The following is a 230,686-nucleotide window of genomic DNA, read 5'->3' as shown; positions in this document are numbered from 1 at the left end:
ACAGTGGCCTGCTCCAACATGTTCTACTCCGCACCGGACAACATGCTCTCGCCTGGCTTGGCGCGCAACCAGGCCGAGGGTTGGGAAACCGCCCGCCGTCGGGACAGCGGAAACGATTGGGCCGTCATCGAACTCGCGGCCCAGGGCATCCCCGCCCTGATCGAACTCGACACCACCAACCTGCTGTTCAACGCCCCCGGCGAAACTCGGATCCTCGGCATCGATCACCAAGGCCCCGAACCACTTCCGCCCGCCGATGACGCCGCGTGGTTCGAATTGCTGCCCAGGACAACGCTGCAACCCGACACTCCCCACCGGTTCCGGCTTACCCCCGCAGACCGCCCCGCAACGCACGTCCGCGTCGACATCTACCCGGACGGCGGCATCGCCCGCCTGCGTGTGCTCGGCTCACTCACCGCCGACGCCGAACGAGAACTCAACTCCCGCTGGCTCGCGACCAAGAGGTGAATCGCCACCGGCGGTAGGGTCGCTCGTTTCCGCGAGCGCGTCGAACACCATGGCCGTCAAGACCTTTGCCGCGGCCCCGAGTTCCCGATCTCGGGGTACCGCCAGGGACATGCGCCACGTCAGCCCGCTTCCGGTGACACTGAGGGAGCGGACCGTCGGGTCCGCACGGGCGAACGCCTCCGGCAGGATCGCGATGCCGAGTCCCTGGCGTACGTAGTCGGTGACGACGCGGCCGTCGCCCAGTTCGATGGAGACATTCCGGGTCAGGTCGGCCGCGGCGAACGCGCGGTCGACCACGGCCCGGCTGCCGTAGCCCTGCGGCAGGTCGACGAAGGTCTCGCCCGCCAGCTCCTCGAGCCGCACCGAGCGCCTGCCCGCGAGCGGGTGGGCGGCCGGGACCAGCAGGCGCATCGGGAAGGACCGCAGTTCGGTCAGCCGGAGTTTGCGGCCGAAGGAGCCGGGCTCGGACAGGATCGCCAGATCGACCTCCCCGGCGACCACGGCGGCGGCGAGTTCCTGGGAACCGCCGGCGCGGTGGCTCAATCGCAGCCGCACCTCGGGGTGTTCGGCGTGCATCCGGCCGAGCACGGTGGGCAGGTCGAACCAGGGCACCGAGGACATCAGCCCCAACCGGACTTCCCCGCCGATGGTGCCGCGGACACCGTCGATCGCGTCGACCGTCTCGCGCACGCTGTCCAGGATCGCCCGCGCTCGGGGGAGCAGGACGGTCCCGGCTTCGGTGAGTGCCACCTCGCGAGAGGTGCGTCGGAGGATCTCGGTGCGCAGTTCGCGTTCCAGCGCCTTGATGGTGGCGGAGACCGCCGACTGGACCACGTGCAGTCGCGCTGCCGCCCTGGTGAAACTGCGTTCCTCGGCGACGGCGACGAAATACTCGAGATGCCTGAGCTCCATCCGCCAACTATCTCATTTGGTGATAGTTGGTAGAAGAATGAATCGTTGGACGTGAACGTTCGCAGACTTGACCATGGAGTCCGTGGGGCCAGACAGGCCGCCGTGATTCCCCGGGAAAGAGTGTGTGATGACGACTGCGTCCCTTGACCACCACGAGAAGTCCGAGGTGTCGGCCGGGCAACCGGACTCCGGCAGGCACAACACCGGCTTCTGGCTGGTGACCGCGGCGTTCTGCGGGGCCATGGCGTTCTCGATGGTGCCGACGCCGCTGTATCCGCTCTACGCCAAGCAACTCGGTCTGTCGCCGTTGATGATCACCATCGTCTTCGGCGTCTACGGCGCGGGCGTGATCTTCAGCCTGTGCACCGTCGGGCACGTGTCGGACTGGATCGGCAGACGGCGGGTGTTCACCCTCGCGGTCGCGGCGGAGGTGCTGGCCGCGGTGGTGTTCATGCTGCCGCCGCAGCTGCCGCTGCTGATCGCCGGGCGGCTGATCAGCGGATTGGGCGTCGGCGCGATCACCGCTACCGCGACCGCGTACCTGCACGAGTTGCACGTGCTCGCCCGGCCGCGGGACGGCGTGAAACGCTTCGAAATCGCCTCTCCCGCAGCCAATATCGGTGGGCTCGGGGTAGGAGCGCTGGTGGCGGGCGTGCTAGCCGAGTGGGCGCCCTGGCCGCTGCGCACCTCGTACGTGGTGTTCGCGGTGTTCTTGCTGCTGGTGATCGCGGCGCTGCTCCGATTCGTCCCGGAAACCGTGTCTGTGCCGCGGTCCCGGCGACCGGCGTATCGCCCGCAGCGGGTTTCCATCGTCGGATCCAAGCTCGGCTGGGTCGTCGCGGCGGGCAGCATCTTCGCCGCGTTCGCGGCCTTCGGGCTGTTCGCTTCGCTGAGCCCGGTTTTCCTCGCAGGCACGCTGGGTCACACCTCGCCGCTGCTGGCGGGCGGTGTGGTGTTCCTGGTGTTCGGCAGCGCGCCCATCGCCCAGCACGCGGCTATGGCGTTGCCGGTGTTACCTCGTCTCGTGACGGGGCTGATCGGTGCCGCCGCAGGGCTGGGTCTTTTGGTCGCCGCCATGCTGGCAGGCAATCTGACGTTGTTCTTGGCGGCAGGCGTGGTGAGCGGCGCAGGTGCGGGAGTGCTGATCCAATCTGCGGTCGCCCGGACCGTGCGGGTCGCCGCCGCGGCGAACCGAGGCGAGGCCGTGGCCGGACTGTTTGCAGTCGGCAACGCCGGCTTGATCCTGCCGGTGATCGGCATGGGTATCGCAACACAATTCGTCGACACCCGAATCGCGATGACCGGTTTCGCGGGCGTGCTCGTCGCCCTGCTGATCTGCGTCGGCGTCGGTACTCGCGGCATGCGCGGTGCCGTGTGACGACAGGACTGCCCGGCGGCACCTATCGCGTGGCCGACCTCGAGCTCACCCGGATGGGTTACGGCGCCATGCAACTGGCCGGACCCGGCGCGTTCGGGCCACCCACAGATCGCGACGGTGCGATCGCGGTGCTGCGCGAAGCCTGCGCACCGACGACGATCTCGTCGACGACCTCGCTCGCCAGGGCATCGCCTACGTGCCCTACTACCCGCTCGGCGGTTTCTCACCCTTGCAGTCGCAGACGTTGGATTCGGTGGCCGCGCGGCTGAACGCCGGTCCGATGGCCGTCGCGTTGGCGTGGCTGCTGCGGCGGTCGCCGAACATCCTGCTCATCCCCGGCACCTCCTCGGTCCAGCACCTGCGCGACAACGTCGCCGCAGCAGGATTGGTACTGCCCGAGGATGTGCTCGCCGACCTCGACGCGATCGGCAGACCGACTTGCCCCCTGATATCGGCGCGGGCACCTGGCGACCGGCGCATGGACATCGGAGGCAACAACGAGGAGCTCTCGATCCGGGTTGCGGGCAACCTGATCAGCAACGACGGCGACGTGATCACCCAATGGTGTGTGGCCGGAAGGGGTCTGGTGATGCGGTCGCTCTGGCACGTCGAGCCGCTGCTGCGCGACGGCTCACTTGTCCAGGTACTGCCCGACATCCAGACCCCCAGCGCCGACATCGCCGCGGTCTACGCCGCGGCCGCCCCGCTACCGCGCCGAACCCGTGCCGTCATCGACCATCTGAAGGCCGGGCTCGGCCGCCGAATCACCGCCGCGGCACGGTAGCGCTTGCGGCACAGCTTGATTCAGGCGTACAGCTCGACGAACTTGGCCAGCGAACGCTCGATGTCGCCCTTGACCGCCCGCGCCACCCCGGCGCCGATCGGCCCGAACAGCGGCCTGCCGCCGAGCTCGATGTCGACGGTCACCTCCGAGCCGGTGCCCTTCGGCGCCACCAGCAATTCGAGACCGAGCTTGGTGCCGCCCTTGCCCGCGCCGGTCAGCAACAGCCGGCGCGGCGCCTCGGCGGCCTTCACCGTCCAGGTCACCCGGTTCCGCAAACCTTTAACCGATGCGACGCCGACCAACTGGGTGCCGACCGTCAGCTGCTCGGGTACCTCGCTGCGCCACGCCTCGTGCATCGTCAGCCACTTGTCGAGATCGGCCAGATTAGAGGTGTGCGACCACGCGTCTTCGGGCGAGATCGGCACATCGACGGAGACCTTCAGCTTTGCCATGGCGGCATAGTATCCGGTACCCACGGTTCCTCGTAGTTGGTGCCGAAATGCGAAGGCCCGCCCCTTCAGTTCGGCTTCATGATCGGTGCGTGCCCGTCCGACCAGGCGCGGTCCAGCGACATCCGGGCAATCCGCACCGGCGTGGCGTCGCTGTCGGACCCGACGACACCGGTCAAGAACAAACTGGACGTTCCAGCAAACTTCTGGTCGCGACTATGGCCGAATACCCTGTTCTCCCACCCGCTTCGGATAGGCGCGGTTGACAGCATGCGCGGGATACGCAGCACCGCCGATAGATCGGATGATGTGTCCTCTATCGCCGCGCCGGAAAGACCGCTGGTCACCGCGTGGCAAGCGGTCGTGATCACTAGTGGCGCAGCATTATTGCGCATGTCGCGGCACCCGTCATCTGTTGTCTGCAAACGCAATCATGTGAGTGGATCTGAAGAGAACTGGTTGCATAGCTGCTAATGTCGGGACGTCGGGTTCTGGTAACTGTTCGGACACAATCTGTTGTTCGGCAGGTAGCCGGTCCTCCGACGTGGACCAGATCCGACCAGGGTGTGCTGGTCGGCGTCGCGAGGAAGGCGAGACGAAGCACATGACGGAGAAGCGATTCCTCGGCGCCAATCGACGACGAAAGAACTGATGAATCAAGATATCGCCGTGGTGCTTTCATGGATCCTCGCCGCTGCTCTCGTGGTAGTGGCAGCGGTCGCGTTGTTCGCAGTGCAATACGCGCGACAGCAGCGAGCCAGGGCCGAAGCACTCAGCAGAGAGCAACGAGCCGCGGAGGAAGCCGTCGAGCGCTTCGCGACTACCACGATGCCTTCGGTAGCCGAGGCGATCAGACGCTTCGACAGCCAGGCGCCCACGGTCGAAGTGCCGCCGGGCCTGGAGAATTCGCGCACCGCGCAGGTATTACGGTGGATCGCCGAGCGCTACGCCGACGACCTGAGCCTGCTGCGGTCCGAGACCAGGGACCAGACCAACCACGAGGCCCAGCAGGCGATGAAGACCGCCGAGGACAAGGTGCGCACCGAGGTGTCCACCGCGTCCAGGCAGGCGACCAGCGCGGCGGTGCGTTCGTTCGGCACGTCGGTGGTCAGTCTCGGCGCCGACGTCAGCCAGGTGGTCAGCTCCGCGCTGCGTGAGCACCGCAACGACGAGGTGTATGAGACCCTCACCCGGATCGACCACACCGTGCAGCAGATGATCCGGCAGGCGCAGTCCTACGTGATCGTCTGCGGCGGCCTGCCCGGTCGGCGCTGGCCCGCCCAGTCGCTCACCGACGTCATCGGTGGTGCGACCGGCCGCGTCCGCGACTACCTGCGGGTGCGCCCCGGCCAGCTGGACCGGGTGGTCATCAGCCGCGCCGTCGAGCCGCTGGTGCACACCTTGGCGACCCTGCTCGACAACGCGTTGCGCTATTCCCCGCCAACGTCTTTCGTGGATGTCAGCTTCCAGGAAGGCCACCACGGCGTCACCGTGATCATCGACGACGCGGGCGTGCGAATGAATGCCGAGCAGATGGAGGAGGCCAGGCAGGTGCTCGCGCACGAGCGCTCGGTCGACATCCACCAGCTCGGCCCGTCACCCAAGGTCGGCTTCCCCGGCATCGCCGCGCTGGCCCGTCGCTACGGCTTCACCGTCTACATCGACGGCCCGAACGTCTACGGCGGCATGCGCGCGATGGTGTACATCCCCGAGGCGCTGTTGATGACCCCGCAGCCCGAGCAGCAGGAGTTCGTGCCCGCGCGCGAGGTCGAGATCCCCGCCGAGCCCGCGCCCGCGGCGGCCACCGCCACCGCCTCGCACCGGGCACCGGAGATCGAAGAGCCTAGTGAGAGTGAGCCGTTCGCCGTGCACGAGATCACCAGCGGCGGCTTACCCAAGCGACGCCGCCGGACCGTCGCGCTGGCCCCGGTCGGGCCGCGCACCGAGCCCGGCCTGGCCCGGCCCGACGTCGCCGCGGCCTGGCACACCGGTTCGCAGAGCGGCCGCGCCGCCGCCACCGATCAGTCCGATAACTCCGATGACACGGAAGGGATGACATCCTGATGGCCACTCCCGTGACCGACAGCAGCAACAAGCTGGGCTGGCTACTCGAAGATCTCAGCGTGCCGGGCGTCCGGTTCTCGGTCCTGCTGTCCGAGGACGGCTTACGGATCGCGCATTCCGCGGGGATCGAACGCGACCAGGCGGAGCGTTTCTCGGCCGCCGCGTCGGGCCTGCGCTCGCTCGGCAAGGCGCTCGGCGAGTTCTGCGGCGACGCCGACAACGGTGTGCGGCAGAACATGACCGAATACGACCAGGGCATGATCCTGATCACCGCCGCGGGCGACGGCGCGCTGCTCGGTGTCGCGACCACCCCCGAGATCGACGTCGCGCTCATCGCGCATCGGATGAACGAACTCGCAGGCCGGGTCGGGCACGAGCTGGGCAGCCAGCCGCGCAGGCGCGTTGATGGTGGCGAATTGCCATGACACCACGGGCCCGGCGTGATCCCGATTTGGTTCGGGCGTATGTGCGCACCGGGGGACGCACCCGTCCCACTCGCGAGTTGGACCTGGTCACCTTGGTCCGTGCCGCAAAGGATCCGTCACCGGGTGCCGCACCCGACGCACGCCGGGTCATCAAGCTCTGTAGCCGCCGAGGCACGCTGTCGATCGCCGAGATCGCCGCGTACCTCGATCTGCCACCGTCCGTTGTCAAGATCATCGCGGCCGATCTGATGGACAACGGACACCTGGTTACGCCTACCCCGGCCGAAAACCTGCCGGAGATCGCTCTGCTCGAGGAGGTACTTAATGGGCTCCGTGCTCTCGCCGTCTGATCGTCCAGTCGACTATGTGCCGGAGACCGTTACTCGTTCCGTAAAGCTTTTAGTGGCAGGCAATTTCGGGGTTGGCAAGACCACCTTCGTGAGCAGCGTGTCGGAGATCAAGCCGCTGCGCACCGAGGAGACGATCACCGAGGCCAGCGTCGGCGTCGACGACATGGCAGGCCTGCCCGGCAAATCCCAGACGACCGTGGCGATGGACTTCGGCCGCATCACGCTGAACCCGCAACTGGCGCTGTACCTGTTCGGTACGCCGGGCCAGCAGCGGTTCGTCCCACTGTGGGAGGAACTGGCCCGCGGCGCGCTCGGCGCGCTGGTGCTGGTCGACACCCGGCGCATCGAGAAATCCGACGAGGTGCTCTCGGTGCTCGAGGAGCGCGGTGTGCCGTATTCGGTGGCGGTCAATCAATTCGAAGGCTTCAAGAACTTTCCGCTGGGCGAGGTCCGCGACGCACTGGATTTAACGCCCGATACCCCGCTTACCACCTTAGACGCGCGTGACCGGGGCACGTGCTTGCGATCCCTGATCACGCTTGTTGAATTCCTGTTCCATCGTCAGGAGTCACGACTTTGACCACGCCCCCGCGTTCCTGCCCGGTCCAGCACGGATCACCGATCGACAGCGACGGCCCACGGGTGTCGCTGTACTCGGAGGAATACGCCGCCGACCCGCACCTCGCCTACCGCGAGATGCGCCGCCAATACGGCTCATTGGTGCCGGTGAACCTCTCGCCGGACGTGCCCGCCACGTTGGTGATCGGATACCACACCGCGCTGCGCATCCTCAACGACCCCGAGCACTTTCCGGCCGACCCGCGCATCTGGCAGAAGGGTGTGCCCGGCGAGTGCCCGATCCTGCCGATGCTGGAGTGGCGGCCGAACGCGCTGCGCAGCGCGGGGCTCGATCACAGCAAGTACCGGCAGGCCAACGTGGCCGCCATCGCCGAGGTCGACCTGCACAGCCTGCACGCCACCGTCGAGCGGATCGCCATCCCGCTGATCAACGCGTTCTGCCAGGACGGCGCCGCGGACCTGATCAGCCAGTACGCCTTTCCGCTCACCTTCGCGGTGCTCAACTCGGTGCTCGGCTGCTCGCCGGAGATCGGCCAGCAGGTCGCCACCGGCATGGCCGCGATCTTCGAGGGCGTGAACGCCGACAAGGGCAACGCGATGCTCACCGACGCGCTGTTCGATCTGGTGAACTCCAAGCGCAAAGAGCCCGGCGACGACATCACCTCGCGGCTGCTCGCCCATCCCGCCAAGCTCGACGATGTGGAGATGATCCACCAGCTCGTCACGCTGTACGGCGCGGGCATTGAGCCGCAGCAGAACCTGATCGTGAACACGCTGCTGCTGATGCTCACCGACGACCGGTTCGCCGGAAACGTTCTGGGCGGTAGTCTTTCGACCCGCGACGCGCTCGACGAGGTGCTGTTCACCGACCCGCCGATGGCGAACTATTGCGTGTCCTACCCGAGGCAACCGATACTGATCGATGGGGTTTGGTTGCCCGCGCACCAGCCGGTCGTGATCAGCATGTCCGGCTGCAACAACGACCCGACCATCAGTGTCGGTGAGTACGTGGACAATCGGTCGCATCTGGCATGGAGCGTCGGGCCGCACGCCTGCCCCGCCAGGTCGATGGCCTACCTGATCGTGCAGGACGCCATCGACCAGCTACTGGATGCGTTGCCAGAGTTGGACCTTGCCGTCGCCGCTAGCGAATTGTCTTGGCGGCCAGGTCCTTTCCACCGAGCGCTGGTCTCCCTCCCGGTAGTGTTTCCAAAGTCACCACCGTTGAACGTGTTTTAAGGAGACCCCGATGGACGCTGAGCCACTAGTCCTAGACCCGACGGGCACCGACATTCAAGGAGAATCCGCCCGCCTGCGGGAGCGTGGACCGGCCACCCTGGTGGAGTTGCCCGGCGGCGTGCGGGCTTGGTCGATCACCGACGCCGATCTGCTCAAGCGGCTGCTCGTCGATCCGAAGGTGTCCAAGGATGCCAAACAGCACTGGCCCGCCTTCGCCAAAGGTGAAGTGCCGCAGGACTGGCCGCTGTTCCTCTGGGTCGCGGTGAACAACATGTTCACCGCGTACGGCGCCGACCACCGGCGACTACGCAAGCTCGTCGCTCCGGCATTCACCCATCGTCGCACCGAGGCGATGCGGCCCCGAATCGACCGGATCGTCGAGCGGCTCATCTCAGAGCTCGCGGCGCTGCCCAAGGGCGAAGTGGTCGATTTGCGTGAGGGTTTCGCGTATCCGGTGCCGATCGAGGTCATCTCCGAGCTGATGGGCGTGCCGGAGTCGTTGAATCCCGGCCTGCGCAAATGTGTCGACGGCATCTTCGACACCGCGCTCAGCCCGGAGGAGTCGCAGGCCAACTACATGGAGATGTATCGCATCCTCGCGGAGTTGGTGGCCTACCGGCGCGAAAACCCCAGTGACGACATGACCAGTCTGCTGATCTCGCACCGCAGCGAGGACGACGGCTCCAAGCTCACCGAGCAGGAACTCATCGACACGCTGCTGCTCGTCATCAGCGCCGGGCACGAGACCACGGTCAACCTGCTCGACCAAGCGATCTACGCGCTGATCACCCGGCCGGAGCAGCGGGCGACGGTGCTCGAGGGCAAGGTCAGCTGGTCGGATCTGATCGAGGAGGCGCTGCGCTTCGAGGCGCCGGTCGCGCACCTGCCGTTGCGTTTCGCGGTCGACGACATCGAGATCGAGGGCGTGCGGATCGCCAAGGGCGAGCCGATTCTGCCAGCCTACGCCGCGGCCAATCGGGACCCGAAGGTGCACGGTGAGACCGCCGACGATTTCGACGTGACCCGAGTTACCAAGGACCACTTGGCCTTCGGCCACGGCGTGCACCACTGCCTCGGTGCGCCGCTGGCCCGGCTGGAGGCGGCGCTGGCGCTGCCCGCCATCTTCGCGCGTTTCCCGAACATGCGGTTGGCGGCGGATCCGGCGGAGCTGGGGACCGTGGTCAGCTTCATCTCGAACGGTCACGGCAAGCTCCCGGTGATCCTGGAACCTGCTGAGTAGTAACGGGTTTCGAGCCAGGGGTGCCGCGATCGCGCGGCGCCCCTTTCGTATGTCTAGGCCTTGCGGGCCAATCCGGTGACGATGAGCCGCTCCCAGACGGTCAGTGCGCGGCCGGGCGACTTCTCGTCCGCCACCGTCAGGTCCGGCCGCCAGCTCGCGCAGGGCACGATGCCGGGTTCGAGGATGTCCAGGTCGCCGAACAGCGCCTCGATCTCCTTGTCGGTGCGCCAGCGACCGCGCCCGAAGGTCGACTGGAGCTTTTCCTCGGCCTTGATGGTCTCGCGGTTCTCGCCCGAGCGGAAATGCGAGATGTACACCATGCTTCCGGCCGAGAGCTGCTCGGACCAGTAGCGCACCACCGCGTCCGGGTCCTCGTCGTCGTTGAGGTGGTGCAGGACGGCGCTGAAGATGACGGCGACGGGCTGGTCGAAGTCGATCATCTCGGCGACCTCGCGGTGCTCCCGAATCGTGCGCGGGTCGCGCAGATCGGCTTGGAAGACGGTGGTATTGCTGTCGGTGGCGAGCAGCGCGCGGCCGTGCGCGAGCACGATGGGATCGTTGTCGATGTAGACCACCTTGGCGTCGGCGGCGTAGCGGCGGGCGACCTGGTGCACGTTGTCGGCGGTGGGCAGGCCGCTGCCCAGGTCGACGAACTGCCGTAGGCCGTCGCGGGCGAGATCGCGGACGGCGCGGACCAGCGCCTGCCGGTTGGTGGTGGCGATCGCCACCGAGCCGGGCAGGTTCTCCTTGAAGTGGTCGCCGATCGTCCGGTCGACGGCGAAGTTGTCCTTGCCGCCGAGCAGGTAGTCGTACACCCGGGCGATACTCGGCTTGGATTGGTCGATCACGTGTGTCAGGTCGTTCATCATGGTGGCCCCCTGGTCTACTGAACAGTGTCCCTTCTCATCGTAGGAGTTCCAGTGGGGGAGAAGGCATTCTTCCGCGACGAATCATATTTGACCACAACATATTTCATCATTGCTGAGAGTTGCGTAGCGGGCCGATTCGGCGCGACGTTCGACCGCCGTCGAGCAGGCCGAGCCCGCGGCGCTCGCGCTCGGCGCAAAACTGGTGCAGCCCAACGATAGCGAGCAGTTCATGTGGTTGTAGTTGCGCGGCAGCCTTCCAAGGTGGCTGCCGCCAGCTCTGTCACGACATCGGCGACGTCGTGGCGGGCGCGAAAAGCGTTGAGCTGCCGCATCGCTCCGTTGCCGCGGGACAGTACGGCGGCAACGGAGTCGGTGACGAGTTGCTGGTCGCCGAGTTCGTCGAGGGCCGGGCCGACGTGGGTGATGAGTTCGGCGAGTAGGTCTTGCACCGGCATGATGCGTCCGTGGACCGGGTCTACGGCGTCTCCGTCGAGCCCGGTGCGGGCCGCCTTCCAATACGCCGCGCGCAACACCTCGTCGCTGACCGGCGGCGCGGAGATGTTGTGCGCCAACGAGTTCTGCGCGGTCATCACCGTCGCACGGACCAGGGTCGCGAGTAATACCGTCTCCTCGACCGTCGCCGGCACGTCGCTGACCCGGATCTCCACCGTCGGAAAACTCGGCGACGGCCGGACATCCCAATAGACCATCTTCTTGTCCAGGATGCTGCTGCTCGCGATCATCATGGCGACCATCGCATCGTATTCGGCGACCGACCCGAAATACGGTGGCGGACCGGCGCTCGGCCACCGTCGCCACAGAATGCTGCGCCAACTCGCGAAGCCGGTGTCGATGCCGCGATAGATGGCCGAATTCGCGGTGAGCGCCAGGAACAGCGGCAGCCACGGGCGCAGGAAATTGCTGACGTGCAAGGCGGTTTCGCGATCGGGCACCGCCACGTGCACGTGACAGCCGCACAGTCCCTGCTCCTGCGCGAGCATGCCGAACGCGGTGGCGATGCGTTGATAGCGGGGCGTGTCGGTGACCGGGAACTTGTCCGGCACGGTCGGCGGAATGGCCACCGCGAGCAGCTGGGTGCCGTTCTTCTCCGCGCAGGCGGCGATTCCGCAGCGCAGATCGCGCAATTCCGTGGCCAGCTCGGTGGCGTCGTTGTGCACGCCGGTGCTGGTTTCCACCTGGCATCGGGTGAGTTCTAGTTGGAGATCGATGCCGAGTTCGGCCGCGGTCCGGGCGACCTCGACGTTCTTCGCGACTGGCGCACCGGTTTCGGGGTCGGCGAGGAGAAATTCCTCCTCGACACCGACGGTCGCAGTGGCTGCGTCCATGGGGTTCAGGTTACCCGTCAGTCGAGGGTCGGAGGCCCGCGAGACAGAATGGTCCCGCGGGCCTCCGCGCGCTAGGGGATGTTCGGACCGCCGGGTCAAATGCCGATTAGCTCGAGCATTGAACGAACCCAGTGGCTAACCATTCCGATAATCATCGGACTCTCCTCTCACCACCTCGGGGAACTGCGTCGTAAGCACCAGATTGCCGCAGTTCGGCGCACCCCAAACGGTGATCGCCCGGACGTCCACCGGACATCTCGTTCACCGCACTGTCAGCTTGCGCCAGCGTTGCGGTGCGTCGCCGTAGCGGCGTTGAAAGGCGCGGCTGAACGCGGCGTTGGAGGTGTAGCCGATGTCGGCGGCGATGTGCGAGACCGGGTCGGTGGTGGAGCGCAGCAGCTCGGCGGCGTGGTCGAGGCGGCGCTCGGTGACGTAGGCCGCCGGGGCGCGTCCTAGCAGACGAGTGAAGCGTTCGGCGAAGGCGGAGCGGGACATTCGGGCGTCACGCGCCAGCGTCGTCACGGTCCACGGCTTGGTCGGATCCCGATGAATGGCAGCCAGCACCGGTCCGAGCGCGGGATCCATTGCCGCCGTGAGCCATCCCGGTTCGGCGTCGTGCCCGGAAAACCAGGCGCGCAGAGTGTGGATGAACAGCAGATCGAGCACCCGCGAAATCATCGCTGTGGCACCGGGATTCGGGTTGGTTACTTCGATGAGTAGCACCGGCAGGATGGCCGCGAGCCACGGGCGGTGACTGGGGTCCGCCGGAATGTGGATCGCCCGGGGCAGCACCGACAGCAGCGGGGCCGCGATGGCCTCCTGCACCGCGAACGTTCCGGTGACCCAGCGGGGCGCCTCGGGATCGGCGAGCTCGGCGTCGAGGCGGAAGGTGTCCGAATCCTGTAGCGGCCGCGGTGTCGCGCCGGTGCCGACGCTGAGTGAATGGGCGTCGCCGCAGCCGAGTAGCACCAGGTCGCCGGGGCCGAGCAGGATCGGCGGGTCGTCGCCGACGTGCAGCCGGATGGTGCCGCGCTCCACGATGTGCAGCAGCCGGATGCCGTCCGGGATGGTTACCGCGAACGGCGGCGGCGGGGCGAACCGGGCGACGGTGTCGCCGTGCAGCCGGACCGCCTCCAGGATCTCGGAGAAGGCGTCGAGGTCCTCGGGCTGGCTGAACACGATCGACAACTCCTGGAGTTTCGGCAAACTATCTCGGCTTCTGAAGCATAGCTATTGACTGATTGTCCAGCTAACTTGGAGCTTGCTCGCCGCGAGAGTCTGTAGTTCCATCGTTGAGAGGGTCGAAAAACCATGCGTAACAACATCTTCCGTGCCGGTTCGGCAGGTCGCGGCCTGCGGGCTGCCGCGCTGACCGTCGCCGCGGTCACCCTGGGCATGACCGCCTCGGCCTGCACCGCGTCCGCCGAGCCGACGCCCGCGCCGAGTGGGAACAAGCCCGCCGTGCTGCTGGTGCACGGTGCCTTCGCCGACGGGTCGAGCTGGAGCAAGGTGGCCGCGCAACTGCAGCGCGACGGCTACCAGGTGACAACGGCGGCGGTGCCGCTGCGCGGGCTCACCTACGACGCCGCGTACATCCGCAGCGTGCTGGACGGGCTGCCGGGCAAGACGATCCTGGTCGGCCACTCCTACGGCGGCGCCGTGATCACCAACGCCGCGACGGGTTCGCCCAAGGCGGCGGGTCTGGTGTACGTGGCCGCGTTCTCCCCGGACCAGGGCGAGCCGGTCGGCGCGCTGGACGCGAAGTTCGGCGGACCGGCCACCAAAATCGGTGTCCCGCACGAGTTCCCGCTGCCCGGCGGCGGGTCCGGTCAGGAACTGACCATCGCGCCGGACAAGTTCCACGACAACTTCGCCCAGGACCTGCCGGAGAGCGAGACCACCGTGCTCGCCGCCGCGCAGCGCCCGATCGCGGTGGCCTCGTTCATGGAGCCGAGCGGTGTTCCGGCCTGGAAGTCGCTGCCGAGTTGGGCGCTGGTGGCCAAGGACGACCACATGATTCCTGCCGACGGACAGCGGGAGATGGCCAAGCGGATGAACGCGACCACCGTCGAGCAGGCGGGCAGCCACGCGGTCGCGTTGTCGCAGCCCAAGGCGGTCACGGATCTCATCGAGACCGCGGCGACCAGCGTGCAGGGCTGAGCATGGGGCAGCCGTAGCCCAGCCGGTACTGCGTGGCAGCCCGATGCATCAGCGATTCTCAGGAGACCACTGCCTCGTTTCTCAGAAACAAACAGCAGCCTGGGTTGGCGTGAGTCATCTGGAGTTGCCGTTTCTCGTGCTGTTCGGCACGATCCTCGCCCAGCCGATCGGGCGGCGGCTCGGCGTGGCCCCGGCCGTCTTGATGACGGTGTTCGGCTGCGTGCTCGCGGTGATCCCGGCGGTGCCGGACGTCCGGGTCGCGCCGGATCTGATTCTGCCGCTGCTGCTTCCGCCGCTGCTGTACGCGGCGGCCCGGCGCACCTCGTGGCGGACCTTCGCGCAGAACTGGAGTGCGATCGCGCTGCAGGCGGTCGGGTTGGTGGTGGCCACCGCGGCGGTGGTCGCGGTGGCGGTGCATCTGTGGGAGCCCGCGGTGCCGCTGGCCGTCGCGTTCGTGCTCGGCGCGCTGGTGGCGCCGCCGGACCCGGTGGCGGTCGGCGCGCTGGCCGGCCGGCTCGGGTTGCCGCGCAGGCTGGTCGCGGTGCTGGAGGGCGAGGGGCTGTTCAATGACGTCACCGCGATCGTGCTGTACGGGATCGCGGTGCAGGCGGTGGTCACCGGGGAGTTCTCCGCGATGTCCGCGGCGCTGGATTTCGTGATGTCCGCGGTGGTCGGCGTCGCGGTCGGGTTGGTGTTCGGCTGGGGCGGCAGTTGGCTGATGCGCAAGCTGGACGAGGCGGCGTGGCAGGTGGCGTTGGGTCTGGCGTTGCCGTTCGCGGCCTATCGACTTGCCGAGGCCTGGGGCGGCTCGGCGGTGCTCGCGGTGCTGGTGTGCGCGCTGTATCTGACCGACGCCGCCACCGATTTCGGCGACAGCGACTATCGGCTGATCGGCGACTCGTTCTGGTCGATCATCGAAATGCTCGTCACCGGAATCGCTTTCGGCTTGATCGGCCTGGAATTGGCGACCGTGCTGCGTGACGTGGGACCGGATTGGCCGCGCTTCCTCGGTGTTTCCGGTGCGGTGATCGGCGCTGTCGTCGGCGTCCGGTTGGTCTGGTTGATGGCGACCTGGGCGTTGTTCGGTCGTTGGTGGCGGCGCAGGGAAGCCGACGAGCCGTACACCTGGCGCGAGACCATGGTGACCTGGTGGGCGGGGCAGCGCGGCGTGGCCACGGTCGCGCTGGCCCTCGCCGTGCCGCTGACCACCGAGTCGGGCGCCGACTTCCCGTGGCGCAGCGGAATTCTGTTCACCGCCTTCGCTTTGGTGCTGTTCACCCTGCTGATCCAGGGGCCGACGCTGTCACTGGTGGTGCGCGCCACCGGAGTTCGCGTCGACACCGAAGCGGAACGAAACATGGAGCGCCAGTTGTGGACCCGCATTCTTCGCGCGGAGCTCAGCCGCCTGCAGCAGGTGGCGCACACCGAGAACCTGCCCGACGAGGTCTACGACCGGTTGCATGTCGGCATCGAAAGACGGCTCGCCAGAGCCGATCCCGAAGCCGCCGACGATGCCAAGGCGGCGGCCGAGCGGAGCTTCCGCCTCAACCGCAAACTCGACCGGATCAATCAAGAGATACTGACGGCCGGGCGCACCGAAGCGATGACCGCCCGGCGAGAACCCGGCGTGCCACCGGACCTGGTGGATCGAGTGATGCGTCGTCTCGATCTGCGGTCGCCTTAGTGGGACGCCTTGCTCGGTCGGTATCGCACGTTGACGGCCGTCGGGAGGTCGTCCGAGCCGATCTCGTGCAAGTGGATCGGGACGCCGCCAGGGTTGTCGTACAACCGGATACCGTCGCCGAGCAAGACCGGTGCGATGTGCAGGTCGATCTCATCGATAAGTCCAAGTTCCAGCAGCTGGCGGCCGATTGTCGGCGAGAACACCTCGAGGTTCTTGCCGCCCGCCGCCGTCAGTCCGATCCGTACCGCTTCGGCGAGGTCGCAATTCAAGAAGGTGACCCGGTCGGCGGGTTGCGCGTCCTCGGGGTGGTGGGTGAGCACGAAGATCGGTCCGTGCCAAGCACCGCCGTACGGGCGGCTGTCACCCGCGGCGTCCCAACCCTTTCGGCCGCCGAGCACAGCGCCGGTGGTGTCGACATATTCGCCGATCAGTCCCGGGCGGAACGAGAAACCGGTCAGCCAGTCGAGCTCGTTGTTCGGCCCGGCGACGAAGCCGTCCAGGGACATCGTGAAGTGCCAGAGCACCTTTCCGCCGGCGATCTGCGGCTCGGTGTCCCTCATCGTCTTCTCCCACAATCTGCTTGCAGTCTGCAATTGGTGGGACCACCGTAAGTCATCCGGTTGCGTTTCGCAATCAGTTTGCGAGATCCGCCGTGGTCGGCCTACTTCGCATCCTCACAGCAAACAGCCCGGCGAAGCTCCCGAATCCGCGTCCGGTCTGCTGCTACCGTCCGAGACCGTGACTACGGACCGCGTGGATGTAGCTCGTTCGGACCGCCGCCTCGGGCTGCGCCTGTGGCTCTTGCCGGTCGCCATCCTGGCCGTGTTCATGGCCCTGCTCGGCACGATGTACCTCGACTATGTGGTCGATCCGGAAGAGAACATGCACGATTTCCCCATCGCGCTGGTCAATCAGGATGTCGGCGACACGATCGGCGCGCCGGGGCAGGAGCGTCTGGTCAAGTTCGGTGACGAGGTGACCGAGGGGCTGAAAAAGGCGGTGCCCGCGGACAAGATCGACCTGCAGATCCTGCCCGTCAACGAGGCGTCGCAGCGGATGCAGGACAACAAGGTCTACGGCACCATCTTGATTCCGAGCGACTTCAGCAAACGGCTGGGCATCCTCGGCGTCGGCAGCGTGATCCCCGGTGACATCCAACGCCCGATCATCACCTTGCAGACCAATCCGCGCAGCGGTGCCTTCGTCACCGAGATCGTCACCCAGATCGGCACTCAGGCCTTGGACGCGGTGAACAAGCAGGTCGGCGCACAGTTGACCGAGCAGGTGCAGGCACAGCTGACGCCGCCCCCGGGCGGGCCGCCCGCACCCGAGCTGAGCGGTGCCACCCGGGTGGCACTCGCCGAGCCGCTGCAGATCGTCACCCAACCGTTCCATCCGCTGCCCAGCGGCACCGGGCAAGGCCTGACGGCGTTCTTCTACGCGCTGCTGCTTCTGCTGGCCGGTCTGGTCGGGTCGATGACCATCCATACGATGATCGATGCGCAACTCGGCTTCGTGCCCACCGAATACGGGCCGTGGTTCGTCCACTTCCCGCCGACACCCATCTCGCGGTTCCACACCTTGCTGATCAAGTGGGGCGTGCTGGTGGTGACCGCGAATGTCGTTGCGGGCGTGTTCCTTATCGTCGCGAAGGCGTTGGGCATGCCGATCGACCATCCGCTCGGGCTGTTTCTCTACAGCGCGCTGGCCATCATCGCCGTCGGCGTCACGGGTCTGTCCGTACTCGCGGCCGTCGGCTCGGCGGGCCTGCTGATCAACCTGATCCTGTTCATCATCCTCGGCCTGCCCTCGTCGGGCGGCACCGTGCCGATCGAGGCGACACCGAAATACTTCGCTTGGCTGGCCTCTTTCGAGCCGATGCACCAGGTCTTCCTCGGTGTCCGCGCGATCCTCTACTTCGACGCCAGCGGTCCGGCCGGTCTCAGTAGAGGAGTCTGGATGGCGGCATTCGGCCTCGCCGTCGGTCTCATCCTCGGCCTCGCGATTACCCGCTTCTACGACTACAAAGGCCTGCGCCGCACCGGAACCGGCCGCCCCGCACCGGCATAGGGGGCTCGTCCCGCCTTCGCTATCCAACTCGAGGCGCCAGCCTTGTCTGTTCTGCCCGCAGCCAGTGCGCCTGCTGCGTACCCTGGGTCGGCGATCGCCCCGCGACCGCGGTGTCCGCCGAATCCCTTCGACCAGCGAGCGTTTCGTGACTACAGCCGAGTTTCCTTTTCCTGTCCGCGATGTCGAGCGCAAGGTGCTCGATCGAGTTGCCGAGTTGGCGGAGGGATTTCGGGCCGTCGCGGCTGATTACGACGAGCGGGCCGAGATCGCGGTGGGGCATCTGACGGCGCTACACGACGCGGACCTCGATCGGGCCGTGTTACCCGAACGGGTGGGTGGGCTCGGGCTGAGCTACGCGGCCTTCGGGCACGTGGTTTGTGTACTGGCCAAAGCGGATCCGTCGACGGCGACGATCTGGACTATGCACGCGGGCGCGGGTGTCGCACTCGCGGAGTTCACCGCCGACACGCTCGGCTCGTTCTTCGCCGACGAGTTCCTGGCCGGTAAGCGATTCGCCAACGCGCTGTCGGAACCGGCCAGTGGGAACCGCTTTCTCAATCCGCAGCAGGACGCCGTCGCGGTCGAGGGCGGTTGGTCGCTCACCGGGGCGAAGCGCTTCGTCTCCGGCTGCGAGATCGCCGAATATCTGCTGGTGAACGCACGAGTCGACGACGTGCCCGCCTTCTTCGGCGTGGTGCCCGACGAGACGGTCTCGACCATCCCGATCTGGGACACCCTCGGTCTGCGGGCGACCCGCAGCCAGCTGCTGTCCTTCGACAACACGCTGCTGCGCGCCGAATATCGCGGTCGTGCACCGGGATTCGGTGACTACGCGGTGATTCAAGCCGGTCTGCCCGCGATCTCGCTCGGCATCGCCGACGCGGCGCTGGATGCGCTGATCGAGCACGCGCAGTCGCGGGTGATCCTCGGCAAGCCGCTGTCGCATCAGCAGTGGGTGCAGTACGAGGTCGCCGACACGCAGATCAAGCTGGCGGCCGCGCACGCGTTGTACGAGCGCGCGCTGGGGGAAGCCGACAACGGCCTGCCGAGCTTCTATCTCGACCTGTCGCGGGCCAAATACCTGGCGAACAAGATCGCCGTGGCGGTCGCCCAGCTGGGCGTGCGGGTGGGCGGCGCCTCGGGTTACCTCAAACAGTCACCCATCCAACGCCATCTGCGCGACGCCGAGGCCGGCCAGCTGATGGCGTACTCGACCGAGGTGCTCGCGGGCGAGATCGGCAGGCAGGTGCTCGGCGTGCCCGAACACGAGTAATCCGGATTCGCTAACAGCGGGGCGAAATTGCTCGATACTCGGTTGCCAGCGCTTGCGGCGAAAAGGGTCGCGGCGGGTCGAGAGCTGGGAGTCGTCAGATGACCGCCGAACCGGTGAAGATCACGTTGTTCGACTTGGACCACGCCGATGTCCGGGATATCAGCCGCGAATTGGCCACGCAGTCACCGGGATTGACGCCGGAGGCGGTGCCGGGCAGCCGGTACGGCGAGCCGACCATGCTGGTGCTCGCCGTGGCCTTCGCGATCCCGACGATCCAGGCGCTGGCCGCGTGGGCGTTGAAGAACCGCCGCAAACAGCGGATCGAGTTGCGCGCCAAGGTGTTGTACTCCGACGGCAGCGAGGTGGACCGTTCGGCGATCATCTCGTTCAGCGAGAGCGAGGCGCCGGACGCGCAGGTGATCAAGCAGCTCATCGACGGTCTCGGCCTGCAGGGTCTGCCCGAGGGCGACGGTGGCGCAAACCCGTAGCTGGACCGACCTTTCCAGCAACCTCACCCACCTCGGTGCCGTCCGGCTCGCCGACCACCTCGACGAGCTGCTGCATCCTGGCAAAGGCTCGCCGGAGCTGACGCTCGGGTGCCTGCACGAGTTCACCCATCACTGGTGCTTTCACTCGGCGGTCGGCTTCGCGATCACCGGGCTGCAATACCGGATGGCGCGGGCCGCGCTCAGCGGTGACGAGCGCGCCGTGGATCGGATCCAGCGGGACGCGGTCGCCTATCAGACGGTGACCGCGGTGCTGCGGCCGCTGATCGAGGGACTGGCGCTGTTCGCCGAGTTCGATGCGAACACCGTCCGCAGCCCGGTGGCGACGGCGCCGATGCTGGCCGCGATCAACCTGTTCTCCGGGAAGGCGCCGCATATCCTCGCGCCCGCGGCGGATGGCGACCTTGCCCCGATGGTCGGCGATCGCGCGGCCACGCTGGCGATGTCCCTGCCGATCAGCGTGCACCTCAGGACGATTCGGGTCAGCGAGGCGGGCATCCGCCGCAAGGTGAACGTGCTCGCGACCAGTCTCGCAGACGACAGCGACGGCTACCTGCTCGGTTATCTGAGCGCCAAGAGCATGTGGCGCGACGTGCGTCGCCGCTGCGGGCGGCTCTACGCCGAAACAGATTTGGCACTCGCCTTGCTGCGCGGGTTCTTCTTCGAAGATCGGCGGCTCGTCGAAATCCTGCTCGGCACCGGCGAAAAGGACATGGGCAAGCTGGCCAACCTGATCGTCGGCCACCTCACCCGACGGGTGCGCGAACTGGCACACATCACCGAGGCCGACGTCGCGACGCTCGAAGAGCTGATTCTGCGTCGTGAGCCGACGGATTCAGCGAAATGGTCTTCCCCGCTGCATGTTTCATCGGCCCGCTGGCGCGCGGGCCAACGTGAGTATGCGACGCTGCTCGCGGAGCTCAACGCCGAGCCAGCGAAGGTGGCCGACGATGCCGACGCGGAGCTCGCCGAGGGGTTGCGCCAGGCGTTCGGCGTGCTGCTCGACCGCCGCCATATCGTGCGGCTCGGCACCGAGGATGTCCAAGTGACCGTCGCCAGGCGCGGCAAATACGTTGTGCGGCTCGGCAACCGCGTGCTGCTGCGCGGACGCACGTCGAAGGCGTCGCCGCAATCCGGTCCCGGCACAGTGGAATTGGTGTTCAGCGCGCTGTCCTCGGGCCTGTACCGGGCGATTGTCGTGCACGGTCCGGAGTCGGTGATCGATATCGTCGCACCGGGCATCGAGCCCGACGACGCCGACGAAATGGCGCTGCTGCACACGCACGCTCACCCTGGCGAGCGGTATGTGGAGCTGTTCGAGCGGATGCAGCTCGTCGTGGACAGTGTCCTCGACGGAACACCCCAGGCCGCTCTGCTCGCCACTGTCCAAGAGCAGCTCCCCGAGGTTGCCCGGCACCTCTACCTGGACAGCGGCCTCAACACAGTGCCCGATGACCAGCTCGATGACGTCCTGCGCACCCTCGATTCCGGCGGCGTGTACGCCCTGCTCGATTACGACCGCGACCTGCTCGAAGCCTTGGTCATCCTCGGCGCAGTGGCCCCGCTCATGCCCTTTCGCGGCCAACTGCTGGCCGAACTGACCCTGCACGGCTTCACCGACCCGGACACCATCCTGCGCAGGCTCACCGAGGTCGAGCAGCGCACCGGCTTCGGCTTGGTCAACGCCGACGACACCAACGTCCTGGTGCACGTCTGAGCGCCCTCTTGTTTCGATCACCCGATCGAAACTGAATATGCAATGGCGGCAAGCCTGCTGGCGTTCACCGGGCGCTGATCGAATGGCCTGGCATCGTTCGCCAGGGAGGAAGAGGCCATGACCAGCACCGAGACACATGCCAACGAGCCGGCCACACACACCAACGGCGCAGGCACACCGGCCGACGCCACCGTGGCGTCCCGAGTACACGAACTGACCACGGTTTTCGAGCGCGGACTGCAGGAGAACCTTGGCGTCGGCGCGTCGCTGGGGATCCGGCTGGAGACCGCGGGCGACGGCTACACGCGGTACTACCTCGACCCGAACCCGGCCACCATCAACGCCATGTTCACCGTGCACGGCGGCGTCATCGCGACCCTGATGGACACCGCGATGGGCAGTGCCGTGTTCACCAAACTCGGTGACGGCGTGGCCTATACGACGTTGGAGCTCAAGGTGAACTTCATCCGGTCGGTCACCCTGGACGGCTCGCGACTCACCTGCGAGGCCAACGCGATTCACGTCGGCAGGCGGACCGCGACAGCCGAGGGGCGGATTGTCGATGGAAACGGCAAACTGATCGCGCACGGCTCCACCACGATTCTGGTGCTGAACCCGGAAAAGTAATCAACGCGAATGGCCCTGCTTCCGAAGGTAATTCGGAAGCAGGGCCATTTCTGTGCCCGAGGATCAGGCGAGGGTGTGGCATTCCTCGATGAATCGCACCAACTCGTCCAAACGATCGGTGCGAGCATCCACCGTACGGTCGATCACCTTTACCAGATGTTCGTACGCCTCGGTGTGGTCATAGGACGCCACATCGGCGATCTTCAACGCCCACCGCCAATAGCCACGCATGGTGTCGGCCAACGGCATTCGGAAATTGGCGATCACGTCACGAATCGGCTCCACCGTCGCGTCGCCGTGCACCCGCAGATACCGGCCGACCATATCGGCCATGAAGCTGAAATGCCGGGCTTCGTCCCGCGACAGCCGCGCCAGCACCGACGCGAGCACGGGATCCTCGACCACGTCGCGCAGATGCTGGTAGTACATCTGCGTCGCCTTCTCCTGCACCAGCGCGTAGGCGAAGAACTGCACCGGATGGTCGTAGGGCAGGTCGAACGGCTTCTGCCCCTCGATCGCCAATTCCGCACGCAGCGAACTACGTTCGGCGATCCCGGACGCTTCCTGATAGCGGGTCAGTGCGCGCGAGTGCGTGTCCTCCTCCAACGCCCAGCGGACGGTGAAGTGGTACAGCTCGCGGTTGTGGATGAAGGTCTCCCGGCTGACCGTGTCGTCCACCGGGAAATACCGGTGGTAGACCTCGAAATAGCCGGGCAGGTGATCCTCGATGAGCGTGACGAACTGCACCGCCGACTGCTGGCCGTCGGTGAGCCTGCCCGCGTCGGCGCGGGACCAGTCGAACGCGGTCTCCACATCCCAGGCCCGCGACGAGGGGGAGGCGGCGAGGAAGCCGTCGACCGCCTCGGCCACCTCGCCGACCGGAATCAGTGTTGCCTCGATATCCATGTGCCTCTCCTGACCGTCAGCGGGCGTTACGACACGTCAGCGCGTAATGCTTTGTCGTGTAACCCCATCCGGCGTTCGCGATCTCCAGGTAGTGCCGCAGCTTCGCGGCCAGGCCCGGCCCGTGCGCGTCGATGCGCTCGGCGGACGCGTCCACGTTCGCGATCCAGTCGTCGATGGTGCGCCGGTAGTGGTCGGTGAGATCGTCTACCGCGATGATGGAGAAGCCGGCGTCCTCGGCGGCCGTCACCAGATCCGAGAGCGGCCGCAGGTCGCCCCAGCCGAAGATGTCCTCGCGCACGAACTCGGTGCCGACCTTGTTGTCGAAGGCGTTGTGCGACGCGGCATTCCGGAAGCAGCTCTCCGAGACATACAGCGTGCCGCCGCGACGCAGCACCGCCCGGGCCCGGCGGAAGACCTCGCCGAGATCGGGCATGTGCACGATCGAACCGAGCAGGGTGACCGCGTCGAAGCTGCGCGGCGGCAGCTCGAGCCGCTCGAAATGCCCGACCTGGGTGTGCACCCGTTCGGCGACACCGCGCGCGAGCGCCTGTTCCGCGATGTACTCGTGCTGCCGGGGCGCCGGGCTGACACCCAGTGCGTCACAACCGAATTCCTCGGCCATGAACAGGATCAGCGAACCCCAGCCACAGCCGACATCCAGGAGTCGCTCGCCGCCGCGCAGCCCGAGCCGATCGGCGACGAAGCGCAGCTTGTTGCGCTGCGCCTGCTCCAGGGTGTCGGTCTCCGAGGCGTACAGCGCCGAGCTGTACTTGCGCAGCGGGTCGAGGAACTGGCCGAAGATGTCCGGGTCCAGGTCGTAGTGCTGATTGGTATCAGCGGTGACGGGCAGGTCGGTGACGGTCACGCCGCCGCCTCCTGCAACGCCCGATCCACGACCTTGACCACATCATTGAGGGTGGACAGCCCGAAGACGTCCTCATCCTCCAGCTCGATGTCGTAGGTGCGCTCGATCTTGGCGACCATGCGCAGCACCCGCACCGAGTCGACGCCCGCCATGCCGCGCAGGTCGACGTCGGGCAGCAGGTCCGCCGCGGCGATGCCGGTCTCGGTGGCGGCGATCTCGGTGACGGTGCGCAGGGTGTCGGCGGGATTCGTCATGAGTGAACTCCATTCGTAGAGAAGGTATTCGCGGCGGAGAGCGCGTCGGAGAGCAGTGCGACCTCGTCGTCGCCCAGCGTGAGTTGGTGGCGCACATCGTCGAGCGCGAACCGTTGGTAGGCGGCGGTGGAGGTGGCGCAGACGGCGCCGTTGCCGTCGAGGATCTCGGCCGAGGCCTGGATCGGCCGATCCGGTGCCTGGTCGGACAGTGTTGCGACGCAGCGGTATTCGTGGTCCACGAGCAGCGGTGTGAGGAAGCGGGTGCGCTGGGAGACCGTGAACGCGGGGTAGTTGCGCGCGAGCACGATCAGATTGCCCATCACCTCGTCGCAGATCACGCCGATGAGACCGCCGTGCACGACACCGGGATACGACTCGAACTCGCGGCCGAGCCGGAAGCGGGCCTGCAGGCCGTCCTGGTGCGGGGTGAACGCCAACCGCAGGCCGGTCGGGTTGTGTGGCGAGCAGCCGAAGCAGTGGTAGTCGGGGATCACCGACCACGGCACCTGCACGGCGCCGTCGACGGCAACAGCGCGGTCCATCGCGCTACGCGATCGTGTCGGCGAGTGCGCGGCGGACCTTGGCATTGCTGGACAGATCCAGCCCCGTCATGTTGGCGAAAGTGCGACGCACTTTGTCGTGCAGCACATCCAGTTCCCCCTCGGCGGCGACCTCTTCCAGGAACAGGTCGAACCCGGTGTCGATGGTCTCGTGATCGCCCCCCTCGCTGATGCCTGCCTTGAAGGTGCTCACCGGATGCTTGATCTTGGCCTCGGAGCTGTACACGTACAGCGTCTCCAGCACCGAGGGCAGCTCCTCCGGACGCTTCTCCAGCCGCTTCGTCGCGTAGTGGATGAACTCGCGCGCATGCCCGGCCTCGTCGCGACTCGCGCTGAGCAGCAACCCCTTCAGCACCGGCTCCTGCACCCAACTCGCCACCGCGCGGTAGATGTGGTTGACCGTGAGCTCAGAGATGATATTGGTGGCCAGCGTCGCCGACGGGGTACTGCCCGGCGCGTAGGGCTCGCGCATGGAGTCGACCACCTTGTCGTCCACGCTCTCGCCGATCGCGCCGAGCCAGGAGCGGAACGCGTAGTGGTGCTGCACCTCCTGGTAGCCCCACACGACGGCGAAGGTGGAGAAGTCGTAGTCGTCGACGAATTCGTTCATGAAGCCGTGCACGGCGGCGATGACGTTGGACTCGCCCATCGTCGCGCTCTTGGCCAGCGTGATGTATTCGGGGCGGACCAGCGCGCGGTCGACGGCGTCGAGGTCCAGGTCGGCCAGCTTCCAATGCAGGCGCTCGTAATGACGGAAGACTTCATAGCTGTGCACAGGTGACTCCAGTTCGGTTGTTGCGAATCGGCTTGGTGGTCAGTGCTTTCGAGCGGTGACGAGATCGCGGGCGGCGAGCCGCTGCAGCTTGCCGCTGCTGGTGCGTGGAATGCTGCGCGGCGCGACCAGGTACACCTCGACCGCGGCCAGCCCGAGTTCGGCCGCGACCTGCGCTCTGATGCGCTCGCCGAGGGCCTCGGCGGCCGCGTCGGTCAGTTCGGATTCGGCGATCAGCGCGATCACATCCGCGCCGTCGGGGTCGGTGGCGGCCGTGCAGCGGCCCTTGTAGACGCCGTCGAGGTCGCGCACGGCGGCCTCGACGTCCTGGGCGTAGTAGTTCACGCCGCGCACGGTGATCATGTCCTTGCACCGGCCGGTGACGAAAAGCTCACCGGCGCGCAGGTATCCGAGGTCGCCGGTGCGCAGCCAGCCGTCGGTGAACAGGCCTGCCACGGTCTCGGGCTGGGCGGTCAGGTAGCCGTCGGTGACCGACGGGCCCTGGATGAGGATCTCGCCGACCGCGCCGTCCGGCAGCTCGTGGTCGTCGTGCTGATCGACGATGCGCAGTCGCAGGCCGTCGACGGCGGAACCGACCGCCGCGACCGCCTTCGCATCCGATGCGTCAGGGAAAACCTGTTGTGCCTGTGCGTCATCGGAGAGGGCTGCGCGATCGACAAACTCGAACAGCGGCTCTCGGCCCAGCGGCGGGAAGGCGACGGCGAGGGTGGCCTCCGCCATGCCGTAGACGCCGAACATGGTCGTCGGCGCGAAACCCGCTGGCGCGAAACGCTCGCAGAACGCGGTGACCACGTCCCGCGAAATCGGCTCGGAGCCGTTGAACGCGATTCGCCATTTGCTGAGGTCGTAGTCGGTCACCTGCTCCGGCGGTACCGCGGCGAGCAGTGCCTCGTAGCCGAAGTTCGGCATCGCGGTGATCGTCGTTCCGCTGGTGGCGAATTCGGCGAGCCAGCGGGCCGGATCCTTGACGAACGCCAGCGGCGACCAGACGTGCGCGGGGATGCCGCGAAGGATCGCCGAGAGCGTGCCGAACAGGCCCATGTCGTGGAACAGCGGCAGCCAGAAGCCGCCGGTGTCGTCCAGGTCGAGCGCGATGCCGGTGCGGATCGCGGCCAACCCGCTCAGAACATTGTGGTGGGTCAGGCGAACACCCTTGGGTGTCGCGGTGCTGCCCGAGGTGAACTGCACGATGGCGAGATCGTCCGCGCCGAGGGCGGGCAGCGGCACATCGTCGTCGTTCTCGGCGAACAGTGTTGCAGTGTCGACCAATTCGACGTTCACCGCCGCACCGAGCACCGCCGCCAACTCCGCGAACCGATGCGACATCAGCACGGTCCGCATGCCCGCGGCCTCGACGATGGCCGCGAGTTTCTGTGGGTATCCGCTCATCTGCCGCGCACCGGCGGGCAACGGCAGGGGAGTGGCCGCGCCACCCGCCGCCGCGACCCCGAACAGGCTGATCAGGAACTCAGGGGCGTTAGGGCACAGGATGCCCACCGGCTCGCCGCGCGAGACGCCGCGCCGCACCAGGGCGGCCGCGGCCGACTGGGACCGCCGGTGCAGCTCGGCGTAGTCCACGGTTTCCGACACCGACCAGAACGTGGCCGGCACCCCGGGGTGTCCGGCCGCGATCTCGGCCATCCGGCCGTGCAGGGTTTCGACCGATTCTGCAGAATTCATGACTGCCACGACAACAGCGAATTGTGACGGTCCCTTGAACTGATTGTGAATTGCGGTGTTCGATAAAGAAGGGCGATCAACCAATCGCAGTGCACGATAAAGGAATTCGGCTATAGCTCGATAGGAACGGGTGATCGCCGCCGCTCCGAGGTGTCGGGAAGCCCGACGATGGACCGCGGAATTGCTTTCGCTACCGCAATTTATCCCGTTTTCCAGTTATCCAGGAGTTGCCGGTGAGTTCCGACCATTCGGCGGTCGAGGAATTGACCCCGGTCCAGCTGGCGGTCATCGAGAGCGTCGCACCGCACATGCGGCACAACCCGTATGGCAGCTACGAGGTGCTGCGCGCCGCCGGGCCGTTCGTCCCGGGCCCGCACGACATGCACCTGGTGACCCGCCACCACGAGGCGCAGACGATCATGCAGGACCCGCGCTGGAGCCATGCGGAGGAACCGCAGCTGCTGCACGGCGACAGCGATGTCGAGCTGCCCGGCTCGTTCCTGTGGATGGAGCCGCCGGACCACACCCGGCTGCGCGGGCTGGTCAGCAAGGCGTTCACCGCGCGCACCATCAGCGGCATGCGGGAACGGGCCGAGCAACTGGTCGACGACCTGATGGCGAAGATGCTGGCCGAGCGCGACGTGGATCTGCTGGATGCGCTGGCCTATCCGCTGCCGCTGACCATGGTGTGCGAGCTGCTCGGTGTGCCCGCGGAGTCGCATGACCATGTGCGCGAGATTTCCACGGCTATCGCCCGTGGCCTCGATCCCGATGTGCTGTTGTCCCCGGACGAACTCGCGGCGCGGACCGCCGCCGTGTATGCCTTCCTGGACTTCTTCGGCGAATTGGTGGAGGAACGGCGCAAAACCCCGCGCGAAGACCTGATCACGGCGCTGGTGCTGGCCGACGACGCGGGGGCCAGGCTCACCTCCACCGAATTGCTCGGCACGCTGCTGATTCTCGTGGTGGCCGGGCATGAGACCACCGTGAATCTGATCGGCAACGGCGTGCTCGCGCTCATCCGCAACCCGGACGAGTTCGAGCGGCTGCGCGCCTATCCCGAACTGTGTGAGCCCGCGGTCGACGAGGTGCTGCGCTACGACGCGCCCGTGCACCTCACCACCAGGACCGCGCACGACGAAATCACCCTCTCCGGGCGCACTTTCGCGCCGGGCGACGCGGTGATCGTGCTGCTCGCCTCGGCCAACCGAGACCCGCTCGCCTTCCCCGACGCCGATCGCTTCGACATCGCCCGCTATGCCCGTGGCCGAAAGTCGGAGCGGCACTTGTCCTTCGGGCTCGGCCTGCACTACTGCCTCGGCGCGCCACTGGCCCGGCTGGAGATGCAGGTGGTGCTGCGCGCCATCACGCAACGGGTCGCGGCGATGACTCTGCTCGAGGAACCGCCGTACCGGCCGAATGTGGTCGTGCGCGGCATGTCGCAACTTCGCGTCCGGCTGGAAAGCAGATGAGGCACGGCCGCGCACTGAACCAGGAGCCACGATGAGCACTGCCGTTCCCGCCGACGTCACCTTCGACGCCTTCGAGCCGAGCGAGCGGGCCGATCCGTATCCCGCCTATCGCCGGGTGCGCGACGCCGCGCCGCTGTTCCCCTACGAATTCGGTGACGTACCGGTCACTTTGATCACTCGCTACGAGGAGTGCGCGGCCATCCTGACCGGCTCCGACTGGGGACACGGTTACGCCGCGGGCATCAGCCCGTTCCGCGACACCACCGCCGCGATCCCCGGCTCGTTCGTCCGGATGGACCCGCCCGAGCACGGCCGCTACCGCAAGCTGGTGGCCAAGGCGTTCACGCCGAAGATGATGGCCGAGATGGTGCCCCTGGCCGGGCAGGTCGTGCGCGATCTGGTCGAGGCGGCGCTGCGTCGTGGTGAACTGGACGTGCTGAACGGGCTGGCCGTGCCGCTGGCGGTGGCGATGGTGCCGGTGCGGCTGCTCGGCGCGGATCCGGCCGACGGCGCGCTGTTCCGGCAGTGGCAGTTGGCGATCGCCCGGGGTAGTGATCCGGATTCGCTGCTCGGTGAGGCCGATGTGGCCGCGCGGGGCATGGCGGCGATGGAGTGCATGGGCTACTTCTCCCGGCTGATCCAGGAGAAGAAGGCGAACCCGACGCCGGATCTGTTGAGCGCCTTGGTCGCCGCGAGCGTAGCGGGCCAGCTGACCGAGCCCGAGGTGATCGGCATCGCGCTGCTCACCCTGGTCGCGGGCATGGAGACGTCGATCAACCTGATCGGCAACGGCATGCTCGCGCTGCTGCGCAATCCGGAACAGCTTGCGCTGCTTCGGGACAACCGGGAGCTGATGGGCCCGGCGCTGGAGGAGATGCTGCGCTACGACGCGCCGACGCAGTTCACCATTCGGGTTGCGCTGGCGGACAACACGGTTGGCGAGCATCGGTTCCAGCGCGGCGACGGCGTTGTCGTGCTGACCGCGTCGGCCAGCCGCGACGATCGGGTCTTCCCGGACGCGGACACGTTCGACATCACCCGCTACGCCGGAAACCGGCCCGCCCGAAAGCATCTCGGGTTCAGTCTCGGCATCCACTACTGCGTCGGCGCGCCGCTCGCCCGGATCGAGGCCGAAGCGGCGCTCGGTCAGCTGCTCGACGAAGCCCCGAAGTTGGCGCTCGCGACCGACACCGTCGAGTACCAGCCGAGCCTGATTCACCGGGGGATTCTGGCCCTGCCGGTGACGTTGTGACAGCGTCGCAGCACGCGGTCGTGCTCGGGGCGGGTGTCGCCGGATTGCTGGCGGCTCGGGTGCTTTCCGATCATTTCGCGCAGGTCACCATCTTCGAGCGGGACAACGTCGAGGGTGCCGATGTGCGGCGCGGGGTGCCGCAGGCGCGGCATCTGCACGGGCTGCTCGATCGCGGTCGGACGATCATCGAACAGCTGTATCCGGGGTTCACCTCCGAGATGGCCGAACGTGGCGCGACCACTGCTGAGGCGCTGGTCGGAACCCGCTGGTATGTCGGCGGATTGCGAGTGGCGCCCACCTCGACGGGACTCACCTCGGTGATGGCAACGCGTCCGCTGATGGAATCGGTTCTGCGGCAACGGACCTTGGCCGCGCCGGGGGTTCGCCTGTGCGAGGGGGCCGCTCGCGGACTGATCGGCGACGCCCAACGGGTGCGTGCGGTGTCGGTTTCCGGTGAGTTCGGCACGCAGGCGTACCCGGCCGATCTAGTGGTCGACGCGACCGGCCGTGGTTCGCGGGCGCCCGTGTGGCTCACCGCACTCGGCGCGCAGGCACCGGGGGAGGACCAGCTCGAGGTCGACCTCGGGTACGCGTCCCGGATGTTCCGGCGCACGCCAGGACAATTGGACGGTCACTCATCGGTGATCATCTCGACCGGTGCGAACGGCCGTGGGGGCGGGTCGATTCGGGTCGAGGGCGACCGCTGGCATGTCACCCTGGCCGGGATGCTCGGCGACCATCCGCCGACCGATCCCGTCGGCTTCGCGGCGTTCGCGAGCACAATCTCGGCGCCGGATATCCACGAGATCGTGACCACCTCCGAACCGCTCGGTGATGCTGTGCCGCACCGGTTCCGGTCGCCGGTGCGCCGTCGGTTCGAGCGGCTCGACGCTGTGCCGCAAGGCTTTCTGGTGCTCGGCGACGCGCTGTGCAGCTTCAACCCGCTGTACGCCCAGGGCATGGCGGTGGCCGCACAGCAGGCCCTCGCACTGCGTGACTGCTTGAGCGGCGGTGCCGAGGCCGAGCTGCCTGCCCGGTTCTATTCCGCCGCAGGCAAAGTCGTGGATGTCGCCTGGCAACTCGCGGCAGGCGCGGACCTCAGCCATCCCGGCGTGCTCGGCCCGCGGACGCCGCGGACCCGCCTCACCAACGCCTACGTCGCGCGCGTCCATCGGGCCGCGCATGTAGATCCCTTGGTCGCGCGGACGTTCATGCGCGTAGCCAACCTCGTCGAACCGACGACCGCACTGCTGCATCCGCGCGTCGCGAGCCGAATCCTGCTGCGCGGCACCGGCAGAGCCGTCGTCGACCTCGGTGCACAACCGTCCGCCGACCGCACACCGATTTCCATCGAGCCGACGAGGTGACGACCCGCAGCGTCGCGGGCCCGCACCTCCCTACGCATTTCGAACGCTGAGCATTCCGAACGACCGGCAGCACCGGCAGCTCGCCGGTGCACCGCACAGGAGGGACCAACTCGACATGGACTCGTCGCACGCGAGCACGGCTGTCGCGGAACAGGATTCCGTACAGACCGCGATCGCCCACTTGTTCGGCCCTGAAGGCAGAGCCGACCCGTATACCCCCGCCCGTGTCCTGCGTGAGGCGGGCCGGGTCCACCAGACCCCGCTCGGTCATCGCCTGCTGACCCGCTACGACGACTGCGTCGCCGTGCTGTCGACGACCGCGTGGAGTCACGCGGAAGAGGCCGCGATGATGCATCCCACGGTGTCGCCGGAGGACGCGCCCGAGGAGCTGCCCACCTCGTTCCTCTGGATGGAGCCGCCGGACCACACCCGGCTGCGCAACCTGGTGACCAAGGGGTTCACCCCGCGCATGGTGACCAGGCTGCGGCCGCGCATCGAGGAGCTCACCGAGCAACTCGTCGACAAGGCCTTGGAGGCAGGCGAATTCGATCTCATCGAGTTCATCGCCTACCCGCTGCCGTTGATCATCGCCTGCGAGCTGATCGGCGTGCCGAAGGAGGCCTACGGCCAGGTGCACCAGTGGTCGCAGGACCTGGCGCGCGGGTTCGACCACGACTACACGTTGCCCGAGGAAGCCTTGAAGGCGCGCAGCGCCGGATCGCGCGGCTTCATGGGCTACTTCCGGGAACTGCTCAACGAGCGGCGCAAGGACCCGAAGGACGACCTGCTCAGCGTGCTGTCCCAGGTCGAGGATCGCGGCGATGTGCTCACCGAGCAGGAACTGCTGGCCACCTGCATCACCACCTTCGTGGCCGGCCACGAGACCACGGCGAACCTGGTCGGCACCGGCATGCTGCAGCTGATGCGTAATCCGGACCAGATCGCCGCGCTGCGAGCGCGTCCGGAACTGTGTGCCTCCGCGCCGGACGAGCTGCTCCGGCTGGAGCCGTCGGTACAGATCACCACGCGGGCCGCCACCCGGCCGATCACCGTGGCGGGCCACGACTTCGAAACCGGTGAAGGCGTTGTGGTGCTGATCAATTCGGCCAACCGCGATGACGCCGCCTACGTCGACTCCGACCGAGTCGACGTCGCCCGCTACTCCGACCCGAAGAACCCGGCCAAGAAGCACCTCGGCTTCAGCCTCGGCATCCACTACTGCCTGGGTGCACCGCTGGCCCTGCTGGAGATGGAAGTCCTCCTGGAAGTGTTGCTGCGCAAGGTCAAGACCATCGACCTCCTCACCGACACCCCGCCCTACAAGCCGAACGTCGTGATCCGCGGACTGGAGTCCCTCCCAACGCGATTCACGCCTGCCTGACCGACCCCGGTCGGTGCGAGGGACCCGGAGCCGGAGGGGCGCCGGGTCCCTCGTGTTGGCGGCTACTTTCCGGGGCAGAGTCGTCTCGGCGTGCTGTCGGTCGCGAGTTTCGCATCGACACAGCCTGGTAGAAGATCGCGGTAGGTTTGGGTGCCGAAGTTGGCGGTGACTGTTAGCTTGCCGTCGCCGAAGGTGCTGCGCTGCACCAGGTGATCTTCGGTGAGCCACTGGAAGTCGGTCATCGGTGCGGTGCCTACTGCCTCGTGCAGTGGTGCGAAATATTCTTGCAGGCGGGCGATTTCGGGGCCATGGGTGGTGAGTTGCTCCTGGTCTAGTACGAAGTTCAGTGGGGTGTTGTTCAGGATCGCGGTCAGTGCGCGCATCGTTTGTTGCTGCGGCAGTTTGTAGTACGGGAGTTCCCAGCGGTCGAGGTTGATCACCGAGTCGTGCAGGACGGTTTCGTAGAGGGGGACTCGGTAGGCCGGGTCGAACATGGCCTTGGCCGCGGCGGCGGGTAGTTCGGCGGGTTGGAAGAACAACCGCGGTGCGCGCTCTGGGGTCCAGGCGCCCCAGGTTTCCTTGTCGCGCTCGGACTTCCACAGCAGGTCGGAGACGGGAGTCTGCGAGCCATGGCTGAACGCGACGACCGTGCTGGCCCAGGAGCCCGCGGACTCCGATCCGAGCACCTGCTTGCGGTCCTCGGCGAGCCGCCGCATCCGCGCGAGCCGGTTGTCGCGATCGCGCGTCTGATTCATCGGATGGCCGGGACTGTAATCGTCGAAGAATTCGCCCGAGGCGTCGACGTCGAGGAAGTAGGTGTTCGCGCCGTTGGCGGTCATGCTCGTATACCGGTCATCGAGCAGTTGCGGATTCCGGGCCAGCGCTTCGGAACTGAGGTAGCAGCCGCGATCGTGGAAACCGGCCTCCGGCGCCCCGGCGGCGTCGTGGACGCAGCCGGTCGGCCACACGCCGTCGGGCCAGATCGACTCGGGACCATCGGCGGTGGCGGGATCTTGGGCGTTGTAGTACGTATCGTAGGGTCCCGCAAGGTATCCCGCCTGCGTGGCCGCGTCGATGGTCGCGCGCGACATCGGCTCGCCGCCGGAGCCATCGCCCAGCCACATTCGGCTCAGCCCGAGCTCACGCATCCGCCGGACCGCATCCGGTGATCGCCCGTCGCCCCACACGTAGGCGTGGAAAGCGCCGAGCAGCTTGGTGATCGAGGGATTCTGGCGGATCTTGTCTTCCAGTGATCGGAACTGGCCGTGCTGGATCAGCCACGCGCGATAATCCTTGGCCGCGGCCACCGGAGACGAATCGGTGAGAGCGAAACTCACCTGGTAGGTGCGGGTGTCGGCGCTGGCGTCGAATTCGTGTTCAGCCCGTGCCCGCAGTTTTCCGTCGATCGATGTCACGGTCAAGGTCGTGCCGATGTCGGTCGGCGTGATGTAGCTGACGCCGCGCTGGCCAATGCTGTTGCCCCAGAACGGCATGGTGAGTGCATAGCTGAGGTCCATGGGACTGTCGACGAGTGCGGCGTCGGCGGAGTTCCAGAACGGATCGGTCACCGGCAACGAGAGGCCCTCGCCGCGCGGCAGCTGCAGTGCTGTTGCGGCGGGGTCGGTGCCGGTCACCGGCCAGGTCAGCCGCTCGTCGCGGTCGCTGCGCAGGACGACCCGGAGCCGGCCGTCGGCGGCGTCGGCGGAGACGGTCAATCCCTTATCGGGATACGTCCACGTCGCCAGATCGCCGCTGATCCGAATGGGGCCTGCCGTGCCGAGGCCACCCACCGCGCTGTCGGAGATCGCGATGCGCGTTCCGTCGCCGGTGACGCCGGTGACTGACAGGGATGTCGTGTCCACGTCCGCCTGGCCGCCGTCGATCGGCACCAGCACGTGGTTGCCGCGTTGCTCCGGTCGCGTGCTCGCGGTGTCGCTGTCGCAGGCCGTGATGGTCAGGCCCGCGATCAGCACCGCGGTGGTGAGGGCGATCCCTCGCTCGATGCTCCGACGTCTCATGCCGGGCACGGTTCCGGAGCCGGATGAGAGTTCGATGAGACGACGTCGGGTCCCGGGCCTGCGCCGATCCGATCCGTAGTATCCGAAAGATGCGCGTTTTGGTAGTGGATGACGAGGACGCGGTCCGCGAGGCCCTGGTGCGCGCGATGGACAGCGAGGGCTATGAGACGCGCGCGGCGGGCGACGGTGCCGCGGCGCTCGCCGAGATCGAGCGGTGGCAGCCGGAGGTGGTGCTGCTGGATGTGCTGATGCCGTTCATGGATGGGTTGACGGCCTGCCGACGGCTGCGGGCGCGTGGGGACCGCACGCCGATCCTGATGCTCACCGCGCGGGACGCTGTCGCCGATCGGGTCGACGGCCTCGATGCGGGCGCGGACGACTATCTGGTCAAACCGTTCGACCTGGACGAGCTGCTTGCTCGTGTCCGCGCCTTGGTCCGGCGCACCTATCCCGACGACGGCGCGGTCCTGTCCTGCGCGGATCTCGTGATGGACACCACCGCGCACGAGGTCCGCCGCGGCGCCCGCCTCGTCGAACTCAGCCGCACCGAGTTCGCGTTGCTCGAGGTGCTGCTGCGCAACGAGGGCCAGGCACTGCCGCGCGAGACACTCATCGAACGCGTCTGGGGCGCCGGCCTCGGCTCGACGTCGAACTCGCTCGAGGTCTACATCCGCTACCTGCGCCGGAAACTCGAAGCCGACCACGAACCCCGGCTCATCCACACCCTGCGCGGCATCGGCTACCGGCTGGCCCCGCCGTGAGGCTGCCGGGCTCGCTGCGCGCCCGCATCGCGCTCTTCTGCGTCGCCGCCATCGCACTCGCGCTCGCGGGCATGGGCCTGGCCGCCTACGCCGTGGTCGCCCACGAACTCGACAGCTCCCTCGACCTCGGCCTGCGCCGGGAGGCGACCCGCATCAGCCGCACCATGGCGACGGACGCCGACGTCGCCACCGCCTCCGGGCCCTGCCGATACCTGATCGCCCCGAGTTGCGTCCAGGTCGTCGCCGCCGACGGGCGCATCGAATCCGAGCACGACCCGAATCAGCCGTTACCCGTCGACTCCGCCACCACTGCGGTCGCGGCTGGAACCCGGTCGGCGTTCTTCACCGACATCGACCTCGACGGCTACCCACTCCGGATGTACACCGCCCCACTACGTTCCGGCACCGCAGTACAGATCGCCCAACGCGCCGACCCTGTCGACACCAGCCTCCGCCGCGTCGCCTACGCCCTCCTCGCCGCAGCGGCAACTGGCACCCTGCTCGCCATCGCCGCAGGTCTCATCGTCGCCCTCCGAGCCGTCGCCCCTGTCACCACCCTGACCGCCGCCGCCGAACGCATCGCCGACACCCGCAATCCCCGCCACCACATCACCATCCCCGGGCCCAACGAACTCCAAAGTCTGGCAACCAGTTTCAACGCCATGCTCGACGAACTCGATCAGGCCCTCACCGCCGAACGCGACTCCCGCGCCGCCCAACACCGCCTGATCGCCGACGCCTCCCATGAACTCCGCACTCCACTCACCGCCCTCCGCACCAACATCGACCTACTCCGCCGAGCCTCTCGCCTGAGCACCGAACAACTGGACGCCACCGCATCCGCCCTACGCACCCAGTCCGACGAACTCTCCGGCCTGGTAACCGATCTCATCGACTTAGCCCGCGCCGACGACCCATCCGCAGCCCCAGAATCCCTCGAAGACCTACGCCTCGACCTGCTGGTCGTCGACTGCCTACGCACCGCCGAGCGACATTGGCCCACAATGACATTCGAGTCTGAGCTAGATCCCACCACCATCTACGGCGCACCGGCCCGCCTCACCCGCGCCATCACCAACCTCCTCGACAACGCCGCCAAATTCAGCCCACCCCAAGGCGTCATCCACGTCACCCTCCACCACAACGACCTGACAGTCCGCGACCACGGCCCCGGCATCCCACCCGCCGACCTCCCGCACATCTTCGACCGGTTCTACCGCTCCACCACCGCCCGCACCAAACCCGGCCACGGCCTGGGCCTGGCCATCGTCAAACAGGTCGCCGACCTGCACGGTGCCATCCCCGCTGCCGAACCAGCCCCGAACGGCGGCACCATCTTTCACCTGACGTTCCCAACGGCGGCCCCTCAATCGCAGTGAGCACGAAACTGCTTCGACCCCAACGGACAATTGCGAGACGATGGCGAAATGCATGATGGATGGCCCGATCGCCTGATAGTGCGTGCCCTGACGTGCGGCGACGCTCACCAGGTGGCCGGCTGGCAGTACGACGGCCCATGGGGGATCTATAACCTCGCCGCTGCCGATGACCCGCCGAACGCCGCGGACGGGTACACGGCCGTGGCCGATGGCGACACCGGCCGGATCGTCGGATTCTTCTGCACCGGAGCGGAGGCGCGAGTTCCCGGCCTCGGTGCGGAACCCGAGGTGATCGACCTCGGTGCAGGCATGGATCCGAAATGGGTCGGCCGAGGTCACGGCCTGGACTTCGGCGGCACTGTGCTCGCACATCTGCGCCGGGTCAACCCAGCGACGCCGATCCGCGCGGCCATCCAAGCCTGGAACCTCCGAAGCAGGCAACTCGTCCGCCAGCTCGGATTCGTTGAGCGCGACCAGCATCACTGCGTGCAGAACGGTCGAGATATCACCTATATCGTCGCGATATTGCCTGTCGCTCAGTGACGTCCCGGTCGACCGCACGGTCGAAAGTGTGTCGCCGGATATGAGCTGTGCTGCGAGAATCGGTCGATGCCGGTCGACCAGAATCTTCTCCTCGCCTTCGTGGCGACCACGTTCCTCGCGATGATCATGCTGGGCCCGGACATGCTCTTTGTCCTCGGTTGCGGGATGCGTGGTGGTCCGCGGGCCGGGCTGCTCGCCACGCCGCGCGTCGGCGGATCGAAGTCGCCACCGGAGGAATTTTCATCGGGCTCGGCGTCCGGCTGGCCGTCCAGCACTAGTTCCGGCGGCTCATACTCGCGTGTTATGTGGTCTTCATGCTGCGGTATGAGGTGGGGGTGGGATGGGCGCACCTAACGTTGATGCCATGGATAGCTTGCAGGCGGGTCGACGGGACAAGGCCGTGGTCATCGGGGGTGGGATCGCCGGATTGCTCACGGCGCGAGCGCTTTCCGACCACTACGCGGAGGTTGTGGTGCTGGATCGGGATGGTGAGCCGGGGGCGGGGGTACGGCGGCCCGGGGTTCCCCAGTCGTTTCATCTGCACCAGATGTTGCCGCGTGGGGAGGTGATTCTCGAGCAGCTGTTTCCGGGGTTTCTCGATGATGTGTTGCGGCTTGGCGCGTTTCCGCTGACGGAGGGGACGTTGACCTGGATCAATCGTTATGGGGCGATGACGATGCCCGCACCGGAGCAGGGGGCGGTCTACAGCAGAGGGCTGGTGGAGCAGGCTATTCGTGCGCGCGTGGCCTCGATCATCAACGTGCACTTCGTATATGGGCAGACGGTGGTCGAGCTGTGTGCCGATGACGAGCGGACCAGGATCACGGGCGTTCAGTGCCGGTACGGCAGTCGGTCCGAGCATACGAACACCCTGTCGGCGGATCTGGTGGTCGATGCGAGTGGGCGGTCTTCGAAACTGCCGCAATGGCTTTCGGCGCTGGGATACGGCGTGCCGCCGGATGAGGTCGTCACGTCCGGGATCGGCTACAGCACCCGTTACTACCGGGTGCCCGCCCGGCCGAACGTGCCCACCTTGCTGGTGATCGAAAACGACTGCACCACAGGGAATCCGGCCGGTGGGGTGTTGAAGCGGATCGAGGGTGACGTGTGGAGCACGTGTCTGACCGGGATCGGCGGTCACTATCCGCCGACCGATGCCACCGGGTTCGATCAAGGCCTGACCGAACTCATCGATCCCGGCCTGGCCGAGGCCTTGCGTGACGCCGAACCGCTGACCGCGCCGCGCGGGTTCCGCATTCCGGTCTGTGTCCGGCGGCATTACGAGCGGATGGAACGGTGGCCGGCCGGGCTGCTCGCGCTCGGCGACGCGCTGTCCACCGTGGACCCGATCTATGGACAGGGCATGACGGTGGCCGCCATTCAGGCCGAGAGCATCGCCGCCTGTTTGGGTGAATACGACGGCCCGGGCTTCGAACGGGACGCGCTCGAACGGATACAGCGCGCCTCGTACCCGGCCTGGTGGCTCAGCTCGCTCGAGGATCTCCGCTGGCCGGGCGTCGAGCACACCGGCGGTCGGCCCTTCAAAAACGTTGCGCTGCTGCACAAGTACTTCGATCTCGCACTCGAGCGGATGACCCAGCAGTTCACCGGTACATCGGCGTTCGATCCGACCTTCCTGAGCTACTTCGCGCTGACCGGACTGCTGGTCTCGCCGAGCGAGGTGGTCAACGGCACCATGCTCGAAGCGCTGCTGCGCGGCGAAAGCACCGAAGCGCAGCAGGCGATCCGGGCCGAGATCAGTGCGTACGGCGAGTCGATCGCCACGGCATTGGCCGATGCGGTCGCCGTCGCGGCGTAACGCGCGAAGATCCCCAGATTTGCCGCTGGCGTGCTGGGCTCGGATGGAGAAATATAGGCGTGCAAACCGCCAGCGGGACGGCATTGGCGAAGTCAGGCCGCCCCGCCATGTTCCAGGAGATGGGAGCGGACTGTGCACGACGTCAGCGATACCACCGAGGCGCGGCCGGGGACGTCCGCCGACGAGCTCGGCGAGTCCTACATCTGGGAAGTCGTTCATGACGGCGTGACGGTCGAGTCGGGTGAGACCCGCCTAGGTGAGGCGCATCCACTGACCGGTAGTACCGCGGGTCAGCATTACGAGATCGCCTGCGGGGTGTTCGAGCAGGCGTGCGACAGTGCGGTGGAGGAGCATCGTTACGAGGTGATGATGGCGCGGGTGGAGGAGCGGACCGAACCACACCCGGTCACCGTCGTCACCGTGAATTTGCGCTATGCGGACGCCAGCATCGCGGTGTCGATGACCGCGCATCCGCGGCATCGCCCGATCACCGACACGGACATGGCGGAGTATCGCGATTACCTCGAGTGGGCAGAGGAAGACCACCGTCGGTTCCTCGAACAGAAGGCGCTGAACGACGAAACCTTCGACCTTCCATGGGAATCCACCGAGGAGGACTGGACTCCGGACGAAACGATCGACCAGTCCGATCCCCGTCTGGCCCGCATCGCGGAACTGGAGGCCGAAGCCGCCGACATCCGCTCGGAAGTCTTCGATCCCGACCACTGCCGCGAACTCCAGTTCCGCGCCGAGCAGAAGCTCCGCGCGGCACAGGCGGCCGCGAGCGACGACGACACCGCGGCCGAACGAGAACTCGCCCACCGCACCGAACGCGTCACTCGCTGGACCACCCTGCTCGCCGAAACCACCGCCGCCTACCTACAGGCCGCCGCACTGGACGCGGAAGCCGCGCACGTGCGCCGCGCACTCCAGTCCGACATCCAACCGGCCGGGCTGCTCAGCGAATCCTCCTGAGCCGGTGGAGATCCGGTGCCTACCGATCGCGCGGTAGACACCGGACAACCGTCACAGCGCCAGCAGTGCACGATGCCCGATACGCGGATCGGCCAACGGACGCAACGCTATTCGCATCAACGCGAGAGCATTGTCGTCGCCCGCTATCCGATTCGCCTTGAGGGAACCGCAGGCCTGGCATTGGTGCACGAGCTGCCATTCGCCGTTGTCCCGCGCGGACATGCTCACCGCGTCCATCCGCCCGCGGCACTGCTCGGCACGGTCGCCGGGGACGCGTCGGTCCACGTGACGACTGGTCAGGCAGTGCGGGCAGTGGTTGCGGTGGGCGGTGCCCGGCGCGGTGATCGGCACATCCATCCGGCACCCGATGCAACGGAACGCGTCGCCGGATTCGCCTGCGCGACCGTGCAATACGTCCTTTGCGCGTTGCGGGCGGCGGCCCGCCGGTTTCCTGCGTGGCATGTCGCACCCCCTACAGATCGCCGAAGACTTCGAGCGGGAACGGTGGTTCGGCCAGCGGGCGGACCGCCATGCGCATCAGGATGAGCTGATTGTCGTCGCCACACACAGGGTGCAGCGCCAGCTCGTGGCAGCGGGTGCAGCGATGCACCACGGCCCATTCCCCGGTGCGCAGCACGGCGATCGACAGCGGCGCCATTCTGGCGCGGCAGTCGGAGGGGCCGCCCTCGACGTGGTCGTGGGTGTGCCGCGAGTTCAAGCAACTCGGGCAGTGGTTGCGCCAACTGTTGTCCGGCGCGAGCGTCGCCACGACGAGGCCGCAGCGGACGCAGGTGAAAGTGTCGGTGCGCAGTGCTGCGCTCGGACCGTGAGAGGTGTTGTCTGACACCCGGATTACTCCTTTGCTGAGGGCTGAATGCAGTAACAGCAGGAGCAGGCCGAGCGCGCCTCGGAGCTTGTTTAAGCGGCGGTTGGCTGTGCGGGCGCGGACGAACCGACATGGTTCGACTCGACGCGGTGAGGCGCGCTCGGCGCAGTCCGGGGCATAGACACTCTTTCCTGGGCCGTCGGCCCGGTAACCGATCGCTCGGGCGCTTCTACCAGCGCGGGAGCAACGGTAGCAACGGCGTCGCGGCGGCCGCCACTGATTTTGGCGGGCGGCGATCAAGCGCGATAGTTGCGGATCACGAGCCCCAGGCTGCCTGCCGCGGCGAGTGCGGCGACCGCGAACATGTCGGGGTAGCCGAAGTTCAACTGCTGATGCAGGAACGACAGCAGGGCGGGCACGCCGAAGCCGAGGTAGCTGACCGAGTAGAACACCGCGGTCAGTCCGGCCAGATCGTCTGGGCGCGCGATCCGTTCGATCTCTTGGAGCCCGGCGACCAGCCCGATGCCGTATCCCGCGCCGAGAACGACGGCCGTCGCCAGCGTCGCCCAGAGTGTCAGCGCACCGGAAGCCCAAGCCGCCATGACCATTCCGCAGGTCACGAAGACGAGCGAGACGACGGCCGCGCGTGCGGTGCCCGGCTTGTCGATCCGCCGCGCCACCGACTGGATCGCGAAACCGCAACTCAGCGTGATGACTCCGACGAGCGCCGAGAACGCGATCGGCGCGCCGTGGATGTGCGGCGCCATCAGCGTCGGCATGATCGCGTACGCGGTGCCGGCGGAGGTGAACAACCACAGCGCGACCGGCAGTGCCACACAACGGAATCGGCGGTGCGCGGCCGCGGGCACCTTCAGGTCATCGATCAAGCGGCCCGGAGTCTCTTGGGGGAGTACCGTTTCCGGCGCTCGTGCCACCCACAGTGCGGCGACCAGACATAGCGTCACATTGATCAGATAAGCGAGCGTGTTCGGCCAAGGCGCCCACTGGGCAAGTATCCCAGCGAATCCCGCGCCGACCGCGAAACCGCCGGTGAGGCTCATCGCTGAGCGTCGCGCCCCGGTGCCACCGGGCAGCGCGGGCCCGAACGGCGGTTGCGCGAGCTCCTTCAACCAACTGCTACCCACCGCCATCGCCAGCCCGAGCGCCACTCCGCACAGCACTCGTCCGGCGGACAGCACCGGTACTGACGCCGAGCCGAACGCCAGCAACAGCGAGCCCGCCGCACTGATCAGCGGCGCGGGCCGCAGCAACGCGCGACGCCCGAACCGATCCGACAGCGGCCCGCCGATCAGCAGCGCGGGCACGATACCGAGGACGTAGTAGAACAGCAGCAGATCCACCGTGGTGGCGGCCAGCCCGTGATTCTTGTACATCACCAGCAGCGGCGTGAATTCGTTTCCGCCCCAGGCGATCGCGAACATCGTGGCGGCGACACCCCACCACGCCTTCGACGCGACCTCGGTGGGCGCGGACCGGACCGCGGTGGTGAGCGTCGCCATCACAGTCCTCGTAGTTCTAGTTGGTGCACGCCGGAGAGGTGCTCGGCCAAGGCGGTGGTGAAGCGGTCCACCTCGCCCGCTTCGATCAGCCCGGCCAGGTGAGCGTGCTGCTCGATGATCCGGTCGATGTCGATCGGGCCGCGGCGCAGCGCGACGCTGTTCATCCGCCGCTGCCGCTCGCGCAGCGAGTCGTAGAAGGCGGCCAGCAGCGGGTTCCCCGCCGCGATCACGTACGAGCGATGGAAGTCGGTGTCCACGAGCGCGAACTGGTCGAGATCCCCGGCCGCGGCCAGCTCGCGCTGCCGGTCGAGCGACGAACGGAACAGTGACGTCAGCGCCGTGCGATCGGTCGAGGCCAGCGCGCGCACCGCGGCCGCCTCGACCACATAGCGGGCGTAGGCGACGTGCTCGGCCTCGTCCGGCGGAATCGGCACCACCAGCGCGCCCCGCTTCGGGTAGAGCTTCATCCATCCTTCGGTCTCCAGCCGCAGGAACGCCTCGCGCACCGGCGTCCGCGACGTGCCGAGGTCGGCGGCGATCTCGCCCTCGCTGATCAACTCGCCACCGGCCAATGTGCCGGTCAGGATGCGTTCCTTGACCTTGCGATAGGCCTGCTCAGCCGATGAATACGTCTTAGACACAAGTTGTATCTTAGGGGCGATCGGCGGTTAACCGACTGTGAGGTTTGTTACCGGGAGCCCTGCCGACCGAAGATCATGCGGGCTCGGGTGCTCGCGCTGGGTTCAATCTGAGTATTCGACGGCTTTGAGCCAGATATGAGAATTATCTTCAAAGATATAGACCTGATCTTGCATGATCTTCATACTTTTAGCAGTAACGGTCCATATTATGCGGATCGACTATCGACATCCATCGACATTCAGGAGCGCAGGTGAAGATCGGGGTCCCCCGCGAGGTCAAGAACCACGAGTACCGGGTCGCCATTACCCCGGCCGGTGTGCACGAGCTCGTGTCGCGCGGGCACGAGGTGTACATCGAGTCCGGTGCCGGTCGTGGCTCGGCGTTCGAGGACGAGGCATACACCGTCGCAGGCGCGCGGGTGCTGAACACCGCCGACGAGGTCTGGGGCACCGCCGAACTGGTGCTCAAGGTGAAAGAGCCGGTCGCCGAAGAGTATTCACGCATGCGCGAAGGCCAGGTGCTGTTCACCTACCTGCACCTCGCCGCCTCCAAGGAGTGCACGGACGCGCTGCTGAGCTCCGGCATCACCTCGATCGCCTACGAGACGGTCACCGGCCGCGACGGCTCGCTGCCGCTGCTGGCCCCGATGAGCGAGGTCGCGGGCCGGCTGGCCCCGCAGGCCGGCGCCTACCACCTGATGCGCAACGGCGGCGGCCGCGGCGTGCTGATGGGCGGCGTGCCCGGCACCCCGCCCGCCAACGTGGTTGTGATCGGCGCGGGCGTCGCAGGCGGCAACTCGATCGCCATCGCGCACGGCATGCGCGCCGAGGTGACCGTGCTCGACCTGAACATCGCCCGCCTGCGCGAGATCGACGCGCAGTACAAGGGCCAGGTGCGCACCATCATGTCCAACCGGCTCGAGGTCGAAAAGGCGGTGCGTGAGGCCGATCTGGTGATCGGCGCGGTGCTGGTGCCCGGCGCGAAGGCGCCCACGCTGGTCTCCAATGACCTTGTCGCGCAGATGAAGCCGGGCTCGGTGCTGGTCGATATCGCCATCGACCAGGGCGGCTGCTTCGCGGATTCGCGGCCGACAACGCACGCCGACCCGACCTACCGGGTGCACGAGTCGGTGTTCTACTGCGTCGCCAACATGCCCGGCGCGGTGCCTTACACCTCGACCGTCGCGCTCACCAATGCCACGCTGCCGTACGTGGTCTCGCTGGCCCAGCACGGCTGGCGCGAGGCGGTGGCCAAGGATCAGGGCCTGGCGGACGGTCTCAGTACGCATGGTGGTGTGCTGCTGTCCGCTTCCGTCGCGGCCGCGCACGGTTACGTGGCCGAAAGCCTGGTTGCGTAACACGTTTCGCAAAGGCGGCCGACCCGGTGGGTCGGCCGCCTTTGTCACGTAGTGGGATTCGTTCGCGGGCGCATGTGCTCGAAGATGAGGATCGTCTCGGTCGAGGCGACCGCCGGATGCTCGCTGAGGTTGTTCAGCACGAACCGGCGCAGCTCGTCGGTGTGCGAGGTGGCCACGTGGATCAGGTAGTCGTCGGCGCCCGCGATGAAGTACACGTTGAGCACCTCCTCGAATTCCGACATCTGCTCGCCGAATTCGGCCAGGTGCTGGCGTGCGCTGGCACGCAACCGCACCGCGATCATGGCCTGCAGGCTCCGGCCGAGCGCGGCCGGATCGATATCGGCATGGAACCCGCGAATCACGCCGCGTTCCACCAGCGCGCGCACCCGCCCGAGGCAGGTGGACGGCGCGATCCCCGCCGCGGCGGCGAGCGCGTTGTTCGTCATCCGGCCGTCCCGCGCGAGCTGGTCGAGCAGGATTCGGTCGATATCATCGATCGGTACGCCGGCCGGCGGGTGGATCGGCGACACGGGTGGGGTCGAGCCGCCGGGTGAATCACTCTTACGCATACCTCGACCGTACAGAATCTTGTTCGTAAATCCGCCTTATTTATGAATGATCTTCGCCGAACTGGGGTCTCGTTGTAGTTATGCGCGCCAAGAGGTGGCGGGCAATCCCGCGAGGAAGTCTTTCCCCGGCAGCACGCGCAGCCGCCACGGACGCAGTCGCAGCAGGTTGACACCGGGCGACTCCGGCCCGTGCCAGCCGGGGATGCCGATGCCGCCGGGGTCGTAGCCGAGCGGCATCGGTGTGCTCCGGAACAGCTCCCACACCGTCGTCTTCGTCTCGAGGTCGTCGACCCATTCGGCCGCGCACTCCGCGAGGCAGGTGTCGTGCGTCGGCGCCCAGTAATTGCATGCCGCATAAGGACTATGGGCCAGCTGCGCCACCTTGGGCGGGGTCTTGCCGGTGAGGATCCACCCGGTCAGCTCCTGCTCGTCCCACTGCCAGATCGGATGCAGGATGCGGCTGCGCGGGCGGCCCGCCGGATCGGTCGTCGACACGGTTGACCAGACAATGCCGTGCGCCAACTCCACGAAACGTGGTGCGATATCGCCCAATTCGCTCACATCGGCCACTGTAGCGTCGCGCCGGGCCTCAGACCACCGGTCGAGCGTGCGGCCGAGCCTGTTCCAGTTGCGCGGCCACGGTGAGGATGGTCGTTTCGCCGTTGCTGGGGCCGATCAGCTGCACCGCGAGCGGCAGGCCGTCCGCGCCGATGCCCGCGGGCAGCGACGCCGCCGGGTGACCGGTCACGTTCCACAGCGTCGTGTAGGCCACCAGCGGAATGGACCGGGTCTGAGCGCGAACGGTGCTCGCACCGTCGAGTGCGCCGATGCGCGGCGGTCGGCCCGCGAGGGTCGGGGTGAGCAGCAGGTCGCAGTCGACGAAGATCCGATCGACCTTGCGCGCCAAGGCTTCACCCTGCCGGATGGCCCATTCGACGACCGGACGCCGGGCCCAGGCGCCCATTCTGATGGTCTGACGGGTGCGGCGTTCGAGACGTTCCGGATGCTCGACATGGTCGGCTTCGTCGCGCACGCCGCCGAAGAACTGAGGGAAGAAGGCCTGCAGTGATTCCGGGTAGTTCGGGTCGACCTCGAACACCGAATGGCCAAGGTCGGCAAGCAGTTTCGCGGTGTCGTGGACCGCGCGCACGTGCTCGGGATCCGGTTTCGCCAGTGCGTTAGGCGATTTGGTGCTGTAGCCGATGCGCAGGCAGGTGGCGGATTGCCGCGCGGCCTGTTCGAACGACATCACCGGCTCCGGTGCGGTGAACCGGTCGTTGGGGGTGTTGCCGCGGATCACGTCGTACACGATCGCTGAGTCCAGGACGCCGCGGGTCAGCGGTCCGGTGACCCCGAGCGACCACCAGAGGTGCTCGAACGGCGCGACCGGCACCCGGCCGCGCTGCGGCTTGAGGCCGAACAGTCCACAGCAGGCCGAGGGGATCCGGATCGAGCCGCCGCCGTCGCTACCGATGGCGACCGGGACCAAGCCCGCCGCGACCGCCGCGGCCGAGCCACCGCTGGAACCGCCGGTCGTGCGGTTCCGATCCCAGGGATTGCGGGTGACGCCGTAGGTGCTCGACTCGGTGAACGGCCACTGCCCGAATTCGGGCATCGTGGTCTTGCCGACGATGACGGCGCCTGCAGCGCGCAACCGGCGCACGACCTCGGCGTCGGCCTTGGCCGGCGTCGAGTTGGCTCGGGTGCCGAAGGTGGTGACCAGACCGGCGACGTCGATCTCGTCCTTGATCGCGATCGGGATGCCGTGCAGCGGGCCGACGCTGCCTGCGGCACGCTCGCGGTCCCGTTCGATGGCCTCGGCCCTGGCCTGCTCGTGGCGCACCTGAGTGAACGCATTCAGGTCAGCGGCCGCGTCGATGCCGGTCAGCGTGGCGGCGACCAGCTCCTGCGAAGACAGGACTCCTTGGTCGAGCAGCTCTCGCTGCTCGAGCACACCCGCCGCTACGACGTCCTGGAGATCCATCTACCGCTCCTCTCGGCCACACAGCACCGCGTGACCAGCACGACTGAACCGTCGGGCCGAAGACCCGACAGTAGATAGCCGTATGACCATTTCGCAATGAATACGGATGCGGATCACAAGGAGTTCAGTATTTCGGCGAACTGGGTGGGCGGTATTCGGGATCGGCGGCGCGCATGGCGGCAACGTCGTCGCGATCGCGGAAGGCGGGCATGGACTGCCAGCGTTCGTGCAGTCGCGCCAGCGCGTCCCGATCGAGCTCGATGCCGAGGCCTGGGGTGTCGGTGACCTCGATGGCACCGTCGGTGAAGGTGAACGGTGTGGTGATGACGTCCTCGGCCTGCCACGGGTAGTGGGTGTCGCAGGCGTAGTCGAGGTGTGTGACGGTGGCGGCGACCTGGGTCATCGCGGCGAGGCTGATGCCGAGGTGGGTGTTGGAGTGCATCGAGATGCCTTTGCCGTAGGCGTGGCAGATCGCGGCGAGGTCGCAGGTGGCGTGCAGGCCGCCCCAGAAGTGGTGGTCGGACAGCACGACCTGGACCGCGTTAGCGTCGAAGGCGGGGCGGATTTCGTCGATGGCGGTGACGATCATGTTGGTGGCCAAGAGCATTCCGGTGCGGCGGTGGAGTTCGGCCATGTCGTCGACGCGGGCGGTGGGGTCTTCGAGGTATTCCACGATGCCGGTGAGTTGTTCGGCGACGGTTGTCGCGGTGACCAGAGACCAGCCGCCGTTGGGGTCGAGGCGTAGTGGGTGTTCGGGGAAGGCCTTGGCCAGCGCGGTGATCGCGGCGACCTCTTCCTCGGGTGGGAACACACCGCCCTTCAGCTTGAAAGAGCGGAATCCGCCGTGGGCGCTGAACTTTTCGGCCAGCCGGACGACGCCGTCGGGGTCGAGCGCCTCGCCCCACTCGTCGGTCGGGGTGTCCGGCATCGGGTGGTCGGCCCACTTGTAGAACAGGTAGCCGGAGTAGTCGACGCGGTCGCGTACCTTGCCGCCGAGCAAGGCGTGCACGGGCAAGCCGAGCTCGTGGCCGTGCGCGTCGAGTGCCGCAGTCTCGAAGGCCGAGATCACGCTGAGACGGACCTTGTCGGTGGTCAGCGTGCCGCGCAGGCCGCCTGCGACCGGGTTGTCATCGAGTAGGCGGGTGTCGCCCGCGCCGAGCAAGCGGATCGCATTGATGGCGGCCACCGGCATGCCGACCAGGTGCTGCGCTAGTTCTGTTGCGCGGGACAGGTATTGGTGGTCGCCGTAGGTCTCGCCGAGACCGACCGTGCCGCTGTCGGTTTCGATCTCGACGATCAGTCGTGGCGTGTACGGCTGGTGTACGCCACCGACATTGAGCAGTGGTGCGTCGGCGATGAGGATCGGGGTGAGGCGGACGTCGGTGATGACAGGGGACATGGTCAGTCACGCTTTCCGTCGATGCGGCGGGGGAGGCGCCACGGGTTGTCCTCGCGTAGGGCGGGCGGGAGCAGGCTGTCGGGGAAGCCCTGCCAGGCGACGGGGCGCAGGAACCGGTCGATCGCGGCGGTGCCGACCGAGGTCGTGGTGGGGGCAGTGGTGGCGGGGTACGGGCCGCCGTGTTGTTGGGCCCAGGTGACGGTGACACCGGTCGGCCAGTCGTTCCAGATCAGGCGTCCGGCGAGCGCCGTGAGCGCGGGCAGTAGCGGGCGGACCTCCTCGATCTCGCTGTCCTCTGCGAAGACCGTGGCGGTCAGACCTGGTTCGAGCGCTACGAGAAGTGCGTGTAGCTCAGCGGAATTCGCGTATTCGACGATCAGCGCGGCGGGACCGAAGCATTCCTGGTGGAGCAGCTCACTACCGGCGAGGAAGTCGGCGGCGGACACCTTCAACAGCGTCGGTGCGAGCAGGTCGGCTTCGATGTCAGGCAGGGAAAGCGCTGTGACAGAGGGATGTTCGCCCAGGCTCGTGACTCGGGTTCGGAAGCCGTCGGCAATGCGGTCATTGAGCAGTCGTTGCCCGGGTGCGTCACGAACGGCCGTGCGGAGTGCGTCGGTGAGACCATGGCCTGCGGGCAGCAGCAGCAGGCCGGGTTTGGTGCAGAACTGTCCGGCGCCGAGGGTGAACGAGCCGAGGAAGCCCGCCACGATCTGGCGGCTGCGTGCGCGAATGGCTTCCGGCAGGACCACGACCGGGTTGACGCTGCCGAGTTCGCCGTAGAACGGGATCGGCCGAGGCCGTGCGGCCGCTATGTCGAACAGCGCCCGTCCGCCCGGCACTGACCCAGTGAAGGCCGCCGCAGCAATGGCAGGGTGGCGCAGTGCGGTGGTGCCTGCGTCGATGCCGTGGATGAGCTCGAAGATTCCGTGCGGTGCGCCTGCCTCGATCAGAGCTTCGCGGACGATTGCTCCGGTGCGCGTGGACAACTGCGGATGCCCGGGGTGCGCCTTGAGCACGACCGGACAGCCTGCGGCCAGCGCGGAGGCGGTGTCGCCGCCCGCAACGCTGAACGCGAACGGGAAGTTGCTCGCGGCGAACACCAATGTCGGACCGATCGGCACGACGCTGCGACGGATATCCGGTCGCGGGCCCATCGGCCACTGCGGGTCGGCGTGGTCGACGGTGGCGCGCAGGAACTCGCCATCGGCGAGCACCTCGGCGAACAGGCGCAGCTGAAAGGTGGTACGCGCCAATTCGCCACGCAGGCGCGGGTTTTCCGGGAGATGTGTTTCCTCGGCGGCGAGCGGGACCAGCTCGTCGGCGGCGGCATCGATCGCGTCCGCGGTGTGTGCGAGCCAGCGCGCGCGGTCGGCCGGGGTGGAGTCGGCGAGCGCGGCGGCGGATTCCGCTGCCGCGTCGATGATTCGGGCTAGGTCGTTCGGGTCGGTGTCCATGATTCCTCCGAAAGGTCAGGCGCGGGCCGAGTATTCGGCGATGGTCCAGGCACGGGCTCGGTCGCTGAGCGTGACGCCGAGGCCGGGACGGGCCGACAGGTGCATCCGTCCGTCGGCGATCTCCAGGCGCTCGTTGAAGAGCGGATCGAACCATTCGAAATGCTCGACCCAGGGCTCGCGTGCGTACGACGCGGCGAGGTGGACGTGCACCTCCATCACGAAATGCGGGGCCAGTTGCAGGTTTTCGCTGTCGGCCATTGCCAGCACCTGCAGGAACGGGGTGATGCCGCCGATCCGTGGCGCGTCGGGCTGCACGATGTCGGCCCCGCCCGCCCGGATGAGCTGCGCGTGCTCGGCCGCGCTGGTCAGCATCTCACCCGTCGCGATCGGGGTGTCGAAGGTCGATGCGAGCCGGGCGTGGCCGTCGAAATCGTAGGCGTCCAAGGGTTCTTCGATCCATACCAACCCGAATGGCTCGAACGCCCGGCACATCCGGCGCGCGGTCGCCCGATCCCACTGCTGGTTGGCGTCGACCATCAACGGCACCCGGTCGCCGAGCTTCTCCCGCACCGCCGTCACCCGCGCCAGGTCGACGGCGCTGTCCGGATGGCCCACTTTGAGTTTGATGCCGCCGATCCCGTTCGCGAGCGCTTCCGTCGCCCGGTCGAGCACCTCCTCGATCGGCGCGTGCAGGAAGCCGCCGGAGGTGTTGTAGCAGCGCACCGAATCGCGATGCGCCCCGAGCAGTTTGGCCAACGGCAGCCCGGCGCGCTTGGCCTTCAGGTCCCACAGCGCGATATCGAACGCCGCGATCGCCTGCACCGCGAGCCCGCTGCGACCGACCGACGCGCCCGCCCACATGAGCTTGTCCCACATCTTGGCGATGTCACTGGGATCCTCGCCGAGCAGCACGGGGGAGAGCTCACGGGCGTGCGCGAATTGCGCTGGGCCGCCAGCTCTTTTCGAGTAGCTGATGCCCAGGCCGACCAACCCGGACGCGGTGGTGATCTCGGCGAACAGCACCGCCACCTCGGTCATCGGCTGCTGTCGACCGGTCAGGACTTTGGCGTCGCTGATGCCGGTCGGCAGGGGGAGCGTGACCGACGAGATGGTGACATCGGTGATGGTGTCCAGCGTTGCCGCGCCGGTCATGCCGCGTCCGCTCCGGTGACGGACCGGATCAGCGTGCCGAGTTCGGCGCGTTCCTCCTCGGTGAGGTTGGTCAGCGGCGGCCGCACCGGACCGGCGGGACGGCCGATCGCGGTCAGCCCGGCCTTGATGATGGATACCGCGTAACCGGGACGTCGGTCGCGGATGTCGAGGTAGGGGATCACGAACTCGCGCAGGTGCTTGTAGACAGTGTCCCGGTCCCGCGCCCGCACGGCGCGATAGAACGCCAGCGCGAACTCCGGCATGAAGTTGAAGATCGCGGAAGAGTAAGTGGTGACGCCCATTTCGGTGTACGGGAGGGCGAAGGTCTCGGCGGTCGGCAGCCCGCCGATGTAGGTGAGCCGGTCGCCGAGCCGCGCGTAGATCCGGGTCATCGTCTCGATATTGCCGACACCGTCCTTGAAGCCGACCAGGTTCGGGCAGCGTTCGGCCATTCGTGCCAAGGTCACGTCGTTGCAGGTGGCGTTGGCGCGGCTGTAGAAGATGACGCCGAGTGAGGTGGCCGCGCAGATCGTGGCGACATGCTCGATCAGACCCTCCGGGCCTGCTTCGGTCAGATACGGCGGCAACAACAGAATGCCCTCGGCCCCAGCGACTTCCGCCGCTCGGGCCTGCTCGACGGCCGCCGCAGTGCCTGCGGTGGCAGGCGCGATGACAGGTACTCGGCCGCCGGTCTCGGAGACCGCCGCACGCACCACCTGATCTATCTCGGACGGCGTCAGCGAGAAACCCTCGCCCGTGCCGCCCGCGGCGAACAGGCCGGCGACGTCGTACTGTGCGAGCCAGGCGATGTGCTTGCGATACGCGGCCTCGTCGAACGCGAGGTCGGCATCGAAATGCGTGACCGGGAACGACAACAGCCCTTGGCCCAGCGCGGGCCCTAGTTCTTCAGCGGATAGATGAGACATTCTGTTCCTTTCAAGGAGCGGGTGGCAGCGAGTCGAGCAACCGCACGACCCGAGGCAACGCCGGGTTCGCGCAGGTGCGCCGCCACACCGCGTACAGGACAACCGGATCGTCGACGCCGTCGAGCGGCCGGAACCGCACGCCGTCGGGGTGCAGATGACTGGCCGTCTCCGGCACCAGCGCCAGGCCACGGCCCGCGGCGACCAGCGCCAGCATGGTGTGCACCTGGGTCAGCTCGTGCGTCGACGTATAGGGCACGGCCGCAAGGATTCCCGCGACCAGATCGGCGAAATACCGGGCCGGGCCGGGCGCGTACACCAGCAGCGTCTCGCCGCCGAGCGCCTCGACCGCGATCGGGCCGTCGGCGGCGAGCCGATGCCCGTCGGGCAGTGCGAGCATGAGCCGTTCGGAATGCACCAGCTCGCAGTCGAACTCGGTGCGGTCGAAGGGCGGCCGGGCCAGCGCCAGGTCCAGCTTGCCGCTGCGCAGGTTCTCGAACTGATCCGAGCTCACCATCTCGCGCAGCACCACCTCCACACCGGGCAGGCCCTGCTCGATGTGGTTGAGGAACCGGCCGAGGAAGCCGAACCCGGACGCCGCGGTGAAGCCGATCCGCACCGTGCCCGCGCCGCCCGCCGCGACCAGCCGCGCGGTGCCCGGCGCGCCCTCGGCGAGCGCGAGCAGCCTGCGTGCCTCGATCAGGAACACCTCGCCCGCCGGGGTCAGCTGTGCCTGCCGCTGACTGCGGTCGAACAGCTCGACCCCGATATCGCGCTCGAGTTTCTGGATCTGCCTGCTCAGCGGCGGCTGGGTCATCCGGAGCCGCTCAGCCGCCCGGCGGAAGCTGCCCTCGTCGGCGACCATGACGAACCCGCGCACCTGTTCCAGTGAGACCATGGCTGCCAGCCTGCCTGCCTCGGGGCGATGATGCGGGTAATCGCGCAGCCACGGGCGGGCGTCGTCGACGTGGCGGGTCATGCGGCGGGCAGGTCGATGATCTCGACCCAGGTGGGGTTGCGGCCGACCGGGACACGCTGCAGTGCCGTGAGCGCGCCGGTGTCGTGGTCGATGGCGTAGCTCGTGATGGCGTTGGACTTCTGGCCTGCCGCCACCAGGAAGCGGCCGGGTGGATCGATGGCGAAACCGCGCGGCTGGGTCTCGGTGAGGGTATGCCCGAGGAGTTCGAGCGCGCCGGGTGTGCCGTCGACGCGGAATCCGATGAGGGTGTCCGACGTTCGTTCGGACACATAGACATAGCGGCCGTCGGGCGTGACGTGCACGTCCGAGGTCCATGGACTGCCGGAAAAGCCTGCTGGCAGTAGGGATATCGAGGACATCGGCGTGAGCGTGCCGGTCGGCGGATCGAACAGGTAGCTGCTGAGCGTTCCGTCGAGCTCGTTCGTCGCGAAGGCGACGCGGCCGCTCGGGTGGAAGACGATATGTCGCGGTCCCGCACCGAGTTCGGTTCCGACGGCCGCGGGGTGGTTGGGCATCAGCCTGCCGGAGGTGGCGTCGAACCGGTATTGCAGGATGTGGTCCCCGCCGAGAACCGCAACGAACACATGGCGGTTCGACGGATCGGCGACGATCGAATGCGCATGCGGCGCAGTGCTGATGACCTCGGTCGGTGGCACCTCCACCGTGCCATGCCACGAGATCGGATTGACCGCGATCTTGTCGCCGCCGTAGGAGGCGCTGAACAGGAACCGCCCGGCCCGGTCGGTGGCGAGGTAGGCCATGTTGTCCGGTAGTGGTGTGGTGGACAACAGCGTCGGCCAACCCGTAACCGGGTCGATGGCAAAAGCCTTGACCGAGAACGGTTCCGAGCGCAGTCCGGCGTAGAGAAACCGGCGGTCCGGGCTGACCGCCAACGGCATCACCGTCCCGTCCACCGGGACCGGCCCCACCGGCGTGAGCACGCCGGTGGCATCGAGCCGCAGCACCGAGATCTCGCGACTGTCGGCATTGGATACATAGACAACGCTGGACATCTCGGCTGTGTGCACCCGGATCACGCCTGCTCCGTGGCGCGCCCACCGACCCTGGCCCGCAGATCGAGCTCGATCTGCTCCAGGCTGCGCCCGTTGGTCTCCGGCACGAACCGCTGCACCAGCACGAACAACACCACGCTGACACCGGCGAAGCACCAGGCTGACTTGGCAAGGCCGAGATGGTCGTTCATCACGGGGAACAGGAAGGTGATGGCGAACGTCGAACTCCACAGCACCACGCTGCCGACCCCCATGCCGACGCCGCGCACGCGCAGCGGGAAGACCTCCGCCATCATCACCCAGACCACCGCACCCCAGCCGAGTTCGTAACCGGCCAGATAGACGTTGAGCAAGATCAGCGTGGTCAGGCCGGTGACCGTGTGATTGTCCACGGTGAGCACGATGACGCCGAGCAGGAACAGCGACAACGCCATGCAGACATTGCCGAGCAGCAACAACGGTTTACGACCCCATCGGTCGACCACGAAGATCACCCACGCGGTGAACGCCACCTTCACCACACCGAGCACGATGGCCGCGAGTAGCGAGGTCGAGTTGCCGAAGCCGAGATCGGTGAACATCGTTGGCGCGTAGAGGTTTACCGCGTTCACGCCGGAGAACTGCTGGCCGACAGCCAGAATGAGCGCGACGACCAATGCGGGCCTGGCCCACGGTGCCCATAGGTCGCGCAGGCGGCCCTTCTGCTGCACGTCCAACTGGTTGACCGCGCGGATGCTGTTGAGTTCGGCGTCGATCTCGTTGGACCGATGGGTGCCCGCCAGCACGGCCCGCGCCTCGTCCTCGCGACCCGCCTTCACCAGCCAGCGCGGGGTCTCCGGCAGCACCGTCAGGCCGAAGAACAGCACCACGGCGGGAATCGCGGCGAGACCGAACATCAAGCGCCAGTTCCCCGATCCGGACAACGCCCAGTCGACGATATACGCGATGAGAATGCCGGAGACGATCATCAATTGGTTCAAGGTCGACAACGCGCCACGTGCCCTGGTCGGCGCCAGCTCCGACAGATAGGTGGGCACCGTCGCGGAGGAACAACCGACCGCGATGCCGGTGATGAACCGGGCGATCACCAGCGCGGTCACATTCGGTGCCGCCGCGCAGCCGAGCGCGCCGATACCGAACACCACTGCGGCGATCATGATGGTGCGCCGTCTGCCGAGCCGATCGGTGATCCGGCCCGCGATGGCCGCGCCGATGATCGCGCCCGCGGCCAGGCAACCGCCGATCACGCCCTTGGTCACCGAGGTCAGCTCCCAGGCGTCCTTGATGAACAACAGCACTCCGGAGATGACACCGAGGTCGTAGCCGAACAGGATGCCGCCGAGCGCGCCGAAGAAATAGAGGAAATGAACATTGGTGCCGAGGGCGGATTTCCGGGCCTGCACCGTGGATTTATCTGGCATTGTGCTGCGCTTCTTTCGCGGTCGAGCAAGTGCCCTCAGCGTCACACGCTGAGCGGGCGGTATTGCGGGAAAACGTGATGCGAACTCGGTATCGCGCTATGCGTTTCGAGTACCGGTGCCACAGAAGAGGGCTCCGCTGTCAGAGCGGATTCGGTGTGCCCAGCGGAGTATCGAGAAATGCGCCGCCGATGAATGTCGGCCCGGTTCCGGCGGGAATCTCCGCCGCGAATTTCTCGGCATCGTCCAGACTGCGGTAGCCGAGCGCCTCGGCCTCACGCAGCGACACGACCGCGCGGGTATTCTTCGATACGCCCCAAATCACCCGGAAGCCAGGACTTTCCGTGCTCAGGCACGCCTCGAACAATCGCGCGCCGTCGTCGGGCGACAGCCACATCGACAGTCCGCGAACATCATTCGGCCGCTCGAAGCACGACCCGATCCGAATGCAGATCACGTCCATGCCGAACCGGGAGTGGTAGAGACTGCCCAGCGATTCGATCGCCGCTTTGCTGAACCCGTAGTAGGTATCGGGCCGCGAGGGTGCTTCTCCCGCAATGCCATCCGGCCCGGCCTCGCCGACAGCCCGGTATCCCACAGCGTGATTGCTCGACGCCAGCACGACCCGCGAGATACCAGCCTGCCGCGCGGCCTCCAGAACCGTATGTGTCCCATCGACATTCACCGCGAGCACCCGCTCCCAGCTGTCCTCGCGACTGATCCCGCCGAGATGGATGATCGCATCGACATCCCGGCAGGCGGCCGCCATGGTGTCGGAGTCGGTGAGCGACCCGGTGACGATCTCGACCCGCTCATCGGTTGTGGGAGCGGGGAGTTCGGTCAGATCCAGCAAGCGCAAGATGCGATCGGGGCGACGTAGTCGCGGCCGCATCAGCGTGCCGATGCCGCCGCCCGCACCGGTGATCAGAATTCGAACCATCAGTCCTCCTGTGTCCAGCGGCGAGTGTGGGGTGGATCACTCTCCGTGTGACGTGTCAGAAGGCTAAGGCGCTGGACTGATGCCTGTCCAACACCCTTTCGATATCGACTGATGCCAGCCGAGTATCACTTTGGCTCCGGAAACAAGGCTGGGTGGATCGGCCATTTGGCCAACCCACCCAACCGGCCCGAGGGACTGGCGTCAGTGCCCCTCGGAATCCCTCAGCCGACCTCGGCGGTATCCGCCGAACCCGTGCGCTCCAACTTGGAATGCGTGCGCGAGTAGGTGAAGTACACGACCAACCCGACCACCAGCCAGACCAGGAACCGCACCCAGGTCTGCCACGGCAGCGACCAGATCAGATACAGCGAGAACCCGATGCCGATCAGCGGAACCACCGGCATGAACGGCAGCTTGAACTCGCGCGGCTCGTCGGGCCTGGTGCGCCGCAACACGATCACCGCCACCGACACGACGATGAAGGCCATCAGGATGCCGATATTGGTGAGCTCGGCGACCACGGTGATGTCGAGCAGACCCGCCATTACCGCGGCACCGATGCCGACGATCCAGGTCACCCTGGTCGGCACCTTGCGCACCGGATGCGTCTTGGCGAACCACTCCGGCAGCAGCCCGTCGCGGCTCATCGCGTACCAGACGCGCGTCACGCCGAGCATGAAAGTGAGCACCACGGTGACGATGCCGACGATCGCGCCGATCGCGATGATGTTCGCGATGCCCGGCATGCCAACGGATTCGAATGCAGTGGAGAAGCCGCTGGTCGGGCTGATCTCGGTGTACTTCTGCATACCGGTCAACACCAGCGTCGCCAGCACGTACAGCACCATCGCGATGGCCAGCGAGTAGAGGATGGCCTTCGGCAGATGCTTCTTGCCGTCGATCGATTCCTCGGCGGCCGTGCTCATCGCGTCGTAGCCGAACACCGCGAAGAACACGGTGGCCGCGCCGGTCCACACCGCGCCCTGGCCGAACGGGAAGTACGGCGTGTAGTTCGCGCTGTCGATGTGGAACACACCGAGCACCACGATCAGCGCCACCAGGGCCACCTTGATGCCCACCGCGATGGTCTCGAACCGGCCGACGCTCTTGATGCCACGCGAGAGCAGCCACGCGGTGCCGAGACAGAACAGCATCGCGAAAACGTCCACCACGTGGCCGTTTCCGGTGCCGTGCGCGCCCATCATCCAGTCCGGCAGCGTGATATCCACCTGACCGAGCAGGAAGCGGAAGTAGCCGGACACGCCGATCGCGACCACCGCCGCCACCGCGATGTACTCCAGCAGCAGATCCCAGCCGATGAACCAGCCCGCGATCTCACCGAGCGAGACGTAACCGTAGGTGTAGGCCGAACCGGCCTTCGGCACCATCCCGGCGAACTCGGCGTAGCAGAGCGCCGCCGCCGCGCTGGCGACACCGGCGATCAGGAACGAGATCAGCACCGAAGGACCGGTGACGGAGTGCGCGACCGCGCCGGCGAGCGTGAAGATGCCCGCGCCGATGATGCCACCGACGCCGATCGCCGTCAGCTGCCACAGGCCGAGCGACCGCGACAGCTGTTCATCGGCAGGGCCATCGTCATCGACCTGCCCCATGGGTTTGCGGCGCAGCATTTGGCCGCGCAACTCCGCGATGGACATGTTGTTCCTTTCGTCCTCCGCGCCACGCGACAATGCGTAACGCAGATCACACTTCGAGCTGTGGTTACTAAATACGACCACAGCGCGACTGTGATCGGCGAGTTGGCCAAATATTGTTCAGCGTGGTTGGCCAACCGGACGGGCGGCCTCGCGCTAAGCGACGTAGCCGCCGTCCGTCACCGCTGGCTACCGGGCTTCAGCGAGCGCAGGAAGAACGCGACATTGGCCGGACGCTCCGCCAACCTGCGCATGAAGTAGCCGTACCACTGGTCGCCGTAGGGCACGTAGACCCGCAGATGGTTGTGCTCCTCGACCAGCCTGCGCTGCTCGGCGTCGCGGATGCCGTACAGCATCTGGAACTCGAACTCGTCCGGCTTGCGGTGGGTCGTCTCGACGCACCGCTGCGCGGCCTCGATGAGCGCCGGATCGTGCGTCGCGACCATCGGGTAGCCGTCGCCGAGCATCAGGACGCGCAGGCAGCGCAGGTACGACGAATCGACCTCGGTGCGACTCTGGAACGCGACGGACGCCGGTTCCTTATAGGCGCCCTTGCACAACCGGATGCGTGACCCGTAGCCCGACATGTCCCGGCAGTCGCCCTCGGTGCGCCGCAGGTACGCCTGCAACACGGTGCCGAGGCTGGGGAAGTCGCGGCGCAGTTCGCGCACGATGCCCAGGGTGGAGTCGGTGGTCGTGTGGTCCTCGGCGTCGATGTTCACCCACACACCCGCCTCCGCGGCCGCCGCGCAGATCCGGTGCGCGTGCTCGAGCGCGATCGCGTGCCCGTCCTGCGGCAGCGACTGGCCGAGCGCCGACAGCTTGAGCGAAACCTCCAGCGGCCGAACCGATTCTGTCTCCACCTCGACATGCAGCTGACTCAGTGCGGACAGCATGTGCAGGTAGTGCGTGACGGTGGTGCGGGCCTGCTCGATCTCGGTGGTGTCCTCGCCGAGGTAGTCGATGGTGACGTACCGGCCGGAGCCGAGCAGGGCCTCGACCGCGGCCACCGCCTGATCCGCGGAGTCACCCGCGACGAACCGGTCGACCAGTTTCTTGGTCGCCGGAATCTTGGTGATGGTGCGTTCCATGCGCGGCGAGCGGGACGCGGCCAGCATGGCGGGGCGCAGCAGCGCGGAGAAGGCCATCAGAGCTCCTGGTGCGGGTAGCGGTGATCGGTCGCCGGGACGAACGTTTCCTTGATGGTGCGAGCGGAGGTCCAGCGCAGCAGGTTCTGTGGCGAGCCTGCCTTGTCGTTGGTGCCGGAGGCGCGCGACCCGCCGAACGGCTGCTGGCCGACGACCGCGCCGGTGGGCTTGTCGTTGATGTAGAAGTTGCCAGCGGCGAAGCGCAGGCCCTCGGTCGCCTTGGCGATCGCGGTGCGGTCGTCGGCGATGATCGCGCCGGTCAGCGCGTACGGCGAGCCCTTGTCGACCAGGTCGAGGGTCTGCTCGAAGGAGCTGCGGGCCGAGTCGTCGTAGACGTGCACGGACAGGATCGGGCCGAAGTACTCGGTGCTGAACGCCTCGTCGGTCGGGTCCTCGCCGAGCAGCACGGTCGGGTCGACGAAGTAGCCGACCGAGTCGTCGGCGTGGCCGCCCGCGGCGATCGACAGGCTCGGCGTGGCCTTCGCACGGGCGATGGCCTCGGCGTTCTTGTCGAAGGCGCGCTTGTCGATCAGCGCGCCGCCGTAGTTGCTGAAGTCGGTGACGTCGCCGTAGGTCAGCGTGGCGACCTTGTCGACGAATTCGCGACCCATCTTGGCCCACACCGACTTCGGGATGAACGCGCGCGACGCGGCCGAGCACTTCTGGCCCTGGTAGTCGAACGCGCCGCGGATCAGCGCGGTGGTGAGCACGTCGGGATCGGCGGAGCTGTGCGCGACGACGAAGTCCTTGCCGCCGGTCTCGCCGACCAGGCGCGGGTAGGAGTTGTAGTCGGTGATGTTCGCCGCGACCGAGCGCCACAGGTGCTGGAACGTCGCGGTGGAACCGGTGAAGTGGATGCCCGCCAGGCGCGGGTCCGCGAGCGCGACGTCGGAGACCTTGGGGCCCGCTCCGTTGACCAGGTTGATGACGCCGGGGGGCAGGCCGGCCGCTTCGAGGAGTTTCATCGTCCAGTACGCGGCGACCGACTGGGTCATCGCGGGCTTCCAGACCACGGTGTTGCCCATCAGCGCGGGCGCGGTGGGCAGGTTGCCCGCGATGGCGGTGAAGTTGAACGGGGTGATCGCGTAGACGAAGCCGTCCAGCGGACGGTATTCGACCTTGTTCCACACGCCAGGGGAGGAGATCGGCTGGTCGGCCAGGATCTGCCGCGCGAAATGCACGTTGAAGCGCCAGAAGTCGACCAGTTCGCACGGGCTGTCGATCTCGGCCTGGTACGCGGTCTTCGACTGGCCGAGCATGGTTGCGGCGGCGATGGTTTCGCGCCACGGGCCGGCCAGCAGGTCGGCGGCGCGCAGGAACACCGCGGCCCGGTCCTCGAACGACAGCGCACGCCACGCGGGTGCCGCGTCGGTGGCCGCGGTGATCGCGTCCTGCACGTCACTGGGCTTCGCGGTGGTGAGGGTGCCGAGCACGGCGGCATGCTTGTGCGGCTGCACGACCTTGATCGTCTTGCCCGAACTGCGCCGGTGCTCGCCCGCTATAACGTGGTGCACCTCGGTCGGGGTCGCGCCGAGCTCGGCCAGTTTCGCCTGCAACCGTGTACGTTCCGCACTACCGGGGGCGAACGTGCCAACCGGCTCGTTGACCGGCCGCGGTGTGGACACGATGGCGTCCATAGTTCCTCCTGCTGGATGTGGCAATACTGAGGTCAGCCGAAGTCAACACCGGAAAAGTGCCCGGGAAATGGGCTAAAAGGACAAAGATGGGATGAGTGTGTTGTCGAGTTGGCCGAAAGGCGTAGTCGTGGCTGTTGATAGTGGGCTTGTTGCCGCGGACATCGACCTGTTCGGTTTGGCGCAGATCGTTGCGCAGAACGCGGGTGGCATGGTGTCGATCGAGGACCCGCAGTCGCATGTGCTGGCCTATTCCGCCTCGGACGAGGCGGCGGACCAGATGCGGGTGATGTCGATCCTGGGTCGGGAGGGGCCGCGCGAGTACCTGGCGGTGCTGCGCAAGTGGGGCGTGTTCGACCGGTTGCGGCGCACCGATGAGGTGATCGATGTGCCTGCGGCCGAAGAGCTGAACATCAAACGCAGGCTCGCGGTGAGCGTCCGGCATCCCGCCGACGGTGCCGCGCGGGCGCCGCGGGTGCTCGGCACGATCTGGTTGCAGCAGGGGGATCAGCCGTTCAAACCGGATGCCGCCGAGATCCTGCGCGGGGCCTCGGCCATTGCGGCTCGGCTCATTTCACGCAGTCTCGATGCGCCGTCCACCGAGGCGTTGCTGGTGCAGCGGCTGTTCGGTGAGGGCGGTTCGGTCGATGTGGCGTCGGTAGCCAATGCGCTGAACCTGCCGTTGACCGGTCCGGCCGCCGTGGTCGGGTTCGCGCTCACCGCCACCGAAACCGCGCCTGCCACCGAACCTTCGGCGCTGGGCAACATGCTTCGCTTGCGTGCCAGCTCATTTCGCAACGACTCGGTGACGGCCACGCTCGGTGACCGTGTTTATGTCCTGCTGCCCAGTTATAAGGCCGCGCATGCCGTTACCGCGTGGACGCGCCAACTGGTCGAGCAGCTCGAATCCAAACGCGCGCTGGCACTTCGCGCGGCCATCGCCTGTCCGGTGCCCGACCTGGGCAGTGTCGCCGATGCGCGGCGCGAGGTTGATCGCGTCCTCGACAGCACCGTCGCCACCTATCCGCGTGGGCGGGTCACCACCCTCGCCGACTCTCGCACCGTCGTGCTGCTCGGCGAGATCCTCGACCTCGTCGGTACCCGGCCCGAGTTGCACGACCCTCGGCTGCGCGCACTCTCCGACTACGACCGCAAGCATTCGGCGAATCTGCGCGAGAGCGTCGACATCTATCTGCGCGAGCACGGCGACGTCCGCAATGCCGCCACCGCCCTGCAGATCCACCCGAATACGTTGCGCTACCGCATCCGTCGGGTCGAAGAGATCCTCCGCATAGACCTCACCGACCCCGCCGATCGCCTGCTATTGGAAATCCAACTCGCATTGCACCGGCGCGCGCACGGCCGCGAGGGCGGTCCGCGCTAGCACTTCCCCGTGGCCGCGTCCCGAATTCCGGCGATCGTCGATTGCCGGTCTACCTCGCTCAGCGCGGGCCATTGCGCTGACTGCGGCAGCATCGTAATCGTCTCCTCCGCAGTCTTATTCGCCGACTCCTGACTGACTTCCTTCAGCTTGCTGAGCACCGGCAGATAGTTCTGGCACGACTTCCCGCGCACCTCCGCATTCAACGGAGGACTACTCGGTTTCGCATCCGAACCCCCCGACGAACTACAACCGGAAAGCACCAATGCAACCCCAATAGCCAGCAACCCAACGATTTTCATGCCCGATCTCCTCATCAGAATGGCAAGACCCTACCCGGCCCCACCAGCCCCGTCCACGCAACTGATCCGGGCTGTTGGTCAGGACTGATGCGGCTGGGTGAGGAGGGCTTGGACGGCTTGGCGGATGGCGGTGGAGGCCGCCTCGGGGGAGAGACCTCGGCGGTCGATCAGGTGGTGGCAGAGGGGCCAGGCGAGGGTGGCTTCGAGGAGGTCTAGGCGGGGGTCGTGGGGCGGGAGTTCGGGGGCGAAGGTTTGGGCTAGGGCCTCGCGGATGCGGTTGTCTGTCAGTCGCATTCGTTGGTCGATGGCTGGGATGCGTTGGGATTCCAGTAGGCCGAGGACGCGGGGATTGCGTTGGAGCGCGAAGATCGCCGCACCCTGACGGACCGCCGCGTCGATGCGGTCGGCGAGGGGGAGGGCCGGGTCTGGATGTTCGATGAGGGCTTCGACGTCTGCGGATTGTTGGTCTACGGCGGCGATGCGGAGGTCATCGCGGCCGGGGAAGTGGACGAAAATGCTGCGTTCGGAGACGCCGGCGCGGGTGGCGATGCTCTTGGTTGTGGGGTCTGTTTCGCCGTCGATGACGAGGGACAGGAGGGCGTCGACGATGGCGCGACGGGTTTGTTCGGGGTTGCGTCGCCGCCGGGGTCGGGTCGCCTCACTCATGCCTGCGCCTCGCTAGCGCTCGGCTCCGGCACGAGCGAGTGCTCAGCTGTGCCTATTGTTCGCTCGCTGCGCTCACTCATGGGGGTCATCCCATCACATGCTCCCACTATTGCAGTATGACTGCAATAGTGGGTAGGGTCGGTCGCGCCTGTTGGCGGTCGGTCTGTCGTGGGCGCGAGATGAGATGGGAGCGGCAACGTGGATGGTGAGCAGGAGAAAGGCTCGGTAGCGCGGGTTTCTCGGCGTGGTGTGTTCGGTGTCGGGGCTGCCGCGTTGGCGGTGGCGGGGACCGGGGTCGGGTTGAGTGGGTGCGGGGATTCGGTGGAGTTGAATCCGTCGGCGACGCCGGTCGAGCCGAGTGGGCATATTGCCGAGGCGAACAAGGGGGTCGCGGGGGCGATGCCGTTTTTCGATGTCACCGATTTCGCGGATGCTGACCGTGGGTGGATCGCGTCGCTCGAACCGGGGGTCGTCCAGGATGCCACGGGGAAGGTGGTGTGGGACAACGACTCCTATGGTTTCTTGCGGGAACCCTGTCCGCTGTCGGTGAATCCGAGTTTGTGGCGGCAGTCGCAGCTGACCGCCAAGCAGGGGCTGTATGAGATCGCGCCGGGCTTTTATCAGGTCCGTGGGCTGGATCTGTCGAATATGACACTGGTCGAAGGCAATACGGGTGTCGTCGTCATCGATCCGCTGGTGTCGACGGAGACGGCGGCCGCGGGGTTGGCGCTGTATCGGAAGCATCGTGGCGATCGGCCGGTGACCGGGCTGATCTACAGCCATGCTCATGTCGACCACTTCGGTGGCACGCTCGGGGTCACGACGAAGGAGGACGTGGCGGCGGGGCGCTGCCCTGTGCTGGCACCGTCGGGGTTCCTGGAACATGCTGTGTCGGAAAACATTTACGCGGGGACGGCGATGGCGCGGCGTGCGGCGTACATGTACGGGGCCGCGCTGCCTCGCGGGCCGAAGGGGCAGATCGGGGCGGGATTGGGGCAGACCACCTCGGTCGGCACCATCACGTTGCTCGAGCCGACGCGCGATATCACCCGCACGGGGCAGGAAGAGATGATCGATGGCGTGCGGATGGTGTTCCAGTTGACGCCGGGCACCGAGGCGCCGTCGGAGATGAACTTCTATTTCCCGGATCGCCGGATCTTGTGCATGGCCGAGAACGCCACGCATACCATGCATAACCTGCTCACCTTGCGCGGTGCGCTGGTGCGCGACCCGCACGTGTGGTCGAGGTATCTGACCGAGTCGATCAACCTGTACGCCCGGAACGCGGATCTGGTGTTCTCCTCGCATCATTGGCCGATCTGGGGCACCGACAAGGTCGTCGAGTTTCTGTCCGTGCAGCGAGATATGTACGCCTACTTGAACGATCAGACGCTGCGCCTGCTGAACCAGGGGTACGTCGGCAGTGAGATCGCCGAGATGCTCCAGTTGCCGCCCGCGATCACGAAATCTTGGTCCACGCATGGCTACTACGGCTCGGTGAGCCACAACGTCAAGGCCATCTATCAGCGCTACATGGGTTGGTTCGACGGCAATCCTGCCCATCTGTGGGAGCATCCGCCGGTCGAGTCCGCCAAGCGGCATGTCGAGGCGATGGGTGGCGCCAACGATGTGCTCAACAAGGCGCAGAAAGCTTATGACGCAGGCGATTACCGCTGGGCCACTCAGCTGGCGAACTACGTGATCTTCGCCGATCCGCAGAACAATACCGCGAAGCGCTTGCAGGCCAGCATCTTCGAGCAGCTCGCCTACGGTTCGGAGAACGCCACGTGGCGCAACTTCTACCTCAGCGGTGCCACCGAACTACGCAACGGTCCCTTCGGCACGCCGACCTCGGGCTCCTCGGCGGGCCTACTCGCCGCGCTTACCGTCGACCAAGCATTCGACGCGATGTCCTTGCGCATCAACGGCCCCCAGGCGTGGGACACCACCATCACCTCCGACTGGCGCTTCCGCGACGACAACGACCGCCTGCACCGCGCCGAACTCCGCAACGGTGTGCTCATCCACTACGACCGCAGCCCGAACGACGGCCTGCCCGCCGCCGACGCGACGATCACGCTGACCAGGGGAGCGTTGGCGCGAACTCTGTTGGCCGGTCAAGATTTTCAAGCGGCTGTGCTGAAGGGTGACATCGCCATCGACGGTGACATCATGGCGCTCGAGAAACTCAAGGACCTGTTCGACAAGCCGGACCCGAACTTCGCCATCGTCACGCCGTGACGGGTCTGCTCCCCAATCGACTGGGGAACGCCGGGCGCCGTCCATCGTGCCATGCTTCAAACGGTGTTCGGAATTCAGGAAGAGCTCGGAAAGTGGTGGCTGGCGGCCCGAACCATGCGCAGATCCGGTCCGATCACCGGATCGTTGGTAGTGGTGGCCGGGCTGCTGATTTCGGGGTCGGCGGCGCAGACCACGGCGCACCCGAACACGACCGGCGACTCGTCGGCGCTCTCGATCAGCCTGCCTGATCCGACGAGCGACCAGTCAACCGACCTTGTTCCGGCGGTGCCGACCACGACCGGCGATGCTGCTCCCGTGGATCCCGGTTCGAGTACGCCCGGTGCGGAGACGACTCCCCTCGATCCGCCGATCGCCCCGTTGGACCCCGTGCCGCCGACGGACGCACAGGACCCCGCGGCGCCTATAACGGAGCCGTTGGACACCACGCCTGTTCCGGACCCGCCGATCACGGCTGATCCGCCGCTGACGTCTGACCCGCCGATCACGTCTGACGTGCCCATCACTACAGACCCGCCGATCACATCCGACCCGCCGATTACCACCACGACGGACGTACCGACGCCCACCTATACGACGGACGTGCCGACCTCCTCGTACACAACGCCGCCGCCGAAGATCGAGGTATCGATCGAGGTGACGATCGATATCGGCGGCCGCACGCCGGTCCCATGCGTGACCTTCTGTCCGTCGCCGTCGCCGTCGCCGTCGCCGTCGCCCTGGCCATCGCCGATTTCAGACCCCTGCGTAACCACGCCGACACCGACTACCAGCCCGCGCCCGACCGTATCGGTTTCGCCGACGACCACACCCCGAACCCCCACCCCGACAACAGTTTCCACCTCGAAGCAGCCAACCGTAACCACCCGCCCAACCACCTCGACATCGCCGCCCCGCCCCTCCGTATCCTGCCGCCCGACAACGGTCCAGCCCTACAGTCAGCGAACAACAACACCGCCGACAACCGCCACAACCCCGACTCGAACCACCCCAACCCCAACCCGCCCAACGCAAACCACCTCGCCGTCCGCGCGCCCTACCTCACAGCGCTGAACAGCCGTCCACAAAGAGAGCCAGCCGCCCACAAAAGAGAGCGCCGAAACCGACCACCGCCGCGGATTCCCAGCGCGCGGGCAGTGCGCGCTGGGGGCGAGGAACGGGGTACAGACTGTGTCTGCGGTCCAGGTGTTGACCAGCCGGTCTCGGCTGAGACCAACTCTCGCCCCACCCACCAACGGTCCACTAACGACGCACCAACGGCCGACTCTCAGCCCGCCGAATCCAATGGCACCAGCGTGAACGTCAGCTCGTAATCACCGATCCGGATCACCGCCCCGTCGATCAGCACAGCGGCATCGACAATCCGCATCCCGTCGACGAAAACCCCGTTCGAGGACAGCAGATCCTTGATCAGATAGGTGATCCCGTTGTGCATGATCGCCGCGTGATGCCGACTGACCTTGCCGTGCTCGAGCACGATGTCATTGTCCGGTAGCCGCCCGACGCGGGTGACGGTGCCCGAGACGGTGTAGGTCTGGCCGGAGCGTTCCCGCAGCAACGCCGTTTGCTCGCCGGCACTCTGCTCGACGATGGTCGTCGCGCCGATCGAGGCCGCGGCGGCCTGCGCGCGGCTGTCCAGGGGATCTTGGCGCAGGATGCGCGCCTCCAGCTCGCGGATGGGCAGGCTTGGGTCGATGCCGAGTTGGTCGGCGAGGATAGCGCGCAGCCTGCGGGTCGCGTCGAGCGCGTCGGACTGGCGGCCGTCCACGTACAGGGCGGTGATCAACTGTGCCCAGAGTGGTTCGCGCAGCGGGTATTCGCCCACGAGCAGCCCGAGTTCGGACACGACGACATCGGCGCGTCCCTGCGCGATATCGGCCTCGGCGCGCGCCTCGATGGCGGTGAGCCGGTCATCGTCGAGCACGGTGGCGTACCCGTCGGCGAAACCGAGCCCGCGCAGATCGGCGAGCACCGGCCCGCGCCACTGGCCAAGCGCACTCGACAGCAACTCGCTGGCCATCCGGAATTGCCCCGCGCTCAGGGCCCGCAACCCGGCTTCCTTACGCTCTCGAAATCGCTGCACATCGCTGGCGCCCTCGGCCACCGTGACCCGATAGCCGGGACCGACCTGCGCCAATACCGAACGCGCATCGATACCGTTGTCACGCAACGGCTTCCGCAGATTAGAGACGATCGTATGCAGGCTGACCCGGATATCCGGCGGGGGACTGTCCTCCCACACCGCCTGCGCCAACGCCTCCACCGACACCGGCCGATTCGCGTTGATCACCAAATACGCCAATACCGCCCGCTGCTTGGGCCCACCGAGAGCCTGCCCGACACCGTCGATCACCAACTCCACCGCACCGAGCACGCCGAATTGCGCGCGACCCTCGGTCATAGCCCCTCCTCCCGACACGACACCACCCACACGGTACCGAGCGAACGCGGTGATCGGTGCGACCCGGGGCCGGGAAACGCGCGTGCCGAAACGGCTTCGCCAACGGTGTTGTGCCTGGCCCGCAACGTTTTCCGGCCACTCCCAGCTACTTGGGGGCTTGCCCTCCGATGCCCGATCGGGGATGCTGGATGGTCACGGGATTCGACTTAGCACATGCCACCGCCGGACCGGGGCGAGTTCACCCGCCCGCAACGGTCCCGGCAACATCCGTGCGATCGCGGTTCATCCGGGGTTACCCGACGCGGCCTACCTTTCGGAGTACGCGGAAAAGGAGCCGGCGGCATGGAGTTCCGACATCTGGTTTCATTCATCACGATTGCCGAAGAGCTGCATTTCGGCCGCGCAGCGCAGCGCTTGCATCTCACGCAGCCCAGTCTCAGTGCCCAGCTACAGAAGCTGGAGAAATCGCTTGGCGTGCAACTGGTCGCACGCAACTCGCACGAGGTCAAACTGACCCCGGCGGGACGGGAGTTCGAGAGTCAGGCCCGGATCATCGTGGCCCAGATGGACCGAGCCGCCCAGGTCGCGAAGGCGACCGCGGAGGGGCGGGCGGGCACGCTCAACATTGGCTACAACCTTCCGGCCAGCAGACATGTGCTGCCGGAGGCCTTGACGAAGATGACCGAGCAGCACCCCGACATCGTGGTGTCGCTGTGGGAGAAACGCACCGGGCCACAGTTGGCCGCGCTCTCCGAGGGCTCGCTCGATCTGGCGTTGGTGTACGGCCACCCGAGTACCACCGATTTCCGGTATCGGCGTCTGCTGCACCGGGTTCCGCTGGTGGCGGTGGTCGGCAGGCGGCACCGGTGGGCCGACCGGCCCGGCGTGCCGTTCGCCGAATTGGAGGGCCAGGAGTGTGTGCTGTTCGCGCGCGAACAGTGTCCGGCCATGTACGACTCGATCTTCCGCGCGGCGGCGGATACCAGGATCACCCTCTCGGTCGCACAGACCGCGGACGATCCCGGCGCCACCGCACACATGGTTTCGGTGCGGCCGCTGGTGGGGTTCGCCTCGCTGCCGCGCGCGATTTCGATGGGTATGGGTGCGCCGGGGAGTAGTTCGGTGGCAGTGAAATTGCTCGATCCGGTGCCGACTTTGGATTTGTACGCGGTGTGGCGTGCGGACGAGTCGAATCCGGCGGTATCGCTTTTCCTGGAGTGCGTGGAATCACCTGAGTCGGCACGCATCGATATTGCCCGTGCGGTGTCTGCCTAGTCTCTTCGATAGGCTGTGACATTCGCGCGGTAGGAACCGCGATATCGACCGGGCTGTAATTCGGTGTCGGCGACCAGAATTCGACACTGTGAACAAAGTGTCTGTCACCGCGGTGTCCAGCACCGAGAATGGAATCGACCTTCCGGACGACGCGAGTTTGTACTCGGTGATTTCCGGAGCGGCCGCCGAACACCCGCAACGGCTTTCGCTGTGTGGCGCGGACGGAACGCAACTCACCTGTGCCGACGTCGATCGGCAGGCCCGCGCGCTGGCCTCGGCGCTGGCGGCGCGCGGGGTGGCGGCAGGGGATCGGGTCGCGATCCTCGGCCGCACCAGCCTGGAATGGGCGCTGCTGGATTGCGCCTTGCTCGCGCTCGGCGCCGTGGTGGTCCCGGTATACCCGACCTCCTCGGCGTCGCAGATCGAGCACATCCTGGCCGACAGCGGCAGTGCGTATTTCGCCGCCGAGGACGACGCCGACGCCAAACGGCTGCAGGCGGCGGGCGCCGGAGAGGTGTGGACCTTCGCCCAGCTCGCCACCTGGGCGGGCGGCGAGGTCGACCCCGGTCTCGCGGAGCGTGTCGCGGCGGTGCGGCCCGAGGATCTGGCCATGATCGTCTACACCAGCGGCACCACCGGAGTTTCCAAGGGCTGCTTGATCACTCACCGCAACATGTTCGTCTCCTCGGCCAACACGGTGCGCCAGACCGGCACCATGTTCGACGGGACGACCGTGCTCGCCCTGCCGCTGTCGCACGTGTTCGGCCAGACCATCCTGTTCGCCTGCCTGGTCGGCGGCAGCCAAACCCACCTGCTGCCCGGCATCCCGGATCTGGTGCCGGTGCTGCCGACGCTGCGCCCGACCTTCCTGGCGCTGATCCCGTTTGGGCTAGAGAAAATTCGCAAATACTGCCGCACCATGCTATTCGGCACCGAGGAGCAGGAGGCGGTGGCGCGCGGGCTGGAAGTGCTTGGTGCGCAAGGCACTCCGGAGCTCACTGAGCATCCGGTGGCCGCGGCGTTGGGCGGGCGGCTGCGCTACGTCATCTCCGGCGGCGCCTCGCTCGACGATTCGACCAGCGGCTTCTTCGCGGGTTTCGGTGTGGTGCTGCTGAACTGCTACGGGCTCACCGAGGCGGCGACCGCGGTGACCGTCAGCGCGCCGGCGACCAACCGCCTCGGCACGGTCGGCAGGCCGATCCCCGGCACGTCGGTGGCGATCGCGGACAGCGACGGCGAGGTGCTGGTCGGTGGCCCGCACGTCTCGCCCGGTTACTGGGGTGCGGCCGCCGATCAGTCGGTCGTGGACGACGAAGGTTGGTTGCGCACCGGCGATATCGGTGAACTCGACGCCGACGGTTACCTGCGCATCACCGGCCGCAAGAAGGAGATCCTGGTGACCTCGGGTGGCAAGAATGTCGCGCCCGCGCCGCTGGAGGACCGGCTGCGGCTGCATCCGCTGGTGAGCAACTGCATGGTGGTCGGCGACGGCCGCGACTTCGTCACCGCCCTGGTGACCCTGGATCCGATCCAGCTGCTGCGCTGGCGCGACGGCGGCCCCGAGCGGGATCTGTCGGCCGCCATCCAGTCCGCGGTGGACGACGCGAATTCGCTTGTCTCCCGGCCGGAGTCGATTCGAGCATTCCGGATCGTAGACGGTGATTTCACCGTCGAGGACGGATTGTTGACTTCGTCACGGAAATTGCGCAGGGCCGCGATCGCGGCCGCGTATGCCGCGGATATCGACGTTCTCTATCGGGCTCGGCAGCCCGCGCTATAAGCCCTGCAGCGGCGCGACTCAGGCCGAAGCCGGACTGGGTAGATAGGCCGTGCCAATCGCCCGATGAATTACGGCTGCGCCCGGTGGTTCCCGCCCCGGCGCGGCCACAGACTCGAATTCAGAATTCGACTACCGGAAAGTGATGCGAACATGTACGACGTCATCGTTGTCGGAACTCGGGTCGCGGGTTCCCCGCTGGCCATGCTGCTCGCCAGGAAGGGCTACCGGGTCCTTGCCGTGGACCGCGCCACCTTCCCCAGTGACACCCCGTCCACCCACTACATCCACCAGGCCGGCCTCGGCCTGCTGCAGTCCTGGGGCCTGCTGGACCAGGTGGTCGCCTCCGGTACCCCGGCGATCCGGCACCTGAACTTCTCCTACACCGACATCGTGATCAAGGGCTTCGCCGACACCCCGGCCGACGGCATCGACGCCGTCTACTGCCCGCGCCGCACCGTGCTGGACAAGATCCTGGTCGACGCGGCGGGCAACGCCGGCGTCGAGGTGATCAACGGATTCACCGTTAACGAGCTGGTTTTCGACGGTGACACGGTGGTCGGCATCCGCGGCCAGGTCGGCGAGGACACCGAGCAGGAATTCCGGGCCAAGCTGGTGATCGGCGCGGACGGCTCGAACTCGACGGTGGCGAAGGCGGTCGGTGCCGAGGTCTACGAGGGGTCCCCGGCGGCCTGCTTCATCTACTACTCGTACTACGACGGCCTCGACTGGGGCATGCAGCACCGCACCGGTTTCGGCGAGCAGCAGTTCGCATCCTGGCCGACCAACGACGGTCTCGCGCTGGTCGCGGTGATGCGCAAGCGGGACCGGTTCCGTGACTTCCGCACCGACCCGGATGCCGGTGTGCAGGAGATCGTGTCGCAGATCGACCCGGAACTCGGTGCGAACCTGAAGGATTCGGGCAAGCGCGTGGAGCAGTTCCGGCCGATGCTGTACCCGGACAACTACCGTCGCCGTTCGTTCGGTCCCGGCTGGGCGCTGGTCGGCGACGCCGGCTACCACAAGGATCCGTTCACCGGCTGGGGCATCACCGACGCCTTCAAGTACGCACAGCTGCTGTCGGATCTGGTACACGAGGGGCTGTCCGGCGCCCGTCCGATGGCCGAAGTGCTTGCCGAGTACGAGCGTGAGCGTGACCTGCAGAGCGCGAGCACTTACGAACTGACGGAAGCCATTTCGGGACTGTCGCTGACGCCGTACTACGACTCGGTGTTCCGCGCCACCAGCTACGACGCCGAATACACCAAGGGCTTCTTCGGGCTGATCGCCGGAATCTACTCGCCGGAGAAGTACTTCGGTGAGCAGGAGCTGGCCGATCTGTACGAGAAGGTCGACTTTCCGGCGGCCGCACGGCATGTCACCAAGGATGGGGTTTCGGCATGAGGATCCCCGGCCTAACGGCAGTGGGGGACAGTTTCGTTGAGGGCCGCGGCGATGCCGCGGCCGGGGGCGGGTACCGGGGTTGGGTACCCAGGCTCGGCGGGCAGCTCGGCCTGCGGCCCGCCGCGGTGCGCAACTTCGGCGTGCACGGCGCGACCACGACCGTCGTGGTGGAACAGCAACTGCGCCTTGCGGTGTCGGCGCGAGCGGGCCTCTACGGCGTGGTGGTCGGCGTGAACGATCTGGTCAGCGATTTCGACGAGGGCCGATTCGAACGCAACCTCGGCACCATCTTCGGCGCGTTGCGGGCCGGTGGGGCAACGGTTTTCACCGCCAGCTACCCGGATATTCCGGCGCGGCTGCCGGTGCCGGACGGGTTCCGTGGCCTGCTGCGCGAGCGGTTCGCCTTCGCCAATACCGTGCTCGCCGAGGTCACCGCCGACACCGGGACGCTGCTGCTGGATATCGCGACCCAGCCGGACTGGGCGCTGCCCGAGGTGTGGACCGCCGACGGCCTGCACCCGAGCTCGCTCGGTCACCACATGTTCGCTGCGGGCGCGGCCGAGCTCATCGCGTCGCGTACCGCGACCACCGTCGCCGCCTGATCTTTCTCCATCCGGTTCGAGAGGAACTTTCGTGACAGACGACAGACGCCTGGCGCGCAACCCGATCGCCATCGTCGGGATGTCCGGGCTGCTGCCCAACGCGCACAACCATCGTGAGTACTGGCAGAACATCGTCGACGGCGTGGACTGCACCACCGAGGTGCCCACGTCCCGCTGGAGCCTCGACGACTACTTCGACGCCGATCAGGACGCCCCGGACAAGACGTACTCGCGTCGCGGCGCCTTCCTGCCCGATATCGAGTTCGACCCGCTGGAATTCGGGCTGCCGCCGAACCAGCTCGAGGTGACCAGCACTATGCAGACGCTGAGCCTCGGCGTGGCCCGAGATCTGCTCATCGACGCCGGTGCGGTGGATTCGAGCTGGTACGACCCAGGCCGGACCGGAGTGGTGCTCGGTACGACCGGGCCGGTGCCGTTGATGCACCCGCTGGCCGCGCGGCTGTCCACGCCGGTGCTGAAAGAAGCGGCGCGCTCGGTCGGGCTGTCCGATACCGACGCCGACGCGATCGCGGACAAGTTCGTCGCGGCGTTCGCACCGTGGGAGGCGAATTCGTTCCCCGGCCTGCTGGCCAACATCACCGCGGGCCGGGTCGCGAACCGGTTGGGCCTCGGCGGCATCAACTGCACCGTCGACGCGGCCTGCGCGGCCTCGCTGGCCGCACTGCGGACGGCGATCGCCGAACTGCAGGACGGCCGGGCCGACATGATGATCACCGGCGGTGTGGACACCGAAAACACCATCTTCATCTACATGTGCTTCAGCAAGGTGGGCGCGCTGTCGTCGAGCGGGCAGATCAGCCCGTTCGCCTCGGACGCCAACGGCACGCTGCTGGGCGAGGGCATCACGATGCTCGCGCTGCGCAGGCTGGAAGACGCACGGCGCGACGGCAATCGGATCTACGCGGTGATCCGCGGGCTCGGTTCGTCCAGTGACGGACGGGCCAAGAGCATCTACGCGCCGCGGGCCAGTGGGCAGCGGGTCGCGCTCGATCGGGCTTACGCCGATGCCGAGTGCTCGCCCGCCGATGTCGCGCTGATCGAGGCGCACGCCACCGGCACGCCGGTCGGCGACAAGACCGAGCTGACCGCGCTGAAAGGGCTGCTGTCCGACGCGACTTCGGAGCCGCGGTTCGCGGCACTGGGCAGTGTGAAGTCGCAGATCGGGCACACCAAGGGTGCCGCGGGTACGGCGAGTTTGATGAAGCTGGCGTTCGCGCTGCACCAGAAGGTGTTGCCCGGCACCATCAATGTGTCGGCGCCCAATGCGGAGATCGCTTCGGATGACGCGCCGTATTACGTGAATACGCGTACCCGTCCGTGGATCCGCGATCCGCAGCGACCGGTGCGCCGGGCCGCCGCCTCGGCATTCGGCTTCGGCGGCACCAACTTTCACGTCGTGCTGGAAGAAGCTGATTCTTCTCGTGATGAGCCGGTGCTGCATCGGACCGCGCGGGCGCACCTCTGGCACGCGCCCGATGTCGCAGGGCTGGTGGACGCGGTGCGCAGTGTCGACCCGGTCGACGGCGGCGACATTCCGGAAGACCACGCGCGCATCGGCTTCGTGTCGGTGGACGATGAGAGCGCCGAGCATCTGCGCACCCTCGCCGTCGATGAGCTGGTTCGTCGGCCCGACGCTGCGGCGTGGGATCATCCGGAGGGCGTGTACTTCCGGGCTGCCGCGCTGCCGGACCGGAAGGTCGGCGCACTGTTCGCCGGACAGGGCAGCCAGTACGTCGATATGGGACTGGATGCGGCACTGAACAACCCGGCGGTGGGCGCGGCGTTCGACGCGGCCAACACGGCGTTCGCCGGTGCGCCGGTGCGGGTGTCGTCGGTGGTCTTCCCGCCGCCTGCCTTCGACGAGGAGACCGCGCAGCAGCAGGAAACCGCCTTGCGCCGTACCGAATTCGCGCAGCCCGCGATCGGTGCGCTGTCGGCGGGACAGTTCGAGGTGTTGCGCGGGTACGGGTTCCGGGCCGACGGTTACCTCGGGCACAGCTTCGGTGAACTTACCGCGCTGTGGGCTTCGGGTGCGCTTGGCACCGAGGAGTACTTCGAGCTGGCCAGGGCGCGTGGCGTGGCGATGACGCCGGAGGAGGGCGTCGAGGCGGGCACGATGGTATCGCTCGGTGCCTCCAGGGAGACGGCCGAGGAACTGGTCGATGGTGTCGACGATGTGTGGATCTGCAACCACAACGCACCCGATCAGGTCGTGATCGGCGGCGGCACCGAGGGAGTTGCCGCCGTGGTCGCGCGCAGTGCCGAGCGTGGCGTGGCGACTCGGGCGTTGCCGGTGTCCGGCGCGTTTCACACGCCGTACGTAGCGCATGCGGTGGCGGCGTTCGCGAAAGCGACTGCCACGGTGTCGATCGGCGTTCCGGACGCTCCGGTCTACGCGAACACACCCGACGCGCACTACGGCAGTGACGTCGCGGCCAATCGGGACCTGCTCACCGAACAGCTGAGCAAGCCAGTGGAATTCGCGTCGGCATTGACGGCGATGCGTGCGGCGGGTTGCACGGTGTTCGTGGAGTTCGGTCCCAAGCAGGTGCTGACCTCGCTGGTGCGGCGGACCCTCGGCGACGATGTGGTCGCCATCCCCACCGATTCGGGGCCGATCGGCAACAGCGATCTCGCATTGGCGCGGGCCGCTGTCCGGCTGGCCGTGCTCGGCTTCGGTTTGCACGAGCTCAACCGGCACGCGGCCCCGTCCGCCGTGCGGCACCAGCCGAGTCGCGCGATGACGGTGACGATGTCGGCACCCGAATATGTGCCCGAGAGTCGCCGCGCGGCGTATGCCGCCGTGCTGGACGACGGATACCAGGTGGGCCTGGCGGCGCCGGTTGCCGCCACTACTACCCCTGTCGACACCGTGGTCGATCGCCAGCCCGAAATACCGGCCGTGGCCCCACCTTTCACCGAAACAACGGAGACCACCGTGTATCAACCACCGCAGTCCTACGACCCGGGAGCGGACGCGCTGGACAGCGCGCTCGTGCAGCATCTGCAGACGCACCGCCAATTCCTCGACGGACAGCTGGATATGGCCCGCGGGCTGGCCGGTGTGCTCAGCGGCGGGTCGCTCGACGAGGCGATGGTGCGGGCGATCGAGGCCGTCAAGGATCACGGTGTCGCGATCAGCGAGAGTCATTCGCGGGCCAGTGATGTGCTCGCGCAATTGGCCGAGCTGGAAAGCGGATTCGCGCCGGCGGCCCGGCCTGCGGCTCCGGTCACCCGTCGGGTGGAGTCGGCGCGGCAGCCGGCGATCGAGTCGGCGCCGGAGCGTCGGCCGCTGACGACGGCTCCGGTTGTTGAGCAGCGTCAGCAGGTAGCGCCCGTGGAAACTGTTGCGGCACCGGTGATTGCGGAGACACAGACGAACGGCAACGGATCTCACACGCCGGTCGCCGAAGCGGACGACCAGGTGTCGGCCGACGCGCTGCGCCGGGCGCTGCAGGAAGTCGTGGCGGAGAAGACCGGTTACCCGGTCGAGATGGTGGATCCGTCGATGGATCTCGAGGCCGATCTCGGCGTCGACTCCATCAAGCGAGTGCAGGTGATCGGTGCACTGCAGGAGCGTTTCCCATACCTGCCGAACCTCGGCCCGGAACAGCTCGGCACGCTGCGCACGCTCGATCAGATCGCTGACCTGCTGGGCGGCGCTGCGCCGAATGGAACTTCGACAGTTCAGAACGGAGTAGATGCGGCTCCGAGCGGAACGTCTCCGTCTGACGTCTCCGAACTGGCCGACGCGGGCGCACCCACCGGTGACATCCTGCGACGCGCGCTGCAAGAGGTCGTTGCCGAGAAGACCGGTTACCCGGTCGAGATGGTGGATCCCTCGATGGATCTGGAGGCCGATCTCGGCGTCGACTCGATCAAGCGAGTGCAGGTCATCGGCGCACTGCAGGAACGGTTTCCGGACTTACCGAGCCTCGGCCCGGAGCAACTCGGCACGCTACGCACCCTGGATCAGATCGTCGACGAGCTCGCCACGTCGGTGGGCGGTGATGTCCACCCAAAAGCTGAGGCCGCGGCCGAAACGCCGCGGCACGCCGTCGAACTGATCACCCTGCCCGCGCTGGACCGGGCCGTCGCGCCCTACCACGCGGGCGCGGGGGTCGCGCTCCTGGATCTCACCGGAGAGTCGGAACCGGACTGCGCAGCACTCGAATCCGCGCTCGCCGGGCTCGGGTGGGTGGTCCACCGCGTCAACGGGCCTGCCGAGCTGTCGGGGCTCGGCCCCATCGAGGTATGCCTCGTGATCGTGGGCAGCGGTTCGGCCGAATGGGATTCGGCACAGCGGTGGCTCGGGGAGACCATTCTGGCCGCCGGTCAGGCGGTGCCGCTGCTGCAGAAGGCCGACGACAGGGCAAGTTTCGTCACGGTCACCCGCCTCGACGGCCACCTCGGCTTCGTGGGTACCGCTGATCCAGTGAGTGCTCTGCTCGGCGGCGTCGGCGGGGTTGTGAAAACGCTTGCTGCCGAACAGTCGTCGCTATTCTGCCGGGCATTGGATATCGACCCGAGCGTCGAGCCGGAAAAGCTGGCCGATCTCGTGACGGCCGAATTGTTCGATGCGGCACGGGACACCCTCGAAGTCGGGATCGACGCAGTGGGGGAGCGGCGGACGCTGGTGCCCAGCGCGTACGCGGCCACCAGTTCTGTCACCATCGTGCGTCCCGGTGCCGAGCAGCAGCCGAGTCTGCTGACGGCGGAGGATGTGCTGCTGGTTACTGGCGGCGCGCGCGGGGTCACGGCGACGTGTGTGAAGGCACTGGCTCAGCGCAGCGAAGCGCGGTTCGTCCTGCTCGGTCGCTCCGAGCTGACTCCTGAACCCGACTGGGCGGCAGGCGTTTCCGATGCGGAGCTCAAGCCCGCGGCGGTTCGCGCTTTGGCGAGTACGGGAGTCAAGCCTCGGGAGATCGAGCGCGCGTGCTCGGGAGTGCTTGCCGCCCGGGAGATCCGTGCCACGCTGGCCGAATTGGGCTCGCGGGCCGAGTATCTCGCGGTGGACGCCACCGACGCGGCCGCGGTGCGGACCGCGCTCGAGCCCTGGCGCGACAGCATTACCGGTGTCGTGCACGGGGCCGGCGTGCTGGCCGACTCGATGATCACGGACAAGACCGCCGAATCCATCGGACGCGTCCTCGAGCCCAAGATCGCCGGACTGGCTACGGTGCTCGCCGCGCTCGGCGAACTGCGGCACCTGGTGCTGTTCACGTCGGTGGCGGGCCTGTTCGGCAACGCGGGTCAGGCCGACTACGCCGCCGCGAACGAGGCGCTGTCCCGGTTCGCGGTGAGCTGGCGGCGGCATCATCCCGACTGTCACGTCACCGCGATCGACTGGGGCGCCTGGGACGGCGGCATGGTGACTCCTGCGTTGCGGGGTCACTTCCTGGCCCGCGGTATCGCGCTGCTAGATCCAGAGGTCGGCGCGGCGGCCTTCACCGAGCAGTTCACGGCGGATCACCGCGAGGACACCGTCGTCCTCATCGGTCCCGCGAACGGACTGTCCGGTGACAGTGGAGTCGTGCCGGGCGCCGTCTGCGCGCGGCGGGTCTTGACCGGGCTCACCGACGAGCCGGTCATCCAGGCTCACCGCATCGGCGAACATGTTGTGCTACCAGCCACTTTCGGCCTCGGCGCGATGATCAATCTCGCCGAACGCGGCCTGACCGGCCGAACCGTGGTCGGTGTCAGAGACTTCCAGGTACTCAAGGGCATCGTGTTCGACCATCCCGTGGACGAGCTCGAACTCGAGCTGATCCCCGGCGCGTCCGCCGACGGCCGTACCATGGTCGAGGCGAACATCCGCGGCGGCAACGTGCTGCACTTCCGGGCCACGCTGCTGCTGGCCGGCGGAGCGGACGAAGCGCCGAACAAGTTGATTCCGAGCGGATCGGCCAGCGACGCCGACATCTACCGTGATGCCATCCAGTTCCACGCGCCGGCCCTGCAGGGGCTGCACCTGGTGCGGGCCGCCTCCGACGACGCCATCGTCTTCGAATGCTCGCTCCCGGCAACACGAGTGGCCAACGGCGCCTACGCGGGCCGCCTGCACGATCCGGTCCTCGCCGACCTGATCCTGCAGGGTCCACCGGTGCTCGGCTACCGCCTGCTGGGCGGCGCCTGCCTGCCCCTCGGGGTCGGCCGGGCCGACTACTACCGGCCGCTGCCCACGGACGAGACCTTCCTGCTCACCGTGGACAACCCGCGAACGGGACGCGTCGATGCCCGCATCGACGCCACCGCTACTACGGCGGACGGCACAGTGCTGCAACGGTTCTCGGACGTCACCGTGGTGACGACACCGGATCTGACAGAGAAGTTCCAGACCTCGGTGAGGCGGTGGATGGCATGACAGTCCTAGAGTTCGACGGAATACCGTTCGATCCGGTGACAGGTTCGCCGGAGGTGGCTGCTGTGACATCGGCGGCGCAGACGGATCAAGCGGCCGATCGGGACCAGTACCAGGCGACCGGGCGGCTGATCGACACCGATACGGACGAAGATTCACGAGTGTCGCAGCCGCTCAGTGAGATTCGATCCGGCGTCGTGGCGGCGCACCGTGCGGCGCTGACCGCTCAGGTGGCGCTACAGCGGGCAGCCTGGCAGCGGACGCTGCGCACGGCGACTTCCGCCCGAGTGGTGAGCGACGATCCGGCCGCGACCGGTGTCGGCGACGGTGTCTCCGGCGACGGTCGCGCCATTGCCGCTCGTGGCGAGCGAGCGGTTCGCGAGGGCCTCTCGAACGGCACCGGTTCCGCTGGTTTCACGGCCGCTGAGCCGGTGGCCGCCGCGGCCGAATCGGCGTTCAAGGCACTGGCTCGCACCCGGCGCGACAGTCTGGATCACGCTGCCCTGGTTCGCCTCACCGAGGGTGACGTCGTCAGCGTGTTCGGGGCCGGGCATCAGCGCTCCGGCGTCGTATCGGTGGCGCGTCTCGCCGCATCAGGGCCGCTGGTACTCACCGAGATCACGACGATCGAGTTGCGCGGTGGTACCGGACGAGGACGTGTGGTGGCACGGTTCGACGGCGACCCGCGTGCGGCAGCGGTGCAGGCCGCGGAGGTGTTCGCGCTCTTCTGTGGCATGCAGCTGTGCCTCTCGGGGAGCACGCTGACGGCAGCACCGGTGAGTGGCTCTATCCAGGGCGGCACTGGCGGAACCATCGAGCTGGTTGTCACCGACATCGACCTGGTGCCACGGCCGCACGTCACTGCGACGGCGAGTATCGCTGGTACGCAAGGGGAGTTGCAGGTCACCGTCTCGGCCGTGGAAGCGGTCGGCGCGGGCGTGGGACCGGGCGAAGCCGCACCGAGCCTGCTGCTCAATGAATTCCACATGACCCACCTGGCGCGCGGCGATCAAAGCATCGCCATGGGACCGGAATTCGCCGAATACACCGGCGTACGTGCAACCCGCCTGCCCACCGGCGGCTTGCTGCTCGTCGACCGCGTCATCGAATTCGATGGTGCGCGTGGCCGATTGGATGGCGCGGCGTATACCACCGAGTACGACTCGCCCGCCGACTCCTGGTACTACGGCGATACCGCCAACGAGTCCATGCCGCACTTCGTCTACATGGAAACCTCGCTGCAGGCCGCGCTGTTGATGGGCTACTACGCCGGGCCGACCCTCACCCAGCCCGGCGTCACGCTGAGCTTGCGCAATCTCGGCGGCACCGCGACGGTGTTGCGGCAAGTCGACCTGCGGGACAAGACGATCGAGCAGTCGTCGCGGTTGCTGTCGACCACGATCCTGCCCGGCTCGTCACTGCAGACGTTCGACTACACCCTGAGCGTCGACGGCGAACCGTTCTATACCGGCGAGACCATGTTCGGCTACTTCAGCGACGAAGCGCTGGCCAACCAGACCGGCCTCGACGCGGGACGGGCCGCGCCGACCTGGCTGGACGAACACGCGAACGCACCGACTCGGACCATCGACGTCGCCGCCCGGCGCGCCGACCCGAACGCCGAGCTGTGCGCCCGCCGGACACTGGCCCTGATCGACCACATCGACGTGGTCGACAACGGCGGCAAATACCAAGCGGGCTACCTGCATTCGCTGCGCGCGATCGACCCGTCGGACTGGTACTTCGACCGCCACTTCCATCTCGACCCGGTGATTCCCGGTTCGCTGGGCGTCGAATCGGTGATCCACGCGGTGCAGGAGTGGATGCTCGACGCCGGATTCGCGGACTCGCTGCGCGATCCGGTCTTCCGCATCCCCGCGGACCTGCCGTTCAGCTGGCGCTACCGCGGCCAGTTCCTGCCCACCGACGGCACGGTGGAGCTGGACGCGCACATCAAGGAGGTCCGGCGTGGACCGAACGGCGTCACCGTCATCGTGGACGGCTCGCTGTGGAAGCCGGGGCTGCGCATCTACGAACTCATCGACCTCGCGGTCGAACTCGTCGAGCGAGAGGACGGCCGATGACCACGTCCCGGATGAGTGTTGTCGCGCAGACGGCCGACGACATCAGCGCGCTGTTGCTCGATGTCCGGCAGCCGGTGTGGCTCGTGCGCCATGACGGCCAGGTGGGCGCGACCTCCGACGCGGGCATCGTCGCTCGGTCGGAGGTCCTCACCGCGGTCGCTCCACTGCCGCCGGAACTGCTCGGCGACAAGCAGTTCCACGCCACCTACGGAGTGCGGGCCGCTTACTCGGCGGGGGCGATGGCCAATGGGATCGCCTCTCCGGCACTGGTTTCGGCGATGGCACGGGCGGGTTACCTCGCCTCGTACGGTGCCGCGGGCGTTACGCCCGCGGCGGTGGATGCGGCGCTGGCCGAACTCAGTGCCACCTTGCCGGGAAAGCCCTTCGCCTGCAACCTGATCCATAGCCCGTCCGAACCGGCGCTGGAACGGGCGATTGTTGATTCCTGCCTGCGCCACCAGGTGCGCTGCGTGGAGGCCTCGGCGTTCATGGGCCTCACCGCCGAGGTTGTCCGCTACCGGGTCGCCGGACTCGGCGTCGATCGGCACGGGCAGCTCGAGGTGCGGAATCGGCTGATCGCCAAGGTCTCCCGCGTCGAGGTCGCCGAGCCGTTCCTGCGCCCGGCACCGGCTGATCTGCTGCGTCAGCTGGTTGCGTCGGGCGACGTGACGGCCGAGCAGGCGCGGCTGGCCGAGCAGGTGCCGATGGCCGACGACATCACCGCGGAGGCGGATTCCGGCGGCCACACCGACCGCAGGCCGCTGCTGGTGCTGCTGCCGGAACTGATCGCCGCGCGCGATCGGAGCACCCTGCCCGCCGCCGCGGCGGTACGGATCGGCGCGGCGGGCGGTATCGGTACACCCGCTGCCGCCGCTGCGGCGTTCGCGCTGGGCGCCGCCTACGTGGTGACTGGCTCGATCAACCAGGCCACCCGCGAGGCCGCGCAGTGCGACACCACCAAACAGCTTCTGGCCCAAGCGGATTTCGCCGACTGCACGATGGCGCCGTCCTCCGACATGTTCGAACTCGGCGTGCAGGTGCAGGTGCTGCGCCGGGGCACCATGTTCGCCGCCCGCGCGCAACGGCTGTACGACACGTACCGCGCGTACGCCGGAATCGACGACATCCCAACCGAACTGCGCCGAGACCTCGAAGCCACGCTGTTCCGGCGGCCACTCGACACCGTGTGGCAGGACTGCGTCAGCTACTTCACCGAACGTGACCCCGCGCAGCTGGTCGGCGCGGCCGAAGATCCGAAACGCAAGATGGCCCTGGTGTTCCGGTGGTACCTGGGCTTGTCGTCCGGGTGGAGCATTCGCGGCGAAGCCGACCGCGTCGCCGATTACCAGGTGTGGACCGGGCCCGCGATGGGCGGCTTCAACAACTGGGTCGCGGGGACCTATCTGGCCGCGCTCAGCAACCGGCATGTCGCCGACATAGCCGATCAGATGATGCTCGGCGCCGCGTATCTCACCCGAATCGCTCAGCTACGCACCGCGGGTGCCCGGTTGCCCGCCGACTGCACCCGATTCGTTCCGCGACCGATGGAGCACCGATGACGACACTGGAGACCGGTCCCGATATCCAGACCTCCTGGATGGTGTGCCCGTCCTGCGGCACCATGATCTACGCGAAGCGCTACGACCGGAGCGGCCGGGTCTGCCCGGACTGCGACGGCCACGGCGTGCTGACCGCCGACCAACGCATCGAGGCGCTGGTCGATCCAGATTCGGCGCAGCGCATCGAAATCGCTGCGACGGTGCGAGATCCGTTGGGGTTCAGTGACTCCCGCAGCTATGTCGAGCGGCACGCCGAGGCGCAGCGGCGCACCGGCATGACCGACGGCATCAGCTGCGTCCGCGCGGCCATCGGCGGTGCACCGGTTGTGCTGGCGGTCATGGATTTCCGGTTCCTCGGCGGCAGTCTCGGTGTCGCGGTGGGCGAGGCGGTGACGACCGCAGCGGAGACCGCGCTGTCCGCTCGCGTGCCACTGGTCCTGGTCACCGCTTCCGGCGGTGCGCGCATGCAGGAGGGCATCCTGGCGCTGATGCAGATGGCCAAGACCAGCCAGGCACTCCGCGATCTCGACGACGCGGGCGTGCTGACCATCTCGGTGATCACCGACCCCACCTACGGTGGCGTCGCTGCCTCCTACGCCACCTCCACCGACATCATCATCGCCGAACCCGGTGCCCGCCTGGGCTTCGCGGGCCCACGGGTGATCCAGCAGACCATCGGCGAGACGCTCCCGGCCGGCTTCCAGACGGCGGAGTTCCTGCTCGAACACGGTGTGGTGGACATGATCTGCCACCGATCCGCACTGCGCGACCGGTTGGCTCGGCTGCTCGCCCTGGCCGCCGACAGTCCGCGGCGGATCGACTTCGTCGAGTCGACCCCGCCGGTGCGGACGGATCCCGCGACGCTGCCGGTCCGCGATGCGTGGCAAAGTGTGCGTGCGGCAAGGGAATTGGGCCGTCCGACGACGCTGGACTATCTGGCGGCATCGTTCGACGAGTTCGTCGAGCTGCACGGCGACCGGCTGTCCACCGACTGCCCGGCGATGATCACCGCGCTCGCCCGCCTCGACGGAGCGCCTGTGGTGGTGATCGGAACGCAGAAGGGCCACACCGCCGCTGAGCTGTCCAAGCGCAATTTCGGGATGCCGACACCGGGTGGGTATCGGAAGTCCGCGCGGGTGTTGCGGTTGGCCGCCAAGCTCGGCATTCCCGTCATCACCTTGATCGACACCGCCGGTGCCTACCCCGGTATTTCTGCGGAGGAACAGGGCCAGGCGGTCGCGATCGCCGAGTCATTGAAACTGCTTGCTGGACTGCCCGTTCCGGTGGTTGCCGTGGTGACCGGTGAGGGCGGCAGCGGGGGAGCGCTCGCGCTCGGGGTGGCCGATCAGGTGCTCGTGCTGGAGAACGCGGTGTACTCGGTGATCAGTCCGGAGGGGTGCGCGTCGATCCTGTGGAAAGACGCCGCTGCCGCCCCGCGTGCGGCCGCCGCGCTGCGCGTCGACTCGACCTCCCTGCTCGAACTCGGCGTGGCCGACGCGGTGGTACCGGAGCCGGATGGCGGCGCGCATCGCGACCCGGTCGCCGCTGCGGCACACCTGCGCCGGGCGCTCCGGCACGCTATTTCCGGCCTCGGCGCACTGCCGGTCCGGCAACTACTCGGCCAGCGGCACAACCGATTCCGTGCCTTCGGTCTGCCTCGCACGACGAACCATCAGGAGATGTGATGACGGAGACCCTGACCACCGAGCCGGTCGGCCGCGCGCTGACCGCGGCCGATGCCGATCGTGCGCTGACGGTGCTGTCCCGGCATGCGCTGTCTGTGCGTGCGGAGACCGCGCCTACGTCGGTGACAGTGGCCAACGGGCCACTGGTGTTGCAGATCAGCTGGGATGCGGAGTCGTCCGTGACGGAAACCGTGGCTGCGGCGCCGGTCGCTGTTATCGAGGCCGCTCCGGTCGAAATAGTTTCGGACGTAAATACTTTCACTGTCGTGTCCGAGACCGTCGGCGTGTTCTACCGCTCCTCGGAGCCCGGTGCCGCGCCATTCGTCACCGAGGGGGACCCGGTCCGTGCGGGCCAGCAGATCGGCATCGTCGAGGCGATGAAGCTGATGATCCCGGTGATCGCGACCCGCGAGGGCCGGGTGGCGGAGTTCCTCGTCGACAACGGCGAAGCGGTCGAGCACGGCGCGCCGCTGCTGGTGCTGGAGGTGGTGCGGTGACGACCCGGACGATCCGCAAGGTGCTGGTCGCCAATCGCGGCGAGATCGCCGTCCGGGTCATCCGCACCTGCGCCGAACTCGGCATCGAGACGGTCGCCGTGTACTCGGTCCCCGACGCCGATTCGGCGGCGGTGCGGCTCGCCGACCAGGCGGTTCGGATCGGACCCGGTCCCGCCAAGCGCAGCTACTCCTACATCCCCGCGATCATCGAGGCGGCCAAGGCGACCGGTGCGGACGCAATCCACCCCGGATACGGATTCCTTTCCGAGGACCCGGATTTCGCGGAGGTGTGTGAGGCAGAGGGTTTCGTCTTTGTCGGCACGCCCGCTGCCGTGATGGCCGACCTCGGCGACAAGTCGACCGCGCGTGCCTTGATGGACGCGGCCGGCCTGCCGCTGCTGCCCGGCAGTCGCGATCCACTCGAAACCGCCGAGGACGCACAGACTCTCGCCGACAGCATCGGTTACCCGGTGATCATCAAGGCGGTCGCGGGCGGTGGCGGCCGCGGCATGCGGGTGGTGCGCGATCCGGCCGATTTCGCGGGCGCGTGGCAAGAGACCCGGGCCAATGCCACCGCCGTCTTCGGCGACGGCAGGCTCTATGTCGAGCGCTATCTCGACTCGGCTCGGCACATCGAGGTGCAGATCCTGGCCGACAGCCACGGCACGGTCGTCCACCTCGGCGCGCGGGACTGCTCGCTGCAACGTCGCCATCAGAAGCTCGTCGAGGAATCGCCTGCGCCTGGCCTGTCCGACGAACTGGTCGCGCGCATCGGTGCCGCCGCTGTCCGTGGTGCCGAGGCCGTGGGTTACGTCGGTGCGGGCACCTTCGAGTTCTTGCTCGATCCCGAGGGCCGCTTCTACTTCATGGAGGTGAACTGCCGCCTGCAGGTGGAGCATCCGGTCACCGAGATGGTCACCGGTATCGATCTCGTCGCCGAACAGTTGCGCATCGCCTCGGGACTGCCGCTCGTTCTGTCCACGGAATCCGCCGCCCCGCGCGGTGTCGCCATCGAATGCCGCATCAATGCCGAGGACCCGAACCGCGATTTCGCGCCGGCTCCCGGCACACTGACCGAATGTGTGCTGCCCGGTGGGCCGTTCGTTCGGATCGACACCCACGTGGCCCTCGGCTACGCCATCCCGCCGCATTACGATTCGCTGCTCGCCAAGATCATCGTGTGGGCCCCGGACCGGCCCGCCGCCATCGCCCGTATGCGCCGTGCGCTGGCCGAAACCCGCATCCGCGGCAAGGGCATCGCCACCACGGCCGAGTTCCTGCACGACATCCTCGACCATCCGCGTTTCCGCGCCGCCACCCACGACACCGCCTTGATCGGCACAGCCACCAGTTCTGGGGGCACAAGATTGGCCAGTTGAATTGCCACCTACGGATCCGTAGGCTCGCGGAGGTTGTCGCGCTGGCGGTCGTTGTTCGGGCCGGCGCACTGTGAGCCAAAACGTCTGAGGGGTAACGCAAATGGGGAGACTTTTGACCCAGCTCGAGCTGCTCACTGAGCTCGAGCCGGTCGCGGCGGAGAACGTCAATCGGCATCTGTCGATGGCGAAGGCCTGGCACCCGCACGACTATGTGCCGTGGGACGAGGGCCGCAACTTCGCCGCGATGGGCGGTGTCGACTGGGACCCCAGCCAGTCGCAGCTGTCCGATGTCGCGAAGGCCGCGATGATCACCAACCTGCTCACCGAGGACAACCTGCCCTCCTACCATCGGGTGATCGCGGAGAACTTCTCACAGGACGGCGCGTGGGGCACCTGGGTGGGGCGCTGGACCGCCGAGGAGAACCGGCACGGCATCGTGATGCGGGACTACCTGGTGGTCACCCGCGGCGTCGACCCGGTCGAACTGGAAAACGCCAGGATGCTCGCGATGACCACCGGCTTCGATCCGCTGGCCGTCGCCAAGTACGGCACCATCGATCCCAGCGACGTTCCGGACACCGGATTCTTGCTCGGTGTGGCCTACGTGACCTTCCAGGAGCTCGCCACCCGCCTCAGCCACCGCAATACCGGCCGGGTCTGCAACGACGCGATCGCCGACAAGATGCTGCAGCGCATCGCCGCCGACGAGAACCTGCACATGATCTTCTACCGCAACATGTGCGGCGCCGCTCTCGATTTGGCGCCCGATCAGGCCATCGAGGCGATCGCGCTCGTTCTGATGAACTTCCAGATGCCCGGCGCGGAGAATCCGAACTTCCGCCGCTACGGCACCCTGATGGCCAAACACGGCATCTACGACATGCGCCAGCACCTCGAAGATGTGGTGATGCCGGTCCTGCGCATCTGGAAGATCTTCGAGCGCAACGACTTCACCGCCGCGGGCGAGCAGACTCGTGAAAAACTCGCCGACTACCTCGCGAAGTACGAACGCGACATGCTCAAGTTCGAGGAACGCCGCGACCGCATCGCCGCCCGCCAGGCCACCAAGCGCGACTCGGCCGCACTGACCACCACGTTGCGCTGATCGGCAGCTCCTCGCGAGCTTGACCGCTTGCGTCATGGAACCGTAAGGCGGGCAACCTATTGCGACATCGGCTCGGCCTTATGGGGTTGATTGACGCCCAGCGCGCGGACATGAGACGGTCGCGATCCCGCTGGTGATCATGACGGGATGGCATTCGAGGTAGGCACGCGGGTTCGGTTGGCGCGCAACACCAAAGTGGCGCCGGCGTCGGTGGTGACGATGTTCAAGAGCTTGGTCGAGACGACGAATATCCCGATTCCCACGGTGCCCGGCTTCGATGAGGAGACGTGAGCAGCGGACTGTTCATCGAAGCTTGATCACGGCTGTGCGCTCGAAGGTCTTGATTTCGCATATCATTTGAAGTGAAAACCTGCAGATCAGATGGGGTTTTTACTGGAATTGACGGCTGTGGCTCGATAGGGTTGGCACATGAGTTCGAGCAGCGTCGCGCAGCAGGAACGGGTCGCCGACCCGCTGCTCGGCGCTGTGTCCGATCTGCTCGAGCGGTCGTTGACTCCCATGTCCGATGACAAGATCATCGAGCTGTTGCGTGGAGTCGAACAGGCCACTCGGATGCTCGCGGCCGTGGGGCATCGGTTGATCGTGCAAGCCTCGGACCGAAACCTGCCGAATCAGACCGGTACCGGCACGGTGAAGAAATTCTTGATGCATACCCTGAGGCTGTCCAGCCCGGAGGCCGGTGCGCGCGTCGCGGCAGCGCTGTCGTTGGGGTTGTGGCATGACATGGGTGGGGAGACACGCGAGGCGCGCCTGCCGGCGACCGCGGCGGCGCAGGTCGAGGGTGAGATTTCGGTCGATCATGCGCGGCAGATCGCGGCGGTGATGAAGCGCGTGCCAGGTTCGACGGCGAATACGGAATTCGAGGCAGCGGAACAGCTGCTGGCCGATTTCGCGCGGACCGGCTCGCCCGATGACATACCCAAGGTGGGCGAGGCGATTCTGGCGTATCTGGACCCAGACGGGGAGCGCACAGACGACACCGACCGTGCCCGAATGCGCGGCATCACTATCGGCCGTCAGCGTGCCGATGGGATGTCGCCGATCAGAGGTGAGATCACCCCGACCTTGCGCGCACTGCTGGATGCGGTCATGGCCAAACTCGCCCGACCCGGTATGAACAACCCGGATGATCCGGAAAGTCCGTCCGGGGGCAGTGAATACGTCGATCGGGACGAACTCGTTGCCGCGGCTCGGCGGGATGCCCGCAGTGCCGCGCAGCGCACCCATGATGGTTTCGTCGCCTTGTTGACGCACGGTGTCGCATCGGAGAAGCTGGGATCTCATCGCGGACTGCCGGTCTCGACGATCTTGACGATGAGCGTCGCGGATGTCGAGAAGGCCGCCGGGGTCGCGACTACCGCGACCGGAGGCTTGGTCCCGATGAGCGAGGCGTTGAAACTGGCTGAAGAGGCACAGCCGTTCTTGATGGTGTTCGATGCTCAAGGCGAGCCGTTGCATTTAGGAACCGCCAAACGTTTCGCTTCTGCCGCACAGCGATTGGCGTTGATCGCCGCCATACGTGGCTGCTCGCGCCCCGGTTGTGATGCTCCCGCGAGCATGTGCGCCACCCATCACGTCACTGACTGGAGCAAATCCGGGCCCACTGACATCGGCAACGAAACCCTGGCCTGCGATAGCTGCCACGCCATGGTCCACGACGGGCCCGGCGGCTGGAAAACCGTGGTGCTGGGACCGGAGTCGGCGCATCCTGGCCGGGTCGCCTGGATTGCACCACCGCACATCGATCCCAGTGGGACACCGCAAATCAATAACCGCCACCACCCCGGCGAACTACTCGCCGAAGCGCTCTCTCGCGTCCATCATCGGAAAGAGCGAGAGCGGCAACACCGTGAGCGGTTGCGACTAGAGCAACCGTTGACCGGTGCTGCCTGACGCCGATCGTGGCAGGCTGATCGGCGTCGGGCGGGACCCTCAGTCGGCTTGGCGCTGGATTCTGGGCAAGGCGATGAGGAGGACGACGCCAGTGACGATTCGCCAGACGACGAACGGGTCGATGGCGAGGCGTTCGGCGGTGCCCGCGCCGAGGCCGAGGTGGTCCGGGGCGAGGCTGGTGATCATGCCGATGATCGTCACGATGATCAAGGCGAGAGTTGTTGCGGTGTAAGCGCGGTGGGATCGGTAGGCGCGGGTGATGATGATCATGATCGCAAGGCCGGAGAGTAGTTCGAGGTAGGCGCCGGTCGGGTGTAGGACGGCGCGCAGGTGGTTGCCGCCGGGGACTTCGCCTGCGCTGCCGGGGAAGGTGCCGACCAGGGCAATGCCGAGGCAGTTGATCAGGGCGAGGTAGGGAATCGCCCGTCCGGCAAGGGTTTTCGGCAGTAGTGGGGTGAGTAGCAGCGCTGCGGCGAGCACGAGGACGCCGAGCAGCACGAACTCGGTCGACATCAGCGCGTGCCACGGCGAACAGATGTAGCGGGGCGTCGACGCGCCGTATTGCGCCATGTCACCGAAGCATTCGGGGACGCCGAGGTCGCTGATCATGTTGTCGGACCAGCTGTATGGGTGCGCGTCCTGCCAGCGGTTGCCGACGATCAGTTCGGCGATGTAGTAGCTGATCGTCAGGATCAGCAGCGCCGCTCCGGTTTTCAGGCGGGCGGTCACCGGCGGCAGGTGGTCGGCGGGACGGGGGCACCCGTGAAACGGTCGTTGATCCACGCGGTGACCAGATCGCCGCGGGCGCGCCAGGCCTCGTGCCCGCCGGGCAGCACGTGGTCGACGAGGTTGATGCCGAGGCCGCACATGTCGGCGACGGCCTGGTTGCCCCATGCGGTGTTGACCAGATCGTCGCTGTCGCCGCGCGAGATGAAGGTCGGGATGTCGGTGGCAACCTTGGGCAGGTTGCCACCGGACTCGTAGTCGTCGAGCGCCTGCCGGGCACCGTCGTCGACGAACGACGCGGCGGCGGGTGTCGCGGCCTGGCCGATGGCCAGGTCCCGCAGTGTCGTCTGGCCGGTGCAGAGTCCTTCGAGGCGCGGTGCCGCCGTGAGCAGCGCGCCGTGCAGAACCTTGTCGTAGGAGTAGTCCGGGTGGTCATAGCGAACGGCCGCCACCAGGTAGGGCAGTAGCAGGTACTGGCCGACGGTCAGCGTGTTCGTTGCCGCAGCCTTGGCGAGTTCGCTGCGCAGTGCGGGCGAGAGCAGCACATTGCCGAGGATCTTCAACTCGGGCGCGTAGGTCTTGGCTGTCTCGGCTGCGGACTCGGTGGCCCGCCCGCCCTGCGACAGCCCGACGAGCACAACCTCTTTGGTCACCGGCAAATCGAGTTGCTGCGCGGCCCGAACGGAATCGAGCACGTCGTATCCCGAGGACTCTGCTTGCAGATACGGTGCCGAGCCAGGACCATCGAGACCTTGGTAATTGGTCATCACCACGGCCTTGTGCGCGTCGAGCAGGTTGGCGACCGTGACGTCGTTGCCGAACAGCTCGGGCGAGCTCGTCGGCGCACAATCGTTGGCTACCCCGGAGGTGCCGTGCCCGTAGGCGACCAGCGGCCAACCCCCTTCCGGTGCAGTGCCTTTCGGCAAGTACACCGCGCCCGACACCTCGATAGGCGATTTGTTCGGAGAGGTGGAAATGTACCGGAAGTACGTCGCCGAACCGGCTGCCGCCGAGATCTTCGGACCGCCGTTCGTCAGCGGCCGCTGCGAGAGGAGCGTGCCCGGCTTCTGCGGCGTCTCGGCGGCGGTGTCCGAGGAGGACCCGCAACTCGCGGCCATCAGCACTGCGGCGGCGGCCAGGGAAACCCACGTCAGTGCCCTCTTCGGACGCACGATCCATTCGCTCCTTCGACTCTGCTGCGCACTGTTTGCTATCTCCGCGTCGTCACTGCCCCTGCGTCAACGTTTCGCCTGCGCACCTTGGCGTCCGGTCGAATCGCCGGCTCGTGACGTTCCCAGCAAGATCAGGATGTCCGGTGATCGCCGTCTCCGCATCGGTGAGTGAGCGGAATCTCAGTTTGCGCACCGATTCGTAACCGACCACCTGAAACTACTTCAGTCCGGACCTGACGAAGGCGTTCACGATGTGGCGTTGCAACAACAGATACATCACGAGAACGGGCAAGCATGCGAGGCTCGCCAGCGCCATCATCGGTCCCCACTGATCACCCTCGGTGCCCATGAAGCTCCGCAACCCGAGCTGCAGCACGCTGTTGCCTTGGCGAAGCACGACCGCGGGCCAGAAATACTCGTTCCAGGCATTGATGAACAGCAGGATGCCCAGCGCGGCCAGCGCGGGCCGCAGATTGGGCACGACCACGGTCCACAGGATCGACCACGACGACCGCCCGTCGATCTTGGCGGCCGCGACCAGCTCCTTGGGAAAGCTCGCCATGTGCTGACGCAACAGCAGTACAGCCAGCGCCGAGCACAGCGTCGGCAGCACGACACCGATCAGCGAGTTGATCAACCCGAGCTGGGTGAGCAGCACATAGTTCGGCAGCATGGTCACCTGGAACGGCACCAGCCAGGTACCGACGAACGCCAGATACAGGATCTTCTGGAACGGGAACGTGTACATCGCGAACGCGTAGGACGCCAACAGCGCGACGAGCAGCTGACCCACCGCGGACAGCGCCGCGATGAAGAAGGTATTGCCGATCAGCCCGGCCACGTCGACCTTCTCGGCCGCGTCGGTGTAGTTGGCGAACGAGATCGGCCAGGGAATCGGCGACAGCGAGGTGACATCCTCCGGCCTGCGCAGCGAGGTGGCGAACAGCCAGTAGATCGGGAAAATACACACCACGGCGGTCACCGCGAGCAGCGCGTGGCTGCCTGCGGCGCGCAATCGATCAATCATCATGGAAGGCAACCTTTTCCGAGATCCACACCAGAATCCCGGCGATCACACCGAATCCGGCGAACAACAGCACTCCAGCGGCCGCGCTGAGCCCGGCGTCGAAACTGTGGAAGGCGTAATCCCACAGCAGGTAATAGATATTCGTGGTGGCCTGCGAGGGACCGCCCTGCGTCATCGAGTCGATGAGCGGGAAAGTCAGCACAGGACTGAGCAATACGGTGGTGAGAACCAGGAACATCACGGTGGGCGACAGCAGCGGCAGCGTGATCCAGCGCCGGATCTGCCCCGGACTCGCGCCGTCCACCTGAGCCGCCTCGTTGTAATCGCCACTGATACCGGCCAATCCGGCCCACACCACCAGCACCGAGAACCCGAGCAGCTGCCAGCCGGTGATCGCGATGATCACCAGGTGCGCGGTGCTCACGTCGTACACCCAGTTGCGATCCGAGCCGAGCAGCTGGTCGACGAACCCGGCGCCGGGATGCAGCAGCCACCGCCAAACCGCCGCCGCCGCAACGGGAGCCACCAGGAACGGCACGAAGATGAACGCCTGATAGATCGTCCTGGCCCGCCCGTGCACCCGCTTGCTCGCCAACGCGATGAGCACCGGAAGCACCACGGTGAACGGCAACATGCCGAGGATCAGCGCACCCGTGCGGCCGATCGAATTCCAGAACGCCGGAAGATCCATCAGCCGTGCGTAATTGCCGGTACCGACCGGCTTCATCGGCGAGGTCGGCAGCAGATTCCAGGAGTAGGTGGACAATTCGAACGCCTGCACCAGCGGCCGGTAGGTCCACACCACGAGCAGGAACAGCGCGGGCGCCAGATACAAATAGGGCACCACGCACCGCCCCGCCCGGCGGAACCGGGCGAGGCGGTGCGGCGGCGGCACCGGGGAAGTGACCGGCTCGGCCACGTCCTCGGCGACGCGCGGGGTTTCGATGACGAACATCGAGCTACCTGGTCTCGGCCGCGGCCAACGCGGCGAGCTGATCGAGCACGTCCTGTTCCGTTCTGTCGTAGACGGTTTCGGCGGGAGTCGCCTCGATCGCGGTGGCCACCAGCGACGATCCGAGCAGATCGATGCGGCTGTACCCGAATCCGACCAGCCCGCGGTGCCGTCCGACCGGCGCGATCGGATCGATCCGATACGACAGTGCGGGCCCGATCCAGACCGGGATGCCGCCGAGCGCGGACGCACCGGTCAGGTGGTTGTGCCCGCAGATGATCAGCCGCACGTCCGATCCGGAGAGCACCTCGTCGAGCAGCTCGGGCTGTTCGAGTTTCAGGTACTCGGTGGTCGCGATCGGCGACGGGATCGGCGGGTGGTGCAGCACCAGCAGCGTGCCGTGTTGCGCCGGTCGGCGCAGCTCCTCGGCCAGCCAGTCGAGCTGTTCCGGTTCCAGCCGTCCGTCGTGCCGGCCCGGGGTGGAGCTGTCCAGCGCGATGATCCGCAACCCGGCCACCTCGGTGACACTGTCGTGCGTGACATCGGGATCAATTGCGGCAGCATCGTTTCCGAACAACTCGGTGCCGAACGCCGCGCGCTCATCGTGATTCCCCATCACATACACCGTCTGCGCGCCGAGCTCGGCGGCCACCGGCTCGACCGCGTCACGCAGCCGCCGGTACGCCTCGGGCGACCCGTTGTCGGTCAGGTCCCCCGACAGCACCAGCGCGTCGATTCGCTGTTGCGAGGCCCGCAGCTGCTGCAGCACATGGGTGAGGTTCTCGTAGGTATCGACCTTGCCGTGCACCTTTTCACCGGCGGGCCGGATGTGGGTGTCGGTGAGCTGGACGATCGTAACCGGCGTGTTCATGCTGTGTCCGTTCATGAGACCGGCAGCAGTTTGGCGCCCTGCTCACGCGCTTCGGTCAAGGTGGCCTGCGGGTCCTTGCCCTGGAACACGATCGCCTCGACCGCGTCCATCATGCCGTCGCGGATCTGCAGGTAGTTGGTGCCCGGCATGGAGATCCACGGCTCCATGTTCGCCAGCTGGGCGACATTCGGCTGTAGCAGCGGGTTCTTCGCGGACCAATCCTTCAGTCCGGCAGGGTCATCCATCAGACCGGTGCGCAGCGGCAGGTAGCCGATGCCCTGCGCGATCTTGGTGTAGGCGTCTTCGCTGGTGAGGAACTTGATCAGCTCCCAGGACGCCCGCTGCTTGGCCGGGTCGTTCGACAGAATATGCAGGGAGGCGCCGGAATTCGTCGGCACCGTCGGCTTGCCTGCGTAGCTCGGCATGGGCGCGGCCCGCAGGTCCCATTTGTCCTTGGCACCGGTGGTGAAGGTGCCCTGGATCGAGCTGGTCTCCAGGATCATGCCGATATCGCCGCGGGCGAACGCCTCGTAGCCCTGCTTCTGGTTGAGCTTGGGCATGCTGCCCGACTCGACGAGCTGCTGTTGCTGCCGCGCGACCTCGACGACGGGAGCGTCGGCGAAGGTCAGCGACTTGCGGTCCTCGGAGATGACCCGGCCGCCATTGGACCGGACCAGCGACTGGAAGCACCAGTCCTTGGCGGTCTTGGTCAGGCAGTCGACGTAGATGCCGCCCTTACCGGTCTTGCTGGTGATCGCGCTCGACGCCTCGGCGACCTGCTGCCAGGTGGTCGGCGGCTTGGCCGGATCGAGCCCGGCCTCGGTGAACAGCGAGGCGTTGAAATACAGCACCGGCGTGGAGAAGACGAACGGCACGCCGTAGGTGTGGCCGTCCCAATCGGCGAGGGTGCGGGCTTTCGGCGCGAATGGGTACTTGGCGCCGTCGAAGTTGCGCTGGACCTCCTGCTTGGAGACCAGCGTGTCCAGCGGCTTGGCGCCCAGCTGATGGACGGTGTAGTCCAGGTCGCTGAAGCCGAGCTGCGCGACGTCCGGCGGGGTGCCCGCGACCGTCTGGTTCTGGATGCTGGAGATGGTGTCCGTGGCCGGGTTCGGGCTGTTGCCCTGCGGCTTCTGCGCGGTCACCGTGATGTTCGGGAACTTCTTGCGGAAGTCGCCGATGAGCGTGTTGAAGGTATCGGTCCACGCTCCGGCGAGTCCGTAGTTGTAGGACTCGAACACGATGGCCACGTGCTGATCCGGCTTCAAGTCCGGGATCTGTGCGGTGCTGGAGTTCGAATCTGTGCTGGTGCTCCCGAGTCCGCCGCAAGCGCTGAGCGCGACGGTGGTTGCGAACACCATGCCCAAGATGGGCGCGGTGCGGTTCACGGTGTTCTCCTCATTGTTCGGTGCTGTCGGACAGCGTTGTCACGAGTCAGGCGACGGCGACGACTGCGTCGGCGCCCTCGCGTAGCGAATCCGGCTGTGGCTCTTGCCAGGTCATGCGCAGGCCGGATTCGGGGTCGAAGAGGTGGATATGGGCGGGATCGACGCGCAGCCCGATGCTGTCGTCGGCGTGGACCTCTGCCGGCCGCGGTGCGCGGGCACAGAGCGTGTGGTCGCCGGTGGTGAAGTGGATCAGTTCCTCGCTGCCCAGGTTCTCGACCATGGTCACCTCGCCGCGGATGTCCGCTGCGGTGACGTCGAGCCGAAGCTGTTCCGGGCGGATACCGGCGATGACCTCGACCGAGGTGCCGAAATCGGCAGCGGTGATGGCCAATTCGACATCGATGCCGTCGGCCACCAGGAACAGCTTGCCGCTGCGTTCGGTGACGACACCGGGGAACAGGTTCATCGGGGGAGCGCCGAGGAATCCGGCGACGAAGGTGGACCGCGGCCGGTCGTACAACTCGGTCGGCGTGCCGACCTGCTCCACCTGCCCCTCGTTGAGCAGCGCGATCCGGTCCGCCATGGTCATCGCCTCGACCTGGTCGTGGGTGACGTAGAGGAACGTCGCTCCCAGCCTGCGGTGCAGCGCGATCAGCTCGGCGCGGGTGGCGCTGCGCAGCTTGGCGTCCAGGTTCGACAGCGGCTCGTCCATCAGGAAGGCGCCGGGATCGCGAACCATGGCGCGGGCCAACGCGACTCGCTGCCGCTGGCCGCCCGACAGCGCGCCTGGCTTGCGCCGCAGCAGCTCGCCGAGGCCGAGGATGCCCGCCACCTCGGCCACCCGCTCGGCGATCTTCGTGCGCGGCGTGCGCCTGGCCCGCAGCGGGAAGCCGATGTTCTTGGCCACCGTCAGATGCGGGTAGAGCGCGTAGCTCTGGAACACCATCGCCAGGTCGCGCTGCTGCGGCGCCCGGTGCGTGATGTCGTTGTCGTCCAACAGGATCAGGCCGCCGGTCGGATCCTCCAGGCCCGCGATCATCCGCAGCAGCGTGGACTTGCCACACCCGCTGGGCCCGAGCAGCACCAGGAACTCGCCGTCGGCGATGTCCAGGCTCACCTCGCGCACCGCGTAGGTCGCGCCGAATTGCTTCGACACCTTGTCAATTCGCAGTCTTGCCACCAGTTCTCCTCAGCCGGGCAGTTCGCCGGCGACAATCCAGGTCGCGACACGGGCCGCGATCGCCGGGGAATCCTTGACCCAGGTGAAGTGATCGCGATGCTCGACCGGCGAGTCCTCGTCGATGTGCCACTGGGTGACGCGCGCCTTCGGCATCCGGGAGACCAGGAAGTCGACATTGGACTTCGGGCCGAGCACGTCGTCGGACAGCGAGATGACCAGCACCGGCGCTGTCATGGTGCGCAGCAGCGTGTTGTACTGGCGCGCACTGCCTTTGGGGCGGTAGTAGCTGGTGAGCGAGTGCATCGCCCAGTCCCGCATGACGCCGCCCGGCATCGGCGCGGGGATCAGCACGCCGCCGGGCCAGTGGCCCTTCCAGCGCGCGACCAGGCCGATCCACTGGATCTGGCTCAGCGCCTCGAACCAGCGTCGCGGACCGAACGCCCACCAGAACACCGTGCCGGTGCCGATCACGGTGACTCCGGCGACGCTGTCCGGCTCGGCGGCGGCGAACAGCAGCGCCACCTGCCCGCCGAGGCTGTGCCCGAACAGGTGGATCGGCGCGTCCGGAAAGCGGTGCCGCACAGCGGCGACGATCGCGGGCATGTCGATCTCCAGCATCTCCCGATAGCCGAAGTTGCGGTGCAGCCCGAGCTCGGGCTTGGCCTCGCCGTGCGCCCGCAGGTCGCAGGTGGCGACCGAAAGGCCCTGGGCGTTCAGCTCTTTCGCGAGCGACAGGTAGTTTTTCGCCTTCATCGCCATGGCGGGCAGGATCAGCACCACCGGCGCGTCGGCCTTCTTGCCCGGCAGGAAGCGGACGGTGAAGGTGACCTCGTCGGAGGTCGTGACGGTGGTCGATTCGAGGCCGGTGAATTCCGAGCCCTTCTTGGGTGCCGCGGTGGTCACCGGTCCGTCTCCGGGATCGTCACATCGCACACGTAGTCGAAGGTGAACTTGGCGACCACCACATCGCCGTCGTCGACCAGGGAAGCCTTGCCGGACAACTCGAATCGGTTCGACACGCTGGTGCTCAGCACCTCGGCGAGCTCGCGCCGGTCGACCGTGGCGATCGCGCGGATCCGGCCGACGGCGGGCTTGCGGTAGGAGGCTGTGCCCGCCCGCAGCACCAGGCGCTCGATGGTGGACAGGCGCCGGGCGGCCGCACCGACGAACGCCGCGGCGCCGCCGATATCGGCGGCGGTGAACAGCGCACCCGCGTGCACGGTGCCCATGTGGTTACGGACGCCGTCGACGGCGGGGATCTCGACAACGGCCCGCTCCGGGCCGATCTCGGTGATCAGGGTGCCGACGTGGCGGCCGAACGGCACCATGTCCTGTGACACAGCCCGCAGGTATTCGTAGTCGACGGCGGCACCGTCGAGTTCGGGGTAGGCGGCGGCGAAGCCGGCGATCTCTCGCGTGGTCATGCGGTACTCCCTGCTGTGTCGGAATGCGGTGGCGCGGTGGTCTCGCGAGATGCGAGGCGCTGGTGCGGTGCGGTGGTGCGGTGCGGTGCGATGACACGGTGACGCATGCTGGACTCAGCGATTCCGCAACGCACGCCGGGCGATCGACCAGCGCAAAACCTCAGAAGGTCCCTCATAGATCCGGAAAGCCCTGGCCTCCACCAAGAACCGCGCTACCAGGTAGTCCTCGCAGACACCTAGGCCGCCGTGCAGCTGCACCGCACGATCGAGCACCCGCCACACCGCCTCGGAGACGAAGGTTTTGGCGATCGACGCGTCGTGGCGTGCCTGCGATGACGTGGGTCCCTGTGCGTCGATGGTCTCGGCCGCGGTGCGGATGACGCCGCGGGCGGCGGCGATGTCGATCTCGTTGTCGGCGACCATGCCCTGGGCCAGGCCGTGTTCGGCGATCGGCACACCGAAAGAGGTTCGGGTGCTGATGTGTTCGATGGCGAGGTGATGCGCGCGCACCGCGAGTCCGAGCCAGTTCATGCAGAACACCAGCCGGGACGGGGCGAGCCGCACCTGGGCCAGCGCCAGTCCCTGGCCGACCTCGCCGAGCACGGCGGAATCGGGGACGACGCAGTCGGCGAAGGTGATCTCGCAGTGTCCGCCGGGGGCGCTGGTGTGGTCGAGGGTCGGCATCCGGCGCCCGACCTTCAGGCCCGGGTTGTCCTGGTCGACCAGGAACATCGTCGGTCCGTCACCGGTCCTGGCCACGCAGATGGTGAACGCGGCGCCCTGCGCGCCGGTGGTGAAGTGCTTGGCGCCGTTGATGATCCAGCCGTCGTCGGTCTCCTCGGCCACCGTCTGCAGCATGCCGGGATCGGAGCCCGCGCCGGGCGCCGGTTCGGTCATGGCGATCGCCGAGCGCACCTCACCGGAGGCCAGCGGCGCGAGGTAGCGCTCCTGTTGCTCGGCGTTGGCTACGTGGGCGAGCAGATGGATATTGCCGTCGTCGGGTGCCCAGGCGTTGACCGCGATCGGGCCGAGCAGGCTGGCACCGGCCGCCTCCAGCACCTGGGCCTGGGCGCGGGTGTCCAGGCCGAGCCCGCCGTACTTCGGGTCCGACAGCGGGCCGAACACGCCCGCCTCCTTGGCCTTCTTCTGCAGGTCGAGGCGCAGCGCGTCGTCCATCACCCGCCCGTCGACGATGACCTCGCGTTCCACCGGAACGACCTGGTCACGAATGAACTGGGTGGTTTTGTCCACCAATTGCCCCACAGTCGTCATGGCGCCAGTTTCGGGGCCGCGGGGTCGTCTGAGTCGGGGCGATAGTCAACGTCGATCGCCCGAATCGACTGGGCTTTTTCTTGGTGCGTTGCCAGGGGATGTCCGCGACGGTGAGCTGGCCCGATCAACCCCGCGAAAGAAGGTAGGGATGACTGAAATTCCGGTACGGGTGTCGGCTCGCCGTGACGAGGCCGAGGGCGTGTTCTCGCTCGAGCTCTCCGCCGAGGCGGGCGGGGAGTTGCCGAGTTGGACACCGGGCGCGCACATCGATGTCGCTGTAGGTGCCGCGGGTGTCCGTCAGTATTCGTTGTGCGGTGATCCGGCGCAGTCGAGCCACTGGCGCATCGCGGTCTTACACGAGCCCACCGGCCGTGGCGGATCGCATCATCTGCACAGTACCGCTCTTCCCGGTACTGTGCTGCGAGTGTCGATGCCGCGCAACAATTTCGAGCTGGTTGATTGCGAGCGGTATGTTTTCCTGGCGGGCGGCATCGGGATCACGCCGATCCTGCCGATGGTGGCCGCTGCCGATGCGGCAGGCGCACGGTGGTCGCTGTATTACGGCGGTCGCACGCGCGCGCACATGGCCTTCGCCGACGACCTCGCGAACAAGTACCCGGCCGCAGCGTTGTTGCCGCAAGACGAACACGGCCTGCTGCCGCTGGCCGACATCCTGGCCGAGCACAGCGATGCCGCGGTCTACTGCTGCGGGCCGGAGCCGTTGCTCGCCGCCGTCGAGGCAGAGGGTGCGCGACAGGGGCTGTCCGTACACCTGGAGCGATTCGTGCCCAGGCCAATGGAATTCGCGCCGAACGAGTCCTTCGAGGTCCGATTGGCAGGCAGCGGTAGAACTTTCCGGGTCGGCTCGAATCAGTCCATCGCCGATGTGCTGGAGCGGGCCGGTATCGGTATCGTCACCTCCTGCCGCGAAGGCGCCTGCGGCACCTGCGAAACAGCCGTTCTCGCAGGCGATATCGACCACCGCGATTCGCTGCTCACGGCCGACGAGCAGGCGCGGGGCAACACCATGATGCTGTGCGTTTCGCGGTCCAGATCGGATGTGCTCGTGCTGGATCTGTGACTCGGTCCGCACGGTGTGCCACCGGCCGCCGGGCATTGACTTGTCGGCGCGATCCGCGACCGGCACGCGGCACGCTCGGCGTGCCGAATCTCCACAGGAAGAAGGTATAGATGAGGAAAATCGTTGCGGTGGCTGCAGGAGTGGCCGCCGCAGTCGGCATCGCCGCCGGCACGGCCGCGGCACAGCCCGCCGGTGAGGACGCGATCGATTTCACCGCCAACGCGACCGCGACCCAGACCGTCGTCAAGACCGACGGTGGCTCGATGGTCGTCGAGGACGGTGTCTTCAAGATCAAGGCCGCCAACGGCAGCACCCTCACGGGTACGCCGCTGAAGTTCCGGGTCGACGAGTTCGAGTTCCCGATCGCGGCCGATATCGCGGATCACACCGCGACGCTGACTCCGCAGTTCGAGATGGACAAGGCGACCTACAAGCCGGTCGCTCTGCCGTTCGAGGACAAGGCGCCGTGGAAGACCGACTACGACCGTGAGCAGGCCGCCTGGACCCGCATGACGAGCACCATCTCGATGGGTGCCACCATCGGCACCCTCGTCGGTGGCCTCGGCGGCGCGGCCGTCGGTTGCGTGCTCGGCGGCATCCTCGGTGCCACCGCCGCCGCTGCCACCATCATCGGCATGTTCGGTCCGTTCATCCCGGCCGCGGCCGTCGGCTGCCTCGGCGGCATCATCGCGGTCGGCGCCCTGGGCACCGTCGCGGGCCAGATCCTGGTGACCGCGCCGGTCGCCATCGGTGCGGCTATCCAGTACTTCGCCACTATCGCCCAGCCGCCTATGCCCCCGGCGCCCCCGGCCAAGTAGGTAGTGGAGAAGATCCCAACGGCGTTCGTTGGGGGACACTCGGCCCCGTCCGGTCTACCCGACCGGGCGGGGTCTTGTTCGTGTTCGGCTGTCGATCGGCGGGAATCCGTGCTATCGAGGATGGATGAAGCCGACGCGGTCGTCGTATGACGTGGTGGTTGTGGGTGGTGGTCACAACGGATTGGTGGCCGCCGCGTATCTGGCGCGGGCCGGGCGGTCGGTGGCGGTGCTGGAGCGGCAGTCCGGTACCGGCGGAGCGGCGGTGTCGGCGCGGGTGTTCGCCGGGGTGGATGCGCGGTTGTCGCGGTACTCGTATCTGGTGAGTTTGCTGCCTCGGCAGATCGTCGACGAGTTGGGGTTGTCGTTCGCGACGCGGCGTCGGCGGATTTCGTCGTATACGCCGGTGGGGGCCGGCGGGTTGTTGGTGGACACCGGTTCCGCGGAGCGCACGCGGGAGAGTTTCGTTCGATTGACCGGGTCCGATCGGGATTTTGTTGCGTGGCAACGGTTTTATGCGATGACCGGGCGGCTGGCCGAGCGGGTGTTTCCGACATTGACGCAGCCGCTGCCGTCGCGGACGGAGTTGCGGAGCATCGTCGACGACGAAGTTGCTTGGGAGGCGTTGTTCGAGCGGCCGCTGGGGGAGATCGTGGAGTCGGAATTCGCCGACGACACGGTGCGTGGGGTCGTGCTGACCGATGCGCTGATCGGAACGTTTACGCACGCGCACGATTCGACGCTGCGGCAGAACCGCTGCTTTCTGTATCACGTCGTCGGCGGCGGCACGGGGGACTGGGACGTGCCGGTGGGCGGCATGGGCGCGCTCACGGACGCACTCGCCGAGGCCGCGCGCGCTGCGGGCGCGGAGATCGTCACCGATTGCGCGGTCACCGCGATCGAAACCGATGGTCGCGCAGCCGAAGTGACCTATTCGGACGGTGTGGTGGGTGCGGGCCATGTGCTGGTAAATGCCGCTCCGCACGAGCTCGCGCGGTTACTCGGCGAGGCGTCGGAGGCGAAACCCGAAGGCGCGCAACTCAAAGTCAACATGTTGCTGAATCGCCTGCCTAGGCTACGCGACACCTCGGTCGACCCGCGCGAAGCGTTCGCCGGGACCTTCCACATCGGCGAATCGTACACACAGCTGGACCGCGCCTACGGCGAGGCGGCGATCGGCCGGATTCCGTCCGCGCCACCGTCGGAGATCTACTGCCACACGCTGACCGATCCGTCGATCCTGTCGCCGGAACTGGCGGCGCAGGGCGCGCACACCCTCACCCTGTTCGGATTACACACACCGGCAAAGCTTTTCGCCAAGGATCCGGCGGCAGTGAAGGCCGAACTCGTGAAAGCGACCATAGCCCAGCTGGATTCGGTCCTGGCCGAGTCGATCGCCGATTGCCTCGCCGTCGACGAGAACGGCGAGCCATGCCTGGAAGCGAAAACCCCGCTCGACCTCGAACAGGAGGTAGGCCTACCGGGCGGCCATATCTTCCACCGCGACTTGGCCTTTCCTTATCGAACGGACGATTCCGAGACAGACCCGGCCGCACGGTGGGGTGTCGCGACCGGGCACCGCAATGTCCTGCTCTGCGGCGCGGGCGCGATCCGAGGCGGCGGCGTCAGCGGCATTCCAGGTCACAATGCCGCCATGGCCGTACTCGAACCGCGCCCGTAGCGCGTCAGACCTTCGGCGCAAGCACGACCTTCGCGCTGCGACCCGGGCTTTCGGTGGCCACGGCCGCGTCGGCCGCCGCATCCAGCGGGTAGACGGCCTCGACGTCGAGCTTCAGCACGCCCTGCGCCGCGGCGGACACCAGCTCGCCGATCAGCCGCCTGCGATCCTCGGGCGAGGTCTCCTCGATCCGCTTGGAACCCCAGAAGCCCTTGACCACAGTCTGCTTGAAGATGAGGTCACTCGGGCTGAGCGTCATCGGCTGGCCGGACAGCGCACCGAACGAAATCAGCTCGCCCTTGGGGGCCAGCAAGGCCATCGCATCGCTGGCCGCGCGTCCGCCCACCTGATCGACGGCGCGCACGATCGGCGCACCCGACGTGGCGGCGACGGCCGCGTCACGCCAGCCCTCGACCTCGGTGTCGAAGACCGGCTCGAAGCCCGCGGCCTGCAGCGCCTCGACCGATTTCGGCCCGCGCACCAGGTTCAGCACCTTGACACCACGCTGCCGCGCAAGCACATTCACCAGCCTGCCGACCGCGCCGTTGGCGGCGTTGATCGCGATCCAGTCGCCGGCGGCCACCTCGAGATCCTCGAGCAGCATCAGCGCGCTGAGCGGCATGGCCAGCAATTGGGCGGCGGTCTCGTCGGACACCGCATCCGGTACCGGCACCACCTGAGCGGCCTTGGCGACGAAGTAGTCGGCCCACACGTTCTGCGCGCCGGAGACGGTAACCCGTTGGCCGACAGTCAGTCCGGTCACGCCGGCGCCGAGCGCGTCGATCCGGCCAACACCCTCGGTGCCCGGGATGGCGGGCAGCGGCGGCTTGTACCCGTACACGCCGCGAACGATGGCGAGGTCGTGATTGTGGATGGGCGCGAGGATCAGCTCGACCCGCACCTCACCCTCGCCGGGTTCGGGCTGCGGCCGTTCGGCCGTGTTCAGTACGTCCTTCGGTTCGCCGAAGCTTTCGATAACTACCGCACGCATGCTTTGCTCCTTCGTTCAGTCTTCGGCGACAACGACATTGACGTCGATGTTGCCGCGGGTGGCGTTGGAGTACGGGCACACCTGGTGTGCCTTGTCGGCGAGGGCCTGCGCGTCCTCGCGGGACAGGTGCGGCAGCGATACCTCGAGGGTGACCGCGAGCTCGAAGCCGCCTGCGTCGTTCGGGCCGATGCCGACCTTCGCGCCGACCGCGGAATCGTCGACATTGGCCTTGGCCTGCTTGCCGACCAGGCGCAGCGCTGAATGGAAACAGGCCGCGTAACCGGCCGCGAACAGCTGCTCGGGGTTGGTGCCCGCGCCGCTGCCGCCCATTTCCGGCGGGGTGGCCAGATCGACGTCGACCTTGCCGTCGGTGGTGCGGGCGTGCCCGTTGCGGCCGTCGCCGGTCGCCAAGGCCTCCGCGGTGTACAGGATCTTCATGACTGTTCTCCTTCGATCGGTGGTGCCGAGAGTGCGCTGGTCAATCGCCGCAGGGTTGCCCGCAGCGCCAAGAATTCGTCGACGGAAAGGCCGCAGGCCTCGGCCATTTCGGCCGGGATGCCGCGGGCCTCTTCGCGCAGCGCCTGTCCGCGTTCGGTGAGCTGGATATCGACGCGTCGTTCGTCGTCGGCCGCGCGTCGCCGCCGCACGAGACCCGCCGCCTCCAGCCGCTTGAGCAGCGGAGACAGCGTGCCGGAGTCCAACGCGAGGGCGTGGCACACCTCGCCGACGCTACGCCCGTCGCGCTCCCACAGGGCGAGCATCACCAGGTACTGCGGGTAGGTGAGCCCGAGCCGTTCGAGTTTCGGCCGGTAGACCGCGGTCATCGCCCGGGATGCCGCGTACAGCGGAAAGCACAGCTGCTCATCGAGGGTCAGATGGTCGGTCATGTCCAATAACGTAGTCCGCAACTATATTGTGCACAACCGATCAACTGGGTGTTCCCGGTCACAGTCCGAGGCGTCGCGAGATGTAGAGTGTCCAAGCCCACCGGGCTGGCGAGAACCGACTTCCGTGCGTTCGCGGAACAGGCGACTCGTGTCCAATCTGACTCTTCGGTGTTTATGTCTGAATTCACCGACACGGGCCGTTGGACGCTTGTACAGTCAGCCGCACGTACCACCTCTCGAGGAGCCGCATCATGGTCCGCGAAAGCGATCGGCTGATCCGCACCGATGTACCCCATTCCGCACGAATCTGGAATTACTGGCTCGGTGGTCAGGACTTTTACGAAGTCGATCGGATAGCCGGCGAGTCGGGGATATCGGTGTATCCCGATATCGGCACGATGGCCCGGCAATCGCGCAAGTTCCTCATACGTGTGGTGCGCTACCTCGCCGAGGAGGCGGGCATCCGGCAGTTCCTCGACGTCGGGACCGGTTTGCCCACCATGCAGAACACCCATGAGGTGGCGCAGGGAGTCGCGCCGGACGCCAAGATCGTCTATGTGGACAACGATCCGCTCGTTCTCGCACACGCCCGCGCGTTGCTGATCAATACCACCGACGAAGGCGTGACCGCACTAATCGAAGCGGATTTCCACGATACCGATCAGGTGGTCACCGAAGCGCGCAATATTTTGAACTTCAACAAGCCGATCGCCGTAATGTTCATGGGCGTTCTCGGTCACGCGCGCACGTGGGACGACGTTCTCCGGATCACCGGCGCGCTACAGGAAGCCATTCCGTCCGGAAGTTATTTCGCGATGTACGAAGGAACCACCGAAGACCCTCGGCTGGTTCGCTTGTCGGACTACTACTCCAAAACCGGTGCCGTTCCGTACTACGTGCGCAGCGTCGATCAGGTCCGCGAGGTCTTCAAGAATCTCGAGCTCGTGCCGCCCGGCATCGTGCCGGTCAACCAGTGGCGGGCCGACTCCGAATCCACCAGCGAGGAACCCTCCGCGGCGTGGGGCGGCATCGGTCGCAAGCCCTAGGTCGGGCGGCCGCCGATGCGCTGAGTCAGGCTGTCGGCGGTCGTGCGGACCCGGCCGGCCAGTGGCGTCCAGTCGGCGGGGCACGGAGTGGCCTCGCAGTGGTGCCGCAACGTGACGCTGATGGCCGCGATGGGCCGTTGGTTGTGGTCGAAGACGGGATACGCGACCGAGGCGAAGCCTGGTGTCACGTGGCCGTCTTCGCAGGCCCAGCCGCGATTACGCTCGGTGGCCAGGATGGTGCGCAGCGACGCGAGCGAGTTGGGACCGCGCTCGGTGCGGCGCACGAACGAGGCCGCCGACGGGAACAGCGCGCGGATCTGCGCGGCCGGGAGATAGGCGAGGATCGCGCGGCCACAGGCGGTCAGGTGCGCGGGCAGCCGCACGCCGACCCCGGTGACCAGGGTTTCCGGGCGCAGCGGGCGTTCCTTGATGAGGTACAGCAACTCGTTGCCGTGCAGCACGCCGAGGTGCGCGTTGTGCCCGACCCCCTCGACCAACTCACGCAGCAACGGCCCAGCTAGCCGCTCGAGCGGGTCGTGCCGCAGATAGGCCGAGCCGAGCTCGAACGCGGCGATGCCGAGCCCGTAGCGGCGCTCGCTGGGCAGCCGAGTGACGAAACGGGCCGCCTCCAGCTCGCCGAGCAGGTGATAGGTGGTAGACCGGGGCAGGCCGAGCTCGCGCGCGATGGTCGAGGCGGAGATGGGCCCGGCTCGCCCCGCGAGTAGCTGCAACACCGCAAGGCCGCGGCGCAACGCCGGGACGTCGCTGCTCGTTCCCATGCCATCTCCTCGGCAAGTCTTGGATATCAGACAGAATCGGACCGACCCTCATTCTCCACTGCCCGCCGCGACGGTGGAATGGACCCCATGCCCGAAACTGCACAGCTACCCACCGTGGCACTCGACGGACCGTTGACCGGGGAACAGGTCGTCGCTGTCGCGCGGCTCGGCGCCAAGGTCCATCTGAGCGAGGCGACGCAGGACCGGCTGGCGCTGGCCCGCGCGCACGTCGACGCGCTGGCCGCGGGGACGGTGCCGACCTACGGCGTGTCCACCGGCTTCGGCGCGCTGGCGACCCGCCACATTCCGCAGGAGAGCCGGGTCGCGCTGCAGCGTTCGCTGATCCGCTCGCACGCGGCGGGCGCGGGCCGCCCGGTCGAGCGGGAGGTGGTGCGCGCGCTGATGGTGCTGCGGCTGCGCACCCTCGCGACCGGCCACACCGGGATCCGGCCCGAGACCGCGGCCACGCTCGCCGCGCTGATCAACGCCGACATCACCCCGATCGTGCACGAATACGGCTCGCTCGGCTGTTCCGGCGATCTCGCGCCGCTGGCCGCGGTGGCGCTGGCGCTGATGGGCGAAGGCGAGGTGACCGACGCCGCAGGCAACGTGACGGACGCGGCAACGGCCTTGAGCGCCAACGGAATCAAGCCCGTCGTGCTGGCCGAGAAGGAGGGCCTGGCGCTGACCAACGGCACCGACGGCATGCTCGGCATGCTGGTGCTCGCGCTGGCCGATCTGCACATGCTGCTCGACGTCGCCGACCTCACCGCCGCCATGAGCGTGGAGGCGCTGCTGGCCACCGACCGGGTGTTCGCCGCCGACCTGCAGGCCTTGCGCCCGCATCCCGGCCAGGCCAGCTCGGCGGCGCGGATCAGTGCCGCACTGGTCGGCTCGGAGATCGTGGCCAGTCACCGTGGGCCGGATTGCAATCGGGTGCAGGACGCCTACTCGCTACGCTGCGCGCCGCAGGTACACGGCGCGGCCCGCGATACCGTCACGCACGCGGAACTGGTCGCCGGTCGCGAATTGGCTTCCGCCGTCGACAATCCCGTGGTCCTCGCCGACGGCAGGCTGGAATCCAACGGCAACTTCCACGGCGCGCCCGTCGCCTATGTGCTCGACTTCCTCGCCATCCCGGTGGCCGACGTGGCGAGCATGGCCGAGCGGCGTACCGACCGGATGCTCGATGTCGCACGGTCGCATGGTCTTCCGGCGTTCCTGGCCGCCGATCCCGGCGTCGACTCCGGGCACATGATCGCCCAGTACACCCAGGCCGCCGTGGTGAGCGAGCTCAAGCGGCTGGCCGTGCCCGCCTCGGTGGACTCGATCCCGAGCAGCGCGATGCAGGAGGATCACGTGTCGATGGGCTGGTCCGCGGCCCGCAAGCTGCGCACCGCGGTGGACGGTCTGACCACCGTGCTCGCCGTCGAATACCTTACGGCGGCAAGGGCACTGGACTTCCGCGCGCCGTTGCGTCCGGCGCCCGCCACCGGTGCGGCCCTGGCTCTGCTGCGCACCAAGGTCGAGGGCCCCGGCTCCGATCGTCATCTCGCTCCCGAAATCGCCGCCGCCGAGGCGCTCATCCGCTCCGGCGAGCTCACCCGCGCGGTCGCGCCCCACTTCGCTTCGTCGAACGGGTCGTGACAGCGGGGCTTGTCGAACTTTGCCGTAGCCGGGCCTGGCTCGCGGTAGTAATTCATTGGAGGTTGGTTCTATGAGTCGGATAGTTCGGGCGGCGCGGGGCACGCAGCTCACTGCCAAGAATTGGCAGACCGAGGCGGCAATGCGGATGCTGCACAACAACCTTGATCCGGAAGTGGCCGAGCGGCCCCAGGATCTGGTGGTGTACGGCGGAACAGGTAAGGCGGCCCGCAACTGGGCCAGCTTCGACGCGATCACTCGGTCGCTGACCACGCTGGAAACCGACGAGACGCTGCTGGTGCAGTCGGGCAAGCCGGTCGGGGTGTTCCGCACGCACGAGTGGGCGCCGCGAGTACTGATCGCCAACTCCAATCTCGTTGGCGACTGGGCGAATTGGCCGGAGTTTCGCAGGCTGGAGTCGCTCGGCCTGACCATGTACGGCCAGATGACCGCAGGCTCGTGGATCTACATCGGCACGCAGGGCATCCTGCAGGGCACCTACGAGACGTTCGCGGCGGTGGCGGACAAGCGATTCGGCGGCACCCTGGCGGGCACGCTCACGCTGACCGCGGGTCTCGGCGGGATGGGTGGCGCGCAACCGTTGGCGGTCACCATGAACGGTGGCGTCGCGCTGGTGATCGAGTGCGACCCGGCCCGCGCCCAGCGCCGCGTGCAGGAGCGCTACCTCGACGAGATCGCGACCGACCTCGACGACGCGGTGCTGCGAGTGACGAACGCGCGCAGGCAGCGAAAGGCGCTGTCCGTCGGCCTGATCGGCAACGCGGCGGAGGTGCTGCCGCAGCTGCTCGCGCAAGGGCTCGACCCGGAGATCGTCACCGACCAGACCTCCGCGCACGACCCGCTGGCCTACCTGCCGCGCGGCATCGCCGTCGAGGACTGGGCCGACTACGCGGCCAAGAAGCCGGACGAGTTCACCGATCGGGCCCGCGAATCGATGGCCGAGCATGTCGGGGCCATGCTCGGCTTCCTGGACAAGGGCGCCGAGGTCTTCGACTACGGCAACTCGCTGCGCGGCGAGGCCGCACTCGGCGGCTGCGACCGGGCCTTCGATTTCCCCGGCTTCGTCCCGGCTTACATCCGTCCGCTGTTCTGCGAGGGCAAGGGCCCGTTCCGCTGGGCGGCGCTCTCGGGCGACCCGAAGGACATCGCGGCCACCGACCGCGCCATCCTCGACCTGTTCCCGGAGAACGAATCGCTGCGCCGCTGGATCCGGCTGGCCAGCGAACGCGTTGCCTTCCAAGGACTTCCGGCGCGCATCTGCTGGCTCGGCTACGGCGAGCGGCACCTGGCCGGGCTGCGCTTCAACGAGATGGTGGCCAGCGGCGAACTGTCCGCGCCGGTGGTGATCGGCCGCGATCATCTCGATTCCGGCAGCGTCGCCTCGCCGTACCGGGAGACCGAGTCGATGGCCGACGGCTCCGACGCCATCGCGGACTGGCCGTTGCTCAACGCGCTGCTCAACACCGCGTCCGGTGCGACGTGGGTGTCCATCCATCACGGCGGCGGTGTCGGCATGGGCCGGTCTATCCACGCCGGGCAGGTGTGTGTAGCCGACGGAACCGCGTTGGCGGCGCAGAAGATCGAGCGCGTGCTCACCAATGACCCTGGCACCGGCGTGATCCGGCACGTGGACGCGGGCTATGACCGCGCAGCCGAGGTGGCCGCCGAGCGCGGTGTGCGCATTCCCATGCACGAGGCGCCGTGAACCAAATCCCAGAGCACGGTAGGAGCGACGCGGTGGGCGTGAACCAGTTGATGGCCGAGATCGCCGGCGTCGGCCGGGATTCCCGGCGCGGCGGCTACTCGCGGCACGTCTACGACTACGCCGACTTCGAGCTGCGGGACTGGTTCATCGACCAGGCCTTGGACAGCGGCCTGGACGTGAACACCGACCGCAACGGCAACATCTGGGCGTGGTGGGGAAGCCCAGGGGTCGGCGCGGTCGTCACCGGGAGCCATCTCGATTCGGTGCCCGGTGGCGGCGCGTACGACGGCCCGCTCGGTGTGGCCAGCGCGCTCGCGGCGGTGGAGATCTTGCAGGGCAAGGGTTTTGCGCCGGCCAAGCCGCTCGCAGTGCTCGTGTTCGCCGAGGAGGAGGGCGGGCGGTTCGGTGTGCCGTGCCTCGGTTCCCGGCTGCTCACCGGCGCCATCGATGCCGATCGGGCGCGCGGTCTGCGCGACGCCGAGGGCATCACGCTCGCCGAGGCGGCCGTGAAGGCCGGACATGATCCGAAGCGTTTCGGTGCCGATCCGGAAGCACTCGCCCAGATCGGCTGTTTCGTGGAACTGCACGTCGAGCAGGGGCGCGGGCTGATCGAGCTGGACAGTCCGGTCGCCACCGGCAGCAGCATCATCGCGCACGGGCGGTACCGGTTCTCGTTCTCCGGCCAGGGAAATCACGCGGGTGCCACCCGGCTCGTCGATCGACACGATCCGATGCTCCCGGCCGCCACGGTGGTGGCCGCCGCGCGACGAGCCGCCGCCGCGATGTCGGACGCACGCGCCACGGTCGGCAGGCTGGTACCGAATCCGGGCGGCACGAATGTCATTGCGTCCAGCGTGGATCTGTGGCTGGACGCCCGGGCCGCCGGTGACGGCCGCACCGCGGCACTGGTCGAGGACATCACCGAGGCGGCGCGCGCCGCCGCCGAGGCGGAAGGGTGTCAGCTCACCGTCACCGAGGAGTCCTATTCGGACGACGTCGTTTTCGACGAATCGCTGCGGAGCCGGATGGACAAGGTGCTGGGCGGCGTGCCCGCACTGCCCACCGGCGCCGGGCACGACGCGGGCGTGCTCGCCGCGCACGTGCCCTCCGGCATGCTGTACGTGCGCAACCCGACCGGGATCAGCCACGCACCTCAGGAGTACGCCGAGCCCGCCGACATCGACAGCGGCGCACAGAGTCTCGCGCGGGTGCTGGAAGAACTGGCCGGATGAGCACCTACTGGGCCGAATACGCCTGGCTGCCGGACGGACCGGCCGCGGCGGTGACGATCGAGGTGACCGGCGCGACGATCCAGTCGGTCACCCGCGACACCGAACGCACCGGCACGGTGCTGCCGGGCATGACGATCCCCGGCTTCGCCAACGCGCACTCACACGCCTTCCACCGCGCGCTGCGTGGACGCACACAGCACGATCAAGGCACGTTCTGGACGTGGCGCGAACGCATGTATGCCGTTGCCGCCCAACTGGATCCCGACTCCTACTATCGGCTTGCGCGCGGGGTGTACGCCGAGATGGTGTTGGCGGGGTACACGAGTGTCGGCGAGTTCCACTACCTGCATCACGCTCCGGGCGGTGCGCGGTACGCGGATCCGAACGCGATGAGCGCGGCACTCGCGGCGGCGGCAGATGATGCGGGCATTCGGCTCACACTGCTCGATACGTGTTATCTGGCAGGCGGATTCGGCGTGGAGCTGGGGGAGCACCAACGCCGTTTCAGCGACGGCAGCGTCGACGCGTGGGCCGAACGCGCCGCCGCGTTCACGCCGAAACCGGAGCTCGTTCGGACCGGCGTCGCCGCACACTCGGTGCGTGCGGTGCCGGCGGCGGCGCTCCCGGTGGTCGCCGAGGCGGCCTCGGGTCGGCCGGTGCACGTCCACCTGTCCGAGCAGCCGTCGGAGAACACCGATTGCCTTGCCGCACACGGGTGTACACCGACCGCCTTGCTGGCAGAGGTGGGCCTGCTCGGGCCGCAGACCGTCGCGGTGCACGCGACTCACCTCACGACCGCCGACATCGCCCTGCTCGCCGACAGCGGCACTCGCGCGTGCTTCTGCCCCACCACCGAACGCGACCTCGGCGACGGCATCGGCCCGGCCCGTGCGCTGTCCGACGCCGGAGTGGGCCTGTGCCTCGGCACCGACAGCCACGCGGTGATCGACGCCTTCGAGGAGTGGCGCGCCCTGGAACTCGACGAGCGGCTGGCCAGCCGGGCCCGCGGCCGATTCAGCCCGGCCGAGCTCTACCGCGCCGCCACCGATCACGCGTCCATCGGCTGGCCGGAGGCAGGCCGGATCGCGCCGAACGCGGCGGCAGACCTGGTCACCATCGACCTGGACTCGATCCGTACTGCGGGCACGGCTCCTGCTGCCGCCCTGTTCGCCGCGACCGCGAGCGACGTCCGCTCGGTGCTCGTCGCGGGCCGCCCCGTCGTGTCCGAGCACCGCCACCTGCGGGTGGCCCATCCGGAAACCGTGTTGCGCGAGGAAATCGAGGCATTGTGTCGACCCTGATCACCGGCATCGGCGAACTCACCACCAACATCGAGGACGGTCCGCTGCGCGACGCGGCGGTGGTCCTCGACGGCGAGCAATTCGCCTGGATCGGCCCGGCGAGCGCCGCTCCCGCGGCCGACGACCGGGTCGACCTCGGCGGCCGGGCCGCGCTGCCCGGCTGGGTCGACAGCCACACCCACCTCGTCTTCGCGGGCGACCGCACCGCGGAGTTCGAGGCCAGGATGGCCGGACGGCCATATCGCGCGGGCGGCATCGCCACCACCGTCGCCGCCACCAGGGCCGCGTCCGACGACGAGCTGTCGGTCAACCTGGCCCGGCATATCGCCGAGGCACGCCGGCAGGGCACCACCTGCCTGGAAACCAAGACCGGCTACGGACTCAACGTCGCCGACGAACTCCGCTCGGCCAAGCTCGCCGCAGCGGCCGCCGATGAAGTGACCTTCCTGGGCGCTCATCTGGTTCCGGTCGACATGGACCCCGACAAGTACGTCGATCTGGTGTGCGGCGAGATGCTCGACGCCGTCGCGCCCTATGTGCGCTGGGCCGATGTCTTCTGCGAGACAGGCGCTTTCGACGAGGAGCGGTCGGATCGGGTGCTGCGCGCCGCGCACGCGCGCGGGCTCGGCCTGCGGGTGCACGGCAATCAGCTCGGCGAAGGCCCCGGCGTCCAACTGGCGGTGCGCCACGGTGCGGCCAGCGTCGATCACTGCACCTACCTGACCGACGCCGATATCGAGGCCCTCGCGTCCTCCGACACCGTCGCCACCGTGCTGCCCGCCTGCGACCTGTCCACCAGGCAGCGCCTCGCACCGGCCCGCGCATTGCTGGACGCCGGTGCCACTGTCGCGCTGGCCACCAACGCCAATCCAGGCAGCTCTTACACCACCTCGATGGCCTTCTGTGTCGCGACTGCCGTACTGCAGATGGGACTTTCGGTCGCCGAAGCGGTACGCGCGGCGACCGCGGGCGGTGCGCGAGCGTTGCGCCGCGACGATGTCGGTGTCGTCCGTGTCGGTGCCCGCGCGGATCTGCAAGTGCTGGACGCTCCGTCGGTCACCCACCTGGCTTACCGCCCAGGCGTGCCGCTGACCTACGCGGTGTGGCGGCTGGGCCGACCGGTCCGGGTGCCGATGTTCGACTGACTCACCGCGCCGGGAAACGAAGCACGCGATCGTCATTCGGCTGGGGGTTGCCCCGGCCGTCGGTGTTGGACGTGGTGAGCCACAGTGCGCCGTCCGGCGCGACCGCGACCGTGCGCAACCGACCGTAGCTGCCCCGCAGCACATCTCGGGGCTGACCGACCGTGCCGTCCCGCAGCGGCACCGTCCACAGCCGCTCGCCCTGTAATGCCGCGGCGTACAACGTATCTCCGGCGATCGCGATCCCCGACGGCGAAGCCTCCGACGTCGCCCACGTCACCAACGGTTCGGTGAACCCGCGATCCGCGCCGCCGACGCCCTCGACCGTCGGCCATCCGTAGTTGTGTCCCGGCTCGATCAGATTGATCTCGTCGAACCGGTTCTGCCCGAACTCCGCCGCGAAAAGCCGCCCGTCACGGTCCCAGGCCAGGCCCTGCACATTGCGATGCCCCAGGCTGTACATCGGCGATCCCTCGGTCGGATTGCCTTGCGCCGGTTGCCCTTCCGGCGTCAGCCGCAGAATCTTCCCATTGGGGCTCGCCGGATCCTGCGACCGACCGCTCTGTCCCGCATCGCCGGTCCCGACGTACAACAGCCCGTCCGGCCCGAACGCGATGCGGCCGCCATTGTGATTGGACGACTTGGCAATCCCGTCGAACAGCACCTCCGGCGGTCCATCCAGCCGAAACCGGGCGATCCGATTATCGGATGCGGCGGTGAAGTAGGCATAGACGTAATGGTTTTCGGCATACTGCGGCGACAACGCCAGACCGAGCAGACCGCCTTCACCGCTCGCGACAACACCGGGCACCTGGTACACCTGTTCCGGCGCATGCCCGGACCCGATCCGCAGAACGCGCCCGCTGTTGCGTTCCGCCACCAGCGCATTGCCGTCGGGCAGGAAGGTCAGCCCCCACGGCACCTCGATCCCGTGCGCGATCTCCTCTGCCGCGCCGAGGTCGGGCGCGCCGGACGGTTTACTAGGTGCGGTGCTCTGCACGGTCGCGGGTGCGGGTGCGGGTTTGTCGCTGCTTCCACACGCCGACATCACGCCGACGGTCAGTATTACGGCCGCCGCGACACCGAGAATACGACGACGCGCTGACCTGACTTCCGGATAACTCACGCGGGCACCTCCGACGATATTTGTGTGTGCGCGGCGCGCGGGACGAAGCCACATCGGTTGGCCGCGCACCCCGGGCGGTAGCCTGACCCAGTCTTGTCCCCGAACCACGTTGAGGTCATGGAACTTCGTCAACTGAGGTATTTCGTCGCGGTGGCCGAAGAGCTACATTTCGGTCGGGCGGCGGAACGGCTGATGATTGTGCAATCGTCAGTCAGCCAGCAGCTCGGCCGGCTCGAACGCGAGCTCGGCGTCGTGCTGCTGGAACGGTCGCCTCGCAGCGTCCGGCTCACCGAGGCCGGGGCGGCGTTTTTGCCTGCCGCGAAGAAGGTCCTCGCGGCCGAGAAACGCGCGCGGACCAGCGTCGCGGACTTCCTGACCACGCCGACCGTGCTGCGCATCGGCACCAGCCGGGGGATGGGCGAGCGGCTGGAGCGGCTGCTCGTCGCGCTGAAGTACCGCGCGCCCGGGGTGAAGGTGGAACTGACGTCGGCGGCGCTCGGGCAGCGGCTGCGGAAGGTGTCGGAGCACGAGTGGGACGCGGCGTTCCTGCGCGGCGAGGTGGCCGCGCCGGAGGGCGTGCAGCAGATTCCGGTGTGGTACGACGAACTGGTCGTCGCGCTGCCCGCCGATCATCCCTCCGCCGCCGACCGGTGTGTCGATCTCGCTCAGCTCGCCGAGCTGCCGCTCTATCTGACGAACCGGCAGAACAACGCGTTGCTCGATGATCTTGTGCTGACCGCCTGCAGCAAAGCGGGATTCGAACCGGTGCTCGGTCCTGAGCAAGTCTCGATCCAAGACACCCTCGCCGCGCTCGGCGCCGGTGCCGCCGGATGGACTGTCCTCTACGCGCCGCACGCACGGCTCCTGCACAGCAGCCGGGTGGCCTTCCTGCCCGTGTGCACGCCGGGTGTGCTCGCGCTGCCCACGGTGCTCGCCGTGCGCACCAATGCCATGGAGCGGTTGCACCCGCTGCTCGAGGCCTGCCGCGACGTCGCGCTCGGCGATCAAATTCTGTAATCGGCCTTGTGCCTGTCGCCGGTCTTCGGCTACTGTTGATGTGAACGAAACCGTACCGTTCACCTGGAGGAGCTGTGATCAGGGGCGCCGAACGCGAGCAGGCGATACTCGTCGCCACGTATCAGCTTTTGGGCGAAATCGGTTACGCGGCAATGACAATGGATGCCGTCGCGGCACGAGCTCAGGCGAGCAAGGCGACCATCTACCGACGGTGGCCAGGCAAGCCCGCACTGGTCAAAGCGGCCATGGACGCGCACGACGCCGAGTATGTCGCCGACATGCCCGACACCGGCACCGCGCGCGGCGATCTGATCGCGGCGCTGCTCGCGCTGACCGCGCAGGTCGACGACCATTACGTGACCATGATGACCGGCGTCATGCACGCCATGCGGGTCGACACCGAACTCGCCGAAGCGCTGCGCGAGCACGTCGCGGACGAGGATCTCGGCCCGTTCCGCACCATCGTCGACCGCGCCATCGCCCGCGGTGAATTGCCCGCTGGCACCGAAACCGAACTGGCACACCAGGTCTCCGAGGGACAGATCATGCGCCGGATGTTTCTCGGCGAGCCGCTCGACCGGGCCTTCCTCACCGACCTGGTGGACGAGCTGCTGCTGCCCATCCTCACTCGCACTTTCTCGACGAAGGCAGATAGATGACGACAACAGAACTGCCGGTGCTGATCGTGGGCGCCGGACCCACCGGGCTGACGCTCGGTTGCGACCTGGCTCGGCGCGGGATCGAGTGCCTGGTGGTGGACAAGGCTGCGGAGCTCTTCGTTGGTTCGCGTGGAAAGGGTTTACAGCCAAGGACTCTCGAAGTCTTCGACGACCTCGGCCTGATCGACGCGGTGGTCGCCAACGGTGCGCCGTTCCCGTCGTTCCGCATGTACACCGACACACAGGTGAAGTGGACGCGGACGGTGCACGAGATGCTGGGGATCGCGCCACTCGAACGCGAACAGGGCGTGCCCTATCCGAACGCGTGGATCCTGCCGCAGTGGCGCACCGACGAACTGCTCAGGGACCGGCTGCTCGAACTCGGCGGCCGGCTCGAATTGAACACGGAGCTCGTCGATTTCGTTCAGGACGACACCGGTGTCACCGCGACCCTGCGCCGCAACGGTGTGCTCGAGCAGGTACGCGCCCGGTATCTGGTCGGCACGGATGGCGGCGGCAGCGTCGTGCGCAAGACGCTCGGCGTCGGCTTCGAGGGCGAAACCTTCGCGACCGAGCGGACGTTGATCGGCGATGTCAAGGCCGAGGGCCTGACCGGCACCTACTGTCACATGCTGACGACCGGCAATGTGCAGGAACGCTTTTCGCTGTGGTCCATGCCGGGGACCGACTACTACCAGTTCATCGCCAACATGACCGCGGACGACGTGCCCGAGCTGACCCTGGAAGCCGTGCAGAAGATCCTCGACGAACGCTCCGGTCGCTCGGATATCCGGTTGTACGACCTGAACTGGATCTCGGTGTATCGGGTGAATGTCCGCATGGTGGACCGTTTTCGGGTCGACCGAGTATTCCTGGCCGGTGACGCGGCGCACGTGCACTCCTCGTCGGGCGGGCAGGGACTGAACACCAGCGTGCAAGATGCCTACAACCTCGGCTGGAAGTTGGCGGCCGTGTTGTCGGGTGCGCCGGATCGGCTGCTGGATACCTATGAGGCCGAGCGGTTTCCGATCGCTGCCCGGGTACTCGATGTCACGACGCGCTCACATCGACAGGAATTTCAGGACGCGGAGCCGGGGCAGGGGAGCCTGGATATCTTCCAGCTGAAGGTCAACTATCGTGGCGGGCCGTTGGCCGTGGATGCGCGTGAGACGCCGGGCGCGGTGCGAGCGGGTGACCGTGCACCGGATGCCCAGTGTGGCGACTCTCGCCTCTTCGACTTGTTTCGTGGCACTCATTTCACGGTGCTCGGGTTCGGTGCCGCTACCGCCGGGACTGTTGCTGAAGTTGTTCGTGCACACGGTGATCGGGTACGCGGACGAGTGCTCGAACCTGGAGCGGTAGACGAGACAGCGTCGACCGTCGGCGCCGCCTTCCGCAACTACGACATCGACCCGTCAGGGCCGGGCACGCTGGTGCTCGTCCGACCCGACGGCTACATCGGTGTCGTCGCAACGGATCCCGCGCCGATCCAGGATTTCCTCACATCCTGGTGATCAGCCCAGATGTGTTCCGTACCAATCAAGTACTCGCTGCCAGGCCTCGGTGGCGGCGGCCGGCGCGTAACGGGGCCCGGTGTCGTTGAAGAACGCGTGATCGGCATTCGGCGCGACCCACATCTCGTGCGGCGTGCCCGCCCGGTTGAGTGCGTCCTCGGCGGCCTGGCGGGTGGCGTCTACGCGAGTGTCCGCCGCCGCGTAGATACCTAGCACGGCGGCCTTCGAGGCGGAAAGGTCGCCGTTGTCGGGGAACGGTCCGTAGAACGGCGTTGCCGCGGCGAGCGCGGACGGCCCGGACGCGAGCAACAACCAGACCAGGCCGCCACCGAAGCAGAACCCTGTCGTGCCGAGCTTCTTGCCGGGGACACGGCGTCCGAGCTCGTCGAGACCCGCACGCAGGTCGGCGATGAACTGCTCCTGCGGGGTGTTGCTGAGCTCGGCGGTGGCCTGCGCCGGATCGGTGAAGGTCGCGGTGCCGCCCTTCTCGGAGAGCAGATCGACGGCGAGAGCCGAGTAGCCTGCCCCGGCGAATCGTCCTGTCACCGAACGGATGTGGTCGGTGAGGCCCTTGTTCTCATGGATGACGAGCACGCCGCCCCGAGGCTGCGCGGCCTCGGCCCAGGCGGCCTGCAACTGACGATTGTCGGGGCCCGCGAAGGTAATCGGCGTCGTCGGCAGCGCGGAGCCCGACCCGGGTGGCGTGGATGGTGTTGCGGCGGAGGGTGGTTGCGAGGTGACGGGTTGATCGTTGTTCTGGCTGGAGCAGGCGGCGAGCAAGGCCGCGGCCGCCGGAATGCCGAACCCGAGTAGCCCGAGGCGGCGTAGCGCCTCGCGGCGATTCAGTAGGCCGTCGGCATGATCGGCGGCGATTTCTTCCGCGATATAGCGCTGCAGCGGCGTCATGCCCACCAAGGTAGGCCCCGCCGCCACGATCCGCGCGGCTTTCCGGGCAACGCGCTCAGGCTTCGGTGGCGAGCAGGCCCAGGGCGAGAATGTTCAACAGGTCCGTGCTGGTTTCGGTGAAGTCGATGCGCGCGGCGGCGAGCTCGGGATGTTGCTCGTAGGCGGCGAGCATTGCTGCGGCGGGCTGGCTGTGCGTCCATAGCGAGCCGGTGGTGAGCAGCGTGACGGCGCAGAATTTCCACGAGCGTTCCGGGCCGAACTCGGGGATCAGCCGGGCAACCAGGTTCGCGAAGTCGCCGGTCGTGGCGATCGAGGTGCGTTTGAACTGGGCGGCGACATCGGGGGAGATATTGCGCTCCAGGACGGCCGCCTGGGAGCCGAACAGGTCGCAGAGCACGGGGTTTGCCGCGAGCGATGTGACGATGGCGCGGGTCAGCCGGTCGCGACGGGTCGGCAGATCACCCGTGGTGTCCGCGAGCTGCGGTGCCAGCGCCGCCACCCACTCCCGGTACGAGAGGTCGAGCAGTTCGAGCAGTACGGCCTCGCGAGAGTCGAAGTAACGCAACACATTCGACTTGGCCAGCCCGACTCGGCGGGCCAGCTCGTTCAGGCCGACCTGGGCCACCGGCATCTGCGTCAGCATCGCCGCCGCCGTGTCGAGGATGGCGCGTCTGCGCACCTCTCGCTGCTCTTCGCTGCGTGCGCGTTGGAATCCGACCATGCCTCCAGTATTTCAGACCGGCGGTCTATTGACTACAGACCGGCGGTCCGTTAGCGTTGAATTCAGCAACAGACCGACGGTCTCTTAAATCTTGGCGAGGAGCTCACAATGTATGAAGTACCTGATCAGACCGGCAAAACGGTAGTCATCACCGGCGCGAACAGTGGGACAGGAAAAGAGGCGGCCGCGCGTTTGGCGGGTGCGGGCGCACACGTGATCATGGCGGTCCGTGCGCCGGCCAAGGGAGAAGCGGCCAAGGCGGAAATCCTGACTCGGCACCCCGGTGCTTCCCTCGAGGTTCGCCGCATCGACCTCGCCGATCTCGCCTCGGTCCGCGAATTCGCCGCGGGACTCGGCGCTGAAGATCGGACCCTGGACGTGCTGGTCAACAACGCGGGCGTAATGGCGCCGCCCACCAGGAACGCCACCGCAGACGGATTCGAGCTGCAATTCGGCAGTAACTTCCTCGGCCCGTTCGCACTGACCATGCTGCTGCTCCCGCAGCTGCGCCGCGCCGAGCACCCTCGGGTCGCCACGATGAGCAGCGGCACCGCGATGTACGGGCGGATCCGGTTCGACGACCTGCAGTGGGAGCGTCGCTACAGCCCGAACATGTCCTACGCGCAGTCGAAGCTGGCCGACCTGATGCTGACGATGCGGTTGGCCGAGATCGCCGAGGAGCGCGGCTGGAATCTGCTCAGCACCGGCGCGCATCCCGGCTACACCGTCACCAACCTGCAGACTGCGGGCGCGACCCTCGGCCGCGAACAGCCGAAGCGGTCGCTGCTCACCAGTCTGGACTTCCTGCCGAAGCAGCAGGTGCAGCAGGGCGCGGAGCCGCTGCTGTTCGCCGCGGTCGATCCGTCGGCCCGTAATGGCGAATACTACGGGCCCAGTGGACGATTCGGCCTGGTCGGCCCGACCGGCGTCGCATCGGTGCCGCGTCGGGCGCGGGACAAAGAGACGGCGCGGCGACTGTGGGACGAGGCTGAACGACTGACCGGAACGCTGCTGCCCGCCTGATTCTTAAATGAAACTGCGCGGTATCTACAGTGTCCGATTTGCGCAAATGCGCTACCGCACAACCGGATCGGTTTGTCGCACGGCTGCCCGTGCGACAAACCGACCGGGCCGTACCTCCCGGCTATTTGCGAACAGATTGCTATGTTGTGCCTCCGGTACTGCGTAACCCCATCAACGTGCGGCACATCGGTCGAGGAGCAGGATGCTTTCGGGGCAGCAAGTGGCACAACGGTTTGTCCGCATGGCTCGATTGGCGACGGTGCTATCGATCGTTGTGGTTGGCGGTGGGTTTGCGATGGGAACAGCGACGGCCGCGCCCAGCGAACAATGGACGGCACTGCACGACGGGCCGCAACCGTACGCCGACGTGCACATCGACTGGGACGTCCCGATCCGGATGAGCGACGGCGTCATGCTCAAGGCAAACGTGTACCGGCCGGTGGACGCGTCGGGAGCGGTGGAACAGCAGCCGCTGCCGACCATCGTGAACCTCACGCCGTACACCAAACTGCTGTCCAACCTGGTTGATTCGGCAATGGCGACGCCCGATCTCCAGCCCATGGTACTGGGCCTGCTGAGCCGGATGAACCTATCCGGCACGCCGATCAGCGGCTTCGGCGATCTGCTGCACGCACTCGACGGCGGCACCGTGCAGACCGTCCTCGGCATCGACCGCAGCCTGATCCGCAGCGGATACACCCTGGTGGTCGCGGATGTGCGCGGGACGGGCTTCTCCCAGGGCACGTGGGACACCCTCGGCACCCGCGAGCAGTTGGACACCCGTGAAGTGATCGAGTGGGCGGCGGCCCAGCGATGGTCCACCGGCAAGGTCGGCATGAGCGGCGGCTCCTACGCGGGCATCACGCAGCTCCGCGCGGCCGAAAACGCCCCTGGCCCTTTGAAAGCCATCTTCCCGGTCGAACCGGGTAGCGATCTCATGCGTGATGTCGTCGCGCCGGGCGGCGGCATCGGCACCACCTTCCTGCCGCTCTGGCTGAGCAACGTGAACCAGACGAAGCTGATCCCCGACGTGCGATCGATGCTGAACGGCACCTTCGACTGGCGGTGGTTCCACGACCGGATGGCCGACCCGGCAACGAATTACGATCTGCTGACCCAGGCGCTGCTCACACCGACGCTCGACCAGGTTCCCCAGACGCTGGCCGCCGCGCTGGACCACGACAGCGACTTCCGGCAGGCCATTCTCGGACATCCGGAGCGAATCACGGTGCCCACCTTCGTCTATGGCGGCTGGCACGACATCTTCGCCAACAGCGCGACCACGCTGTTCAACGCGATCCCGTTGCCCGCGAACCAGAAACAGCTGCTCGTCGGCGACACCTATCACGCGAATCCCGGTGCCGGCACGGGTGCGCCCGGCGGGCCGGCGCGCCTGGAGGTGTTGCAGCGAGTGTGGTTCGACAAGTGGCTCAAGGACATCGACCACGGCATCGGCGAATTCGGGCCGGTGACCGTGTGGGAACAGGGCGGCGGCTGGCGGACACTGGGACAATTCCCGCAGGCCGACACCACCCATCGCCGGGTCTACCTGTCCGCGACGCCCAGCGGCACCGCCGAGAGCGGCTACGACGGATCACTGTCCGCGACAAAGCCCGACGAGCCCCGCACACTGACGGTCTCGCCCGGCTTCGCCAACGCCTGCTCGCGTGATACCGCCCAGGGCGCCGCCGGGATGACCGCGGTATTGGATATGTGCGCCAAGGACTCTCGCATCGCCGAACACGACGCACTGACCTTCACCGGCACACCGGTCACCGAACCCACGGTCATCTCCGGCCCGATCAACCTGCACCTCAACACGATCCACGAAGCGACCGACGGATACTGGGCGGTCACCGTGAACGACGTTGCCCCGGAGGGGACTTCGACCGTGTTGAGCACCGGCCAGCTCACCGCGTCGATGCGCGCGGTCGACGAGGCGAAGAGCACCCGCTCGTCCAACGGCGACTACACCGCCCCGTACAACCCGATCACCCTGGACAGCATGTTGCCCGTGGTCCCGGGTAAGCCGGTAGCGCTGGACATCGCCGTCATCCCGATCCAGGCGGTGCTGCGGCCCGGACATCGACTGCGCGTCGATGTCTTCGCCGGAAACTCGCCCAAGGCACTGCCGTTCCGGCCGCTGCTCAACAACACCGAGCTCAAACCGCAGTCCCTGCAACTGGATCCGGCCGAGCCGAGCTTTGTGAACCTGCCGACCAGCAGGCCGCTCGGCTGATCAGTTGCGGATGGCGCGCGCGACGCGGGCGTGCAGCCGCTCCGGCTCGGGCCCGAGTTCGTCCTGGCCGACATAGCCCGCGATAAGGTCGGGTGCGCTGAGGTCTTCGACGCCGTCGAAGCCCGCGGCATGCAACTCCGCCGCCAGTTCGGCGGCGGTGAAGTGACTCAACAATGGTTCGCCGAGCGCGGCCAGGCGGTCCGCTCTCGCTTGTAATTGAGCGCGGTGTTCCGGTGCGGCATCGGAGGCCGGCGGGATGTAATCCAGCGCCAACCGAACCGGGGTCGCCTGCTCGGCCAGGTAGCGCAAGGTCGACTGGATGGCGTCCCTGGTCAGATACATCACGACGCCCAGCCAGACGAAGGCGGCAGGCCGGTCTCTGGCGAAGCCCGCCGAGGCCAAACCTGTTGCCAGCGTTTCAGTCTCGAAGTCGATCGGTGCGAAGGTCAGCGAATCGGGGATGGCGATTCCGGCCGCGGCGAGCAGCTGACGTTTCCACGCCTGCGTCGCGGGATGGTCGACTTCGAATACCCGCAGCGTCGGATCGGGGTTGCGGTAGGCGAAGGTGTCCAATCCCGCGCCGAGGATCACCACCTGCCGCACCCCGTCCGCCACCGCGTCGGCGACCATCTCCTCCGCGAAGCGCGACCGGCTTGCCATGAGCAACCGGCGGACGCGATGAAAGGCGATGTCCTCGCCCGCCGTCGCGGCAATGGTCTGGTCGGTCAGCTCCGCAGCGGTCAAGCCCATGATCGCCGCAGCCAAGGGATCGGTGAATACACGAGGCTCGGGAGCGATCTGATGATAGGCGCGCGCATGCGCGGTGGCGAGCGCCGTCCGGCTCGGCTTCCCGACCTCCATATCAGAGCTTCCCTTGCACCTGACCGGCGATCAACTCGAGGTGGTCGAGATCAGCGAGGTCCAGTATCTGCAGGTAGATCCGTTGCGCGCCGATCTCGGCGTAGCGGCCGATCTTGTCGACCACCTCGGCGGGCGAACCGGCCAGGCCGTTCGCCTTCAGCTCGTCGACCTCGCGACCGATCGCCGCGGCCCGGCGCGCCACCTCGGCGTCGTCGGCACCGACACAGGCGACGAGGGCGTTCGAGTAGACCAGGTCGTCGGCCCGGCGACCGTGTGCCACGGCTGCCGCGCGGACCCGCTCGAACTGGGCGGCGCTGTCCTCGATCGAGGCGAACGGCATGTTGAACTCGGTCGCGTACTGTGCGGCCAGCCGCGGCGTGCGGGTGGCGCCGTGTCCGCCGATCAGCACCGGCACCGGATCCTGCACCGGCTTGGGCAGCGCGGGGGAGTTGGTCAACTGGTAGTGCTTGCCGTCGAAGTCGAACGTGTCACCCAGCTTGGTCGACCACAGCCCGGTGATGATCGCGAGCTGTTCCTCGAGCCGCGCGAACTTGTCCGCGGGGAACGGGATGCCGTAGGCGGCGTGCTCGTCGGCGAACCAGCCGCTGCCGAGGCCGAGTTCCACACGGCCACCGGACATCTGGTCCACCTGGGCGACCTGGATCGCCAGCGGTCCTGGCAGCCGGAAGGTGGCGGCGGTGACCAGCGTGCCGAGGCGGATCCGCTTGGTCTCCCTGGCCAGTCCGGCCAGCGTGATCCAGGCATCGGTGGGCCCGGGCAGGCCGTCCCCACCGCCCATCGCCGCGTAGTGGTCGGACCGGAAGAACGCGTCGAATCCCAGGTCCTCGGTGGCTTTCGCAACGGTCAACAGCGTGTCATAGCTCGCACCCTGCTGCGGCTCGGTGAAGATGCGCAATTCCATGATCACCATGGTGCCCGAGCACACTTCCGGACGGTACGACCGGGGCATGCGGCCCATCCCTCACTATGAATTCCGCCACCCGGGTGATGATGGGGACGAGGTAAGGGAGGTTCGATGATCACGGGGATCGTGGCGTATCCGGTGACGCCGTTCAGTGCCGACAGCGGCGAGGTCGACGAAGGGGTGTTGCGGGGCCTGGTGGATCGACTGGTCGACGCGGGCGTGGATGCTGTTGCGCCACTCGGGAGTACCGGGGAGAGCGCGTATCTCGACGATCAGGAATGGGCGGCGGTGGCGTCGATCTGCGTGGAGCAGGTCGATGGGCGGGTGCCGACGGTGATCGGGGTGTCGGAGTTGACCACGGCAGGGACGATCGCGCGGGCGCGACTTGCCGAACGGCTCGGCGCCACGGCGCTGATGATGTTGCCGGTGGCTTACTGGCGATTGACCGAGGTGGAGCTGCGCAGGCACTTCACCGCGGTCGCCGACGCGGTAGCGCTGCCGATCATGGCTTACAACAATCCCGGCACCAGCGGCATCGACATGACACCGGAGTTTCTGGTGGATCTCGTCGCGTGCGTGGACAACATCACGATGATCAAGGAATCCAGCGGAGATATCGCGCGGATGCGGCGAATCGCGGAGCTCGGTGCGGACGTGCCGTTCTTCAATGGAAGTAATCGGCTTGCCCTGCGAGCATTCGACGCCGGTGCCGCCGGATGGTGCACGGCCGCACCGTGTTTGGTGCCGGAGCAGATCGTGGCAGTGTGGCGGCTGCTGACGGCGGGTGAAGTCGACACAGCGACAGGGCTTTTCGAGCGGTTGGAACCATTGCTCGTCGCGATGAGCCGAGGCGGCCTGCCGAGGACTGTCAAAGCGGGCTTGCGTGCACTCGGCATCGACGCGGGCGACCCGCGACCGCCGCTGCTGCCGGTGGACAACGACACTCGTCGCGCGCTCGCTGAACTGATCGCGGCGGTCGGCCGATGATGCCGAGTGCCGCCGAGTAGGTGACGGGCCGGGGTGGATCGGCCGATTGAGTGACGGGCCAGGGTGATCGGCCGAGTAAGTGACGGGCCAGGGTGATCGTCCGCGGGCGGCCGGATTCCGGTGCCGCGTGATGCGGCCCATCGCGGATCGTTGCCGTTGCCGTTGCCGTTGCCGTTGCCGTTGCCGTTGCCGTTGCCGTTGCTGGTGCTGGTGCTCGACCAGGCCTCGTGGCGGCCGCGCTAATGTCTGTTCGGACATGTCGCACCGCCCACCGTGGGGCGGCGCGCACCGAGCAAAGGAGCCGATGTGCCGGAGCGAGCGCTGCCCGTCGTGGTTGTGATGGGGGTGTCGGGGTCCGGCAAATCGACGGTCGGCCGGGCACTCGCCGCCGAACTCGGGGTCGAATACGCCGAGGGCGACGACTTCCACCCGTCGGCCAACATCGCGAAGATGGCCGCGGGCATCCCACTGGACGACGCCGACCGCGCGCCCTGGCTCGACACGGTCGCCGCGTGGCTGGCCGAACACACCGAGCAAGGCGGCGTAGTCACCTGCTCAGCGCTGAAACGCGCCTACCGAGACCGACTGCGCGCCGCCGCCCCCGACGCATACTTCCTACACCTGGCCGCGTCACACGAAGAACTCGCGCACCGAATGACCGACCGCACCGGCCATTTCATGCCATCGAGCCTGCTCGACTCACAACTGGCCGCGCTCGAGCCCCTAGCAGACGACGAACGCGGCACGACCGTCGACGCGACCCGCGACCCAGCCGAACTGGCTCGCGAAACATCGGCGGCACTGCGCGACCAGTGACGCCGTCGAATCCACTGCGGCGACACACAGCGGCCCTCGCAACCGGGGAATACCGGAAAGCGCACGAACTGCGACGGCCTACCTGCGGGACACGTCCGTCGGTATTCATTCCGCCGTTCTGGACCGCACCGTGCAGTTGGTCTAGTTCAGCCCCTCGGCCTATGCCTTCTTGATCAGCTCGTCACCGATCGCCCGGCAGAAATCGGGAAGGTCGTCCGGATTGCGGGAGGTGATCAGTGCCCAGCCGTTCTCGGCCGAACGCACCACCGGTTGATCGACCCACCGTCCGCCCGCGTTGATCACGTCCGTGCGCAGTGAGAAGTACGAGGTCAGCGTCTTGTCCGGGGTGAGTTCCGCCTCGACGAGCAACCACGGCCCGTGACAGATCGCGGCGATCGGCTTACCCGCGGCGGCGAACGCCTTGGCCAATTCGACGGCCCGATCCTCCGCACGCAGCTTGTCGGCGTTGACCGTGCCACCCGGCACCACGAGCACGTCGAAGTCGTCCACCGAGACATCTTCGAGCGCCGAATCCGGCTGCACGGTCACGTCCTTCTCGGTGTCGTGCTCGAACGTCTGCACCTGCTCGTTCTTGGGCGCGGCGTGCACGACGGACGCACCCCGCCCCTTCAGCTCCTTCTGCGGAACCAGCAGCTCATCGCGCTCCACGCCCGTATTCGAAGTGATGATCAGTACGCGCGTCCCATTCAGGTCTTCCGGCATGCCGACAACTCCCTTCCATCGTTCGTCCCAGGAGTAGGCGTGCCGCGAATCCGGAAAGCTAAACCTCTACAGTCCGCCGAGCCTGGTCAGCACCTCGAACGCCACGTCGGCACTGCGCCACAGCGCGTCGATCTCGACCCGGGCTGCCGGCGCGAGCGCAGGATCGGTCAGCGCGAGTCCGTTACCGAAGATCACCACGTTGGCACCCGCGTCGGCGAGGCGAAGCAGCTGCGGCGTGCCCACACCTTGGCCGACGACCAGATCAAGGCCTTCACCGACGAAGTAGAACCGCCACAGCGGCCCGAGGTCGCCGTGATAGATCTCCTTGGTCGAACTCACGATCAACGAACCCTGCTGCGCGATCGAGTCGACGATCTTGAAATAGTCGGGCGCGTTCGCGGGCGTGCCGCCGACCGCGGCCACCGCGTAGGACAGATCGACGGACAGATGAGCGTCGTATCCGGCCATCGCGACGCGAGCCGGAGACAGGTCGCAGCGGCGCGTGAGGTCGAAGTAGTTGGCCCACTGCGGATCCGTCGGAGCGCCCGTGAATTCGGCGTGCACGTTGCGCAGGAACCGGGACAGCAGTTCGAGACTGATCCGATGCGCCCACTCGGGATCGGCGAACGCGGCCGGGTCGCGCTGCAACGGCATCACCGCGGCCTGCTCGACGGCGTCGAGACCGAGCGCGAACACACCGCGCAGATCACGATGTTCGACCAGGATCTGGGTGAGTTGCCGATGCTGTTCGACGGCTTGTTCCAGCTGTTCCAGCGAGGAGCCGGTGAGCTTGCTGGTGTCCGAGAGATCAGCGATCGAAGAGACCTCGGCGGGCGACAACGCAGTGCCACAGGCGGAATCGACGGCAGCCCCGGCCTGGCCCGCGCCCAACAGCGTGGCACCGCCGAGCAGCAAAGCAGAGACGAGAGCGAGGCGGATGGTGGTGATCATGTGCTGCTCCGGGATGTTCACGCGCCGCGTGGTACGTCGGCGAACATGCGCTGACGTTCGGCGACGGCGAGGCTGGGTCGAGACATTTCCGGCGAAACCGGAGGTGGCCCAACATTAGCCGACCCAGACCGCCCTTCGTTGCGCACGCTGCGACGAAACCTGCCCCTACTGCCCGGTCGGGCAGGTCCCGCCGGTCACGCTCTGCAGACAGATCCCGGAGATATCGGAGATCAGAAAACCAGCACCGATGACCAGCGACCCCACCGCAATCACCCCGAACACCATCACCCACAGCAGCCCGGGCAGGTGCGTGAGCCGCGCGAGCTGATCGGCATCAGAGGCGACATCCTCCTGGTATCGGCTACGCAACTGCCGAGACCGCCCGCGCTGCAATTCGATCACCGGCCGCGCCCCGGCGAGCAGCAGGAACCAGGCGCCCAGGTAGGCGAAACCCGCCTGCAGCGTGTCGGCGCCGAACCAGGACACCGCGAATACGGTCGCGCCGACCGCGAACACCGTCAGCATGCCGTAGACATTGCGCGTCATGATCAGCACCGCGGCCAGCAGCACGATGGCCACCCACAGCATCAGCGTGATCCGGCTCGCGCCGAGCAACGCGGCGAAGGCCAGCCCGAGCAGCGGCGGCCCCGGATAGCCCGCCATCGTCGTGAGAATCATGCCGAGGCCGTAGGGCTTTCCGCTCGACACGGTGAGACCCGAAGTGTCCGAATGTAATCGGATGCTGTTCAGCTTGCGCCCGGTGAGCAGCGCGACCAGCGCATGCCCGCCCTCGTGCGCGATGGTGACGATATTGCGGGTGAACCGCCAGATGGGCGTGTATCCCACCAGCACGAGCGCCACCACGCCGGCACCGGCCACCAACCACCACGGCGGCTGGGTTTGCGTTGTCGTCAAGCGGTCGACGATGGAGGTGCCATGCTCGACCCATTCGGCTCTGTCCACCGCCGCACCTTATCCGGCGTCGGACATCTCCGCTCGGAGCTGACGTTTGTAGATCTTGCCCGCATCGTCGCGGGGGAGTTCGGCCACGATCCGCAACACACTCGGCACCTTGTACGCGGCGAGCTGCCCGGCCAGCCCGGCGCGGATGCTTTCTTCGGTGAGCTCGGCGCCGGGACGCGGAACAACCTGGGCGGCAACGACTTCACCGAGATCGCCGTGGTGCGCGATGCCGAACACCGCGACATCCTCGACGCCGTCCAGGGCCATGATCGCGTTCTCGATCTCGGCGGGGTAGATATTCACGCCGCCGGAGATGATGAGGTCGTTGGCGCGTCCGGTGATATAGAGGAAGCCGTCGTCGTCGAGGTAGCCGCGGTCGCCGATGGCTAGGAATCCGGGTACCGGACTGTCCGCTTCGCCGTTGTCGTGCAGGTAGCGGAACTTCGGCCAGTAATCGGCGCCGCGCACGAACACCCGGCCGGTCTCGCCCGCGGGTAACGGTTCGCCCGCATCATCGACGATGACGGCGGCCGCGCCGTCCGCCGGTCGGCCGACACTGCCGGGATGAGCCAGCCATTCGCTCGCGGAGATCCAGGTGATGGTGCCCGCTTCGGCGCAGCCGTAGTACTCGACCAGCGCGTCACCGAACCAGTCGATCGCGGCCCGCTTCACCGCGGGCGGGCAGGGCGCCGACGAGTGGATGAGGTGGGTGAGGCTGGAGACGTCGTAGCGGCCGCGCACGTCCGCGGGCAACGACAGCAGCCGTGACAGCATGGTCGGCACCACCTTGGCCTGGGTGATGCGGCGCTCGTCCACGATGCGCAGGAACTGTTCGGCATCCCAGCGCGGCATGATCGTGATGCTGGTGCCGACCCGCAGCGCGAGCGTCGCGATACCGTTCGGGCTGGCGTGGTACAGCGGCCCGGGGATCACCGCCTGCCCGCGTGGGGCGAGGCCGAGTCGTTTGGCCGCGCTGCCGGCCACCGATAACCACTGGTGCGGCGTCATCCGTTCGCGCAGCACGCCTTTGGGTTTTCCGGTGGTGCCGGAGGTGTAGATCAGGCCGGTCGAGTCGTCGCGCGAGCCCTCGATGCGGCCGAGCGGCTCGGGATGCGTTTCTATCCATTGTTCCAGGGTCGAGTGCCTGCCGGTTGGCTCGGCCAGTGCCGCGTCCAGCCCCGCCGCGGCGAGCAGCTCGCGCGGCATCTCGACCTCCAGAATTGCCGTATCTTCTTGCGGCGCAGCCTGTTCGGCGATATCGATGAACTCGGTGTGCGCGATGATCAACCGCGCGTCACTGTCTGCGAGCACATGCGCGACCTCGGGCACCTGCCACCGCGTATTGATCGGCACCGAATTCGCCCCGCACACCGCGACGGCCAGGGAAACCTCGACGAACTCGATATCGTTGCGAATCATCATCGCGACCCGATCGCCGGGTCTCACCCCGGCCTCGGCGAGCGCGGCCGCTAGCCTTCCCGCCCGCTGATGCGCCTCGGCCTGCGACCGAACACGGCCCGCGCAGGTAATGGTTGGTGTTGACATGCTGCCCAAAGCATCGCCCATGATTCGCAGTCTGCCACTTCCTCAGCTACCGGGTAGCACAAGCCGGGTTACGATGTTTTGGTCAGAATTCCGGCCATATCCCCGATGACGCTGCCGGTGCGATAGGACAACGTGCCGTCGGGGAGTAGCTGGATGTGCGTTGTGTTGCCGTCGTCGTTGCAGCCGCCTGCGTCTTCGGTGAGTCGTGCGGTGAGCGTGAGTTCTTCGCCAGCGACGGCCGTCAATGTCTCGGCTCGGCCGCATGTCGTGCCGGAGACTTTCCCGGTGTTGGACGAGCTGCCGAGTTCCTCGCCGACGGTGCCGGCATTCAGCGTCAGGACGATGTCGAAGCCGGTGACCTGGTCCTTGGCTACACCTTTCCATTCGCCGATAAACGCTTCCGGCAATTCGGCAGCAGGACCGCCCGCCGTCGCGACGGATTGATCGGTGTCGCCGTTGGAACCGGTGAACTGCTTGGTTATCACGAAAGCGGCAACCGCTATGACGAGGCACAGCACCAGCGCACCGGCAATCAATGCGGCACGGCGGCGCGGGCGTTGGTGGGTGGGCGGTGGTGCGGGGTGTGCCGCCGGTTGCTGGTAGCCGTATGCGGCGTCTTGCGGCCCAGGTGATTGCTGGTAGCCGTGCGGACCAGCTGACTCCTGTGGGTGCGGCGGTGTGTACGGACCACCTTGCGGCCCATAGGAATACGGCTGACCCGCGGGATCGGGCGCACCCTGCCACCACGATCGCGGCGTGGCGTCCGGTTGACCGGACCCCGGCTGGCTCGTGGCGGTCCGCACGTTCGGATCCGTGAACGGCCGCACCACCGTCTCGGCGGTACGGGTCGGATTCGCGGGCTTGCTCAGTGCCTCGGGTACATCGAACGGCCCGGAATCCAGGTCGAGCAGCTGCACCGCACGCCTGCTGACCTCTTCCAACGCCGGTCCGGGGAGCCAGCCGCCGCGACCGGGCAGGCCGAGGGCGGTCAGATCGGCGATGATGCGCTCGGGGGTCGGGCGAGCGGCCGGGTCCTTGGTGAGGCAGGCCGCGATAAGTGGGCGCAGGCGTTCTGGCACCGCATCGAGCCGCGGCTCCTCGTACACCACGCGCCACAGCATCTGCACCATCTCGCCGATCCCGAACGGCCCCTGTCCGGTGGCCGCGAACACCAGCACGCCGCCGAGGGCGAACACATCGCTGGCCGGGCCGACCGGATCGCCGGTCACCTGCTCGGGACACATGAATCCCGGTGAGCCGATGACCTTTCCGGTGGTGGTGAACTGACTGTCGTCGATCGCGCGGGCGATGCCGAAGTCGATCACCTTGGGACCGTCGAGGGCCAGCAGCACATTGGACGGTTTGAGGTCGCGGTGCACCAGGTCGGCGGCGTGCACGGCGACCAGCGCCTCGGCCAGCCCGTGCGCGAGGACAATCAGCGAGCTCTCGGTGAACGGCCCGTATTCGTCGACGGCTTCGGTCAGCGAGAATCCGGCAACGTAACCCGTTGCCAGCCAGGGCGGGTCCGCGTCGACGTCGGCATCGAGGACCGGCGCGGTGAACTGCCCGCCGACCCGTCGGGCGGCGGTCACCTCGCGCCGGAACCGCTCCCGGAATTCGTTGTCGCCGACCAGGTCCGGCCGGATCACCTTGACCGCTACCGTGCGGCCACCGGCATTGCGTCCCAGATACACCCGGCCCATGCCGCCCGCACCGAGCACGCCGAGTAACCGGTAATCGCCGATCCGCGTGGGATCATCTGCGCCGAGCGGTCGCATCGCGATGCTGGCTCCCTTCGAATGTCGAACATCGAAAGGTTACCTACCGCTCGACGCGGTGTCTGGTTCAGTCAGGCGTTTCTCAAATGCTGGTGCGGTTTCAGCCGGCAACCGCGCTGGGCACCGGCTCTGGACGATCTTGCCGGACGTACCTGGCCAGCAGATACGCCGCGATCGCGGCGGGAATGTTCATCAACACCCCGTACACCGCACCTGGGACGGCCATCGCGTCACTGTGCAGCACGGATCCCGCGATGGCGATCGCGATCGCGCCGTTGTGGATGCCGATCTCCATCGCCGAGGCGATCGCCTGATCGGCCTCGACCTGGAACAGTCGCGGCACGAAATAGCCGACGGCCAGACTGATCACGGCGAACAGCAGGCTGAGCGAGGCGAGTGTGCCGATGTTCTCGGTGAGCGTGCTGAAGTTCTTCGCCACGGCCGCGAGCACCACGAGCGCGAGCACCACGATCGAGAGGATCTTGACGTTGCCGCGCATCCGTTCGGCCCACCCGGTGAACCGGTGGTGCACGAACATGCCGATCGCGACGGGAACCAGCACGATCGCGAACACCTGCGCGAACTTGTCCGGCCGCAGCCCGAACGACCCGGCACCGTCCATGAATCGGCTGTACGCGAACGCGACGATCAGCGGCATGGTGAACACGGCGAGCACCGAATTGATCGCGGTGAGCGTGATATTCAACGCGACGTTGCCGCCCGCGATGTGGCTGAACAGGTTGGCCGACGGCCCGCCCGGCGACGCGGCGAGCAGCAGCATGCCAACGGCGAGAGCACCTTCGAGCTGGAACAAATAGATCAGCCCGACGCAGACCGCCGGAAGTAACACCATCTGGCAGAGCAGCGCGATCACCGCGGCCTTCGGATAGCGCAGCACCCTGGCGAAATCGTCGACGGCCAAGGTCAAACCGAGCCCGAACATCACCAGGGCCAGCGCCAGCGGCAGGAACACCGCGAAAATCGTTGAACCCATGGGGATCTCCTCTCAGCCTGAACCCTCGACCTACCCACGGCCGACACCGAGCGTCGACGTTATCGACGTATGGCGTTGGTCGCCAGCCCAATAACTGAGGGGGTGTGCCTGCTGAAAGTCGGGTTATCCGGCGACGACCACGCCCTCGGCGGCCGATCGGCGCGCGGCTTCCAGCACGCGCAGTGTCGCGACGGCATCGCGTGGGTCGACCGGAACTCGACCGCCATCCAGCAGGGCGGCAGCCAGTTCGGCGTAGAACGCGGGGTAATTGCCCGCGATGGTGGGGACACGTTCGACGGCAGGTTCGGCGCCGAACACACCCCAGTGCTCGGATTCGACTGTGCCCCAGGGCTTGTCGTCATCGGGGCGGCGACCGTCGCGCAGCGCACTCTCTTGCGGATCGAGACCGTATGTCACGTAGCCCGCCTGGGACCCGAGCACCCGGAAGCGTGGACCCAGTTGCGGCGCAACAGCACTCATCCATAGATGGGAGCGGACGCCAGAGGTGTGGGTGAGCGCGACGAAGGCGTCGTCGTCGGTCTGTATGTCCGCGCGTCGCCGATCCAGTTCGCAGTACACCGATTTCACCGGACCGAACAGCGTCAGCGCCTGATCGATGAGATGGCTGCCGAGGTCGAAGAGCAGTCCGGCACCGTCGGCCGCGCTGCCCACTTCCCGCCAGCCGCCCTTCGGCACCGGGCGCCAGCGCTCGAATCGGGACTCGAAGCGCCGTACCTCGCCGAGCCGACCCGCCTCGGTGAGGGCGCGCACGGTGAGGAAGTCGCCGTCCCAGCGACGATTCTGGAACACCGTCAACGCAAGCCCGGCTTGCTCGGCGCGCTTGATCAGGTCCTCGCCCTCGGCGACCGATACCGCGAACGGCTTGTCGACCACAACCGGCAGGCCCGCGTCCAACGCCTGCTTCGCCAGCGGGGCATGCGTGCGGTTGGGCGTCGCGATGACGACTAGATCGATGCTGGTGGGGTCCGCGAACAGTTCGTCGGTGGTGGCGACGACGCGCACGCTGGGGTGTTCCCGCTCGGCCTGCGCGGCCCGCTCGGCCGACGAGGTGACCACCACCGCGACGCGCATGCGCGGTTCGGCGGCGATCAGCGGCGCGTGGAAGACCGATCCGGCCAACCCGTACCCGACTACAGCGACGTCCAAGCTCATGTCTCGACGCTAGCGGATCGTCCTAGGAATACAGGTCGTGGTCGACTGGCCGTCACCGACGACCTCGACAATCGTCGGGTGCGCGACTCGGTGGTCTCAGGTGCGCTGGCGTGCTGCCAAGTGGAATCCGTTCGTTTCGCACAGCGGGCCCTTCCGCAACCACGAGGCAACCTTAGCTTTGCTTACGATCTGTGCCCGGCGGTTGCCGGGCGGCGTGACAGCCTCGGTGATGCTTCCATACGGAAACATGACTGCCGCACCACTTCTCGGCATCGTGCTGCCGCACATGGACGCCCTTTACGTTGTATTCCCCTCTCGAAAATCGGCAATTATTCAGCAAATCTTAGAGCAATCTTAAAGCGTTCCCTTTCGGGCAAATCGGAAATGACTGCGCGTGACAGAGGTCACGACAGTGCATTTTGGCAGTACGTATTTCCAATAGTTACCGACGATTCACGCGGCCTGAAGTGGTGCTTTACGGAATTTTTGCAATACAGGTGATGACCTGCGGCGAACTGCCTTCAGTTGGCTGATTCGGGGTTAGCTGTCGAAATACTGGCGAGGCTGACCTACCGTGTGAAACGTCGCTTAGTCAATGCTGATACGGCGTTCTATATATCGCCCCTTCTCGCAGACCCACGGAGGCCGCACATGCGTGTGCCGCTGATTACGGCGAAGAAAACTCGAACCGAATTGACATCCCGGATACCGGGCAAGGTGGTGCCGCGCCTGTCCACCGACATGCTCACCAAGCTGCCCGCCACGGTCGCCAGGCCCGGGTTTGCTCCGCGCAGCCTGACCACCGGCATCCTGCACCTCGGCTGCGGTTCGTTTCACCGGGCCCACCAGGCCCTGGCAACCCAGCACGCGATGAACGAGACCGGCGATCCACGCTGGGGTATCGCCGCCGTCGCGATCAACCGCCCCACGGTGGTCGACGCGCTACGGGCGCAGGACCACCTGTACACCACGCTGCTGCACGAGGACGGGCAGGCGCGGGTGGAAGTGGTCGGCTCGATCACCGAGGCCGTACACGCGCCGACCGACCTGATCGGCGTGCCGCAGCGAATCGCCGATCCGCGCGTCAAGATCGTCACGCTCACCGTCACGGCCAGCGGTTACTGCGTTTCGCCGGTCACCGGGCGGTTGGAAGTGGACTGCCCCGGCGTCCGCCACGACCTGCGGTCGCCGACCAGGCCGATCACCCCGATCGGCATGCTCGCGCAGGGCCTCGAGCTGGTCAGGCGACGGGGGAGCACCCCGCCGGTGATCATCAGCTGCGACAACATGTGCGCCAACGGCAGCACGCTGCGCCGCGCTGTCATCGATTTCGCCCTGATGCGCGACGATCATCTCGCCGAGTGGATCGCCAGGCACGTGCAGTTCCCGAACAGCGTGGTGGACCGCATCGTGCAGCCGACCGCGCCCACCGACGCCGCGGTGGCCCGTAACTGGCTGGGCGGCATCGAGGATCTCGCGCCGGTCTCCGCCGAGCCGTTCATGACCTGGACGATCGAGGATTTCGAGGGCGAGCGCCCGCAGTGGGAACTCGGCGGCGCCCAATTCGTCTCCAACGTCAAGGATTACGAGCTGGCCAAGCTGCGCCTGCTCAACGGGACGCACATGCTGCTCGCCTACCTCGGTGGCGTGGCGGGTCACCGCACCATCGCCGAGGCGACCGCGAGCCCGGCGCTCGCGGCGCTGGCCCGGCAGTTCATGCTGGACGAGCAGGGGCCGACGCTGGCTCTCGGCACGCCCGAATTGCGCCGGACCGTAGACGATTTGATGCGTCGCTTCCGCAATCCCGCTATCGCGCAAGACATGACGCGGATCGGCCGCAACGGCTCGGACAAGATGATGCCGCGGGTCGTCGACGCACTGCGCGACAACATCGAGGCGGGCAGGCCGACCCCCGGCGCGACCTTGCTGATCGCCGCGTGGATCCGCTGGTTCACCGCGAGCCACGCCCCCGGCGCGGTAATGGAGCTCATCGACCCGAGAGAAGATTCGCTCGCGGTACTGGTCGACAGCGATCCGCACCGCTGTGCGCAGGCGTTCTTGCAGCGCACCGATATTTTCGGCACGCTACCCGAACTGGAGAACGTGCAGCGGCAGGTCGGTGACGCCCTCGCCGAGATCAGCCGCGACGGTGTCGAGGCCGCGGTCCGGCGCCGGTTGGCGCCGCAATCGGAAGGGAGCAACGGGTGAACGCCGAAAGTCCGGTTCGGGCGGTCGTCTTCGATATGGACGGCCTGCTGATCGACTCGGAGAGTCTGGCCATGGAGTCCTTGGTCAGCGCGGGCGCCGAGCTCGGCTACGAGATGCCGATCGAGTTCTGCCGCAGCATGATCGGCGTGCCCGCCGATCGATGCCGGACGCTCGCCGCGGCCGCGTACGGCCGGGGCTTCCCGCTGGAGGAGTACTTCGCGCTGCACGACGTGCACCTGCGTCAGCTCGTCGACAGCGGCAGGCTGACCACCAAGCCGGGTGCGCTGGCGCTGCTCGACGCGCTGGAGGCGCAAGGGGTGCCGAAGGCGATCGCCACCTCGTCGTCGCGAGACCGCGCCGACCATCATCTACAACTGGCCGGCATCGCCGACCGGTTCGACGTGGTGGTCACGCGGCAGGACGTGACCAAGGGCAAGCCCGATCCCGAGCCGTACCTGAAGGCGATGGCCGCGCTCGGCGGCGAGACGGAAACGACACTCGCGCTGGAAGATTCGACCAACGGCCTGCGTGCGGCGTGCGCCGCGGGGCTGCGCTGCATCCTCGTCCCCGACCTGGTGCAGCCGACCGAGGAGTCCCGGCGGCTCGCGCACCGGCTGTATCCGGACCTGCACCAAGTGATCGAATATCTCGCCGTGGCTAACGCACCCTCGACCGCGTCTACCGCCTAGGCTGTGCCGAGCTAGATCGAATCTGTCGGCGGACCTGAAGAGGATCTTTCGTGGTGCGGATGGCTCGGCCCGTAGTTGTGCTGTGTGCTGGATTCGTCATGGCGGCTGCCGGGTGTGCCGCCGACGGCGACAGTGGGTCATCGCAGACCCACGTGCACAACGCGGATCCGACGACGTCGGGCCTGCCCGTCGAATGCGGTGTCGATTTGACCGCGCAGGTGATTCAGTCCGCCGTCGCAACGCTGCCCGTCGAGCCGGTGACGCACGCACCGTGGTCGACCGACCCGCGCGGGTTCGAGGGCAATTTCGATCCGTGCGCCACCTTGTCGACCGCGATCATCACGGTGCAAGGGGCGACAGGGAGTTCGCCGAACCAGGCGTTGCTGTTCCACAAGGGTGCCTACCTCGGCACCGCGACGCAGGAGGCGTACGGATTCACGTCGCTGGACGTGGACCGCACCACCGACGACACCGTCGGGTTGGCCTACAAGACGCCCGGCAGCTGCAACGCCTGCCCCGACGGCACCGTCACCCGCGTCCAATTCCATTGGGAGGGACAGAGAGTCCGGATGATCGGTACGCCGCCGAAGTAGGCGCGCGCCTGTCGATTTCGTACTGAGAACCGCGTGCGTTCGTGCCGAGTACCGCATGCGAAACCCGGTGCGTGAAATCAACAGGCGTGCGTCAGGGCCGTTGTCCCGCGTCTTCGTCGGCCCAGCGTTGTACCCAGACTTGTAACGGCGCGAGTGCGGCGACGAGGTCCAGGCCGTCCGCGCTGAGCTGATAGCCGTTCGGTTCCGCAGCCATCACCCGCGCCTCCCGGAGTTCACGCAGCCGATCGTTGAGCACGCTGGCCGACACGCCGCCGCACAGCGCCTGCAACTCCCGGAACGTCACCGCGCGCCCGTCGCGCAATTCCCACAGCACCCGCAGCGCCCACCGCCTGCCGAGCAGATCCAGCAGCACCATGATCGGCCGCCCGGTCTGCGACCCACGCACCGGCCCGCCGATCACCGGAGTCTTGTTCGCTTCGGATTCCGAAGCTACCATCGTCACCATCCTTGCTCTTATTTTCGAAGCAAGAATACTCCGCTATTGCTGCCAGCACGAGGATCGACCATGAGCGACACCGTCTCCAGCCCACGCATCGCACCCCTGAGCCCGCCCTATGCTCCCGAAATCGAGGCACAACTCCGCAAGTGGATGCCACCAGGCTCGGCCATCGAACCCCTGGCCCTCTTCCGCACGCTCGCCCTGCACGACGACCTCTTCGGCCGAATGCGTCCCCTGGGCGCGGGCATCCTCGGCCACGGCCGCATCCCACCCCGCGACCGCGAGATAGTCATCCTCCGCACCTGCGCCCGCGCCGCCGCCGAATACGAATGGGGCATCCATGCCGCACTCCAGGCCCCCGAAGTCGGACTGACCCCCGAACAAATCGAGGCCACCGTCATAGGCAAGCCCGACGACCCCGCGTGGTCGCCCAACGACGCCATGCTCATCCGTCTGGTCGACGAAATCCACGACACCGCAACAGTTTCCGACACCCTTTGGTCGGACTTGCACGCTGCCTACCCTGACGACCAAATCCTCGAACTGATCACCACCACCGGCTGGTACCGCCTACTCAGCTCCGTAATCAACACCGCCCGCATCGAACACGAGCCGTGGGCCCGCCGCTTCCCGGCCTGAACGGCCGCCCTTGACTTGTTGTTGTGACAACAGATACTGTTGTCGCAACAACAACTGGGAGCGCCATGTACGTCATTTCCGAAGAAGCCGTCATCAGCGGAGAGATCGCGTCGATCTGGCAGGCCGCCACCGACGTCGCGCACTGGGCCGACTGGGATCCACACGAGGAGAAATCCCGCATCGACGGACCGTTCGCGCCAGGCGCCAAGGGCTGGGTGAAGCCCAAAGGCGCACCAGCGGGACCGTTTACGATCACTGCGGTCGACGAGGGCGTTTCATGGACCAGTGAAGCGCGCATCCCGTTCGGCAAGATCCGCGGCCACTACACCTACGCGCCGCTCGCCGACGGTGCCGTGCGTGTGGTCAAACGAATGGAGGTACACGGCCCGTTCCACCCGATCTTCCGGCTCATCTGGGAGCAGGCCATTCGCTCCGACATGCATCTGAGCTTCGCCGCCCTCGAACGCGAGGCGCAGCGCAGGCTCGCGCCGGATGTCGCCCATGGCTGAGCCGAAAGGCCCGCTGCAGAGCCCTGGCTTCTGGCTGCACCACGCCGCCTTGGAGTGGCGCGCCACCGTCGAGCGAAACCTCCGCCCGCTGGGGTTGACCTTGACCCAATTCAACCTCCTCGCCTCGGCGGGCTGGCTCGCCCGCCACGGCGACCTACCCACCCAGCAGCAGGTCGTCGACATGGCCGGCGCCGATCGCATGATGGGCTCCAGAGTCATTCGCGCACTAGAGGACCGTGGCTTCCTCACCCGCCGTCCGGATACGACCGACGCCCGCATCCTCCGCATCGAAGCAACGACGGCAGGCAAGGACGTGGCGCGCCGCGGCATCCAGATAGTCGTCGACACCGACGCCGAGATCTTCGGCCCGGACAGCACCGAACTCAGAGACCGCCTGCAATCGATTGCCGCCCAACGCATCCCGCGCACCGATCAAGACTGATCAGATCTCAACGATCCGTTCTGGCCTCCCGGGTAGCCGCCGAGTATTCCTGTTCCGGCCGCCCGGTGCTGCCGTAACGCAGGCTCATGCGGAGGGTGCCGGTGCCTACGAGGGTGGCGAGGTAGCGCTGGGCGGTGGCGCGGGAGATGCCGATGGCGGTGGCTACCTCGCCGGCCGAGAGGGGCGTGCCTGCTTCCAGGATCGAGTGCAGGACAAGGTCTTTGGTGGGGGAGGTGACGGTGGTGGGGGTGTTGGTGGTGCTACCGGCCGGGCGGAGGGCTTGCAGGGCGGCGTCGACTCGGGCGTTGTCCACCTGCGGGGCGGTGAGGATGCGGCGGTAGCGGGCGTAGGCGGCCAGGCGGGCGGCGAGTTCGGTGTGCGGGAAGGGTTTGACGAGGAAGGCGAGTGCGCCCGCGGACAGGGCGGCGCGGACGGCTCCGCTGTCCGTGGAGGCGGTGAGAACCATGGCGTCGCAGCGTAATTCGCGGACGAAGTCGATGCCGGAGCCGTCGGGGAGGTAGACGTCGACGAGGGCCAGGTCGACCGGTCCGACGGCCAGGATGTCGCGAGCGGCGGCCAAGGTATTGGCGGTGCCCGCGACGGTGAAACCCGCGATGGAGTCGACTATTCCGGCATGCAAGTTTGCGACACGGAAGTCGTCGTCGACGACGAGAACGGTTAAGTCTGATGGAGCCATGACACCTTGCTGTCTACGAGCACTTGGGGAATGCGGGCATTGAATTCGGCGCCGGTCAGCGGGGGAGTGCCACCGCGCGGACTGGCTAGTCGGACATCGCCGCCGTGATTGCGGGCGATCTGGCGGATCAGGGCGAGGCCGACGCCGCGGCCACCGGGCACATCGCCGCTGTCGCGGGTGGAGGTGCCTTCGGTGAACAGCACATCGATCAGCTCCGGCGCGACGCCGTCACCGCTGTCGGCCACCACGATGTGCAGCGTCGAATCTTCCTGCACCAGTTCGACTTCCACCTGTTTGACCGGGTTGTCCGAGGCGCGCACCGCCTCGATCGCGTTGTCGAGCAGATTGCCGAGCACGGTCGTCACGTCGACCGGATCGACGAGGCTGCCGTCCACCCAGGTGTTCGGGCCGAGCACCAGTTCGACGCCGCTCTCGCGCGCGTGTGCCGCCTTAGCGGCGAGGAACGCCTGCAGGTAGGCATCGTGGATGGCGTCGATACCGGGCGCGGCGGCCCCGAGTGGACCCGCGCCGATCATCTCGTCGATCGAACGCGAAGCCTCTTCGGTGCGTCCACCGTGCAACAGCCCGCTGATCAGGTGCATCTTGTTGGAGAACTCGTGCCGCTGCGCGCGCAACACCGTGCTCATCGACTGCACGGCGTCGAGCTGGCGAGTCAGCGCCTCCACATCGGTCCGGTCGCGCACCGTCAGCACCGCGCCCAGATCACGACGGTCCCGATGCACCGGCCGCGCCGCCACGACAACGATATGTGAACCGACCGTCGCCGACGCGGGCTGCTCGTCGAGCCCGCGGAACACTTCCAATACCCGTGGCGTCAACCCGATCTCGTCCACCGGTCGCCCGATATCCGCGCCGATCCCGAGCAGCCGCCGCGCCTCGTCATTGACAAACGTTGTGCGCCAAGAAGAGTCGACGGCCAGCACGCCGCGACCGATGCCGTGCAACACCGCGGCCTGACCGCGCACCAACTCGGCGAGTTCGGCGGGCTCCAACCCCAGCGTCAGCCCGCGCCACCGCCGAGCCAACAACATGGATCCCGCGATCCCGACCAGCAGCGCGGCACCGACCAGTAGCCCCGCCGTCCCCAGGTCATCGAGCAACTGATCCCGCACCGCATCAGTGGAGATACCGACGCTGACCGCGCCCACGATCCGATCCGAACCAGGTTCGAGCACAGGAACTTTCGCCCGCACCGAGTCGCCGAGCGTGCCGCGCTCCTCGGCGATCACCTCGCGCCCGGCCAGCGCGCCCGACGGATCGGTGCTCACATGCTCGGTAATCCGCGCCGCGTCCGGATGCGCCAGCCGAATCCCGGAGTCGTCGGTGATCACCACGAACAACGCGTCGGTTCGTTGCGTTGTGTCCACGGCGATCCGCTCCAGCGGCCCGGCGGCGAGCCGTTCGCGCAGCTGCGGGTCGGTGCCGATCGCGCCCGGCGCGTATCTGGTCACCTCGTCCCGCACCACCGGATCGGCGGCGACCGTGCGCGCGATCGCGAGCGCGCGCTGGCCGTACCCGTCGCGCAGCCGTTGGTCACTGAGATAGCCGAAAACGGCGAAGGCGACGCCGAGGGTAAGGGTGACCACCACGATCTGCAGCAGCAGAACTTGAGTCCTCAATCGCACGGCAGGCGCGCCCTCATTCGCCATTGCCGCAGCATAGACCACTGCCCAGGCGTGAGCAGAATGCGCAGAACTAGCGAATCGGACATTTGCACGGCTTGTGCGCACAAGCTCCGCGGTGTGACCGGGGCCACGTACGTTCGCTCTACCTCGATCTCGCAGGAGCTAGCACCATGAACCACCCACTCATCGAGCTGCGGAGCGCAACGAAGCGTTTCCCCGGCACCGGGGGCGGCATCCACACCGCCGTCAAGAACCTCGACCTGGAGGTCCGCCCCGGCGAATTCGTTTCCGTGGTCGGCCCGACCGGCTGTGGAAAGTCGACCACCCTGTCCCTCGTGTCCGGCCTGGAACCAGCCTCGGCGGGTCGAACGCTGGTGCGCGGCAAGGACGTCGACGGCATCCCGGACGGCATCGGCTACATGTTCCAGCAGGACGCCGTGCTGCCGTGGAAGTCCGTGCTGGACAACGTCGCCCTCGGCCCGCGCCTGCGCGGCGCGTCGAAAGCCGAAGCGCGCGAAAAGGCTGCGGTCTGGGTGAACAAGGTCGGCCTGGCCGGGTTCGAGACCTACTACCCGCATCAGCTGTCCGGCGGCATGCGCAAGCGCGTCGCGCTGGCGCAGACACTGGTCAACGATCCGGAAATCCTGCTGATGGACGAGCCGTTCAGCGCGCTCGACGTGCAGACCCGCCAGCTCATGCAGGATGAACTGTTGCGCGTGTGGGCGGGCACCGGTGCTGCGGTCATCTTCGTCACCCACGATCTGGAAGAGGCGATCGTGCTCGCCGACCGGGTCGTCGTCATGACGGCGAGCCCGGCGACGGTGTGCGGCAACTTCACCGTCGCGCTCGATCGGCCACGCGATGTCGAAGAGATCCGGCTCACCACCGAATTCCGCGATATCTACAAAGAGATTTGGGAAACGCTGCGCGATGAGGTCGATGCGGCTCGAGCCAAGGGAGCCTCCCGTGTCGCATAACGTCCTCGAAAAGGGTTCTGCCGCAGCGGTGCCGGAGAACGAGAGCGAGGAGCAGATTCTCACCCGAGTGCGCACCAACGCCCGGCGCGCCCGCATCCGCACCTGGGGTCTCCGATTGGCTTTGGTCGCACTGTGGCTCGGCTCGTGGGAGCTCACCGCCTCGCTGTGGATCGATCCGTTCTTCTACTCCAAGCCCACGCTGATCTGGGACCGCTTGGTCGAATGGTTCACCGAGGGAACGCAGTTCGGCTCGATCTGGCTGCAGATATTCACCACCGTCCAGGAGGCCGTGCTCGGCTTCCTGATCGGCGCGGTCGCCGGCGTCGTGCTCGGCACCCTGCTCGGCCGCAGCCGCTACTGGGCCGACGTGCTCGCGCCATTCATCAAGGCGCTCAACGCGGTACCGCGCATCGTGCTCGCCGCGCTGTTCATCATCTGGTTCGGTCTCGGGCTCAGCTCGAAGGTCGCCACGGTGGTCGTGCTGGTGTTCTTCGCGGTGTTCTTCAACGCCTTCACCGGCGCCCGCGAAGTGGACGGCAACGTCATCAACAACGCGCGCATCCTCGGCGCGGGCAAGCGGCAGGTGCTCACCGCGATCGTGCTGCCCAGCGCGACCACCTGGATCCTGTCCAGCCTGCACACCGCCTTCGGCTTCGCCCTGATCGGCGCGGTGGTCGGTGAATATGCCGGTGCCAGTAAAGGTTTAGGCCTGCTGATCAGCAACGCCCAGGGCACCTTCGATTCGGCGGGCATCTACGCGGGCATGATCATCATCACCGTGATCGCGCTGCTCGCGGAATGGGCGATCGGCGTCGCCGAGGGCAAGTTGCTGAAATGGCGTCCGTCGCAGGCGACTTCGGGCCACGGGATCTGAGCATGAGATACCGCAAACAGGTGACGGTCGTCGTCATTGCCATCGCGGCGCTGCTGCTGGCCACCGGATGCCGGGATTCCCGGCACATTCCGATGGCGAACGGGCGCCCGCAGATCACCATCATGGTCGGCGGGCTGGAGAAGGTGATCTACCTGCCCGCGATGCTCACCAAGCAACTCGGCTACTTCGACAGCAACGACGTCGACGTGCAGCTGCTCGGCGAGCAGTCCGGCGCCAACGCGGAAACCGCGCTGCTCACCGGCGACGTGCAGGGCGTGGTCGGGTTCTACGACCACACCATCGACCTGCAGGCCAAGGAGCAGTGCATCCAATCGGTGGTGCAGTTCTCGGACGTGCCCGGCGAGGTCGAGTTGGTCTCCAAGCAGGACGCGGGAACCATCAAATCGACCGTCGACCTGCGCGGCAGGAACCTGGGCGTCACCTCGCTCGGCTCCTCGACCGACTTCCTCACCCAGGCCCTCACCGGCCAGCAGGGCATGACCACCAAGGACTACACCCGGGTGAAAGTCGGTGCCGGACAGACGTTCATCGCGGGCATGAACCACAACGGCATCGACGCGGGCATGACCACCGACCCCACCGTCGCCCAGATGGTCAACTCCGGTGAGGCCGAAATCCTGGTCGACATGCGCACCGAAGCAGGCACCCGCGCCGCCCTCGGCGGGCTCTACCCGGCCACTTCGCTGTACATGAACTGCGCGACCATCGACGCCCACCCGGACATCGTGCAAAAGCTGGCGGCGGCCTTCGTGCAAACGCTGAAGTGGATCAAAACCCACACCCCAGAGGAAATCGCCGCCAAAATGCCCTCGCAATACGCCAGCGCGGGCAAAGACCTCTACATCCAATCCATCCGCGACTCGATCGGCATGTTCAACGGCGACGGCCTGATGAAACCCGAAGGCGCCCAGAATGTTCTGAGCATCCTCGGTCAGTACTCCCGCAACGTGGCACCGATGAAGGACCGCATCGACCTCTCGAAGACCTACACCACCAAATTCGTCGAGGAGGCCTTGCGCGCGCCCAAGCAGTAACTCACCCGGAATCCGATGCGCCGTCCAGGAAGCCCTGGCCGGCGCATCGGTCGGTTGTTCGGCTCAGGGCTCTCGCCGGCAGTCCCACGACTGCCCTTGGTGGCCCGGGCAGTAGACCATGACGGTCACACGATCACCGGGCCCGGAAGGCCACTGCGAACCGGCATAGACATACGTGGAGTCGATCTGGTATTTGCCCTGCTTAGTCGGTCTCCATTGATAGGTCGTAGTACCGTTCTTCGCCGGGATCGGCTTGGTACACGCCCCGATGCCGTCGACCCAGAAACAGAGGTAGACCGCCCCTTCCGTGGGAGGGTCCGCCGTGACCGTCACCGTATAGGTCGACCACACCGAGTAAGTACCGTTGTCGGAGGACATCGTGATGCGGGCTTCAGCCGCGGAAGCGGTGGGCGCGGCGAGCACCATCACCGCGGTGGCCACGGCGGCACCGAGACCGAACCGGCGCAGGCGCCTACTCAAAAGTGTTGTCATCATGGATGATTCCCCCTCATCTCGATATTCAGCACAGGTTGCGGCCCGGCCGCCCCCCGTCTTGAATATTACCCTGAAACGTGATCTTGTACGCAAAACGGACGACACGAAGCTCCGCGCGGCTCGGTCGAACGGGCGGTGCGATTATCGGCTACCGTCGGGTAGGTGACGGGCCTTCCACGAAGTGGTGCTGTGATCGCTGCTCCGGTTGCGTTTCCGCCGCGTCGGGATGTCGCGCTGGCCGACGGGGCGAGCGTTGGTGTCCGATTTGCGCCCGGCGCGAATCCTGTTCTGCTGCTGCATGGTTGGGCGTTGACGGCTGATGTGAACTTCTGTCATCTGATGCAGCCTGTTGCTGACGGTTATGGGCTGGTTGCGATGGACATGCGGGGGCATGGGCGAGGGCTGCCGTTGAGATCAGATGAGCGGTTCGATATCGCGCAGTGTGCTGATGACGCGGCTGCGGTGCTGGATGCCCTCGGGATCGATCAGGTCGTGGTGTGCGGGTATTCGCTGGGCGGGCCCGTGGGGTTGGAATTTGCTCGGCGACATCGAGATCGGGTGCGCGGGTTGGTTTTCGAAGCCACCGCGATGGCGTTCGATAGTGCCGAGGACAAGATCGGCCGAGTGTTCTTTCGGGCGTTGCGGCCGTTCGCGCATCGCAGCGGCGGGATCGGGCGGTCGGTGCCGCTGTCCTATTTCCGGAAGGCTCGGGCCAAGTCCGACGAGGTCGCACGACTGTGGCCATGGTTGCGGTCGGAACTCGGTCACTGTCATCCGCGGGTAATCGTCGACGTGATTCTGGCCGAGTATGTCTTCGATTTCCGGCCGCATGCGCCGGAACTCGCCGGATTGCCGACAGCGGTTGTGGTTACCACGCGTGACGGTGCGGTGCCGCCCAAAGACCAGCGCGCGTTGGCCGCCCTGCTCGATGCGACGGTGATCGAACTCGACGCGGCCCACGACGTGTTCCTCGCCGACCCGCCGAAGTATGTCGCGGCGACCCGGTCAGCGATCGACGAGGTGCTCAGTAAATCAGCGCCACCGCACTACCCCTGAACCGCGCCGATCCCACTGCCGCGCGCGATTTGTCCGCCCGCGCACGAATTCGCTAGCAATTTCGTGCGCGGCAAGCAAAGTCGTGCGCGGCGCAGCGCCGCTCGAGGCCGGGCATGCAGCAGCCAGGACGGCTTGTACTCAGCCGTTCGAGGGTGCGGGCTCCCGCATTGCCGTGATCGTCTACGTTCCCGCGACCAGCGACCCGCCGCGTTTGGCCTGAGCCGCGCTGATCCCCCCGCCGCGCGCATTCTGTCGGCCCGCGCACGTATTCGCTAGCAATTTAGTGCGCGGCCGGAGGGGACCTGCGCGGCAGTACGGCGGCTTGCGCTCAGCTGCTCGCTGGCGCGGTCTCTTTTTCCTTGAGCTCGGCTTTCCACTCGCGGAAGCCTTCTTCGGTGCGTCCGCGACGCCAGTAGCCGGAGATCGAGTTCGCCCATTCGGCGGTTACGCCGCGTTCCCGGCGGACATAGCGGCGCATGTCGTGCATGACGGCCTGCGCTTCGCCGTGGATGAAGACCTGGACCTGGCCGTCTTTCCATGGGGCGTTGCGGACGCTTTCGGCGAGCGCTTCGCCGGGAGCCTGGGTGCCGCGGTGCAGCCAGGTGAGCTCGATGCCCTCGGGTTTCCGCAGGGGCAGCTCGTCGTCAGGGCCGGCGACCTCGACGAACGCGTAGCCGACGGCCGCCGGGTCCATCGCCTCGAGTGCGGCGGCGATGGCGGGCAGCGCGGCCTCGTCACCGGCCAGCAGGTGCCAGTCGGCGTCGGCGCGGGGCGAGTAGGCCCCGCCGGGGCCGAACAGGTCGATGGTGTCGCCGGGCTTGGCGTCCGCCGCCCACGGTCCCGCGATGCCCTCGGCGCCGTGGTACACGAAATCGGCCGCGAGCTGGCCTGCGTCCTGGTCGACCGAGCGGACGGTGTAGGTGCGCAGCACGTCGATGCCGTCACGCTCGAAGATGAACTTGACGTAGGAATCGGTGAACTCGCTGGCCTGGAACGCGGCGAAGCCGGGACCGCCGAGGTGGACCCGGATCAGGTGCGGGCTCAGCCACTCGGTGTGCTGCACGGTCAGGGTGGTGCGGGGTCGGGCCATAGGTGTTCCTCCCACTGATAATTAGGGTTACCTTACCGACCCTACTCCGAGTTGATCTCCAAGGAAATATCGGCGGCCTTCGGCTCACGCTGCGAGCAACCGCTGACGAACGCGCCGCGGCGGTCCAGGATGGCGGACATGACCCAGACCGTGCCGACGCCGACCCACCTGGTGCAACAGCGTTACCGCGACCCCAAGCCTACCGAACCCACCCAGTGGAACCCGGTATTGCAGGTGCTGCACGAGCATCGCTCGGTCCGCCGCTACCTCGCCGACCCGGTATCGGATGACACGCTGCGCCTACTGATTTCGGCCGCCCAGTCGGCTCCGACCTCGTCGAATCTCCAGGTGTGGAGCGTTATCGCGGTGCGGGACCCCGAGCGCAAGGCGCGGCTCGCGGCACTGGCGGGCAATCAGGCACACATCGAGCAGGCGCCCGTATTGCTGGTCTGGACAGCGGATTTCGCGCGACTACGCCAGCTCGCGGACGATCAGGAAGCCCCGCTCGAGGGTGCCGACTACCTCGAATCCAGCTACGTCGGATTCATCGACGCCGCCCTCGCCGCGCAGAACGCGGTGGTCGCCGCGGAATCCCTCGGCCTCGGCACCGTCTACCTCGGCGCACTGCGCAACCATCCGGAAGACGTTGCGGCGGAACTGAATCTGCCCCCGCAGGTGTTCGCGGTCTTCGGCCTGCTCGTCGGCCACCCCGACCCGACCGAGGACGCCAGGGTCAAGCCCCGCCTGCCGCAGGGCGCTGTCCTGCACCACGAGACCTACGACCTGGCGGCACAGCGCGAACACGTGACCGACTACGAGACCCGCATCGCCGAATTCTATGCCGAACAACAACTCTCGCACTCGTGGACCGAACGCGTACTGGCCCGCCTCGCCTCGGCGGCCAGCCTCAACGGGCGCCACCGCCTGCGCACGTCACTGGAGAACCACGGCTTCCACCTGAAGTAACCCAGAGGTCTATCCCCGCTGCAACGCGATCCGCACGAGCCTCGCCACAAGGTGATCCGTCTTGGCCGATGCGGCGGGTCGGCCCGTCGCGGTCCACGCGGGCGCGCCCGACGGTTACGCCGCACGGTCGACGCCACGACCCAACCCATCTCTCCAGATGAATTGTCGGCGGTACCCCGCGCCACTGTCAGGGCGCTGACCTGCGATCTCCGGTCCGCCTGGTCTCGCGGAGCGCGACCGACCGGTAGCGTGACGTGCTGATCGATTCCGGAACATGCGATGATCCCATGTCATGTGTCCGGGGTCACCGACCCACGATCCCGGTCGTCGCGTCGTTGCCGCAAGAGAGAAGGACCGCACTATGACAGCCGCCGACAGTCATCTATCGGACGCTGGAACGCAGGATTCGACCGGCGACTCGGAGGGCTACTCGCGCGGCCTGAGCCCGCGAACCATCCAGATGATCGCCATCGGCGGCGCGATCGGCACCGGCCTGTTCTACGGCGCGGGCGGCGCGATCGAGCAGGCCGGCCCCGCCCTGATCCTGGCCTACCTCGCGGCGGGCGTGGCGATCTTCGTGATCATGCGTGCGCTGGGGGAGTTGCTCACCTACCGACCGGTCTCCGGCAGCTTCGCCGAGTACGCGCACGAATTCATTGGCCGCTACGCGGGTTTCGTCACCGGCTGGTCGTACTGGGCGGTGTGGGTGGCCACCTGCATGGCCGAGATCACCGTGGCAGGTAAGTACGTGCAGTACTGGTTCGACATCCAACCGTGGATCACCGCCCTGGTGGTGCTCGCGGTGATGTTCGCGGCGAACCTGATCTCGGTGCGCCTGTTCGGCGAGGGCGAGTTCTGGTTCTCCACCATCAAGGTCACCGCGATCATCGGCATGATCCTGCTCGGCATCGGCGTGCTGACGATCGGCTTCGGCCATGCCGCCAACCCGACGGTGACCAACCTGTGGGCCGACGGCGGCGTGTTCCCGAACGGCTTCGGCCAGTCGCTGCTGGTGCTGCAGATCGTGCTGTTCGCGTACGTGGGTGTCGAACTGGTCGGCGTCACCGCCGGTGAGGCCCGCGAGCCGCGCAAGACCCTGCGCAAGGCGATCAACACGCTGCCGTTCCGGATCGGCCTGTTCTATGTCGGCGCGCTCCTGGTGATCATGTCGGTGTCCAGCTGGCGCAACTTCCATGCGGGCAAGAGCCCGTTCGTCGAGGTGTTCCAGCAGATCGGCATCCCCGGCGCCGCGGGCATCATCAACTTCGTGCTGCTCACCGCCGCGCTCTCGTCCTGCAACTCCGGCATCTACTCGACCGGCCGCATGCTGCGCACCCTGTCGCTGCACGGCGAGGCACCGGCCGCACTCAACAAGCTGAGCTCGCGCCACGTGCCCTACGTCGGCATCTCGGCGTCGGCCGCGGCGATGGTGATCGGCGTGATCGTCAACATCATCTCCCCGGACAAGGCGTTCGCCTACATCACCTCGGTGAGCACCATCGGCATCATCTTCGTCTGGGGCATGATCCTGGTCTGCCACCTGATCTACCGTGCTCGGGTCGCGCGCGGTGAGCTCCCGGCGACCGACTACCGCCTCCCCGGCGCGCCCTACAGCACCGTGCTCGCGCTGGCGTTCCTCGCGTTGGTGGTCGTGTTGCTCTTCTTCACCGAGAGCGGTCGCACCGCAGTGGTCGTGGGCGTCGTCTGGACGGTGCTGGTGTCCGCCGGCTACCTCGCCCTGACCCGCCTCGGAAAGTCCAGCAGCACAACGGATCCCGCCCGCGACACCGCCGGGCGCTAGAGCACGACAGCCGCACGTCTCTTGATTTTCGGCACCTGGAATCGCATGCAATTCCAGGTGCGGGAGATCAGTAGGCGTGCGGCTGCTCTTACTCGCGTTCTGCTCGTGATCGTTGCTGTGTCGGGGTTTTCGCAGGTGAGGACCCCGGCGCAGGCCGAAAGTAGTTCAGCACCAGCCGTGTGATGTCGGCTAGGAAGCGCTCGCGGGAGACCGCAGGCTGGTCCAGTATGTAGCGAATGGCCAGGTGTTCGACCGCGCGGACCAGCATCCACGAGGCCGCCTCGAAGTCCACATCGTCGGGCAAAGAGGCCCGATGCATCGTCAACGCCACCCGCGCCAGCTCGCCGATTTGTTGTTCGAAGGCGAACACCGTGTTGTCGCCGCTGAGCCGTGGCGTCTGCTCGATGACGGCGCGCAACAGTGCCGGATGGCTGCCCAGGGCATCGAGCAGCGCGGAAATCGTTGCCGGAACGGCAGTTTCGGGCGGCTGATGAAGTTGGGCCAGCACGCTGCTGTGCACCCGCGACGCGACCTCGCTGTTGTAGCGGTCGATCACCGCGGTGACGATCGCGTCCTTGCCCGGAAAGTATTGGTACAGCGAGCCGGGACTGATCCCCGCCGCCTCGGCGATCCGATTGGTGGACGCACCGTCATAACCGTGCTCGATGAGCACCGCCTGTCCCGCGTCGACGATGCGCTGCACCATCGCGCGAGAGCGCTCCTGCTGCGGCGTTTTCCGCGTCCTCGGTGGCATCAGAAGACGAATTGAACGCGAGTATTTATTCGTGTCAGCATCAAGTCATGGTTGCACACAATGACGTGCTGCACGAGAGCCCCCGCGCACCCGTGCCACTCGGTCCGGACTCGTTGACCTGGCAGATCTTCGGCTCCCTCTACTTCGCGCCGACCGGCCTGTTCCTCGGCGTGGTGCAGAACATGCATCCCGGCCTCGGCGCGGGCGTCGAGTATCACTCCGAGATCAAGGACGAGTTCTATCAGCGGGTGCTGCGCTCGGCGTATCCGATTGTCGGCGTGGTCTTCGACGGCCCGCGGGCCGAGCAGACCGCCCGCGAGATCGTGAACTACCACCGCACGATCAAGGGCACCGACGCGCAGGGCCGGCGGTATCACGCACTGGACCCCGGCACCTTCTATTGGGCACACGCGGTGTTCTTCGTGCAGACGTTGCGCGCCGGCGAGTTGTTCATGGGCGGCCTCACGCCCGCGCAACGCGAACAACTGTGGCGCGAACAATACCAGTGGTACGAGATGTACGGGATGAGCATGCGAGTCGTCCCGAAGAGCTGGCCGGAGTTCCAGGACTACTGGAATGACATGTGCGAGAACGTCTTGGAGTCGACCCAGGCCGCATGGGAGGTGTACCGGCTGGCCGAGAACGCGCCGGTGCCACCGTTCCCGGTACTCGACCTGTTGCCGAAACCGCTGTGGGAGAGGCTATTCCGACCGTATGGTGCCAAGTTTTATCAGTTTGTCACCATCGGCCTGTGCGATCCGTCGATCCGGCGCACGATGGGTTTCACCTGGACTCGCAGGGATCAGTTCCTGTTCGACCGCTGGTGTGAGCTCTTCACGGCGATGAACCGGGTGACACCGGACGAGATCCGCTACTTCTTCCCCCGCATCCGAGCCGGTCGCCGCCGTGAACGCGGCCGCCGCCCCGCGACGCTGGCGCCGCCGGAAGCGCCCGAATTGCTCTGGCCCGCCACCGAACACCGCGACGATCCCAAGCACTACTGCCCGGTCCACGCCGACCAAGGGTCCACCCCCGCCACGAAATTCCGGCAACTGACAGGATTTTGACCGATGCTGGACGTGAACACCGCCGCGCACCCCAACGACTACTACTACCGCGACGGCATGCCGCTGCGCCCGCCACCGCCGCGCGCCGTCGCCTCCGAATTATGGTTCGAGCCAAGGAAATCGATCCTGTCACCGTGGATCGACGTACGGCCGATCCCCACCGAGACGCCCCGCACCCGACTGATGGCCGACCACCTCTGGCAGGGCGACGAACCGATGGACCAGCTGGTCGCCGCGTTCCGCCGGATCGGCACCGCCGAGGGCCGACGCCTCCTCGACCAGGCCCTCGACCACGGCATCGACACACTCGACGATCCGCCACCGGAATTGGTCGCGCTGTTCGCCACCCTCGACAACCCACCGGACTGGTACGACCCCGACCTCTGGGAACACGGCCGCCAACTCTGGATCAACGTCTCCACCTCCGGCAAACTCGCCATGGGCGTGCAGGACTTCATGGGCACCTTCGTCGGCGCGGAGGTTGCCTCCGCGACCGGCGCCACCGGCCGTTTCGTCAACGATCCCTACCGGCGAAACCTGGAGACCTCCACCTGGTTTCGCAACGTGACGGTCCGCGGCGGCATGGACCGCTGGTCGCCGGTCTTCAAAGACACTGTGCGCGTGCGACTCATGCACGCCCAGGTCCGCGCCGGCTTGCGCCGCACCTGGGGCGCCGACCATTTCGCCACCCACGGCAACCCCATCTCCAACAGCACGATGATGGGCGCCGCGGTGACCTTCGGCCTGTCACCGATGTGCTTCGACCACACCCACGGCCGCAAATGCACTGAGCGGCAACTGAATGCGGTTATGCACTACTGGGCTTACATCGCCTACGTCTTCGGCGTCGCGGACGAACTGATCCCACGCTCCGCCATCGAGGGCATGGAGATGTCGGACTACATGGTCGCCACCGCCGGTGTCGCGCCGGAATGGACCGCGAACATGGCCGGCGCGGCAACGCATCGCCTGGCGGGCGCATCCAGCGTCATCGATCGACTGAAAGTCCGAGCGACGGCACCGCTGCTAGGCCTGCTGACCTACTTCAGTAGCGAAGGCCTCGTACGAGAGTTGGTCCGCAGCACACCATTACGTGATGTGCCGGTCCAGCCATGGTCGACACTGACCGGTGTCGCGGCCGCACTCGACGTCCGCCTACGCGCACTCGACGACGCACTACCGGGCGCCCGCGCCCGGATGGCCCACCGAGCCGCCGCCGACGACCCGGTCTGGCGCCGCAACACCAAGGTCGCCAAACTGCTCGCCGCCCGCGTCGGCATCTACGGCACCCCCTACGACCAACACGACGAATCAGCCACCGGCCTAGCCCGCTGCCCGGTCCGATGATCCCGCCCCTCGTGGTCGAACTACGCAAATCCGGCCGCACCGTGCTCGTCCCACCCGCCTTCACCGTGCTCGAGGCCCTAGAAGACGAGGGCATCGCCATAGACTCGATGTGCCGAGCAGGCATCTGCGGAACCTGCGAAACGGTAGCCCTCGCCGCCACCGGCCCGCACCCTACCGACCACTACCCTCGCCCCCTCCGCCTCTGTACAACCGCCCCCGGCCCCCTCACTCACCTCACCCTCGATCTCTAACCTCACCCGCACCCCCGCATCGACAACCCGGCACGGTGCCCGAAGATCCGCACCGGTCCGCGGAGCCGCCTCCTCGGACCCCGCCGCTGTGCCGGAAGATCCGCCCCAACTCGCAGGATCTGACGATCCCGGGCGGCTCTCGGGATCTGCCCCGACCCGAACTTGACGTAGGTTGCGTGCTCTTGACGCAAGCTGCAACCTACGTCAAGAGCACGCAACCTACGTCAAGTCGTCGCGGCACTGCTCGGTTCCGGTCGATTGGGGGAGTCCTTCTGTGGCGTGCATCCCCTGGCACTGCTGCCGCCTCGGCCCATCAGTGGGCGACTCGCTGGCGTCGAGTTGGCTGCCTGCCGCAGTCGGGTACGCAGCCGACACAAACCGCCTACCGGTGCCGTTGTGATCATGTCCACCCGCGGAGCGGGCAGGCCGATGGCACAGTAGCGTTGCGCAACGAAGCCGGGCGTCAGCGAAGCGTGGGTTGGGGCGATTCGGTAGTGAGTCGAGCCGGAGGTAGTGACATGACGACGAAGACGTTGGCCGAACTGGTACCGGGCGACCTGCCCGCCGGGATCGCCGCACTGAGCCCCGAGGTACAGGCCGAACTCGCCACGGTGGTGGCCGAAGCCAGGCGCAAACAGGCGAAGGATCTCGAAACCGCCGCATACTCGCTGCTGGATTTCGTCCCTCGCTTCCTGCGCGGCGCGGTCAAGAAGGCGGCCGGGCTGTGACCGACGCGGCTACCGCCCAGGTCACCAAGCTCGCCCGCGCCCTCGGCGTCCCCGTCGACCGACTCGCCTACCTGGCCGACGTCCCCGCCACCGACGTCCGAGACTTCCGCTTCCAGGTCGCCGACCTACTGTTCGAAAGCCAATCCGGTGGCCTGCGCAAAACCGCGGCGGCGGCCAAGGTGATCCCCGCCCCCGTCATCGCAAAACTGGTGGCGCGCAACCGCAACGCGCTCCTGGCCGCACGCATGGCGGGCGTACTCGAACCATCCCACGCGGTCGACGTCGCCAAGCGCCTGCCGGTCGACTTCCTCGCCGAGGTCGCCCCGCTGCTCGACGCGCGCCGCTCGGCCTACATCATCGCCGGCGTGCCGACCGACACCATCGTCGCCGTTGCCAAACTACTTGCCAAGCAAGAAGATTGGATCACCCTCGGCGACCTGATGGCCGCGATCTCCGACGCTGCCGCCCGCGCCGCGCAAGCCGCCCTCGACGGAACCGCCCTGATCCGCGCGGCTTTCCTCGTCGACGACGCCGAGCACCTGGAACGAATGGTCGCGCTCGTCCCCGAGGCAAAACTGGCCGAAATGCTCCGCGCCGCAGCCGAACACGACCTGTGGGACGAATACCGCAGCACCCTCGACGGCCTCTCGGACTCCGCACTCGCGGCGGTCCGAGCCGCCGTCGACCAACTCCCGCCCGACCACCGCGACCGCGCACTCGCCGAAATCGCCGCCGACCGCCCCGCCTCGTAGCGATCGCGCCGACCAGCGGCGGCCAACTGTCGCGCACCTTTTCGCCAGCTGCGCGCAGTTGCCAGCTGCGCGCGAGATAGTCGGCCCTGCGCGAGATAGCTGGCCGCGGGCACGATGCTGGCCGCGCACGAGATAGTCGGCCGCGCACGAGATTGCCTGCAATTCAGCGCGCGCCTGAACAACTCATGCGCGGCGCAACCGCCGATCTACTGCCCGACTACCACGACCGCGCCGTCGCCGAGATCGCCGCCGGCCAGCCCCGCCCCGTAGCGATCGCGCAGACCAGCGGCAGCCATCTGCCGCGCTCTTTCGTTAGCCGCGCGCGAGATTGCTAGCCGCGCACGAGATTGCCAGCGATTCAGCGCGCGCCTGAACAACTCATGCGCGGCGCAACCGCCGATCGGTACGGCTGCGGGTCCTCGGCGAACCATGGCCGCACCGCACACGAAGTCCACGTGAACGCCGATTTTCGGGTAGTCGACTACGCACCCCGAAACGTCCACGCAGGTCGACAATTGAGACGTACGAACCGTCGGGGCCTCATGAGGATGTGTGCAATGGTCACCCTGCGAATCGCGACGTTCAACCTCGAAAACTTCGATGAGACGCCGAATCCCACCCCCTTCGAGCCGACCCTGGCCGACCGCATCGCCGTGATGCGCCCCCAGATCAACCGCCTGCGCGCGGACATCCTGTGCCTGCAGGAGGTGAACGGCCAGGAGCGGCCCGGCCGGCCTCGATCGCTGATCGCGCTGACCGACCTGCTGCAAGGCACCGCCCTGGCCGGCTGGAACATCGTCTCGACGGAAAAAGCCAACGGCGAGGTCTTCGACGAACGCAATATCGCGGTGGTCACCTCCCTCCCGGTCACCGCGCACGCCCAACTGCTCAACGATCTTGTCGCGGCCCCGATCTACCAGGTGCTGACCGCGAATCCGCCTGCCGCGCAACCACAGTCGATCGCCATCGAACGCCCGATCCTGCACGTCGAACTCGACCTGCTCGGCTCCCCGCTGCACGTGATCGTCGTGCACCTGAAGTCGAAGCTGCCCACCGACATCCCCGGCCAGAAGCTCGACCGCTTCACCTGGCGCGACGCGGGCGCGGCCGCCGAGGGTTCGTTCCTGTCCTCGATGAAGAGGATGAGTCAGGCCGTCGAGGTCCGCCGCCTGGTCGATCAGATCTTGGACAACGACCCGGCCGCCCGCCTCGTGGTCGCAGGCGATTTCAACTCCACCGCTGACGAAGTGCCACTGCTCGCCATCCGCGGCGACGTCGAGGACACCGGCAACGGCGCGCTGGCCGGCCGAGTACTGGTGCCACTGGAGACCAGCGTCCCCGAATCCGCCCGCTACTCACTGTTCCATCACGGCAAGGGCCAGATGCTCGATCACCTGCTGGTCACCCGGAACCTGCTCGCCAACTACCGCGGCACCGAGATCCACAACGAACTGCTGCACGACGAGTCCGCCGATTTCGCCACCGACAAGAAGTTCCCTGAATCCGATCACGCGCCGGTCGTCGCGACCTTCGAGTTCGCCGGCCCCTAGGCGACCATGGCCTTGCGTCCCGGCATGCACGCCGAGGCCAGCACCATCACGGCCGCCATCACCAGGACCGTGATGAAGACCAGATGCACCGCCGACGACAGGGTCGACGGCACTGGATGATCGGTGTGCCCGACCCGTGCGTTCACGATCGCGCCGAAGATCGCGACGCCCACCGCGCTACCGATCGAGCGGCCGAACATATTCGCCGAGGTCACCACGCCACGCTCGGACCAGTCCGCACTGGTCTGCGCCGCGATGAGGGTCGGCGTCGCGACCAGACCCATGCCGATACCGATCACGAAACACGATCCGGCGACCTGCCACAGCGTCGAATCCTCGTTGATCAGCAACGTGGTCGCGGCACCCACGGTCGCCAGCCCGCTGCCGATCAGCGCGGTCGATCGAAACCCGATGCGCAGGTACAGCTTTCCGGCCTGGGACGCGGCGATCGGCCAGCCGAGGGTGAGCACGCCGACGGTCAGTCCGGCGATCAAAGCGCTGGTGCCGAGCACACCTTGGGTGAACGTCGGGACGTAGGAGGTCAAGCCGATCAGGATGGTGCCGACGAGCACCGAAACGACGCTGCTCGCGATGATCACCCGTCGGGTGAACACCCACAGCGGCAGGATCGGATTCGCCGCCCGCCGCTCGACCAGGCCGAACAGCACCAGCAGCGCCGCACCGCCGACGAAGATACCGATGCTCGCGGGGGAGCCCCACGCCCAGGCCTGCCCACCTTCGAGCAGGCCGAGGATCAGCGCACCCGCGCCCACAGTTAAGAGGGCAGCGCCAAGGTAGTCCACCTTCTGCTTGCGCCGCGGTGCGGTTTCGGAGAACTTGCGCAACAGCATCCAGGCGGCCACGGCCGAGAGCGGCAGGTTGATCAGGAAGATCCAGCGCCAGCTGAGGTAATCGGCGAAGACGCCGCCCAGCAGCGGTCCCGCCACCGAGGACATCGCCCACACGCTGGCCAGATAACCCTGCACCTTCGCGCGTTCGGTGAGTGTGTAGAGGTCGCTGGCGATGGTCATCGTCATCGGCTGGATCGCACCGGCGCCGATGCCCTGCACCGCGCGGAAGATGATCAGCCCGAGCATGCTCGTCGCCAGCCCGCACAGCAGCGAGCCGAGCGCGAACACCGCGATGCCGAACATGAGGACCGGCTTACGCCCGACCGTGTCGGCGAGCTTGCCGTAGATCGGGACGGTCACCGCCTGGGCGAGTAGGTATATGGAGAACAGCCACGGAAACTGCGCGAAGCCGCCGAGCGTGCTGGTGATGGTCAGTACCGCGGTGGCGATGATGGTGGAATCCAACGCCACCAATCCCGTCGACAGCATCAGCGCACCGAGTACGGCGCCACGCTCCGATCGAAATCCGACGGACGATGCCACTGTCTCGGTTGCCACGCGCGCGGCCCCTTTCGTTTGTTCGACTAACCACCATCAACGAACGTAGTCCGGCCCCAGCTATTCCCGCTCGGAATTTTCTCGGCACTCGGGTGTCGACGAGGCCCGCGGCGGGCCCGCGATCGCCCGGTGTCGGCACCGATCGAGGCGGGGCCGCGTAGGGGTGCTGTGGCCCGGTGTTGGACGGCCGTACATACGACGTTGGACGTCTGCACATCTCCGGCAAACAATTAGCTATCAGACTGAGGTGACGAGATGTTTCGTCGAGCGGTGCGGAATGTTTCCAACAGTTGAATGAGATGGGGGTAATGGTTAACGTCGTTTGCCCGACCAGGTGAAATCGGCCGGAAAAACTACGCGAATGGGACGTATGGCGCCCGGTGCATGCGGAGGCCCTTACTCCGTATAAAACCGGTGTCTCAGCTCACAGGAGCTTCCAGGTGGAAGCTGTAGACAGTTATCTCAGGACGGTTGTACTGTCTGCCGATGTGTTCAGGACGACGCCGTAGGTAGGTGATGTTAGAGCTCGGGCAGTAGAGCAAAGTCACTGATGTTTTCCTCAACCTGCGTGTAATTAGTTGTCCCAAGCATGAGGGCGCGGACGACCCCACTCCACTGAAATGTAAAGACCGACCCGACCGGATAGTGAACGGGGCCTCCCGATGGAAATCTTCTGCATAATTCTGCTTGTCTATCTCGTGTTTGCCGAGCCATTCTTCGAGATATTCTCGGTGCGCGTTTTCACGAAGGAATTCGGTGAACGGTCCGACGCGCGCGTCCGCCTGTATCAGGGTGGCGTCTTCCGGACCTGGGCGACCCTGGCGGTCATCCTCGTCGCCTTCGCCGTCAGCGGCACCTCGGTGCACGAGCTGGGCCTGACCCACTTCGACTTCTCCATCTTCCGCGGTTTCTCGCTCGCGGAGAAGATCATCAGCCTGGCCATCGTCGCCGTCTACGTGTCGTATCTGCTTGGACCCGTGCTGATTCCGCTGGTCGGCGGTCGTCGCGGCAAGGACTGGATCGCGCACAAGATCGAGTACGTCGTCTTCATCACGCCGGAGAGCTCGATCGAGCGGTTCTGGTGGCTGGCCAACTCGTTCAGCACCCCGGCCGAGGAGGTCGTCTACCGCGGCTTCACCATCTACGCGGTCGCGCTGCTGTGGCCGGACATGCCGTTCTGGATCCTGATCATCGTTGCCGGTGGCGTCATCGATGGTCTGCGGCACGGATTCCGTCCCGCCGTCTCCGCCCAGGTGATATTCGGTGGTGTCGCGCTCGCGCTCACCTACAAATTGACCGGTGCGATCTGGCCGACCATCGCGATCAAGCTCTTCCACGATCTGCGCGTGCTGGCGTTCCCGCTGGCGCAGGCCCGGCGCAACCTGGCCGAGCGCGGATTGTCCGAGATTCCCGGAAAAACCATCACCGAACAGAATGTCCCCGCCGTCGCGGACAATACTGAAAATTCAGTCGAGCCACGTTCTTCTGTTTCTACGTAGTAGGGATAGTGCTAGATGTCTGCAGAAATGGCCCGTCGGACGGCCGACGAGATCAGTTTGTTCCTCACCGAAACGCTCGGAGATCTACTGGACATTGCCACGGATGATGTCGCACTGAGTGAGCCGTTCTCGAGTTTCGGGCTCACCTCGGCGGTGGCCCTGGTATTCGTCGGCAAGATTTCCACCTGGATGGATAAACCACTACCACCGGATCTCCCCTGGGAGTATCCGACCGTGCACGCGCTGGCCGAGGGGCTGGCCGCGGCACAGGACCGCATCGAACTCGCGCCGCAGGACGCCGCGGATCGGGAGCCCGAAGTCGGGGGGCGCTCGGTACGCACCGACGTCGCGCAGGAACCGGTGGCCATCATCGGCATCGGCTGCTCGTTCCCCGGACTGCGCGGACCCGAGCAGCTGTGGGAAACCCTGTGGCAGGGCCGCGAATTGGTCGGTCAAGCACCGGACGCCAGGCATGACTGGCCGCCGACGGGCAGCGCGCGCGGCGATGAGCAGCGCGGCTCGTGGTTCGGTTCGTTCCTCGATGACCCGTACGCCTTCGACGCCAACTACTTCGGCATCGGTGACGCCGAGGCCGCGGCCATGGATCCGCAGCACCGGCTGCTCGCCGAGACCGTCGCGGACGCCTTCGAGGACGCGGGCGTGCCGGTCGAGCGGCTGGCCGGGACCTCGACGGGCACCTTCGTCGGCATCACCGCGGGCGACTACGCGCGCGGCATGGGCGATGCGGCCGAGTCCGGGATGCCGATCGCGGCCGTCACCGGCAATGCGAGCAGCATTGCCGCAAACCGGTTGTCCTATCTCTACGATCTGCGCGGACCGAGCGTCAGCGTGGACACCGCCTGCTCGTCGTCGCTGGTCGCGCTGCACATGGCGCTGCGCAGCCTGCATGACGGGGACTGCGATGTCGCCGTGGTCGGCGGGGTCAACATGACCCTGGACCCGCGGGTCACCGAGTCGCTGGCGGGCGCGGGCATGATGGCCGCCGACGGTCGATGCAAGACGTTCGACGACCGTGCCGACGGGTATGTCCGCGGCGAGGGCAGCGCCGCGGTCGTGCTGAAGCCGCTGGCGCAGGCCGAACAGGACGGCGACCGGGTCTACGCGGTGCTGCTCGGTTCGGCGATAAACCAGGACGGCCGTACCAACGGGCTGACCGCGCCCAGCTATCAGTCGCAGGTCGACGTGCTACGCCGCGCCTATCGGCGAGCCAACGTGAACCCGGGCGACGTGCAGTACATCGAGGCGCACGGCACGGGGACCATCCTCGGCGACGCCATCGAGGCGCGGGCGCTCGGCACCGTTTTCGCCGAGCAGCGCGAGGACAAGTTCCTCGTTGGCTCCGCCAAGACGGTGGTCGGTCACCTCGAGGCCGCCGCGGGCATCACCGGGTTGGTGAAGACCGCCCTCGCGTTGCACCACGGGCAGGTGCCCGCCAACCTGAACTTCGAATCGCCGAGCAAGCACATCGCTTTCGACGAGTTGCCGTTCGATGTGCCTGCGCAGAACCAGGTCTGGCCGCAGCGTCGTGGCCGCGCGCTGGCGGGCGTGAGCTCGTTCGGCTTCGGCGGTACCAACGCGCACGCCGTGCTGACCGGCGCAGCCAAGCAGGCGCCGCACACCCAGGTCGCGGCCGCGCCCGAAAAGCCGTATCTGGTCAGCATTTCCGGCCGGAGTGAGCAGTCGACGCTCGACTTGGTCGACAGCTGGATCGACGCGCTGCGCGACGGCTCGGCCGCGCCGATCGCCGAACTCGCGCAGACCTCGACCGCGCGGCGCGCCCAGCATCCGTTCCGCGTCGCGGTCACCGCCCGCGGTCATGCGGATCTGGCGGAACAGCTCACCTCGATCTCCGGCGGCTCGCTGCCGCTGGGTGCCGCCGCCGGTCGAGTGCCGCGCAATGGTCCAGGCAAGGTGGGCTTCGTCTTCACCGGGCAGGGCAATCAATGGATCGGCATGGGACGCAAGCTGATTCGTCATCAGCCGGTCTTCCGTGACGCCCTGCTCAAGATCGATCGCGAGTTGCGCATCGAGCTCGGCTGGTCCACCTTCGCTGTCCTCGACCGGGGCCGCGACGAGGAAGCCCTCGCCGACACCGCCACCGCACAGCCGGTGCTGTTCGCCCTGCAGGTCGCGCTGGCCGAGCTGTGGCAGTCGTGGGGGATCACCCCGTCCGCCGTGGTCGGCCACAGCGTCGGTGAAGTCGCCGCCGCGCACGTCTGCGGCGCGATCGACCTGCGCACCGCCGCGCAGATCATCGCCGCACGGGCCAAAGCCACTGCGCGCCTGCGCGACAACGGCTGCATGGCCGTGGTCAACCGGCCCGCAGCGGAACTCGAACTGCCACAACGGGTTTACCTCGCGGGCACGAACGGCCCGCAGTGGACGCTGATCTCGGGCAACACGGGCGCGGTCGACAGCTTCCTCAACCGGCTCGACGGCGAGCAGATCATGACCCGCCGCCTGCCCGGCCGCTACGCCTTCCACTCGCCGCTGATGCGCGACTGCCTGCCGGAATTCGCGACCGACATGCCGTGCATCCAGCCTCGCGAGGGCAGCATTCCGTTCTTCTCGACCGTCACCGGCGGCCGGATCGACGGCGCGCAACTGAACGGCCTCTACTGGACCGATCAGGTGGTGCGTCCGGTGCAGTTCGCCGAGGCGGTCGGCGCGATGATCGACGCCAATATCGGCACCTTCATCGAGATCGGCCCGCATCCCGCGCTCAACGGCATGCTGAAAAGCCTGCTCCGCCATCATGATCGGGCCGGGGTCGCGGTGCCGTCGCTGGTCCGCGACGTCGACGACCTGTCGGTGATGCTGGCGGCCCTTGGCGAACTGCATGTCCGCGGGCACGAGGTGCGCTGGTCCGGCGTGGACGCGGCGACGCGTCCGCAGGCCCAGTTGCCGCTGTATCCGTTCGACCGCAAGTCGTACCGGATCGTCGGCGGCGTGCCGAACGTCCAGGCCGCCCCGGTGTCGCGCGCGAGCACCGATCTGTTCACCGCCGACGCCGACTATGTCGCGCCGCGCACCGAATACGAGCAGGTCGTCGCCGAGATGTGGGCCGAGCTGCTCGGGCTGGAGCAGGTCGGCGTCTTCGAGAACTTCTTCCGCATCGGCGGGCACTCGCTGGCCGCCACCCAGTTCGTCCGCAGGCTGCGCGAACTCTTCGAGATCGAGTTCGCGCTCCGGCGCATGCTGCAGGAGCCGACCGTGGCTCAGGTGGCGGCGGCGCTGGAGGAGCTCATGGTCGAGCAGGCCGATGCAGCCCTTTTGGAGAGCGATCATGAACTCACCGGCTAGCAGCCTGGCCCTGGCGCGCCTGCGGGAACGCCGCGCCGCAGGCATTTCCACCACCACCGTGCCACTGCGCGAGGGCGCGGGGCCGTTCCCGACGACACCGGCGCAGCGGGGCATCTGGCTGCACGAGCAGCTGGCCGGCCACGCCGCGATCTACCATGTGCCGCTGGGCATTCGGATCACCGGTCCGCTCGACGTGGCGGCGCTGCGCACGGCCGCCGACGCGGTGACCCAGCAGCAGCATGCCTTCCGCACCGTGTTCAAGGAATCGCCGGAGGGTTTGCGGGCCGAGGTCGTCGAGGTCGCCGGCGCGGATTGGCAGACACCGGATCTGCGGCTGGTACCCGCGAAGGCCCGGGCGGCGGCGGTCGATCAGCTGCTCGAGTCGCTCGCGTCCGCGCCGTTCGATCTGGCGGACCGGCCGCCGGTGCGCTGGGCGCTGATCCGGCTGGCCGAGCAGGAGTGGATCCTCGCGGTCGTCGCGCATCACCTGGTGCTGGACGGCCTGTCGATCGCGTTGCTCATCGATCAGCTGTGGGCGGCCTATGGTGCCGTCCGGCGCGGCGCGGAGATCATTCTCGTGGTGCCGCCGCGGCAATACGCCGACTACGCGGTGTGGAGTGCCGAGCACGGCACGCCCGCCTCGCAAACGGTGGCCGTCGAGCGGCGGGCCGCGCTGCTGCGCGATGCCCCGCCACTGGACCTGTCCATCGGCCGCCGCCCGCGCCGCGTGGGCAACAATGGTGCGCGCGTGGAGAATTCGTTCCCTCGCGAGGTGGCCGACGCGATCCGCACCCGCGCGGCGGACAACGGAGTTCCGCCGTTCGTCTTCCTCTTGGCCTGCTACGAACTGACTTTGGCGCACCGCACCGGCCAGCGTGACTTCAACATCGGCATCCCGATGGCGGCCCGGCCATACGCCGAGCTCGCGAAAACCATCGGGCACTTCGTCAATACGGTCCCGGTCCGCGCCGATCTCGCCGACGGACAGACCTTCCTCGACCTGCTGCACCGCACCCGCGACAGCGCGATGGCCGCCTACGACGACGAGACCGTCCCGTTCGAGCAGGTCGTCGAAGCGATTGGCGGGCCGTGGGATCCGGCCTTCAGCCCGGTCTTCCAGACCTTGTTCGTGCAGCAGATGCTGGAGCGCCCCGATCTGAGCGAGTGGGGACTCACCGTCGAGTGGCACACCATCGACACCGGCGCGACGCTCTACGACCTGGTCATGCACGTCGCCGAGACGGGCTCGGAGCTGGTCTGCCACCTGACCTACAACGAGAAGCTGCTCGACGCGACCGCCGCCGCGGACCTGGCACAGGACTTCCTCACGATCGCCGCAGCGGCCGCCGACGCCCCGACGACACCGGTGGACGCCCTGCTCGCCGCGCTGCCAGTGCGTGAGTACGTGGTGAACGACGAAGCGGCCGAACCGGATTCGGACGACGCCGAAGACACCGCGTTCGAGGCCCCGATCGGCGAGCGGGAGACCCGCCTCGCCGCCCTCTGGTCGCAGGCCCTCGAGCGGACCGAAATCGGTCGCCACGACGACTTCTTCCTCCTCGGCGGCACGTCTTTGGCGGCCACCCGGGTGATCTCGCAGATCCTCGACGAGTTCGGGGTCAGCGTCTCGCTGCGCGAGCTCTTCGAGAGCCCGACGATCGTGACGGCCGCGCGACTCATCGAAGCGGCATCCGCGGAACAGGATTCGCTGCCGCCGCTGCAGGCCGGGCCGCGCACGGACGGTGAGCTGCTCGCGGTGTCCTACGCCCAGGAACGCCTCTGGTTCCTGGAGACACTGGATCCCGGCAACGCGACCTACATCATGCCCGGCGGCCTGCGGCTGCGCGGCGACCTCGACGTCGCCGCGGTGGAAAAGGCCCTCGCCCTGGTCGAACAGCGGCACGAGGTGCTGCGCAGCGTCTACCGGACCACCGAGGACGGGCAGCTGCGCCAGGTGATCCGCCCGTATTCGCCACGACCGCTGGAGTTCACCGACTTCAGCAGCCTCGCGCCCGAGCAGCGCGCCACCGCCGAGGCCGACCTCGCGGCGAGCGTCTACCGCGCGCCGTTCGATCTGGCCGAAGGCCCGGTCTGGCGATACCACCTCATCAAGTCGGGGCCGGAGGAGTACCTCCTGGCCATCGCACTCCATCACATCGTCTGTGACGGCTGGTCCGTTGCCGTACTGAGTCAAGAGGTTTCGGCCCACTACCGGGCGCAGGTCGCGGGCGTCGACTCGCCGCTGCCGCCGCTGGTCGTGCAGTACGCGGACTACGCGGGCTGGCAGCGCGGCAACGCCGACCGGCTCGACGGACAGCTGGACTTCTGGCGCACCGAGCTGGCCGACCCGACGGTCACCGAAATTCCCGGCGACCGGCCACGTCCCGCGCGCCGCACCTCCCGCGGCGCGGTCGAGCGACTCGCCGTCGACCCGCAGGTGATGGCCGAAGTGCGGGCGCTCGCGGCCCGCAGCGGCGTCACCACCTTCGCGGTGCTGCTCGCCGCGTTCTACACGATGCTGAATCGGTATACCCGCCAACAGGATCTGATCGTCGCCTCGCCGATCGCCGGGCGCACCCGCTCGGCCGTCGAGCCGCTGGTCGGCTGCTTCCTGAACACCCTGGCGCTGCGCACCGAGGTCGACCCCGACGAGACCTTCACCGCGCTGGTGGCGCGCGTCGGTAAGACCGTGCTTTCCGCGCACGCCAACCAGGACCTGCCGTTCGAGAAGGTCATCGAGGCCATGGTGCCGACCAGGGACATGAGCCGCACCCCGCTCGCCCAGGTCATGTTCAACTACTTGAACACGCCCGCACCGGCTCTCGACATGGCCGGCCTCGACGTCGAACTGGTCGACGCGCCCCGCGCGACGGCCAAGATGGACTTCGACCTCACCGTCGACGAGACCGACGGCCCGACGAAGCTCACCCTGGAATACAGCGTCGACCTCTACGACGCGCCGACCGCCGTTCGGGCACTGCGGCATTACGCGACCGCGCTCGCCAGCGTTGTCGCGAACCCCGAGCAGCTCGTCGGTGAGGTCGGTCTGGCGAACGCGGATCAGGCTGTGGCCGAGGCGATCTGGACGCTGCCGGGTTCCCCGATGGTCCCCGAGGCCGAGCCGGACGAGCGGCTGATCGATCGGCTCGACGCCGTGATCGACTTACGCGGCAGCGCACCGGCTTTGCGTGCGGGCGACCGCACGACGAGCTTCGCCGAACTCGACATGATCACCGCGGGCATCGCCAAGGAACTCATCGGTGCCGGCCTCGATGGCAGCCGCGTGGCGCTGCTCTACGACCACACGCCGGAGAGTTTCGTGGCGGTCTGGGCGGCCCTGCGCGCGGGCGTCGCGTACGTCCCGCTCGACCCGCGCGCGCCGCAGGCCAGGCTGATCGAGATCATGGAGGAGGCCGACGTCTCGGCGCTGCTGTGCGATCCGTCGCTCGCCGACCTGGCTCGCTCGGTCGCCGGTGGGGCGCATGTCTTCACCGTGTCCGGGCGCACCGATCGACCGGAGCTCGCGCTGAGCACGGTGCCGACCAACGACCTGTCGACCTGGGCGAAATCCCATATCAGCGCCGACGATTTCGCCTACATCCTGCACACGTCCGGCTCGACCGGCCGCCCCAAGGGAGTGGCCCAGAGCCGCGGCAACGCGTTGTCCCACGCGGTCACTTACGCGCGACGACTGCGCATCGGCCCCGACGATGTGGTGGCCGCGCCCGCCCGCTACACCTTCGACGCCGGTGTGCTGAACTCCTTCGGCGCGGCGGTGGCCGGAGCCGAGCTGTACGTGATCGACCCGCACCTGTTCAGTCCTGCGGGCCTGCGCGAGGAGATCGAACGCGCGGGTGTCACCGTGCTGCACTGCACCCCAACGCTTTTCCGCTACCTGCTCGGCGACACCGACGGACCCTGGGCGCCGGACGCGCTGCGCCTGGTCGCGCTCGGCGGCGAGGAAGTGGTCCGCGGCGACGTCGTCGACTTCGGCAAGCACTTCGCCCCGACCTGCCGCCTGCTGAGCCTGTACGGCCCGTCCGAATGCTCGGTCGCCTTGCAGCACATCATCACTCCAGAGGACGCGGACCGCGCCGGTGTGCCGATCGGTCATCCGGTCGAGGGCGTCGAGGTCGACCTGGTCGACGGAAGTGGCCGTTCCACCGAGGTTTACGGTGAGATCGCACTGCGCAGCCCGTACGTCGCGCTCGGCTACTGGCATCGGCCGGAACTCACCGAGAAGGTATTCGGCACCGGCCCCAACGGCGTCCCGTACTACCGGACCGGAGATCTCGCCCGGCGGCTGCCCGACGGCAGGCTGGTCTTCGTCGGCCGCAAGGACCGTCAGGTCAAGATCCGCGGTCACCGGGTCGAGCCCGGCGAGGCCGAGACGTTCCTGCGCTCGCACCCGACGGTCGCCGAGGCCGCCGTGGTGCTCGACGCCGAGTCCGACGTGCCCAGGCTGGTCGCTTACCTCACCCAGGACGGCCCGCTGGAGCCCGACTACCTCGAGTTGTCGGCGTACCTGCGTACTCGGTTGCCGGACTACATGATTCCGTCGGCCTACATGGTCCTGGACAGCCTGCCGCGCGGCCTCACCGGCAAGCTCGACCGCGCGAAGCTGCCGAAGATCGCCCCGGCCGCGGCACCGGTGTACACGCCGCCGGGCACCGAACTCGAACGAGTCGTCGCTGAAGTCTGGGCTGAGGTGCTCGACCGCGAGATCGGTCTCGGGCAGAACTTCTTCGACCTCGGCGGTCATTCGCTCGCGCTGGCCAGGGTCCGTGGGCTGCTCGAGCGTCGCCTCGGCGTCGACTTGGCGATGACCGACCTGTTCGCGGCGCCGACCGTCGACGGGCTGGCCAAGTCCCTGGCCGGGCGGACCGCGCAGCAGGACGACGCGGACCGCGGCCAGGACCGGCGCGCGGCCGCCGCCCGCCGCCGCGCACACCGTCAAGCCACCGAGACCCTGCCCGACAGCGTTGGGAGCCAGCGATGACACACGACGACAACGAGTTCCGGGTCGCGGTAATCGGCATGGCCTGCCGCTTCCCCGACGCGGACACCGTCACCGACTACTGGAACAACCTGTGCGCCGGACGCGAATCGGTGCGCCCGCTCACCCCGGAGTCCATGCCCGCCGACCCGCCCGCCGGGTACGTGCACGCGGGCGCGCTGCTGGCGGACGCGGACAAGTTCGACGCCGAGTTCTTCGAAATGCCCCCGCGCGAAGCACAACTCACCGACCCGCAGCATCGCCTGTTCACGATGTGCGCGTGGGAGGCGCTGGAGGACGCCGGTCACATCGCGGCCGAAAACCCCACCCCGGTCGGTGTTTTCGCGGGGGCTGGCATCAGCACCTACCTGCTGCGGAATCTGGTCGCGCACGCGAGCCTGTTCCAGACACCCAGCTCGCAGCTGCACGCGCTGCACGGCAACGCCTCCGACTACATGGCCACCCGGGTCTCCTACAAGCTGAACCTGACCGGGCCGAGCGTCGCGGTGCAGACGGCGTGCTCCACCTCGCTGGTCGCCGTGCACCAGGCCGCGCAGGCGCTGCTCGACTTCCAGTGCGACGTGGCGCTGGCCGGCGGTGCGAGCGTGCAGGTGCCGCAGGAAGCCGGGTACATCTACGAGGAGGGGTCGATCCTCTCGCCGGATGGTCACTGCCGCGCGTTCGACGCCGACGCCGGTGGCACCGTGTTCGGTTCGGGTGTCGGCGTTGTCGTGCTCAAGCGACTCGCGGATGCCATCGCGGACCGAGACCACATCCACGCCGTGATCCTCGGTTCCGCGGTGAACAACGACGGCGGCAACAAGATCGGCTTCACCGCGCCCGGCATCGCCGGGCAGCGGGCCGTCATCCGGGAAGCGTTGTCGGCGGCCGGAATCGGCGCGGACACCATCGGCTACGTCGAGGCGCACGGCACCGGAACGAAACTGGGTGACCCGATCGAGGTCGCCGCGCTGAGTGCCGCCTACCGCGAGCACACCGAGGCCGCACAGTACTGCGCGCTCGGCTCGGTGAAATCCAATGTCGGCCATCTCAACTCCGCGGGTGGTGTCGCCGGGTTCATCAAGGCGGTGCTCGCGGTACGTGAGGGTCGTATCCCGGCCAGCCTGAACTACACCCGGCCGAACCCCGAAATCGATTTCGCGGCAACGCCGTTCTTCGTCAACACCGAACTGCGGACCTGGTCGGATGACGTGCGGCGGGCGGCAGTAAGCGCCTTCGGCATCGGCGGGACCAATGCCCACGTGATCGTCGAACAGCCGCCGACGCAGGCAGCCGCCCCGGCATCGACCGGTCCGCGCGCACTGCTGATCTCGGGCCGCACCGCACAGGACGCCGGCCGGATCGCGGCTCGGCTCGCCGAGCACTTGGACAACACTGACGCGGAACTGGCTTCTGTCGCACAGACTTTGGCGCACGGCCGCCGTCGTTTCCCGCACCGTCGCATGGTGGTGGCAAGCACAACGGCAGAAGCCGCGGCCGCACTGCGTAAGCCAGCGGCGGGGGAGGCACTGCCTGCCCCAGCGCTCGCCTGGTTGTTCCCCGGCCAGGGCGTCGCGCTCGGTGCCGCCGTCCTCGAACTCGCCGACAAGGTCGGCTCGTTCGGCGACCGCTACCGCGCCTGCGCCGACATCCTACGCGAGCGCACCGGTTTCGACCTGGACGCCGCGGTCCGCAACGCCGAGGGCACCGAGCAGTCCCAGGTCGCGCTGTTCGCGGTCGAGTACGCGCTGGCCGGAATGTGGCGCGAGTTCGGCGCCGAACCCCGGGAACTGTTGGGGCACAGTCTCGGCGAGCTCGTCTGCGCCACCATCGCGGGCGTCTTCGAGCTGTGCGACGCGTTGGAACTGGTGGTCGAGCGCGGCCGGATCATGGCGGCGTCACCGCCCGGCGGCATGCTCGCGATCTCCAAGGGCGCGGACATCATCGCGGCGCGCCTGCCGGACGACGTCTGGCTCGCCGCCGACAACTCCGCCAGCCGCTGCGTCGTCGCGGGTTCACCCGCCGCCCTGTTCCGGCTGGCCGGTGAGCTCTCGGAGGAGGGCGTGCCGAGCTCGCTGCTGCCCGTCGGGCACGCATTCCACACCCCGCTCATGGACGAGGCCGCTGCGCGCTTCGCCGAGTTGGTGCGGAAGGTGCCGCGCCAGGCGCCACAGGTGCCGTTCTGGTCGAACGTCACCGGCGCGCCGATCACCGCCGAGCAGGCGGTGGATCCCGCCTACTGGTCCCGTCAGATGACCAGCACCGTCCGTTTCCGCGAGGCCGCGATCGGTCTGGTCGGCCGGAACCAGGGGACAGTCGCGCTGGAGGTCGGTCCCGGCAAGTCCCTCGTCTCGTTCCTGCGCACCGCCGACCGCGCCTCGGCAACGGTCGGCACCCTCGGCATCGGTCTCGGCGCGGGCGCACCGGAGACGGCGATCGTCGATGCGGCGGGACGGCTCTGGTTGTCCGGTGTAGCAGTCGATTTCGCCGCCATCTACGGCGGCGAGACACCGGCCTCGGTCAGTCTGCCGACGTATCCCTTTGCGCTGAAACGCTATTGGGTCGACCCGCCCGAGGTCACAACGACGCACACGCGGCGCATCGATCCCATCCAGCCCGCCGCACCGGCGCCGGTCGACAGCGAGCCCGCCGCAGCCTCTGACGAGGACGATTTCGTCGTCTCGGTGCGCAACCAGGTCGTCGCGGTGTGGTGTGCGGCGCTCGGCATCGAACAGGTCGGCAACGACGCCAACTTCTTCGAACTGGGCGGCGATTCGCTGCTCGCCGTGCACGTCGCCACGCAGCTGCGGTCCATCTTCCCGTTGGATCTCGCACTCGGAGAGCTGTTCGCCAGCCCGACAGCCGCGGGGATGGCCGACGCCATCGCCGCGCACCTGATGCAGCGATTGGACGAACTGTCCGACAGCGAGGTCGAGCTGCTGCTCAACCAGCCGGGGGCGGCCGAAGAACGGAGCAACAATGCCTGAAGTCGTCGATACGGGCGCATCGCGCCGCGCGTTGCTGCGGCGCTGGGCCGCGGGTGGCACCGCACGGGCCGGTATCCCGCGCCGCACCGATCCCACTGCCGCCGCGCCGCTTTCAGCCGCGCAGCAGCGAATCTGGTTCCTGGAGCAGCTGTTCCCGGACCGGGCCACCTATACGATGCCGCTGGCACTGCGCCTGCGCGGCCACCTCGACATCGCGGCCCTGCAGGGCGCGCTGTCGCTGGTCGTCGCCCGGCACGAGTCGCTGCGCACCAGCATCGAAGTGCGCGACGGTGTTCCGGTCCAGGTGGTCGGACCGGTGGCGCCGCTGCCGATGACCATGGTGGCCTCGTCGCAGCTGGATGCGGAGCGGCCCCTCGCGGACGCGACCGCGCAGGTCGAGCAGTTCAGCCGGACCGTGTTCGACTTGTCCGGTCAGCTGGTCGAGGTGCTGCTGGTGCGGTTGAGCGAGGACGATGCGATCTTCGCCGTCGCCATGCATCACATCATTTCCGACGGCTGGTCGCTCGGCGTGTTCGCCACCGAATTGATGTCCGCCTACGCTGATCTCACCGCGGGCAAGCACCTCCCCGAACTCCCCGAACTGCCGTTGCAGTACCCCGACTACGCGACCTGGCTGCAGGATCTCGCGCAGCAGGACAAGTTCGGTGCCGACCTCGACTACTGGCGCGGCGTGCTCGGTGACGAGCCGCCGCTGGTGACCTTCCACCCCGACCGGCCGCGCGCGCTGGAGCCGGAAAACCGTGGTGCCCGAGTGCTGTTCACCATTCCGGCACCGGTGCTGTCCGGCCTGCGGCACCTCGTCGACGAAGTCAGGGTGAACGACCGGCCCGCCACCCTGTTCATCGGGTTGATGGCGGGATTCAAAGCGCTGCTTCGCTATTACACCGGCGCGGAGGACATCACGGTCGGTACGCCGATCGCCGGCCGCACCCGGCCCGAGATCGAGCCGCTGATCGGGTTCTTCGTGAACGCGCTCGCTCTGCGCACGGATCTGTCCGGCGCACCGACCTTCCGCGAACTGCTGGCCAGGGAGCAGCGCGTCGTCTTCGACGCGTTCGACCACCAGGAAGCGCCGTTCGACCTCGTCGTCGAGCACGTGCGCCCCGATCGGGAACTGAGCCATTCGCCACTGTTCCGCACCGCCGTCGTGTTCCAGAACACCTCGCTGCCTGAACTCGCCATCCCCGGACTCAGTGCCGAGTACGTCGAAGTGCATTCGGGCACTACCAAATTCGACGTACTGGTGACCCTGCGTCAGGTCGGCGCGGAATTGTTCGGCGCCTTCGAGTACGACGTCGACCTCTACGACGAGCCGACCGTCGCCGCCATCGCCCGGCACTTCGTCGCCCTGCTGACCGCCGTGGTCGCCAACCCCGACACCGCGCTGCCGGAACTCGACTTCCTCGAGGCCGACGAACGGGAACGCGCGATCGCCGCGGCACTCCCCACCGCGCCCTCCGCTGAGCCCGCCCTGACGCTGCATGAACTCTTCGCGGCGCAGGCGATCCAAACGCCCGACGCGGTGGCCCTCACCTTCGGCGACAGCGCCCTGAGCTATGGCGAACTCGCGGCGGCCGCCGACGAGCTGGCCCAGCGCCTGCGCGGACGCGGCGTCGGCCGTGGTTCGTTCGTCGGCATCCACCTGGACCGTTCCGCCGACGTGGTCGTGGCGATCCTCGCGGTGCTGCGCGCCGGTGCCGCTTATGTCCCGCTGGACCCGATGTACCCGGCCGACCGGATCGAATTCATGATCGCCGACTCGGGTGCGCGACTGGTGATCAGCCACAGCTCGCTCGTCTCGACCACGGAGTCGGGCCCCGAACTGCTGCTCATCGACGAGCAAGCCGACGAGACCGTGCCCGACCTCCCGCTGGAGAAGGCCGAGCCGCACGACCCGTGCTACGTCATCTACACCTCGGGCTCCACGGGTGTCCCGAAGGGCGTTGTCATCGAGCACGCCAACGTGGTTCGCCTGTTCTCGACCACCACTCACTGGTACGACTTCGGCCCGCAGGACGTGTGGACCATGTTCCACTCGTACTCCTTCGACTTCGCCGTTTGGGAGATGTGGGGCGCATTGCTCTACGGCGGACGGCTCGTCGTGGTACCCGGCTCGGTCAGCCGGTCCACCGCCGAGTTCGCGGAACTGCTTGCGCGCGAACAGGTCACGGTGCTCAACCAGACCCCGTCGGCTTTCACCCAGCTGCTGCGCGCGCTGGAGAACGCACCCGGCACCGAACTCGCGGTGCGCTGGGTCGTCTTCGGCGGCGAGGCGCTCGATTTGTCCACGCTCACACCGTGGTTCGATCGGTTCGGCGAGTCGGCGCGGCTGGTCAACATGTACGGCATCACCGAGACGACCGTGCACGTCACCTATCGCGAACTCACCCGCGCCGATGTGGTGTCGGCGGCGGGCAGCCTGATCGGCGTCCCGCTGCCCGATCTCGGCGTGCTGATCGTCGATCCGGCGGGCCGTCCGGTGCCGGACGGTGTGGCAGGGGAGATGCTGGTGTCCGGGCCCGGCGTCGGTCGCGGGTACCTGAACCGCGACGATCTCACCGCCGAACGGTTCGCGGAAAGCTCGGTGCTCGGCCGTCGCGTCTATCGGACCGGTGACCTCGCCCGCCGCCGCGCCGACGGCGATCTCGAGTACCTGGGCCGCATCGATCAGCAGGTCAAGGTGCGTGGCTTCCGCATCGAACTCGGCGAGATCGAGGCCGCCATCACCGCGCACCCCGGCGTCGACCAGTCGGTGGTGCTGGCCCGCAAGGACACCGGCGGAAGCCTTTCCCTGGTCGCCTATTTCACGCCGGGCGACGCCACCGCCGACGCGGCCGAAGCGGAGCAGGACCAGGTCGCCAACTGGCAGATCGTGTTCAACAGCACCTACCGCCAAGGCCACGACGGCGACGCCGATTTCGACATCTCCGGCTGGAACGACTCCTACACCAACGCCGCCATCCCCGAAGAGCACATGCGGGAATGGGTCGACGCGACCGTCGCCGCGGTGCGGACCCTGGCACCGCAGCGTGTTCTCGAAATCGGCTGTGGCACCGGTCTGTTGCTGTCCCGGCTCGCACCGCAGTGCGCGGTCTACGACGCCACCGACGTCTCCGCCTCGGCCATCGAGAACGTGCGGACGAAGATCGTCGAGGGCAATCCGGACCTCCAGCACGTCCGGCTGGACATGTGCGCCGCCGACGAGCTGCCCTACGACGTCGCCGGACCGTACGACGTCATCTTGATCAACTCGGTGGTGCAGTACTTCCCGAGCGCCGATTACCTGACCCGCGTGCTGGATTCGGTCGTCGGCCTGCTCGCTCCCGAAGGTGTCCTGTTCGTCGGCGACGTCCGTGACCTGACCCTCAGCGAGTCGTTCCACGCCACCGTCGAGGCGACCAACGCACCGTCCGCCGGTGCCGCCGAGCTCGCGCCCGCCGTGCGCGCCGCCCTCGATCGGGATGCCGAATTGGTGATCGCGCCACGGTATTTCGAAGACTTCGTGGCCACCCACCCGACACTGGCCGGGTCCAGGATCCGGCTCAAGCGCGGCGAATACCTCAACGAGATGTCCCGCTTCCGCTACGACGCCGTGCTGTTCGCGGGTCAGCGTGGCCTGCCGGTGCGGCCGAAGCTGCTCGACGCGACGACCACGCCGCAGCTGCTGGCCGAGTTCCTCGAACGAGATCGTCCCGCGGCGGTGTTGATCGCCGATGTCCTGGACGCCCGAGTAGCCGGACCACTCGCCGTCGTCGCCGAGTTGCAGCGCGGCCGAGCCAGTGCCGCCCAGATCCGGGCCGCGCTCGCCGATTCCGGTGGCGTCAGCCCGGAAGACTATCTCGCCCTTGCCGATCGGGTGCCGTACCGGATCGAGGCACTGCGTCGCCCGGGCGGTCGCTACGACGTCGTGGTGACCAGCTGGGATGTCGCATTGCCGTCCATTCCCGGCGCACGCGACGCCGAATGGCCGGACGACCTCGTCATCTCGGATCCGTTGCGGGTCAAGGCCCGCGACGATCTGGTCGTCGACGTGCGCGCCCACCTGGCGCGCCGCCTGCCGCAGCACATGGTGCCCGCCGCCGTCCTCGTGCTCGACGAATTCCCGTTGACCACCAACGGAAAACTGGATCGACGGGCACTGCCCGCCCCGGTCCTGCGCCGCAACACCCTGGAGTACGAGCCGCCGCGAACCCCGCTCGAGCAGCGCGTCGCTGGCGTCTTCGCGCACGTCCTCGGCATCCCACGGGTGGGCCGCGAAGACAACTTCTTCGACCTCGGCGGCCACTCGCTGCTGGCGGCCCAGCTGATCCTGCGGCTGAAACAGACCTTCGGCGAGGACATTCCGCTCGGCTCGCTGTTCGCCCGCCCCACGGTCGCGGGCGTGGTCGCGCTGCTGGCCGGCGAGACCGCGGCCGAGGAAGTGATCGACCTCGAAGCCGAGGTGGCCGCCGCGATCGAATCGTGGCCCGCCGCACCGTGGACGGTCACCCCGCCCACCACCGGCGAGGTGCTGCTCACCGGCGCGACCGGCTTCGTCGGCGCCTTCCTGCTCCATGAACTGCTGGCGCGCACCGACTCCCGCGTGCACTGCCTGGTGCGGGCCGACAGTCGAGAGGAGGGCCTGGCGCGTCTGGCCGCCACCTTCGACAGCTACGAGCTGCCGCGCGACGCGTTCGACCGGGTGATCCCGGTGCTCGGCGACCTGGCCGAGCCGCGACTCGGCCTGTCCGAGAAGCAGTTCCTGCTGCTCGGTCACACCATCGACGCGATCTATCACAACGGCGCGCACGTGAACTTCGCACTGCCGTACCGAGTGCTGGAAGCGGCCAACGTCCAGGGCACCCAGGAGCTCATCACCCTGGCCCGAACCAGCGGCGCGCCACTGCATTTCGTGTCCTCGCTCTACGTCCTCGGCCCCGGCGACGCAATCGACGGCCGGGTCGCCGAACCGCTACCGGCGCAGGACCCCTCGCAGCTGTCCCTCGGATATCTGCGCAGCAAGTGGGTTTCCGAGCGACTGGTCACCGAGGCGGGGGAGCGCGGCCTGCCGGTGAGCGTGTTCCGGCTCGGCCGCATCGGCGGCGACAGCCGTACCGGCGCCTGCCAGACCAGCGACTTCTTCTGGCTGCTGGTCAAGGCCAGCCAGGAGGTCGGTCTCGCACCGGAGGTCGACTTCGCGGTGGACCTGGCCCCGGCCGACTTCACCGGCTCGGCCATGGTCGAACTGGCCCGCGACCCGCAACCGGGCACCCACATCTACCACCTGCGTAACCCACAGCCGTGCAGCTTCACCGACGCCATCGGCTGGCTGCGGGAGAGCGGCTGGCCGGTGCGACTGGTCGCCCTCGACCAGTGGCGCGACGCGATCGCCGCCCACGCCGCCAGCGCGGGCCCCGGATCGGCGTCCTTCAGCGTGCTGAGCCTGTTGAGCGCCAACGACGGGCTCACCCCGCTGATCCAGTTCGACGTCGACAAGGCCGTCACCGCACTGGAGGGGGTCGGCGTGCACTGCCCGCCGGTATCCCGCGACCTGTTCATCCGCTACCTGGATTACTTCCGGAAGGTCGGCTTCCTCGCCGCGCCGTCACCACAGGAGGTCGGAGTATGACCACAACACTGCTTACCGGGGGCGCGCTCGAGTACGACACTTTGGTGCGCGCACTGACGAATCAGGCCGCGCAGCGGCCGAACAAGGTCGCGTACAGCTTCCTCAGCTACCCGGACTCGTCCTCCAAGCACGGCGAGACCGAGTCGCTGACCTACGCCGAGATCGACCGTGCGGCACGGGCATACGCGGCCACGCTGCTCCAGGTCGCGCACCCCGGCGACCGGGCTGTGCTGCTCCTGCCGCCGGGCCTGGAGTACGTGAAGGCGTTCTTCGGTTGCCTCTACGCCGGCATCATCGCGGTGCCGCTGTATCCGCCGAGCGCGCACAACTCCAACGGCCGCATCGACGCGGTCTGTGTCGACGCCGACCCGGCCTGCCTCGTGACCACCGACGGCGCGCTGCCGAATGTGACCGCGTGGCTGGACAATTCGCCGACCGACACGACCCGGCTCATCGTGACCACCGGCGAGGTCGACGAGAAGCTCGCGATCGACTGGGAGCCGGTCCTCGTCGACCGCGAACAGATCGCCTTGCTGCAGTACACCTCTGGCTCCACCCGCACGCCCGCCGGCGTCATGGTGCCGCATCGCGGACTGCTGGACAACGCCAGGCAGGTCTACGAAATGATGTACCACGTCGGCATTTCCGCCGAGGACGAGGTCGGTTTCGTCAGCTGGCTGCCGCTGTTCCACGACATGGGTCTGATGGTCGGCGTCATCATGCCGATCATCAGCGGCCACGGCGTGGTGCAGATGTCGCCGACGTCGTTCCTGCGCAGGCCGGAACGCTGGCTGCAGGCGATCAGCGACAACCCCGCGCAGGTCTTCGCGGCCTCCCCGAACGTCGGCTACGAGCTGTGTGCCGAGCGGATCGGCCTGAAGGAACTCGAAGGCATCGACCTCAGCCGGTGGCGCTACGCCCTTTCCGGCGCGGAGCCGGTGCGGGTGAGCACCATCGACAAGTTCCACGCGAAGTTCGCCGACAACGGCTTGGCCCGGTCGACGCTGATCGCCGGGTACGGGCTCGCGGAGTCGACCCTGATCGTGTCGGTGAACTGGCGCACCCTGTCCGGCGTGCAGACCCTCACGGTGGACCGGGACGCGCTCGCCACCGGTGAGGTGGTCGTCGTCAAGGACGGCGCGGACATCGTCAGCGGCGGCGCCGCGGCACCGGGGACCACCATCCAGATCGTGGATCCGGAGACCAAGCTGGCGCTGCCCGAGGACCGGCTCGGCGAGATCTGGGTGTCCGGCCCGGCCGTCTGCACCGGCTACTACAACCGGCCCGAAGAGACCGAATACACCTTCCGCGGCGAACTCTCGCCGCGCGACGGCAAGTACTACCTGCGCACCGGCGACATCGGGTTCCTGCACGACGGCGAGGTCTATCCGACCACCCGGCTCAAGGACCTGATCATCATCGACGGCCGCAACTACTATCCGCCGGACCTCGAGGACGCCGCCGAGCAGGCGCATTCGCTGGTGCTGCCCGGCCGCTGCTCGGCCTTCTCCGTAGAGGTCGGCGTGCAGGAAAAGATCGTGGTGCTGATCGAGGCCAGGATCCCGGCCGACGACGAGACGACCGCGCAGGAACTGCGGAACGCGGTGCGCCAGGCCATCTTCAGCATCCACGACGTGGGTGTGCACGAGGTGGTGCTGCTCGGCCCCGGCGCGATTCCGCGCACCTCCAGCGGCAAGATCCAGCGCTCGGCCTCGCGCACCGCCTACCTCGACGGCACCCTCCGAGGCGCGAAATGACCACGGCCCTGGCCACGCACGGCGACAAGCTGACCTGCTTCACCGCGGCGTTGGCGAGCGCACTGGTGGCTCGCGGCGAAACCCGGTGGTGGCGACCGCTACTCGCGGGTGGGCCGACCCTGGCGGTGAGTCCCGCCGAGGACGACCTGCTGCTGTTCGAGCACGACGCGACCCCGCCGCTGCCCGCGTTGGGCCTGCGGGTGAACGGCGACGACGACTGGGCGAGCACCTATCACGCGCTCGAAGAGCAAGTGGCCGAACATGGTTCGGTGGTGCTGCTCGCCGACATCTTCCACCTGCCGTGGCAGCACGGGCACCAGCGCTGGCACGCCCCGCACTGGCTGGCCATCGTCGAGACCATCGACGGCTGGGTGGTGGAGGATCCGCTGACGATGACCACCGAGCTCGGCAAGCAGACCGGGCAACGGATTCCGGTGCTCTCGGCGGCCGAGCTGCGCGAGTGGTCGGTCGGGCTCGGGCCGGACGACACGGTCGCGCTGCTGCGCGAGCGGGCGATGGCCGGTTCGGACGCGATTCACGTCGGCAAGACCTATCGGTGGCTCGAATCCCATCCGGTCGCGCCACTGTCGCCGCGCGAGGATCGCCTAGTGGGCGCCGACGCGCTCATCGCGCTGGCCAGCCGCTACCAGTTCGCCTCGACGCCGGACGATTTCACCCAGCTCGACGATCTCTGGCAGGCACTGCGCCAGCGTGAGCTGCTGCTGTGGGCGTCCGACCTCGACGACGAGCTGCTCGACGCGGCCGGACGTGACCACTGGGAACGTGCGGTGACGCAGTGGCGCAAGCTGCCGCCGCTGCTGATGCACGCCAGGATGCGGGCCGCCGCGGGCGGCACCGTACAGACCGCGCACATTGCCGAGACGCTGCTGTCGCTTGCCGAATACGAGGGCAAGCACCTGGCTTTCGCGCATAACCCTCGCACGGAGCGGGAGTAGTCATGACAACCGATGTGGCAGTAGAACTTTCCCCCGCCGACGGCTACGTGGCGTGGACCCAGCGCGCGAAATCGCTCGCGCGCGAACCCGGCGTGCCCGGTGTCGCGGTGCGGATGGCGCTGCTGGCCACCTACACCACCGACTTCCTCGCCGAACTGCTGCCGCTGGCGGGCGCACGCGCCGGTCTGACGCCGGAACTCCTGGAGTTCCCGTTCGGTCAGGTCGAGCAGGTGTTGCTCGCGCCCCAAACACCGTTCCGTGAGGGCGATTACGTGGTGCTGGCCGGTACGCACCACGACGTCACCGGCACGGTCGACGAGACCGTCAACCGTTGGGTCGGGCTCTGGGACGCGGCCGCGCGCTCCGGAGTGCGGGTCGTCCAGCTCGGTTTCGCGCCGCCCGCGGTGGATGCCTATGGACCGGCGGCTTGGCGTGCACCGCAGTCTCTGTCGTATCGGGTGCGCGAGATAAATGCTCGACTCGCCGAACAAGCCGCGGGCCGAGTGCTTTTCGTCGACGTCGAACAGCTCGCCGCTCAGGTCGGCCTGCGTCAGTGGGAGGACCCGCGCAGCTGGTACCGGGTGCGTCAGCCATACGCGCCCGACAGCCTGCCGTGGCTCGCCGCCGCCATCGCCGACACGATCGCCGCCGACCGTGGCCGCTCCGCGCGCTGCGTGGTCGTCGACCTCGACGGCACCCTGTGGGGTGGCATCCTCGGCGACGATGGCATCGAAGGCATTCGCGTCGGCACCGGTCCGGACGGTGAGGCGTTCGCCGACTTCCAGCGTTACCTGCGCGCACTGACCGAGCGCGGCGTGCTGCTCGCGGTGGCCAGCAAGAACGACCGCGACCTGGCCCTGCGCGCCATCGCCGAGGCGCCCGGCATGGTGCTGCGGGTCGAGGACTTCACCCACATCGTCGCCGACTGGCGACCCAAATCCGAACAGCTCCAGGAGATTTCGGACAAGATCCGGCTCGGCCTGAACAGCTTCGCCTTCGTCGACGACAACCCCGCCGAATGCGCGCAGGTCGTCGCCGCCCATCCCGAGGTGCGCGCGCTGTGCCTGCCCGCCTCGCCCGCCAAGTTCGCCACCGAACTGGCGGCCCTGCCCTGGCTGCATCCGGGCTCGCTGTCCACCGAGGACTTCACCAGGCAACGCTCCTACCAGGCGCTCGCCGCCGCCGAGCGGACCGCGACGGACAACCTCGACGAGTTCCTCGCGGGCCTGGAGATGGTGGCCACCCTCGAACCGATCAACAGCACCACCCTCGACCGGGCCGCGCAGCTGATCGCCAAGACCAACCAGTTCAACCTGACCACCCGCAGGCACACCCAGACCCAGGTCCGGAAGATGGCCGAGGACCCGCAGTGGTTCGCCGCCACCCTGCGCCTGCGGGACCGCTTCGCCGACCATGGCATCGTCGGCGTGCTGCTCGCCGAAGACCTCGGCGGCACCGTCGAGCTCGACACCCTGCTGCTCAGCTGCCGGGTGATCGGCCGGAACGCGGAAAACAATCTCCTGGCCGCCGCCGCGGAATGGGCGCTGGCACAGGGCAGTTCGCGATTGGTGGGCCGGTACATCCCGACCGCCCGCAACGCGCTGGTGCGCGACCTGTACCCCGGACACGGCTTCGCATTCGAAGCGGAGTCCGAACAGGGGTCGGTATACGGATACGACCTTTCGGGCGGCGCACTCGCGCGCAGCCCGCATGTGCGAGAGGCGCAGATGCAACATGGCTACTGATGTGATGGAGCAGCTGCTCGAGCTGTTCGCCGAGGTGGTCGGGGAGCCGGCCGCACACGGCCCCGACACCGTCCGCGGCGACATGGACACCTGGGACTCGCTCGCCCAGGTGCGCCTCGTCTACGCGGTGGAACGCGCTTTCGCGGTGGAACTTCCGGAGAGCACGCTCACCTCGGAACCGTCGCTCGCCGAGATCGCCGACTCCGTGGCGGCCGCACGGCAGGAGCGGGTGTCATGAACTCGCGGGTCTTCCGGGTTACCGATACGGATGTTGCGACCTATGCCGCTGCAGTCGGCGATCGCAATCCACTGCACGTGGACAACGACTTTGGGCATCGATCGCCGTATGGCAGGCCTGTTGCGCACGGTGCACTGGTAGTCACCCTCGCGTTGGCCGCTCTGGCGGAGACGACCGATCCGATGGCTGTGCGCGATATTCGGGCAACGTTCCGGCAGCCCACGATTCCGGGCCGACGCTACGAGGTCGACTGGACCGTGTCGGAGAGTGAGGCGCGAGGCCGGGTCAGCTTCGGCGGTATCGAGGTGGTCGGCATTCGGTGCAAGCTCGGCTCGGTGCTGCCGTGGTGCGGTCCCGCCGCCGAGGACGAGCCGCGTCGGGACGCCCCTCGGGTGCTCGGATTGGCCGATCTGGCCGGAGATTCCGCGCAGGCGCCGGGTCAAGAGAGTGGGTCCTATTCGGTGGACTATCCGCTGATCGCGGGTCTGGTGTCGCGGGTCATCGGCGGACGTGTGCCCGAACATGTTGCGGCGGTGCTGGGTTGGGCGAGCTACTGGACCGGGATGTGCACACCCGGCCGGGACGCCCTGCTCGTCGCATGCACCGTCGTGCTGCACGGATCCGGTTCCGGTGCAGTGGAATTCGAGACCAATGAGCCCGAAGTAGACCGGCGATCCGGCCTCGTCACCTTGCGCGCGGGCATGCGCTGCGGTGCGAGTGCCGATGTCACCGTGCAGAGTTTGATCAGGGAATCGGTGCCCGGCCCGGATTCGGCGGAACTGGCCGCGGTTTTGCCGCCGTCGGAGAAGCTGGCCGGACGCACCATCCTGGTCGTCGGCGGCAGCCGAGGCTTAGGTGCCGCGGTATCACTGGGTTTGGCGAGTCAGGGCGCGCGCGTGCTGGTGAGCTGCACCCGCGCACCCGAGGTGCTCGCGGCCGCCTCGCACGCCTATCGAGATCGCTTGTGGCCGGTGCTAGCCGACGCCAGCGACGGTTGGGCGTTGGGCGCGGCGCTGCCGGAAGGTCAGCTGGACGGCGTGGTTCTGCTTGCCGCACCGGCGATTCCGACGCTGCCGCTGGCACCGGACGCGGTCGAGACCGCCGCGCAGTTCATGGCGGCGAGCACCCGTCTGGTCTTCGCGCCGCTGTCGGTGTGCGTGCCGCGCCTGCGCAAAGGCGCGACGGTAGTGATGATCTCGTCGGAGGCGGTACTCGCGCCGCCCCGCTGGTGGCCGCACTACGCGGCGGCCAAGGCGGCCGTCGAGGGTCTCGCGGAATACGTTGCGCGACATCATCCCTGGAACGTCGTGGTGGTGCGTCCACCGCGGCTCTGGACCGACCTGACGAACACGCCGGGCGGACGTGCCGTGAGCAACCCCATCGCGCCCGTCGCCGCGGACATCGTCAACGCGTTTTCCTCGGAAGCAGCTGTCCCCGGGGAAGTTTCGGTACTCGGCGCCGCTGGTTGGGGCGCACCATGGCCAATTCTGAGTGAGGAGGTGCGGGATGCTGGAGATCGCCGACCTGAACAAGTCGTACGGTAAGAAACAGGTCCTCACCGGGATCGATCTGACCGTGCAGCCGGGCGAGATCGTCGGGTTGCTCGGTCCCAACGGCGCGGGTAAGACCACGACGGCGTCGATCGTCGCGGGTCTGACACCGCCCGATTCCGGCACGGTGCGCATCGACGGCATCGACATCCGGACCGAGCCGCGGCAGGCCCGGCGCAAGCTGGGCCTCGCGCCGCAGGAACTGGGCGTGTATCCGACGCTGACCGCGGAAGAGAACCTGATCTTCTTCGGCAGGTTGATGGGCGTCGGGCGCAAAGACTTGACCGCGCGCATCGCCGAGGTAGGCGAGCGGCTCGGTGTCACGCCCTTCCTGAAGACCCGGGCGCACCAGCTCTCCGGTGGTCAGCAGCGTCGGCTGCACACCGCGATGGCGTTGCTGCACGAGCCGGATGTGCTCTGGCTCGACGAACCGACCGTCGGTGCCGATGTTTCGGCGCGGCAGGACCTGCTCGTCGAGGTCCGCAACCTGGCCGATCAAGGCGCTGCCGTCGTCTACGCGACGCACTATCTGCCTGAACTCGAGGTCCTCGACGCGCGCGTGGTCGTGCTGCATCAAGGCCGGATCCTGGCACAGGGCAGTGCCGCGGATCTGGTCGAGCAGTACGCGCAGTCCGCGGTGAGCCTGGAGTTCTCGGCGGCCATCCCCACCAGCCTCGGCGGATTCCTCGCCGCACCGGGCGCGGTGGTGCTGGAGTCGAAGCGCTTGAACATTCCCACCAACTCGCCGGGACAGCTGCTCGCGCAACTGTTCGCCACCTTGGACACCGATACCGACCAGCTGCTGGCCGCGGAGATCCATCACCCCAACCTGGAGAACGCGTACTTGGCGATCATGCGCGCGGCGCAGGACGCGGATGACCAGCCCGTGGAAGGGATCCGAGATGCTGTTGCATGATTCTGCCGTCGATCGAGTACGCGCGTTGTCCTGGGCGGACCTGCGCCGCATTCGTTCCGATCCGGCTCAGCTCATCGTGATGATGGTGCTGCCGATCGGCATGATGGCGTTCCTGACGCCGGCCAACCGGGCGCAGTTGCGGCTGACCGGCTACTTCAATGCCACCGGCATCGAACAGTCCGGGCCGGGCACGATCGTGCTGTTCGCGTTCTTCATCACCACCCTGCTCGGTGCCTCGTTCTTCCGCGAACACGAGTGGGGGACTTGGGATCGGCTGCGCGCCGCGCCGGTGCGGGCCGTGGAGATCATCATCGGGAAATCGTTCCCGTCGGTGCTGTTCTCGGTCTTCCAGCTCACGTTCCTGTGGTTGGTCGCATTCACCCTGTGGGATCTGCACAGCAAGGGATCGACCTGGTTGCTCGTGCCGCTCACCGCGTCGCTCGCCGTCGCGACCTGGGGATTCGGCATCGCCCTTGTCTCGTTGTGCCGCAGCATCGATCAGCTGGCGATCATGGCGCAGGTGGGGTCGCTGGCCATCGGCGGGCTCGCCGGCACCATCACCCCGCGTGACACGCTGCCCGCCTGGGCGCGCGCGTTGTCGCCGTATACGCCGCAGTACTGGGCGTTGAAGGGATATCAGGACGTCATCCTGCACGGTGCCGGGTTCGGCGACATCATCAAGCCGTGTCTGATTCTGCTTGCTGTCGGTGTGGCGGGCGGACTGGTCGCGCTGTTCAAATTCCGGCTCAATCACAGCAAGATCGGCCGGAGCTGAGCTCGGTTGTTCGGAGCCGGGGCTCGGGGTTATTCAGCGCAGGGCTCGGGCTACTCGATGGGCTGGGTGATCGCGTTGTGTTCGTCGTTGATCAGGTGAAACGCGGACGCCAGGTCGTCGAGTGCGGTCTGCCAGAGTGATTCGGTGCCGTCGCCGTGCGGGTTGCCGCTGCTGAGTGAGAGCAGCACCTGGGCGGCTTCGGCGGCGCGGGCGGCGGCGTCGAGCAGCACCGGTGCCTGGTCCGAGGTGTCGCGTGGGGCCAGCGCGTCGATCCGGTTGTGTAGCCAGTGCGCGTCGAAATGGGCCTGTTCGGTGGCGTTTTCGCCGTCCAGCGCTGGTTGGGTGCTCGCCGCGGTCCAGCGGCGGGCCAGCTCGTTCTGATCCGGCGCGTTGGTGACCGCGCTGCGCAGTTCACTGCTGAACACGCGTTGCAGCAGCGCCGCCAGCTTGGCGCGTTCGACCGCGGTGTCGTTGTGCGCGGGGGCATCGGTGTCGCCTGGGTCGATATGCAGCACCGCGAGAATTGCCCTCAGTTGCGCGATCGTGGCCACTCAACCCCTGCCTTGTCATGACTCGCCGAGCCGCTCTCGGCTACCACCCGACCCCCGGTACCCCGAACGATTAACTAAATGATAGCCGCACGGTGTCATCGTGACACCGCAAACGCCACGCGAATCCCACGCTGACATGCGCGGTCATGGATTGCTGCGCAACCGATCTCGCCGCGCCTACCTCGTTGAACACGAAACCATCACCCCCGCTGTTCGTGCGGTCCGGGCAGAGTTGCGCCCGGAATGCCCAGTGTCACCGATGCCGCGCCGGACGGTCCAGCGAACACGCTGGCCGGTGCGCCCACGGTGATTCCATTCCGAAACGTTGATGCCCACACATCTAAGTTCGGACTGGTCCCCCCCTCTGGATTGTCGGCACGCCGAACGAATATCGGCGACCTAGCCGGAGCGCGGACGATCAGGGGTTGGGGTAGGTCGTCGCGATCATGTCGAGGACGAGATCCTGGAGTAGTCGACGAGTCGTGTGGGCCTGCGCGATCATCAGCTCCGACGAGCCGTCTTCGGCCAGGTCGACGAGCTGATTCATGGAATGACACACGGCAACCAGCCGTCGTACGGCTTGCCGCCGCTCACCGCAAGTGAGGTCGGTACGCATAACCAGCCCATCGCGCCACGCCGCCCGAGTGTTTCGTTCCGCCACGCCGATCCGATCCGCCACCCGTAACGCGTTGGACGAGTTCGTTTTCCGCACCGGTCGGTCGCTTGTGTGGTAGCGAAGGGTTATGTACCCCGAGCCGGGGGAAGTTCTGCACTTCTCCGAGGACCCGACCATCGACCGTTTCGTGCCGCATATCGCGTCGACCGCCCGGCAAACCGAGCCTTATGTCTGGGCCGTGGACCGGGACCGAGCTCCCGACTACTGGTTCCCTCGCGCCTGCCCGCGCGCGATGGCCTGGGTCACCGCCGACACCACCTCACTGGGTTTCAGCGGCATCCGTTTGCGCGCTGCCCAGCCTCGCACCTGAGCTCGCTACGGCGTCAGGTCCAGCAGTGCGGTGCCGTTCGCGAAGTCCGTCGGGACCGAGCTGTGGTCGTGCACGATGAGCCACTGCCCGTCGCGTTTCTGGAAGCAGGCGGTCCAACGCAGCCACAGGTCGGCTTCCTGGCCGTCGCGCATTGTTCCCATCATGCGATTGAGGCTGCGGCTGAAGGCGACGTCGGTGCCGATGGTGATGGCCAGCTCGCGGATCTCGAACTCGATGGGGCCGGTGAAGTTGGCGAACGTCGCCTCCCATGGCCTGCGATACTCGTCCGTCCCGACGTATCGCAGCGGCGGCGCGATATCGAACGACACCGTATCCGCAGCATGAATCGCCATGGCCGCGTCCACATCGCGATTCCGAAACGCCTCCACCCATCTATCGATCACGCCTCGGATGTCCGCGTCGTCCGTTGCTTCTGTTGTGCGGGTCATCGTCCACCTCGAACTTCCCTCACGTTTTTGGAAATCTCACCCTGCCAGACCCCACCGACAGTTTTCCGGGCCAACAGCTAGCGCGGCTTCCAGAAGGTGAGCTGGTCACGCGGGGTGCCATCGGCCGTGCGGTAGTCGAGTCGCCAGTACAGACCCTCGTCCGGATCGCTCGAGTGGTTGCCGAACCGTGCCTTGCGGACGTTGTCGAGCGCCGCGCAGTCCTGTAGTACGGTGAAACCGTCCTCGATACGCGGTGCGTCGCAATAGATCTCAATGTCGATATCGGGTGCCATCGCCAACTCGTAGGCCACCGCGCCGACGAGGATCGGCGTTCCGAAGGCTTGCCAGCGTTCGAAAAGCTGTAGCCGGGTGAGGATCTCGTGCGCTTGCCGCGTCCGTTGCCGACTCTGCTCCAGAACGTCGGGCATGCCCGGAACTGGGTGGCTCATACCGCCGACGATACTTTCATCGGTGTGCTGATCCGATGCGACTGAGGATCGGTTGGGGGTGGTTCCGCCCATGGCCGCGTCAGTTCGCCACTGTGGCAGGAGGATTCGCTATCCGGTCAGGGATTGGGTGCCGAGCACGGTGAGTAGCGCGAGGCGTTCGGCGTCCTCGGTGCCCGGCTCGGCCGTGTAGATCATGATGCGCAGATCGCTGCCTGCGACCGTGAGTATGTCGCAGTCCATCGTCACCGGGCCTACTCGCGGATGATCGATTGTTTTCTGGGCGGCCTCGCGGCGGCCGACTGCGCCGGAGTTCCAAAGTTCGGCGAATCGGGTGCTGTTGGCGCGCAGGTCGGCGATGAGCTTGCGCAGGCGCAGGTCGGCCGGATATTGGGCGGCGGCTGCGCGTAGGTCGGAGACCAGGGATGTTTCGTGTGCGCGGGTGGCTTCCGGCGTGCGACGAGAGGGGATTCCGGGGCCGACGAAGTGTCGCCACACGCCGTTGCGGTTGTTGTCGTGCGGGCCGGGTGGTTCGCCCATCAACGCTGCGTACGGCTGGTTGAATTGCAGCAGCGTCCAAGTTGCGTCGTAGACGGCGACGGGAGTCCCGGTCAGTCTGTCCAGTACGCGTTGCACGCTCGAGGTGATGTAGGTGGGCACGGTGTCCGGGTCCGGCAGCGCCAACCCGGCCAGCCGGAACAAGTGCGCGCGTTCGGTCGCGGACAATCGGAGGCCTCTGGCCAGGGCCTCGACGACCTGAGTCGATGGGTTGGACGCGCGTCCTTGTTCGAGGCGGGTGATGTAGTCGACGGAAATTCCGGCCAACAGCGCCAATTCCTCTCGGCGCAGCCCTGGTGCGCGTCGATGACCACCGGCCGGCAGCCCGGCTGCCTCGGGCGCGACCCGATCGCGCCACCGGCGCACCGCCTTCCCGAATTCCGCTGTTGCCATAGTTCCAAGTCTGCCCGCACACCGGTCGACGTGCCTGGTATCAGCAGTCCCAGGAAGGGCAGACGACTGGTTGCCTCCCCTGACCACGGCGAAGCTGAAGCCATGACAACGACACTGATCACCGGAGCCAACAAGGGCCTCGGCTTCGAGACCGCCCGCCGACTCATCGAGGCAGGCCACACCGTCTATCTCGGCAGCAGGGACGCCGAACGCGGCAGGCGGGCCGCCGAACAGTTGGGTGCCCGCGCGGTCGTCCTCGACGTCACCGACGACGCATCCGTCGCGGCAGCCGTGAAAACCATCGAGGCCGACGGCGGCCTGGACGTCCTGATCAACAACGCGGGCATCTCCGGCCGCGAAGGACAGACCCGCGACATCGACGAGATCGGCGCCCCGGCCGTGACTGTCGACATCATGCGGCCGATCTTCGACACCAACGTTTTCGGCATAGTCCGCGTGACCCACGCCTTCCTCCCACTACTGCGCCGATCCGCCGCACCCGTCGTGGTCAACGTCAGCAGCGGCCTGGCCTCACTGACGCACGTCACCACCCCCGACACACCGGCGTACCTCTACCCGGGAGTCGCCTATCCCGCGTCGAAAGCCGCAGTCAACATGATCACCGTGCAGTACGCAAAAGCCCTCCCGGACATGCGAATCAACGCGGTAGAGCCCGGCTACACGGCGACCGACCTGAACGGCCACGCGGGAACGCAGACCGTCGAGGAGGGCGCGGAGATCATCGTCCGGATGGCCCAGCTGAACCCCGACGGCCCAACCGGCGGCTACTTCGACGCCAACGGCGCCCTGCCCTGGTAGTCCGACCATCTACCGGCGGTAGAGCATTCGCGCACGAGCGGTGTCGATCGGCCCGTCGCGTGACAGGTGTAAAAAGTGATCCAGCTGCCAGGCTTGCGAATTCGCGGCCTGACGGTTGGTGGTGTTCACCCACGGCGGATACACACGGAACGCCCGCTTGCCACCAACACCATCCACCGATACCACCCCGCGTTCCTGGAGCACTTCAATGGGAAAGATGAACTGCCCCAACCAGTCTCGATCGCTGGTGCTGATGACGAAGAGATCGATCGGATCGGCGGCATCGAAGGGCTGGATGGGCCCGTCCGCAGACCGCTTCCACACCGTGACGAACTGCCCGACCTTGGTCGGCGTCGACTTGGCCGCCCGGAATCGGACCGATCGGCCGTCGAGGGTGAACGAGTGGGCGGCGTACGCGGCACCCTCGCTTTCGGGAACCGGGGACGAGCAGACGAACCCGCAAAGGTCGTAGACGAGCGCCTTGGCGGCGCGCAAGTCGCCGTTGACCACCGACCACGGCATAACGGCCCGGAGGTCTGTCGAGTACTGGCCGCTAGTCACCCGTTCACCCTGGCACGAGCCACCGACAGAATCCGCACCTTAACTCGGGATCGGCACTGCCTTTAGGGCCCTATTCCGAGTGCAGATCCCGAGTGGGAGTGCAGATCTTGAGGATACCGACTCGGGGATCGCTCCACGGGCTTGATCGACCACCGAAACCGCCGCCGCCCGCCCCGCTCTCGTCCAAAGCGCTTGCAACGCAACCACAACCCGACGACCACCTCGGGAACCTGACATCGCGCACCTGGCGTGCGCCTGAAGCCTGGTACGGCACACGACGCGAGCATCGAGGCGAGTCGAATGGTCGCTAAACGATCTTCAACAGCAACCATTCGACTCAGTTGATCTTGAAAACTCTCTCAACGCAACCACAACACGATGACCACGTCGGGAACGCGACACCGCGCACCTGACGCTTACCTAAAGCCGGGTACGGCACACGACGCGCCCACACTACTCACAGGAAAACGTGGACAGGTCTTAAGCTCATTGAGTTGGTTACCTTGGGAAGTCTTTAGGTGCACTTGCCCGGATAGGTACACGCATCGAGTGCGTGGCATGAGCTACCACCACCAGAAATCGCGATCAGCCGCCACCCGATCGACGGCATACGGCTGAACACTCCGCGACAGCCAGGCGACTATCGTTGCCGCAGAATCCAATCCGCTTGCCAGCCGCGGCCTGGCACAGCACTATTCCGGTATGCGATTCTCGATCAACATTCCGAACTTCGGCGACTTCGCCGACGCCAGGACGGTGGCGATGGCGGCCTCGGCGGCGGAAGAAGCAGGCTGGGACGCACTGTTCATCTGGGACCACATGGTCCTCGACAAGAAAGAACGTCAGGGTCAGCCGTTCGGTGATCCGTGGATGCTGCTGACCGCCGCGGCGTTGGCAACCTCCCGCCTGAAGCTGGGCACCCTGGTCACCCCGGTGGCCCGGCGACGGCCGGAACAACTCGCCCGCCAGGTGGCGACCTTGGACGCGCTGAGCGGTGGCCGGGTCATCTTCAGCGCGGGCCTCGGCGGCCCGATCGCCGACGAATTCGGCAGCTTCGGCGAGCCGACCGACCCCGTCCTGCTGGCCGAGCGCCTCGACGAAGGCTTGGATCTGTTGCAGCGCTACTGGTCTGGCGAGCGGGTCGACCACGACGGCAAGCACTACCAGGTCAACGACGTCACCCTGCTGCCCGCCGCCACCCAACGCCCCCGCCCACCCGTCTGGATCGCAGGCTTCTGGCCGCACCGCCGGCCGATCCGCCGAGCCGCCCGCTGGGACGGCGTCGTCCCCCTGTTCAGCAACGGACACGGCAACCCGCCACCCGTCGACGAACTCCGCGACCTCATCACCTACGCGAACGAACACCGAAAAGACCAACAGCACAACCACTTCGAGGTCGTGGTCGGCGGCATCAGCCCCGGCGACCCCACCAAGGCGCGTGACCTCATCGCCCCCTTCGCCGAAGCGGGCGCCACCTGGTGGGACGAACGCCAACTCATGACCACCGACGCCCTACACCGCCTCGCCCCGGTCATGCGCCGCATCAACCAGGGCCCACCCACCCTGTAGCGGCCATCGCACCCGGCGTCAGCTGCGCGGGTCGGGAAAACTAATCGTCGTGGGGTCCGGATCGAACGGATGGGTCGCACTCAGCTGATCGTCCGGGGGCAACGGCGTGCGCGGCTCGCGAACACCTGCCGCGCCGCCACCGGATTCCCCGGGCCCGCGTTTGACCTTCTTTGCCTTGACTCGGCCACGACCCATGGCTGACCTCGCATCACTGTCGGGCTGCCTGAAGCGAGAGGCGGCGGTAATCGACACGTTCCCACTACCTTAGCCGCGCTCTACCTCCGGCCGGCACCATCATGTGTTCGGTGCCGACCGGAATTCTAGACTGAATCATCGACCGGCGGTTGATGATTCGGCAGTCCGACATCGCCGCGGAGCTCAGCCGAACCAGCGGGTCAGGGCGGTTTCGAGCGGTTGTTCGTCGGCGGCCGACCAGGCGATGTAGCCGTCGGGCCGGATCAGGACGCTGGTGGTGTTGCCGTCGGCCTTGGCGGTGACGTGGTCGACTCGATCGGACCAGCGCTCGATCGACCGGGGTGTGTCGTCGAGCGAGAGCAGCAGCCCGCGGCCGGAGTGCATCAGGTGGCTCATGCGGGTCGGACCGTCCGGTGTGGTGAGGTCGAGGTCGATCATGCGCGGGCCGAGCCCGGCGTACTGGGTGTCGAGGCCCGACATCAGGCCCGAGACAAAGTAATTGGCTTCGGGCAACCGCAGCAGGTCGGTGAACATGTCGCGGACCGCGGCGACATTCTCGTTCTGGTCGGAGTTCAGGATCACGCCCTGTGCGCGGGTGGTGCGCAGGACCCGCGCGGCAACGGGGTAGCGCTCGGTGTGATAGCTGTCGAGCAACCCCTCGGGTGCCCAACCATGCACTGCCGCAGCGAGTTTCCAGCCCAGATTGACGGCGTCCTGGACGCCGAGATTGACGCCCTGGCCGCCGATCGGCAGGTGAATGTGGGCCGCGTCCCCGGCGAAGAACACCCTGCCTTCGCGATAGCGCTCGACCTGCCGTGCCGCGTCACTGAACCGGGAGGCCTCGCGCAACTCGCCCAGCCGCGTCTCGGGTCCGTACACCGCCTGCAGTGCCTCCTCGACTTCCGCTGCCGTGACGGGTGTTTGGCGATCGGTTCGTTCGGCGCCGAGCTTGCCGAAGATGAACCGGTACACACCACCTTCGATGGGGTGCAGGACAGTGAAGAACCCGTTGCCGGACTTGAAGTACTGACTGAAATGTTCGGAAATGCTTGGGACAGTATCGGATCGAGACGCGAGGGTCAGGTCCGCGACGGCCGAGGCCATCGTGCCCGCGGTGCCTGGGAACGGGACGCCCAGCAGCTTACGAACCGTGCTGTGCCCACCATCGCACGCGACGAGATAGCCGCCCCGAATATCCCCGACCGTGACGCCGCCGGAATCCTGTTCGATCGCCGACACCTCGAACTCGCGCAGCACCGGCACGCCCTGGTCGACCAGTCGCTGTTCGAGGAAGGCCTCCAACCGAGTCTGTGGAATCGCGACCGGATACGGATGACGGGTCTGCCACGGCCTGCAGTCCAGCTCGACCGGAAGGCCCGCGAAATGCCCACCGAACTCGCCGCGGGGGATCGCGCGGTCGAGCAGCGGATCCAGTAATCCGCGCAGGTCGAGTACCTCCGCGGTGCGCGGTTGCAGCCCGCCGGCCCGGGACTGCGCACTCCGCGTGCGCTGTTTTTCCAGCACTACCACCGGAATTCCGGCCAGCGTGAGCTCATTGGCCAGCATCAACCCCGTCGGCCCTGCCCCGACCACGATCACTTCAGTCTGCACGTCATCCTCCAAAAGTAGACTTAGTGCAATAATACACTCGATCTACTAATGCGCTAGAGTGGAGACATGACCGAACCGACGGGACTGCGCGAACGCAAGAAGATCCGTATCCGCGAGCAGATCGCGGCCACGGCAATCCGCATGTTCCTCGAATCCGGCTTCGACCAGATCTCGATCACCGACATCGCGCGCGCGGCCGAGGTCTCCCGCCGAACCCTGTTCGCGTACTTCCCGACCAAGGAAGACCTTGTCCTGCAACGTTTCGCCGACCACGAAGACGAAGCGGCCCGAATCGTCCGCGCCCGGCAACCCGACCAACCGCCGCTGGACGCGCTCCGCGAAGCCCACCTGGCAGCGCTACGTCAACGCGACCCGAACACCGGCCTGAACGACACTCCGGAGATCATGGCGTTCATCCAATTGATCAGCGGCACCGAAAGTTTGGCGGCCAGACTGAGCCGCTACGGCTCCCGCGGCGTAGCCACGCTGGCAGATGCATTGCACGAGAACGGTTTCAACCCACTCACCGCCCGCCTCCTGGCCGCCCAGGTGACCGTCGTCCAACGCGAACTCGCCGTCATGAACCACGCCCACCTCGTCAAAGGCGAATCCGCCGCAGCCCGCTACCCGGCAGCCGTCCAAGCCACCAACCATGCCTTCGATCTATTCCGCGACGGGATCGCAGCCCGGTGATCCGGCCGGTTGCGTGCCCCACGCGCTGATAGTTCGACGGTGCGCCGCGTCGTTGTCGTCGCGGAACGGTCAAGGGGCGATGGTTAGGATCAGCTGCGATGCATATCGACTTGATGCTTGATTCGCTGGATGGGCTGTCGGTGGGGGACTCGTTGGGTCAGCAGTTCCCCATTATGCGGCGGTCGATTCAGGATATTCGGGTGGGCAATCTTCCGGCGGGGCCATGGGGGTGGACCGACGACACCGAGATGGCCTGCAGCGTGGTTGCTGAGCTTTGTGCTCATGGTGGGATCGATCGGGATCGGCTTGCCGCTGCCTTCGCGCGGCGATTCGACCCGGGCCGTGACTATGGGTTCATTGCGGTCAGCACGTTGCGTCGAATTCAGGACGGCGCGCAGTGGCGGGAAGTGGCGGGCGCCGCGTACGACGGTCAGGGTTCGTGTGGCAATGGTGCTGCCATGCGGGCCGCGCCGTTGGGTGCCTATTACGCCGAGGATCCGAAAAAGCTTGTCGCCGAGGCGATCCGGTCCGCGCAGGTGACGCATATGCATCCGGAAGGGGTCGCCGGGGCGGTGGCGGTGGCGCTCGCGGCCGGTCGAGCCGCGTATGCCCGGCTGAGTGGAATTCGGCCCACACCAACGGAATTCATCACGACTGTGCTGGACCACCTCGACGACGGTGAGACGAGCCGACTGATTCGGCACGCCCGCACGCTGCTCGGGGCCTCCGCCGAACAGGCCGCGGCTGAACTCGGCAACGGATCTCGGGTGACCGCGCAGAACACGGTGCCGTTCACGATATGGGTCGCGGCAACCCATCTCGCCGACTACCCGTCCGCGATCACCACCTGTATTGCGGCAGACGGCGATATCGACACCACCAGCGCCATCGCCGGTGGCATTGTCGCCGCCTACACCGGCACCGCCCCAAGCGCAGGCCCCATCATCGGGGTCCCACCGAACTGGCTTGCCGCACGGGAACCGTTGCCCGACTGGTTCGATCCGGACCGCCGACCCCGTCCGCGCAAGAGCGCTCTTCGCCGCTGGCTGTCCGGCGCATCATGAGCACCCGGCGAGATCGCCCGCCATCGCCGGCGCCGACTTGGATTACTGTGGCGGCGTGGGGTTCACCGAATACGCGCCAGGCGACGTCGTCCATTTTCCGGAGGGCCCGTTCAACGGGATCTGCGGGGTCGTGCGAGAGGTCTACGCGCGCCGTGGGAAGCTGCGCGTCGACTTCGCCGAGGGCACTGTCCATCGCGAAGGCAACGTGCTGCGGGAGCGTCGGCACACCCTGACCGTCGGATACGACGAGGTCGAATTGCTCTGAGCGGCGAGCACCTGCGGCCGCAGCCGCAGCATCTGCGGGTGTTGTGTGCGGCGCACGGCGGCCTGTCTGAAAAGTCGCTCGCGGAACGCGGGGTGGGTTGGTAGCGTGCGGAGGACCGTGAGAATGCGTGAGGAGGTGAGACCCCATGAAGGCTGTATCCAGGTGGGTGCTCCCCGTCCGCTTCACGGTTGGCGATTGATGTAGGTGTCGCCGGGAGCGCCTGTACGTCAAGGCCATCCCGAAAGGGGATACCAATGCATTTCACTACAGAGACATCGTTGAACGGTGTAGTTGAACGTAATTTCACGGTGGGCGAGATCACCGGCGTGCTGTGGTCGCCCGCATCCGGCTCGAATGGTGCGCCCCTGATCTTGCTGGGTCACACCGGCGGCCTACACAAGAAGGCGCCCGGAATCTGCATCCGCGCACAGCATTACGTGAGCGCCTATGGGTTCACCGTCGCCGCGATCGATGCACCCGGCCACGGCGACCGACCACGAAACGCCCGGGACCAACAGTGGGTCGCCGCCATGCTGCAAGCCCGGGCGGCGGGCGAGCCGATCGGCCCGATCATCATCGACTACAACACCTCCCTGGCCGAGCGCGCCGTGCCGGAATGGCAGGCCACCCTGGACGCCCTGCAAGCACTGCCCGAGATCGGCAAACAAGCCCTGATCGGTTACGGCGGCAGCACATTGGGCACCGCGACCGGCGTGATGCTGGCGTCAGCCGAATCAAGAATCGCCGCAGCCAATTTCGGCACAGTGTTCGTCTACGACGCACTGACCGCCGCGGCCCGCCGGATCACCATCCCGATCGAGTTCTTCCTCGCCTGGGATGACGAGGAAATCGACCGCCGCTCCGGTCTCGCACTGTTCGACGCCTTCGCTTCGAAGGAAAAGACACTGCACGCCAACCCGGGCAGGCACAACCAAGTACCCGGATTCGAGGTCGACAACTCAGCGAGATTCTTCGCCCGGCATCTCGGCACCGTACCGGCCTGATATGGCATCGGCGACCGGCCCCGCCCCGGTCGCCGATGTCGAGGTCAGGCGGTCCGTCTCGACGCGGCACCGGGTGTGTGTCGCAACGGCTGCCTCCGATATACCAGCAGTGAAGCCACACACAGGACAACGGTGAGGACCTCCGCGCCCACGCTCAGCGCGGCCTGCGGCGCGGGTTCCCAACCGATCTCGCTGAATCCGAAAAGCCCGGTGGTGCGCGACAATACGAACGCGCCCAACGCTCCGACTGCTAGCCCGGCCGCCGCGACCCGCAATGACCACGGACCGGCGAGCACTAGCAGGGCGAGCGCGAACGAGGCGGCGGCTTGCAGCAGGAATGACGGGCCGATGATGTGGATGTAGCGGTAGCCGTTGCCATAGAGGTCCGCGTGGATGTAACCGCTGACTACCAGGCTCGCGCTGATTCCCGCGCGTACAAACAGATCCGGCGATAAGAGACGTCCGGTCATTTGAGCGTCTGCTCCTTGATCGCCAACATCTGCTGACCCTTTTGATAGGTCACCTCGCGGATTCCCAAGGCGTCGTGCAGCTTTCCCGCAGGCAGTGTCACCGGCTTCGGTGCGGGCCCGTCGCCGGGTTTCGGTAGGGGATAGGCGGTGGTGGTGCCGCTGTAGAAGGTGATGTTTCCTTCGGTTTTTGTGAACAGTTGGTGCACATGGCCGTTGAGGCAGGTGACGGAGGAGAACCGTCGCAGATAGCTCAGCGCCTCGGTGGCATCGTCGGTGCCCCAACCCCATTGGGGATACATCGCGAACAGCGGGATGTGACTGAACACGATGATCGGTGTGTCGCTGGACAGTCCGGCGACGTCCTTGCGCACGAAGTCCAGTTGATCCTGCCCCAGATGTCCGAGCGTCTGCAGATTCAGCGTATTCACCAGGGCGATCAGGTGGACGCCCGCGATGTCGAGGCTGTACCAGCCATCACCTCGGGTGCCCTTGCCGAACACGGATCGATACTTCTGTCCCGCGTCATCGGTCGAATCATGTTCTCCCGGAACGGTGAACACGTGCGGCGTGTTCAGCCCCTGCATCATCTGCGCGACCTGATCGAACTGCTCCGGGGTGGCCAGGTGCGTGAGATCACCGGTGTGGATGACGAAATCAGGCTGGTAGCCAAGCGAATTCACCTGACCGATCGCCTCGGTGAAGGTATCGGTGACATTCGCATTGGCGGTGCCCTGGAAGCCGATGTGGCTGTCGCTGAGCTGGGCGAAGCGCAGCGTCGGGCGGCCATCCGCGACGGGCGGTGCGGCACCGGCGACATGCGAGATCACCTCGCCGCCGATCACGGTCAACCCGACCGCGGCCCCGAACCAGGCACTGTGCCGCATGAGCTGCCGTCGCGTCATCGCGTGCGGGTCGCGCGGATCGGTGTGCTCGCTCATGGGGTGACCAACACCGTCGCCTTCATGAACGGATGGATCGAGCAGATGTAGGCGAAAGTGCCCGCCTTGGCGAAGGTGAACGTGTACGTCGCCCCCGCTCCCATCCCCGGCGAATGGAAACTACCGTCGGTAGCCGCGACGGTGTGCGGCTCCTCGTCATGGTTCACCCAGGTGACCGTCGTGCCCGCCTTGACCGTGAGCGCCGCCGGCGCGAAGGCGAAGTTGTCGATGTTCACCGCGTTCGGCCCGGCCGGAGCCGCCGCCTGCGTGGGCGGAGCCATCGACATTCCAGGCATAGAGCCGGGCATGCTGCCACCCGGCTGCAAACCAGGAGTCTCTGTGCCGGAAGCGAATACGGGCGTCGGCGCGGAGTTGGTCGCGCCCTGGCTACCGCAGGCGGTCACGATCGCCAGCATTACCGCTGCCGCGCCGATGACTATCGCTCGCCGTGGAATACGTCTCATCGATCCGGTCCTCCATCCGGGGTGGGTCTGCCCGCTGGTGCGGGTCCTCACCGATAGATAGCGACCGGGGTTACAACGACTCAGGCAGGTTCGGTCGGCGCGAATACCTCTATCGCGCCGTTGTTTTCCCGCACCTGCAGGTGCGGCAGCGGTGCGGGCGCGATCGGCAACTGATGGGCGAGCACCCGGCCGTCGGCGGCGAACGAGGTCGAGTGGCATGGGCAACGAAGCTGGGCGGCGGGGGAGTCGAGCCACAACTTGCAGCCCTGATGAGTGCACACACCGGACACCGCCGTCACAACCCCGTTGACGCGGCGCACGAACCCGCTCAGGGTGCCGACATCGAAATGAATGATGCTCCCCTCGGGGAACTCGGAACTGGCCGCGACCGCCCGCCAGGCACCATTGTTCGGCGTCAAAGTCTCCTGTGCCGCAGGATCGTTCGACTGCTCACTACCGACAACCGCATGATCGATCGCCGCACCGGCGGCCGCCGCCATCGCGGCCGCCGAGGTCCCGATCACCACGCGGCGGCGCGGCGTCGCCCCTGAGGCGGTGGGTTCGGTTGCCGCGCCGTCGATTTCGGTAGCGAGCCGCCGATGCAGATCGGCCAGAAATTCCTCACTGGGCGCCTGACTGCCGAGACGCGCGGCCCGCAGATCGATGGCCGTACGCATCTGCTCGGCTTCGTCGGCGTCCGGCCGGAACGATCGGGGCCGACGCCCGGCCAGCAACTGCTCGACGTACCGCCGCACGTCTCGCCCGCTCACTCGACACCTCCCGCACTCGTCCGCGCCGCCATCTGTAATGCACGATGCTGCAACACTTTCGCATTCGCGACGCTGACACCCAACGTATGCGCCGCGTCGCGCACAGACAGCCCTTGCAGGAACCGTAGTTCCAGGATCCGCCGGTAGCGATCCGGCAGCCGATCCAGCACCGCCCGCGCCCGAGCCGCCGAGGTCGGGTCCGGTGGCTCGGGATCGGGCCGATCATCGACGATATCGTCCTCGATCGTGGTGATCTCCCGACCCATGCGCGTCCGCCAGTATCCCGCGAGCACGGTGCGCGCGGTGGCCCGCAGGTAGGCCCGCACCTCGGCCACGCTCGCCGAAACCCGCAGCGGCTTCAGCGCGGCCATGAACACCTCGGCCGTCAGATCCTCGGCGTCCGGCCGATTCCCGACCTTCGAGAACATCAGCGCGAACACCCAGGAGACGTTATCCCGATACACGGCCTCCCAGTCGGAATAGCCGGCACCGGAGACCAACCGCAACTCCCGGCCCGATCCCGGTTCCGTCGGAGACGGCCCGGCGCCCGTTCGTCCCACCATGCCCACCTTCTGAGTGCGGTGTAACCACGCTCCCTACTAAGTACGGAACGGGGTTACACCGGGCATCGGTTCAATGGGCTCGGGTTGAACGACGACTGCGCCACCTGAAGCAGGTGGCGCAGTCGGTCGTGTACTTTTTCAGTTTTACTCGATCACAGTGTGCCCGAACACCTTTGACCGGCGTCGGGCACGACCGTTTACTTCGCGGCGTTCTCCCGCTTCGGGAGCTTCCAGCCCGGCCGCGGGAAGTGGCAGGTGTACCCGTCCGGGTACTTCAGCAGGTAGTCCTGGTGCTCGGCCTCGGCCTGCCAGAACTCACTCGCCGGCGTCACCTCGGTGACGACCGGTCCTGGCCACAGCCCCGACGCGTCCACGTCGGCGATGGTGTCCAGCGCGACCCGCTTCTGATCCTCGTCGAGGTAGAAGATCGCTGACCGGTAGCTGCTGCCGATGTCGTTGCCCTGCCGGTCCTTGGTCGTCGGATCGTGGATCTGGAACAGGAACTCCAGCAGCGCCCGGTAGTCGGTCTGCGCCGGGTCGTAGGTGATCTCCACGGCCTCCGCGTGACCGGGGTGGTTGCGGTAGGTGGGGTGATCGTTGCGCCCGCCGGTGTAGCCGACCCGCGTCGACACCACCCCGGGCTGCCTACGAATCAAGTCCTCCATACCCCAGAAACAACCGCCGGCCAAAATCGCCTTTCGCGTGTCCGTCACGCGTCCTCCTTCGTGAACAGAGTCCGGAACTGCCCATAACCTTCGGCCTCGAGATCATCGAGGTGAATGAAGCGCAGCGCCGCCGAATTGATGCAATACCGCAGGCCACCTTCGGCGCGCGGCCCGTCGGTGAACACATGCCCGAGATGGCTGCCACCGTGCGCCGAACGCGCCTCGGTGCGAATCATCAGATGGCTGAAGTCTCGCTTCTCGACCACATTCCCGGCGTCGATCGGCTTGGTGAAACTCGGCCAGCCCGATCCGCTGTCGAACTTGTCGACCGAAGCGAACAACGGCTCACCCGACACCACATCGACGTAGATGCCCGGTTCGTGATTATCCCAGTACTCGCCCGTGAACGCCCGCTCGGTCCCGTTCTCCTGGGTGACGTGGTACTGCTCAGGTGACAGGGCGGCGACGGCCGCGGGATTCCTGTTGTATTCCTGTGCCACATGACCTCCTCATATCGGCCCCACGTATAACCCGAGCTCCGGGTGGGAAAGTCCCCGGTCGCGGCGACGTCACACTTCGGTCATCATTGTCCGCCACCTCAGTCTGCCGCGTCACTAAAGGCTCCGTCTACCAGCACCGGAACGACCTTGCTCGCGTCGATTTCGATCGCGACGGCGACATCGTCGGCGAATCCGATACTCGCGAGTTCGCGGCCGGACGCGCACTCGGTGATCAGCGAAGGAACATCGCCTGTCGCGTCATAGGTGGTCTTGGCCGCTGATGCCTCGGGCGACAGTGGTCCGGCACCGTTCTCGGCGAGGGCTGAGATGATCGCGGCCGCGCCGAACCAGTCCTCGATCGCGGGCCGCAGTACGTCCTGACCCGGCCAATGCTCACCCGCGGCGATCACCGAGATCGGCTGGTCCGCGGTACCCCAGCCTTGCTCGACGATCCAACGAGCCACCGCCGATGCGTTCCGCAGGCACGCGGCGATTACCGGCACTCCACCGACCGCGGCCGAGATCGCCGATCCATTCGGCGACGGCAATACCAGGCGTGCCGGGGCGGGCGCCCGTCGAAGTGCCGCAGGGGACAGCGACCACGGTTGCTGCTCGGACGCGGCTTTTCGCCCGACAGCTAGTTGCGCGTCACGGCTGACCGCGAATTCCGCCGCTGTCGCGTCTCGCGACGGATACGGAAAGACCCGCGTCCCCGCGTCGACAGCAACCGAGACCGATGTCGTGAACGACAGCACATCGATAACGACAATCGCCGCACTATCGGGCCCCAAAGCCCGCGCGCCCGCCAAACCCCAGTCGACGCGCACTCCCCACGGAAGTTGCTTGGACCACTCAGGAATCGTCGGCATCCCCATTCCCTCCCCGATTACCAGCCGATGGAAATGCCCCCGCCGAAGCGGGGGCACGATTCCGTCAGAAGAAGTACGCGGTCCCCGACGAACTGCCGGTCCCGTACCCCATGCTCTTCAGCCAATTCTTGAAGCCGATCAATGCGTTGCCCACCGGCCCCGGATCGCTGCACGAACCACCGACCGACGAGAACGTGCACCCGTCGTCCGCTACCGCTGAGGTACCAACAGACGGACCGCTCTCCGCGGCTGCCGTCCCCGATCCTGCCAAGACACCGACAACCACCCCACCGGCCAGCACCACACTGCCGATGCCACGCTTCACACTGCTTTTCGATGTACTCATCCGTACGAAGCTACCGCACCGCAACGTGAAACCGTTTGCCCCGCAGCACCCCCCAACTCTGGGGGCTCGCACTATCCCAGGCGGGCGGCGTTGATCACCACCGGCTCGGCAGGCAGCCCGTCGAGTGGCCCGCGCTCGGTCGGCGTGATCCCCGCGGCGACCATCCGGTCCAGCACATCCATGCCGCTCACGACCTGCCCGAGCACCGAATAGTTCGCCGGAATATGCGCGAACGAGTGCACGATGAAGAATTCGCTGCCGTTGGTGCCCGGCCCCTGATTGCCCATGGCGACCGTGCCGCGCTCATAGGTCTCGGTGCCGTCGACCTCATCGGGGAACTGGTAGCCGGGACCACCCTTCTCCACCTCGTAGATGTCGCCGCACTGCAGCACACCCAGCCGGGCGCTGTCGGTCAGCCGCCAGCACTGGCTCTGGTCGTAAAAGCGTTGCAGCACCAGGCTTGCCATGTTCTGCACGCCACACGGCGCGGCCCCGGCGCGGTTGAGCCGGATGGTCACCGGGCCGTAGTTGAACTGGAACGTCACGTCCATGGTGCCGACCGCCAGCGCGACCGGCGGCGGCGACACGACCGGCCGGGTCGCAGCGTTGTCCGGCGCGGTCGGCGTGAAGGCGCACGACACCACGGGCGGACCGGCCGAGGCCGGCGCGGTGCCCGCGACCAGCCCGGACAACGAGAGGACGGTGATGGCGAACGCGGCGCCCCAGCGAGGATTCATAGCCAGCAAACTAGCCGATGCCACCGAAACACGTTCGGCAAAGCCGCAATCCGGACAGGTAATTAGCGGGCGGCGGTGATCAGCGAGCCGAGTCCGTCCGGGGCGAAGAGCGGCTGGGCCTCGGTCACCTGCTGGCCGTTGATGAACACCGACGGGGTGGACTTGATGCCGCTCGCGAGGAGTTCCTTGGTCTTGGCCCGCAGGTACGGGTCGTACTTGCGGTCGGTAATGCACTGGGCCACTGCGGAATCGGTGTATCCGGCATCGCGGGCGAGCTCGATCAACCGGTCGTCGGGCAGGCCGTCACCGCCTTCGGCGGGCTGCTGCTCGAACATCGTGGCGAACCAGGCCTGGTACTTCGACGGGTCCGCCTCGGCGACGCAGTACGAGGCGTTGCCCGCGCGCGAGGAGTACTGGCTGGTCGACGCCCGGTCCAGGAACGAGATCACGTTGTATTCGACGACGGCCGAACCGCTGGTCACGGCCTCCTCGAGCACCTTGGCGTTGGCCTTCTCGAACATCTGGCACGCGGGACACTGCAGGTCGGCGACCACCCGGACGGTGACCTTCGCACCGGGATCGCCGATCCGGACCGCACCGTTGTCGGTGACGCCCGCGGGCGCGGCGGGCAGCTGGTTGGCCACCGGAACCTGGCCGGCGTCCTGGACCGGTCGCGGCGTGCCGATGAAGTCCTTGGTGAGGTCGCGCGCCACCACGCCGACGCAGACCGCCGCGACGAGCGCGAAGAGCACGCCGCCCGCCACCAGGCCGACCAGAACCTTGCGGTTGTGCTGGGCGCGCTCCGACTCCGATGGGAGGGTCGACCAGCCACCTCGAGTGGTGTTCACCGTGTAATCCCCCGTGCCTCTCGCCAATTGAACAGTTTCGCTCCGTCACGATAGTGGTTGCCGGACCGGTTTGGTGGCGCTGACCGGGTCGAGTACGTGTCCAGTACCCGGCGCCGACACTGTGACGGATATTCGCTTGCCCGCCACCCGAGCCGGAAAAGTAGGGTGGTCGGGTGATTCGCACAGCCGCGTTGGCCCACATCAGGGATCGTCGTCTGCTGCAGACGCGATCGATCGGCAAGGACATCTTCTACATGGCGGGCGGGAAGATCGATCCCGGCGAGACGCCCGAGGGCGCACTACATCGCGAGGTGCGCGAGGAACTCGGCGTCGGCGTCGTGTCCTTCGACGAGCTCGGTGTTTTCGAGGCGGAGGCCGTCGGCCACGCCGCTGGCACCCGGCTGCACATGACGTGCTTCACCGCCGAACTGGACGGCGAACCCAAGCCGACCAGTGAGATCGCCGAACTGCGTTACTTCACGGTGCGCGAGTACGCCGCGATGGACCACGTCGCGCCAGGCTCGATGCTGGTGTTCCGCAAGCTGCACGAGCTCGGGATCGTCGACTGGTAGGAAACGCCGCGCCTCGTTTCGATCTGTGCGATGTTGAAATCGGAAGGGAGAGCAGATGTCAGAGTTCGATCCGACAGCCATCCAGGTGGTGGCCTGCGATATCTTCGGCACCACTGTTGACTGGTTCACCGGGGTCTCAGAGCAGGCCGCCGACGTATTCCGCACGGCCGGTGTCGATCTCGATGCGGCGGTCTTCACCAACGAGTGGCGCGACATGTATGTGCCTGCCATGCAACGGGTTACGAACGGCGAGCGAGCGTGGGTCTACCTCGACACACTGCATCGGGAATCGCTCGATCAACTGCTGGACCGCCACGGCGCAGAGCTCGACGAGACAGCCCGCAAGCGCCTGGTTCGTGCCTGGCATCTGCTGCCCGCCTGGCCTGATTCCGTGGAAGGTCTTGCCCGCCTGAGTGATCGATACACCTTGGCCGCGCTGTCCAACGGTGGTTTCGCGCTGCTCACCCGGCTGGTCAAGGCGGCGGGCCTGCCCTTCGACTGCATCCTGTCCGCCGAACTGGCGCAGGCCTACAAGCCCGAGCCTCAGGTGTATCGCACTGCGGCCGGGCTGCTCGACGTCGAGCCTGCCCAGGTGCTCATGGTCGCGGCGCACACCTGGGATATATACGGTGCAAATGCTGTTGGCATGCGCACTGCCTTCCTCGAGCGTCCACTGGAGAAGGGCCCGGACGGCAAGGCCGACCGCGCTGAAGATACTCAGAGCGATCTGACCGTCACCAGCTTTACCGAACTCGCCGAAAAACTAGGCTGCTGAATACTTTTGGGATTGCCCGGCCCTTCGTGCGGCCGGGCAATCTCAACGACGTGTCAGAACAGTGACTGCGCGTCGGCGGCGATGAAGAAGCCGTGACCACCCTGATCGCACCTGACGCCTGCGGCCATCGAGGTGCACGCGATGCCGCGGACAATGATCGTCTGGCCGTATCCGAGCACCTTGCCCCCGCCCCGGTTGCCTCCGTCGAGCGGTGGTCCGACGAAAATGCCCTGGCTCAGGCACCTGAACTGCCCTTTGCCACCGATTACCTGCGCTGCCACCTCGCGGTTCGCGCGGGTGCCGCAATCGGGCAGCTCCGCGGGGACCACCGACGCGTGTGCCAATTGGCAACCCGTGCCGATGCCGTCGGACTCGATGAACCCGCACAGGATGTTCCCGCTCGGCGACTGGAAGTAGTACTTGCCGTCGCTTTGATAGTCGCGCGCATCGACGGTCGCGTCGTCCCGAGACGGGAGCTTGGTGGTGGCTGCGCTGCCCGCCGTCTCCGGTGCCGCAGCCGAATTACGCTGCGGCGGTGACGCTTCCGTCGCCGCGCCAGCGGAAACCGGAACGCCCGGACCGGACGGGGCGCTCGCGACAGAGTTCTTCCCGTCGTTCGAACACCCCGCTAGTGCACCTATCGCGGCAACAGCCGCGATCGCCAAAACAATTGCCCTCATGTCGTCTCCCAAGTCGATTCCGCCCCAACGATCTTGATATTCATCGATCGGGCCGACCGGTCCGTTACCCCGTCACAGACCCGCGTCCAGGGGGTATCGAGCGTCGAGCCCGGATCGGTCGCCGAGGCCGAAGTTCATGACGAGGTCGTCGGCGACCTGGACCAGCACGTCGCGTCCCTCGACCGTCGCTGCCCAATCCATCGGCAGCGCGGAGATGCCGTGCACCGCGCCGATCAGGTTGCCCGCCACCGCGCCGGTCGAATCGGAGTCACCGGAGTGGTTCACCGACAGCAACAGTGCCGCGCGTACGTCGCCGGTCTTGGCTGCCTGCAGCGCGCAATACACCGCGATGGCCAGGCATTCCTCAGCGATCCAGCCCGCGCCGACGTGCTCGACCTGGTCGGCGGTCGGCGGTTCCTCGGCCAACGTGACCGCCCTGTTCAACGCGGCCACCGTCTCCTCGGTCGAGGGGATGCCCTCGAGCTGAGCGATCGTTTGCTGCACCGCGATCGGCAACTCGAGCCCGCTCACCACCCGATCGAGAATCGCCGCGAACGCGCCCGCCGCGAGGTATCCCGTCGGATGCCCGTGCGTCAACTGCGCGGCCCGCGCCGCCGTGCCGAAGGCCTGATCGGGCCCCATCCCGGCCAGTCCGAACGGCGCGGACCGCATCACCGTCCCGCACCCTTTCGAGTGCGGATTCACCGGCCCGTTCTCCCCGAGCGGCTCCGGCGCGATATATCCCCGCGACTGCCGACTGAGCCCGGACATGCACGCATTCCCCGGGGCCCGAGACGCATACAGAAACGGCAAACTCGCCAACCAGCCATCACTGTGTGCGGCGGGCCGACCGCCCTGCTGAGTCTGCAACCACCGCAGATAAGCCCGCCGCAATGCGGGCACCGGATCGGCCGCCGCCGACCGCAACAACCCCTCGGCCGTGAACAACGTCATCTGCGTGTCGTCGGTGATCTCCTGCGGTGCCCCAGCATTGTGCTGCGGCAAATACCCCGTCACCCCCTCCTCGCCATACCTCCCACGAATCTGATCCAACTTCAAGAACTCGATGGGCCACCCCAGCGCGTCCCCAATCGCCCCGCCCACCAGGGATCCCCGAACCCGGTCGAATGTCATCGCGTAATCCACCATAAGACAACATCATTACCGACCCACCCCACCCGTGTCCCCGTACTTCCTCCAGCAGCCGACCTCGGAGCGCTTGACCAACAGCGCTACTCGCGCATCCTGTCGAATGCCGCGTAGTCCTTCACCGGGATCGAGTCGTGTAGGCGGACGCCTTTGGTGTTGAGCTTGGCGGCGGCGCGGCTCACGGGGGCGGGTAGTGCGTTGATCAGGCGGATGGCGTTGACCATTGCCCATACGTCGAAGCGGCGGGCGGGGACGAGGGTTTTCGCGGCGGTGCGGGCGAAGCTGCGGCTGCGGTGGACGTAATCGCCGATCTCGTGTTCGTATGCGGCGAAAGCGGCGGAATAGTCGCCGGCGTGTGCGGCGAGTTCGCTCGCGAGGATGTAGGAGCCCACTACGGCCATGCTGGTGCTGCCGCCGACGGCGGGGCCGGGGCAATACGCGGCGTCGCCGACCAAGGTGACCCGGCCGCGGGACCAGGTATCCAATTGAAGTTGGGTGATGGAATCGAAGTAGAAAGACGGGGTGTGGTCCAGCTCGGCCAGTAGCCGTGGAACCTCCCACGCCATATCGTGGAAGTGGCTGCGCAGCAACTCTTTCTGCTGCTCGGTGTCGCGAGAGTGGTACTCCAGCGGTTGCGGTGTGCGAAGGAAGAACCCTGCCCGCGCGTCGTCCATATGGGCCGCGCTGTAGATGCCCGCGACCCGGCCGACGTCGACGGTCATCTCCATGACGCCGTTCAACTCCAGGTAATTGGGCACGGAAAATATCGCCAGATACGCGCCGAGCCACGTGGTGAACCCGGATTCCGGGCCGAAGACCAATCTGCGGACGTTCGAGTGCAGCCCGTCGGCCCCGACGATCACGTCGAAGCGCTGTGGCGGGCTGTGTTCGAAGGTGACCTCGCCGTCGTCACCGATGGTGGCGATCGAGTCGTCGAAGAGGTAGGTGACATCGGAAGATGTTGTGTTGTAGAGGATCTCGCTCAGGTCGTCACGCATGATCTCGACGTGACTGTCGGATACGGCAGTGAAAAGCTTGCGTAGATCCAGTGTCACGGTCTTGCCGGAGGGGCGGCGAATCACGAGGGCATCGGTCCCGGTGGCTTTGGCCCGAATTTCGTCGACCACGCCCATCCGCTCCACGATCTGCATCGCGGGCCGGAACAGATCCACCGCATGCCCGCCGCCGGTCTTGCGTGGTGCCGCAGTGCGTTCGACGACCGTGACGTCGAACCCGTACCGGTTGAGCCAGTAGGCGAGCACGGGGCCGGCGATGCTGGCCCCGGAAACAAGGATGCGCATCGATCCCCCTAAACCGGCTGTCGCCGCAGCTGCCGCGCTAACCAGAGCAGGACGCCGTAGCCGAATGCCATGTCGGCGTTGGATACCAGGGCGGCGGTGGGGAAGATGATGGCGTGCCGCAGTCCCGCGTCGGCTAGTGTCCGGACGCGGGCCAGAATCTCCGGGGGAGTGCCGATCATGAGCCAGTCGTGTAGCACCTCGTCGGGGACCTCCGCGATGGCCGCCTGCACCTCGGCTTTGGTCAGCTGGTGCGGCAGCAGATCGATCAGGCCGCGGAAGCCTTCGCCGAGAGGGTGTTTCACACCGTAGCGCGCCCAGACCGTGTCGGGTGCGAGCAAGCCGAGATAGCGCACCGACGGGGCGCGCAGCAGTCGCCTGATCCCGGCTTGGGTTCGCGCGGTGAGCATTTGGATCATCTGCGCGGGGACGATCGCGTCCGGGTCGCGACCGGCGGTGCGGGCGGAGGTGTGCACCAGCTTCAGTCGGCGCTCGTACTCGTCCGGCGAGAGCGTCTCCCACGGATACCAGCCGTCGGCGTAGCGCCCGGTCAGTTCGAGCATTCGGGGCCCGTGCGCGCCGAGCCAGATCTGCGGCATCCGGTCGGCCGGGGCGGTCAAATCCATGGGCGCCTTGTCGATTCGGTAGTACTTTCCGGCGAAGTCGATGGATTCCGCCTCGGTCAGTGCCGCGCGAATCACCTGCAGCGCCTCCTCCAGGCGATCGACCGGCCGATTCCAGGTGAACCCGTACGGATCGAGGTTCTCGGTCTCGCCGGACCCGAGGCCGAGGATCGGCGGCACCTTCGTCATATGCGCCAGCGTGAGAAACGTCTGCGCGAGCATCACCGGATGCCTGCGGTGCGGATCGGTCACCCCGACCCCCAACTGCACCCGCCCGGCCCCGGCGGCCAGGTGCGCGAGCAGCGGGGCGTAATCGAACTGCGCGTCCGGGCTGCGCAGCGCCTTCGCCTGCGGGGTGAAATCGGTATCCCAGATGGCCTGCGGAAACACGCTGATCAAATGATCCGGCGCCAGAATCGAATCCAACCGGCCGAGCCGAGCCATCCGGACCAGGAAGCGCGCGGCGCCCAGCGGCGGATTGACACCGGCCATCGTGCCTACGGCAAACGATCGGGGCTTGTGCGATTCGGACACGAAGGTCTCCTCTCGACCGGTGTGCCGCAGCGGGCACCCCACCGATTATCCCGACGACCCTCGTTCGCGTCCGGTGATTCCTCGGCGCGCACCGTCGCCCACCGGCCCGATGGGCCACGGCGACCGCCTCGGCGCGATCGTTTCGAGACTACAGAATTGACACACGTTGCAGTTCCTGTCAACGTATCGAAGGACCGGAAGGTCCCTGATTCGGCTGGGCACCTCGGTGTCGTCGAATCGGAGAGTGCTCTATGGGGTTTCTCGAGCCCGAACTGCCCGTGGTCGATCTGGCGGAGTGGAGCAAAGGTACTCGCAGCGAACGAATACGGCCGATGGCCCGGCACTGGGCCGAGGTGGGTTTCGGGACGCCGGTCGCGTTGCATCTGTTCTATGTCGGCAAGGTCGGCCTCTATGTGCTCGGCGGCTGGCTGATCGTGTTGTGCACCAAGGGCATCGACGGATTCACGAATGTCGGCGACTGGTGGTCGGAGCCGATCGTCTTCCAGAAGGTCGTGCTGTACACGTTGCTGTTCGAGGTGGTCGGGCTCGGGTGTGGGTTCGGGCCGCTGAACAACAGGTTCTTCCCGCCGTTCGGCTCGATCCTGTATTGGTTGCGGCCCAAGACCATTCGGCTGCCGCCGTGGCGTATTCCCTTGACCGAGGGCACAACTCGGTCGGTGGTGGACGTCGTGCTGTATGCAGCATTGTTGGTGATGACAGTGATCGCGTTGCTGTCCAACGGGACCGGTCCGGTACCGGAGTTGGATACGACGGTAGGGCTGCTTCCGGTGTGGCAGATCGTCGCGGTCCTCGCCCTGCTCGCAGTGATCGGATTACGCGACAAGGTGATCTTCCTGGCGGCGCGCGGCGAGGTCTACGCCACGCTGACGGTCACCTTCCTGTGCACCGGCGTCGACGTGATCGTCGCCGCCAAGGTGGTTTTCGTGGTGATCTGGATGGGCGCGGCGATCTCGAAGCTGAACAAGCACTTCCCGTTCGTGATCTCCACCATGATGTCCAACAGTCCGGTCTTCCGGCGAAAGTCGCTGAAGCGCAAGTTCTTCGAGAATTTCCCCGACGACCTGCGGCCGGGCCGCCTGTCCCGCCTCTTCGCCCACGGCGCTACCGCCGTCGAGCTGTTGGTCCCACTGGTGCTGTTCTTCTCACACGGCGGCCTCGTAACGACGATCGCCGCGGTCGTGATGGTCGGCTTCCACCTGGGCATCCTGACCGCCGTGCCGATGGGCGTGCCGCTGGAGTGGAACGTCTTCATGATCTTCGGCGTGCTGGTCTTGTTCGTCGCGCACGCCGACCTCGGGCTCGGTGACCTGCACAACCCCGTACCGGTGGCGGTGCTGTTCGTCGTGATCGCGGGCATCGTGCTCGCCGGAAACCTGTTCCCGCGCAAGATCTCGTTCCTGCCCGGCATGCGCTACTACGCGGGCAACTGGGACACCACCATGTGGTGCGTCAAACCGTCGGCGGCGGAGAAGATCGGCCGCGGGATCGTCGCGATCGCCAGCATGCCGCAGGCCCAACTCGAGCGGTTCTACGGCAAGGACCGCGCGCAGATCCCGATGTACATGGGCTACGCCTTCCGCGCCATGAACACCCACGGCCGCGCACTGTTCACCCTGGTCCATCGAGCCATGCCGCCCGGCCACGAGGACGAATACACCCTCACCGACGGCGAACGCATCTGCAGCACAGCCGTCGGCTGGAACTTCGGCGACGGCCACCTGCACAACGAACAGCTCATCGCCGCGATGCAGGAGCGCTGCCACTTCGAGCCCGGCGAAGTCCGCGTCGTACTGCTCGACGCCCAGCCGATCCACAAGGGCATCCAGGCCTATCGCCTGGTCGACGCCGCCACGGGCGAATTCGAGCGCGGTGTCGTATATGTGGCGGATATGGTGACCCGCCAGCCGTGGGCCGACGACGTGCCCGTGCACGTCCGCGATAACGCGCCTGCCTGAACTACTCTCGTTCGGCGTGGTCCGGCAGTAGCGGGCGCATGAAGGTGCGCTCGTATCGCAGCACGCAGCCGCTCTCGTCCCTGATGCGGTCGGCCGCGATGAAGTCGGGATCGACGCCGAACAGCGCTCGGTACTGTTCGTAGGCGCTGAGGCTGGCGAAGCTGAACAGTGCCATGGCCTTGTCGCTTGCCCCTTCCGAGGGCAGGAAATAGCCGTGGTGGGTGCCGCCGTGGCGATCTACCAGTTCCATCCAGCGGCGGCCGAATCGCTCGAACGCGTCGATCTTCGCCGGATCGATCACGTACTCCGCAACACAGGTGATCACGATGTCAGCCTAATGATCACCACCGATGTGTGTTCTAGATCACAGGCCGTTTGGGTTGCTGACGGCGGGGCATACTGCCCGACGGCGCACAGGGCGCCCTCGGAACCGTGTATTGGAAGGATCGGTATCTGTCGTGGGTTTGCTACTGGTGGGAATCGGTACTGCGTCAGCCGTTGTGATCGCGACGCACGGTGTGGTGGTAGCGGCGCATTTGGCGCAGCGACGGCCCGCACCTCGTCGCCGGCCGGTTGCCGTCGACGTCCGGCCCGCGACCTCCCCGCGCGTCTCCGCTTAGCGCAAACGCTCCGAAACTTCTTCTCCGCCTGTATCTTCGGCATCACGTCGGTACTTTGCTACTATCGCACCCGCACTGCGGACTCTGGATCGGGTTAGTCGCCACGATTCGAGCCGCAAGTCCCGTGTCGGCTGTTCAGCCGATGGTGTGACCTCGTCGCGGCGAGGAATCTGTGAGAGGCAAGAACAGACCGCCGGATAGCCGAGGCTCGTCCGGTACTGCGAAGAGGTGCACACGATGGCCGAGCACATCCCGCCACCCGATATGGCGCCGGCCGGTAGCCGAATCGCCGCATGGGCGATCGACTTCGCGCTGATCGTGGCTGCCGCGGTATTGCTCGGCTCGATCACGCACTATCGAATCGCCGACTATCTGTCCGGCTGGCCCGGGCTCGCGGAATCGGGCGGCTGGGACCTGTTCCGCGCGAACGGGGACTGGGGCGGCGCGGGGAAAACGTTCGGGTGGGACGTCTTCGGTGAAATCCTGCTGCTGATCGGCGAGGCGTTCGTCGCGCTGGTGCTGCTGGTGTTCGCCTACCAGTTCGCGGCGCTGGCCTGGAAGGGCCGCACGCTCGGAAAGTTCTTGCTGGACATCCGAGTTCATTCACTCGCGGATTCGCAAGGCGCCCTGGGCAAGTGGCAGTCCGCCCGTAGAGCCTTCGCCAGCACCTTGGTCGATGTCGGCTTCTACGCTGGCGCCTGTATCGCGCTACTTGCGGGCAAATTCGTGCTGTCCCTGGTTCTTTGGGTGGTCGCCGTTGTGGCGCTGGTGCTCAACGCCGTCCCCTTGGCGGGTGGTCGAACAATGATCGATCGCATCGCGGGGACAACGGTTGTCCGCGCGGGGCTGTACCAGAAGTCATGGCAGGCCGCACGGGATGCGGCGATCCTCGAACGCGGCACCCAGGTCGGCCTCGAACGAATGCAAGCCGTCAGCAACGCCATGAAACAACAGGCGCAACACCTCGCTGAGGACGAACGACTCCGGCAATTGCGCGAATCGGCCCAGGCGGCACAGCTGCGTCGGCTGGGGCAGGACGCGGGTCGGCACACCGGCGAGGCGGCCAGGCAGCTGCTCAATTCCGAACGCGGGCAGCAAGCGCAGGACACTGCCAAGAAGTTCAGCGCGAATCTTCGTGCGGTATACGACAAGCGGCGGCGCGCGTCCAGCTGATCATCCTCGTCGGCAGCAAGATCGAAATCGTCTGGGGAAATATCGAGCGCCAGATGATGCCCGCCCGCGAAGGGTGTGCCACGGGTCGAGACCGACTTGCTGAGGCCGATTTCCACGTCACAAGATCGGGCTCGACCGCGACCGGAGTCGGTAGCGTGGTCCGGCAGTAGTCGGCCGCCACGTCGAGATCCGTTGTGCTGATGGCTACTTCGCGAATCCGCATGGCAGCAAAGGTGATTCCGCTCGGTCCGCAGCGACGCCGGATCATCAACATTAGTTGAGATCAACCGCGCCTTTGTGCCGCATGACGTTTGGGTATCCGCTATGCGGACAGCGATTGACAGGCCGTCAAACCGGACATACAGTCCCTCCTCAAAGTAATTGGAAACTTTCCTAATAGTTCACCCGACGCGGGGTGGGGAGAGGGGTGTCCCCGTTGACCACGCGACAGACCCTCGCGGGCACACCGAGCCTGCTGCGCGCCATCAACGATCGTGCCGCGCTGGAACTGCTGCTCGCCAACGGTCCGCTGTCCCGAACCCAGATCGGCACGCTCACCGGTCTTTCCAAGCCGACGGCCTCCCAGCTGCTGTCCCGCTTGGAGACGGCCGGGCTGGTCGTTCCGGTCGGCACGATGGCGGGCGGCCCCGGTCCGAATGCGCAGCTGTACCAAGTCAATCCGGCCGCCGGATATGTGGCCGGACTCGATGTCACCGCAGGCCGGATTCGGATCGCGGTCGCCGACATCACCGGCCGCGTCATGGCCGAGCACGAGGTCTCCACCAAGGGCTGGCCCGCCGCCGAGACCACCGCCAGGGTGGGCGACGCGGTCGGCGAGGCGGTCGAACTGGCCGGACTCGCCAACGGTGTCTGCTGCGAGGTGGTCATCGGCATCGGCGGCGCGCTCGACCCAGCTACCGGCAAGCTGCGGTACGCCACGCACCTGCCCGGCTGGCACTCGCCGCGGCTGATCGACGAACTGGAGTCGGCCATCGGCTGCTCGGTGTCGATCGAGAACGACGTCAACCTCGCCGCCATCGCCGAGCAGGCGCACGGCGCGGCGCAGGGCTGCGAGGACTTCGTGCTGCTCTGGACCGGCGTCGGTGTCGGCGCGGCCATTGTCATCGCGGGCCGGTTGCATCGCGGGTTCCACAGCGGCGCAGGCGAAGTCGGCTACATGCCGCTGCCCGGTGCGCCGATCGTGCACGACGTGCGTCGCAAGAACTCCGGTGGTTTCCAGCAATTGGCCGGTGCGCCAGCGGTTGTGGCGCTGGCGAAGCAGCACGGACTGTCCGCGCCGACCGCGGCCCGGGTAGTGGCCGCCGCGCTGGAGACGCCGGGCGCGGGCGACGCCTTCCTGACCGAGTTCGCGGGTCGTCTGGCCCTCGGGCTGGCCTCGATCGTCTCGGTGGTCGACCCGGAGCTGCTGATCCTCGCCGGTGACGTGCCGACTGCCGGTGGCGAGCGGCTGCGCGCACTCGTCGAGGAAGCGCTGACGGAGCTCACCTTCTCGCGACCCGAGGTGCGCTCGAGCACCCTCCCGGGCTCGCCGGTACTGCACGGAGCGCTGGAACGCGCCTTGGCCACCACGAGGGACACCGTGTTCTCGACCCATTGATCCACCGCACACCCAGCAGTACCCAGGAGGACCCGCACATGCGCAGAACCACCCGCCGCACTCTCGCCGCCCTCACCGCATGCGCGACCGCCGCGCTCGTCGTCACCGCCTGCACCGGGCAGAGCTCCAGCGGTGGCGACGACGGATCCGCCGAAGGCAAAGACGTCACCATCACCTTCTGGCATGGCTGGAGTCAGGACAGCGAGGTCAAGGCGATCGACGACAACATCGCCGCGTTCGAGCAGCTGCACCCGAACATCCACGTGAAGCCGGTCGCCAATATCGCCGACGACAAGCTCGAACAGGCCTTGCGCGGCGGTGGCCGCGACGCCCCGGATGTGGTGTCCTCCTTCACCACCGACAACGTCGGCAAGTTCTGCGCCTCGAAGGTCTGGGCCGACCTCACGCCCTTCCTGAAGAAGGACGGCATCGACCCCGCCAAGACGTTCCCGGCCGGGATGCTCGAATACAGCCAGTTCGAGGGAAACCAGTGTTCGCTGCCGCTGCTCGGCGACTCGTACGGCTTGTATTACAACAAGACCGCATTCGCGGCAGCCGGAATTACTTCTCCACCAAAGACATTCAGCGAGTTCGAGGCCGCGGCGCTCAAGCTGACCATCGCCGAGGGGGACGGCTTCAAGCAGCTCGGCTTCATGCCGAACTACCACGGCTACGAGACCGCCGCCACGCGCTATCTGGCCCAGTACGGCGCCGACTACTTCGGCGCGGACGGTAAGTCGAACATCGGCACCGATCCCAAGGTCGCCGCGATGTTCGCGTGGCAGAAGGACCTGATCGCCAAGCTCGGCGGGTACGACAAGCTGGAGAAGTACCGCACCACCTTCGGCGAGGAGTTCAGCGCCAAGAATCCGTTCCACACCGGCCAGGTGGCCATGTCCTTGGACGGCGAGTGGCGCACCGCCTCGCTCGCCGAGGACCCGGTGAGCTTCGACTGGGCCACCGCACCTTTCCCGGTGCCGGACGATCAGGCCGCCACCTACGGCCGCGGCTACCAGACCGGCACCATCATCGGCGTCGCCAGTTCCAGCCAAAAGCAGACCGCGGCTTGGGAATTGGTGAAGTACCTGAGCACGAACACGGACGCGGTGGTCAGCTTCGCCAACGCCATCCACAACGTGCCGAGCACCAACGAGGCCTTGACGTCGCCGAAGCTGACGGCCGATCCGAACTTCAAGACCTTCATCGACATCGCGAAGAACCCGAACTCCGCCACCACACCGTCCAGCATCAACGGTGGCGCGTACCAGCTTTCGCTGCGCAACTTCGGCTACGACTACGAGGCGGGCAAGACCGACCTCGCGGCGGGCCTGGCCGCGACCGCGAGGGAAATCGACGAGGCGATCGTCCAGGCGAAGTGATGTAGCGATGGCACTGTCGAGCACCACCGTCCCCGCGGCACTCAAACGCAAGCGCCGCCGAGAAGCACTGCGCACCTTGGCGTTCCTCGCGCCGTGGCTGATCGGGTTCGGGTTCTTCTTCGCCTACCCGCTGCTGTCCACCCTCTACTTCTCCTTCATGAAGTACGACGGGTTCGCGACACCGACCTTCTCCGGCCTGAAGAACTGGGACTACGTGCTCGACAAGTACCCGTTCTTCTGGCCGGGCCTGGGCAACACCCTGTGGTTGGTGCTGGTGATGGTGTCGCTGCGGGTGGTGTTCGGGCTCGGCATCGGGCTGCTGGTCACCAAGATCAAGACCGGCGTCGGGTTCTTCCGGACGGTGTTCTATCTGCCGTTCCTCGCGCCGCCGGTCGCGGCCACCATCGCGTTCGCGTTCCTGCTGAATCCGGGGACCGGTCCGGTCAATCACCTGCTCGGCAATCTCGGTCTGCCGCAACCGGGTTGGTTCACCGACCCGAACTGGTCGAAGCCCGCGCTGACCATGCTGGCGCTGTGGGGCATCGGAGACCTGATGGTGATCTTCACGGCGGCCCTGCTGGACGTGTCGAGGGAGCAGTACGAGGCGGCCGAGCTGGACGGCGCGGGCTCCTGGCAGCGGTTCCGGTACGTCACGCTGCCGAACATCATGCCCATCGTGCTGTTCGCCGTGGTGACCGGCGTGATCCAGACGATGCAGTACTACACCCAGGCGATCGTCGCCGGAAAGGTCGCCAGCGGCAAGGCGGGTAGCTCCGGCGAGCCGTTCGAGCCGGGCTATCCGCACGGCTCCACCTGGACACTGCCGCAGATGGTCTACAACCTCGGCTTCCAGCGCTTCGATATCGGGTCCGCGTGTGTGGTCGCCGTGATCCTGTTCGCCATCTCGATGGCGTTCACCGCGCTGCTGCTGCGGCGCAAATCCGGCTTCCTGCAGGAGGACTGAGCGATGACCATGACTACCACGCGTCCGGTACCGGTCACCGTGCCAACGGTGGCGGCGAAGGGCGCGCGCCGGAAGAACGTACTGAATTGGGTTGCCGTGCACGCGCTCGCCATCGCGGCCGCGCTGTTGTTCCTGATGCCGTTCGTGTTCCTGTTCTTCACCTCGGTGATGTCGGATCGGCAGGCGCTCACCTCTGATCTCTGGCCCACCGAGTGGCACTGGGGCAACTACGTAAAGGTGTGGGATACACCAGGATTCCTCACCTGGTGGCGTAACACCTTGGTGTACGCGGTGGCCGGTACCGCGCTGACGCTGCTGTCCAGCATCCCGGTCGCCTACGCGCTGGCCAAGTTCCGCTTCCGCGGCCGCAATCTGGCGCTGATGGCCGTGGTGTCGATGATGATGCTGCCGCCGCAGGTGACCGTCATCCCGATGTATCTCATCTGGGCCAAGCAGTTTCATCTCACTGGCTCGCTGTGGCCGTTGATCATTCCGCTGGCCTTCGGCGACGCCTTCTCCATCTTCCTGCTCCGGCAGTTCCTGCTGACCATCCCCGACGACTACCTCGAGGCGGCCCGCATCGACGGCTGCGGCGAGCTGCGCATCCTGCTGCGGATCGTGCTGCCGATGGCCAAGCCCGCCATCGCGGCGGTCGCGCTGTTCCAGTTCTTCTATTGCTGGAACGACTATTTCGGGCCGCAGATCTATGCCAGCGAGAATCCGGGCGCCTGGACGCTCAGCTACGGGTTGGAGTCGTTCAAGAGCGCCCACCACACCAACTGGAATCTCACCATGGCCGCCACCCTGCTGGTGATGGCGCCGGTGATCATCCTGTTCTTCTTCGCACAGAAAGCCTTCATCGAAGGCGTGACACTGACAGGGGTCAAGGGCTGATGCGCGCACTCAAAATAGCCATAGTCGGTGGTGGATCCACGTATACGCCGGAGTTGATCGACGGGTTCGCCCGTCTCCGTGAAACTTTGGCGATCGATGAAGTGGTACTGATCGATCCGGCCGCGGACCGGCTGGAGCTGATCGCGGGGTTGGCTCGCCGGATCTTCGCGAAGCAGGGGCACGGGGCGCGGGTCACCACCGCCGCCTCGGTCGCGGAGGGGGCCGACGGCGTCGACGCGGTGCTGCTCCAATTGCGGATCGGCGGGCAGGCCGCGCGGAACGAGGACGAGACCTGGCCGCTCGAATGTGGTTGTGTCGGACAGGAAACGACCGGGGCGGGTGGTCTGGCCAAGGCGTTGCGCACGGTTCCGGTGGTGCTCGATATCGCCGAGCAGGTGCGGCGAGCCAACCCAGACGCCTGGATCATCGACTTCACCAACCCGGTCGGCATCGTCACCCGCGCACTGCAATCCGCCGGACACAAGGCGGTCGGCCTGTGCAACGTCGCCATCGGGTTCCAGCGAAAGTTCGCCGCGCACTTGGGCGTCGACCCGGAACTGATCCGGCTCGACCACGTCGGCCTCAATCACCTCACCTGGGAGCGTGGGGTGACCGTGCTCGACTACCCGGGTGCCGGCACCGGGCACGAGGCGTTACCCAAGCTCCTCGCCGACTTCGGTGAGGAGATCGCCGCCGATGTGCGGCTACCACTTTCGCTGATCCTGCGGCTCGGCGTCGTCCCGTCGTACTACCTGCGCTACTTCTATCAGCACGACACGGTGGTTCAGGAGCTCGCTACCAAGGGCTCACGCGCAGCCGAGGTCGCGGTTATCGAGCGGCAGCTGCTCGACCTGTACGCCGACCCCGCCCTGGACACCAAGCCCGACCTGCTCGGAACACGCGGCGGCGCTTTCTATTCCGAGGCCGCGGTGCATCTGCTCGCCGCGCTGCTCGGCACCGCCGCCAGCGTTCAAGTGGTCAACACCCGCAACGACGGCACCCTGCCGTTCCTGCCCGACGACGCCGTGATCGAAGTGCCCGCGGAGGTCGATGCCGACGGGGTGCGCCCCCTACCACAACGACCGATCGAACCCCTCTACGCGGGCCTGATCGCCCACACCACCGCCTACGAGCAGCTCGCATTGCGGGCCGCGCTCGTCGGCGGCCGCGGGCCGGTCCTCGACGCACTACTGGCACACCCACTGGTCGGTCAGCACGAACTGGCCGAGCGGCTGACCGACCGGCTGCTCGCCCATAACCGCGCCTACCTGGATTGGGCGTGATCATGTCGACAAACACCGTTAACTGTTGGCGGGGGAAGCGTCTGATGAAACTCCCACAGAATGAACAGGTTCCGGGCGTCCTGGCCATCGATGCGGGCAACAGCAAGACCGATGTTGCCCTGGTCGCGCGCGACGGATCCATCCTCGGCGCCGCGCGAGGCGCCGGTTACCAGCCGCACAAGACCGGTGCGCGCAAGGCGATCGAGGGGCTCAGTCCGCTCGTCGAGGCGGTCGCCCGGCAGGCCGGGCTCACCCGCGGCGGGGTGCTCACCACCCGGGTCAGCGCGTGTATGGCGAATGTCGATCTGCCCATCGAGGAACAGCGGATCCATGCCGCCATGGCGGCGCGGCCGTGGGGTTTGACCGTGGGAGTCGTCAACGACACCTTCGGTTTGCTCCGCGCGGGGACCGACGGCCCGCGCGGTGTCGCGGTGGTCTGCGGCGCCGGGATCAACTGTGTCGGCCTGCTGCCGGACGGTCGCACCGCTCGTTTCCCCGCCCTCGGTGTCTTGACCGGTGACTGGGGTGGCGGTGGCGGTATGGCGGCCGAGGCCATGTGGCACGCCTCGCGCGCCGAGGACGGACGAGGCGAGCCGACCGCGCTATCCGCTGCCATCGGTGACTACTTCGGGCTGGCCGGGGCCAACGCGGTGGCCGAGGCGATCCACCTGGGCCAGTTGGCCGAGCACCGATTACACGAACTGGTCCGAGTTCTGTTCACCACCGCGGAGGCAGGCGACCCGACCGCCCTGCGTTTGATCGATCGGCAAGCCGACGAGATCACCCGCCTCGCCTTCGTCGTGCTGCGCAAGCTGGACCTACTCGACCAACCCACTCCGGTCATCCTCGGCGGTGGCGTCCTAGCGGCCCGCCAACCCCTGCTGATCGACAACGTGAAGACCCGACTGGCCACCGCGGCTCCGCTCGCCGAGCCCCGAATAGTCATCGCCCCACCGGTTCTCGGCGCCGCCCTACTGGGCCTGGATCACCTCGACGCAACCCCGGCGGCGCACGAGCGCCTCCGCGCCGCCTATCCCACCCTCCCCGCCAACGACGGCCGCCCAGAGTTCCCCAGCGAAATCGATCAGCCCGCTTGAATGCGGAACCCCGAGCACACGCGGTGCTCGGGGTCTGTTGGCCGAAACTCGCCGTGTCGGGCTGAGCGGCGGGCATTCCTCGGTTGTGCGTTGCCGACGTCCCGATATCGGCCCCGCTAGGTCGATCCGCCGATTCCCGAAGGTCCGCTGAGCCGACCGATGTCTTCCGGCGGCATGCGGATCGGGTCACCATTGGCCGGTCACTGCGGTGCGGGCTGGGTCCCCTCGCCGAGTGACGGAGCTCGGGGGAGTTTCGGTAGCCGAAATCGAGGGAGATCTCATGATCGAGATGTTTCGTTTCATTCAGCAGGCGTTCGTTGTTTCCGACAGTGGGAATTCGATCGATCTGACGTCGCAGTCCGCGTTCCAGAAACGGTTGCGCGAGTTGATGTCCGGGCCTTACGCCCTGGTCAGGGCGGAGGCGGAGAAGTACATCGACGGGGTGACCGGCGCACCTGCCGCCACGCTGACCGACGGCGGGCTCGCGCGGTTGACGAAGTATGCCGACCTGCGCGCGAAATTGCTTGCGCTGTCGGCGACGTCGTTCGCGACGACACCGCCGCCGACACCGTTGCCCGCCAAGGTGAACAAGGCGATCAAGGACGTGTTCGGGGTAGAGGCCGCCGATCTCGTTGCGTCGCAACAATTCAAGGACGAATCGGCGGTGTCCGGTGACGTACTGGTAGCCGTGAAGATCACCACCCGATTCGACCGGGTCGACGCACCCGCGATCACCTCGATGCGCCAGGTGATCGCATTCGTCGCCGATTTCGCGGCTGGGCGCACCGATCCGTTGACGATCGACCGCATCCACACCCTGCTGGATCGCCCGGTGCGCATCCCCGAGGAGTTCTTCGCACGCCCCGGCGGCGATCCGCAGCTCGCGGCGGCCCAGCCCGAACCGGATGCCGCCGCGGTCCGCCTCGCCACGCTGACCACCGAGGAGGCGGCCTTCCAGCAGGCCTACCAGCTCCTGATGTCCGCGCGCCCGGACCAGCTCGCGGTCCACTCGGCCACGCCGGAGCGAAACGAGCAGGAGCACGCGACCGGCGTGCCCAGCGTGGTGGGGCTCGCGCCGGAGACGCTGGCGGCAATGGATCCTGTTGTCCGCGAATACCTTCAGTCCGAGTTGCCGGACATCACGGCCGCCTCCCTGCAAGACATCCTCGGCGTGGTCAAGCGCAGGCGGCTGGCGTTGGCGCAGGATGTCGAGCCGAGTCGGCTGCCGCGACCCGCGCACATCTATCGCCTCGGCACCAATCTGTTCGCGGTGCAGCCGACGGTCGCCGAGCCGGCCGAAACCGACCCGCCGGTGCCCGATTTCAGCCACGCGATCACCCGCCCGGTCGGCGTCGGCGACCTGCAGGTGGTCCGGCAGGAGCTCATCGGCTACGTGCCCGCCGACGTCTCGCACATCGAGAACGTGCTGCCGGGCGAGCTGCTGAAGAAGACGACCAGGCGCGAGGAGACCTCCGAGCTGATCGTCACCGAGTCGACCGAGTCCGCGCAGAGCAGCGAGCGCGACACCCAGACCACCGAGCGCAACGAACTCGCCAGCGAGGCGTCCAAGGAGGCGGGCGAGCAGAGCTCCGCCACCCAGGACCAGACCTCGACGAGCAACTACGGCAGGCTGGTCGAGAACAGCAAGACCAACTATGCCCGCAGCGTCACCGACCGCGCCGTCAACAAGCTCACCCAATCGGTGAAACAGGAACGGACGCAACGGGAAAAGAAGGTGTACACCGAGGAGACGGTGCACCAGCTCGACAACGGCAACGGGCTCAGGGCAATTCGCGGCATCTACCAGTGGGTCGACAAGAAGTACCGGACCCGCGTCGTCAACTACGGCAAGCGGCTGCTGTATGACGTGGTCGTCCCCGAGCCCGCGTCCTTCCTGATCGACTCGCTGAAAAAGGGCGCGCAGGAGGAGAACTTCAACCTGGTCCGGCCCGTCAAGCCGACCGTCACCCCTGGGCAACTCGATGCGTCGAACTACATGTTCTGGGCCGCCCTGTACGGCGTCACCGGCGCGGTGACGCCGCCACCCGAGGAACTCGCCAAGACGCTCGCCACCGTCGAGAAGGGCGAGGCGGGCAAGGCGATGGAGGGCAACTATGGCAGCACCAGCGGCAGCCCGTTCTACAGCCAGTACTTCAACGCCTTCAAGATCGCGATACCGGACGGGTACGCGGCGATCGGCGGCTACGTGCAGCGCACGAATCGTAGCTTCGCCCAGCCCGACGACCCGGAGGAGCGGGAGTTCGAATTCTTCATCGGGGAAACGACGTTCATCAAGTTCATCAAGAACGCCGCGCTCAACCTGTCGTTCACGCTGAACGGGGAGACCGGCGAAATACCGGTCACCATGCGGACTTTCGCGAAAACGCTGCAATTCAACTACACCGTCGGGATCACCTGCCGCCGCACCGACGCGGCGCTGGCGAAGTGGCAGCTGGATACGCACGCCAAGATCGTCGCGGGCTATGAACGTCAGCGCACCGAATTCCTGGATCAGCTCGGCCGCTACCAGACCGCGGTGCGCACCCAGATGAGCCTGGCCACCGCGTTCTCGCACGATTCGACGACCGAGCGCGAGGAGCTGAAGAAGGCGTTCATCCACCTGCTGATGAGCGAGCACTTCGACCAGGTGGGTTACCCGGCGCCCAAGGATCCGCAGCAGTTCCCCGGGGACCCGCGCTATATCAAGCAGTGGGGCGCGGTGGTGGCGTTCTTCGAGCGCGCCTTCGAATGGGAACACCTGATGTACCTGTTCTACCCGTACTTCTGGGGCAGGCAGACCAAGTGGGGCGAGCTGGTGCTGATCCAGGACATCGACCCGCAGTTCGAGGCGTTCCTCAAGGCCGGCGCGGCGCGCGTCGTCATTCCGGTGCGGCCCGGTTTCGAGGCCGCGCTGGCCCACTTCCACGAGACCGGCGACGTGTGGATGGGCGAGGAGATCCCGGACATGTTCAGCGACCGGTACGTGTCGATCATCGCGGAGATCAAGGCGCGCAACGCCACCGCGGCCGAAGAGGTGATCGTCGACGAGTGGGAGGTGCGCCTGCCGACGACGCTGGTCATGTTGCGCGACGACGCGCAGCTGCCGACCTTTACCGCCGCGGCGCTGACCGCGATCGAAAGCCCGGCACCGGCCGCGTTGCCTGCGGCCGACGGCAACTGAGGCGGGGGACCGGTCATGCCTGACGAAAACACCGATCTGCGTGCCGAATTGGCGAAGCGGCGCAGCTGGTTCTTCGAAACCCAGTTGCGCGGGTTCAACCTGCAGACCTTCCACGACATCGTCGGTGAGACGAAGGATCTGGACGAGATCCAGCTGCTGGAACTGTTCAGCACGCCGTCGCCGGTGCCCGTCGGGCTGCCCGGTTCCCGCCCCGGGCAGCAAATTACCGACCGCCGGGTGTATCTGGACAGCCACCAGGCGGTGTGGGACGCCGACGAGCACACCCGGCGCAACGCGTTCGCCGGCGCGTATATCGGGCGGCTCGGCGATTGGCTGGAGTTCCGCGATCCGCAGCTGCTGCGCGCGCGAATCGCGGAGCTGGCCAAGGATTTCGAGCAGGAGCGGTTCGGCTCAGCGTTGGAGAAGTCGCCACTCTATCTGTATCGGCGCAAGCGGGCGACGGCGAATCCGGTACCGAAGAACTGGGTGCCGGGTCAGCTGTTCGACCCGTTGAAGAACGAGGCGCCGTTCGACGGGGATGACTTCGAAACCGACAACAGTGGGCGGGCGATCAGCCGGGCCTTCGTCGCCAGGGACAAGCCGTGGCTGATTCCGGAGCTGTATCACCCGGCGCATCGCCAGCCCAAGCCGCTCCCGGGTACCCCGGTGTTCGCCCCGCTCGCTCCGACGGTGCCGTGGCTCGACGATCTGGAGAAGTTCATCGCGGACTTCGAAACGGAACTGCGGATCGTGGTGGGCGGGGCTGTCGATCAACGATTCCCGTTCGCGGACAGCGACTCCGGTAAGCGGGACTATCGCGGGGCGATCAACGAGGCGCTGCGGCTGACCACGACCGGCGACGCGGCGGCCGAGGTGCAGGCACAGTTCCTGTCGACGGTCGAGATTCTGGACGACAAGCGCGTGCCACGATCGACCTACCGGTTCGGAATTCGGATCGGGACGGTGGGCTTCGAGCTCGAAGACGTGGAGAAGTTTCCGCACTCCGAGATGACGAAGTACTGGCTGCGGGTGATGGACCACCCGGTGCGGGAGGTGTACGCCAACAAGGAAAACTCCGACATGGGGCTGTGCCATCTCATCAGGACGCTGTACCTGTTCGGCGCCATTCCGGCGAAGGTGGCGAGCGCGGACAAGCTGCGGTGGCGGCAGCGGCCCGCGTTCGACCCGGCGACGTTCACCGAGTTCTTCGTCAATCGCGCTGCGGCGGAAGGCATCACCGGCAACGCGGAGGCGACAGCCCGGCTGCTTGCCGCGCAGGAGAAGCTCCGCATCATCCTGGAAGAGAGTGCCGCCGTGCCGGGCAGCGCGGCCGTCACCTTCTCGCCGATCGCGCAGGAGGCGGTGCGAAAGGCCATCCACCACTACAAGTTCTGGCTCGACGAGCCGTTGCGCGCGACGCAGAACAAAACATTCCAGAAGATCCGCACCGACCTCGGCTACGACGCCGAGAACGAAATGGAGTACTGGTCGGAGAACCACTACATCATGTTCGCGTCCTCGGAGTACCTGGCCGGGCAGCTGTGGCCGGACGACGAATTCCAGCCGGGCAGTTTCTTTCTCAGCGGGAGCAAGGACGGCATCCTGACCGGTAAGGAGCGCAGGGCACGTGGCAAAGCGCGCGTACTGCGGTGGCTCAATCACCGGATACAGATGGGCTGGACCGAATTCAACTCCTCCGGGTACTACCGCGAGCACCTGTGGTCGGTGCTGAACCTGGTCGACTTCGCCCTCGACGACGAGGTCCGCGACAAGGCCGCCATGGTCGCCGACCTGCTGCTGTTCGATATCGCGCGGTTCTCGCACAAGGGCGCGATGGGCGCGCCGGGCGGGCGCGCCCAGTTCAATTCCCACGCCAGCGGCAGGGACAACGCGTTCGGCGATGCCGTCGAGATCCTGTTCGGCACCCGCGGCCTGTTCAACGACGGCGACTCCGAAATCGGTGCGGCACTGGCCACCTCGACGTATCAGGTGCCGGAAGTGCTGCTCGAGATCGCGGCGCGCCCACCGGACACCGCCTTCATCGACCGGTCCCGGGTCTCGATCACCTTCGACGAGGCGCACCGATTCGGCCTCGGGTTCTCCGATCAGCGAGACGAGATCGATTCCTACCGTGAGGGTTACGCGCCGAAGCTGGAGAAATACTCGCGCTTCATCCGGGAGTCGAACGAGGAGATCGAAGGCGCGCACAACGGGAAGTACACCGCGGGCGACGACAGTGTCGTCTTCTGGTGGGGCGCATCGGCTTTCCTCAACAAGCAGGTGGTCAAGGGCGCGCTGGCCGCGGTCGACAAGTTCGGTCTCGGTGAGAGCGGCATCTTCAAACAGCTCGCCGGTATAGTCGGTTCGCTGCTGCCGAAGGTCAAGAGTGGTGGCTTCTTCGGACTGATCGGCGGATTGGTCGGCGGCGTGTACGGCGCCGTCGCGGGCGTGGTACTCGGCGCCCTGTTCAACACCTCGGACGCCGAGGATATCGCCGATGATCTGTCGATCTTCCTGGAAGGCTCGACCCGGACGCGCGCGAATATCCTCACCTACCGCAATCCCGACATCATGCTGTCCAGCATTCAGAACTTCCGCGCCGGGCAGCTGAACTTCCAGTCCAACGTCAACCAGGCCACGGTGAACGGCACGCTCAACGTATTCACCACATCTGGCCTGGTGAACCTGGATGTTTCCCCATTGGTCGCCGGAGCGGGTGGCGCACTCGCCGGTGGGCTGGCCGGCGCGGTCGGCGACGCCGTGCTCGGCGTCGGTGGGCTCGCGCCGACCTTGGCGGTGGTGGGCGGCGTCGGGGCGGTGATCGCCAACGAAGCCGCAGGCCATGTCAACCCGTTCGCCAGTAGCGGTGACGGCGTCGACGGATTGCATTGGTGGACCGGGTATTACGCATTGCCGATGGTGGCCCAGTACGGGCCTGCGGCGATCATCGCCTACGACTTCCATGACATTCAGGACGATCTCGCCGACGCGGGCTCGCACGTGTTCTTCCCGAAGAGCGGTTTCGATCAGGTCGACGAGCTGCGCTGCTCGGCCTACGACGACGCCAACTCGTCGCTGTTCGAGGCGTTCGACGTATTCCACTACGGCCCCAAGGGTTTCTGGGTGTTCGGCAAGTACACCCACATCGAACCCGGCGACGTGGCCGCGGACCGGCGCGAGTCCTACATCGGGGTGTTCTCCAATCAGCACCCCACCTGGCTGAGCCGCCAGGAGGACGAGGTCGACGTCTATAACAAGGCGGTGGAGTCGGCGGGTAAGGAGCCGATCGAAAAGCTGAAGGAACAGATCGAGAACGAGAAGAACATCGACAAGAGCATCGACCTGAAACGGCAGCTGCGCGACCTGGAGCGGATCTGGGCCGAGCCGCTGCCGAAGGACTACTTCGCCGATCGCGACTGGCAGCACGACGGCAAGAACATCTGGATCATTCAGGTCGGCAGCAAAGCCGAGTTCGGTGACTTCGAGCAATTCAAGCAGCGGGTCAGCAGCGCGCGGGTGCATCTCGACGACACCGGCGACATGGAGTGCACCTATCACATGCCGATGCCGGAGGGCGGAAGTCAGGCGCTGGTGCTGAAATACGGGGACGGCGGCGAATTCCATTACGGCAACGCGCCTTTGCCGACCGACCTGTACCCGCGGTTCGAGAATCCCTTCGTGCGCGGCGGCCGAGTGGAGTGGGGGCAGCGGTCCTATGTGCTCGAATACCGCGGCAAGTCGCTGCTGCACAACGTGCACGATTTCCGGAAACCGATACGCACCGAGGAGGTTTCGGTTGCCGACCCGGACCAGGTGCTCGGCCTGGTGATCTTCGTCCGCACCAAGGACGAGGACATGGACGAGAAGACACTCGGCATCGCCACGGTGCGGATCGGGTGCACCGAGGTGACCAAGGAGCAGATCATTGCCGTCGGACCGGTCGACGACGACACCACCCACGACACCGAGTGGATTTTCTTCGACACCGGGCCCGTGCGGGCCGCGCCGGACATGACCATCGACGTGGGCCACCGGGCCTTCAGTGACGGCGACGACGAGGCCGACTGGAACATGGGTTTCACGATGCAGGCGCTGATGGGCGACCATTCGCTGCGCGACTGCACGCTGACGTTCGACTCGTCCGATTTCGACGAGGACGTGCGCAACACCGGTCCGCTGCCGTTCGCGGTGCGCACCGACAAGTGGCGGCCGTGGGAAGCGGTACCGGACAGTCGAATCGAGGGGAACCTGACCCAAGCGGTCCGCCCGTCGTTCGACCAGCAGTACTACGACCACTGCGACCTGCTCGTCGCGACGCCGAACCAGCCGCTACGGCACCGACATCTCGACGCCTGCCTCGCGGCAGCACCGCGTTGGGCCGAGATCGCGAAGCGTCAAGGTGGGCCGGTGTTTACACCGACTTGCTCGGTGCGCGGCGTCTCCCGCTTCCCGGGCCATCTCGTCGCGGCAGTACTCGATGAGGGCAGGCTGTTCTTCAGCTCTGTCGTGGACAAGGCGGGGACGTGGGGGCCGTGGACCCAGGAGGAGCCTTCCTTCGGCACAGCGGTGCCACTGGCCGCGCCAGGAACCCTCTACGCGGGACCTTCGGCTGCCTCGGTCGATGGTGTCGAACTGGTAGTTCCCGGTACCGACGGACACCTGTACATCCAATTCGATTGGCACGCTGAGCCTTACTTCGGCTTCCCGCTTTCAGGTGAGTACCGAGGATGGATAGAGATCCCGGTCGAAGGATTCGCCCTACGCAAGGACGGCGACATCCTGATGGCCCAGGACCGGCTGCTCGTGCTCGGCACTGACGGAGCGCTGTGGGCCAAAACGATCATCCGTTCGACGACCTTCCCGCAGATAACGCCGTGGACGAAAGTCACCGACGGGCAATCGTTGCGAACTTTCACCGTCGATCCCGGTTCGCCGACCCGCGTGCTGGCCACCACGACGGATGGCCAAGTGTGGGACGGAACCTTCGACGGAACGAACCCGCCGCAGTGGACATCACTGGGCTTGCCGGGCGGCACTCCGGTGCCAGATGGTGTCGGAATCGCCTGTGCGACACCATATCCGGATCGACTGGACGTAGTCGCGGTCGCTAGCGGCGGCACCGTCTACGCCGCAACCTGGACCAAATCCGCAGCCTGGTCTCCCTGGGCTCCAGTTGTCCAGGGCGAGCAGGGATTCAAGGCCGGACCACACAGCCCGACCCTGGTCCATCGAGTCCAACGTCAACTAGAACTGCTCGTCCGAACCGAGGACGGCAACCTCGTTCGCACCTGGTGGTCGTGAGGTTCATGCGGAACGGCCCGCGCCGGACGACGGCGCGGGCCGTAATGGTCGAATCCCTCAGGGCTTCCAGGTGATTCGGCCACCTTGGAAGTCCTGGGCTTTGCCCTTCTCGAAGTCGTACTCGTCGCTGGTCGGGTACCCGTAGATGCCATCGGCCCCGGCCCGGGCTTCCCAGCTGGTCCGGATCGAGCCCCAAACGGCATGCGCGCCAGTGGCTTTGGACCAGTAGATCGCGCCGTCGTTGAAGAGGTTGTAGCGGCCGCTGTTCTTGGCGGGGGCTTCGTCGGTGATCGGGAAGCCGAGGGGACTGTTCTCCGCGCCGAGGGCGTACCACTTGTCGCGGATGACGCCGCTCACCTGGTGAGCCGCGGTGCCGACGGACCAGTAGATCGAGCCGCCCTGAAAGTGGTTGAAGCGACCGGGCTTCGACGGGGTCGACTGCTCACTGGTCACGGGGTAGCGCAGGCCGCCGGTCTCCGCGCCGAGCCCGCGCCACTTGTCCAGGATCGGCCCACCGACCTCGTGCGCACCGGTGTCGGGATGCCAGTAGATCGCGGCATTGCGGTCGAAGGTCTGGAACTTGCCGCCGTTGGCGGCGTCGGACTCGGGGGAGGTCGGGTCGCCGAGGACGCCGCCACCGCCCGCCGCGTCGTATTCGACCTCGATCGCGCCGCCGACCTCGAACGGGCCGATCGGGCGGGCTTGCGCGGTGCCCGCGGTCAGCAGCATCGCCAGCGCGACGGTGGCCAGCGTCGCGCTGGTGGACGAGCGGTGGGTACGAAGGCGGACCAATAGAACTCCTCAGTCAGGCGTTACTCGGTGACGAGACAGGGCGGAGCGTTGGTAGGCGATGATGGCATGAAGGCTCAACCATCGCGCGCGCGGCCCGGTCGGATGAATGGGTGCCGAGGCGGGTCAGGGCTGCCAGGTGATGCGGCCGCCTTGGAAATCCTGGGCTTTGCCGTTCTGGTAGTCGTACTCGTCGCTGGTCGGGTAGCCGTAGCCGCCGTTGACGCCTGCCCTGGCTTCCCAGGTGGTGCGGATCGCGCCCCAGATGACGTGCGCGCCGGTGGCGCTGGACCAGTAGATGGCACCGTCGTCGAAGAGGTTGTAGCGGCCGTTGTTCTTGGCGGTGGCCTCGTCGGTGATCGGGAAGCCGAGGGCGCTGTTCTCCCAACCGTAGGAGCCCCACTTGTCGCGGATGGCGCCGCCGATCTGATGCGCGGCGGTGCCGAGCGACCAGTAGATCGAGCCGCCCTGGAAGTGGTTGTAGCGACCGGGTTTCGACGGGGTCGACTCTTCCCGCGTCACGGGGTAGCCGAGCAGTCCGTTCTCGAAGCCGAGGTTGCCCCATTTGTCGCGAATCGCGCCACCGATCTGGTGGGCTCCGGTGGCCGGATGCCAGTAGATGGAGGCGTTGCGTTCGAAGGCTTGGTATTTGCCGCCGCGACCCGCATCCGATTCGGGGTTCACCGGATCGCCGAAGACGCCGCCCCCGCCGGCCTGGTCGTATTCGACCTCGATCGCCCCGCCCACATCGAACGGCCCGATCGGCCGTCCGGCCGCGGTGCCCGCGGTCAACAGAACCGCCAGCGCGGCGGTGGTCATCGTCAGTGCGACGCGGGTGCGACGTAGGCGTGCCAAGAGAAACTCCCTATGCAGGTGGTCGTATACGAGACAGAGCGGAGCCCTATCAGGGTGCGGCCAATGCCGATCGGCAGCGAGGTCAGTGGGTGCCAGAGTGAGCAAGCTCGCAGCAGCGGTACTGCGCACCGCCCACTTGATTGCTGATTTCACGATCCTTTCGTTCGACGCGCAAGAGCTACTGTCGTGGCATCCGACACTCGGCCTATCGGGCACATCGCAATCACCGTTAGTTGTTGCTGGTCACGGTGCGTCGGAGTAGTTCTGCCAACGGCAAATCCTGGACCTCAGTTCGGGCCGCGGCACACTGCGCAATTTTGCGCATCGAGCAGATCGCTGCCCGTGGCCTAGCGTCGCGATCGTGACTGAGATCGAACCATTTCCGGTGAGCATTCCCGAACACGACCTGGCGGACCTGCGGGCGCGTCTCGACCACGTTCGACTGCCGGAAGCAGAGACGGT

At 67.0% G+C, this 230,686-nt stretch carries 203 protein-coding genes (2 of these 203 running past the window's edge); 108 read left to right on the top strand and 95 right to left on the bottom strand.

The genetic code is table 11. The features are described from left to right. Positions 1 to 468, top strand: partial view of an allantoicase gene (alc, locus tag ACIBK2_RS01530; RefSeq protein WP_396962425.1) — the 3' end only. 561 nt of this gene lie to the left of the window's left edge; the window shows 468 of its 1,029 coding nt (coding positions 562-1,029); its start codon lies off the left edge, out of view; it ends in the stop codon at positions 466 to 468. On the opposite strand, the gene ACIBK2_RS01525 is transcribed toward alc, so the two are convergent. Beyond that, a complete protein-coding gene (locus ACIBK2_RS01525) occupies positions 409 to 1,380 on the bottom strand; it encodes a LysR family transcriptional regulator (protein WP_396962423.1) in 972 nt (323 codons plus the stop codon). The two genes, alc and ACIBK2_RS01525, sit on opposite strands and share 60 nt — an antisense overlap. Before the next feature lie 127 nt (positions 1,381 to 1,507). On the opposite strand from ACIBK2_RS01525, the gene ACIBK2_RS01520 reads away from it, so the two are divergent. Both ACIBK2_RS01520 and ACIBK2_RS01515 read left to right on the top strand, forming a co-directional pair. After that, entirely contained in the window at positions 1,508 to 2,758 is a 1,251-nt protein-coding gene (locus ACIBK2_RS01520) for an MFS transporter (RefSeq protein ID WP_396962421.1), read from the top strand. Between the two features lie 196 nt (positions 2,759 to 2,954). After that, positions 2,955 to 3,542, top strand: a complete 588-nt coding sequence (locus ACIBK2_RS01515) for an aldo/keto reductase (protein WP_396962419.1) — start codon at positions 2,955 to 2,957, stop codon at positions 3,540 to 3,542. 20 nt (positions 3,543 to 3,562) lie between these two features. Here the strand turns inward: ACIBK2_RS01515 and ACIBK2_RS01510 are convergent, their stop codons facing one another. Together ACIBK2_RS01510 and ACIBK2_RS01505 are read right to left on the bottom strand one after the other, a co-directional pair. Further along, positions 3,563 to 3,994, bottom strand: a complete 432-nt coding sequence (locus ACIBK2_RS01510) for an SRPBCC family protein (RefSeq protein WP_379286266.1) — start codon at positions 3,992 to 3,994, stop codon at positions 3,563 to 3,565. 65 nt (positions 3,995 to 4,059) lie between these two features. After that, a complete protein-coding gene (locus ACIBK2_RS01505; RefSeq protein ID WP_396962417.1) occupies positions 4,060 to 4,422 on the bottom strand; it encodes a hypothetical protein in 363 nt (120 codons plus the stop codon). Between the two features lie 220 nt (positions 4,423 to 4,642). Between ACIBK2_RS01505 and ACIBK2_RS01500 the strand changes: the two genes are divergently transcribed. From ACIBK2_RS01500 to ACIBK2_RS01475, 6 genes are read left to right on the top strand one after another with little or no spacing between them, the layout of a single operon-like run. Then, positions 4,643 to 6,055 (top strand): sensor histidine kinase, encoded by a 1,413-nt coding sequence (locus tag ACIBK2_RS01500; protein ID WP_396962415.1) that lies wholly within the window; start codon positions 4,643 to 4,645, stop codon positions 6,053 to 6,055. Continuing rightward, positions 6,055 to 6,480 (top strand): roadblock/LC7 domain-containing protein, encoded by a 426-nt coding sequence (locus ACIBK2_RS01495; protein WP_379286262.1) that lies wholly within the window; start codon positions 6,055 to 6,057, stop codon positions 6,478 to 6,480. Before ACIBK2_RS01500 ends, ACIBK2_RS01495 begins: the two co-directional genes overlap by 1 nt. Beyond that, positions 6,477 to 6,830 carry a DUF742 domain-containing protein gene (locus ACIBK2_RS01490; RefSeq protein WP_357384032.1) on the top strand — a complete coding sequence of 118 codons (354 nt, stop codon included), beginning with the start codon at positions 6,477 to 6,479 and terminating at the stop codon, positions 6,828 to 6,830. The genes ACIBK2_RS01495 and ACIBK2_RS01490 overlap by 4 nt, the downstream gene beginning before the upstream one ends. Beyond that, entirely contained in the window at positions 6,805 to 7,410 is a 606-nt protein-coding gene (locus ACIBK2_RS01485; RefSeq protein ID WP_396962412.1) for a GTP-binding protein, read from the top strand. The genes ACIBK2_RS01490 and ACIBK2_RS01485 overlap by 26 nt, the downstream gene beginning before the upstream one ends. Then, entirely contained in the window at positions 7,407 to 8,648 is a 1,242-nt protein-coding gene (locus ACIBK2_RS01480; RefSeq protein WP_396962410.1) for a cytochrome P450, read from the top strand. The genes ACIBK2_RS01485 and ACIBK2_RS01480 overlap by 4 nt, the downstream gene beginning before the upstream one ends. Before the next feature lie 10 nt (positions 8,649 to 8,658). Continuing rightward, complete coding sequence (locus ACIBK2_RS01475; protein ID WP_396962408.1) at positions 8,659 to 9,888, top strand: cytochrome P450; 1,230 nt, start codon at positions 8,659 to 8,661, stop codon at positions 9,886 to 9,888. A 53-nt stretch (positions 9,889 to 9,941) separates the two neighbouring features. Here the strand turns inward: ACIBK2_RS01475 and ACIBK2_RS01470 are convergent, their stop codons facing one another. From ACIBK2_RS01470 to ACIBK2_RS01460, 3 genes are all read right to left on the bottom strand, one after another. Further along, positions 9,942 to 10,757, bottom strand: coding sequence for an SAM-dependent methyltransferase (locus ACIBK2_RS01470; RefSeq protein ID WP_396962406.1), 816 nt, complete (start codon positions 10,755 to 10,757; stop codon positions 9,942 to 9,944). Positions 10,758 to 10,984: 227 nt separating this feature from the next. Next, complete coding sequence (locus ACIBK2_RS01465) at positions 10,985 to 12,103, bottom strand: glutamate--cysteine ligase (protein ID WP_396962404.1); 1,119 nt, start codon at positions 12,101 to 12,103, stop codon at positions 10,985 to 10,987. Between the two features lie 261 nt (positions 12,104 to 12,364). Next, the gene (locus tag ACIBK2_RS01460; RefSeq protein WP_396964003.1) at positions 12,365 to 13,282 is read right to left on the bottom strand and encodes an AraC family transcriptional regulator; all 918 of its coding nucleotides are present in this window, start codon (positions 13,280 to 13,282) and stop codon (positions 12,365 to 12,367) included. 132 nt (positions 13,283 to 13,414) lie between these two features. On the opposite strand from ACIBK2_RS01460, the gene ACIBK2_RS01455 reads away from it, so the two are divergent. Continuing rightward, positions 13,415 to 14,263 (top strand): alpha/beta fold hydrolase, encoded by an 849-nt coding sequence (locus ACIBK2_RS01455; RefSeq protein WP_396962402.1) that lies wholly within the window; start codon positions 13,415 to 13,417, stop codon positions 14,261 to 14,263. 109 nt (positions 14,264 to 14,372) lie between these two features. Next, positions 14,373 to 15,947: a Na+/H+ antiporter gene (locus ACIBK2_RS01450; protein ID WP_396962400.1), complete on the top strand. Its 1,575-nt coding sequence runs from the start codon at positions 14,373 to 14,375 to the stop codon at positions 15,945 to 15,947. Here the strand turns inward: ACIBK2_RS01450 and ACIBK2_RS01445 are convergent. After that, entirely contained in the window at positions 15,944 to 16,507 is a 564-nt protein-coding gene (locus tag ACIBK2_RS01445; protein ID WP_396962398.1) for a dihydrofolate reductase family protein, read from the bottom strand. The genes ACIBK2_RS01450 and ACIBK2_RS01445 overlap by 4 nt on opposite strands. Positions 16,508 to 16,685: 178 nt before the next feature. Between ACIBK2_RS01445 and ACIBK2_RS01440 the strand changes: the two genes are divergently transcribed. The 5 genes from ACIBK2_RS01440 (at position 16,686) to ACIBK2_RS01420 (ending at position 22,140) form a co-directional block, all read left to right on the top strand. Continuing rightward, positions 16,686 to 18,017 carry an ABC transporter permease gene (locus ACIBK2_RS01440; RefSeq protein ID WP_396962396.1) on the top strand — a complete coding sequence of 444 codons (1,332 nt, stop codon included), beginning with the start codon at positions 16,686 to 16,688 and terminating at the stop codon, positions 18,015 to 18,017. 145 nt (positions 18,018 to 18,162) lie between these two features. Beyond that, on the top strand, positions 18,163 to 19,290 hold the full coding sequence (locus ACIBK2_RS01435; RefSeq protein WP_396962394.1) for an acyl-CoA dehydrogenase family protein: 1,128 nt from the start codon (positions 18,163 to 18,165) through the stop codon (positions 19,288 to 19,290). A 98-nt stretch (positions 19,291 to 19,388) separates the two neighbouring features. Further along, on the top strand, positions 19,389 to 19,778 hold the full coding sequence (locus tag ACIBK2_RS01430; RefSeq protein WP_379286234.1) for a hypothetical protein: 390 nt from the start codon (positions 19,389 to 19,391) through the stop codon (positions 19,776 to 19,778). Beyond that, positions 19,762 to 21,513: a hypothetical protein gene (locus ACIBK2_RS01425; protein WP_396962392.1), complete on the top strand. Its 1,752-nt coding sequence runs from the start codon at positions 19,762 to 19,764 to the stop codon at positions 21,511 to 21,513. The genes ACIBK2_RS01430 and ACIBK2_RS01425 overlap by 17 nt, the downstream gene beginning before the upstream one ends. 117 nt (positions 21,514 to 21,630) lie before the next feature. Further along, positions 21,631 to 22,140 (top strand): PaaI family thioesterase, encoded by a 510-nt coding sequence (locus tag ACIBK2_RS01420; protein ID WP_379286231.1) that lies wholly within the window; start codon positions 21,631 to 21,633, stop codon positions 22,138 to 22,140. 63 nt (positions 22,141 to 22,203) lie between these two features. Here the strand turns inward: ACIBK2_RS01420 and ACIBK2_RS01415 are convergent, their stop codons facing one another. Genes ACIBK2_RS01415 through ACIBK2_RS01390 form a run of 6 tightly spaced genes read right to left on the bottom strand, consistent with a single transcriptional unit; the run spans position 22,204 to position 27,198 of the window. Next, positions 22,204 to 23,046, bottom strand: coding sequence for an acyl-ACP desaturase (locus ACIBK2_RS01415; RefSeq protein ID WP_396962389.1), 843 nt, complete (start codon positions 23,044 to 23,046; stop codon positions 22,204 to 22,206). Positions 23,047 to 23,062: 16 nt separating this feature from the next. Then, positions 23,063 to 23,911 (bottom strand): SAM-dependent methyltransferase, encoded by an 849-nt coding sequence (locus ACIBK2_RS01410; protein ID WP_396962387.1) that lies wholly within the window; start codon positions 23,909 to 23,911, stop codon positions 23,063 to 23,065. Beyond that, complete coding sequence (locus ACIBK2_RS01405; RefSeq protein ID WP_357384065.1) at positions 23,908 to 24,165, bottom strand: acyl carrier protein; 258 nt, start codon at positions 24,163 to 24,165, stop codon at positions 23,908 to 23,910. The genes ACIBK2_RS01410 and ACIBK2_RS01405 overlap by 4 nt, the downstream gene beginning before the upstream one ends. Next, the gene (locus ACIBK2_RS01400; RefSeq protein ID WP_396962385.1) at positions 24,162 to 24,707 is read right to left on the bottom strand and encodes a PaaI family thioesterase; all 546 of its coding nucleotides are present in this window, start codon (positions 24,705 to 24,707) and stop codon (positions 24,162 to 24,164) included. The genes ACIBK2_RS01405 and ACIBK2_RS01400 overlap by 4 nt, the downstream gene beginning before the upstream one ends. A gap of 4 nt (positions 24,708 to 24,711) precedes the next feature. Beyond that, positions 24,712 to 25,500: a ferritin-like domain-containing protein gene (locus ACIBK2_RS01395; protein ID WP_396962383.1), complete on the bottom strand. Its 789-nt coding sequence runs from the start codon at positions 25,498 to 25,500 to the stop codon at positions 24,712 to 24,714. Between the two features lie 39 nt (positions 25,501 to 25,539). Beyond that, positions 25,540 to 27,198, bottom strand: a complete 1,659-nt coding sequence (locus ACIBK2_RS01390) for a fatty acyl-AMP ligase (protein ID WP_396962381.1) — start codon at positions 27,196 to 27,198, stop codon at positions 25,540 to 25,542. 233 nt (positions 27,199 to 27,431) lie between these two features. Between ACIBK2_RS01390 and ACIBK2_RS01385 the strand changes: the two genes are divergently transcribed. The 4 genes from ACIBK2_RS01385 to ACIBK2_RS01370 all read left to right on the top strand — a co-directional run bounded on the left by ACIBK2_RS01385 (position 27,432) and on the right by ACIBK2_RS01370 (position 32,670). Beyond that, positions 27,432 to 28,670 carry a cytochrome P450 gene (locus ACIBK2_RS01385; protein WP_396962379.1) on the top strand — a complete coding sequence of 413 codons (1,239 nt, stop codon included), beginning with the start codon at positions 27,432 to 27,434 and terminating at the stop codon, positions 28,668 to 28,670. A gap of 31 nt (positions 28,671 to 28,701) precedes the next feature. Continuing rightward, positions 28,702 to 29,922, top strand: coding sequence for a cytochrome P450 (locus ACIBK2_RS01380; protein ID WP_396962377.1), 1,221 nt, complete (start codon positions 28,702 to 28,704; stop codon positions 29,920 to 29,922). Beyond that, complete coding sequence (locus ACIBK2_RS01375) at positions 29,919 to 31,289, top strand: FAD-dependent oxidoreductase (RefSeq protein WP_396962375.1); 1,371 nt, start codon at positions 29,919 to 29,921, stop codon at positions 31,287 to 31,289. The genes ACIBK2_RS01380 and ACIBK2_RS01375 overlap by 4 nt, the downstream gene beginning before the upstream one ends. 115 nt (positions 31,290 to 31,404) lie before the next feature. Further along, entirely contained in the window at positions 31,405 to 32,670 is a 1,266-nt protein-coding gene (locus ACIBK2_RS01370; RefSeq protein ID WP_396962373.1) for a cytochrome P450, read from the top strand. A gap of 62 nt (positions 32,671 to 32,732) precedes the next feature. On the opposite strand, the gene ACIBK2_RS01365 is transcribed toward ACIBK2_RS01370, so the two are convergent. After that, a complete protein-coding gene (locus tag ACIBK2_RS01365) occupies positions 32,733 to 34,688 on the bottom strand; it encodes a glycoside hydrolase (protein WP_396962371.1) in 1,956 nt (651 codons plus the stop codon). An 89-nt stretch (positions 34,689 to 34,777) separates the two neighbouring features. Between ACIBK2_RS01365 and ACIBK2_RS01360 the strand changes: the two genes are divergently transcribed. The 5 genes from ACIBK2_RS01360 (at position 34,778) to ACIBK2_RS01340 (ending at position 40,165) form a co-directional block, all read left to right on the top strand. Continuing rightward, entirely contained in the window at positions 34,778 to 35,449 is a 672-nt protein-coding gene (locus ACIBK2_RS01360) for a response regulator transcription factor (protein WP_396962368.1), read from the top strand. Further along, entirely contained in the window at positions 35,446 to 36,828 is a 1,383-nt protein-coding gene (locus ACIBK2_RS01355) for an ATP-binding protein (RefSeq protein WP_396962366.1), read from the top strand. The genes ACIBK2_RS01360 and ACIBK2_RS01355 overlap by 4 nt, the downstream gene beginning before the upstream one ends. Positions 36,829 to 36,939: 111 nt before the next feature. Continuing rightward, a complete protein-coding gene (locus ACIBK2_RS01350; RefSeq protein WP_396962364.1) occupies positions 36,940 to 37,371 on the top strand; it encodes a GNAT family N-acetyltransferase in 432 nt (143 codons plus the stop codon). Between the two features lie 364 nt (positions 37,372 to 37,735). Further along, on the top strand, positions 37,736 to 39,190 hold the full coding sequence (locus tag ACIBK2_RS01345) for an FAD-dependent oxidoreductase (protein WP_396962362.1): 1,455 nt from the start codon (positions 37,736 to 37,738) through the stop codon (positions 39,188 to 39,190). A 132-nt stretch (positions 39,191 to 39,322) separates the two neighbouring features. Further along, a complete protein-coding gene (locus ACIBK2_RS01340) occupies positions 39,323 to 40,165 on the top strand; it encodes a hypothetical protein (RefSeq protein ID WP_396962360.1) in 843 nt (280 codons plus the stop codon). A gap of 51 nt (positions 40,166 to 40,216) precedes the next feature. Here the strand turns inward: ACIBK2_RS01340 and ACIBK2_RS01335 are convergent, their stop codons facing one another. The 4 genes from ACIBK2_RS01335 to ACIBK2_RS01320 all read right to left on the bottom strand — a co-directional run bounded on the left by ACIBK2_RS01335 (position 40,217) and on the right by ACIBK2_RS01320 (position 43,152). Further along, positions 40,217 to 40,627, bottom strand: a complete 411-nt coding sequence (locus tag ACIBK2_RS01335; RefSeq protein ID WP_396962358.1) for an RNHCP domain-containing protein — start codon at positions 40,625 to 40,627, stop codon at positions 40,217 to 40,219. Between the two features lie 10 nt (positions 40,628 to 40,637). Next, entirely contained in the window at positions 40,638 to 41,012 is a 375-nt protein-coding gene (locus ACIBK2_RS01330; protein ID WP_396962356.1) for an RNHCP domain-containing protein, read from the bottom strand. A gap of 275 nt (positions 41,013 to 41,287) precedes the next feature. Next, on the bottom strand, positions 41,288 to 42,511 hold the full coding sequence (locus ACIBK2_RS01325) for an MFS transporter (protein WP_396962354.1): 1,224 nt from the start codon (positions 42,509 to 42,511) through the stop codon (positions 41,288 to 41,290). After that, positions 42,511 to 43,152, bottom strand: a complete 642-nt coding sequence (locus tag ACIBK2_RS01320; protein WP_396962352.1) for a GntR family transcriptional regulator — start codon at positions 43,150 to 43,152, stop codon at positions 42,511 to 42,513. Before ACIBK2_RS01320 ends, ACIBK2_RS01325 begins: the two co-directional genes overlap by 1 nt. Before the next feature lie 251 nt (positions 43,153 to 43,403). On the opposite strand from ACIBK2_RS01320, the gene ald reads away from it, so the two are divergent. After that, positions 43,404 to 44,510, top strand: a complete 1,107-nt coding sequence (ald, locus tag ACIBK2_RS01315; RefSeq protein ID WP_396962350.1) for an alanine dehydrogenase — start codon at positions 43,404 to 43,406, stop codon at positions 44,508 to 44,510. A gap of 44 nt (positions 44,511 to 44,554) precedes the next feature. Here ald and ACIBK2_RS01310 read toward each other — a convergent pair whose 3' ends face one another. From ACIBK2_RS01310 to pruA, 14 genes are all read right to left on the bottom strand, one after another. Continuing rightward, the gene (locus tag ACIBK2_RS01310; protein ID WP_357384102.1) at positions 44,555 to 45,079 is read right to left on the bottom strand and encodes an Lrp/AsnC family transcriptional regulator; all 525 of its coding nucleotides are present in this window, start codon (positions 45,077 to 45,079) and stop codon (positions 44,555 to 44,557) included. A 78-nt stretch (positions 45,080 to 45,157) separates the two neighbouring features. Continuing rightward, positions 45,158 to 45,640, bottom strand: a complete 483-nt coding sequence (locus ACIBK2_RS01305; protein WP_396962347.1) for a pyridoxamine 5'-phosphate oxidase family protein — start codon at positions 45,638 to 45,640, stop codon at positions 45,158 to 45,160. A 28-nt stretch (positions 45,641 to 45,668) separates the two neighbouring features. Beyond that, positions 45,669 to 47,063: an amidase gene (locus ACIBK2_RS01300; protein ID WP_396962345.1), complete on the bottom strand. Its 1,395-nt coding sequence runs from the start codon at positions 47,061 to 47,063 to the stop codon at positions 45,669 to 45,671. A gap of 124 nt (positions 47,064 to 47,187) precedes the next feature. Beyond that, positions 47,188 to 48,468, bottom strand: a complete 1,281-nt coding sequence (locus ACIBK2_RS01295; RefSeq protein WP_396964001.1) for a glucarate dehydratase family protein — start codon at positions 48,466 to 48,468, stop codon at positions 47,188 to 47,190. Further along, positions 48,465 to 49,916, bottom strand: coding sequence for an aldehyde dehydrogenase (NADP(+)) (locus ACIBK2_RS01290; protein WP_396962343.1), 1,452 nt, complete (start codon positions 49,914 to 49,916; stop codon positions 48,465 to 48,467). The genes ACIBK2_RS01295 and ACIBK2_RS01290 overlap by 4 nt, the downstream gene beginning before the upstream one ends. A gap of 15 nt (positions 49,917 to 49,931) precedes the next feature. Further along, a complete protein-coding gene (locus ACIBK2_RS01285) occupies positions 49,932 to 51,068 on the bottom strand; it encodes a mandelate racemase/muconate lactonizing enzyme family protein (protein ID WP_396962341.1) in 1,137 nt (378 codons plus the stop codon). Continuing rightward, positions 51,065 to 51,994 (bottom strand): 5-dehydro-4-deoxyglucarate dehydratase, encoded by a 930-nt coding sequence (kdgD, locus tag ACIBK2_RS01280; protein WP_396962339.1) that lies wholly within the window; start codon positions 51,992 to 51,994, stop codon positions 51,065 to 51,067. The genes ACIBK2_RS01285 and kdgD overlap by 4 nt, the downstream gene beginning before the upstream one ends. A gap of 10 nt (positions 51,995 to 52,004) precedes the next feature. After that, positions 52,005 to 52,970, bottom strand: coding sequence for a LysR substrate-binding domain-containing protein (locus ACIBK2_RS01275; protein WP_396962337.1), 966 nt, complete (start codon positions 52,968 to 52,970; stop codon positions 52,005 to 52,007). Continuing rightward, positions 52,967 to 53,983 (bottom strand): lactonase family protein, encoded by a 1,017-nt coding sequence (locus ACIBK2_RS01270; protein WP_396962335.1) that lies wholly within the window; start codon positions 53,981 to 53,983, stop codon positions 52,967 to 52,969. Before ACIBK2_RS01270 ends, ACIBK2_RS01275 begins: the two co-directional genes overlap by 4 nt. 20 nt (positions 53,984 to 54,003) lie before the next feature. Further along, positions 54,004 to 55,404, bottom strand: a complete 1,401-nt coding sequence (locus tag ACIBK2_RS01265) for a sugar porter family MFS transporter (protein ID WP_396962333.1) — start codon at positions 55,402 to 55,404, stop codon at positions 54,004 to 54,006. A 139-nt stretch (positions 55,405 to 55,543) separates the two neighbouring features. Then, positions 55,544 to 56,341 carry an NAD-dependent epimerase/dehydratase family protein gene (locus ACIBK2_RS01260; protein WP_396962331.1) on the bottom strand — a complete coding sequence of 266 codons (798 nt, stop codon included), beginning with the start codon at positions 56,339 to 56,341 and terminating at the stop codon, positions 55,544 to 55,546. A 221-nt stretch (positions 56,342 to 56,562) separates the two neighbouring features. Continuing rightward, positions 56,563 to 57,999, bottom strand: a complete 1,437-nt coding sequence (locus tag ACIBK2_RS01255) for an amino acid permease (RefSeq protein ID WP_396962329.1) — start codon at positions 57,997 to 57,999, stop codon at positions 56,563 to 56,565. A 176-nt stretch (positions 58,000 to 58,175) separates the two neighbouring features. Next, entirely contained in the window at positions 58,176 to 59,144 is a 969-nt protein-coding gene (locus ACIBK2_RS01250; protein WP_396962327.1) for a proline dehydrogenase family protein, read from the bottom strand. After that, on the bottom strand, positions 59,144 to 60,781 hold the full coding sequence (gene pruA, locus ACIBK2_RS01245; protein WP_396962325.1) for an L-glutamate gamma-semialdehyde dehydrogenase: 1,638 nt from the start codon (positions 60,779 to 60,781) through the stop codon (positions 59,144 to 59,146). The genes ACIBK2_RS01250 and pruA overlap by 1 nt, the downstream gene beginning before the upstream one ends. Positions 60,782 to 60,908: 127 nt before the next feature. Between pruA and ACIBK2_RS01240 the strand changes: the two genes are divergently transcribed. Continuing rightward, a complete protein-coding gene (locus ACIBK2_RS01240) occupies positions 60,909 to 62,162 on the top strand; it encodes a PucR family transcriptional regulator (RefSeq protein WP_396962323.1) in 1,254 nt (417 codons plus the stop codon). Here the strand turns inward: ACIBK2_RS01240 and ACIBK2_RS01235 are convergent. Together ACIBK2_RS01235 and ACIBK2_RS01230 are read right to left on the bottom strand one after the other, a co-directional pair. Next, positions 62,159 to 62,461, bottom strand: coding sequence for a hypothetical protein (locus tag ACIBK2_RS01235; RefSeq protein WP_396962321.1), 303 nt, complete (start codon positions 62,459 to 62,461; stop codon positions 62,159 to 62,161). The two genes, ACIBK2_RS01240 and ACIBK2_RS01235, sit on opposite strands and share 4 nt — an antisense overlap. Before the next feature lie 78 nt (positions 62,462 to 62,539). Next, positions 62,540 to 63,127 carry a TetR/AcrR family transcriptional regulator gene (locus tag ACIBK2_RS01230; protein ID WP_396962319.1) on the bottom strand — a complete coding sequence of 196 codons (588 nt, stop codon included), beginning with the start codon at positions 63,125 to 63,127 and terminating at the stop codon, positions 62,540 to 62,542. Between the two features lie 399 nt (positions 63,128 to 63,526). On the opposite strand from ACIBK2_RS01230, the gene ACIBK2_RS01225 reads away from it, so the two are divergent. After that, positions 63,527 to 65,368 (top strand): alkyl/aryl-sulfatase, encoded by a 1,842-nt coding sequence (locus ACIBK2_RS01225; RefSeq protein ID WP_396963999.1) that lies wholly within the window; start codon positions 63,527 to 63,529, stop codon positions 65,366 to 65,368. Between the two features lie 74 nt (positions 65,369 to 65,442). Here ACIBK2_RS01225 and ACIBK2_RS01220 read toward each other — a convergent pair whose 3' ends face one another. The 3 genes from ACIBK2_RS01220 to ACIBK2_RS01210 all read right to left on the bottom strand — a co-directional run bounded on the left by ACIBK2_RS01220 (position 65,443) and on the right by ACIBK2_RS01210 (position 67,787). Beyond that, positions 65,443 to 65,889 carry a hypothetical protein gene (locus tag ACIBK2_RS01220; RefSeq protein ID WP_396962317.1) on the bottom strand — a complete coding sequence of 149 codons (447 nt, stop codon included), beginning with the start codon at positions 65,887 to 65,889 and terminating at the stop codon, positions 65,443 to 65,445. Between the two features lie 66 nt (positions 65,890 to 65,955). Then, positions 65,956 to 66,195, bottom strand: coding sequence for a hypothetical protein (locus ACIBK2_RS01215; protein ID WP_396962315.1), 240 nt, complete (start codon positions 66,193 to 66,195; stop codon positions 65,956 to 65,958). A gap of 458 nt (positions 66,196 to 66,653) precedes the next feature. After that, positions 66,654 to 67,787 (bottom strand): BTAD domain-containing putative transcriptional regulator, encoded by a 1,134-nt coding sequence (locus ACIBK2_RS01210; RefSeq protein WP_396962313.1) that lies wholly within the window; start codon positions 67,785 to 67,787, stop codon positions 66,654 to 66,656. Between the two features lie 342 nt (positions 67,788 to 68,129). Here ACIBK2_RS01210 and ACIBK2_RS01205 point away from each other — a divergent pair, with 342 nt between their 5' ends. The 13 genes from ACIBK2_RS01205 (at position 68,130) to ACIBK2_RS01145 (ending at position 89,450) form a co-directional block, all read left to right on the top strand. Then, on the top strand, positions 68,130 to 69,062 hold the full coding sequence (locus tag ACIBK2_RS01205; protein ID WP_396962311.1) for a LysR family transcriptional regulator: 933 nt from the start codon (positions 68,130 to 68,132) through the stop codon (positions 69,060 to 69,062). Positions 69,063 to 69,150: 88 nt separating this feature from the next. Continuing rightward, complete coding sequence (locus ACIBK2_RS01200) at positions 69,151 to 70,842, top strand: AMP-dependent synthetase/ligase (protein ID WP_396962309.1); 1,692 nt, start codon at positions 69,151 to 69,153, stop codon at positions 70,840 to 70,842. A gap of 150 nt (positions 70,843 to 70,992) precedes the next feature. Continuing rightward, positions 70,993 to 72,243 (top strand): NAD(P)/FAD-dependent oxidoreductase, encoded by a 1,251-nt coding sequence (locus ACIBK2_RS01195; RefSeq protein WP_396962307.1) that lies wholly within the window; start codon positions 70,993 to 70,995, stop codon positions 72,241 to 72,243. Next, positions 72,240 to 72,845: a GDSL-type esterase/lipase family protein gene (locus ACIBK2_RS01190; protein WP_396962305.1), complete on the top strand. Its 606-nt coding sequence runs from the start codon at positions 72,240 to 72,242 to the stop codon at positions 72,843 to 72,845. Before ACIBK2_RS01195 ends, ACIBK2_RS01190 begins: the two co-directional genes overlap by 4 nt. Before the next feature lie 31 nt (positions 72,846 to 72,876). After that, a complete protein-coding gene (locus tag ACIBK2_RS01185; protein WP_396962304.1) occupies positions 72,877 to 79,230 on the top strand; it encodes an SDR family NAD(P)-dependent oxidoreductase in 6,354 nt (2,117 codons plus the stop codon). Continuing rightward, positions 79,227 to 81,311: a beta-ketoacyl synthase gene (locus ACIBK2_RS01180; protein ID WP_396962303.1), complete on the top strand. Its 2,085-nt coding sequence runs from the start codon at positions 79,227 to 79,229 to the stop codon at positions 81,309 to 81,311. The genes ACIBK2_RS01185 and ACIBK2_RS01180 overlap by 4 nt, the downstream gene beginning before the upstream one ends. Then, positions 81,308 to 82,870 (top strand): PfaD family polyunsaturated fatty acid/polyketide biosynthesis protein, encoded by a 1,563-nt coding sequence (locus ACIBK2_RS01175; protein ID WP_396962302.1) that lies wholly within the window; start codon positions 81,308 to 81,310, stop codon positions 82,868 to 82,870. Before ACIBK2_RS01180 ends, ACIBK2_RS01175 begins: the two co-directional genes overlap by 4 nt. Continuing rightward, entirely contained in the window at positions 82,867 to 84,555 is a 1,689-nt protein-coding gene (accD, locus tag ACIBK2_RS01170) for an acetyl-CoA carboxylase, carboxyltransferase subunit beta (protein ID WP_396962301.1), read from the top strand. Before ACIBK2_RS01175 ends, accD begins: the two co-directional genes overlap by 4 nt. Beyond that, complete coding sequence (locus ACIBK2_RS01165; protein ID WP_396962299.1) at positions 84,555 to 85,052, top strand: acetyl-CoA carboxylase biotin carboxyl carrier protein; 498 nt, start codon at positions 84,555 to 84,557, stop codon at positions 85,050 to 85,052. The genes accD and ACIBK2_RS01165 overlap by 1 nt, the downstream gene beginning before the upstream one ends. Then, the gene (locus ACIBK2_RS01160; protein WP_396962297.1) at positions 85,049 to 86,431 is read left to right on the top strand and encodes an acetyl/propionyl/methylcrotonyl-CoA carboxylase subunit alpha; all 1,383 of its coding nucleotides are present in this window, start codon (positions 85,049 to 85,051) and stop codon (positions 86,429 to 86,431) included. The genes ACIBK2_RS01165 and ACIBK2_RS01160 overlap by 4 nt, the downstream gene beginning before the upstream one ends. A gap of 100 nt (positions 86,432 to 86,531) precedes the next feature. Next, entirely contained in the window at positions 86,532 to 87,536 is a 1,005-nt protein-coding gene (locus ACIBK2_RS01155; RefSeq protein ID WP_396962295.1) for an acyl-ACP desaturase, read from the top strand. 147 nt (positions 87,537 to 87,683) lie between these two features. After that, positions 87,684 to 87,827 carry a hypothetical protein gene (locus ACIBK2_RS01150; RefSeq protein WP_396962293.1) on the top strand — a complete coding sequence of 48 codons (144 nt, stop codon included), beginning with the start codon at positions 87,684 to 87,686 and terminating at the stop codon, positions 87,825 to 87,827. A gap of 138 nt (positions 87,828 to 87,965) precedes the next feature. Then, positions 87,966 to 89,450 carry a DUF222 domain-containing protein gene (locus tag ACIBK2_RS01145; RefSeq protein WP_396962291.1) on the top strand — a complete coding sequence of 495 codons (1,485 nt, stop codon included), beginning with the start codon at positions 87,966 to 87,968 and terminating at the stop codon, positions 89,448 to 89,450. A gap of 39 nt (positions 89,451 to 89,489) precedes the next feature. On the opposite strand, the gene ACIBK2_RS01140 is transcribed toward ACIBK2_RS01145, so the two are convergent. The 10 genes from ACIBK2_RS01140 to ACIBK2_RS01095 form a co-directional block, all read right to left on the bottom strand. Then, positions 89,490 to 90,179, bottom strand: coding sequence for a DUF998 domain-containing protein (locus tag ACIBK2_RS01140; RefSeq protein WP_396962289.1), 690 nt, complete (start codon positions 90,177 to 90,179; stop codon positions 89,490 to 89,492). Further along, positions 90,176 to 91,348: a lipase family protein gene (locus ACIBK2_RS01135; RefSeq protein WP_396962287.1), complete on the bottom strand. Its 1,173-nt coding sequence runs from the start codon at positions 91,346 to 91,348 to the stop codon at positions 90,176 to 90,178. The genes ACIBK2_RS01140 and ACIBK2_RS01135 overlap by 4 nt, the downstream gene beginning before the upstream one ends. Before the next feature lie 217 nt (positions 91,349 to 91,565). Next, the gene (locus tag ACIBK2_RS01130; protein WP_396962285.1) at positions 91,566 to 92,378 is read right to left on the bottom strand and encodes a carbohydrate ABC transporter permease; all 813 of its coding nucleotides are present in this window, start codon (positions 92,376 to 92,378) and stop codon (positions 91,566 to 91,568) included. Further along, positions 92,368 to 93,330, bottom strand: a complete 963-nt coding sequence (locus ACIBK2_RS01125; protein WP_396962283.1) for a carbohydrate ABC transporter permease — start codon at positions 93,328 to 93,330, stop codon at positions 92,368 to 92,370. Before ACIBK2_RS01125 ends, ACIBK2_RS01130 begins: the two co-directional genes overlap by 11 nt. 4 nt (positions 93,331 to 93,334) lie before the next feature. Next, entirely contained in the window at positions 93,335 to 94,198 is an 864-nt protein-coding gene (locus tag ACIBK2_RS01120) for a metallophosphoesterase (protein ID WP_396962281.1), read from the bottom strand. An 11-nt stretch (positions 94,199 to 94,209) separates the two neighbouring features. Beyond that, positions 94,210 to 95,583 (bottom strand): ABC transporter substrate-binding protein, encoded by a 1,374-nt coding sequence (locus ACIBK2_RS01115; protein ID WP_396962279.1) that lies wholly within the window; start codon positions 95,581 to 95,583, stop codon positions 94,210 to 94,212. A 46-nt stretch (positions 95,584 to 95,629) separates the two neighbouring features. Next, complete coding sequence (locus tag ACIBK2_RS01110; protein WP_396962277.1) at positions 95,630 to 96,763, bottom strand: ABC transporter ATP-binding protein; 1,134 nt, start codon at positions 96,761 to 96,763, stop codon at positions 95,630 to 95,632. A 9-nt stretch (positions 96,764 to 96,772) separates the two neighbouring features. Further along, a complete protein-coding gene (locus ACIBK2_RS01105) occupies positions 96,773 to 97,666 on the bottom strand; it encodes an alpha/beta fold hydrolase (protein WP_396962274.1) in 894 nt (297 codons plus the stop codon). Beyond that, positions 97,663 to 98,187: a YiiD C-terminal domain-containing protein gene (locus ACIBK2_RS01100; protein ID WP_396962272.1), complete on the bottom strand. Its 525-nt coding sequence runs from the start codon at positions 98,185 to 98,187 to the stop codon at positions 97,663 to 97,665. The genes ACIBK2_RS01105 and ACIBK2_RS01100 overlap by 4 nt, the downstream gene beginning before the upstream one ends. A 114-nt stretch (positions 98,188 to 98,301) precedes the next feature. Next, positions 98,302 to 99,459 (bottom strand): acyl-CoA dehydrogenase family protein, encoded by a 1,158-nt coding sequence (locus ACIBK2_RS01095; RefSeq protein ID WP_396962270.1) that lies wholly within the window; start codon positions 99,457 to 99,459, stop codon positions 98,302 to 98,304. Between the two features lie 148 nt (positions 99,460 to 99,607). On the opposite strand from ACIBK2_RS01095, the gene ACIBK2_RS01090 reads away from it, so the two are divergent. From ACIBK2_RS01090 to ACIBK2_RS01080, 3 genes are all read left to right on the top strand, one after another. Continuing rightward, positions 99,608 to 100,540, top strand: coding sequence for a PDR/VanB family oxidoreductase (locus ACIBK2_RS01090; protein WP_396962268.1), 933 nt, complete (start codon positions 99,608 to 99,610; stop codon positions 100,538 to 100,540). A gap of 110 nt (positions 100,541 to 100,650) precedes the next feature. Further along, positions 100,651 to 101,358 carry a hypothetical protein gene (locus ACIBK2_RS01085; RefSeq protein ID WP_396962266.1) on the top strand — a complete coding sequence of 236 codons (708 nt, stop codon included), beginning with the start codon at positions 100,651 to 100,653 and terminating at the stop codon, positions 101,356 to 101,358. A 124-nt stretch (positions 101,359 to 101,482) separates the two neighbouring features. Further along, positions 101,483 to 103,036: a phytoene desaturase family protein gene (locus ACIBK2_RS01080; RefSeq protein ID WP_396962264.1), complete on the top strand. Its 1,554-nt coding sequence runs from the start codon at positions 101,483 to 101,485 to the stop codon at positions 103,034 to 103,036. Between the two features lie 4 nt (positions 103,037 to 103,040). Here ACIBK2_RS01080 and ACIBK2_RS01075 read toward each other — a convergent pair whose 3' ends face one another. From ACIBK2_RS01075 to ACIBK2_RS01065, 3 genes are read right to left on the bottom strand one after another with little or no spacing between them, the layout of a single operon-like run. Beyond that, on the bottom strand, positions 103,041 to 104,024 hold the full coding sequence (locus tag ACIBK2_RS01075) for a zinc-binding dehydrogenase (RefSeq protein WP_396962262.1): 984 nt from the start codon (positions 104,022 to 104,024) through the stop codon (positions 103,041 to 103,043). A gap of 15 nt (positions 104,025 to 104,039) precedes the next feature. Continuing rightward, positions 104,040 to 104,462 (bottom strand): organic hydroperoxide resistance protein, encoded by a 423-nt coding sequence (locus tag ACIBK2_RS01070; protein WP_396962260.1) that lies wholly within the window; start codon positions 104,460 to 104,462, stop codon positions 104,040 to 104,042. Beyond that, positions 104,459 to 104,911, bottom strand: a complete 453-nt coding sequence (locus tag ACIBK2_RS01065; RefSeq protein ID WP_396962258.1) for a MarR family winged helix-turn-helix transcriptional regulator — start codon at positions 104,909 to 104,911, stop codon at positions 104,459 to 104,461. Before ACIBK2_RS01065 ends, ACIBK2_RS01070 begins: the two co-directional genes overlap by 4 nt. 251 nt (positions 104,912 to 105,162) lie before the next feature. On the opposite strand from ACIBK2_RS01065, the gene ACIBK2_RS01060 reads away from it, so the two are divergent. Next, entirely contained in the window at positions 105,163 to 105,957 is a 795-nt protein-coding gene (locus ACIBK2_RS01060; RefSeq protein WP_396962256.1) for an SAM-dependent methyltransferase, read from the top strand. Here ACIBK2_RS01060 and ACIBK2_RS01055 read toward each other — a convergent pair. Continuing rightward, positions 105,954 to 106,736 carry an IclR family transcriptional regulator gene (locus ACIBK2_RS01055; RefSeq protein ID WP_396962253.1) on the bottom strand — a complete coding sequence of 261 codons (783 nt, stop codon included), beginning with the start codon at positions 106,734 to 106,736 and terminating at the stop codon, positions 105,954 to 105,956. The genes ACIBK2_RS01060 and ACIBK2_RS01055 overlap by 4 nt on opposite strands. 87 nt (positions 106,737 to 106,823) lie before the next feature. On the opposite strand from ACIBK2_RS01055, the gene hutH reads away from it, so the two are divergent. The 5 genes from hutH to hutI all read left to right on the top strand — a co-directional run bounded on the left by hutH (position 106,824) and on the right by hutI (position 113,784). Further along, positions 106,824 to 108,383 carry a histidine ammonia-lyase gene (gene hutH, locus ACIBK2_RS01050; RefSeq protein ID WP_396962251.1) on the top strand — a complete coding sequence of 520 codons (1,560 nt, stop codon included), beginning with the start codon at positions 106,824 to 106,826 and terminating at the stop codon, positions 108,381 to 108,383. Positions 108,384 to 108,453: 70 nt separating this feature from the next. After that, positions 108,454 to 110,106: a urocanate hydratase gene (gene hutU / locus ACIBK2_RS01045; protein WP_396962249.1), complete on the top strand. Its 1,653-nt coding sequence runs from the start codon at positions 108,454 to 108,456 to the stop codon at positions 110,104 to 110,106. Positions 110,107 to 110,138: 32 nt separating this feature from the next. Further along, positions 110,139 to 111,338: an allantoate amidohydrolase gene (locus tag ACIBK2_RS01040; protein ID WP_396962247.1), complete on the top strand. Its 1,200-nt coding sequence runs from the start codon at positions 110,139 to 110,141 to the stop codon at positions 111,336 to 111,338. Further along, a complete protein-coding gene (locus tag ACIBK2_RS01035; protein ID WP_396962245.1) occupies positions 111,335 to 112,639 on the top strand; it encodes a formimidoylglutamate deiminase in 1,305 nt (434 codons plus the stop codon). The genes ACIBK2_RS01040 and ACIBK2_RS01035 overlap by 4 nt, the downstream gene beginning before the upstream one ends. After that, positions 112,627 to 113,784 carry an imidazolonepropionase gene (hutI, locus tag ACIBK2_RS01030; protein WP_396962243.1) on the top strand — a complete coding sequence of 386 codons (1,158 nt, stop codon included), beginning with the start codon at positions 112,627 to 112,629 and terminating at the stop codon, positions 113,782 to 113,784. Before ACIBK2_RS01035 ends, hutI begins: the two co-directional genes overlap by 13 nt. A 1-nt stretch (position 113,785) precedes the next feature. On the opposite strand, the gene ACIBK2_RS01025 is transcribed toward hutI, so the two are convergent. Beyond that, positions 113,786 to 114,829 (bottom strand): PQQ-dependent sugar dehydrogenase, encoded by a 1,044-nt coding sequence (locus tag ACIBK2_RS01025; RefSeq protein ID WP_396963997.1) that lies wholly within the window; start codon positions 114,827 to 114,829, stop codon positions 113,786 to 113,788. A 195-nt stretch (positions 114,830 to 115,024) separates the two neighbouring features. On the opposite strand from ACIBK2_RS01025, the gene ACIBK2_RS01020 reads away from it, so the two are divergent. The 3 genes from ACIBK2_RS01020 (at position 115,025) to ACIBK2_RS01010 (ending at position 118,097) form a co-directional block, all read left to right on the top strand. Continuing rightward, positions 115,025 to 115,924 carry a LysR substrate-binding domain-containing protein gene (locus ACIBK2_RS01020; RefSeq protein ID WP_396962241.1) on the top strand — a complete coding sequence of 300 codons (900 nt, stop codon included), beginning with the start codon at positions 115,025 to 115,027 and terminating at the stop codon, positions 115,922 to 115,924. Positions 115,925 to 115,998: 74 nt separating this feature from the next. After that, entirely contained in the window at positions 115,999 to 116,583 is a 585-nt protein-coding gene (locus ACIBK2_RS01015; protein ID WP_396962239.1) for a TetR/AcrR family transcriptional regulator, read from the top strand. Positions 116,584 to 116,594: 11 nt separating this feature from the next. Further along, positions 116,595 to 118,097, top strand: coding sequence for an FAD-dependent monooxygenase (locus ACIBK2_RS01010; RefSeq protein ID WP_396963995.1), 1,503 nt, complete (start codon positions 116,595 to 116,597; stop codon positions 118,095 to 118,097). Here ACIBK2_RS01010 and ACIBK2_RS01005 read toward each other — a convergent pair whose 3' ends face one another. Together ACIBK2_RS01005 and ACIBK2_RS01000 are read right to left on the bottom strand one after the other, a co-directional pair. Then, positions 118,098 to 119,003 (bottom strand): dienelactone hydrolase family protein, encoded by a 906-nt coding sequence (locus tag ACIBK2_RS01005; RefSeq protein ID WP_396962237.1) that lies wholly within the window; start codon positions 119,001 to 119,003, stop codon positions 118,098 to 118,100. It abuts the gene before it with no gap. Between the two features lie 55 nt (positions 119,004 to 119,058). Then, positions 119,059 to 119,724 (bottom strand): TetR/AcrR family transcriptional regulator, encoded by a 666-nt coding sequence (locus tag ACIBK2_RS01000; RefSeq protein WP_396962235.1) that lies wholly within the window; start codon positions 119,722 to 119,724, stop codon positions 119,059 to 119,061. Positions 119,725 to 119,832: 108 nt separating this feature from the next. Here ACIBK2_RS01000 and ACIBK2_RS00995 point away from each other — a divergent pair, with 108 nt between their 5' ends. Both ACIBK2_RS00995 and ACIBK2_RS00990 read left to right on the top strand, forming a co-directional pair. Then, positions 119,833 to 120,747, top strand: a complete 915-nt coding sequence (locus ACIBK2_RS00995) for an SDR family oxidoreductase (RefSeq protein ID WP_396962233.1) — start codon at positions 119,833 to 119,835, stop codon at positions 120,745 to 120,747. A gap of 295 nt (positions 120,748 to 121,042) precedes the next feature. Then, complete coding sequence (locus tag ACIBK2_RS00990; RefSeq protein WP_396962231.1) at positions 121,043 to 122,986, top strand: CocE/NonD family hydrolase; 1,944 nt, start codon at positions 121,043 to 121,045, stop codon at positions 122,984 to 122,986. On the opposite strand, the gene ACIBK2_RS00985 is transcribed toward ACIBK2_RS00990, so the two are convergent. Next, a complete protein-coding gene (locus ACIBK2_RS00985) occupies positions 122,987 to 123,847 on the bottom strand; it encodes a class I SAM-dependent methyltransferase (protein ID WP_396962229.1) in 861 nt (286 codons plus the stop codon). 1 nt (position 123,848) lies between these two features. Continuing rightward, the gene (locus ACIBK2_RS00980; RefSeq protein WP_396963993.1) at positions 123,849 to 124,769 is read right to left on the bottom strand and encodes an LLM class F420-dependent oxidoreductase; all 921 of its coding nucleotides are present in this window, start codon (positions 124,767 to 124,769) and stop codon (positions 123,849 to 123,851) included. 114 nt (positions 124,770 to 124,883) lie between these two features. On the opposite strand from ACIBK2_RS00980, the gene ACIBK2_RS00975 reads away from it, so the two are divergent. From ACIBK2_RS00975 to ACIBK2_RS00965, 3 genes are all read left to right on the top strand, one after another. Continuing rightward, complete coding sequence (locus tag ACIBK2_RS00975; protein WP_396962227.1) at positions 124,884 to 125,759, top strand: dihydrodipicolinate synthase family protein; 876 nt, start codon at positions 124,884 to 124,886, stop codon at positions 125,757 to 125,759. Positions 125,760 to 125,879: 120 nt separating this feature from the next. Further along, positions 125,880 to 126,002, top strand: a complete 123-nt coding sequence (locus tag ACIBK2_RS00970) for a hypothetical protein (RefSeq protein WP_396962225.1) — start codon at positions 125,880 to 125,882, stop codon at positions 126,000 to 126,002. 63 nt (positions 126,003 to 126,065) lie between these two features. Continuing rightward, positions 126,066 to 126,575: a gluconokinase gene (locus ACIBK2_RS00965; RefSeq protein WP_396962223.1), complete on the top strand. Its 510-nt coding sequence runs from the start codon at positions 126,066 to 126,068 to the stop codon at positions 126,573 to 126,575. 159 nt (positions 126,576 to 126,734) lie between these two features. Here the strand turns inward: ACIBK2_RS00965 and ACIBK2_RS00960 are convergent, their stop codons facing one another. From ACIBK2_RS00960 to ACIBK2_RS00930, 7 genes are all read right to left on the bottom strand, one after another. Next, positions 126,735 to 127,298, bottom strand: coding sequence for a type 1 glutamine amidotransferase domain-containing protein (locus ACIBK2_RS00960; protein ID WP_396962221.1), 564 nt, complete (start codon positions 127,296 to 127,298; stop codon positions 126,735 to 126,737). 66 nt (positions 127,299 to 127,364) lie between these two features. Then, positions 127,365 to 128,249, bottom strand: coding sequence for a DUF5995 family protein (locus ACIBK2_RS00955; RefSeq protein ID WP_396963991.1), 885 nt, complete (start codon positions 128,247 to 128,249; stop codon positions 127,365 to 127,367). A gap of 165 nt (positions 128,250 to 128,414) precedes the next feature. Continuing rightward, positions 128,415 to 129,212: a M50 family metallopeptidase gene (locus tag ACIBK2_RS00950; RefSeq protein WP_396962219.1), complete on the bottom strand. Its 798-nt coding sequence runs from the start codon at positions 129,210 to 129,212 to the stop codon at positions 128,415 to 128,417. A 9-nt stretch (positions 129,213 to 129,221) separates the two neighbouring features. After that, a complete protein-coding gene (locus tag ACIBK2_RS00945) occupies positions 129,222 to 130,778 on the bottom strand; it encodes an AMP-binding protein (RefSeq protein WP_396962217.1) in 1,557 nt (518 codons plus the stop codon). 47 nt (positions 130,779 to 130,825) lie between these two features. Further along, the gene (locus ACIBK2_RS00940; protein ID WP_396962215.1) at positions 130,826 to 132,535 is read right to left on the bottom strand and encodes a protein kinase; all 1,710 of its coding nucleotides are present in this window, start codon (positions 132,533 to 132,535) and stop codon (positions 130,826 to 130,828) included. 100 nt (positions 132,536 to 132,635) lie between these two features. Then, entirely contained in the window at positions 132,636 to 133,529 is an 894-nt protein-coding gene (locus tag ACIBK2_RS00935; RefSeq protein WP_396962213.1) for a bile acid:sodium symporter family protein, read from the bottom strand. A gap of 123 nt (positions 133,530 to 133,652) precedes the next feature. Continuing rightward, entirely contained in the window at positions 133,653 to 134,702 is a 1,050-nt protein-coding gene (locus ACIBK2_RS00930; RefSeq protein ID WP_396962211.1) for a Gfo/Idh/MocA family oxidoreductase, read from the bottom strand. Positions 134,703 to 135,353: 651 nt separating this feature from the next. Between ACIBK2_RS00930 and ACIBK2_RS00925 the strand changes: the two genes are divergently transcribed. The 3 genes from ACIBK2_RS00925 to ACIBK2_RS00915 all read left to right on the top strand — a co-directional run bounded on the left by ACIBK2_RS00925 (position 135,354) and on the right by ACIBK2_RS00915 (position 138,192). Continuing rightward, positions 135,354 to 136,910 carry a mannitol dehydrogenase family protein gene (locus ACIBK2_RS00925; RefSeq protein WP_357384232.1) on the top strand — a complete coding sequence of 519 codons (1,557 nt, stop codon included), beginning with the start codon at positions 135,354 to 135,356 and terminating at the stop codon, positions 136,908 to 136,910. After that, entirely contained in the window at positions 136,907 to 137,599 is a 693-nt protein-coding gene (locus ACIBK2_RS00920) for an HAD family hydrolase (protein ID WP_396962208.1), read from the top strand. The genes ACIBK2_RS00925 and ACIBK2_RS00920 overlap by 4 nt, the downstream gene beginning before the upstream one ends. Positions 137,600 to 137,697: 98 nt before the next feature. Then, positions 137,698 to 138,192: an LppP/LprE family lipoprotein gene (locus ACIBK2_RS00915; protein ID WP_396962206.1), complete on the top strand. Its 495-nt coding sequence runs from the start codon at positions 137,698 to 137,700 to the stop codon at positions 138,190 to 138,192. 91 nt (positions 138,193 to 138,283) lie between these two features. Here ACIBK2_RS00915 and ACIBK2_RS00910 read toward each other — a convergent pair whose 3' ends face one another. After that, positions 138,284 to 138,649, bottom strand: coding sequence for a winged helix-turn-helix transcriptional regulator (locus ACIBK2_RS00910; protein WP_396962204.1), 366 nt, complete (start codon positions 138,647 to 138,649; stop codon positions 138,284 to 138,286). 69 nt (positions 138,650 to 138,718) lie between these two features. Between ACIBK2_RS00910 and ACIBK2_RS00905 the strand changes: the two genes are divergently transcribed. From ACIBK2_RS00905 to ACIBK2_RS00895, 3 genes are all read left to right on the top strand, one after another. Then, entirely contained in the window at positions 138,719 to 139,291 is a 573-nt protein-coding gene (locus tag ACIBK2_RS00905) for a carboxymuconolactone decarboxylase family protein (protein ID WP_396962202.1), read from the top strand. A gap of 65 nt (positions 139,292 to 139,356) precedes the next feature. Next, the gene (locus ACIBK2_RS00900) at positions 139,357 to 139,800 is read left to right on the top strand and encodes an SRPBCC family protein (RefSeq protein WP_396962200.1); all 444 of its coding nucleotides are present in this window, start codon (positions 139,357 to 139,359) and stop codon (positions 139,798 to 139,800) included. Next, complete coding sequence (locus ACIBK2_RS00895) at positions 139,793 to 140,242, top strand: MarR family winged helix-turn-helix transcriptional regulator (protein WP_396962198.1); 450 nt, start codon at positions 139,793 to 139,795, stop codon at positions 140,240 to 140,242. Before ACIBK2_RS00900 ends, ACIBK2_RS00895 begins: the two co-directional genes overlap by 8 nt. Positions 140,243 to 140,249: 7 nt before the next feature. On the opposite strand, the gene ACIBK2_RS00890 is transcribed toward ACIBK2_RS00895, so the two are convergent. Together ACIBK2_RS00890 and ACIBK2_RS00885 are read right to left on the bottom strand one after the other, a co-directional pair. Then, positions 140,250 to 140,939 (bottom strand): response regulator, encoded by a 690-nt coding sequence (locus ACIBK2_RS00890; RefSeq protein WP_396962196.1) that lies wholly within the window; start codon positions 140,937 to 140,939, stop codon positions 140,250 to 140,252. Continuing rightward, the gene (locus ACIBK2_RS00885) at positions 140,921 to 142,609 is read right to left on the bottom strand and encodes an ATP-binding protein (protein WP_396962193.1); all 1,689 of its coding nucleotides are present in this window, start codon (positions 142,607 to 142,609) and stop codon (positions 140,921 to 140,923) included. The genes ACIBK2_RS00890 and ACIBK2_RS00885 overlap by 19 nt, the downstream gene beginning before the upstream one ends. Positions 142,610 to 142,755: 146 nt before the next feature. On the opposite strand from ACIBK2_RS00885, the gene ACIBK2_RS00880 reads away from it, so the two are divergent. Genes ACIBK2_RS00880 through ACIBK2_RS00870 form a run of 3 tightly spaced genes read left to right on the top strand, consistent with a single transcriptional unit; the run spans position 142,756 to position 145,491 of the window. Beyond that, complete coding sequence (locus ACIBK2_RS00880) at positions 142,756 to 143,562, top strand: ABC transporter ATP-binding protein (RefSeq protein WP_396962191.1); 807 nt, start codon at positions 142,756 to 142,758, stop codon at positions 143,560 to 143,562. After that, positions 143,552 to 144,436 (top strand): ABC transporter permease, encoded by an 885-nt coding sequence (locus ACIBK2_RS00875; RefSeq protein ID WP_396962189.1) that lies wholly within the window; start codon positions 143,552 to 143,554, stop codon positions 144,434 to 144,436. Before ACIBK2_RS00880 ends, ACIBK2_RS00875 begins: the two co-directional genes overlap by 11 nt. A 2-nt stretch (positions 144,437 to 144,438) precedes the next feature. Beyond that, positions 144,439 to 145,491, top strand: coding sequence for an ABC transporter substrate-binding protein (locus ACIBK2_RS00870; protein WP_396962186.1), 1,053 nt, complete (start codon positions 144,439 to 144,441; stop codon positions 145,489 to 145,491). A gap of 63 nt (positions 145,492 to 145,554) precedes the next feature. Here the strand turns inward: ACIBK2_RS00870 and ACIBK2_RS00865 are convergent, their stop codons facing one another. Next, positions 145,555 to 145,986: a hypothetical protein gene (locus ACIBK2_RS00865; protein WP_396962184.1), complete on the bottom strand. Its 432-nt coding sequence runs from the start codon at positions 145,984 to 145,986 to the stop codon at positions 145,555 to 145,557. A gap of 339 nt (positions 145,987 to 146,325) precedes the next feature. On the opposite strand from ACIBK2_RS00865, the gene ACIBK2_RS00860 reads away from it, so the two are divergent. Next, a complete protein-coding gene (locus ACIBK2_RS00860) occupies positions 146,326 to 147,042 on the top strand; it encodes an alpha/beta fold hydrolase (protein WP_396963989.1) in 717 nt (238 codons plus the stop codon). A gap of 328 nt (positions 147,043 to 147,370) precedes the next feature. Here the strand turns inward: ACIBK2_RS00860 and ACIBK2_RS00855 are convergent, their stop codons facing one another. Further along, the gene (locus ACIBK2_RS00855) at positions 147,371 to 148,132 is read right to left on the bottom strand and encodes a siderophore-interacting protein (RefSeq protein WP_396962182.1); all 762 of its coding nucleotides are present in this window, start codon (positions 148,130 to 148,132) and stop codon (positions 147,371 to 147,373) included. 138 nt (positions 148,133 to 148,270) lie between these two features. On the opposite strand from ACIBK2_RS00855, the gene ACIBK2_RS00850 reads away from it, so the two are divergent. Both ACIBK2_RS00850 and ACIBK2_RS00845 read left to right on the top strand, forming a co-directional pair. Further along, complete coding sequence (locus ACIBK2_RS00850) at positions 148,271 to 149,098, top strand: NADPH-dependent oxidoreductase (protein WP_396962180.1); 828 nt, start codon at positions 148,271 to 148,273, stop codon at positions 149,096 to 149,098. 361 nt (positions 149,099 to 149,459) lie between these two features. Beyond that, positions 149,460 to 150,899: an amino acid permease gene (locus tag ACIBK2_RS00845; RefSeq protein WP_396962178.1), complete on the top strand. Its 1,440-nt coding sequence runs from the start codon at positions 149,460 to 149,462 to the stop codon at positions 150,897 to 150,899. Between the two features lie 88 nt (positions 150,900 to 150,987). Here the strand turns inward: ACIBK2_RS00845 and ACIBK2_RS00840 are convergent, their stop codons facing one another. Further along, on the bottom strand, positions 150,988 to 151,605 hold the full coding sequence (locus ACIBK2_RS00840; RefSeq protein WP_396962176.1) for a TetR/AcrR family transcriptional regulator: 618 nt from the start codon (positions 151,603 to 151,605) through the stop codon (positions 150,988 to 150,990). 95 nt (positions 151,606 to 151,700) lie between these two features. Here ACIBK2_RS00840 and ACIBK2_RS00835 point away from each other — a divergent pair, with 95 nt between their 5' ends. The 6 genes from ACIBK2_RS00835 (at position 151,701) to ACIBK2_RS00810 (ending at position 157,348) form a co-directional block, all read left to right on the top strand. Beyond that, on the top strand, positions 151,701 to 152,720 hold the full coding sequence (locus ACIBK2_RS00835; RefSeq protein ID WP_396962174.1) for an oxygenase MpaB family protein: 1,020 nt from the start codon (positions 151,701 to 151,703) through the stop codon (positions 152,718 to 152,720). A 3-nt stretch (positions 152,721 to 152,723) separates the two neighbouring features. Then, on the top strand, positions 152,724 to 154,067 hold the full coding sequence (locus ACIBK2_RS00830) for an oxygenase MpaB family protein (RefSeq protein ID WP_396962172.1): 1,344 nt from the start codon (positions 152,724 to 152,726) through the stop codon (positions 154,065 to 154,067). After that, positions 154,064 to 154,318, top strand: coding sequence for a 2Fe-2S iron-sulfur cluster-binding protein (locus ACIBK2_RS00825; RefSeq protein WP_396962170.1), 255 nt, complete (start codon positions 154,064 to 154,066; stop codon positions 154,316 to 154,318). Before ACIBK2_RS00830 ends, ACIBK2_RS00825 begins: the two co-directional genes overlap by 4 nt. Positions 154,319 to 154,836: 518 nt before the next feature. Continuing rightward, a complete protein-coding gene (locus ACIBK2_RS00820; RefSeq protein ID WP_379286026.1) occupies positions 154,837 to 155,046 on the top strand; it encodes a hypothetical protein in 210 nt (69 codons plus the stop codon). Continuing rightward, on the top strand, positions 155,043 to 155,798 hold the full coding sequence (locus tag ACIBK2_RS00815; RefSeq protein ID WP_396962167.1) for a hypothetical protein: 756 nt from the start codon (positions 155,043 to 155,045) through the stop codon (positions 155,796 to 155,798). Before ACIBK2_RS00820 ends, ACIBK2_RS00815 begins: the two co-directional genes overlap by 4 nt. Positions 155,799 to 156,355: 557 nt before the next feature. Next, entirely contained in the window at positions 156,356 to 157,348 is a 993-nt protein-coding gene (locus ACIBK2_RS00810; RefSeq protein ID WP_396962165.1) for an endonuclease/exonuclease/phosphatase family protein, read from the top strand. On the opposite strand, the gene ACIBK2_RS00805 is transcribed toward ACIBK2_RS00810, so the two are convergent. Beyond that, positions 157,345 to 158,757 (bottom strand): MDR family MFS transporter, encoded by a 1,413-nt coding sequence (locus ACIBK2_RS00805; RefSeq protein WP_396962163.1) that lies wholly within the window; start codon positions 158,755 to 158,757, stop codon positions 157,345 to 157,347. The two genes, ACIBK2_RS00810 and ACIBK2_RS00805, sit on opposite strands and share 4 nt — an antisense overlap. A 731-nt stretch (positions 158,758 to 159,488) precedes the next feature. Here ACIBK2_RS00805 and ACIBK2_RS00800 point away from each other — a divergent pair. Genes ACIBK2_RS00800 through ACIBK2_RS00745 form a run of 12 tightly spaced genes read left to right on the top strand, consistent with a single transcriptional unit; the run spans position 159,489 to position 185,129 of the window. Further along, positions 159,489 to 160,256, top strand: a complete 768-nt coding sequence (locus tag ACIBK2_RS00800; RefSeq protein ID WP_396962161.1) for a type II CAAX prenyl endopeptidase Rce1 family protein — start codon at positions 159,489 to 159,491, stop codon at positions 160,254 to 160,256. 15 nt (positions 160,257 to 160,271) lie between these two features. Next, positions 160,272 to 163,580 (top strand): type I polyketide synthase, encoded by a 3,309-nt coding sequence (locus tag ACIBK2_RS00795; RefSeq protein WP_396962159.1) that lies wholly within the window; start codon positions 160,272 to 160,274, stop codon positions 163,578 to 163,580. Next, positions 163,564 to 168,579, top strand: coding sequence for a condensation domain-containing protein (locus ACIBK2_RS00790; RefSeq protein ID WP_396962157.1), 5,016 nt, complete (start codon positions 163,564 to 163,566; stop codon positions 168,577 to 168,579). Before ACIBK2_RS00795 ends, ACIBK2_RS00790 begins: the two co-directional genes overlap by 17 nt. Then, positions 168,576 to 171,563, top strand: coding sequence for a type I polyketide synthase (locus ACIBK2_RS00785; RefSeq protein WP_396962155.1), 2,988 nt, complete (start codon positions 168,576 to 168,578; stop codon positions 171,561 to 171,563). Before ACIBK2_RS00790 ends, ACIBK2_RS00785 begins: the two co-directional genes overlap by 4 nt. Continuing rightward, complete coding sequence (locus ACIBK2_RS00780) at positions 171,556 to 177,192, top strand: amino acid adenylation domain-containing protein (RefSeq protein WP_396962153.1); 5,637 nt, start codon at positions 171,556 to 171,558, stop codon at positions 177,190 to 177,192. Before ACIBK2_RS00785 ends, ACIBK2_RS00780 begins: the two co-directional genes overlap by 8 nt. Then, positions 177,189 to 178,949, top strand: a complete 1,761-nt coding sequence (locus ACIBK2_RS00775; RefSeq protein WP_396962151.1) for a fatty acyl-AMP ligase — start codon at positions 177,189 to 177,191, stop codon at positions 178,947 to 178,949. Before ACIBK2_RS00780 ends, ACIBK2_RS00775 begins: the two co-directional genes overlap by 4 nt. Next, entirely contained in the window at positions 178,946 to 179,905 is a 960-nt protein-coding gene (locus ACIBK2_RS00770) for a hypothetical protein (RefSeq protein WP_396962149.1), read from the top strand. Before ACIBK2_RS00775 ends, ACIBK2_RS00770 begins: the two co-directional genes overlap by 4 nt. Before the next feature lie 2 nt (positions 179,906 to 179,907). Then, entirely contained in the window at positions 179,908 to 181,650 is a 1,743-nt protein-coding gene (locus ACIBK2_RS00765; RefSeq protein WP_396962147.1) for an HAD-IIIC family phosphatase, read from the top strand. Further along, positions 181,640 to 181,888 (top strand): acyl carrier protein, encoded by a 249-nt coding sequence (locus ACIBK2_RS00760; protein WP_379286003.1) that lies wholly within the window; start codon positions 181,640 to 181,642, stop codon positions 181,886 to 181,888. Before ACIBK2_RS00765 ends, ACIBK2_RS00760 begins: the two co-directional genes overlap by 11 nt. Continuing rightward, positions 181,885 to 183,432, top strand: coding sequence for an SDR family NAD(P)-dependent oxidoreductase (locus tag ACIBK2_RS00755; protein ID WP_396962144.1), 1,548 nt, complete (start codon positions 181,885 to 181,887; stop codon positions 183,430 to 183,432). The genes ACIBK2_RS00760 and ACIBK2_RS00755 overlap by 4 nt, the downstream gene beginning before the upstream one ends. After that, the gene (locus tag ACIBK2_RS00750; RefSeq protein WP_396962142.1) at positions 183,395 to 184,354 is read left to right on the top strand and encodes an ABC transporter ATP-binding protein; all 960 of its coding nucleotides are present in this window, start codon (positions 183,395 to 183,397) and stop codon (positions 184,352 to 184,354) included. Before ACIBK2_RS00755 ends, ACIBK2_RS00750 begins: the two co-directional genes overlap by 38 nt. Continuing rightward, positions 184,341 to 185,129, top strand: coding sequence for an ABC transporter permease (locus ACIBK2_RS00745; protein ID WP_396962140.1), 789 nt, complete (start codon positions 184,341 to 184,343; stop codon positions 185,127 to 185,129). Before ACIBK2_RS00750 ends, ACIBK2_RS00745 begins: the two co-directional genes overlap by 14 nt. A 50-nt stretch (positions 185,130 to 185,179) precedes the next feature. On the opposite strand, the gene ACIBK2_RS00740 is transcribed toward ACIBK2_RS00745, so the two are convergent. After that, positions 185,180 to 185,680 (bottom strand): hypothetical protein, encoded by a 501-nt coding sequence (locus ACIBK2_RS00740; protein ID WP_357384303.1) that lies wholly within the window; start codon positions 185,678 to 185,680, stop codon positions 185,180 to 185,182. Between the two features lie 418 nt (positions 185,681 to 186,098). Further along, entirely contained in the window at positions 186,099 to 186,227 is a 129-nt protein-coding gene (locus ACIBK2_RS00735) for a hypothetical protein (protein WP_396962137.1), read from the bottom strand. A gap of 196 nt (positions 186,228 to 186,423) precedes the next feature. Between ACIBK2_RS00735 and ACIBK2_RS00730 the strand changes: the two genes are divergently transcribed. Further along, entirely contained in the window at positions 186,424 to 186,666 is a 243-nt protein-coding gene (locus ACIBK2_RS00730; protein WP_396962135.1) for a DUF6886 family protein, read from the top strand. A gap of 5 nt (positions 186,667 to 186,671) precedes the next feature. Here ACIBK2_RS00730 and ACIBK2_RS00725 read toward each other — a convergent pair whose 3' ends face one another. From ACIBK2_RS00725 to ACIBK2_RS00715, 3 genes are all read right to left on the bottom strand, one after another. After that, positions 186,672 to 187,115 (bottom strand): YybH family protein, encoded by a 444-nt coding sequence (locus ACIBK2_RS00725; protein WP_396962133.1) that lies wholly within the window; start codon positions 187,113 to 187,115, stop codon positions 186,672 to 186,674. Between the two features lie 77 nt (positions 187,116 to 187,192). After that, the gene (locus ACIBK2_RS00720) at positions 187,193 to 187,564 is read right to left on the bottom strand and encodes a hypothetical protein (protein WP_396962131.1); all 372 of its coding nucleotides are present in this window, start codon (positions 187,562 to 187,564) and stop codon (positions 187,193 to 187,195) included. 108 nt (positions 187,565 to 187,672) lie between these two features. Then, a complete protein-coding gene (locus ACIBK2_RS00715; RefSeq protein ID WP_396962129.1) occupies positions 187,673 to 188,512 on the bottom strand; it encodes a helix-turn-helix transcriptional regulator in 840 nt (279 codons plus the stop codon). Positions 188,513 to 188,614: 102 nt separating this feature from the next. On the opposite strand from ACIBK2_RS00715, the gene ACIBK2_RS00710 reads away from it, so the two are divergent. Continuing rightward, positions 188,615 to 189,331 carry an SDR family oxidoreductase gene (locus ACIBK2_RS00710; protein WP_396962127.1) on the top strand — a complete coding sequence of 239 codons (717 nt, stop codon included), beginning with the start codon at positions 188,615 to 188,617 and terminating at the stop codon, positions 189,329 to 189,331. 9 nt (positions 189,332 to 189,340) lie between these two features. On the opposite strand, the gene ACIBK2_RS00705 is transcribed toward ACIBK2_RS00710, so the two are convergent. Next, a complete protein-coding gene (locus ACIBK2_RS00705; protein ID WP_396962125.1) occupies positions 189,341 to 189,892 on the bottom strand; it encodes a MepB family protein in 552 nt (183 codons plus the stop codon). 702 nt (positions 189,893 to 190,594) lie between these two features. Here ACIBK2_RS00705 and ACIBK2_RS00700 point away from each other — a divergent pair. Further along, positions 190,595 to 191,461, top strand: a complete 867-nt coding sequence (locus ACIBK2_RS00700; RefSeq protein ID WP_396962123.1) for an LLM class flavin-dependent oxidoreductase — start codon at positions 190,595 to 190,597, stop codon at positions 191,459 to 191,461. Between the two features lie 378 nt (positions 191,462 to 191,839). Here the strand turns inward: ACIBK2_RS00700 and ACIBK2_RS00695 are convergent, their stop codons facing one another. Beyond that, a complete protein-coding gene (locus tag ACIBK2_RS00695) occupies positions 191,840 to 193,267 on the bottom strand; it encodes an FAD-dependent monooxygenase (protein ID WP_396962121.1) in 1,428 nt (475 codons plus the stop codon). Positions 193,268 to 193,333: 66 nt separating this feature from the next. Between ACIBK2_RS00695 and ACIBK2_RS00690 the strand changes: the two genes are divergently transcribed. From ACIBK2_RS00690 to ACIBK2_RS00675, 4 genes are all read left to right on the top strand, one after another. Further along, positions 193,334 to 193,960 (top strand): TetR family transcriptional regulator, encoded by a 627-nt coding sequence (locus ACIBK2_RS00690; RefSeq protein ID WP_396962119.1) that lies wholly within the window; start codon positions 193,334 to 193,336, stop codon positions 193,958 to 193,960. Between the two features lie 98 nt (positions 193,961 to 194,058). Next, positions 194,059 to 195,024, top strand: a complete 966-nt coding sequence (locus ACIBK2_RS00685; protein ID WP_396962117.1) for an ADP-ribosylglycohydrolase family protein — start codon at positions 194,059 to 194,061, stop codon at positions 195,022 to 195,024. 55 nt (positions 195,025 to 195,079) lie between these two features. Further along, the gene (locus ACIBK2_RS00680; protein ID WP_357384322.1) at positions 195,080 to 195,289 is read left to right on the top strand and encodes a hypothetical protein; all 210 of its coding nucleotides are present in this window, start codon (positions 195,080 to 195,082) and stop codon (positions 195,287 to 195,289) included. A gap of 254 nt (positions 195,290 to 195,543) precedes the next feature. After that, complete coding sequence (locus tag ACIBK2_RS00675; protein WP_396962115.1) at positions 195,544 to 196,293, top strand: alpha/beta hydrolase; 750 nt, start codon at positions 195,544 to 195,546, stop codon at positions 196,291 to 196,293. Positions 196,294 to 196,337: 44 nt separating this feature from the next. Here ACIBK2_RS00675 and ACIBK2_RS00670 read toward each other — a convergent pair whose 3' ends face one another. From ACIBK2_RS00670 to ACIBK2_RS00620, 11 genes are all read right to left on the bottom strand, one after another. After that, positions 196,338 to 196,763, bottom strand: coding sequence for a hypothetical protein (locus ACIBK2_RS00670; protein WP_396962113.1), 426 nt, complete (start codon positions 196,761 to 196,763; stop codon positions 196,338 to 196,340). Further along, complete coding sequence (locus tag ACIBK2_RS00665) at positions 196,760 to 197,701, bottom strand: metallophosphoesterase family protein (RefSeq protein ID WP_396962111.1); 942 nt, start codon at positions 197,699 to 197,701, stop codon at positions 196,760 to 196,762. Before ACIBK2_RS00665 ends, ACIBK2_RS00670 begins: the two co-directional genes overlap by 4 nt. Continuing rightward, positions 197,698 to 198,165 carry a plastocyanin/azurin family copper-binding protein gene (locus ACIBK2_RS00660; protein WP_396962109.1) on the bottom strand — a complete coding sequence of 156 codons (468 nt, stop codon included), beginning with the start codon at positions 198,163 to 198,165 and terminating at the stop codon, positions 197,698 to 197,700. Before ACIBK2_RS00660 ends, ACIBK2_RS00665 begins: the two co-directional genes overlap by 4 nt. An 80-nt stretch (positions 198,166 to 198,245) precedes the next feature. Then, positions 198,246 to 198,935 carry a ubiquinol-cytochrome c reductase iron-sulfur subunit gene (locus ACIBK2_RS00655; RefSeq protein WP_396962107.1) on the bottom strand — a complete coding sequence of 230 codons (690 nt, stop codon included), beginning with the start codon at positions 198,933 to 198,935 and terminating at the stop codon, positions 198,246 to 198,248. Continuing rightward, on the bottom strand, positions 198,932 to 199,498 hold the full coding sequence (locus tag ACIBK2_RS00650; RefSeq protein WP_396962105.1) for an RNA polymerase sigma factor: 567 nt from the start codon (positions 199,496 to 199,498) through the stop codon (positions 198,932 to 198,934). Before ACIBK2_RS00650 ends, ACIBK2_RS00655 begins: the two co-directional genes overlap by 4 nt. A gap of 197 nt (positions 199,499 to 199,695) precedes the next feature. Continuing rightward, complete coding sequence (gene msrA, locus ACIBK2_RS00645; RefSeq protein ID WP_357384334.1) at positions 199,696 to 200,211, bottom strand: peptide-methionine (S)-S-oxide reductase MsrA; 516 nt, start codon at positions 200,209 to 200,211, stop codon at positions 199,696 to 199,698. Next, positions 200,208 to 200,663 carry a peptide-methionine (R)-S-oxide reductase MsrB gene (gene msrB / locus ACIBK2_RS00640; RefSeq protein ID WP_396962102.1) on the bottom strand — a complete coding sequence of 152 codons (456 nt, stop codon included), beginning with the start codon at positions 200,661 to 200,663 and terminating at the stop codon, positions 200,208 to 200,210. The genes msrA and msrB overlap by 4 nt, the downstream gene beginning before the upstream one ends. 98 nt (positions 200,664 to 200,761) lie before the next feature. After that, positions 200,762 to 201,532 (bottom strand): 2-phosphosulfolactate phosphatase, encoded by a 771-nt coding sequence (locus tag ACIBK2_RS00635; RefSeq protein WP_396962100.1) that lies wholly within the window; start codon positions 201,530 to 201,532, stop codon positions 200,762 to 200,764. A 64-nt stretch (positions 201,533 to 201,596) separates the two neighbouring features. Continuing rightward, on the bottom strand, positions 201,597 to 201,878 hold the full coding sequence (locus ACIBK2_RS00630; protein WP_396962098.1) for a hypothetical protein: 282 nt from the start codon (positions 201,876 to 201,878) through the stop codon (positions 201,597 to 201,599). Positions 201,879 to 201,949: 71 nt separating this feature from the next. Further along, a complete protein-coding gene (locus ACIBK2_RS00625; protein ID WP_396962096.1) occupies positions 201,950 to 202,615 on the bottom strand; it encodes a peptidylprolyl isomerase in 666 nt (221 codons plus the stop codon). A 62-nt stretch (positions 202,616 to 202,677) separates the two neighbouring features. Next, complete coding sequence (locus ACIBK2_RS00620) at positions 202,678 to 203,463, bottom strand: DsbA family protein (protein WP_396962094.1); 786 nt, start codon at positions 203,461 to 203,463, stop codon at positions 202,678 to 202,680. 173 nt (positions 203,464 to 203,636) lie between these two features. On the opposite strand from ACIBK2_RS00620, the gene ACIBK2_RS00615 reads away from it, so the two are divergent. Continuing rightward, complete coding sequence (locus tag ACIBK2_RS00615) at positions 203,637 to 204,035, top strand: NUDIX domain-containing protein (RefSeq protein ID WP_396962092.1); 399 nt, start codon at positions 203,637 to 203,639, stop codon at positions 204,033 to 204,035. A 55-nt stretch (positions 204,036 to 204,090) separates the two neighbouring features. Continuing rightward, complete coding sequence (locus ACIBK2_RS00610; RefSeq protein WP_396962090.1) at positions 204,091 to 204,810, top strand: haloacid dehalogenase type II; 720 nt, start codon at positions 204,091 to 204,093, stop codon at positions 204,808 to 204,810. 53 nt (positions 204,811 to 204,863) lie between these two features. On the opposite strand, the gene ACIBK2_RS00605 is transcribed toward ACIBK2_RS00610, so the two are convergent. From ACIBK2_RS00605 to ACIBK2_RS00590, 4 genes are all read right to left on the bottom strand, one after another. Then, the gene (locus ACIBK2_RS00605) at positions 204,864 to 205,490 is read right to left on the bottom strand and encodes a hypothetical protein (RefSeq protein WP_396962088.1); all 627 of its coding nucleotides are present in this window, start codon (positions 205,488 to 205,490) and stop codon (positions 204,864 to 204,866) included. Positions 205,491 to 205,562: 72 nt separating this feature from the next. Beyond that, positions 205,563 to 206,624 carry an ADP-ribosylglycohydrolase family protein gene (locus tag ACIBK2_RS00600; protein ID WP_396962086.1) on the bottom strand — a complete coding sequence of 354 codons (1,062 nt, stop codon included), beginning with the start codon at positions 206,622 to 206,624 and terminating at the stop codon, positions 205,563 to 205,565. Positions 206,625 to 206,722: 98 nt separating this feature from the next. Then, the gene (locus ACIBK2_RS00595) at positions 206,723 to 207,940 is read right to left on the bottom strand and encodes an FAD-dependent monooxygenase (RefSeq protein ID WP_396962084.1); all 1,218 of its coding nucleotides are present in this window, start codon (positions 207,938 to 207,940) and stop codon (positions 206,723 to 206,725) included. An 8-nt stretch (positions 207,941 to 207,948) separates the two neighbouring features. Beyond that, entirely contained in the window at positions 207,949 to 209,094 is a 1,146-nt protein-coding gene (locus ACIBK2_RS00590) for an LLM class flavin-dependent oxidoreductase (RefSeq protein WP_396962082.1), read from the bottom strand. 251 nt (positions 209,095 to 209,345) lie between these two features. Between ACIBK2_RS00590 and ACIBK2_RS00585 the strand changes: the two genes are divergently transcribed. After that, positions 209,346 to 211,070: a DUF3556 domain-containing protein gene (locus tag ACIBK2_RS00585; RefSeq protein ID WP_396962080.1), complete on the top strand. Its 1,725-nt coding sequence runs from the start codon at positions 209,346 to 209,348 to the stop codon at positions 211,068 to 211,070. Position 211,071: 1 nt separating this feature from the next. Here the strand turns inward: ACIBK2_RS00585 and ACIBK2_RS00580 are convergent, their stop codons facing one another. Beyond that, positions 211,072 to 211,395 carry an NIPSNAP family protein gene (locus ACIBK2_RS00580; protein WP_396962078.1) on the bottom strand — a complete coding sequence of 108 codons (324 nt, stop codon included), beginning with the start codon at positions 211,393 to 211,395 and terminating at the stop codon, positions 211,072 to 211,074. A gap of 532 nt (positions 211,396 to 211,927) precedes the next feature. Here ACIBK2_RS00580 and ACIBK2_RS00575 point away from each other — a divergent pair. From ACIBK2_RS00575 to ACIBK2_RS00535, 9 genes are all read left to right on the top strand, one after another. Next, positions 211,928 to 212,863, top strand: a complete 936-nt coding sequence (locus ACIBK2_RS00575; RefSeq protein ID WP_396962076.1) for an RDD family protein — start codon at positions 211,928 to 211,930, stop codon at positions 212,861 to 212,863. Between the two features lie 436 nt (positions 212,864 to 213,299). Next, positions 213,300 to 214,481, top strand: coding sequence for an ROK family transcriptional regulator (locus ACIBK2_RS00570; RefSeq protein WP_396962074.1), 1,182 nt, complete (start codon positions 213,300 to 213,302; stop codon positions 214,479 to 214,481). A gap of 38 nt (positions 214,482 to 214,519) precedes the next feature. Further along, positions 214,520 to 215,860: an ABC transporter substrate-binding protein gene (locus ACIBK2_RS00565; protein ID WP_396962072.1), complete on the top strand. Its 1,341-nt coding sequence runs from the start codon at positions 214,520 to 214,522 to the stop codon at positions 215,858 to 215,860. 7 nt (positions 215,861 to 215,867) lie between these two features. After that, positions 215,868 to 216,824, top strand: coding sequence for a carbohydrate ABC transporter permease (locus tag ACIBK2_RS00560; RefSeq protein WP_396962070.1), 957 nt, complete (start codon positions 215,868 to 215,870; stop codon positions 216,822 to 216,824). Positions 216,825 to 216,827: 3 nt separating this feature from the next. Continuing rightward, entirely contained in the window at positions 216,828 to 217,718 is an 891-nt protein-coding gene (locus ACIBK2_RS00555; protein WP_396962068.1) for a carbohydrate ABC transporter permease, read from the top strand. After that, positions 217,718 to 219,001 carry a 6-phospho-beta-glucosidase gene (locus ACIBK2_RS00550; protein ID WP_396962066.1) on the top strand — a complete coding sequence of 428 codons (1,284 nt, stop codon included), beginning with the start codon at positions 217,718 to 217,720 and terminating at the stop codon, positions 218,999 to 219,001. Before ACIBK2_RS00555 ends, ACIBK2_RS00550 begins: the two co-directional genes overlap by 1 nt. 44 nt (positions 219,002 to 219,045) lie before the next feature. Continuing rightward, positions 219,046 to 220,098: an N-acetylglucosamine kinase gene (locus ACIBK2_RS00545; RefSeq protein WP_396962064.1), complete on the top strand. Its 1,053-nt coding sequence runs from the start codon at positions 219,046 to 219,048 to the stop codon at positions 220,096 to 220,098. Positions 220,099 to 220,378: 280 nt separating this feature from the next. Next, a complete protein-coding gene (locus ACIBK2_RS00540; RefSeq protein WP_396962062.1) occupies positions 220,379 to 223,279 on the top strand; it encodes a hypothetical protein in 2,901 nt (966 codons plus the stop codon). A gap of 15 nt (positions 223,280 to 223,294) precedes the next feature. Beyond that, complete coding sequence (locus ACIBK2_RS00535) at positions 223,295 to 228,580, top strand: hypothetical protein (RefSeq protein WP_396962060.1); 5,286 nt, start codon at positions 223,295 to 223,297, stop codon at positions 228,578 to 228,580. Between the two features lie 57 nt (positions 228,581 to 228,637). Here the strand turns inward: ACIBK2_RS00535 and ACIBK2_RS00530 are convergent, their stop codons facing one another. Together ACIBK2_RS00530 and ACIBK2_RS00525 are read right to left on the bottom strand one after the other, a co-directional pair. Further along, positions 228,638 to 229,372 (bottom strand): LGFP repeat-containing protein, encoded by a 735-nt coding sequence (locus ACIBK2_RS00530; protein WP_396962058.1) that lies wholly within the window; start codon positions 229,370 to 229,372, stop codon positions 228,638 to 228,640. 123 nt (positions 229,373 to 229,495) lie between these two features. Beyond that, positions 229,496 to 230,224 carry an LGFP repeat-containing protein gene (locus ACIBK2_RS00525; protein WP_396962056.1) on the bottom strand — a complete coding sequence of 243 codons (729 nt, stop codon included), beginning with the start codon at positions 230,222 to 230,224 and terminating at the stop codon, positions 229,496 to 229,498. 361 nt (positions 230,225 to 230,585) lie between these two features. On the opposite strand from ACIBK2_RS00525, the gene ACIBK2_RS00520 reads away from it, so the two are divergent. Beyond that, positions 230,586 to 230,686, top strand: the 5' portion of a protein-coding gene (locus ACIBK2_RS00520) for an epoxide hydrolase family protein (protein WP_396962054.1). It continues 1,060 nt past the right edge of the window; the window shows 101 of its 1,161 coding nt (coding positions 1-101); the start codon lies at positions 230,586 to 230,588; the stop codon falls past the right edge of the window.

Origin of the sequence: Nocardia sp. NPDC050175, assembly GCF_044459885.1 — a bacterium.
GTDB lineage: Bacteria > Actinomycetota > Actinomycetes > Mycobacteriales > Mycobacteriaceae > Nocardia.
Note: the sequence above shows the minus strand (reverse complement) of the source record. Positions and strands in the feature narration are given on the sequence as shown.

Coding starts and splice junctions, on each gene's coding strand:
- ACIBK2_RS01525 (WP_396962423.1), bottom strand. CDS start 1,380: ATGGAGCTCAGGCATCTCGAGTATTTCGTCGCCGTCGCCGAGGAACGC.
- ACIBK2_RS01390 (WP_396962381.1), bottom strand. CDS start 27,198: ATGAATTCTGCAGAATCGGTCGAAACCCTGCACGGCCGGATGGCCGAG.
- ACIBK2_RS01475 (WP_396962408.1), top strand. CDS start 8,659: ATGGACGCTGAGCCACTAGTCCTAGACCCGACGGGCACCGACATTCAA.
- ACIBK2_RS01470 (WP_396962406.1), bottom strand. CDS start 10,757: ATGATGAACGACCTGACACACGTGATCGACCAATCCAAGCCGAGTATC.
- ACIBK2_RS01490 (WP_357384032.1), top strand. CDS start 6,477: ATGACACCACGGGCCCGGCGTGATCCCGATTTGGTTCGGGCGTATGTG.
- ACIBK2_RS00990 (WP_396962231.1), top strand. CDS start 121,043: ATGGGAACAGCGACGGCCGCGCCCAGCGAACAATGGACGGCACTGCAC.
- ACIBK2_RS00995 (WP_396962233.1), top strand. CDS start 119,833: ATGTATGAAGTACCTGATCAGACCGGCAAAACGGTAGTCATCACCGGC.
- ACIBK2_RS01085 (WP_396962266.1), top strand. CDS start 100,651: ATGAGGAAAATCGTTGCGGTGGCTGCAGGAGTGGCCGCCGCAGTCGGC.
- ACIBK2_RS01345 (WP_396962362.1), top strand. CDS start 37,736: ATGGATAGCTTGCAGGCGGGTCGACGGGACAAGGCCGTGGTCATCGGG.
- ACIBK2_RS00575 (WP_396962076.1), top strand. CDS start 211,928: ATGGCCGAGCACATCCCGCCACCCGATATGGCGCCGGCCGGTAGCCGA.
- ACIBK2_RS00690 (WP_396962119.1), top strand. CDS start 193,334: ATGACCGAACCGACGGGACTGCGCGAACGCAAGAAGATCCGTATCCGC.
- ACIBK2_RS00845 (WP_396962178.1), top strand. CDS start 149,460: ATGACAGCCGCCGACAGTCATCTATCGGACGCTGGAACGCAGGATTCG.
- ACIBK2_RS01500 (WP_396962415.1), top strand. CDS start 4,643: ATGAATCAAGATATCGCCGTGGTGCTTTCATGGATCCTCGCCGCTGCT.
- ACIBK2_RS01025 (WP_396963997.1), bottom strand. CDS start 114,829: ATGTCGGCGTGTGGAAGCAGCGACAAACCCGCACCCGCACCCGCGACC.
- ACIBK2_RS00895 (WP_396962198.1), top strand. CDS start 139,793: ATGGCTGAGCCGAAAGGCCCGCTGCAGAGCCCTGGCTTCTGGCTGCAC.
- ACIBK2_RS00775 (WP_396962151.1), top strand. CDS start 177,189: ATGACCACAACACTGCTTACCGGGGGCGCGCTCGAGTACGACACTTTG.
- ACIBK2_RS01125 (WP_396962283.1), bottom strand. CDS start 93,330: ATGTTCGTCATCGAAACCCCGCGCGTCGCCGAGGACGTGGCCGAGCCG.
- ACIBK2_RS01360 (WP_396962368.1), top strand. CDS start 34,778: ATGCGCGTTTTGGTAGTGGATGACGAGGACGCGGTCCGCGAGGCCCTG.
- ACIBK2_RS01495 (WP_379286262.1), top strand. CDS start 6,055: ATGGCCACTCCCGTGACCGACAGCAGCAACAAGCTGGGCTGGCTACTC.
- ACIBK2_RS00975 (WP_396962227.1), top strand. CDS start 124,884: ATGATCACGGGGATCGTGGCGTATCCGGTGACGCCGTTCAGTGCCGAC.
- ACIBK2_RS01055 (WP_396962253.1), bottom strand. CDS start 106,736: ATGGGAACGAGCAGCGACGTCCCGGCGTTGCGCCGCGGCCTTGCGGTG.
- ACIBK2_RS00850 (WP_396962180.1), top strand. CDS start 148,271: ATGACCCAGACCGTGCCGACGCCGACCCACCTGGTGCAACAGCGTTAC.
- ACIBK2_RS01100 (WP_396962272.1), bottom strand. CDS start 98,187: ATGACCACGCGAGAGATCGCCGGCTTCGCCGCCGCCTACCCCGAACTC.
- ACIBK2_RS01380 (WP_396962377.1), top strand. CDS start 28,702: ATGAGCACTGCCGTTCCCGCCGACGTCACCTTCGACGCCTTCGAGCCG.
- ACIBK2_RS01175 (WP_396962302.1), top strand. CDS start 81,308: ATGACCACGTCCCGGATGAGTGTTGTCGCGCAGACGGCCGACGACATC.
- ACIBK2_RS01455 (WP_396962402.1), top strand. CDS start 13,415: ATGCGTAACAACATCTTCCGTGCCGGTTCGGCAGGTCGCGGCCTGCGG.
- ACIBK2_RS01220 (WP_396962317.1), bottom strand. CDS start 65,889: ATGGGCACGTCAGACGTGATCGGCGGGTCAGACGTCAGCGGCGGATCA.
- ACIBK2_RS00540 (WP_396962062.1), top strand. CDS start 220,379: ATGATCGAGATGTTTCGTTTCATTCAGCAGGCGTTCGTTGTTTCCGAC.
- ACIBK2_RS00595 (WP_396962084.1), bottom strand. CDS start 207,940: ATGCGCATCCTTGTTTCCGGGGCCAGCATCGCCGGCCCCGTGCTCGCC.
- ACIBK2_RS00770 (WP_396962149.1), top strand. CDS start 178,946: ATGACCACGGCCCTGGCCACGCACGGCGACAAGCTGACCTGCTTCACC.
- ACIBK2_RS01205 (WP_396962311.1), top strand. CDS start 68,130: ATGGAGTTCCGACATCTGGTTTCATTCATCACGATTGCCGAAGAGCTG.
- ACIBK2_RS01120 (WP_396962281.1), bottom strand. CDS start 94,198: ATGAACACGCCGGTTACGATCGTCCAGCTCACCGACACCCACATCCGG.
- ACIBK2_RS00755 (WP_396962144.1), top strand. CDS start 181,885: ATGAACTCGCGGGTCTTCCGGGTTACCGATACGGATGTTGCGACCTAT.
- ACIBK2_RS00930 (WP_396962211.1), bottom strand. CDS start 134,702: ATGAGCTTGGACGTCGCTGTAGTCGGGTACGGGTTGGCCGGATCGGTC.
- kdgD (WP_396962339.1), bottom strand. CDS start 51,994: ATGTCTCATCTATCCGCTGAAGAACTAGGGCCCGCGCTGGGCCAAGGG.
- ACIBK2_RS01335 (WP_396962358.1), bottom strand. CDS start 40,627: ATGCCACGCAGGAAACCGGCGGGCCGCCGCCCGCAACGCGCAAAGGAC.
- ACIBK2_RS01370 (WP_396962373.1), top strand. CDS start 31,405: ATGGACTCGTCGCACGCGAGCACGGCTGTCGCGGAACAGGATTCCGTA.
- ACIBK2_RS00600 (WP_396962086.1), bottom strand. CDS start 206,624: ATGACATTCGACCGGGTTCGGGGATCCCTGGTGGGCGGGGCGATTGGG.
- ACIBK2_RS00735 (WP_396962137.1), bottom strand. CDS start 186,227: ATGAATCAGCTCGTCGACCTGGCCGAAGACGGCTCGTCGGAGCTGATG.
- ACIBK2_RS00675 (WP_396962115.1), top strand. CDS start 195,544: ATGCATTTCACTACAGAGACATCGTTGAACGGTGTAGTTGAACGTAAT.
- ACIBK2_RS00745 (WP_396962140.1), top strand. CDS start 184,341: ATGCTGTTGCATGATTCTGCCGTCGATCGAGTACGCGCGTTGTCCTGG.
- ACIBK2_RS00900 (WP_396962200.1), top strand. CDS start 139,357: ATGTACGTCATTTCCGAAGAAGCCGTCATCAGCGGAGAGATCGCGTCG.
- ACIBK2_RS01325 (WP_396962354.1), bottom strand. CDS start 42,511: ATGGCGACGCTCACCACCGCGGTCCGGTCCGCGCCCACCGAGGTCGCG.
- ACIBK2_RS01000 (WP_396962235.1), bottom strand. CDS start 119,724: ATGGTCGGATTCCAACGCGCACGCAGCGAAGAGCAGCGAGAGGTGCGC.
- ACIBK2_RS01405 (WP_357384065.1), bottom strand. CDS start 24,165: ATGACGAATCCCGCCGACACCCTGCGCACCGTCACCGAGATCGCCGCC.
- ACIBK2_RS00880 (WP_396962191.1), top strand. CDS start 142,756: ATGAACCACCCACTCATCGAGCTGCGGAGCGCAACGAAGCGTTTCCCC.
- ACIBK2_RS00890 (WP_396962196.1), bottom strand. CDS start 140,939: ATGGCTCCATCAGACTTAACCGTTCTCGTCGTCGACGACGACTTCCGT.
- ACIBK2_RS00915 (WP_396962206.1), top strand. CDS start 137,698: ATGGCGGCTGCCGGGTGTGCCGCCGACGGCGACAGTGGGTCATCGCAG.
- ACIBK2_RS00795 (WP_396962159.1), top strand. CDS start 160,272: ATGTCTGCAGAAATGGCCCGTCGGACGGCCGACGAGATCAGTTTGTTC.
- ACIBK2_RS01365 (WP_396962371.1), bottom strand. CDS start 34,688: ATGAGACGTCGGAGCATCGAGCGAGGGATCGCCCTCACCACCGCGGTG.
- ACIBK2_RS01195 (WP_396962307.1), top strand. CDS start 70,993: ATGTACGACGTCATCGTTGTCGGAACTCGGGTCGCGGGTTCCCCGCTG.
- ACIBK2_RS00660 (WP_396962109.1), bottom strand. CDS start 198,165: ATGAGACGTATTCCACGGCGAGCGATAGTCATCGGCGCGGCAGCGGTA.
- ACIBK2_RS01275 (WP_396962337.1), bottom strand. CDS start 52,970: ATGACCCGCCACGTCGACGACGCCCGCCCGTGGCTGCGCGATTACCCG.
- ACIBK2_RS01510 (WP_379286266.1), bottom strand. CDS start 3,994: ATGGCAAAGCTGAAGGTCTCCGTCGATGTGCCGATCTCGCCCGAAGAC.
- ACIBK2_RS00935 (WP_396962213.1), bottom strand. CDS start 133,529: ATGGGTTCAACGATTTTCGCGGTGTTCCTGCCGCTGGCGCTGGCCCTG.
- ACIBK2_RS00535 (WP_396962060.1), top strand. CDS start 223,295: ATGCCTGACGAAAACACCGATCTGCGTGCCGAATTGGCGAAGCGGCGC.
- ACIBK2_RS01265 (WP_396962333.1), bottom strand. CDS start 55,404: ATGCCAGATAAATCCACGGTGCAGGCCCGGAAATCCGCCCTCGGCACC.
- hutU (WP_396962249.1), top strand. CDS start 108,454: ATGAGTCGGATAGTTCGGGCGGCGCGGGGCACGCAGCTCACTGCCAAG.
- ACIBK2_RS01190 (WP_396962305.1), top strand. CDS start 72,240: ATGAGGATCCCCGGCCTAACGGCAGTGGGGGACAGTTTCGTTGAGGGC.
- ACIBK2_RS01020 (WP_396962241.1), top strand. CDS start 115,025: ATGGAACTTCGTCAACTGAGGTATTTCGTCGCGGTGGCCGAAGAGCTA.
- ACIBK2_RS01445 (WP_396962398.1), bottom strand. CDS start 16,507: ATGAGGGACACCGAGCCGCAGATCGCCGGCGGAAAGGTGCTCTGGCAC.
- ACIBK2_RS00910 (WP_396962204.1), bottom strand. CDS start 138,649: ATGGTAGCTTCGGAATCCGAAGCGAACAAGACTCCGGTGATCGGCGGG.
- ACIBK2_RS01400 (WP_396962385.1), bottom strand. CDS start 24,707: ATGGACCGCGCTGTTGCCGTCGACGGCGCCGTGCAGGTGCCGTGGTCG.
- ACIBK2_RS00670 (WP_396962113.1), bottom strand. CDS start 196,763: ATGACCGGACGTCTCTTATCGCCGGATCTGTTTGTACGCGCGGGAATC.
- ACIBK2_RS01420 (WP_379286231.1), top strand. CDS start 21,631: ATGACCAGCACCGAGACACATGCCAACGAGCCGGCCACACACACCAAC.
- ACIBK2_RS01255 (WP_396962329.1), bottom strand. CDS start 57,999: ATGTCCATCGCGGAGTTGCGCGGCCAAATGCTGCGCCGCAAACCCATG.
- pruA (WP_396962325.1), bottom strand. CDS start 60,781: ATGGACGCCATCGTGTCCACACCGCGGCCGGTCAACGAGCCGGTTGGC.
- ACIBK2_RS00985 (WP_396962229.1), bottom strand. CDS start 123,847: ATGGAGGTCGGGAAGCCGAGCCGGACGGCGCTCGCCACCGCGCATGCG.
- ACIBK2_RS00835 (WP_396962174.1), top strand. CDS start 151,701: ATGGTTGCACACAATGACGTGCTGCACGAGAGCCCCCGCGCACCCGTG.
- ACIBK2_RS01080 (WP_396962264.1), top strand. CDS start 101,483: ATGAAGCCGACGCGGTCGTCGTATGACGTGGTGGTTGTGGGTGGTGGT.
- ACIBK2_RS01485 (WP_396962412.1), top strand. CDS start 6,805: ATGGGCTCCGTGCTCTCGCCGTCTGATCGTCCAGTCGACTATGTGCCG.
- ACIBK2_RS00905 (WP_396962202.1), top strand. CDS start 138,719: ATGAGCGACACCGTCTCCAGCCCACGCATCGCACCCCTGAGCCCGCCC.
- ACIBK2_RS00585 (WP_396962080.1), top strand. CDS start 209,346: ATGGGGTTTCTCGAGCCCGAACTGCCCGTGGTCGATCTGGCGGAGTGG.
- ACIBK2_RS00865 (WP_396962184.1), bottom strand. CDS start 145,986: ATGATGACAACACTTTTGAGTAGGCGCCTGCGCCGGTTCGGTCTCGGT.
- ACIBK2_RS00790 (WP_396962157.1), top strand. CDS start 163,564: ATGAACTCACCGGCTAGCAGCCTGGCCCTGGCGCGCCTGCGGGAACGC.
- ACIBK2_RS01005 (WP_396962237.1), bottom strand. CDS start 119,003: ATGACGCCGCTGCAGCGCTATATCGCGGAAGAAATCGCCGCCGATCAT.
- ACIBK2_RS00860 (WP_396963989.1), top strand. CDS start 146,326: ATGCAGCCTGTTGCTGACGGTTATGGGCTGGTTGCGATGGACATGCGG.
- ACIBK2_RS01150 (WP_396962293.1), top strand. CDS start 87,684: ATGGCATTCGAGGTAGGCACGCGGGTTCGGTTGGCGCGCAACACCAAA.
- ACIBK2_RS01290 (WP_396962343.1), bottom strand. CDS start 49,916: ATGGACACCGACCCGAACGACCTAGCCCGAATCATCGACGCGGCAGCG.
- ACIBK2_RS01155 (WP_396962295.1), top strand. CDS start 86,532: ATGGGGAGACTTTTGACCCAGCTCGAGCTGCTCACTGAGCTCGAGCCG.
- ACIBK2_RS00960 (WP_396962221.1), bottom strand. CDS start 127,298: ATGCCGGAAGACCTGAATGGGACGCGCGTACTGATCATCACTTCGAAT.
- ACIBK2_RS00980 (WP_396963993.1), bottom strand. CDS start 124,769: ATGGAATTGCGCATCTTCACCGAGCCGCAGCAGGGTGCGAGCTATGAC.
- ACIBK2_RS01180 (WP_396962303.1), top strand. CDS start 79,227: ATGACAGTCCTAGAGTTCGACGGAATACCGTTCGATCCGGTGACAGGT.
- ACIBK2_RS01415 (WP_396962389.1), bottom strand. CDS start 23,046: ATGGATATCGAGGCAACACTGATTCCGGTCGGCGAGGTGGCCGAGGCG.
- ACIBK2_RS00870 (WP_396962186.1), top strand. CDS start 144,439: ATGAGATACCGCAAACAGGTGACGGTCGTCGTCATTGCCATCGCGGCG.
- ACIBK2_RS01430 (WP_379286234.1), top strand. CDS start 19,389: ATGACCGCCGAACCGGTGAAGATCACGTTGTTCGACTTGGACCACGCC.
- ACIBK2_RS00780 (WP_396962153.1), top strand. CDS start 171,556: ATGCCTGAAGTCGTCGATACGGGCGCATCGCGCCGCGCGTTGCTGCGG.
- ACIBK2_RS01095 (WP_396962270.1), bottom strand. CDS start 99,459: ATGACGACTGTGGGGCAATTGGTGGACAAAACCACCCAGTTCATTCGT.
- ACIBK2_RS01225 (WP_396963999.1), top strand. CDS start 63,527: ATGCCGTTTTTCGATGTCACCGATTTCGCGGATGCTGACCGTGGGTGG.
- ACIBK2_RS01520 (WP_396962421.1), top strand. CDS start 1,508: ATGACGACTGCGTCCCTTGACCACCACGAGAAGTCCGAGGTGTCGGCC.
- ACIBK2_RS00685 (WP_396962117.1), top strand. CDS start 194,059: ATGCATATCGACTTGATGCTTGATTCGCTGGATGGGCTGTCGGTGGGG.
- ACIBK2_RS00820 (WP_379286026.1), top strand. CDS start 154,837: ATGACGACGAAGACGTTGGCCGAACTGGTACCGGGCGACCTGCCCGCC.
- ACIBK2_RS00625 (WP_396962096.1), bottom strand. CDS start 202,615: ATGAATCCTCGCTGGGGCGCCGCGTTCGCCATCACCGTCCTCTCGTTG.
- ACIBK2_RS00555 (WP_396962068.1), top strand. CDS start 216,828: ATGACCATGACTACCACGCGTCCGGTACCGGTCACCGTGCCAACGGTG.
- ACIBK2_RS00545 (WP_396962064.1), top strand. CDS start 219,046: ATGAAACTCCCACAGAATGAACAGGTTCCGGGCGTCCTGGCCATCGAT.
- ACIBK2_RS00565 (WP_396962072.1), top strand. CDS start 214,520: ATGCGCAGAACCACCCGCCGCACTCTCGCCGCCCTCACCGCATGCGCG.
- ACIBK2_RS00560 (WP_396962070.1), top strand. CDS start 215,868: ATGGCACTGTCGAGCACCACCGTCCCCGCGGCACTCAAACGCAAGCGC.
- ACIBK2_RS00635 (WP_396962100.1), bottom strand. CDS start 201,532: ATGCCGACGATTCCTGAGTGGTCCAAGCAACTTCCGTGGGGAGTGCGC.
- ACIBK2_RS00665 (WP_396962111.1), bottom strand. CDS start 197,701: ATGAGCGAGCACACCGATCCGCGCGACCCGCACGCGATGACGCGACGG.
- ACIBK2_RS00940 (WP_396962215.1), bottom strand. CDS start 132,535: ATGCGACCGCTCGGCGCAGATGATCCCACGCGGATCGGCGATTACCGG.
- ACIBK2_RS01285 (WP_396962341.1), bottom strand. CDS start 51,068: ATGACCGGCGCGGCAACGCTGGACACCATCACCGATGTCACCATCTCG.
- ACIBK2_RS01465 (WP_396962404.1), bottom strand. CDS start 12,103: ATGGACGCAGCCACTGCGACCGTCGGTGTCGAGGAGGAATTTCTCCTC.
- ACIBK2_RS00610 (WP_396962090.1), top strand. CDS start 204,091: ATGTCAGAGTTCGATCCGACAGCCATCCAGGTGGTGGCCTGCGATATC.
- ACIBK2_RS00550 (WP_396962066.1), top strand. CDS start 217,718: ATGCGCGCACTCAAAATAGCCATAGTCGGTGGTGGATCCACGTATACG.
- ACIBK2_RS01065 (WP_396962258.1), bottom strand. CDS start 104,911: ATGACCGACCATCTGACCCTCGATGAGCAGCTGTGCTTTCCGCTGTAC.
- ACIBK2_RS00830 (WP_396962172.1), top strand. CDS start 152,724: ATGCTGGACGTGAACACCGCCGCGCACCCCAACGACTACTACTACCGC.
- ACIBK2_RS00750 (WP_396962142.1), top strand. CDS start 183,395: ATGCTGGAGATCGCCGACCTGAACAAGTCGTACGGTAAGAAACAGGTC.
- ACIBK2_RS01310 (WP_357384102.1), bottom strand. CDS start 45,079: ATGCGTAAGAGTGATTCACCCGGCGGCTCGACCCCACCCGTGTCGCCG.
- ACIBK2_RS01090 (WP_396962268.1), top strand. CDS start 99,608: ATGACTGAAATTCCGGTACGGGTGTCGGCTCGCCGTGACGAGGCCGAG.
- ACIBK2_RS00885 (WP_396962193.1), bottom strand. CDS start 142,609: ATGGCGAATGAGGGCGCGCCTGCCGTGCGATTGAGGACTCAAGTTCTG.
- ACIBK2_RS00765 (WP_396962147.1), top strand. CDS start 179,908: ATGACAACCGATGTGGCAGTAGAACTTTCCCCCGCCGACGGCTACGTG.
- accD (WP_396962301.1), top strand. CDS start 82,867: ATGACGACACTGGAGACCGGTCCCGATATCCAGACCTCCTGGATGGTG.
- ACIBK2_RS00605 (WP_396962088.1), bottom strand. CDS start 205,490: ATGAGGGCAATTGTTTTGGCGATCGCGGCTGTTGCCGCGATAGGTGCA.
- ACIBK2_RS00760 (WP_379286003.1), top strand. CDS start 181,640: ATGGCTACTGATGTGATGGAGCAGCTGCTCGAGCTGTTCGCCGAGGTG.
- ACIBK2_RS00650 (WP_396962105.1), bottom strand. CDS start 199,498: ATGGTGGGACGAACGGGCGCCGGGCCGTCTCCGACGGAACCGGGATCG.
- ACIBK2_RS00925 (WP_357384232.1), top strand. CDS start 135,354: ATGCGTGTGCCGCTGATTACGGCGAAGAAAACTCGAACCGAATTGACA.
- ACIBK2_RS01075 (WP_396962262.1), bottom strand. CDS start 104,024: ATGCGTGCGGTAGTTATCGAAAGCTTCGGCGAACCGAAGGACGTACTG.
- ACIBK2_RS01250 (WP_396962327.1), bottom strand. CDS start 59,144: ATGGCCTTCTCCGCGCTGCTGCGCCCCGCCATGCTGGCCGCGTCCCGC.
- ACIBK2_RS01130 (WP_396962285.1), bottom strand. CDS start 92,378: ATGATGATTGATCGATTGCGCGCCGCAGGCAGCCACGCGCTGCTCGCG.
- ACIBK2_RS01235 (WP_396962321.1), bottom strand. CDS start 62,461: ATGAAAATCGTTGGGTTGCTGGCTATTGGGGTTGCATTGGTGCTTTCC.
- ACIBK2_RS00715 (WP_396962129.1), bottom strand. CDS start 188,512: ATGGCAACAGCGGAATTCGGGAAGGCGGTGCGCCGGTGGCGCGATCGG.
- ACIBK2_RS01210 (WP_396962313.1), bottom strand. CDS start 67,787: ATGACCGAGGGTCGCGCGCAATTCGGCGTGCTCGGTGCGGTGGAGTTG.
- hutH (WP_396962251.1), top strand. CDS start 106,824: ATGCCCGAAACTGCACAGCTACCCACCGTGGCACTCGACGGACCGTTG.
- ACIBK2_RS01070 (WP_396962260.1), bottom strand. CDS start 104,462: ATGAAGATCCTGTACACCGCGGAGGCCTTGGCGACCGGCGACGGCCGC.
- ACIBK2_RS01300 (WP_396962345.1), bottom strand. CDS start 47,063: ATGGATCTCCAGGACGTCGTAGCGGCGGGTGTGCTCGAGCAGCGAGAG.
- ACIBK2_RS01145 (WP_396962291.1), top strand. CDS start 87,966: ATGAGTTCGAGCAGCGTCGCGCAGCAGGAACGGGTCGCCGACCCGCTG.
- ACIBK2_RS01270 (WP_396962335.1), bottom strand. CDS start 53,983: ATGTCCAGCGTTGTCTATGTATCCAATGCCGACAGTCGCGAGATCTCG.
- ACIBK2_RS01035 (WP_396962245.1), top strand. CDS start 111,335: ATGAGCACCTACTGGGCCGAATACGCCTGGCTGCCGGACGGACCGGCC.
- ACIBK2_RS00730 (WP_396962135.1), top strand. CDS start 186,424: ATGTACCCCGAGCCGGGGGAAGTTCTGCACTTCTCCGAGGACCCGACC.
- ACIBK2_RS00725 (WP_396962133.1), bottom strand. CDS start 187,115: ATGACCCGCACAACAGAAGCAACGGACGACGCGGACATCCGAGGCGTG.
- ACIBK2_RS00720 (WP_396962131.1), bottom strand. CDS start 187,564: ATGAGCCACCCAGTTCCGGGCATGCCCGACGTTCTGGAGCAGAGTCGG.
- ACIBK2_RS00945 (WP_396962217.1), bottom strand. CDS start 130,778: ATGGGCGATGCTTTGGGCAGCATGTCAACACCAACCATTACCTGCGCG.
- ACIBK2_RS00810 (WP_396962165.1), top strand. CDS start 156,356: ATGGTCACCCTGCGAATCGCGACGTTCAACCTCGAAAACTTCGATGAG.
- ACIBK2_RS00710 (WP_396962127.1), top strand. CDS start 188,615: ATGACAACGACACTGATCACCGGAGCCAACAAGGGCCTCGGCTTCGAG.
- ACIBK2_RS00785 (WP_396962155.1), top strand. CDS start 168,576: ATGACACACGACGACAACGAGTTCCGGGTCGCGGTAATCGGCATGGCC.
- ACIBK2_RS00840 (WP_396962176.1), bottom strand. CDS start 151,605: ATGGTGCAGCGCATCGTCGACGCGGGACAGGCGGTGCTCATCGAGCAC.
- ACIBK2_RS00855 (WP_396962182.1), bottom strand. CDS start 148,132: ATGGCCCGACCCCGCACCACCCTGACCGTGCAGCACACCGAGTGGCTG.
- ACIBK2_RS01060 (WP_396962256.1), top strand. CDS start 105,163: ATGGTCCGCGAAAGCGATCGGCTGATCCGCACCGATGTACCCCATTCC.
- ACIBK2_RS00700 (WP_396962123.1), top strand. CDS start 190,595: ATGCGATTCTCGATCAACATTCCGAACTTCGGCGACTTCGCCGACGCC.
- ACIBK2_RS00630 (WP_396962098.1), bottom strand. CDS start 201,878: ATGAGTACATCGAAAAGCAGTGTGAAGCGTGGCATCGGCAGTGTGGTG.
- ACIBK2_RS01230 (WP_396962319.1), bottom strand. CDS start 63,127: ATGAGTGAGGCGACCCGACCCCGGCGGCGACGCAACCCCGAACAAACC.
- ACIBK2_RS00825 (WP_396962170.1), top strand. CDS start 154,064: ATGATCCCGCCCCTCGTGGTCGAACTACGCAAATCCGGCCGCACCGTG.
- ACIBK2_RS01165 (WP_396962299.1), top strand. CDS start 84,555: ATGACGGAGACCCTGACCACCGAGCCGGTCGGCCGCGCGCTGACCGCG.
- ACIBK2_RS01260 (WP_396962331.1), bottom strand. CDS start 56,341: ATGGTTCGAATTCTGATCACCGGTGCGGGCGGCGGCATCGGCACGCTG.
- ACIBK2_RS00955 (WP_396963991.1), bottom strand. CDS start 128,249: ATGATCACCACCATCCGCCTCGCTCTCGTCTCTGCTTTGCTGCTCGGC.